Source organism: Planctomyces sp. SH-PL62 (genome assembly GCF_001610895.1).
Taxonomy (GTDB): domain Bacteria; phylum Planctomycetota; class Planctomycetia; order Isosphaerales; family Isosphaeraceae; genus Paludisphaera.
This window is the reverse complement of the sequence record NZ_CP011273.1, coordinates 5,356,313-5,585,248: the sequence shown is the minus strand read 5'-3', so window position 1 is coordinate 5,585,248 and position 228,936 is coordinate 5,356,313. Positions and strand designations below refer to the sequence as shown.

Below are 228,936 nucleotides of genomic sequence, written 5' to 3'. Positions count from 1 at the left end.
CCGGGGCCGCCGCCCCCCTGCCTCGTCGGTCGATGATCACGCGCCTGCCGACTTCGCCTCCACCTTGCCCTTGGCGTCCATGACCTTGGCGATCATCCGCCTCGCGATGGCGGAGACGTCCGGCCAGGCGGCTCGCGAGAAAGGCGGCGCCGAACCGGGGCTCGGATTGAGATGAAGGCCCGTCACGAAGCCGAGTTGACGATAAGCCTCGGCCTGGCGCTGGGTGAAGAACTGGTCGATGTTCGACTCGTGGGGGAACGACTCGTTGGCCTCGAAGTACTTCCTGACCTCGATCGGCCAGCTGTCGACTCCCCAGTAATTCGGCTTGATGAGGAACAGCGTCGCGAGTTCCTCGACGTCGGGGTACTTGATATATCCACAGAAGACCGGAAGCACGGGCGTTGTGGGGTCGCTCCTGAAGGAGCGATTCTTCAGGTGGGGGAAAAGCCTTGCAAGCCACCAGGGAGGCCGGTCGGGTTGGGATTGCGCCGTCACCCATCGAGTCAGGCTCTCTTCCAGAGGTTCATCGAGATCCGCCTCGCCGTCGTCGTTGCAGGCGAAGAATCCGATGCCTTCGGTCTCCCGGGCTCTCCTCACGACGCTGAGGAGGTCCGACATTTCGAACCGCGCATCGTTGGAGACGTCGGAGACGATGATCATCCGGCAGCGGCGTTCGAGGAGCAGTTCGAGGCCGAGATTGTCGTAATGGGCCCCGTCCGAGAGGAAGAGGAGCGGGCGACTCTTCCAGAATTCGACGGCTCGAAGCCGTCGCCTACCGCCCTCATTCGCGCCGCCGTCGACCTTCGCCTTCTGGTTGTGGAGGCGGAACCACTGGTCTCGGAACCACCAGATCGCGGAAGTCGCGAGGAGTACCAGGGCCATAGGCCGCCAGAAGAAGTACGCCCGTCTTTGAGGATTGAGCGCCCACTGGCCCAGCCGCCAGTTGAATAGACTCAGCATGAAGCTCGAGATCAGGGTCTGCGACTGCGCCGGCGAGATCGCGGCCCCCGAGATGGCCATGGCGTCCGCGAGCTTGATCTTGCCGAGATCGGACCACGAGTAGGCGTCGGTCCTCCGGTAGCCGGTGACCTCGGAGCCGCAATACAGGTTGCCGAACGTGAAGTTGCGGCTCTCGTCGCCCCGATCCGCCCAGTGGCGAGGCATGTTCACCGTCGCGGACACCAGATGGTAGGGGTAGCCATGCGCCGTCGTTTTCAGCTCCTCCATCGTCAGGTCCCTTCGATCGACGTGCTCGTCCGCCAGGAACGCTTCCCCGAGCCGGCCACGGTAGAAGTCGTGCATCGACGTCCGGTTCAGATTGATGAGACATCCGGAGATCAGGAAAACGACGAGAGTCCCCAGGAGGAACCGGCCGCGAGCCGCCTGATCGAAGTCGATCAGCCGCCACCAGGTGGCGCCGGGGCTGTCGTAATAGGAGAGCACGCTCCGCACGTAGTTGAGCTCCGCGGTCGGCTCCGCCGACTTCTCCAGGCTGTGGTTCCGATGCTCGGCCTCGTAGCTCGTGCCGGGCTTCGCGTCTCGGATGTGGTAGCGGTAGTCGGCCCCGATCAGCGATTCGACGGCGGTCCTGACGTCCTCGTAGCGTAGCTGACCCCGCCCGCCCAGGGAGGTCAGGCCGGCATCGTACCGGCGCGCATTCGCGTCCACCGGAAGGACCGTGTAGAAATCGCGATAGGATTGCGCGGTGTCCTGGATGATCTCCGAGATGGGGGTCGTCCGGCCCAGCGGTCGGCTGCGGATGCGTCGTTCGACCTCTTCCAGGATCGATTTGCCGCCGGTCACCTGGTCTAGCCGTACCAGGTCCTCGGCCGTGGCCCGTCCTTCTTTCGCCAGTCCCGGTCCGTCCCCGAACATGATCTGCTGCCGTGCCAGAAGGACCCTCGCGTTGACGGCGGACTTGGCCACCCCGGAGAAGTCCTCCCGGGCCACCCAGTACACCACCATGAGGGGGACCAGGGACATGGCCGACGTGAACAGGAGCCGGAGGATCTTCTCGATCGAGTTGCCGCCCAGGGTCCCTCCGACCTTGATGAACCGCTGCGAGACGAGAAACGTGGCTATCGCCACGAGCGCCTGCAGCAGGGCCGCGATCCGAACATATTCTTCGTACTGCCCCCCCGGAGCCTCGCGCACCTGGAGGACCCATCCCCCCGTCACGACGGTGTCGAAGTTGGAGATCATCACGGCGACCGAGCAGAGGACGAGGATCAACCAGGAGATGAGCAGACGCCGCCACAACCCTCGCAACACGAAGGGGCGCGAGGATTCGTCGCAGAGCCACGCGAATAGACGGAAGGCGATGCCGACCACCACCCCGACGACCACCAAGATCCCGCCGAAGTAGGGCCGTACCGAGGACGCCATCGCGCCCGAGACGATCAAGGCCAGGCAGGTGACGGTCGCCGCGCCCAGGAACCAAATCTGCAGAATCGCGACATAGAAGGCGGCCGTCAAGGCTGCCAAGGGGATGATCATCGCCCGAGCCAGGTCGCTGCTCTTGATGAATTGAAGCATCGTCGCCAGCCATGGCGATCCGGAGTCCTTCGCCCAGTAGCTCCAGTCCTGCCAGTAGGTCCCATCCAGGGCTCGGAATGCATATGCGACGGCCCCGCAGAGCAGGACCACGAACGAGCCCAGGCACAGCAGGTTGAGCAACAGGCCGAAGAGCCATCTCGCGTACATTTCGGACAGGCGGGAGAGGAAGTTGAACTTGGTGATGATGTTGGAATATTTAGGGTCGTGGAGATATTGATGCTCGTTGGGTACGGAAGTCTGGTCCCTGGAGCCGGCGTTCGCCCCCTCGTAATTGAGGTTGCGGACCAGGGGGGATTTGGCTTCATGCTCGTCGCGGTCGGTCGAGTCGGTCTTCGAAGGATCGCCCCCCGGGCGGACCACCTTGGCCGAAACATAGGCTCCGATATAGCCGCCGCCCGACACGGTGGCGAGGTAGTCCACCAGAGGCAGCAGCTTGCTCGCATGGAAGGCCTGGAGGACTCCCAGGTTGAACATGGCCGACCGGATCCCTCCGCCCGACAGGGCAAGACCCACGGCGTCCTCGACGAACTCGGGGCCGCTCCGGGGATTCCGCCTCCCGAGGCCTTCGTAACCTTCCGGCATTCTCTCCGACGAGCCCATGAATGCGTGGTCGCGTCGTTTCCGGATGGCCTCGGCCTCTGCCTTTCTCAGCTTTTTCAATCCCTCTGCGCCGCCTTCGATGTACGTGCCGGGATCATAAGGGGGATTGGGATTGTTCATTGGGGGGGCTCGAAAAGTGTTGGTGATCGATCGCAGCGACGAGTGATGATCCCTCGATGGTTCGCGGGCGGTTAAGGACTCGATGTAAGGCTTCGCCAAAATGAACACGACGCACGGACAAGCGATGTCTTACGCAGCATGAACAATTTTTAGCGAATCCCGGCGTGTACAGCGTTCCGACTAAGGGCCGCCCCGGAGACGCGATCGAGGACTGCCCAGGGTCTTCCGATGGACCTTGTCGGGCGCGGCGGCCTCGCGCTTGCGTCGCGCCCGCCGCGATGCCACGATGGGCTCGGCCGGCCCGGGGACGCGCGGGACGCCGATTCACTCCATATCGGGAAGGACGGGACTCATGAAGCGCCGGGCGGCCGTCACACTCCTCGTCGGGGCCATGCTGGGGACGACCCTCGCGAGCCTTTCCCGGGCCGGCGACCTGCGCATCGAGCGGATCTTCGGGCCCGAGGTGAAGACCGGGCCGTACAAGCACCCGGCCGCTCTGACCGAGCTGGCGAACGGCGACCTCTACCTCGTCTATTACGGCGGCGAGGGGGAGTACGCGACCGACACCGGCGTCTTCGGCTCGCGGCTCAAGAAGGGGACGGACGCCTGGACCGCCCCGAAGCGGATCGCGCACGACCCGTTCCACTCGGTCGGCAACGCCGTGGTCTGGGAGGCCCCCGACGGCCTGGTCTGGCTCTTCTACGTCGTCCGCTACGGCGACACCTGGTCGACCTCGCGGGTCGCGGCCAAGCTCTCCTCCGACGGCGCGGAGACCTGGTCCGACGCCTCGCTCCTGGTGATGGAGGAAGGGACGCTGGTCCGCAACCGGCCGATCGTCCTGAGCACCGGCGAGTACCTGCTGCCGCTGTATCACGAGACGGGCGCCGACACCGAGGCCAGCGGGGCGGACACGTACTCGTTCTTCCTCCGCTACGACCCCGGGACGAAAGCCTGGACGTCGACCGGCCGGATCGTCTCGCCGAAGGGGAATCTCCAGCCCGCTCCCGCGGAGGTGTCGCCGGGGAACCTCGTGGCCTATTGCCGACGCGCGGGCGACTACAAGCCGGAGACCATCGGCCACATCGTCCGCTCGGAATCGCGCGACGGCGGCCAGACCTGGTCGGAGGGGCGGGACTCGGCCTTTCCGAACCCCAACGCGGCCGTCGACCTGCTCAAGACCCGCAAGGGGAACCTGCTGCTGATCTTCAACGACAGCATGAGCCGCCGCACCCCCCTGACCGTCGCCCTCTCGCCCGACCTGGACCGCTCCTGGCCCGTGCGCCGGAACATCGCCGAGGGGGACGGCGACTACGGCTATCCGCTCGCCATCCAGGCGCGGGACGGCTCCATCCAGGTCGTCTACACCTCGGAAGGGCGATCGGTCGTCAACCGGGCGGTCTTCGACGAGGAGTGGGTGGGCGAGGGCCGATGACGTGACGGCCGGGCGGGAGGGAAGGCGGGGAGATGCGGTCGCCCCGCCCCCCCGATCGGGAGGCGGGGCCGTCGGCCGGTCAGATGACGCCGAAGGCGACCATCGGCTCGGCCACGCGGGTGAAGCCGACGATGTTGGCGCCGAGGACGTAATTCCCGGGGCTGCCGTACTCCTCGGCCGTCTCGTAGCAAGACCGATGGATTTCCTTCATGATCTCCCGGAGCCGGCGCTCGGTGAAGTCGAAGCTCCAGGCGTCGCGGCTGGCGTTCTGCTGCATCTCCAGCGCGGAGGTGGAGACGCCGCCGGCGTTGGCCGCCTTGCCGGGGCCGTAGGCCACGCCGGCGTCCTGGAAGACCTTGATCCCCTCGGGGTTCGTGGGCATGTTCGCCCCCTCGGCGACGGCCCGGCAGCCGTTGGCCACCAGCCGCTTGGCGGCCTCGCCGTCGAGCTCGTTCTGGGTGGCGCAGGGGACGGCGACGTCGCACGGCACGTGCCAGATGCACGCGCCGGGGTGGTACTCGGCGTCGCGGTGGATGTCGACGTAGTCCTTGATCCGCCGCCGCTCGACCTCCTTGAGCTGCTTGAGGGTGTCGAGGTCGATCCCCGCCTTGTGGTGGATGACGCCGTCGGAGTCGGAGCAGGCGACGACCTTGCCGCCGAGCTCGTGGATCTTCTCGATGGCGTAGACGGCGACGTTGCCGGAGCCGGAGACGACGCAGGTCTTGCCGTCGAGGGACTCGCCGCGGGCCTGGAGCATCTCGTCGAGGAAGAAGGCGACGCCGTAGCCGGTGGCCTCGCGACGGACGAGCGCGCCGCCCCAGGTCGGGCTCTTGCCGGTGAGCGTGGCCGACTCATAGCGGTTGGTCAGCCGCTTGTACTGCCCGAACAGGTAGCCGATCTCCCGCGCCCCGACCCCGATGTCGCCGGCCGGGACGTCGGTGTACTCGCCGATATGCCGGTGCAGCTCGGTCATGAAGCTCTGGCAGAACCGCATCACCTCGCCGTCGGAACGCCCCTTGGGGTCGAAGTCGGAGCCCCCCTTGGCGCCGCCGATCGGCATCCCCGTGACCGCGTTCTTGAAGATCTGCTCGAACCCCAGGAACTTGACGATGCCCAGGTAGACCGAGGGATGGAAGCGGAGTCCCCCCTTGTAAGGCCCGAGCGCCGAGTTGAACTGGACGCGGAAGCCCCGGTTGATCTGGACTTGGCCCGCGTCGTCCTGCCAGGGGACCCGGAAGATGATCTGACGCTCCGGCTCGCAGATCCGCTCGATGATCCGGTGCTCCGCGTAATGGGGATGCTTCCTCAGGACCGGCACCAGGCTTTCGATCACTTCCTTAACGGCCTGGTGGAATTCGAGCTCGCCGGGGTTGCGATGGACCACGTCTCGGTAGATGCGCTCAATCTGAGCGGCGACATTCGGCATGGATGCACCTATTTCAAGGAACGTCCGACCCGACCAGGGAGAGGACGGTGGAGGATTGGTTGGGGACCCCTTCGCGGCGTGCGCCAGCCCGGAACGTCTTCGAGACGCGGGTGTCGGCACGCCTGGGGACCGGCTGCGGCCGTGCGAGGAACCGGCTTCAGCCTGAGTGGCTCCGGCTCCCGCCGTGCGACGTGGGTGAACGCTCATGGGGCGAGGACGCCCCGATTGATCGCGGACGCCTACCCGGCACGACCCAGGGCGAGGTCCTCTTCCCATCCACTGTAAACTCCCAGGCCACTCCGCTGCAACGGGCGGATCGACCCCCCGGAAAGTCGGAGGCCGGATTTGTTGAATGTCGCGGATGGCGGCGGAACTTCCTGGGTGGGAGGAGTGGGATGTCTGGGCGGCCTGCGTTGGGGCTGAGGGGTTGCGGCGAACCAACCATTTTGCGTCCGACCCACGCCGATGGTCGATTTCGACTTGACCGGCCTGCGTATGATTGAAAGCGTCCGATCCTTCTAACAAATGAACTCAACAGGATGCACGTCATGGCTGCCACGCAGCTCAAGCATCTGCGACTTCGCGACGTCGACGGCGTCGCGGTGGTCAGCTTCGTCGGCTCCCAATTGATGTACGCCACGGATCTGGTGCTCGACATCGGCGAGGAGCTGAAATCCGTCGTGAACGACCTGCACCACACCAAGGTGCTGCTCGAATTCGACGCCGTCCAGTACGTCTCCAGCACGATGCTCGGGCAGCTCGCCCACCTCGAGCGCGAGATCCGCGCCGCCAAGGGCCAGCTCAAGATCTGCGGCCTGGGCCCGGTCCTCCGCGACACGTTCCGGATCGGTCGGTTCGACTCCCTTTTCGCGATCTACGACGACGAGGCGTCGGCCCTCAAGAACTTCCACTGACGCGGGACGCCGCCCCTCCCCCTTACGGTCGCCCCCCCTCGATCGTTATGATCCGAGGGAAGGATCCGTGGGTCGACTATCCGAATAGGACGTTCGAAGGCCGACGGCCGCCCCGCCGCGAGTGCGCGAGGACGGCCCGGCAGGGGTGAGACATGCTCTTCGCGATCATCATGGCGGGAGGCAGCGGGACGAGGTTCTGGCCCAAGAGCCGCCGCAATCGGCCGAAACAGCTCCTGAATCTGCACGGCGACTCGACGATGCTCCAGCAGACCGTCGAGCGAATCGCCCCGCTCGTCCCCGCCGAGCGCGTGCTGATCATAACCGGGGCCGACCAGGCCGAGGCCACCCGCGCCCAACTTCCCCAGCTTCCCACCGCCAACGTGATCGCCGAACCCTGCCCGCGCGACACCGCGCCCTGCGTGGGGCTGGCCGCCGAGATCGTCGCCGCCCAGGACCCGGACGGCACGATGATCGTCATGCCCGCCGATCATGTCATCGGGCCGATCGACGTCTTCCTGAAGACCGTCGAGGCGGCCGTCGCGGTCATCGACGCCGACCCCTCCGCCCTGGTCACCTTCGGCATCAAGCCGAACCGCCCCGAGACCGGCTACGGCTACATCGAGCGCGGGGAGCTGATCGAGACCCGCGACGGCGTGGCCGTCAATCGGGTCGTCCAGTTCCGCGAGAAGCCCGACCGCGAGACAGCCGAGAAATTCCTCGCCTCGGGCTCGTTCGCCTGGAACTCCGGCATCTTCCTCTGGCGGGCGCGGACGATCCTCCAGGAGATCCGCCGCCACAAGCCGCTCCTCGGCGTCGCGCTCGACCGCGTCGGCGAGGCCTGGGGGACCGCCGCCGGCCCGGACGTCCTCGCCGCCGAGTTCCCCAAGATGGAACGCACGCCGATCGACAAGGCGGTGATGGAGAAGGCCGCCAACGTCAAGGTGCTGGAAGTCACCTACGACTGGAACGACGTCGGCGACTGGCGGGCCCTCCGCTCGCTCCTCCCGGCCGACGAACACGGCAACGCCGTCCAGGGGGACGTGATCGCGATCGACACCAAGGACTCGATCCTCATCTCCGACGACGGCGGCCTGGTCGCGACCCTGGGGCTCGACGACGTCGTCGTCGTCCAGTCCGGCAAGGCGACCTTCGTGGCCCGTCGCGATCATCTCGACCAGCTCAAGGCCCTGGTCGAGAGCCTGGACGGGCGCGGCTACGGGGCGTATCTCTGATCGTGGGCGCGCGAGGGGGCCGTTTCATGGGGCGGGTGCTGGGGATCGACTTCGGTGTGAAGCGCGTCGGCGCGGCGATCAGCGACCCCGGGGGCTCGATCGCGACGCCGCTGGAAGTCTACGAGCGCCGGGACCCCGCCCAGGACGCGCGGCACTACAAGCAACTGGTGGCCGAGGACGAGATCGAGCGGATCGTCATCGGCCTCCCCATTCATACGAGCGGCCGCGAGAGCGAATCCGCCGTCAAGGCCCGCGCCTGGGGCGCCTGGCTGGCCGAGACCACCGGGCTCCCCGTGTTCTACTACGACGAGCGATATACGACCGTCCTGGCCGAGGACGTCCTCATCGAGGTCGGCTTCTCGCGCCAGAAGCGCAAGGGGATGCGCGACATGCTCGCCGCCCGCATTCTGTTGCAAAATTATCTGGACGCCGGCTGCCCCGAGATCGAAGAGCGTCCCCAGTCCCTCGCCGACGAGGCGGAGCCCGCGTCATGAGCCTCTTGATCGTCGGATGCGGCTACCTGGGCTGTCGGGTCGCGGCCGAATGGACGGGCCGAGGCGAAACGGTCTTCGGCACGACCCGCTCGGCCGAAGGGGCCGCGGGCCTCGCCGCGCTCGGCGTCCGCCCGGTCGTCGCCGACGTGCTCGACGTACCCTCGCTGGCTTCCCTGCCCGCCGTCGACCGCGTCCTCTTCTGCGTCGGCTACGACCGCAACGCCGGCCCGTCCAAGCGTTCGGTGTACGTCGACGGCCTGCGGAACGTCCTCGAACGGCTGCCGGCGAGCGTCGCGCGGCTGGTCTACGTCAGCTCGACGAGCGTCTTCGGCAACGTCGACGGCGGCTGGGTCGACGAGCAGACGCCGGCCGAGCCGATCACCGAGGCCGGCCGCATCTGCCTCGATGCCGAGCGTGCCCTGACGGCCTGGAGCCGCGAGTCGGGCGTCTCGACGGTCATTCTCCGCTGCTCGGGCCTCTACGGACCCGAACGGATCATCCGTCGCACCCTGATCGCACGCGGCGAGCCGATCCCCGGCGACCCCGACCGGACCCTCAGCCTGATCCACGTCGAGGACGCCGCCCGCGCCGCGACCTCCGCCCTCGACGCAGCCTCGCCCGGCCCCCTCTACCTCGTCAGCGACGACCGCCCGGTCCCCCGTCGCGAATATTACCACGCCGTCGCCGCCCACCTGAACGCCCCGGAGCCCACCTTCATCCCCCCCGAACCGGGCTCCCCCGAGGCCGCCCGCGACGTCGTCGACCGCAAGGTCTCGAACCGCCTGATGAGGACCGAACTGAAGGTCTCGCTGAAGTATCCCGACGTCACCACGGGCGTCCCGGCCGCTCTCGACGCCTCGGGATGAACGCCCCGGGCCGATCGTCCCCGATCGCCGATCGTGCCGCATCCTCATCTCAGGGGCCGTTGCGCGCAGGTCGGAGCCGCCCCGAAGGCGCGGAGGCGTGTTCAGTGCCTCGGCGACGTCGCGTAGGTTGTGCGTGCCCTCTCACCTCGGAGAGCGGCCTCGACCAGACGGGCCGCCCTCACGGCACCGAACGCCCTCGTCACGGTTTCTTCGGAACTCCTCATTCAACTCCACCACGTTCTGACGGAATACTATGGGGTGCCACGGGTTCTGCGAACCCGTGGCACCCCGATCGCCGTCTCCCCACCCCTTGAGGCGGTGTCGAGTGAGGAGTCACGGTTTCTTCTCCAGGTCCCGTCGCAGGCCGTTCAGGACGTCGGCGGAGAGTCGCGGGGCGGTCCTCTGGAGCATGCCCATGAGGTGGTCGATTCCGGGCTGCTCGGACGGGAAGCCGATGTTGGTGGAGGCTCCGAGGTCGTCGGAATCCGCTTCGCGGCTCGATGTGGCGAGCGGTGCCCCAGCGGCGTCGAGGATGACGTACCAGGGGACGCCGTTCACGGCGTCTTTGCCCTGGTAGCGATCGCGGAGGGCCGGGATGTGGTCGTCACGGCTCACGTCCAGCTTGACGACGACGTAGTGGGGGGAGAGTTCGTCCTTGTGGGCGTCCAGGAACCGCGCCAGCATTCGACAAGGTCCGCACCACGAGGCCGAGAAGATCAGGAAGACGCGCCGATCTTTGGCCTCGGCCTCCGCCAGCGCCCTGGAAAGCATGGTCTCGGCGTCGCGGGTCGGCGGCCGGTGCTCCTGCAGGAACGCCGTCAGCGGGCCTGGGTCGAGCTTGCCGTCGGCCGTGCGAAGGGGATACGTCGCCGCGAGCTTGCCGTCGACGTCCAGAGCGGCCAGCTGCGGCCCGTCCCCTGCCGCGCCCAGTTCCTTCGCGAACGCTTTCACGTCGTCGCGCGAGTCGTCGAGGGACGTCAGTTCGAATTCCCAGCGCAGGTCGCCGGGCGTCTTCCTCGGATTCTTGCCGTCGTGCCACTCCTCATCCGAAGAGTTCACGTCGAACAGGCGGAAGAGCTCGATGTTCGCTGGGTCCTTCGGCGGACCCACGAGGAGCATCGGGCGGGTGTACTCGCGCCTGGCCTCGGCGATCAGGCCGGTCACGATCTCCTGCGGCGACTTCTCCATCTTGCCGGCGAACGACCGCTCCGCCTTCTCCGCCGGCGTCGGCGGAACATAGGGCCTGGGAGGCGTCATGTCGATGACGACGTCGCCCAGCGCGAGCGACGTCGGCGTAGTCGGCGTCACCTTGGCCTTGGCCGTATAGCTCCTCCCACCTTCCGTGGCGACGTTCAACTCGTATCTCTCGCCGACGACGAGCCCGCGGAGCTCGAAACGGCCTTCCGCATCGGTCGTCCCAGGGCCGCCGAAGTACCATGAGAAGGGGCCGTTGCGGTCGGCGCTGTTGACGACCCGAACGCCGTAGCGGAAAGTTCGCCTCGCAACCGGCGACGCCCCCGGGTCGGTGAGACGGCCGGACGCCGTCGCGGTCGGCTTCAGGACGATCTTCGCCTCCCCCATCTCGGCGTCGAGGCGAACGACCCCGGCCAGGGCCCGGTCGGGCGTCGCGGCGTGGAGGACCAGCGGGTCGAGATAGCGATTGACGCGGACTGCGCCGCCCGCGTCGGTCTTGACCTGGCTGAAATGCCCGGTCATCGCACGGTAAGCCCCGTCGACGACGGCGTCGGCGACCGGCTTCCCGGCCTCGTCCACGACGGTCACCGTGAGCTGAGCCCGTTCTTCGCGCGGCATGTGGAAGTCGCGGACCAGCTCGGCGGGCGGGGCCTGGTCCGGGATCGTCAGCTTCACGGGTTCGACCCGGGCGGGGCCGTCGAGCCGGTACTCCCCCGGCCCGAGCCAGAGCGTGTAGCGGCCCTGGGCGTCGGCCTTCGCGCCGATATTCATGCTCAGGCCGAATCCGGCGCGCAGACGTTCACGCTTCAACTCGTCGGGAATCCCGCCCGCGTCGAAATGGGCCGAGACGTAGGTCCCCGGAGCGGGGGCGGCATCCTCGCCGACCGTCACGCGGCCGGTCACGCGCGTCGCCGGCCCGAGGACGAGGTCGACGCCTTCCACCGGCTCGCCCGCGCGGACGACCACGGGCGACCGGTGGGGCGAGGCCAGGCCGTCGCCGAGCGTCGCCCGGACGACGTAGGCGTGCTCGGCGTGGACCTTCAGGTCGTACCGGCCGTCGGCGTCGGCGAGGGCCCGGCCGTTGAAGCCGTTGAGCCAGACGCCCTGGCCGTCGACCGCGACGATCGCGCCGGCGGCGGGCCGGCCGTCGGCCGTGAGGACCCGGCCGGAGAGCCGTTCCATGGGCAGGAACTCGAGCGTCACCTCTTCGGTCGGCTCGTCGGCGGGGATCTGGACGGAGTGGTTCGGCAGGAAGTGCCCGTCGGCCCTCCCCAGGATCAGGATCGACCCGTCCAGCTTCGCCGGCAGCCAGTCGATCACGGCCACGCCCCCGACGTCGGTCGCGACGAAGACCTCGTCGATCCCGTTCAGTCGGCTCTCGCGGCCGGGCTTGGAGATCAGCCAGGGGCCGGTCCTCACCCCCGGGAGCGGCTTGCCCCGGTGGTCGACGGCCTTGATCCGCAAGGGCGGCCGGACGCCGTCGAGCGTCAGGGTCAGCCGGTCGGGCAGGGGGTGGGGCGGGTCGGCCGAGCCCCGGGCCCGCTCGGCCTGGGCGTAGTCGAAACCGACCTTCGGCTTGAGGGCGTAGACGGCCCACCCCTGGGGATCGGCGGGGACGCGGCCCGTCCATCGGCCGTCGGCGTCCGTACTCCCGGCGGCCAGTCGGTTGAAGCCGACCATGAAATAGACATCGGCGTCCTCCACGGACGCCCCGGCGGAGTCGACGACGCGGACCTCCAGGGGACGGGCGGGCCTCAGCGTGATCGCCAGGGGCGTCGCGTCGCGGGGATCGCTCCGCACGGAGAGCGTCCCCAGGCGGTCGCCCTCGGCCGCCAGCAGGTTCGCGAAGATCCAGCCGCTGGGGGCCAAAAAGACGGGCAGTCGGAAGGCGCCGTCCGCTTCGGTCGTCATCGTCGTCGTTTCGGACGACGATCCCGGACGCATGGCCGACACGACGGCGCCGGCGACAGGCTTGCCGGCCTCGTCGAGGACCGAGCCGGCTACCACGGCCCGGGGGGCCGCCGATTCTTGAGACCGGGCCGACGGCCCGATCGCGAGCGTGGCGAGCAACGCCAGTCTCAGGCCCCAGGCTCCCGCTCGACCCCTCGATCGCAAGTTCATGATTCGCCTCCGACGGGTGTATCGCCCCGCCGAGAGGCCGGCGGAACCAGGCCGGGAGAGGATGTCGATCCACCAGCTTTCGCACCAGTCTATCACCGGCCATCGACCCAAGGATGCTGCAATCACCCCTGGCTCGGCCTCGTCCTGGCCCCCCCCGTCCACCCGGGGCCGCCCGCGACGTCGTCGACCGCAAGGTCTCGAACCGCCTGACGAGGGCGGAGCTGGAAGTCTCGCTGAGGTATCCCGACGTCGCCTCGGGATGATCGCCGCCGGTCGGTCGTCCCCAATCGTCGATCGTGGCGCATCGTCATCTCAGGGGCCGTTGCGCGCGGGCTGAAACCGCCCCGATCGCGCGACCGGAAGCGCGGCGGCGTTGCGAGGTGAAAAGCGCCGAACGAAGCCAATTCCGCGGGCCGGATTTCGATCGTAATTTCAGGGTGATAAGCGAGTTGCGCCGAATGGGTTCGTTGCCTGGACGGCGCGGACGAACCCAATCGGCGGTCGGCTCGCGGGGGAGAGACGGCCTGGAAACGGCAGGGGGTCGTTCAGTCGGCCCCGCCGTAGGTGGAGGCGACCCAGTCGCCGGTTTCGTTGAGGAAGGTCTCGCGGTCCGCGCCGTAGACGTCCTTGATGACGTCGTCGAGCTTGTCGCCCCCCTTGCTCATGCCCGTGAGGAAGTCGCCGAAGAGGGGACGGAAATGGGGGGAGGTCAGGCACTCGACGAGGGCGAAGCTGACGCCTCGGAACTCCTCGGGCGAGACCTGCTCGCCGCCGCCGAGGACGTCGCTGGCGCGGGTCGGCCAGCCCAGCTTGAAGGCGTCGAGCGCGGCGACGCGGAGCTTCCGCTGGTAGGGGCTCCGGCGTTCGACGCTCCCCGCGAGATAGACGCCCAGGCCTTCGGCCAGCCACCGGGGGGACGAGCCGTTCGCCAGCACCGCCCCCCTGCCCAGGTTCTCGATCAGCAGGCCGGCGAGCGTCCGCCCGGAGCCTTCCGGGGCGTCGGCGTCGCGACGCCCGCGCGTCTTCCGCCTCGGCCCGGTCGCCGAAGCGGCCGGGGCGTCGGGCGGGGCCACGACCACGACGTAAGGCTGGGCGGTGCGGAGGTCGGCGTCCCCTTCCTCCTCCTCGTCCACCTCGCGCTGCTTGACCGTGCGGAGGAATTCCACGTAGTCCTTGCGGTCCGAGAAGGCGTAGAAGCTGATCTTCTCCGGCCGGTCGATCACCTCGGGGCCGAGCACCCGACGGATCGCCGGGAGCTGCGTCTCGATGGACTTGAGCGTGCTGGCCGCGCGGTCCTTGGGGAGCGTGGTGAACAGGGCGAAGTGCTCGGTCGTCTCGATCTCGGGCTTGAGTTCCGGGTTGGCCTTCTTCCAGCGTTCGAGGCCGGCCTGCGTGACCTTCGCGTCGCGCGCCTCGGCAGGCATCTCGGCGAGCTTGGATTTGGCGAGGTCCTGGGGGGACGCCGCGTAGCTCTTGATCGGGGCCTTGGGGTCGAGCCCGTCGTCGAGCTTCGCGCCGGCCTGGATCCAGGCGGAGATCGCGGCGACGGCCGGTTCGCCGAGTCGGGCGTCGTCGCCGGGGGGCATCCGAGGTTCCTCGTCGCCCCGCACGCGGAGGATGAGGTGGCTCTCGTCGGGCTTGCCGGCGGCGGCGGCCGGGCCGGAGCCCCCCCCCTTCATGAATTTCTCGAACGAGCCCATGTCGAGCTTGCCGCGGGCGAACCCGGGGCGGCCCGGGCTGTGGCAGTCGATGCAGCCGGCGGCGACGAGGACGGGGGCGACGTCGCGCGCGAACGAGGGGCCGGCGGCCGGGGCTTCGGCCTTGGGCGCCGGGGCGTCCGCCGACTTGGCGGCCTCTTCCGCGGGCTTGGGGGCCGCTTCGGCGCGGGCCCGCGTCGGCGCGCCCTTCCGCGCGGGGCCTCGGGAACGGGCCCGGCCCCTTCGCGGCGCGGCCTCGTCCGGGACCTGGCCGCCAGGCTCCTCCATGATCTCGCCCTCCGGGACGCCCGTCGGCGCCTCGTCGGGGTTCGGCTCTTGCCCCCGGGCGGCGAGGGCGAATCCGGGCAGGGCCGGGAGCGGGTTCGCCGCGACGGCCGTGAAGGCGAAGAGCAAGGGGGCCAAGGCGCGAGGCCGGATCGCGAGCGTCATCGTTTCATCTCCCCTGGAGCGACCGACGGGCGAGGTGAATGCCGGTGCATTGTCGCTCGCCCACGCGGCCTTGGCAAGACGCGCCGAGGCCGGGCGCCCAGGGGAAACGGGATCACTGGGCGATCGTGACGGCGATCTCGGCGGCGGCGGCCTTCCCGGAGGTCGCGTCGGCCTGCGACAGCCGGAGCGTGTACGCGCCCGGGGCCACGGACTCGGGCAGGGTGATGAGCGTGCCGACGTAGGAATCGCGCCGCCGCGCCCGGCAACGGTCCTCGGCCTTTCCGACGACCTCCCAGACCTTGGCGTCGTCCTCGTCTCGGACGAGTTCGACCCGGGTTTCGACCTGGGAGACGAACTCCTCGCCGTCGGGGCGGTATTCCAGACCCCCCAGCTCGCAATAGACCAGGGCCGAGCGTCCCGCCTTCAGCGCGTTCGCGTTCATCGGCTCGAACGAGCCGAAGCCGTGGATCTTGCGACAGAGCCGCACCGCGTTGATGGAAAGCCCCTCGGGCTCGGCCGACTCGGCCGACTCGGCGCTCGTCGTCGCGGGCGAGGTCTCCGGCGGTGCGGGAGCCGGATCGGGCACGGGCAGGGGGGCGGGCTCGGGTTCGGTCGCGGGCTCCGCCGGGGCCGTGGTCGGCTGCGAGGAGTCGGCGGCCGATTCGGCATGGGACGCGTCGAGGACTTTCCCCTCGGCGTTCGCTCCGAGAGTCAAGACGGCGGGCGCGACGGCCGGGTCGCGCTTCGGTTCGTGCTCGAAATCGTCCTTCTCGGGAGCGGGGACCGGCTGGATGGTCGGAGCGGCCGGCTCGGGCTCGGACTCGGGCCTGGGCTCGGGGGCCGTCGGTGCGATGGTCGCCGGTTCGGGCTCGGGCTCGGGCTCGGGGGCCAGGGCGGCCTGGAGTGCCCGGCGCTCGGCCTCCTCGGCGGCGTCGGCCCGGCGCAGGGCGGCGTCGAGGAGGGGGGTGGGGGCCGGCGTGAGGTCGGCCGTCGCCTCGGCCTCGGCTTCGATTTCGGCCTCGTTCTCGATGGGGGTCGAGGTCGTCGAAGGCGTCTCATGGACGACCGCCGTGACGGCCTTCGGACTGGCGGCCGGCGCGGCCGCCGTCGCGACGACGGGGGCCAGTTCCGGGACCGCCGCGCGGTCGAGCGCCGTCACGGACTTCGACGCCCCGGGGGGCGGGGAATCGGCGAGACGATGGAAGGGCGAACGGCGGCAACCGGCGTTTGCGGCCATGACGGCCGTGCAGGCCATCATCACCGCCAGTACGCGCCGGCCTCGGCGATCATGCGACATCGGACGACCTCTGCCTGGGACCCGAAGGGCGACGTGGAGAGGTCGTGGTGTACCCCAATCCGGGTCGTCCGGCAAGCTCAACAACGGCCGTCGCGGGCCGCCGCGATCAGGCGAAGGGATCGGCCGCGAAGCGCCTCGCGGGCCTCGCGATCCAGCCGACGGGCCTCGGCCAGCGAGACCGGCTCGAACGACAGGGGGTCGCCGGGGCGGAGCCTCCCCAGGCGGTCGAGGTCGGCCGACGCGACCTGCGCGACGTGGGGATAGCCCCCCATCGTCCCGCAGGCGACCCCCAGGACGATCGGCCGTCCGCCGGCCATCTGGATCGCTCCCGGAGTCACCGGCGCGGAGAGTCGCTCGGGCGTCGGGGCGATCGTGATCGGCCCTCCGTCCAGCCGCATCCCCATGCGGTCGCTCCGCGAGCCGACCCGGAACCGGGCCGCGATCAGCGCCTCGGGGTCGTCCAGCAGCCCCCAGTCCGGGCCGGGGAGGATGCGGAACGGCGCCGGGAGTTCGATCGAGGCTGGCTTCGCGGGGCGTCGGAATTCCAGGCGGCTCGGCCCGGCGGGGAGGACGTCTCCCCGACGGATGGGACGTTCGCGGGAACGGCTGCCGAGCCAGGGGGCGGTCTGAAAGCCGCCGGGGGTCGCCAGGTAGGTCCGCGCCCCGTCCTGGGCCCGGCCCAACTCGATCCGCTCCCCCTGACGCAGCCGGGCGCTCGACGGGATCGGGATCGACCTTCGCGAGCCGTCCGGGCCGACGATCGCGGCGTCCATCGCCGCGCCGGCGAGGGCGACGCCGAGGTCGTCGAGGGCCTCGAACGCGCCGCCGCGGAGCGTCATCTCGAGCGCGGCCGGGCCCGGCTCGTCGCCCGCCAGGGCGTTCGCGAGCGTCAGCGATTCCCGGTCGAACGCCCCGCCCAGCGGCACGCCGTACGCGCGGGCGCCGGGGCGTCCGAGGTCCTGCACCGTCGTGAAGAAGCCGGGATCGACGACCAGCAGGCTCATGAAGGGAGTCTCCGGGCCGCGATCGCCGGGCTCCGGTTCAGCGGGTTTCCACGAGGACCTTCTCCGCGGCGGCCGCGCCGAGGGCGACGTCGCGCCCGCCGATGCGACAGACGACCGCGCCGGCCTCGGCGCGGTTCTCGCGGAGGACCCCCTCGGCGTTGAGGTCGAGGCCGCATTCGGTCAGGTAGCGGAGGAAGGCCGAATCCTGGTCCATCACCCGGATCACCCGGAAGTTCGCGCCCGGGGCGCACTGGGACAGCGGGACCCCCTGGGGATTGTTCAGCGAGCCGTCGGCGGCCGGGATCGGGTCGCCGTGGGGGTCGACGGCCGGATGGCCGAGGAACTGTTCCATGCGGTCGATCAGCCGCTCGGAGACGGCGTGCTCCATGTGCTCGGCTTCCTCGTGGACCTCGTCCCAGGTCATGTCCAGGGTCTTGGCCAGGAAGAGTTCCAGCAGCCGATGGCGGCGGATGACCATCAGGGCGAGGCGGTTTCCGGACTCGGTGAGCCGGGCTCCTTCGTACGGGGCGTAGGTGGCCAGGGCCGCCTCGGAGAGGGTCTTGAGCATGCCGGTGACGGTCCCCGGCGAGACCCCCATCGCCTGCGCCAGCGCGCCGGTGGAGACGGCGACGCCGGGCGGGTTGCGATCGGCGATCAGGGCGATCGTCTTCACGTAATTTTCGACGGTCAGGCTCGCCACGGCGGTCGTCGCCTCGTTCACGATGTCAGTCGGTCGGGGAGATTGTCGAAAAGTCGGCCGACGGCGGGGAGGAGATCGGCTCGGGGAGCCGCTCGCCCATGCGGAGCCAGGCCGCCTTCAGGTAGGAGCCTTCGGGGGCGTCCAGCGCGACCGGGTGGTCGGCCGAGGCGCCGGTCATCGCCAGAAGCTGGACGCTCCGGTTGGCCTTCCGGGAGGCCGCCTTGAGGAGCCCCTGGAACTCGGCCGCGTCCAGCAGGCCGGAGCACGAGCAGGTGAGCAAAAGCCCGCCGGGCTCGACGAGGCTCATCGCCAGGACGTTGAGGTCGAAGTACTTCCGCTTCCCGGGCGCGACGTCGTCGCGATCCATGATCAGCTTGGGGGGGTCCAGGATGATCGCGCCGTACTCGCGGCCGTTGAGGCCCATCTGCCGCATGTAGCCGAAGGCGTCGGCGTGGACCACGTCGAGCCGGACGCTGTTGGCGTTGCCGTTCTCCTTGGCCAGCGCGACGGCCTTCTCGTCCAGGTCGATGCAGGTGACCTCGCGCGCCTCGCCCCGGATCAGGGCGTTGAGGCCGAAGCCGCCGGTGTAGCAGCAGGCGTCCAGGACGGTGCGGTCCTTGCAGAACTTCGCAAGCTCCCGCCGGTTGTCCCGCTGGTCGCAGAAGAAGCCGGTCTTGTGGCTCTCCGCGAAGTGGATGCGGTAGCGGACGCCGTGCTCCGTCACCGTCACCCGGGGGGGGAGCTGGGGGCTGACCACGGGGCGGCCGGCGAAGTCTTCCTGCAAGGCGACGCGCTCGTCGACGCGGACGCGGAAGTGCTTCGTCCCCAGCCGTTTGGCCAGAAGGTCGAGGATCGGCCCGATCCGCTGGTACATGCCCAGGCTGAAGACCTCGACCGAGAGCACGTCGTCGTAGCGGTCGACGATCAGGCCGGAGAGGCCGTCTCCCTCGGCGTGGATGACGCGGTAGGCGTTGGAATCGGATTCCACGCGGAGCATGTCGAGCCGGAGCTTGACCGCCTCGTCGATCCGCCGCGTCCAGAAGTCCACGCCCGGCGCCTGGGGCTCGCGTGAGAGCATCCGCAGGCTGATCTGCGAGCGGGGGTTCCAGAGCCCGTAGCCGAGCGGGTTGCCGTCTCGGTCGAGCACCTGGACGAGGTCGCCCAGCCGGGCGATGAGCGGTCCTTTCACCCCCTCGATCATCTTCCGGAAGATGAACGGATGATTGCCCGGAGACCGGATCGCGACGGTCGGCAGCGGGATCTCGGGGTCCAGGGACCGGTCCGGGATCGGCATCGGCGGCGGGGGGGGCTCGGGCCCTCGGGGGTTCCTCGGTCGAGGCTGGCTCATTCGTCGTCCCCGTCCAGGTCGTCCAGGTCGTCGGGGCCGACTTCGCCCTTGCGGAGCAGGCGGCGCAGGCGCACCAGGAGCGACGTCGCATACCGCTGCACGGAAAGCTGTTGCGTCAGGACTTCTTCATCCACGGCCGAGCGGGGGATCTCGGCCATCAGGCGGTGCGCCTGCATGAGGGCTTCCCAGCCGGCGTCCATGACGCGGGGGCCGAACGTGGGGTTTTCCCGGGCCGTCCGCATCAACTGACGGGCCTTCTTGAGGGTCGCGTGCGCCTGCTTCAATTGTCGAAGCGCCGTGCCCGGTGTCATCTCCGCCATCCTCGTCTCTCCCGTCCCGTCGAATCGATTCGCTGAGGTAATTCGGTTCCCTATTCTGGTGAGGAAACAGTATAACGAGTTCTGGGATTCGGTGTGCGAAAGCCCGTCAGGAGCCATGCCCGATGTCGGACGAGCAGGGAGCGGCCAACGCCGCCGCGGAGCCGGAAGTCGTCGTCGCCGTCGCCGAGGAGCAGGAGACGCGGACGAAGAAGCTCCCCCCGTTCAACGTGATCATCCTCAACGACGAGGAGCACACGTTCGAGTACGTCATCGAGCTGCTGATCAAGCTCTTCCGCCACCCCCTCCCCACCGCCGAGGCCCTCACCTGGGCCATCCACAACCGGGGCCGCGCCGTCGTCTACACCACCCACAAGGAGAAGGCCGAGCTCAAGCGCGAGCAGGTCGTCTCCTACGGCGCCGACCCGCGCATGAAGGAATCCCGGGGGCCCCTGGGCTGCTACATCGAACCGGCGGAGTGAGCCGAGCCGGATTTCCCTCGGTCCGCCCGTCCCCCGCGAGGGGCTGAGCCGTCCCACCTCCTTCCGCAAGGGGGCGGGGGGCGTTAAGGTCGTGGCGCGGCTGCTCCGGTTCCAGCACGCCCCGCAAATCCCCCCCCGAGGCTCGCGCGAAGATGTCCCGAATCCTCCTCTTCGGCTCGTCCAACACCGACATGACCGTCCGCGTGCCTCGACTCCCCGCGCCGGGGGAGACGGTGCTGGGGGGGGAGTTCGCCACGACGCCCGGCGGCAAGGGGGCGAATCAGGCGGTCGCGGCGCGGCGGGCGGGCGCGGAGGTCGTCTTCGTGACGGCGGTCGGCGACGACGAGCTGGGGCGGGGGGCCCTCGCGCTCTATCGTCGCGAAGGGATCGACGTGGAGCACGTCCGGGTGGTGTCGGGAGTGGCCTCGGGCGTCGCCCTGATTTATGTGGACGACCACGGCGAGAACATGATCGCCGTCGCCTCGGGGGCGAACCTGAGCCTGACGCCCGAAGACGTCGCCGCGCTGCCCGACGATCTTTTCCAGGCCGGCGACATCCTCGTGACCGGACTCGAGATCCCGTATCAGACCGCGCTGGCCGCCATGCGGCGGGGGCGGGCGGCGGGAATGACCGTGCTCCTCAACCCGGCCCCCGCGCCGACGGCCGGCGACCCGGCGATCGCCGAGCTGCTGGCGGCGGCCGACGTGGTCACGCCCAACCGGGGCGAGGCCCGGACCCTGGCCGGCGCCGGGAAGGGGGACGATCCGCTCGCCCTCGCGGAGCGGATCCGGCCCCAGGGCCCGAAGACCGTGATCGTCACGCTGGGTTCCGAGGGCTGCCTGGCGACGACCGGGCCGGAGGTTTACGAGATCCCCTCGCGCAAGGTGACGGCGGTCGACGCCGTGGGCGCGGGGGATGCGTTCAACGGCGCGCTGGCCGCCGTCCTCGCCGAGGGCCGCCCGCTGGGCGAGGCCCTCGCGTGGGCGACGGCCGCCGCCGCCCTGGCCGTCACCCGTCCCGGCGCCCAGTCCGCCCTGCCGACCCGCGAGGCGATCGACCGGTTCGTCCACGTCAAGGACCGGGGCTGAGGCGAGGGGGGCGGCGACGGCCGAGGCGAGGTTAGGTCACTTGCCGGCGAGGGGCCGGATCTCGATCTTGCGGAAGACGATCTCGGCGCCCTCCGACTGGAAGGTCAGCTTCCCCTTGGTCAGGTTCGACTTCACGCCCTTGTTGACGACCTGGCCGTTGAGGATGTTGGTGATGGAGTCGCCGTCGCAGACGACTTCGAGGGTGTTCCACTCGCCCGCCGGCTTCTCGACGTCCTTCGCCCCCCGGAAGTTGATCTCGTCCTTCCAGGCGAGGTCGCGACCCCACCAGTTGATCCGGCCGCCGTCGAACGCGCGGAGGGCGCCGCTGCCGTCCGGCTGGTAGTACCACTGGCCGTCTTCCTTCTTGACGACCTCGCTGCTGAGGCTGAGCGGCTTGATGTCCGGGCGGGCGACGACGATGAAGTCTCCGGTCCCCCCTTCGATGATCTGGCACTCCATCGACTGCATCCAGTGGCCGCCGATCGCGTCGTCGGCGCCGAAGCAGTGGAGCAGGATGCCCGAGTCGCGGGCCTTGTCGGCGCGGGGGGCGTAGGCCTTCTTCCCCCACTTCCACTCGGTGACCAGGTGGTAGTTCTCGTACTCCTCGCGGGTGACGACCCCACCCCACTCCTTGCCGGAGATCCGCAGCTCGCCGTCGACGACCGTGAAGACGCCGTCGGGGTCCTCAAGTTTGTGGTCGTGCAGGTAGGTGTAGAACCCGGTGAGGTCCTTGCCGTTGAACTGGAGCAGCGGCGCGGGATCGGCGGCGGACGCGCCCCTCGGGGCGGTCAGGGCGAACGCGATCGCAAGAGCGGTCAGGACCGGGACGGATCGAATCGCATGCATGTCGGACGACGCCTTTCTCGGGATGGTTCCTCAGCCTCGCCAGCGATGGACCTCTCCGCCGAGCTTCCGGCAAACGTCCTCGGCGCGGGCGCGGGCGGCCTCGTCAGGGCATCCCACCGCGAGGATCATGCCCCGCTTCCGCTCCATCCGCTCGGGATCGACGACCCCGATCCGATCGCCCGGAATGCCGAGCGTCATGAGGGTCTGGGTCGCGAGGTTCCCCTCGGCGGCGTTGAAAAAGTGGACGACGAGCTGGAGCGGCGTCTCCGGGCTCGGGACGTCGCCGGGGCGGATCAGCGGAGTTTCCATGATGAGGGCCGGGTGCGAGGCGTGAGGACGAAGGAGGTGGCGGCCGGGCCGCCGGGATCGCGCCTCGCCCCCAACGGCGGGACGCGCCTCGGATCAGTTTGACGGGCGTCCCCCCCCGCCGCAAGCGGGGGCCGGCCGGGCGTGGCGAAGGGCGGGGGGGGCTGCTACGATGGAACGAGGTTCGTTCCCGGAAAGGTCGCCGCTTCATGAAGGTCTCGCTCCTGGTCTGCCTCGTCCTGCTCGGCTGGGACGAACCCCGAGTCCGCCCCGAGCCGCTCGGGAAGCTCGACGCCCGCCTCATCCCCGAGGCGTCCGGGATCGTCCGAGGCCGTCGCCGCCCTGACGTCTTCTGGATCCACAACGACTCGGGCAATGCGCCGAAGCTGTTCGCGGTGCGGAAGGACGGGAGCCTCCTCCGCACGTTCGACGTCGCCGCCCCCAACCTCGATTGGGAGGACGTGGCCGTCGACGATCGGGGGCGGATCTGCATCGGCGACATCGGCGACAACAAGGGGCTGCTCCGGCTTCGGGCGATCTACATCCTCGACGAGCCCGACCTGGACGGGCCGCCCGGCGGACCCCTCAAGGTGACGGGGGCGTTTTTCGCCCGCCCGGCCGACGATCGCTTCGACTCCGAGGGATTGGTGGTCGACGGCGACCGCGCCGTCCTCGTCACCAAGCGAGTCGACGGCCGCGAGGCCGAGCTGCGCGAGGTCCCGCTCTCGCCCCCCGCGCCGCTGCTTCGTCCGGCCTCGCCCCGGAAGCTCGGCGTCCTCCCCGGCTTCGACGAGCCGGCGACCGGCGCGGACCTTTCGCCGGACGGACGACGGCTGGCGGTCTGCGGCGTAGACGTCGTCCGGGTCTACGATCGGCCCGCCCCCCCCTCGTGGGACGGCCTCCGGCTTGAGGCCGAGGTCCGGCTCAAAGGGGGCGCGCAGGTCGAGGGGATCGCCTGGGACGAGATGGACCTGATCCTCGCCAGCGAGGGGAGGGGCCTGGACCGGCTCCCCGAGAAGGACTGGAAAGCCCGGCGGCCTCGTCCGCGTAGCAAGGGCCGTTGACGAAGGGGATCGGGATGGCCGAGCGGTACGACGTGGTCGTGGCGGGAGGGGGGATCGTCGGGCTCTCGGCCGCGTACGCACTGGCGCGCGAGGGGGTCTCGGTGGCGGTCCTGGACCGCCGCGAGCCCGGTCGCGAAGCGTCGTGGGCCGGGGCGGGCCTGCTCCCGGCCCGGAGCGATCCCGATCGTCGGCCGTCGCACCCCACGCTCCAGCTCCGGGCCTGGAGCGCGTCGCTCTATCCCGAGTGGTCGGAAGCCCTCCGCGAGGAGACCGGGATCGACAACGGCTACCGTCGCACCGGCGGCGTCGACGTCGCGCGGACCGAGGCGGAGGAGCACGCCCTCCGCACGACCGCCGGCCGATGGCGCGTCGAGGGGATCGCCTATGAGCGGCTCGCGCCCGGAGACTATACGCGGGTCGAGCCCGCCCTGGACCCTTCCCTGCGCGCCGTCTACTTCCTCCCCGACCGGGCGCAGGTCCGCAATCCCTGGCACCTCCGGGCGCTGGCGGAGGCGATCGCGAAGCGCGGCGGGGTCGTGCTGCCGCGCCGGGGCGTCGAGGGCTTCACGACTCGGGGCGACCGCGTGACCGGCGTCCGCACCGGCGACGGGCCGATCGAGGCCGACCACGTGATCGTCGCCGCCGGCGCGTGGTCGGGCGGGCTGCTCGCCGACCTGGGCGTGCGCGCCCCGACGCCGCCGGTGAAGGGGCAAATCGTGCTGCTGAACGGCGGCCGTCCGCTCCTCCGGCGGATCGTCGAGCACGGCAGGCACTATCTCGTCCCTCGGGAGGACGGGCGGATCCTGATCGGGGCGACCGAGGAGGACGCCGGCTTCGACGTCCTCCCCACGGCCGACGCCTTCCACGGCCTGCTCGAAGCGGCGTGGTCGCTCTGCCCCGCGCTCCGAGACGCCGAGATCGAGGCCACCTGGGCGGGCCTCCGCCCCGGCAGCCTGGACACCCGCCCCTACATCGGACCCGCCCCCGGCTTCCGCAACCTGATCGTCGCCGCCGGCCACAAACGCGCGGGGCTCCAGCTCTCGCCCGCCACCGCCGAACTGGTGGCCGACGTCGTGCTGGGCCGGATCCCTCGGATCGACCTCTCCTACTTCCGCATCGACCGCGAGCCCGCCCCGGCGGGGGACGACGTGTTCCGGTCCTGAGCGCGAGTCAGGAGGCGGGATCGAGGAACGGCCGGACGGCGATCCCGAGGCCCGCCAGGATCCCCCGGACGCGGTCCGCGTTGGCGACGGCGGCCGGCTCGTCGCCGTGCACGCAGAGCGTCCGCACCACGCCGCCGGCCACCAGCGCCCGGACGTTCGCGGCCAGCTCGGCGGGGTCGTGCAGCACCGCCCCCGGCTCGTCCCGCGGCGCCAGCGAGCCGTCGGGCCGATAGCGACGATCCGGGAAGCCCTCGGCGATGAAGTCCAGCCCCGCGCCCCTCGCGAGCGACTCCAGGGGCGTCGCCGGCCGTCCCAGCAGCGGCAGCCCCAGGCCGACGGCCGCCGCGACGACCCCTCGGGCCGACTCGCCCCCGCGCTGGGCCTGGTTGTAGAGCGCCCCGTGCGGCTTGAGGAATCGGACCGCGACGCCGACCTCGTCCGCGAGCCGTCGCAGGTCGGCGACCTGGCCCCGGATCAGGCGGTCGACCTCGGCGGCATCGAGGTCCCGCTCGCGACGGCCGAAGCCCTCGCGGTCGGGATAGCCGGGGTGGGCGCCCACGACCACGCCCCGCGCGAGGGCCGCGGCCAGGGTGCGGCGGATCGTGTCCGGGTCGCCGGCGTGCGCCCCGCAGCAGACGCTCGCGGATGCCACCCGATCCAGCAGCGACTCGTCGTTCGGCGAGCCTTCGCCGAGATCGGCGTTCACGTCCAGGGATTCAGAGGAGTTCATCGGATCTCGCTTCGAACTCGTCGCGGTCGATGGGACGGAATCGGACGGCGTCGCCGGCCCGGATGGGGAACCGGCCGGCCTCGGCGTCGGCGACCCGCAGGGGCGTCCGGCCCAGCAGATGCCAGCCGCCGGGGGATTTGATCGGGTAGACGCCGGTCTGCCGACCCACGATCGCCACCGTTCCGGCGGCCACTTCCAGCCGGGGATCGTCGCGGCGGGAGAGCCCGCAAAGCTCGTCGGGGAGGTATCCGGCGTAGGGGAATCCGGGCAGGAAGCCGATCGCGAAGACCCGGTAGTCCCGACTCGAATGCCTCGCGACCAGCTCGTCCGGGCCCATGCCGAGCCGCGCCGCCGCCTCGCGCAGATCGGGGCCGTCGTACAGAACCGGGATCACGTGTCGCGTCGGTACGACGTCGGGGCCGTCGCCGGGCTCCTGCCCCCGGAGCGTGGCCTCCAGCGCGTCGAGGTCGCACCGATCCGGGTCGGCGAGGACGGCCGCGGAGCGATAGGCCAGCACGACTTCCACCCCCGGAAGGCTCCGTCCCCGAACGGCGTCCGCCCAGCGACGGGCCTCGTCCTCGGTTTCGAACCGGGCCAGGAAGGCCCGATCGCCCAGCGGTTCCAGGCGGGTCGTCACGATCCGCGTCGCTCCACGGCTCCGAACTTGCAGGTCGACCCTGGTCGGCCCCGATATCTCTCATCATACTGCGAGTAGCCGTCACGTCCCGCGATCGCCCCCGAAATCGGACGAGGTGCCCCATGCTTCGCGCCGTCTTGCTGGTCAGTTGCCTGGTCAACGCCCCGGCGGGGCAGGAGCCCAGGGCGGGGAAAGACTCCACGGGCAACGCCCCCGCGCCGGCCTCGGCTTCGCCGACGATCGGCGACCGAGTGGTCTTGCGCGACGGCCAGGTCGTGCTCGGCCTGGTCACGTCGAGCGCCGCGGGCCCTCGGGTGGGGTTCGACATGCTCGTCCGTCGCGACTGGGCCGAGGCCCACGTCCCCGAGCACGCCGCTCGGTGGGCGCGGAACGCCGCGACGATGAGCAAGCCGGCCCTCGCCGAGCGTCGCCGTCGGCTCGAAGCCTGGCGTGGCGAGCGTTCCAGGGCCGCCGGCGGGGAAGACCGCATCGTCGCCTGGATCGACGCCGAGCTGAAGCGGATGGACGATCCCGAGTCCCGCGACGCCCCCCTGTTCTCGGTGCGCATCCCTCGCGACGGCTGCCGATCGGCGGAAAGGGGCTCCGACTCCGGCCGGCGGATGCTCGCCCTGGGCTGGCTGTGCAGCCTGCCGGACGTCGAGGACAGGCCGATCGCCGAGGTTCGGGATGCGCTCGAAAGCCGGGGATTCGCCGTCGAGGGGGGCGAGATCCCCCCGCTCGACCGCCTGCTGCCGATCGTCGAGGAGCCCGAATCGAAGTGGCTCGCCAGACGCGCCGCGACCGAACTGGCCGTCGAGCCCGGGCGGCGGTTCATCCGCTACAACAACTTGCTCATGCCCGATCAAGGCGACGGTCGGCCCGCCGACGCCGGGATCGACCCGTCGATGCTCCTCGGCGAGATCGGCAAGCTCCTCGACCCGAACGCCGGGGCCGTCGACCCGCTCGCCCCGGCGCTGGAGCGGATCGCCGCCCAGGGCGGTTCGGGCGCGGTCGTCACGCGCCTGGAGCTTGCGCCCGATCTCAGCCGGGTCATGGTCGAGGTCGCCCTGTGGGTCCGCGGCCCCCGCGGGTGGGACAATTACGGCTCGCGCAACGTCATCGTCCGCCCGGAGGACGTCGAGCCCGCCGCCGGGGCGGATCTGGCCCGGGACCCGCAGATCCAGTCGGTCTTCAACATCGCCGAGAGCCTCGGCCTCGGCGCGGTGACCGGCGAGATGAAGGACCGAAGCCTGCGCATCGGCGCCGCCACCTCCCGGGCGCTCGCCCTCGCCCGCTCCTCCTTCACTCAGGAGATGAACTCGCTGGCGTTCCCGGTCCTGGAGACGGTCCCGAAGCCTTGACCTCGGGTTGCGAGGACTCGGGCCGCGCGAATTCGGCCGACTCCGCGTCGTCGCGACCGCGCGCGCCGGGGAAGGGCGGCGGATTCTTGAGCTTGCGTCGCTGGTCCAGGTCGTCCAGAAGGTCGTTCTTGAGGTCGCCGTGCGTGTCGAACGGCCGCCAGCGCGACTTGGGCATGACCACCTGATTCCAGACGATGTCCCCCGCCTGCCCCCCCAGGAAGACGGCCGCGAGGAGGAGCGTCGTCCACCACCGCGACGACGCCCGGCCGACGGCCGCCATCCCCTCGGCCAGCAGCAGGTGGTACGTCGGGACCAGCGAGAGGATCAGCCGGCCGTGGAAGGGATACTGGTGGATCGCCGAGGCCGCCAGGTGGAGGAGCAGGGGGGAAAGCAGCACGAACAACCCCCCGCGCCAGCGTCTCCCCAGCGAGAACGCACCGACGACCGCCAGGAGCGTCGCCAGGACGGCCGTCGCCACCATGCCGAACGGCGTCAGGACGCTCCCCGGGTTGATGAAGACGTTCGCCAGGGTTTCCAGCGTGAACCGGGCGTCGAGCCAGCTTCGAGGGGGGATCGGCAGGAAGGCGAAGTCCCACCAGGTCCAGAGGAAGTCCCCCTTGCTCACGATCGACTTCGAGACGGCGAAGCAGCCGAGGAAGCTGGCGAACCACCCCGCGCAGATCGCGACCGCCACGACCGCCCCTCTTCGCCCCCTCGTCGCATGCATCCGGGCGATCAGGTGGAATCCCACGCCCGCCAGGACGAACACCACCGGGAACGAGAACCAGGGGGCGACGACCCCCCAGGCCGCCAGCGCCGCGAGCCGCCGCCGCGACGGTCCGGTCGGGCCGGGCGGGACGGCCAGCAAGAGCGTCGCCATCGCTCCCACAAGGTCGCACGAGTACTGCTTGATCTCGGCCGAGTAGTAGATCAGGTGATCGGCCAGAGCCAGCATCCAGACCGCGATCGGCACCCCGAGCCGATCCAGGTAGCGACGCGCCAGCGGGACGGCCAGGATCACGCTCGCCAGCCCGCAGAGGAGCGGGAACAACCGCCCCGAGGCCTGGACCGGGATCGGCAGCCGCACCAACGCCCGCTCCACCGCCAGGAACCCCGGCGGCGCGAGCTGGTCCTGCTTAAGGATGTGCTGGAAGTCGAGGATCGGCACGCCGACCAGATTCTTCAGCAGCGCGTCCTCATCCATGTAGAGTTCGCGGAGGTCGGAATACTCCCAGATCCGCAGCGCCAGGCCGACGATCACGCCCAGCCGGAGGATCTTCTCCAGTCGGCCCGGGGCCCGTCGGGACGCCGGGGGGGCGCCGGCGGGGCTCGTCGGCACAACGCACTCGGACGGTTCCGTTTCCAACTCGCCCCTCGTCTCGTCGCGGCGTCGCGCGGGTAAACTGGACGTTGAAGCGTCCATCGTCGACCGGGTATTGTACTGGACTGCGCCCCGGTCGACGAATCGGGACCGCTTCGAAACTTTGGAAACGTCGAAACGCCACCGATCCGAAAGGGTTCTCCGATGGGATTGTTCTCCGGGAAGAAGGGCATGGTGCTGGGAGTCGCCAATGATTTCAGCATCGCCTGGGCCGTCACGCGCAAGCTCCTCGACGAGGGCGCGGAGGTCGGCTTCACCCACCTCCCCGGCGACAAGATGGAACGTCGCGTGCGGAAGCTCGCCGAGCCGATCGGCGCCAAGCTGATCACCCCCTGCGACGTCCAGAAGGACGAGGACATCGCCCGCGTCTTCGAGCAGGCCGGGGAGACCTACGGCTCGCTCGACTTCGTCCTGCACTCGATCGCCTTCGCCCCGCTCAACGACCTCAAGTGCTCGTTCGTCGACTCCAGCCGCGAGGGCTTCAAGACGGCCATGGAGATCAGCGCCTACAGCCTGGCCGCCGTCTCCCGTTACGCCTCCAAGGTCATGCCGAACGGCGGGTCGATCCTCACCCTGACCTACTACGGCGGCGAGAAGGTCGTCCCCGGCTACAACATGATGGGCGTCTGCAAGGCCGCGCTCGACGCCTCGGTGAAGTACCTGGCCTATGACCTGGGCCCCAAGAACATCCGGGTCAACGCCGTCTCCGCCGGCCCGGTCAAGACCCTCGCCGCCTCGGCCGTCGGCGATTTCGACGACCTCTCCGGCCTGTACGACGCCGTCTCGCCGATGCAGCGCAACATCACCCGCGACGAGGTGGGCTCCTCCGGGATGTTCCTCCTCTCCGACCTGGCCAGCGGCATCACCGGCGAGATCCTCCACGTCGACTGCGGCTACAACGTCATGGGCTCCCCCGGTCGCGCCTTCGAAAAGAGCAAAGCCTGACGTGACCGACCCGATCGCGACCCGAACGGGAACCGACGCCGACGACGGGGGGAAGCTCACCCTCGTCGGCATCGGGATCGTCCGCGGGGGAGGGCGGTTCCTGATCCGGGAACGCCCCCCCGGCACGGTCTACGCCGGATACTGGGAGTTCCCCGGCGGCAAGGTCGAGCCCGGCGAGACCCCGGAGCAGACCACCGTCCGCGAATGCCTCGAAGAGACCGGCCTGGTCGTCGTCGCGACGAGCCTTCGGGCCGTGATCGAGCACGTCTATCCCCACGGCCGCGTCCGACTCCACTTCTTCGACTGCGCCCCCGCCGACCCTTCCGCTCAGCCCGACCCCGAACACGGCTGCCGCTGGGTCCCCGCCGACGAGCTGTCCCGCTATCGCTTCCCCGAGGCGAACGAGCCCATCCTCGCGCAACTGGTCGTCGAGTTCGGCGGATGAGCCGCGCCGTCAGGCCCGATCGCGATCCTCGGCCGCGATCGGTCGGCTGGGGTCGATGAGGAGCCAGCAGACGGCGGCGATGAGGAAGGCGGCGACGTAGGTGCCGAACGCGGACTCATAGCCGGCGATCGCGGCGAGCCGCCGGTCGGCCTCGGCCAGACCGGACGGGGCGACGTGGAGCGCGGCGGCCCGTGCGGCGAGCGAACCCTCCACCAGCGTGCCCGTGAGCCAGCCGGCCAGCGCGTTGCCGAGCGTGCCGACCGTGTTCATGCAGGCGGCGGTCGTCGCCGCGTGACTCCGCCCGAGATCCTGGCAAGACGCCCAGCACGCCCCCAGGGTCAGGTCGATCGTGAAGGCGGCCAGCGAGACCAGCGTGCAGTAGACGTGGACGTTCTCGGCTCGCATGGCTCCCCACCAGCAGGCCGCGCCCACGGAGAGCGCCGAGACCCCCAGGGCCCGCCGCGCGCGGCGGCGGTCGCCCAGGAGCCGGGCCAGGCCGTTGACCGCGGGGCCTCCCAGCAGGCAGCCGGCGGCCCCCACCCAGAGCGGCGCCCCCTTGTAGATCGCGCCGATCCGGTCGTCGGCGCCGAGCCCGAACCGCTGCTCCACGTACGTGGGCAGGTAGCTGAGGTTGAACGCCCAGGCGAAGTTGACGGACAGGTACATGATGCAGAGCGCCCAGAGGGTCCGGCTCGTAACCAGGGCCTTCCAGGGGACGCCCGCGTGGGGGGCCGGGCGGGCCTCGGGCCCGGCGGCGACCGCGGCGGGTCGGTCGGGGAAGCCCAGCCGGAACGCGACGGCCCAGGCGACGCCGATGGCCCCGAAGAGCAGGAAGGCGCCGCGCCAGGTGATCCACGGGGCGGACGTCTCGCTCCCGCCGACGAGGACCGCCCAGAGCAGGGGGGTGAGACCCCCCGCAAGCCTCCCGGACATGAAGACCAGGCCCTGCGCGGTCTCCCAGCTCCGGGCCGGGAGCCGGTCGTGCAGCGCCCGGGTGATGTTCGGGTACGCGCCGGCCTCGCCGGCGCCGAACAGGAAGCGGAGGAGGATCAGCGAGCCGACCCCCCCCATCACCACGCCGCCGACCCGCAGTCCGACCAGCCCGGTCAGGGCCGTGCAGGCCGACCACCAGATGACGATCCGCGTCAGCATGACCTTCGCCCCCAGCCGGTCGCCCATGGCGCCGGCGGGGATCTCGAAGGCCGCGTAGGCGATCGCGAAGGCGGTGATGGCCCACTTGAGCTGCGAGGCGTCGGACAGCCCCAACTCGCCGGCGATCGGCCGCAGCGCCATGCTGAAGCACGCCCGGTCGAGATAGGTGATCATCGAAAGGGTGCAGACGAAAGCCAGCACCCCGTACCGCCCCCGGAGGCCGCCGGGCTCGGCCGCCGCCGCCGTCACTTCGACTCGCTGACGAGGGTGGAACGGACGAAGTCCTCGTCGATCGTCACACCCAGGCCCGGCCGGTCGGGGACCGTGATCCAGCCGTCGACCGCCTGGATCTTCTCGTGGGTGAGTTCATGCCGGAGGGGCGAATCCTCGACGCAGTCCTCGAACAGGAAGGCGTCGCGGCAGGTGGAGAGCCAGTGCAGGCTGGCGGCCACGGTCACCGGGCTGGTGTAGCAGTGGTTGCAGAGCCTCGCCCCGATCTCCTCGACCCGCTGGCGGATGTAGGCCGAGTCGGTGAACCCGTTGCGCGAGAGGTCGACCTGATAGACGTCCAGGCAGCGGCCGTCGATGTAGGGCCGGAACGACTGCCGGCCGCACTCCTCCTCGCCCGAGGCGATGGGGACCGGGGAGCGGTCGCGGAGCCAGCGGTAGCCCTCGTAGTCGTCGGGGTGGAGCGGCTCCTCCAGCCAGCCGATGCGCTGCTGCTCGAAGGCCTTGGCGCGGTCGAGGGCCGTGCGGGCGTCCCACACGCAGCCGGCGTCGACCAGCAGTTCGGCGTCGTCGCCCAGTCCCTTGCGGGCGCCGACGACGAGGTCGCGGTCGACGGCCTCGCTCTGGCCCATCGGCTCCCAGCCGAACTTCACGGCCGTGTAGCCCGCGTCGATCCAGCGCTTGCCGATGTCGGCGGTCTGCGCGCCGTCCTTGCCGAAGAGGATCGAGGCGTAGGCGCGGAACTTGTCGTGCCGCTTGCCGCCGAGCAGCCGGTGGATCGGCTCGCCGAACTTCTTCCCCTTGATGTCCCACAGGGCCATGTCGATCGCCGCCATCGCCGTGATGGTCGTGGAGCGTCGGCCGCAATACATCGTCCGGCGGTACATCGTCTGCCAGAGCCGGTCGATCTCCAGCGGGTTCTCGCCCACCAGCAGGCCGCGGAGTCCGCACGCCACGTTGTGGCTGAACGGGGCGTCGATGACGGCCTTGACCATCTCCGGGGAGGAGTCGGCCTCGCCGATCCCCTCGATCCCCTCGTCGGTCCGCACCCGCACGAGCACGGAGTCCTGGCTGCTGGCCGTCTTGGCCTCCACGTTCTTGATGCGGAGGATCTGGCAGACGATCTCGGTGATCTTCATGAATGGTTCCGTTTGGACCTTCGGGTCGGGATCGGGATCAGGGGAGAGGAGGCGTCGGGTTCAGGAGACGAGGCGGGCGACCACCACGATGTGCTGGCCCCGGGGGATCGGCGCGGCCCAGGCCTGGGCGAGCACCACCCCGTCCACGCCGGCGACCGCCGGCCAGGGCTCCATGTCGATGTGGTCGAAGTCGTGGAGCAGGCCCACCGTCTGGCCCCGTTTCACGGCGGTCCCGCATTCGACCACGGGCTCGTAGTGGCCGTCGAACGGGGCGACGGTGAAGCATTCGCGGTCCACCATCTCCAGCACGCGCTGGGTGCCGTCGCGGTGGTGGTCGATCGGCTCGATCTCGCCCCGGAGCTGGCCTTGCAGGATCGCCGCGGCCAGGACCCCCTGCTTGCCGTAGCGGACCCCGTCGACGTTCACGGCGCGGCCCCAGCCCAGCTCTGTGCCGACGGTGATCTTGCCGAGCCGCTCGGCCTCGCTCGGCAGCAGCCCCGGCGTCTGGTTCTGGTACACCATCAGGCAGGGCGTCCCGAACCAGCGGGCGGTCTGTTCGATCTCGTGGGCGAGCTTCGGGTCGTCGACCCGGTGGTAGTTGGCGCAGAGGGCGAAGCGGGCGACGTCGCCGCCGGCGTGGAGGTCGATCACGGTATGCACGCGGGGCCAGATCCAGGCGCGGACGAAGGCGGCGATCCGGTGCGTGATCCCCGCCAGGGCCGGGGTCGTCCCGGCCCCCTCGACGAACGCCCGGTTCAGGTTCACGCCGTCGTCGGGCCGGCTCTCGCGCGTCCCCGACCGGAAGGCCGAGGGGTTGAGGACCGGGATGAAGATGATCCGCCCCCGCACGTCCTCCGTGCGGATGGTCCGCATCAGGTGCTTGAGGGCGACCGGCCCCTCGTACTCGTTGCCGTGGTTCGACCCGAACGCGACCAGCCCGCGGCCCTCGGCCGCCTCCGGGCCGACCCAGACGGTCAGGGGGATGAGGTGGTCCCCCCAGATGCTGTCATGCTCCAGCGCGACCCAGTAGTCGCGGCGGCCGGGGGAGTCCAGGTCCAGCTTGTCGGGTCGGGCGACGACGCGCGTCATGGTCGGGGGGTCTTCCTTTCGAGTCGAGAGGGTCGGGCCGGGTCGGTTCAGGCGAGGATCGGACGGACGACCTTGCCGTGCACGTCGGTGAGGCGGAAGTCGCGGCCGGCGTAGCGGTAGGTCAGGCGCTCGTGGTCGAAGCCGAGGAGGTGGAGGATCGTGGCGTGGAGATCGTGGACGCTCACCGGGTCCTCGACCGCCTTGAAGCCGAACTCGTCGGTCGCGCCGTGGACCGTCCCCCCCTTGACGCCGCCGCCGGCCATCCAGACGGTGAAGCCGTAGTGGTTGTGGTCGCGGCCGAGCGAGGACTTGCCGCTGCCGTCTAACTCCACGGTCGGCGTGCGGCCGAACTCGCCCCCCCAGATCACCAGGGTGTCGTCGAGCATCCCCAGCCGCTTCAAATCGGTCAAGAGGGCGGCGATCGGACCGTCGACTTCGCCGGCCAGCTTGCGATGATTGACCGCCAGGTTGGAGTGGTCGTCCCAGGACTGGCCCGCGCCGTGCCAGAGCTGCACGTAGCGGACGCCCCGCTCCAGCAGGCGGCGGGCGATGAGGGTCTGGCGGCCGTGGACCGAGTCGCCGTACATCTCGCGGACGGGCTGCGGCTCGCGGTTCACGTCGAAGGCGTCGGCCGCCTCCATCTGCATTCGGAAGGCGGTCTCGAACGACTGGATGCGGGCGTCGAGCCGGGCGTCCGGCCGTTCGCGGCGGTGGTCCGAGGCCAGCCGTCGCAGCAGGTCGAGCTGCCGGCGCTGGGCCTCGCGCGAGGCGTGCGGGCTGCGGATGTTCTCGATCAGCTTGTCCACGTCGGCGAACTGGGGATCGACGAACGTCCCCTGGTAGGCACCTGGCAGGAATGCCGAGGCCCAGTTCTCGGCGTCCTTCACCGGATAGCCGCTCGGGCACATGGCGACGAAGCCGGGGAGGTTCTGGTTCTCCGTCCCCAGGCCGTAGAGCACCCACGCGCCGACGCTCGGCCGGGGGAGGACCGAGTCCCCGCAGTTCATGAGCATCAGCGACGGCTCATGATTCGGCACCTGCGCGACCATCGAGCGGATCACGGCGATGTCGTCGACGTGCTCGGCCGTGCGGGCGAACAGCTCGGAGACCTCCAGGCCGCTCTCGCCGTACCGGCGGAACTTGAACGGCGAGGCGAACGCCGCGCCGGTCTTGCGCTCGGTGGTCAGGTCGAGCGGGATCGGCTTGCCGTCGTAACGGTCCAGGGCCGGCTTGGGGTCGAACGTGTCGACGTGGCTGGGGCCGCCGTTGAGGAAGAAGTGGACGACGCGCTTCGCCTTGCCGGGGAAGTGCGGCGCCCTCGGGGCCAGGTCCCCCGCGTCGGCCCCGGCGGCCGACGGGCCGGCCAGGACGTCGCGGGCGCCCAGCAGGTCGACGAGGCCCAGCGCGCCGAGGCCCAGCGCCGAGGTCCGGAGCATTTCGCGGCGGCCGATCGACGGTCGGAACAGGGCGTCGTCTCGCATGTCGGGGCTCCTGTCATCGGGTCGCGATCAGTCGACGAACATGAATTCATTGGACATCAGGAGGACCTGGGCGAACTGCTCCCACGGCCCCAGCACCTCCGCCGACGGGCCCTGGAAGTCGCGCGAAGCGTCCCAGAGGCCCCCGTTCGGCGCGGGGCCGGAGTCGATCCGGGTCGCGCGGATCTTCGGCGCCCAGAGGTGCTGGTCGCTGTTGAGGGCGTCGCGCACGTCGACCACGAAGTCGATCGCGTCGCCGGGCTCGACCTCGATCGCGTCGGCGTGGAAGTCGACCTTGGCGGCGTGGACGACGGCCGACTTGAGGACCCCGAGCCGGCTTGAGGCCAGCCAGCCCCGCACCCCGTCGCCGACCGCCGGGACGTGCTCCAGCGTCGATTCCACGGCGACTACGCCGCGGATCGGCGAGACCCAGCGCCGGACGATCGAGCGGGCCGGATCGTCCCCGGGGTGGCCCCCCCGGCCGTGATCCGCGCCCAGCCGAGGACCGGGTCGGGCCATTGCGGGCCGCCCCCCCATCCCTGGCCGTCGAAGTGGGGCATCGGGCGGAAGTCCTTCGACGGTCCCGACGCCGGATCGACCGTGACGCAGCCGTAGGACCAGGCCAGGCTCTCGGCGGGGGGCGCGGGAGGGGGCGCCGCCGCCGCGTCGGCCAGGAACTCTCGCGCGGCCGACGCCTCGTCCGCCGTCGGATCGCGCTGGAGGACGGCCTGGAAGACGGCGCGGGTGGAGGCGTCGTCGTCCCCCGGGGAAAGCCGGGCGGCCAGGGCGCGCGCCCTCGCGGCCGGGAACGGGTGGTTCATGGCGAAGAGCGCCTGCTGCGGGACCGTCGTCTCGCTCCGCGACGGGATGTGCAGGTCCGGGTTGGCGAAATCGAAGACCCGGAACACGCCCGGGAGGAACTGGCGATCGACCACCCCGTAGAGCGTGCGCCGGCGGTTCTCGGCGCCGCCGAAGAGGGGCGTCCCCCGGCCGCCGATCCGGGCGTCCAGCTCCCCGGTCGCGGCCAGGGCCGAGTCGCGGGCCTCCTCGAAGGTCAGGCGGTGGGGGTTGGTCCTCCAGAGGAGGCGGTTCTCCGGGTCCGCGAGCTTCGCCTTCTCGTCGTCCGGTCCGCCGCCGTTCGACCTTTGACGGTAGGTCGAGGACAGGAGGATCAGGCGGTGGATCGTCTTGGTGCTCCAGCCTCCGTCGACCAGCCGACGCGCCAGCCAGTCGAGCAGCTCGGGGTGGCTAGGCGGCTCCGATCGAATCCCGAAGTCGCTGGGCGTGCGGACCAGGCCCGCGCCGAAGTGCTGGGCCCAGATCCGATTCACCCAGACGCGGGCCGTCAACGGGTTCTCGGGGTCGATGATGGCGCGGGCCAGTTCCAGACGGCCGCTCCCGTTCGCGAACGCCGGGGCGTCCGGCCCGGCGACCACCTGGAGGAACCGGCGGGGGGCGAGATCGCCGGGGTTGGCCGCGTTCCCTCGCCGGAAGACGCGGGGTTCGCGGATCTCGGCCCGGTCGGTGAGGGCCGAAGCGTAGGGGGGCGCGACGGGCGACTGCATCAGCCAGCGGTCCACCTCGCCCTGGAGCTGCCACAGCTTGACATCCTGATTGTTGTCCAGGAACGCCTCGATGGTCACGATCGGCTCGTCGGGGATCCAGCACGGAGACCGGTCGGGCTCGTAAAGGACCTTCCTCAGGGCCTCGGCGTCGGGATCGGCGAGGGCGGTCGCGGCGGGGTCGGCCTTGCGGAGTTCGGCCCACTCGCGCTCGACCTCGGCGAAGAGCCGTCCGTAGCGTTCCACGGCCTCGGCCATCGCGGCCGGCGGCGAGGCGAACGCGGACGCGACGCGGGCGTTGACGGGCGCCGCGCCCGACCCGTCCGGCTCGGCGAGCACGCCCGCGGCCCTGGCCGCGAACTCGGCCTCGGGGATGGCGGCCAGCCGGCGCCAGGGGCGGAAGATCGGGTCGTCGGCCTCGGCCGCCGCCGCCAGATAAGCCTGCCAGCGGCGGGCCGAAGCGGGGACGAGGTCGTCGGCGTAGAGGATGACGTCGAAGCCGTCGGCGGGGACTTTCGACAGGTCGAGCTGGGCCGTCAGGTAGTCGGCGACCCGCGAGCGGATCCGCCGCGAGGCCTCCTCCCGCGCCGACGCCACGCCCGATTCCAGCGCGTCCCGGCGCTTCTTCAACTCGGCTTCGAAGGCCGCGCGCTCGGCCTCGCTCCCCGAGGGCTCGGCCAGCGGGACGAGGCGCTCGGTGCAGTTCATGAAGACGCCGTAGAGCGCGTAGTAGTCGGCCGTGGGGATCGGGTCGAACTTGTGGTCGTGGCACCGCGAGCAGGCGACGGTCAGGCCCATCGTGCCTCGGGTGACCACGTCGATCCGGTCGTCGATGATGTCGTGCGTCACGCCCAGGAATCGCCGGCCGAGCGTCACGAACCCCAGCGCCGCCAGCGCGGAGGGGTCGTCGGGCTCGGCCTGGTCGGCCGCGATCTGGTCGAGCAGGAAGCGGTCGTACGGCAGGTCGTCGTTGAACGCCTTCACGACCCAGTCTCGGTAGGCCGGGGCGTGGACGAAAAACCGCTCCTCGCGACCGTAGACGTAGCCCTTGGTGTCGGCGTAGCGGGCGACGTCGAGCCAGTGGCGGGCCCACTGCTCGCCGTACCGCTTCGAGGCCAGGAGGCGGTCGACGAGCTTCTCATAGGCCGTCGGGTCGGGGTCGGCGACGAACGCGGCGACCTCCTCGGGCGACGGCGGCAGGCCGGTCAGGTCGTACGAGAGGCGGCGGATCAAGGTGCGGCGGTCGGCCTCGGGCGAAGGCGACAGCCCCGCCTCCGCGTGCTTTTCCGCCACGAACGCGTCGACCGGGGTGCGGACCCACGAGGCGTCGCCGGCGTCGGGCGGCTCGGGCCGAGCCATCGGGCGGAACGCCCAGTGCCGCGCCCACGCCTCCTTGCGGGTCTCGACGGCCGGCGCGCCGTCGGCGGGCCAGGCGGCCCCCGAGGCGACCCAGCGCTCCAGCGCGGCCGCCTGTTTGGGCGAGAGCGGGGCGTCCGGGGGCATTTCCAGGCCGTCCTCCCGCTTCACCGCCTGGACCAGCAGGCTCTCCTCGGGCTTGCCCGGGACGACGGCCGGGCCGGAATCGCCCCCTTCCAAAAGCGGCGCCCGCGCGTCCACCCGCAGGCCCCCCTTCTGCTTCTCAGGCCCGTGGCAGGACAGGCACTTCTCCACGAGCAGCGGGCGGATCTCCCTCTCGAAGGCCTCGACGTCGGCGGCCGACTGGGCCCGCGCCGGCGCGCAAGCCAGGCAGATGGCCAGGGCGAAAGCCGTCCCGATCGGTTGGACGAGGCGAAGATGGGACATGGGGTCCTCCCGTGGTTGAAGCCTCCGGAGGCCGGCGTCGGCCCGACACGTCGCCGGATTGTAGACAATCTTAGAAATCCTGTCTACAAAATCCGGGAACGGTCGATGATTACATTGTAGACAATGTCACGGTGATGGTCTACATTCCAGGAATCGCGGCCGGCGGCGGCCCGCGGCCGGTCGATTCGTCGCCGGGCCTCTTGCACGACCGGCGCACCCCATCGCGAGCCCCGAACCATGACGGCCGAAGCCGAGGACCATCCGGAATCCATGGTCAGTCGGACGCTGCGGGAAGAGATCCTGACCGGCCGGCTCGAGGCGGGGTCGCGGCTCACCGAAGCCGGGCTCTCCAGCCGGTTCGGCGTCGGCCGCGGGCTGGTGCGCGAGGCCGTCCAGAAGCTCTCCTCGCAGGGGCTGGTCATCAGCCGACCCAACCGCGGCGCGGTAGTCGCCCCCGAGGCCCCGCGCGAGATCCGCAACCTGATCATCCCCATCCGCCGCACGGTCGAGGTCTACGCGCTCCGCCTCGTCTTCGACGAGCTGACCGAAGCCGATTTCGCCGCCTGGAACGTGATCCTCGCCCGCATGCTCGACGCCTGCGCCCGGCGCGACTACCACGCCATCGCCGAGGCCGACCTCGCGTTCCACCGCCGCCTCCTGGAGCGGGCCGGCCAGCCCGATCTGATCGTGATCTGGGAGACCCTCGTCGGTCGCATCCGCTCCCACTTCCGCAAGACCCAGAAGCTCAGCGCCGACGCGATGGAGATCTACGAGGAGCACCGGGCCCTCGCCGAATCGTTCCGGGGCCGGGACCTGGCCGCGGCCGTCCGCCTGCTCAAGGAGAAGATCACCTGACGCGGGGGCGCCGCCTCGCCTCGTCCGTCCCGCGACCATGATCCTGCCCCGCCGGCGCGTCGGGCCCCTCACCGCCAACCGATCAGCCCCGCGCGGCCCTCCGCGCGGGGACGGTCGCCGTACGGCCTTCGCGCCGACGGCGGCCGGGACCTCGACCCTTCGTCGCCTCGCTTCCCCCGTCATCCCTCCCTCCTCAAGGAGTCCGTCATGCCCGGAAGAGAGACCGAACCGCGCCGCGGCTTCACGCTGATCGAACTGCTGGTGGTCATCGCGATCATCGCCGTCCTCATCGCCCTCTTGCTGCCGGCCGTGCAGTCGGCCCGCGAGGCCGCCCGCCGCGCCCAGTGCGTCAACAACATGAAGCAGATCGGCCTGGCGATGCACAACTACCACGACACCGTCGGCAGCTTTCCGCCGGGCTCGCTGGTGAACGCCGTCACCTGGACCGGCTCGTGGTGGGCCTGGTCGGCGCTGATCCTCCCCCAGCTTGAGCAGGGGAACCTGCACAACGCCATCAATTTCTCGCTCGGCAGCGGCGCGAACGCCAGCCTGGAGCACACGACCGTCTACCGGACGATCATCGCGGCGTACCTCTGCCCGTCCGACGACTCGAACCGGCTGTTCGACGACCGCAAGTGGACGAACATCAACGATCTGGGCACGTCGTACCTCGCCGCGCCCTTGAACTACATCGTCAGCTGGGGCGATCAGAAGACGGGCAACCCCCTCTTCGACATCTATTCGACGCAGGCCGACGGCACCTACTGGGGGTGCAACAACACCTTCTCCGGCATGTTCGGCGACTGCAGCTCGGGGGCCGTCACCACCCTGGCCGGATGCACCGACGGCAGCAGCAACACCCTGCTCGCCGGCGAGAACTCGCCGAACTACAACGGCCAGCTCATGTGGACCAACGGCCACGGGGCCTACGGCGGGACCATCATCCCCCTGAACTGGAAGACCAACCTGAAGGACGGCCAGGTCGACCCGACCGACGGCACGGTCTGCAGCACGGCCTACATCACGTCGGTCGTCGCGACCCACTGCTTCCGCAACCAGGTCTACAACTTCGCCTTCAAGAGCAAGCACCCCGGCGGCGCCAACTTCACCTTCGCCGACGGCTCCGTCCGCTTCCTCAAGCAGTCGATCAACCCGAGGACATACGCGGCCGCCAGCACCCGGAACCGCGGCGAGATCATCTCGGCCGACGCCTTCTGACCATCGATCGGACTGCTCGGCCCGCCCCGCCGACCCCCGGCGGGCGGGCCGCCGGACTCGACCCCACCCACGAAAACGAACGGAGCCCGACATCATGCGCATCCAGAGCCTCGCGGCCGTCGCGATCCTGCTGGCGACGACCGGCTGCGGCCCCGGCAACGGCCTGAGCCTGGCCCGGGTCAGCGGCAAGGTCACCTATAAGGGCGAGCCGGTGACGTTCGGCACGATCCTCTTCGAGCCCGAGAAGTCGGACGCGCCGCCGGCCGCCGGGTCGATCGGCAAGGACGGGAGCTTCGTCCTCTCCACCGAGGACCCGGGCGACGGGGCCGTCGTCGGGACGCACCGGGTCGCGATCATCGGCCTGGAGGAGCTCGCCGAGGCCGACCAAGCGGCGATGCCCGACCCGGAGAAGTCGCCCCAGGAGTACATGATGGCCAAAACCAAGGCCGGGACCACACCCGTCCGCTCCAAAAAGGCGGACGACTCGACCTACACCGACAAGTCCGGCAAGGTCTTCCGGATCACGGTCCCCACCAGGCTGAACCAGACCTCCACCTCGGACCTCAAGGTCGACGTCTCCTCGGGGTCCAACCGCGTCGAGATCGCCATCGACGAGGACGGCAAGGTTCAGGTCAAGTCCTGATCGTCCCCGCGCCGACCCGGCCCGCCCCTTCGCGCCGCCTCACGGATCAGGCGCGATCGGGGCGGCCGTCGCCCCGTCGGCACCTCGGAGTAGGCCCTCGTCGGCCGCATCCGCCCCCACTTCCGCAAGACCCAGAAGCTTAGCGCCGGCGCGACGAAAATCGATGAGGAGCATCGCGCCCTCGTCGAAGCGTTCCGGGGCCGGGACCTAGTGGAGAGTCACGACTGATCCCGTGCGAGACGGCCGTCGTAGAAGGGGTATGAAACCACCCCTCTTCGTCCGCCCGCTCTCCCCCGAGGAGTCCCGGACCCTTCGGGCCGGCCTCCGCTCGCCCTCGGCCTTCACCCTGCGGCGCTGCCAGATCCTCCTGGCCGGCGCCGAGGGCCTCAAGCCCTCCGCGATCCGCGCCCGGCTCGGCTGCGCCACCCAGACCGTCCGCGACGCCATCCGCGCCTTCGCCGCCGAGGGGCTCGCCTGCCTCCGCGAGAAGTCCCACCGCCCCCGATCGGCCCGGCCCGCCCTCGACGCCGCGGCCGGCGAGCGGCTCCGCGCCCTGCTGCACCGCAGCCCCCGCGAGTTCGACAAGCCGACCTCGCTCTGGACGCTCCACCTGGCCGCCGAGGCGGCGTTCGCCGAGGGCCTCACCCCGCGCGTGATGAGCGGCGAGTCGATCCGCCGGGCGCTGAAGCGGCTGGGGGTGGGCTGGAAGCGGGCCAAGACCTGGATCACCAGCCCCGACCCGGCGTACCTGAGAAAAAAGGGGCGCGCGACCGGCTGATCCGCCTGGCCGAGGCCCATCCGGGCTGGACCCTCGGCTTCCAGGACGAGGTCTGGTGGAGCCGGCTGGCCCGGCCCGGCCTGCACGCCTGGGCCGGCGGCGAGCCGCTGCGGCTGCACGAGCCGGCCGCCGACGCCGCCGACGGCGACCCCAAGGCGTTGGCCTGCTACGGGCTGCTGCGCGGCGACTCCGGCGGGATGCTGCTGCGGTTCGTGCAGGGGCGCCCGGTCAGCCAGGTGACCGAGGACTTCCTCGCCTGGGCGTGCGACCGGCTGGCCGCCGAGGGCAAGCGGGCGTTGCTGCTGGTCTGGGACAACGCCGCCTGGCACGTCAGCCGCCGGGTGCGGGCCTGGATCAAGGCCCACAACCGGCTGGCGAAGGCCCGAGGCGGAGTGCGGATCGTGGCGTGCCACCTGCCGGTGAAGGCGCCGTGGCTCAACGCGATCGAACCGAAGTGGGTCCACGGCAAGAGAGCCGTCGTCGAGCCGGGGAGGAGACTGACGGCGGCCGAGGTCGAGGAGCGGGTCTGCGGCTACTACGGCTGCGAACACATCGGTCGCCTCACACAGCAACTCCAGTGATCCTGCACTAGGTTCTGTCTGACGGCTCGATGAGCCGAAAGCAACGGCGGATCATGGCCAGCTTGACCATGGCCAGGAAGTTGACCGCCAGCTTCTCGAACCGCGTCGCCAGCCGCCGGTTCTCCTTCATCCAGAGGATGCACCTCTCGACGATGTTGCGGCGGCGGTAGGCCTCGGCGTCGAACGTCGGGCTTCGCCGCTGGTCCTTGCGGGTCGGGATCACCGCCTTGATCCCTCGCCGTCGCAGGTAGCGGCGGATGCGTCTGTAGCTATACCCCTTGTCGCCGGCCAGGCGGCGGGGCCGGCGTCGCGGCCGGCCCCGGCCGGGCCGCTTGATCCGCACCGCCTCGAGCGCCGGCTCCAGGGACCTCGACTCGTGGGCCTGGCCCGCGGTGACGACGGCCGACAGCGGGACGCCGCCGGAGTCGACGACCAGGTGCAGCTTCGTCCCGAAGCCGCCGCGCGAGCGGCCGAGGGCGTGGTCGGCCGGCTCGGCCGTCCCCCTTTTCCCCCCGGCCCCGGCGGCCGCGCGGCCGGCCCGGATGGACGTCCCGTCGATGCACCAGAGGTCGAAGTCGATCCGCCCCGAGGCGTCCAGCTCGAGATGCAGCCGCTCCAGGATGCGGTCGATCGTGCCGTCGCGGGCCCAGCGGTTGAATCGGTCGTAGACGCTCTTCCACTTTCCGTATCGCTCCGGCAGCTCCCGCCACTGGGCGCCCGTATGGAGGATCCAGAGGACGCCGTCGAGCGTCGTGCGGTGGTCGTTCCACCGCCCGCCCGGCCTCCCGACCGGAGGGAGCAGGTCGGCGATCAGGGCGAACTCCTCGTCCTTCAGCTCGTAGCGTCGCGTCATCGCGGCCTCCTCGGGGAAGCCGCTATCGTAACGCCTTGCGAGCCGTCAGACAGAACCTAGGCTCGGCCGTCCGGCCCCTCAAGGCAGAGATCACCCGACGCGGCGTCGCCGTCGGGCTGCATCTCGACGCGGAACGCGCCAGCCTGAACCGATGTGATCGCCTGGGCTTAGCTCCCGTCGCGCCGCCGATTTGGTCGGCGCCGTAGGATTAGCCAGGGCGATCGCCCTGCGCCGTCGTGCCGCGCCGGCGTCCGTTGCAGGATTCGAGAGCATCGTTGGAGGAGCAGGATGGTCGGTCAACATGAGTCGGTCGCCGATGCGGACGCGGTCGGATGGCGGTTCGACAACACCTATACGCGGCTGCCGTCCCCCCTTTTCGTCCCGTCCACGCCGGCTCGGGTGCGGGAGCCGAGGGCGGCGATCCTCAATCACCGGCTTGCAAACGAGCTTGGCCTCGACCTCGGCGCGAGGTCCCCGGAGGCTGTCGCGGCCCTGTTCGCCGGCCAGGTGTTCCCGGTCGGCTCGCAGCCGATCGCCCAGGCGTACGCTGGGCATCAGTTCGGCCACTTCACCATGCTCGGGGACGGTCGCGCCATCCTGCTGGGCGAGCATCGTACGCCTTCCGGGCGGCTCGTCGACGTCCAGTTCAAGGGGTCGGGGCGGACCCGGTTCTCGCGCGGCGGGGACGGGCTGGCCGCCCTCGGCCCGATGCTCCGCGAATACATCATTAGCGAGGCCCTGGCTGGCCTCGGCATCCCCACCACGCGAAGTCTCGCCGTCGTCGCCACCGGCGATCCCGTCTACCGGGAATCGATGCGGCGGGGCGCGATCCTGACCCGCGTGGCCGCCAGCCACCTCCGCGTCGGGACCTTCCAGTACGCGGCGGCTCTCGGGGATGAATCCACCTTGCGCGCCCTCGCCGACTACGCGATCGATCGCCACGACCCGGAACTGGCCACTGATCCCCGGAACTACCTGGAATTCCTCCGCGCCGTCGCCGACCGCCAGGCCGCGCTGATCGCCCGATGGCAGCACGTCGGGTTCATTCATGGAGTGATGAATACCGACAACATGGCAATCGCCGGCGAGACGATCGACTACGGGCCCTGTGCGTTCATGAACGCCTACGATCCAGGCACCGTCTTCAGCTCGATCGACCGTGGCGGCCGGTACGCCTACGCCAACCAGCCCGGCATCGCGCAATGGAACCTGGCCCGGCTCGCCGAGACTCTTCTGCCGCTCCTGAGCCACGACCCCGACGAGGCCGTCTCGCTCGCCACCGAGGTGCTTGACGAGTTTCCGGCGCGGTTCGAGGAATACTGGCTCGCCGGCATGCGGCTCAAGCTGGGCCTCCAGTCGGCGGAGGCCGGTGACATCGAGTTGGTCCAGCTGCTTCTCGACTGGATGCAGAAATCCCAGGCCGATTTCACGAACACGTTCCGGGACCTATCCGCTGAAGGGCGAGCGCTCGGCGATCCGTACCGAGATCCGGATTTCCTGGCCTGGCAAACTCAGTGGCACGAGCGGCTCGCCCGCGAAGGACGCTCCCCCGCCGAGGCTGCGGCCTTGATGCGGACCGTCAACCCGGCCGTCATCCCGCGCAATCACCGCGTCGAGGAGGCCCTATCCGCCGCCGAGGACCGAGACGATCTGTCGGTGCTCCACAACCTCCTTGCGGCCCTGGCCTCGCCCTATGACTATGAGGCCCGGCCCGACCTGGCGCGATACCAAGAACCACCGACCGACGAACGCGGCTACCGCACCTTTTGCGGAACCTGACCAATCCCGGCCCGCCCCGGTCGTCCTCAGGGCTTTCGGAAGGCGGGATCGCGAGATCCCGCCCCGACCGCTCGCCCTGGGAGCGAAGAGTTTGGAGCCAAACTCGACCCGCTCGTGATCCTTGCCTGGATCAGAACGGGGCCAGGTCGATAGGAATGCAGCAGGGATGCTGCAAAGGAGATGGAGCCCGAGGGATTGTGGAAATCCGGCGCTTCATCTCGGAAGTCGTTAGGAGGGCATTCCCCAATCAGACTTCCAGGCCGAATCGCCCAACCCGGCGGGAAACCAGGGTTCAGGACTCGGCGAACCTGCGAAAAATCGGGGCGAGAGGATTTGAACCTCCGGCCTCACGGACCCGAACCGTGCGCTCTAGCCAAGCTGAGCTACGCCCCGTAACTTCGTGTTGCGTGAAGGACATAATAGCGTACGGCGTCAGTCTGTCAACATCCTCATTCCCGAGACCTCATTTCTTCGGCCGTCGTTGGGTGCGGGGCTCGTCGTTCGAGGGGGGTTCGCGCTTCGTTCAGGAAGGCGTGCCAGTCCATTTCGAGGCCGCCAAGGTCGTCGCCGAAGGCCCGGGAGAAAAGTTCGGCGTGGGACGCGGCGGGCTCGGAGTGGTCCCTGGGGCTGCGCAGGAGGTCCAGGAACTTGACGAACTGATCGCCCCGCCGAGCCCGGAGGAAGTAGACCAGGGCCCAGGCCTGGACGTACGGATCGCGTCGGTAGCCCTGGCCGAAGCCTCTGTCGCGGATCAAGGGGTCCATTGGGGGAGGGGGCTGGATCCTCCGCCAGTCGTTGAGCCGGATGTCGTGGGGACGGCCGATCCCGGCCCATCGGCCGCCGCGAACGACCTCGAACTGCATCGCCAGCCCCTCCTGAAGCCAGATGGGGAACGCATCGTGGCGCGGCAGCAGCCCGCTGTCGGCGGCGAGGAGGTGGACCATCTCGTGCGCGGCCATGCCGTCGTCGTAGGCCCGACGCTCGGCTTCCAGGAGCAGCTCGGATCGCCGGACGTCGCGGTCGAGCCGGTCGATCAGCGCCCCACCCTCGGCTCGTCCGACCATCCGGGGACGCTCGCCCGCCAGGGCCACGCGGAGACGCCCTCGGGCGGGGAGTCGTTCCAGAGTCCGTCGGAACGCCTGTAGCTCGTCGCGACGGCCCGCCAGGCCCGCCCGATCCTGGCGCTGCAACTCACTGCTGCGGGCGTCATAGGCCAGGACGGCATTCCAGGTGGGGTGATAATAACCCCGCGTGGAGGCGAAAGGGGCGGCCTCCTGGTTCTTCAGGAAGGCCTGGTAGTCCAGGCGATCCGCGAACCAGGCGAACATCAGCCGACGGCTGGGCGTTCGGAGGGGAACGCCGGAGCCGGCGAACATGAGGTGATAGGCGGTCGTCACCCGCTCCAGCAAAGCGACCCGCTCGGCGGCCTCGGCCTCGGGGTGCTGGTGCAGGAGCAGGACGTGGGGCCCACGCTCGATCCTCGACGCGACGCCCAGGGACGTCTGGAACGCCTCGAAGTCAGGGTCGTCGCAGGGGGCCTTCAGCTTGTCCACGGCCTGGATCATGCGCCGGGTCGGCTCATGCTCGGGGGCGAGTCGATGGATGCGCTCCAGCTCCTCGACGGCCTCGTCGACCAGCCCGTTCTCCAGCGCCCACCAGGCCTCGACGAACCGCTCGGCGGCGGGCTTCCCTTCCAGGAGCTTTCGCCGGGCGGCCCATTCCTGGGCGGGCGAGGGATCAGGAATGCGGCTCTCAATGTCTTCAGCCTGAAAGGTGAAGGTCTCGCCGACGAGGTCGATCGTGACGGTGGAGCCTTCCGCGACGGCTGGGGCCTGGATCCGTCCGCCGTTGCGAAAGTAGATCAGATCGGCGCGAAGGGCGACGGACGTCGCCAGCATGGCCGAGACTCCCAGAAGGGTCATGACCAGGCGGGGAGCACCTCTCGACGTCTGGAACTTCCAACCAGGTCGGGCTTTCCGATGGATCATCGCGCTCCCCGTAACGCTGCGGTGGACGAACTCGACCTTCCTCGTCCCTCGATTAGAACCGATCCCGCCGGCGGGGTCATCGCGAACCATCGGCATCAGACCTGCGTAACGATCGGCAGGACCGGAACGAAAGCCGGTCGGTTTGAAAAAATGATGTCGTCCCAGGAGCATTAACTTCGTCGTATCAGGTGACGGAGTGAGGAAAACGGAAGCAAGCGAAGCTCGACTCCCGGGCGATAGGTGAAAGACAAGGAGGTCAAGATGCTGGTGCTCAGCCGCAAAGCGTTGCAGTCGGTGATGATCGGTTCGGACATCCGGATCACCGTGATTCGCGTCGAGGGGAATCAGGTTCGTATCGGCATCGAGGCCCCGAAGGACGTGCGGATCCTCCGCGGCGAGTTGATCGACGACGCCCGGGACGAATTTGGTGAGCCCGCTCGGCCCCAGGAATTCGTCATCTCGGCATCCTGAATCTCGCTCCCTCTCGGGGGATGGAGTCGCGGCGAAGGGATTGAGCCCGCTCCACGCCCCCCGGCCGTCGCGATTGCCGCGATCGGGCTACGACCGGTCTCGGAGAAGCCGAAGACCCAGCCAGCACACCCACGATCGAATGGAGAGTGAGGCCCTCTCCCGCTCCTCCATGAGTCGGAAAGATCAGACTACGCCTGGGAAGGTCGAGCACGATCGACTCTCGGGAATGGCCGGGCGCGACTCGATGCCCCGGCCCTGGGCCGGCTCGCCCACGCTCCTGGGCGGACCGATCGTCGCAGCCACGCGCCGAGGCTTTCTGCAACCGCTTCCGGCGAGAGGCTCGCGATCGCGCGACCGAGGGAGGGAGGAGCATGTCGCCCCCCTCCCGCCCTGACCGTGTAACGAGCAGGGTCGATCCATCGTCTCGACGAAGTCGACCGCGACCAACCCGCGAGCGGGGAACGACTCCTTCGCTCCCGGGGGATGGACCGCACACCGACTGCCAACTCGCGAGGCGTCCTAAAAACATCGGTTTCGTTCGAGCTTCTGCCCGACGAAATCGCATTCTGGCTAAACATGCGACGCCGGCCGCGTCCCGTTGGACGAGGACGATGGCGACCGGCGTTCGCGAAGGAGCGGCAGGCGAATGGGCGGTGTCTGGTCAGATCGGCGGGCCGGGCTCGCCGGTCCCCTCGGCTCCGCCGTCGATCATCTCATCTTCCTGGCCGCCGCTGAACGCCTGGCGGGCGAGATCGCCGACGGCGAAGGTTTCCAGGCAGAGGCCGATCTTGGGGGCTACGGCGTTCTTCTCCGCCATGGGATACTCGAAGATCAGGGCGACCTTGTACGGCGAGGCCTTCGAGCCGTACAGGTAAATCTGGAGCTCCTTGGCTTCCAGGGAGATCGTCTTCGCCAGGAACGAGTTGTCCTGACGCGTCCCCTTGACCTGCTTGGACTCCTGCTTGAACTGGCTGAGGTCGACTTCGGCCCCGGTGGCGTTCCGGACCAGTTCGACGACCTCCTGATTGAACTGATCGGGAAGGATCCGGGGGGAGGATTCGGGCTGCGCCGGGGCCCCCTTTTTGGCTGCGGGCTTGGGCCGATCGACGAGGGCCAGGACGTGGAGACTCTGCCGCTCGGGCTCCAGGAACGTGTTCTCGACGTCGAACCGCCCGGGCTCGAGCGCGGCGAACTGGAAGGTCTGGGTCGGCCCGGCCAGATTCTTCGGCGGCCGGATGTAGATCCCCAACTCCTCCAGCTTCCCCTTGGCCACCGGCTCGCCGAGATTCTCGTCGAGCCGCTTCTCATACTTCATCCGGTCGATGGTCTGCTCGATCCGGTAGTCGTAGTTCTTCATCCCGCAACCGACCGCCATGAGCAGCCCGAAGCCGGCCAGCATCGCCCCTGCGCGTTTCATCAAAGGAATGACCCTCTCGCCAGACCTGCCGACGTCCCCGACGCGTCCCGAAGCCCAATCCCTACCGTGCGGGGTGGCCGGCGCGTTCCCGGGCGAACTCGTTCATGGTAGCCTCGATCATAGTCCCTCGACAGGGCCGACGCCAGCGGTCGGCCGGGTTTGACGACGAGGCCGACAGATGACTCAGATCGACGAACCGATCCCCGAGACTCCGGACCCCGACGATCCCGTCAGGCGGGGCCGGCCGGTCCAGATCATCGCCCTGGTGAAACCCTTTCGCGCGCAGGCGGTGCTCGCCGCGCTCGAGTCGGTCGAGATCCTCGGCGGGGTCGTGCGGGAGGCGATGGGCTACGGCCGACAGAAGAATCGCCTGAACCAATATCTGGGGAGCGAGTACAACGCCTCGTTCCTCCCCAAGGTGGAGCTCACCGTTTTCGTCGAGGAACCGCACGTCGGGGCGGCGGTCCGGGCGATCGTCGGCGAGGCGCGCACCGGGAGGATCGGGGACGGCAAGATCCTGATCCTGCCCTGTTTCCACGATTACCTGAGCTGGTGAGCCGCCGGCCGACGCCGGCCGCTCAGCGGGACGCCTCGATCCAGAGCACCCGGCGGACCTTCGCCGCCTCGGCCTTGCCGTCGAGCTTCAGGGGGATCCGCACGGCGCGCTTCTTGACGTCCTCGGCCCGGAGCAGGCCGTGATCGCCACGGTCCTGGAACCAGCGGACCATGGGGACGCCGTCCACCCAGGCGACGACCATCCGGCCGTCGAGGGCCGTCGAGGATTCGTCGCTGTCCGCGTAGGCCACCGAGGATCCCGCGACCAGGACCGGCGCCATGGCGTCGTCCGCCACGGGAAGGCAGCGACCTTCGCGACGGGCCGCCAGCCACTCGCGCTCGCCCCGACTCCGATCGACCTGGAGCGTGTCGCGGTCGCCCCACACCGCCGGCGGCCCGGCGTCCGCCGGCTCGGCGTCCTTGTCGACCGGCAGGGATCGCTCCGAATCCAGGAACTTCGCCGTCGCCGAGCCCAACTCCGGCGACGCCTCCCCCTCCAGGAGTTGCAAGGCCGTGCGGAGCAACGCGCCGACCATCATCGTAGGCTGGCTTGAGCCGTCGCCGCGTTCCAGCTTGGGGCTAGGGCGGAACTTGGGCCCCTTGCCGTGCAGCAGCCAGGTCGGCTCGACCGAGGTCAGCTCGATGATCTTGAGCACGACCTCCGCCGGGACCGTCACCCCGCCCTCATAGTTGTACCAGGTCCGTACGGGAATACCGAGGCGCCGCGCCATTTCTGGCCCGCCTCGCTCACCGAACAACTCCAAGCGAAGCGATGCGAGGCGATCGGCCAGTTCCATCTTGGCGCGTATCGACTCCGGAAGGGTTTTTCGCCGAGCCATGGAAGTCCCATCCTGAATAAAAGCGACGATACGTTACCGAAATCATCTTATCACGAATCTCCGAGCCGGGAAGAGTCCCGTCCTAGGGCTTTTTATAGCATGCACGCTCGAAAATCAATCGGTGCAAGCCAACGATGCCAAAGATCAACATGCGACGAGGCGGCGGCCCAACCGGCGATGATCTGGACCGCCGCCGCGGCGCTGCCCGATTCAATCGTCGTCGTCGAGCTTCAGGTCCATGAGGAACTGCGCGACGGCGTCGTCGTCCTGCTCGGACGGCTTGGCCGTTTCGCTCGCCTCAGCCTTGGCCTCGGCCTTCTTGGCATCCTTTTTCGGGGGCTTGGCGGGTTCCGGGGTGGGCTCGTCGGCGTCCTCGAGGGGGATGGCGTCCGGGAATTCGTTCAGGTCGAAGCCGTCCTCTTCCTCGGCCTCCTCGACGTCGATGCTCACCTCGAAGTCGTCGGCCTCGTCCACTTCCACCGCGTCGGCGACCGCTTCCAACTCGGCAGTGTCGCCGCCGGGCGAAACCGGAGCCGAGCCCGTGTGGGCGCCGAGCGGGTCGACCCGGAGCGAAACGCCGCCGATGCCGATCACGTCGCCGACGTTCAGGGGCTGCTGCCCCAGCACCCGCTGGCCGTTGACGTAGGTTCCGTTGGAACTCCCCAGGTCGCGGACCATCAATCGGTCGTCGGCCTCGAAGATCTCGCAATGTCGGCGGCTGACCTGCGAAGAACGGATCCGGATCACGCAGTCGTCGTGGCGACCTACGCTGTTGACCCCGTCGATCAGCCTGAGCGCTCCGACGTCGCTCCGCCCCTTGACGACTTGAAGTGTGTAATTCATCGCGATATCGATCTCGGCTGCTGGCGGAATCGCTGGTTTGGGGGGTCGCGAATGCGACCTGATGAGCACGGCCGGGGGCTCCCGAGTCCATTTCAAAAGTACAATCTCGTGAGCCGTCACGCAAATAGAAAGCCTCGCTCCTCGCCACGTCGCCGGATCCAGGAGGCCGACCCGGGGAGCCGCGGCCGGATCGCCCCCCTCGAGACCCCGACCCGCGTCTGGGCGTCCTGACGACAAGGCCCCCGAGCCTCGGCCCCGACGTCCCGGGAGCGGGCCCCCGATCGACGAATCTCGAACGCCGTCTCGGCCCGGCGGGGCACGCTCCACCGTCCAGGCCGCGCGTTTTTCAGGACCCAGGGTCGCGCCTGTGCACGGTTCGCTCTATAAGGAAGGCAGGAAGCTCCAAAGCCTTCGCCAAAGGCTCCGGAGGGGGCGTATTTTCAGGATTCGGGAGAGACCGCTTGCAATCCCCGCGGGTGCCTCTATACTAGGTCTACCGCTCGACGACAAGGGCTGACGACAGCCCACCCCATCGTCGACGGACGCGGCCCAACGGCCTCGATTCGCGGGAGTAGCTCAGGGGTAGAGCACCACGTTGCCAACGTGGTTGTCGTGGGTTCAAATCCCATCTCCCGCTTTCTTGAATAGCCATCTGGGTTGGCCGTTTCGCTCGAGCGCGTCGGGTGCGTTGGCGAGTTAAGCCGCCCAGCCCGACGTGACCCGAGGAAACGCCTCTCATGACACCTGGCGAAGAGAACGATCTGAATACGTCGGCCACCGTCGAGGCGTCCGGAGACGAGGCGACCCAAGCCGAGCCGGAAAAGCGGAAGCTCGACCTCGACGTCCAGATCAAAGACGCCGGCGCCTGCAAGAAGCACATCGCGGTCACGATCCCTCGGGCGGAAATCGATCGCCAGTTCGAGGAATCGCTCGGTGTGATGCAGAAGGAGGCCCAGGTTCCTGGCTTCCGCCCGGGTCGAGCCCCGAAGACGCTGGTCGTCAAGCGGTTCAAGAAGCAGGTCTCCGATCAGGTCAAGTCGTCCCTCCTCATGGAGACGCTTGAGCAGATCGACCGCGATTATCAGCTCAATCCGATCACCCAGCCCAAGCTGGACATCGCCGCCATCGAGCTTCCCGAAGAAGGCCCTATGGCCTTCGACATGGAAGTCGAAGTGCGGCCCGATTTCGCCGTCCCGGCCTATCAGGGCCTGAAGGTCAAGCGCCCCGTGCGGGAAGTGACCGACAAGGACGTCGACGGCCAGTACGATCGCTTCCTCGAGCGGTACGCCCAGATCGTGCCCAAGCTCGAAGGCGGGGCCGAGATCGGCGACTACCTCACGGCCGACCTCACCTTCCTCCGCGACGACGACACGGTCATCAACGAGGTCAAGGAAGTCCAGTTCCGGCTCCAGCCCGAGCTGCGGTTTCAGGACGGTCGCGTCCCCGAAATCGGCAAGGCCCTGGCCGGCGTCAAGCCGGAAGAGACCCGCGAGGCTCAGGCCGAGCTGGGCTCCTCCGTCGCCGACCCCTCGCTGCGGGGCAAGGCGGTCAAGGTCAAGGCGACCGTCCACGACCTGAAGCAGATCCGCCTGCCCGAAGTCGACGGGGCGTTCCTCCAGTCGATCGGCTTCGACAGCGTCGAAGAGCTGCGTGAAGCCGTCCGCGACGCACTCGCCCGGCGCATCGAGGCCCAGCAGCGTCAGGCGGTCCGTCGCCAGGTGCTCGACGCGCTCATCGACGCCACCCCGTTCGAGCTCCCGGCCGACCTCGTCTCCCGCCAGGAGAAGAGCACGATCTCCCGCCTGGTCATGGAGTTGCGGCAGGAAGGCTTCTCGCCCGAGGACATCCGGGCTCGCCAGGCCGAGATCCGGGCCAACGCCCACGAGATGACCCTCCGCTCGCTCAAGGAGTTCTTCATCCTCGCGAAGATCGCCGAGGCCGAGGACATCAAGGTCGAGGAAGAAGACCTGGAGCTGGAAGTCGAGGCCATGGCCGAACGGACCGGCGAGAGCATCCGCCGCGTCCGCGCCCGGGTCGAGAAGGAAGGCCTCGCCGACGCGATGGCCACCCAGATCCTGGAGCGACGTGCGCTCGACCACATTCTCAAGTCGGTCGAGTACGAAGACGTCGCGGTCGACGAGCCCGAAGTCGCCGTCGAGACCCTGGACGAGGCCGCCAGCCCCGAGGGCGAGCCCACCTCCGGGGAAGGTGAAGAGGCCGCCGCCGAATAAGCGTCGACCCCCCCTTGAAATCCGGTCGTCGCCGTCTCCACAATCTCCGGGGACGGCGCGGCCGATTCCGTTCGACCCGCCCACGACCTCGTACGAAGCCGACAGCGAAAGGGATCGTCTCATGCCCTTCGACCACCCGCTCGCGGAGCCGAAGCTTCAGCGCTACCGCGATTACGCGCGCCAGAGGCAGATGACCCTCGGCGACCTCCTGCTGGAAAACCGGATCGTCTTCCTGGAAGGCGTCATCGACGACGGCGTGGCCAACAACGCCGTGATGAAGTTCCTGTACCTCCAGTACGAGAACCGGACCCAGGGCATCAGCTTCTACATCAACAGCCCCGGCGGCAGCGTCAGCAGCACGCTGGCGATCTACGACACGATGCAGTTCATCGAGTGCCAGATCGCCACCTATTGCATCGGCCTGGCCGCCTCCGGCGCCGCGGTCCTCCTGGCCGGCGGCAGCAAGGGGAGGCGGTTCTCGCTCCCCCACTCGAAGATCATGATCCACCAGCCTTACGGGCAGGTAGGGGGCCAGATTTCGGACATCGAGATCCAGGCCGAGGAGATCATCAAGAGCCGCCAGGTCATCAACGAGATCCTCGCCCGCCACACCGGCCAGCCGATCGAACGGATCGCCAAGGACACGGAACGCGACCGCTATCTGTCGGCTCCCCAGGCCAAGGAATACGGCCTCGTCGACGAGGTGGTGGGCCGCATCGCCGGCCTCAAGGGGATCGGCGAAGGTTCCGGCGGCGGCCTCGGTTCGGTCCCGGGCCCGGGACCCGATACCAGCCCGCCCCCCTCGGCGGCCCCCGGCTCCTATTGATCCGATCTCGATCGCCCCGTCGATCTCCGATCCCGACACCGCTGCGGAACGCAAGGCCGGCTCGCATCCCGACTGATAGAGAGGCTCATCACCGATGCCACTGGTTCCCATCGTCATCGAACGTAGCGGTCGCGAAGAGCGAGCGATGGATATCTATTCCCGCCTGCTCCAGGATCGCATCATCATCCTGGGCACCGCCATCGACGACAACGTCGCCAACCTGGCGGTCGCCCAGATGCTCGTCCTCGCCCATCAGGACGCCAAGGCCGACATCCACCTGTACATCAACAGCCCCGGCGGCAGCGTGACCGCCGGCATGGCGATCTACGACACGATGCAGTGGGTCCCCTGCGACGTCGCCACCTACTGCATGGGCCAGTGCGCCAGCATGGGCTCGCTCCTCATGACCGCCGGCGCCAAGGGGAAGCGGTACGCCCTCCCCAACAGCCGGATCATGATCCATCAGCCGCTCGCCGGCATGGAAGGGACCGCGTCCGACATCCTGATCCATGCGGAGGAATTCATCCGCATGAAAAAGGCCCTCAACGACATCTACCGCAAGCATACCGGCCAGACCCTGGAGCGCCTCCAGGAAGACACCGACCGCGACCGCTTCATGTCGCCCGAGGAAGCCCGGGATTACGGCCTGATCGACCACGTCGTCGACCGCTCCCCGGTGGCCTTCCCCGCCCCGGCCGACAATCCGGACAAGATCTGAGCCCAGGCGACGGCCGCCGGCCGTCCTGATCGCGATCAACCGAAACGCCGCGCCTTCCAGGGCGCGGCGTTTTTTCATGCGCCCGCTCTCCAGGGACGACGAGAGCCGAGGAGTCCCCATCCGGGACGCCGGCGGATCGGTCACGGCGGTCGTCCTGATCGCGATGGTCTCCGGGCGGTCGGCGTGGCATGGCAACGACCCGATCGGAGAGCCTCGCCTTGAAGTCCGCGCCTGACGCCACGCTCTCCTGGAACGTGGGGTAGGGGGGCTGAACACGGTTCGTCCGACCCGCGTCTGCCGTCGACGTGGGAGGGCCTGGAATTTGCACGCTTGATTTTCGAGGGCCGAGGCCGACTCACGCCGAGCCTCGACGGCGGAGGAACGAATCCGAACGTCGGCGATCATGCCGGCGAGGGCTCGTTCGTCATCGCCGTCCCGACCGTCGGCGTCCCGGGGACGACTCTCGACGAGAAGGAGGCGAGCCATGATGCGCGAGCCGTATCGAGATCGGAGGGAGGCGGGTCGTATCCTGGCCTCCTCGCTTTCGGCGTACGCGGGACGCCCGGACTTGCTGATCCTGGGCCTGCCTCGCGGCGGCGTTCCGGTGGCTTACGAGGTCGCCGTCGCGCTGAACGCTCCGCTCGACGTTTTCCTGGTGCGTAAGCTCGGAGTTCCGGGGCATCAGGAATTGGCCTTCGGCGCGATTGCGACTGGAGGCGTCCGTCTGCTCAATCAAGACGTGGTGTGCGGCCTCGGGATCTCGGAGGAGATCGTCGACGAGGTGGCCGCCGAGGAATCGGCCGAGTTGGAACGTCGCGAGCGGGAATATCGGGGCGACCGCCCGGCGCCGGAGGTTCGCGGCAAGACGGTGATCCTGGTCGATGACGGCCTGGCGACCGGCGCGAGCATGCGGGCGGCCGTCGCGGCCGTGCGGAAGGGGGGCCCGCCCGGATCGTCGCGGCCGTTCCGGTGGGAGCCCAGGCGACCTGCCGCACGCTCCGCGACGAGGTGGACGATCTCGCCTGCCCCCAGTGTCCGGAGCGTTTCCAGGCGGTGGGCCTCTGGTATCTGGACTTCTCCCAGACGACCGATGAGGAGGTCCGCGACCTGCTGGCGCGGGCGGCGGAGGATCGCGAGGCGGCCGGCCCGACCGGCGGGATCCGGCTCTCTTCCCTATAGGGTAGGGGACGATCACCATGAACGAGACATCGACCCACGACCCGATCCCGGTCCAGATCAGCGTCGGCCGCACGATGCTCGAAGGGGACCTCGCGACCCCCGAGGGGGCGCGGGGCGTCGTGCTGTTCGCCCACGGCAGCGGGAGCAGCCGACACAGCTCGCGGAACCGCTTCGTGGCCGAATCGTTGCAGGCCGGCGGTTTCGCGACACTGCTGTTCGACCTGCTCACGGAGGTCGAGGAATACGAGGAGCGGTTCACCCGCCACCTGCGGTTCGACATCGAGCTGCTGACCGGGCGGCTGATCGCCGCGACCGATTGGATCGAGCATCGGCCCGAGACGCGGGGCCTGAAGGTCGGCTACTTCGGGGCCAGCACAGGCGCCGCGGCGGCGCTGGGGGCGGCGGCCGAACGGCTGGAGGTCGCCGCCGTCGTCTCCCGAGGAGGGCGGCCCGACCTCACGCCCGAGCCTGCCCTCGTCGCCGTCCGCGCCCCCACGCTGCTGATCGTCGGCGGCGACGACGACACCGTGATCCCCCTGAATCGCCGGGCCATGGCGAAGCTGACCGCCCCCACTTCGCTGGAGATCGTCCCTGGCGCGACCCATCTGTTCGAGGAACCCGGGACGCTGGAGCAGGTCGCGAAGCTGGCTCGGGAGTGGTTCGAACGCTATCTCTGACGCGTCCCTTCCCGGATCGGGGGCGATGGAGGAAGTGATGGCCCGGATCGATCGGCTCACCCGTCGAGAAGCTCGAAGCACCCCGGCCCTGATCGCCCAGGTGCGGGATCTCGCCCTTACCCTGAGCGGCCCCAAGGCCCTGGATCCGCTCCTGGATCTCATCGACGACGCCCGATACGTCCTGCTGGGGGAAGCCTCCCACGGGACCGCCGAATATTACGCGTGGCGAGCCGCGATCACTCGACGACTGATCGTGGAGAAGGGCTTCTCGTTCATCGCCGTCGAGGGGGACTGGCCCGACTGCTATCGGGTCGACCGCTATATCAAGGGGCGTGGCGAGGTCGGCTCGACCGCCCGCAGCACGCTCCACGCCTTCGAACGCTGGCCGACCTGGATGTGGGCCAACGAGGAGGTCGCCGACCTGGCCGAATGGCTCCGAACGCACAACGCGGGCCTGCCCGACGACCGGAAGGTCGGCTTCTATGGGCTCGACGTCTACAGCCTGTGGGAGTCTCTCTACGCGATCCTGGAGTATCTCCACAGCCACGACCCGGCCGCGCTGCCGGCGGCCTGGGGGGCCTTCCGCTGCTTCGAGCCCTACGGCGAGGACGTGCGGGACTACGCCCGCGCGGCGCGGTTCGTCCCGAACTCGTGCGAGGACGAGGTCGTGGCGCTGCTCCGGGAGCTCCGGCGACGGGCTCCCGAGGGAGGCGACGCCGGGGACGACCCCGAGGCTCGCTTCGTCGCCGAGCAGAACGGCCTGGTCCTCCAGAACGCCGAGGCGTACTACCGGGCGATGGTCCGGGGAGGCTCGGAGACCTGGAACCTCCGCGACGGCCACATGGTCGAGACGCTGGAGCGGCTGATGAACCACCACGGCCCGCAGGCGCGGGCGATCGTCTGGGAGCACAACACGCACGTCGGCGACGCGCGCTACACGGACATGGCGGAGCAGGGGGAGGTGAACGTCGGCCAGCTCGTCCGCGAACGCCACGGCGACGAGGGGGTCGTGCTCGTCGGCTTCGGCTCGCACCGGGGGAGCGTGATCGCCGGCCGGGAGTGGGAGGCGGCCATGGAACGCATGCCCGTCCCCCCCGCCCGCGAGGACTCGTGGGAGGACGTCCTGCATCAGGCCGTCGGCCGCGACGCCCTGCTGCCGCTGGCGACCGCCGACCCCACGCCCGAGATGCTCGAGCCCCGGGGCCATCGGGCCATCGGCGTGGTGTATCGCCCGGAGCGGGAGCGGTTCGGCAACTACGTCCCGACCGTGCTCCCTCGGCGCTACGACGCATTCCTCTATCTGGAGACGACCCGGGCGCTCCACCCGCTCCACGAGATCCCGGTCCATGAACGCGGCGAGGCCCCGGACACCTACCCGTGGGGCGAGTAGGGGACCGGGGCCTCCGGCGTCGTTCGTCGTCGGGGCGGGCCCGGTCAGAAGAACATGGCGAACCGCATCCAGAAGGTGTTGTACTGGTCGATCGGGCCGGGGCCGACCATCTGGATCGGGTTGTTGAACCAGGTCCAGACGTAGTCGAAGCTGATGCGGGTGTACTTGTTGGGCCACCAGTTCACGCCTGCCATGAAGTTGTCCATGCGTTCGGTCGAGCGGGCCGGGTCGACGAAGCCGCGATCGATGTCGCCCCGGCCGGCGTTGAACTCGGACCACTGGGTCGCGAGCTGCCAGGCGCCCGGGCCGTACTCGCCCCGGCTGGGGATGAAGGGCCGCAGCGGCTCGGCCGTCGAATAGCCCTGGAAGCCGTTGCCCATGTTGTCGCGCTCGCCGGTCAGCCAGTACGAGGCGTTGACGTAGTAGGCCCACTGGGTGGACCGGGCCGTCGTCCGACCGTCGGTCAGGACGCGGCTGTGGTTCATCATCTCGGCCAGCACGCTGAATCGGCCGTACCAGTAGATGTGCGGCGCGACCCGAGACCGCATGCCGTTGGCCGCGATGTCCGTATTGTATACGTAGAACGGCAGCCCCACGACCGTATTGAAGGTGGGGTTGGTGGTGGCCTCGCCGTTGTTCAGGAAGCCGATGCTGCTCTGGTACAGCTTGTAGCGCTGCTCGCCCGCCGAGAAGCCCACGCCGCCGCCCAGGCCCTCCAGCAGCGAGCCCTTCCAGGCGTCACCCCGGAACGGCGTGAAGTCGACGGCGCCGTTGTAGTCGACGTTGCGATTGAGGTCGCCGTACAGGGCGATCCCGGCGTTGGTCACGCCCGACCACCACTGCATCCGGTTGTTGAACAGGGTCCCGTTGAACATCATCCCGATGGGACGCTTGGCGGCGAGTTGATACAGGGGCGAGTTGGTGATCACCGGCTCCAACGCCGGATGGAAGGCGTAGTATTCGTACAAGGGGGGCGCCAGGCCCTTGCCGGCGCGGAGATTGACGTACTTGTTGATATGCCACGTCATGAACATGTCGAGCAGGTTGTACGTCCCCAGGAACCCTTGCGTGCCGACCTGATAACTCCAGTCCTTCGTGATGTTCCCGTAGAAGAACATACGAGTGAACGGGCTGTTGAAGCCCTGCTCGCTGGTGGGGAGGTTGGCCCGGTCGAAGAAGGTGCCGTCGATCGTGACCGAGTTGGTGATGTTCAGCGAGAACTCGTCGTCGAGGCTGCTGAAGTTGAAGTAGCCGCCGCCGCCGTTGGGGCCGGTCGCGTCGTGGCTGTATTTGTAGCGGGCCCGGATGGGATAGCGGTCGGCGTCGGGCGGTTCGCCCTCTTCCGGGGCGAAGGCACCGGACGCGAAGCGGTCGGGGACGCCCGTGAAGCCGGAATTCGGCGCGTCCGACACCGTGCCGGACCCCAGCCCGGCGGCTCCCGGCGCGGCCGGACCGGCGAACCCGCCGCCGCCGACGTTCGCGGACTGCAACTGCTGCTGGAGGATCTCCACCTGCTGCTTGAGCTGGCGGGCCTCCGCCACCTCGGCGCGGAGCTGGCGGATCTCCGCGAGCACCTCCGCGTCGGTCGACAGGGCCGGCGCGGCCGGCGGCATGGTCCCCGCGGGGATCGGCGGCGACTCCGGGGTCTGGCCGGCCGCCGCGAGCGACCAGGCCAGCGCGACACACGACGCGAGGGCCCGCTCGGCGATGCACCGGAACGAAGCGGATCGTCCCATTCAGACCTCCTTGACCGGCCCTCGCTCGCACGCGAGGCGGCCCCTCGACGCCCACGGTCCGGCCGACGCACGAGCGGTCCGGACCATGATGAAATCTTTCTGGAAGTGGTATCGATCGTAGTGGATGATTTACTTGAATCGAAAATCTGGCGCGGCAGGTGATTGATTACGGTTCATTAATCTGGAATGATCCAGGAATCGTGCCAAGTCGAAGTCACCGCGTCTTCTTTAACGGTAGGCGCCAAAGCCATGGTCGCAACCTCGTCCCGCCCGCTGGTCGCCGGGCTCGACGTCCAAGAATTGGCCACGATCCTCCTTCGGGGCGTCGGCCAGATCATGTTGCAGCCCCACGCGGGGACGGGCCTGTTCTTCCTGGCGGGCATCGCCCTGATCTCGCCGGCGATGCTCGCCGGGGCGATCGTCGGGGCGATCGTCGGCCCCCTGGTCGCATGGCTGGCGTCGTTCGACCGCGGCGACATCGAGCAGGGGCTCTACGGGTTCAACTCCACGCTCGTCGGCCTGGCCGTGCCCTTCTTCCTGAAGCCGAGCTTCACGGTCTGGGCCCTGATCCTCGTCGGCTGCGCGATCTCCTCCCTGCTGATGCGGCTCCTGGGGCTCTTCAAGATCCCGGCGTACACGGCCCCGTTCGTGCTGACGACGTGGCTGGCCCTGATCCTGGCCCACGCCGCGGCCGGGAAGTCGATCGACGAGCCCCCGCCGCCGCCGGCCGTCGCGCCGGGCGGGTTCGCGGCGGCGGTCCTCCGGGGCGAGGCCGAGGTCATGCTCGGCGCGAACGTCGTGACCGGGATCCTGTTCCTGGCCGGCATCTGGCTGAGCAACCCCTGGCATGCGATCATGGCCTTCGTGGGCTCGACGATCGGGACCACGCTGGCCGAGTACCACGGCGACGCCTACGAGGCGGTCTCGATCGGCCTCTACGGCTACAACGGCGCCCTGGCCGCCATCGCGCTGTTCATCGTCCGACCCTCTCTGACCACGCCGTGCCTGGCCGCGCTGGTGGCGACGCCCTTGACGGAGTATTTCCCGAAGTCGGCGGGCGTCCCCGCGCTGACCGCGCCGTTCGTCGTGGCGACCTGGCTGGTGCTTGCCGTCGTCTGGGTGGAGGGCCGGCTGTTCCCGGCGACCGCGCCGACGACGAGGATCCCTCTAACCCCGGAGGAAACCCATGCATCTGACGCCCCGCGAGATTGAGAAGCTGATGATCCATCAGCTCTCCGACGTGGCCCTGAGGCGGAAAGCCAAGGGACTCAAGCTGAACCATCCCGAGACCATGGCCGTGATCTGCGCGGCGGCTTTGGAAGGGGCCCGCGAGGGCAAGACGGTCGAGGAGGTGATGAAGGACGCCGCCGCCGTCCTGACCCGCGACGACGTGATGGAAGGGGTCCCGGAGATGATCCCCTTCGTCCAGCTCGAAGCGATCTTCACCGACGGCAGCCGTCTCGTCACCGTCCACGAACCGGTCAAGTGAGTCGATGCACTCTCCACCCCAGATCGGAGGCGATCCATGGCCGATCCTGAGAAGAAACCCGACGAACCCGGCGTGGGCGAGTGGACACGGCCGTTCGAGGCCGCGCCCCATGCCGAAAAAGGCGCGAAAGTCCCGGTCGGCGGCCTGATCCTGGCGGAGGGCGACATCGAGATCAATGCGGGCCGCCCCACGTTGACGCTCAAGGTCCGCAACACCGGCGACCGGCCGATCCAGGTGGGCTCCCATTTCCACTTCTTCGAGGTCAACCGCTACCTCGACTTCGATCGGCCCAAGACCTTCGGCATGCGGCTGGACGTCCCGGCGACCACCGCCATCCGGTTCGAGCCCGGCGACGAGAAGGAAGTGACGCTGGTCCCCATGGGGGGCAAGCAGTTCTGCTTCGGCTTCAACAACCTGGTCGACGGTTGGACGGGGATCGGGCCGAACCCGGACTACATGCCCAACTATGAGGCGGCGGTCCGGCGGGCGGGCGAACGGGGCTTCAAGTCGACCGAATCCTGACCGGGGGGGACCGAGCGTCATGTCCAAGATCACGCGCAAGCAATACGCGGACCTGTTCGGGCCGACCGTCGGCGACAAGCTCCGCCTGGGGAACACGGATCTCTACGTGGAGATCGAGAAGGACCTCCGGGTCTACGGGGACGAGCTGGTCTGCGGCGGCGGCAAGACGCTCCGCGACGGCATGGGGTCGGACAACATCTCCACCCAGGAGGGGGGCTGCCTCGACCTGGTGATCACCAACGTCACCATCCTGGACCCGATCCTGGGGGTGATCAAGGCCGACGTCGGGATCCGCAACGGCCGGATCGTCGGGGTCGGCAAGGCGGGCAACCCGATGACCATGGACGGGGTCACGCCCGGCCTGACCACCGGGACCTCGACCGACGCCATCACCGGCGAGCACCTGATCCTGACCGCCGCCGGGATGGACACGCACGTCCATTACATCTGCCCGCAGCAGGTCTGGCACGCGCTCTCCAACGGCGTCACGACCCTCTGGGGGGGCGGCATCGGGCCGACCGACGGTACCAACGGCGTGACCTCGACCAACGGCCCCTGGAACCTGGAGATGATGCTCCGGGCCGCCGAGGCCTTCCCGATCAACTGGGGCTTCCAGGGCAAGGGGAACGCCAGCTCCGCGGCGCCCCTGATCGAACAGCTCCGCGCCGGGGCCGCCGGGTTCAAGATCCACGAGGACTACGGCACCACCCCCGCCGCGATCCGGAGCTGCCTCTCGGTCGCCGACGACTACGACGTGAGCGTCGCCGTGCACACCGACACGCTCAACGAGTCGGGCTACGTGGAGGACTCGATCGCGGCCTTCGACGGCCGGACGATCCACACGTACCACTCCGAAGGGGCCGGCGGCGGCCACGCGCCCGACCTGCTGAAGGTCGTCGGCCAACCCAACGTCCTGCCCAGCTCGACCAACCCGACGCTCCCCTGCGGCGTCAACTCGGTGGCCGAGCTGTTCGACATGATCATGGTCTGCCACAACCTCAACCCGAGGATCCCCTCCGACGTGGCCTTCGCCGAGAGCCGCGTCCGGGCCGAGACGATCGTCGCCGAGAGCGTCCTGCACGACATGGGCGCGATCTCGATGATCGGCAGCGACTCGCAGGCTATGGGCCGCATCGGCGAGAACTTCCTGCGGGCGTTCCAGACGGCCGACATGATGAAGAAGGCCCGCGGTCCGCTCCCCGAGGACGCCCCCGGCAACGACAACTTCCGCGTCCTCCGCTACCTGGCCAAGATCACGATCAATCCCTGCATCACCGCCGGGATCGAGCAGCACCTGGGCTCGATCGCGCCCGGCAAGATGGCCGACCTCGTCCTCTGGGAGCCGGCGTTCTTCGGGGCGAAGCCGAAGATGGTCCTCAAGGGGGGGCTGATCGCCTGGGCCAACATGGGCGACCCCAACGCCTCTTTGCCGACCCCCCAGCCGATGATCTACCGGCCGATGTTCGCCGCCTTCGGCTCGGCGATGGCGAAGACCTGCGTCTCCTTCGTCTCCCGCGCCGCGTACGATCTGAACGTGAAGGCGAAGTACGGCCTGGAGCGGGCCGTCGAGCCGGTCTCGCGGACCCGCGTGCTGACCAAGCACCACATGGTCCGCAACGACTATCTCCCCAAGATCGAGGTCGACCCCCAGACCTTCGCGGTCAAGGTCGACGGCGTCCACGCGACCGTCGAGCCGCCGAAGTCGATCGCGCTCAACCAGCTCTACTTCTTCTGCTGACGCCGACCCGGCGGAAAGGCGATTCATGCTCCTGGTCGAAAAACCGCTCGGCAACGCCGACGACCCGGCCTGGGCCCAGCTCCTGGAGGGGGCCGTCATCGACCCCCTCCACCTGGACCAGTGGCAGGCCCAGAAGAACCGTTTCCGGCTCAAGACCGCGTCGGGCGCCGAGATCGCCGTGTCGCTGGAGCGCAACACGCACCTGCGCGACGGCGACGTGCTCGCCTGGGACGAGCCCAACCTGACCGCGATCGTCGCCCGGATCAGCCTCAAGGACGTGATGGTCGTCCGCCTCGACGGCGTGCTCGGCCAGCCGGCCGAGATCCTGGCGCGCACCTGCGTCGAGCTGGGCCATGCGCTGGGGAACCAGCACTGGCCGGCCGTCGTCAAGGGGACCTCGGTCTACGTCCCCCTCACGGTCGACCGCAAGGTCATGGCCTCGGTCATGAAGACTCACGCGTTCGAGGGGATCGCCTACGACTTCGTCCCCGGGGCCGAGGTCATCCCGTTCCTCGCCCCGCACGAGTCCCGCCGCCTCTTCGGCGGCGCCAACGCCACGCCGCATTCCCACGTCCACGACCACGAACACGATCATGACCACGGCCACGATCATGGCCACGGCCATCATCATCACTGAGGTGGGAGGAGCAGGCGCGTGTCGACGATCGCGGAGCTGATGCGGGTCTTGCAATTCGGCGATTCGCTGCTGCCGGTCGGGGCCTTCTCATTTTCGAACGGGCTGGAGTCGGCCGTGCAGCTCGGCGTCGTTCGCGACCTGGACTCGCTGCGCGAGTTCGTGAAGGCGGCCGTCGAGCAGGCGGCGACGTCCGACGGGGTCGCGGTCCTCTCGGCGTTCCGCGCCGCGGCGGCCGGCGACGTGGAAGGGATCGATCGGGCCGACCACGCCGTCTTCGACCGCAAGCTGAACGAGGAGATGCGGACGATGACGGTGCGGATGGGCCGCAAGCTGGCCGAGATGGCCGACCGCGTGCTCGGCCCGTCGGTCGCCGGGGAATGGCTCGCCCGGATCCGCGCGGGGGAGACTCCCGGCTGCCTGCCGGTCGGCCAGGCCCTGGTCTTCGCCGCGCTGGGGCTCTCGGAGCGAGACGCCTTCGCCGTCCACCAGTACGGCGTGGCCGGCATGATGACCAACGCCTCGCTCCGGATGATGAAGCTCCATTACCTGGACGTCCAGGCGCTCCTGTTCGAAGTCAACGCCGACGCCGAGGCGGCCTACGCCCGCGTCGTCGACCACTCGCTCGAGGACATGGCGGCCTTCGCCCCGGTCTTCGACGTCCTGGCGTCGCTCCACGTCGGCGCCCACGTCCGTATGTTCATGAATTGAGGGATTCCGCGCATGGCGAAGAATATCACGAGGATCGGCGTGGGGGGCCCCGTCGGGTCCGGCAAGACGGCGATCATCGAGGCGATCACGCCCAAGCTCCTGAGCATGGGCTCGCGCATCCTCATCATCACCAACGACGTCGTGACCACCGAGGACGCCAAGCACGTCCAGCGCACGCTCAAGGGGGTCCTGATCGAGGAGCGGATCCTCGGCGTGGAGACCGGCGCCTGCCCCCACACGGCCGTCCGCGAGGACCCCAGCATGAACCTCGCCGCCGTCGAGGACATGGAGGCCCGCTTCCCGGACACCGACCTCGTCCTGATCGAGAGCGGCGGGGACAACCTCACGCTCACCTTCAGCCCGGCCCTGGTGGACTTCTTCATCTATGTCATCGACGTCGCCGCCGGCGACAAGATCCCCCGCAAGAACGGGCCCGGCATCACCCAGTCCGACATCCTCGTGATCAACAAGACCGACCTGGCCCCCCACGTCGGCGCCAGCCTGGAGGTCATGGAGAAGGACTCCCGGCTGATGCGCGGCGATAAGCCGTTCGTCTTCACCAACTGCAAGACGGGCGAGGGGATCGACGACCTGATCGAGCTGATCCGCGAGAACATCCTCTTCGACCTCGAACTGAAGGCCCCGGCGTGAACGTCACCCCCACGCCCCCCGAACTCGCCCCATACCTGGACGAGCCCGCGCAGCTCCGCAGCGGCGGGTTCGGCAAGAACGCCCTGCTGCGGCTCCGGTTCGAACGTCGCGGCGGGCGCTCGATCCTGGCGTTCATGGAGCGTCGCGCCCCGCTCCTGGTGCAGAAGGCCCTCTACTGCGACGAGGGGATGCCCGACCTCCCGGTCGTGTTCATCATCTCGAACGCCGGGGGGATCCTCCAGGGCGACCGCTACACGATGGACTTCGCCGTCGGCCCCGGGGCGTGCGGCCACGTCACGACCCAGGCCGCGACCAAGATCCACGAGATGGACGCGAACCACGCCCTCCAGACCCAGGAGCTGACGCTCGACGAGGGGTCGTACCTGGAATACATCCCCGAAGCGGCCATCCCGTTCGCCCACTCGCGATTCCTGACCCGGACGAAGGTGCGGATCGCCCCGTCGGCGACGCTCCTCTACGCCGAGACCCTCATGGGCGGGCGCAAGTACTATCGCGACGGCGAGCGGTATCGGTTCGACCTCTTCTCCTCGACCGTCGCCGCCGAGCGGCCGACCGGGGAGAGCCTGTTCGTCGAGAAGTTCCGCGTCGAACCCGCCCGTTCGCCCGTGTTCCGGCCGGGCGTGATGGACGACTTCGACGTCTTCGGGAACGTCCTGCTGCTGACCCCCCCCGCGATCGCCGACGCCGTCGCGGCCCGGGCGGTCTCGGCCTGGAACAAGGCCGAAGGCTGGGCCGCCGGCGTCGGTCGGCTGCCGAACGGGGCGGGGCTGGTCTACAAGGTCGTCGGCAAGGAGACGAGCCTGGTCCGCGCCCGAATCCGCGAGTTCTGGTCCATCGTCCGTCCCGAGGTCGCCGGCCGCCCCGTCCCCCCGGAATTCGCCTGGCGCTAGGCCCGACGGCCCGCGCCCGCCCCGCGAAGCGCCGACCCTCGACGCGGGCTCAGCCCTCCGGCCCGTCCACGCGGATCAACGAGTCGGCCTGGATCTCGTGCTCCAGCTCGCCGTCGTCGACGGCCTCGTAGTCGAAGCCGACCGACCAGGGGGGGAGGCCCAGGATCTCGGCGAGACGTTCGTGCCGATCCGTCGCGAACAGGAAACTCCCACGCAGGGCCGCCTCGACGGCCGCCGCGTCCGCCCCCGGCCTCAGCAGGCCGCAGAGCCTCGCCGGGTCGCCGGGGCCCAGAGGGGGCGCGCCTTCCTCCTCCTCCAAGGCTTCGGGGTCCGAGCTGTAGGAGTCCGCCAACTCGCCCTCCGCGAACAGCCAGTAGTCGAGCACGTCGTCGTCGTGGTTGACCACGGCCAGGACCGGCTGGTCCAGGTCCCGGGAGAGGAGCGCCCCCACCGTCAGGATGGGCCGCGTCGCCTGGCTGTCCGCCTCCGCGTCGTAGACGACCGCGAAGCCCCCGCGCGAGGGGGTGACGGCGGCCCGCCGCCCCGCGCGACCGAGGGCCTCGGCGATCTTGCCAGGTGCGGCGGCCTTGACCGAGAAGTTCACGTAGAAAGCGCCCAAGCGGGAATCCTCCGTCATACGGTCGTCGGGGGGGATCGTCGATCTTGCGTCGCGGGCTCCTCGGTCCGCCACCAGTCGGCGGCCCGCGCCGCGTCCCACTCGCCGACGCAGGAGCAGGCGGCCAGGGCCCGTTCGAGCGTCAGGACGTCGGGGAAGCGGTCGTCGGGCCGTTTCTCCAGGCACTTCAGGACGAGGCGGTCGAGATCCTCGGGGACCTCGGGGCGGCGTCGCGATGGGGACTGAGCGGGGTCGCGGACGACGGCGAGCAGGATGCCGATCGTCCCGCCGCCCGTGAACGGGGCCTCGCCGGTGAGCAGGTGATACGCGACCGCGCCGAGCGAGTAGACGTCGCTGCGGGCGTCGATCTCCGGGTCGCCCCTCGCCTGCTCGGGCGACATGAACAGGGGGGTGCCGAGGATCTGGCCCTCTTCGCTCGGATCCGGCGAACGGTCCGCGGAGAGGGGCCGGACCAGGCCGAAGTCGAGCAGCTTGGCCACGTCGTCCGCGCCCCCCCGGCGCGATGCGAAGATGTTCGAGGGCTTGATGTCGCGATGCACCAGCCCGGCCGCGTGCGCCTCGGCCAGCGCGAGGCAGACCTGCCGGAGCAGGTAGACGACCCGTCCCGGGGGGAGCGGCCCGTGCCGCTGCACGAGGCGGTCCAGGCTCAGGCCCGGCAGGTACTCCATGACGTAGAAGTACTCGCCCTCCTCGGTCCGGCCGTAGTCGTAGATCTCCACCGTGTTGGGGTGGGAGAGCTCGGCGGTGATCCGGACCTCGCGTTCGAAGCGCTCCAGGATCTTGCCGTCCGGATCGAAGCCGGGACGGATCAGCTTGAGGGCGCAGGGCCGCTTGAGGAACCGGTGCTCGGCCAGGTAGACCTCCCCCATCCCCCCCGCGCCGAGCCGCTCGCCCAGCCGGTACTGGCCGAGCCGACGCGCCTCGCGGGCCTGCCGACGCAGCCGGGTGATCGTGTAGGCTCCGTGGGTGGACCAGGCGGCGAGGATCAGCAGCAGCATCGCGTCGAAGCCGAAGTGGGCCAGCGCCGTGCTGCCGCGTTCTAGGCCCAGGCGGGCCATCGACCGCATCAGGTCGGGGTGGCGGACGAGTAGCAGCGCGAGCGTGGCGAACGGGAGGAGGGCGATCGAGCCGACGACCACGACGGCCCGCCGCCAGCTCGCCGGGGCGTAGATCCCGTACGAGAGGATCAGTATCGTCGAGACGAGCACCCGGTGGCTGAACACGAGCTGCACGCGGATGGGGTCGTTCCGGAGCGAGAAGTCGAGCATCGTCCGGTACTGGGCGAACGAATAGACGGCGGCGACCGACCCGATCATCCCCAGCTCGATCGCCTCGAACGCCGACGGCGAGAAGCGGCGAGGGCCCTGCAAGAGCGCGACCAGGACGCCCAGGCCGGCGGTGAGCAAAACGTAAGGGACGGCCTGGGTGGGATCGGGGTCCCCCAGCACCATGTATTTCCAGCCGAGGATCAGGAGCGTGATGAGGAGGCAGGTGGTCGTCAGCCCTTGCAGCCGTCGACGCGCCAGGTCTCGGCCGCCGAGCGAGGGGGGCGATCCGGTCGCGGCCTGGATGGCCGAATACGGCGTGAACCCCCGGCCGGGAGCGACGTCGGCCGGCTCGGGCCCCGGGTCGGGCGGCCAGGTGGCCGTCTCTTCCGGGGAGGGGGGGGCCAGGAAGCCGTCGCGCTCGGCCTGTACGTCGCGGGCGAGGAGGCGGGCGGTCGCGTCGAGCAGCTCGGCGTCGTCGCCGCAGGCGGCGCGGAGCCAGGCCGTTCGGTCGTCGGGGGCGAGGCGCAGGGCCTCGTCGAAGAGATCGCCGACGCGGCGCCAGCGCTCGGGGGTCATCCGTCCCCCCTACCGAGCTGGTCCCCGAGCCAGGCCCGCGCCAGCCTCCAGTCGCGCTCGACCGTCACCACGGCGACGTCGAGCGCGGCGGCGACCTCGGGGACGGTCATCCCCGCGAAGTAGCGAAGGGTCATCACCTGGGCCTGGCGCTCGCTCATCGCGGCCAGGCGGTCGAGCGACTCGTGGACGGCGACCACGTCCAGCCCTTGCTCCTCGAAGTAGTCGACCACGCCGTCGAGCGGCACCCGACGCCAGGCGCCTCCCCGACGACCGGCCTTCCGTCGTCGGGCGTGGTCGATGAGGACCTCGCGCATCGCCCTCGCGGCCGAGGCCAGGACGAAGCCCCGGTCGTCGGCCTTCTCGAAGACCTCCTCGCCCAGCAGGCGGATCACGGCCTCATGGACGACCGCGGTCGGCGAGAGGGTGTGGTCCGAACGCTCGCGGCTCATCATCCGCCCGGCGACGCGCCTCAGCTCGTCGTACATCCGCGCCAGCAGCTCGTCGCGAGCCTGCTCGTCGCCGACGCGCGCCCGATCCAGGATGTGGGTCAACTCGCCGCGAGATTCCATCTTTCGCGCTCGCCGGAGTCCGCCAGCCGATGATGCCCGTCCGCACCGGTATTGTGCGGCAAGACTCCGGCGGAGGGCAAGACGCCGTCGGCGGCCGGGCCGCGAAGCTGACCCGGGGGGCCGGCGCGGCCTGATGAAGCAAGAGGGAAGCGTCGCGGATCCCCGCGTCGTACAGTGGTGTCGGCGGCCCGGCACGCAGCGGCGGGATCGAAGCGGTTCGATCGTCGCGCCTTCTCCGACTCCCCAGATCAAAGGACCAGGGCATGTCGAACGTACCGAGGCGGGATTTCCTGGCGGGCGTGGGGCTCGCCGCGGCGGTCGCGGCGGCGGCGAAGACGGCCGAGGCCGGCGATCCCAGCTTCATGAACAACGCCCCCGACGACGTCCTCTCCGGCAAGGAGCTGCCGACTTTCAAATTCGAGCTGGAGAAGTCCCAGGGCAAGGTGATCGGCGGCAGCTCCGGAAAGGAGGCGACCGTCGAGCAGCTCCCCATCTCGAAGGGGATCGCCGGCGTCTCGATGCGCCTGGAGCCCGGCGCGATGCGCGAGCTGCACTGGCACGCCACCGCCGCCGAGTGGGCCTTCGTCGTCGAAGGCCGCGTCCGAACCACCGTGATCGACCCGGACGGCGGGGCCGAGACGAACGACTTCGAGCCGGGTGACGTCTGGTACTTCCCCCGCGGGCACGGTCACGTCCTCGAATGCCTGGGCGACGCCCCCTGCCACTTCGTCCTGATCTTCGACAACGGCTACTTCTCGGAGTTCGGCACCTTCAGCATCACCGACTGGATCGGCCACGCCCCCAAGGCGCTCCTCGCCAAGAACTTCGGCCTGCCGGAGTCGGCCTTCGAGGGCTTCCCCACGGAGGAGGTCTATTTCGCCCGCGGCGCGAGGCCTCCGGAGACGCCCGCGGAGCCGCTCCAGGGCTGGAAGCCGCCGGCCCTCACGCACAAGTACGAGTTGCTCAAGCGGCCCCCGCACCGCGTCTTCCCGGGCGGCCGGGAGTGGCGGGTGGATTCGACGTCGTTCCCGATCTCGAAGACCGTCGCGGCCGTCGTGCTGGACCTCGAGCCGGGGGGCCTGCGCGAGCTGCACTGGCACCCCACGGCCGACGAGTGGCAGTACGTCGTCGACGGCGACGTGAGCGTGACGATGTTCGGCTCCCACGGCCGGTTCCGGACCGAGCGGCTGGCGCAGGGGGACGTCGGCTACATCCCCCAGGGGTACGGCCACTCGATCGAGAACGTCGGCGACGGGCCGAGCCGGGTCCTGATCGGGTTCAACACGGGCGTCTACGCGACGATCGACCTCTCGCAGTGGATCGCCGGAAACCCGACCGACGTGCTGGCGACGAACTTCGGCAAGCCGGCCTCTCTGTTCGAGAAGTTCCCGCGCAAGGACGTCTTCATCGCTCCCCCGGGCGCGGTCGAGGAGTGAGCCCGACGCCCGGCCGGGATCGGCCGCCGGGCGGCCCTGGACGTTACAGGGTCGCGAGGTAGCCGCCGTCGACCGGGAGGGCGACGCCGGTGATGTAGTCGCTCGCCCGGCTGGCGAGGAAGACCGCCGCGCCGGCCATGTCGTCGGGCTTGGCCCAGCGGCCGACCGCGATCCGCGACAGGACGCGCTCGTGGAGGCCGGGGATCTGCTCGCGGGCGGCGAAGGTCATCTCGGTGTCGAACCAGCCGGGGAGGATGGCGTTGACCTGGATCTGATCGGCCGCCCAGGCCAGCGCCAGGCTCTTGGTGAGCTGGACGATCGCCCCCTTCGAGGTGGCGTAGGCCGCGGCGAACGAGGAGCCGAAGACCGACGTCATGCTGCCGGTGTTGACGATCTTGCCCCCCCCTTGCCGCTTCATCCAGGGGTAGACCGCCTTCGAGGCCAGGAACGCGGAGGTGACGTTGGCGTTCATCACCTGATTCCATTCGTCGAGCGTGAAGTCCTGGGGGGCCTTGCGGATGTTGATCCCGGCGTTGTTGAACAGGGCGTCGATGCGGCCGAAGTGGTCGCCGGCCTCGGCGACGGCCCGCTCGACCTCCTCGGGCTTGCTGAGATCGGCGACGATCGCAAGCGCCTTCGCCCCGGTCTTCTGTTCGATGGTCTCGGCTGCGGCCCGGGTCTTCTCGGGGTTCCGTCCCACCACGGCGACCGAGGCGCCGGCCTCGGCCAGGCCCAGGGCCATGCCCAGGCCGATGCCGCCGTTGCCGCCGGTCACGATCGCCGTGTTCCCCGTCAGATCGAAGAGATTCAAGGAGCCGCTCCCCTTTCGGCCTCGGCGTCGAGGCGCGTCGGCCGCCGCGCGTCTTGCCGTCGCGGTGCGAAGGTTGGATCATGGAGGCGAATCATCGGAGCCGAGGCGCGTCCGCGCCTCGCTCCCTCGACCGTAAAGGCTAATCGACGACCCCGCCGCTGACAAGCGGACCGAAGCCCGCCGCGGGGGCGTCGCGAGATCCGGGACGCCCCCGGGAGGTCCGATCCGATGCCCGACCCGCGATGGGAAACCCTGGCCGACATCCTCATCGACCACTCCGTCCGCCTGAAGGCCGGCGAGACCCTCCTGATCGAATGCTTCGACCTTGAGGACTCCACGCTCCCCCGCCTTCTGATCCGAAAAGCCGCCGAGCGCGGCGGAATCGCCCTGGTCGAGACTCGCGACGCGCGGCTCGTCCGGGAGATGGTCCTGCGTGGCTCGGCCGAGGCGATCGAGACCTGGGGGCGGATCGACCGCGCGCGGATGGACAAGGTCCAGGCGTACCTGGGCCTCCGGGGCGCCCGCAACATCAGCGAGATGAGTGACGTCCCCCCGGAGCGGCTTGACGCCTACAACGCCCTCTACCAGAAGCCCGTCCATTTCGAGCGCCGGGTGACTCATACCAGGTGGTGCGTCCTCCGTCTCCCCAACGCCGGCATGGCCCAGCAGGCCGGGATGAGCACCGAAGCGTTCGAGGACTTCTACTTCAACGTCTGCACGCTCGACTACGCGAAGATGGCCAAGGGCCTGCAACCGCTGGTCGACCGCATGGACAGGGCCCGCGAGGTCCGCATCACCGGCCCGGAGACCGACCTGCGGTTCTCGATCGCCGGCGTCCCGGTGGTCCCTTGCTCGGGAAACATGAACATCCCCGACGGCGAGGTCTTCACCGCCCCGGTCCGCGACTCGATCGAGGGCCACATCCGGTTCAACACGCCGACGATCTATCAGGGCGCCTCGTTCGACGGCGTCCGGCTGGAGTTCCACAAGGGGAAGATCGTCAAGGCCGAATGCGCCGGGGGGGACGACGAGAAGCTCCAGCGGATTCTCGACGCCGACGACGGGGCCCGCTACACGGGCGAATGGTCGATCGGCTGCAACCCCCGCATCCTCACCCCGATGCGCGACATCCTCTTCGATGAGAAAATCGCCGGCAGCTTCCACCTCACGCCCGGCAACGCCTACGACGAGGCCGACAACGGCAACCGCTCCAAGATCCACTGGGACCTCGTCCAGATCCAGCGCCCCGAATACGGCGGCGGCGTCATCGCCTTCGACGGCGTCCCCATCCGCGTCGACGGCAAGTTCGTCGTCGACGACCTGATGCCGCTGGACGCCCCCTGACCGGAGTCCGCCGTCCGCTCGGCCCGGTTCTGATCCAGGGCCGTCGTCCCTCTCCAGCCGACCCGACAAAAGACCTGAGGACGCCCATGTCACGAACTCTCCGATCGATCCGGGCGACCGCAATTGGGATCCTCCTGGGTCTGGGCTTCGCGACGACGGGGTTCGCCGACTCCGGCGTCCAGGTCGACGAGGCCGAGGGCCTGGTTCGGGTGACCTGGACGATCTCTCCCGACGAGAGCGGGTCGGCGGTCTTCAGTTTGGACCCGGAAAAACCCCTCATCGAATCCCTCGGGGTGGCGACCGATGGCGAGGCCGCGAAGCCAGTCGCGACGGGCTTGAATCCGGTGACGTTCCTGACCGTGGGGAGCCGCGACCTGAAGAATCCGGCGGGCTGGGTGGCGTTCTTCGACAACCCGCCCAAGCGTCCCCATCAGACCTTCCCCATCGTGCTCGGCAAGCGACGGGCGATCGTGAGCCGCGACGGCGCGCGGACCACCGTGAGCGTGGCCGAGGCCGCCGCCGGGTCGTTTCGCGGGGACGTCCGGTTCACGTTCCACCGGAACAGCCCGCTGATCCAGGCCGAGACGGTGGTCGCCACGGAGGAGGACGGTCGGGCGATCGTTTATGACACCGGCTTCGCCGGCGCAAACTCGGGCTGGGACGCGATCGCCTGGAACGAGGCCGCGGGGCCCTTCAAGAAGGTCGCGTTCGATCCGGACTCCCCGGCGACCCCCCTCGCGGTCTCGGGCCGGGCCGTCGCGGCCGAGTCGGGCGGTGGGTCGCTCGCCGTGTTCCCGGAGCCGCATCGGTACTTCTACCCGCTGGACGAGGCGTTCAACCTGAAGTTCGTCTGGCACGGCCGGGATTACGGCGGGGCGGCCCAGGGTTACGGGATCGGCGTCCGCCAGGAACTCACCGGCGACCGGCGGTTCGTCCCCTGGTTCAACGCGCCCGCGGGCACGGAACAGCACCTCGGCGTCTTCCTCCTGCTGACGCGGGGCGACGGCCGCCGGGCGCTCGACGCGGTCGCGAAATACACCCGCGGCGACCGCTACAAGGCCCTGGCGGGCCACAAGACGTTCACCAGCCATTATCACGTCGAGCACACCCTCGAATACTTGCGACGCCAGAAGGAGCAGGGGATTTCGGGCCAACCGCGCGAGCTGGAAACCCCCGGCATGGTCGAGACGTTCAAGGCCAGGGGGGTCGACATCGTCCACCTCGCCGAGTTCCACGTCGGCGAGACGCCCCGGCTTGGGGACGCCGAGCGGCTCCCGCAGTTGAAGCTCCTCCACGAGGAATGCGCCCGCCTCTCCGAGAAGGGGGTGCTCATCCTGCCGGGCGAGGAGCCGAACGTCCACCTGGGCGGGCACTGGATCAGCTTCTTCCCGAATCCGGTCTACTGGGTCCTGAACCGTCGGGAAGGCCAGCCGTTCGTCGAGGACGTCGAGGGCTATGGCACGGTCTACCGCGTCGGCAGCGCGGAGGACGTGCTCCGGCTGATGGAGCGGGAAGACGGCCTGATGTGGACGGCCCACCCCCGGATCAAGTCGTCGATCGGTTTCCCAGACGGCTACAAGGACCGTGACTTCTTCCGCTCCGAGCACTTCCTCGGCGCCGCCTGGAAGGCGATGCCGGCGGACCTGTCGCGGCCCACGCTCGGCTGGCGCGTGCTCGACCTGCTCGACGACATGGAGAACTGGCGCGCGCGGAAGCAGATCGTCGGCGAGGCGGACCTGTTCCGCATGGAGCCCGACTTCGAGACCTACGCGCATATGAACATCAACTATCTCAAGCTCGACGCGACGCCCCGCTTCGCCGACGGCTGGAAGCCGGTGCTCGACGCCCTGCGCGGCGGGCGGTACTTCACCACCACGGGCGAGGTCCTGATCCCGGACTTCACCGTCGGCGGCAAGCCGTCGGGCCAGGACCTTGGCCCGATCGGCGAGGGGGAGACGGTGGTGGAAGCGAGCCTGGAATGGACCTTCCCGATGGCGTTCGCCGAGGTCGTCTCCGGCGACGGCCGCAACGTCTTCCGCCACCGGATCGACCTCGCCGACGCCGGGGAGTTCGGGAGCCGCAAGCTCCGCATCCCGCTCGACCTCAAGGGCCGGACCTGGGTGCGGTTCGAGGCCTGGGACGTCGCCGGCGACGGGGCCTTCACCCAGACCGTCCGGCTCACGGCCGGCGAGGCCCGGCCGGACGGCCCCGCTCGGTAAGGCCGAATCGGAGGCTCGCCCGCATCGGTGACCCAAGACGACGCGAAATCGGGTCGGGAGGAGCGGGCTTCGCCCCTCGATCAAGGCGTCTCGGGGGCTCAGCCGGGATCCCCGGGCTGTGCCTCATCGCGCTGGCGGAGGAGGGCGTCCAGCCGCTCCTCCAACGCTTCGACGCGCCGGCGCAGCACCTCGACCTCGCCGGCGTCGGGTCGACTGCGGACATCCTTGAGCCATAGGCTCGCGAGTCGACGGGCTAAGCGGGCTTTGGTGAGGTCGCCCATGGCGCTCCGTCCCAGCTTATCTTCCGACTCCACGAATTCTTCGAGTTCCCCCATGCGGGCGGCATGCGCCTCGACCGACGCCAGGCGCTTGTCCGGACTCGCCGTCGACTCCGCCTCCATCATGAGGCCCGAGGCGTCGATGAGGCGGTCGATCGTGATGCGGCCCTCCTTATAGTAGGCGAGCTGCGCCTCCAACCGCTCCCTCGCGGCGTCGACCATCCGCTCGCGTGCGGTTCGATCCCGGGGTTTCTCCGGCGGGGCCGGGTCGCCATGTTGATGCGCCGCCGGCGGCTTGCCAACCTCGCCCGACGGGGGCCGGGAGACGGGGGCCTCCTGTCCGCCTCGGCCGTTGGCCGAGAAGCCGACCGCCCCCGCCGTCGTCATCATCGCGGCGGCGAGGATCCAACCCGCCGTTTTGCAGCCGTCGAATACCATGGCGCGCACCATCCCTTCGTAGCTGGAAACGACCGAACTCGGGACCACTTCGAGCATCGCGGGCCGGCCCCGTCGCAGGGCGTCGACCGCCTTGATCGTCGCTGCGGACCAGCCGACTCTTGCGAGGGGCGGGGCTTCGGCCGAAGCAAGCCGACCGATCAACGCCGCCTGGGCCGGTCCGAACCCGCGGCGGGCCAGGCGGGCTCGGAGGCGTTCGCGGGCCCGGGAGAGGCGCACGCGCACCGTGCCGATCGGGCAGCCGATTCGCCGGGCCGCCTCCTCATAGGTCAGCCCCTGGAGATAGCAGTGGACGACCGGGGCCCGATACTTCTCGGGCAGCCGGGCCACCTCTTCGTGGACGGCCTCCCAGTCGTCGGCCGGCGGCCGATCCTCCCGGGCGACGATTCGGCCCTCGGCGGCGGCCGCCGCACGCTCCTCGATCCGTCGCCGGGAGACGGCCCGGCCTCTTGACTTCGAGGCAATGCGGCGGGCCGCGCCGTGCAGCCACGGCGCGAGCGACCCCCCCACGCGGATCGAGGACGCCTTGCGGGCGAGCACGAGGAAGACGACCTGCGCCGCGTCTTCGGCGTCCTGGCGATCGTCCAGGATCTGCCGACAGACCCGGAGGACCATCGGGCCGTGCCGTTCGACGAGGATGCGGAAGGCCTCCTCCGCCGGCTCATCCCGATCGAGGGCGAATCGGGAGAGCAAGGCGCGGTCGTCGGCCCCTCCGAGCGTCCCGAACGCCCAGAGCTTGCGGATCTCTCCTTCAATCGTTGGACGACCCCCGCCGGCCATGGCACACCTCCTCGCGATTCGTCAGCGGCCCTTTTCCTCCCTATTATGCCCGCCACGGCCTCGCCCGGTTCCACTTTCTCCGGTTAATCGCGAGGGATCGCCGATGCATCGCCGGCCATCGTCGCCCGGCGGTGCGTCGCTCTACGGATCCCAGGCCCGTACGCCGTGACCGGGGCCCACACGGTGCGTACGGGCCGGCGGACAATCCGCATCGCGGCCCAACCGAGCATCAGGGCGAGGAGGAGGACGACGACGGCGATCGAGCCGTTGACGCCGGGGCCACTGAGACCCGGATTCCTGGCCTCCGTTCGCAATCCCCGATCCTGGACCAAGATTCAGGTAAGGGATGCCGCGCGGGACGACCCGCCGCGAGCCCTGTGGACTGGGACCCACCGCGTATTTTGGTGTAAGGCGCGCCGAACGAACCCAATTTCCGGAGACTCCTCACTAAACTCCACCGAGTTCCGGCGGAAGACCTTCGGGTGCCACGGGTTCGCAGAACCCGTGGACCGGCCGCGGATTCGGACGACGGCTCGGGGCCGGCCCGACGCCGATCCACGGGTTCAGAGAACCCGTGGCACCCCGATCGCCGTCTCCCGCCCCCCCGAGATGGTGGTGTTAAGTGAGGAGTGTCAATTTCCGGGGCCGAAGTTGAGCCTTATCTTATTGTTGAGTAAGGAATTATGGCCGATGGGTTCGTTCTCGGCGCGCGCGAACGAACCCAATCCTCCCGGCGGAGGTGGTTCGTGTGTCGCGGATCATCCCGGCCTCTCGTCGTTCCCGCGACGGCGGTTCCGCGCGAACGAGCCCGAAGAGCGCGCCCGACATCGCCCTATGGCGCGGGACAATCCCGGGGGCCACGGGGTGGAAGTCCCCGCGGCTCCCGGCCCCGCGCGAACGACAGGGGAAAGCGCGCCGAACGAACCCAATTTTCAAGGGCCCAAAACGGGGCTTATGTTGTTGCGGTGTATCGACTTGCGGCTGATGGGTTCGTTCGCGGCACGCGCGAACGAACCCAATAACGAACCCGATCTGGGGCCCCGTCGGTGCGGGTCAGTCGCACTTGAGGATCGCACCGGTGTCGGCGCTGGTGGCGAGCTTCTGGTAGCGGGCGAGCCAGCCGGTCCGGAACTTGGAGGGGCGGGGCTGCCAGGCTTCGCGGCGGGCGGCGAGTTCGTCGTCGGAGAGGCGGACGGCGAGCTTGCCGTTGGGGATGTCGATCTCGACGACGTCGCCGTCCTGGATCAGGCCGATGGGGCCGCCGACGGCGGCCTCGGGGCTGACGTGGCCGATCGACGCGCCGGCGGTGCCGCCGGAGAAGCGGCCGTCGGTGATGAGGGCGCAGCAGTCGTCGAGGCCGGAGCCCTTGACGGCCGTGGTGGGGGCGAGCATCTCCTGCATGCCGGGGCCGCCGCGCGGGCCTTCATAACGGATGACGATGACGTCGCCGGGCTTGACCTTGCCGAAGACGATGCCGTTGTAGGCGTCTTCCTCGCTCTCGAAGATGACGGCCGGGCCGGTGTGCTTGAGCATCTTGGGGTCGACGCCCGCCGTCTTGACCACCGCGCCGTCGGGGGCGAGGTTCCCCTTGAGCATCGTCAGGCCGCCGGTCTGGGAGTAGGCCTTGTCGACCGGCCGGATCACGTCGAACGGGTCGAAGCCGTCGTTCGTCGAGCCGTCGCCGTTGCCGCCGTCTTGCGGGGCCGCGGATTCACCCTCGGAGTCGAGCAGGGCCAGGCCGGCGACCTGCGACCCGGCGTCGGCGACGGCCGGGACCGACCACGCCTGGGAGGACCGCTCGCCGCCGGGTCGGACCCTGGCCATCCTCAGGGCCGCCGGGACGGCCGCGGCGCTGCGGACGTCGTAGGCCTCGATGTTCTCGCCGAGGGTCTTGCCGGTGACGGTGCTGGCGGTCAGGTCCAGCAGGCCGGGGCAGCCGCGGGCGACTTCGCCGAGGATGGTGTGGATGCCGCCGGCGCGGGCGACGTCCTCGACGTGATAGCTGCTCGACGGGCTGACCTTGCAGATGTTGGGGGTCTTCTTGCTGAGCTCGTCGATCCGGTCGAGGGTGAACGGGACGCCCGCCTCGTGGGCGATGGCGAGGATGTGGAGGACGGTGTTGGTGCTCCCCCCCATCGCCATGTCGAGGATCATGGAGTTGTCGAACGCGGCGGCCGTGGCGATCTCGCGCGGGAGCAGGCCGTGGCCCTCGCCGACGCGGTTGAACTCCATGGCCATCTCGACGATCCGGCGGGACGCGTCCTGGAACAGGACCCTGCGGTCGGCGGAGGTGGCCAGCAGGGTGCCGTTGCCGGGGAGGGCCAGGCCCAGGGCTTCGGCCAGGCAGTTCATGCTGTTGGCGGTGAACATGCCGGAGCAGCTGCCGCAGGTGGGGCAGGCGGCCTTCTCGATGGCGTCCAGCTCCTCGGCCGACATCTCGCCGCGGGCCTTCTGCACGCCGCCGATGAAGGCGTCGATCAGGTCGACCGTCTTGCCGTCGGCCGTCTTGCCGGCCTCCATCGGCCCCCCCGAGACGAAGACGGTGGGGACGTTCACCCGCATGGCGCCCATGAACATCCCCGGCACGATCTTGTCGCAGTTGGGGATGCAGATCATGCCGTCGAACATGTGGGCGTTGATCATCGTCTCGACGGAGTCGGCGATCAGCTCGCGGGAGGGGAGCGAGTACTTCATCCCGCCGTGGCCCATCGCGATGCCGTCGTCGACGCCGATCGTGTTGAAGAGGAACGGCACCCCCCCCGCGGCCCGCACGCACTCCTTGACGTAGTTGCCGACCTCCTGGAGGTGGACGTGGCCCGGGATGATGTCGACGTGGCTGTTGCAGATGGCGATGAAGGGCTTCTTCCAGTCGTCCTCGCGGACGCCGGTGGCGCGCAACAGGCTGCGATGCGCGGCGCGGGCGTCGCCTTGCTTGATCGTATCGGAACGCATGTCATCGTCCTCGGTCGGGCCGACCGTCTGGGGGCAGGGGGGACCGTCTCTGCGACCCTCGATCGTAGCAAAACGGCCCCTCGCCCTCCAAGCCGGCTAGGGGCGGGGAGTGCGGCCCTCGAATGCGAAGTTCCCGCGGAGCCCGCCCGGGAGGACCTCCAGGCTCTGGAGCGACGCCCGAGGCGCGGGGCTAGCGGCCGCCGGTCCGTCGCTTCCGGGCGGGGGGGGCGAGGGTCTGGTCGGTGACGGCGGCGAGGAGTGCGGCGAGGCGGCGACCGGCCTCGCCGTCGCAACGGGCGAGTTCGGCCATCTCGGCGAAGCTGAGCTGGGGGTCTGGGAAGGGGAGGCGGCCCTCGGCCTGGTCGGCCGTGGAGGCGAGGGTGTAGAGCTTGTCCTTGTGCTGGACCTTGAGGCCCCGACGCTTGAGCAGGTCGAGCTCGCGATAGAACGTGCGCAGGCCGATCGCCAGGCTCTTGAGGACCTCCTCGCGGGTCCGGGGCCGCTCGGCCAGCAGGCGAACCAGCCGGTAGAGCCGCGAGGCCCGCTGCCGCGTGATATGGACCGAGCCACGCCGTCGCCCGCCCGGAGAGTCGCTCATCGCAAGACAATCCTTCCCATCAACTTCGGGCTCCTCCTTGAGCCCCGCCGCCCTCCCGGCCCGTCCTGGGCCTGTCGTTTCGGGCGCGATCCCGGATGGGTGGGCGACCCGCCCCCCCGACGTCCCCGAAGGGTTCCCTCCCCCAACACTCACGAAAACTTGAGGTGCAGGCCGATAGAAGGGGTGGCCCTGTTCGTCCTGCGCCGGATGCGCCGAATTTGACGAATTTCTCAAGGGCTCCCGTCGGCGAACCGATTATCGAACAAGGCGTGCCGAATCTCCAGGGTCATCTCCCCGCGAGGGGTGGCCGCCTACGTCTCGTCGCCCGCTTCCTGGATGCACGTCTGATCCGACCGGGGCCGGGACGAATGCTGGATGGAGTCGACGCCTCGGGCGGCCGTTCCGGGGGCACCCGCGAATCCGAGCCCGGACGAGCCTCGTGGCTAAGGGGAATTGATCCATGTGGACGCGTAAGCCAAAGCCTTCGAGACGATCTCTTCGGCCCATGGCCGAGGGCCTGGAAACCCGACGAGTGCTGTCGTCGCTCTCGACGATCCCGTCGGCCTCGGTCTCCGGCACGGACGCGGACGGCGACCGCTGGACGCTGACCCTCTACGGGCCGGGCACGATCAACGTCGTGGACCCGACCGGCCAGGCCTTCACCAAGGCGAACTCGGCCACGCCCGACCTGATCCACACGATCACGGTCGCCGGGACGGTCTCGCATTCCAGCCGGCTGGTGGGCCGGGTGGAAGCGGCGGGGGGGGGAGACGGCAAGGTCTTCTTCCAGAACCTGAACATCCAGAACAACGGGGCGTTCGGCCAGATCGACGCCAACAACGTCCAGCGCCGGGGGACGACGGCCCAGAACGGCATCGCCCTGGTGGACATGCCCGACTTCTGGCTGGGCCGGACCAGTTCCACGGCGTCGACGGTCTCGTCCGACATCCACTCGGGCTTCTTCCTCGCCGGCGGCATCACCGCGCCCGAGGGGGTGAACGTCCTCCGCTTCGGCGGCGTCGACGTCAACTACACCCCCGCCGGCGCCACGCCCCTGGTCGCCTCGGCGCAGAAGAACGAGTTCGTGGTCAACCTGGGCCTGCCGGTCACCACCGGCACGAGCATCATCGTCGACCGCGTGACCACCAACGCGGGCACGTCGACCTCGACCAACCAGGGCAACACCACGACGACCGTCAACCAGCAGAGCGTGACGTTCCTGGTGACCGGCCGGATCAACCTGTTCCAGGCCAACCAGATCGACGGCAACACGGCGAACGGCCTGGCGCCGACGCAGTTCGACGCGACGGCCGACACGCCCACGGCCGGCGGCACCTACCTGGTGTCGCAGGCGGGCGAGGTGACCGGCCAGATCGGCTACGTCCGGGTCGGCGGCCCCGCCACCAACTTCACCACCTTCGCCATCGCGACCAGCATCTTCAGCGGCAGCCCGGGGGATACGCTGGACCCCAAGGTGACCAACTTCCTGATCGGCGGCGAGACGGACAACGTCATGCTGATCGCCCCCGGCGGCTCGCGCGACGTGTCGTTCGGCCGGGGCATGGACAACGTGGTCATCAACTCGCAGTGGATCCAGCACCTGCACGCCAACCGGGGCGCGGTGAACTCGAAGGTGACGGTCTCGCGGACGCTCGACAACCTCAAGCTCGGCGCCGACCTGGTCAACTCGCTGATCCAGTCGGGCTACACGCAGACCCTGACGGCCGAGGCGGTCTCGCCCGGCTCGGTCTTCTCGGCGGGCGGCGGCGCCTTCAACGGCGTGGCCCCCAAGGCGATCGACAACCGGACGTTCAGCAACATCGCGGGGGCGTCGCTCCCCTCGGCCCACGGCGGCGGCGGGATCAACGCCCAGATCGCCGGCAGCGTGGTCAGCTCGGTGGTCTCGGTGTCGGTCGACCCCGACCCGTCCGGCCTGAACGACCCGGGCGAGTTCCAGCAGGTGACCACGAAGCGGTTCCCCTTCGGGGCCCCGGAGAACGTAGTCCTGCCGCGCGGGTACATCAACGTCAAGCTCGAGGGCGAGGTCGACAACTCGGCCATCCAGGGGACGCTGGTCTCGCCCGACGTCCCCTCGGACACCGCGTTCTTCGCCAAGCACGTCGACGTCGTCAAGGGCGCGGCCTTCCCGCCCAAGGTCGACACCGCGCCGTTCAACCGCAAGCTCAACTACGGCAAGGCTCAGAAGGCCTTGAAGGGCCTCTGGAAGGTCTGACGGCGGCTCGGCGGACGGCGACCGGGCGGGATTCGATTCGGCGCGGTCAGGCGCCGGGGGCCTTGTCGGGGTCCTCGGCGATGTCGCGGCGGTAGACGCCCCCCGGGAACCGGATGGTTTTCACGGCCTGGTAGGCCCGCTCGCGGGCCTTGGCCAGGTCGTCGCCCAGGGCGGTGACGTTGAGGACCCGGCCGCCGTCGGAGACGATCCGGGGTTCGCGGCCGGCCTCGGGGTCGGGCCGGATCTTGGTGCCGGCGTGGAAGACCTTGACGTCGGGGAGCTGGTCGGCGGCGGCAACGTTCTGGATCCACTTGCTCCGCTCGTAGGGGCCGGGATAGCCCTCGGCGGCCATCACGACCGTCACGGCGGGGCGGGGGTCCCACCGCAGCTCGACCTGGTCCAACCGCTCGTCGACGACCGCCTCCAGGGCGTCGAGCAGGTCGGACTGGAGCCGCATGAGGATCACCTGGGTCTCGGGGTCGCCGAACCGGACGTTGAATTCCAGGACCTTGGGCCCCTGGTTGGTGAGCATCAACCCGGCGTAGAGGACCCCCCGGAACGGCTTCCTGGCCCGCTTCAGGGCGTGGACGATGGGGACGAGGATCTCGCGCTCGACCTCCAGCATCAACTCCGAGGTGACCATCGGGGTGGGGGAGAAGGCGCCCATGCCGCCGGTGTTCGGCCCTTCGTCGCCGTCGAGGGCGCGCTTGTAGTCCTGGCTGGAGACCAGGGGGACGATGGTGCGTCCGTCGGTCAGGGCCAGGACGCTGGTCTCGCGGCCGTCGAGCCGCTCCTCGATGAGCACGCGGTCGCCGGCCTGGCCGTAGAGCCGGCGGACCATGATCTGGTCGATGGCCTCCAGGGCCTGGCGGAGCGTCCCGCAGACGTAGACCCCCTTGCCGGCCGCCAGGCCGTCGGCCTTGACGACCAGGCCCAGGGGGCAGTTGAGGACGTACTCGCGGGCCTCGGCGTAGGTGCTGTAGGACTTGCGGACGCCCCGGTCCTCGATCTCGACCTGGACGCCGGGGCCGAGCATCTCGCGGGGGTCGAGGATGCGCTCGACGGCCTCCAGCGTCTCGGCCGCGGTGCGGCAGTGGATCGTGTTGCGGATCATCGACCGGCCGCGCGAGCGGACGATCAGGGCGACCTCGCGCGAGAGGATGTAGTGCTCGGCGTCGGGCGCGCCCCGGAAGATCCGGTAGTCGGCCGTCGGGATGCCGGCCTGGCGCATCAGCTCCTTGGCGAAGACCTTGCTCCCCTCCAGCTCGGCCGCGTCGCGACGGGGGCCGAAGATCCGCAGCCCCTCGCGCTGGAAGAAGTCGACCAGGCCCTTCGCCAGCGGCTCCTCCGGGCCGACGACCGTCAGGCCGATCCCCTCGCGGCGGACGAACTGCGCCAGTCCGCGCTGGTCGCCGGGCTCGATGGCGACGTTCTGGACGTCGATCGCCGTGCCCGCGTTCCCCGGGGCGCAGTAGACCGCGGTGACCCGCGGCGACTGCTTGAGCTTCCAGCACAAGGCGTGCTCGCGTCCCCCCTTGCCGATGACCAAGACTTTCACGACGTCGACTCCCCGGAGAATAGCCCGAACCTCGCGGGCGACGCTCGCGTCCAAGCGACTTGAGATCGTCGCTCGGCGCGGGACGGCGAGGACGCCTCGGGGGCGGCCGACCCGTCCTCGTCCTGGCCGAAGGCACGCTGTCTGAACCTCGACTCCCATTCTAATAATCCCCCCCCCGCCGCGCACAGGACCGTTTCCCGGAGACGACCCGGCCGACCGCTTCGCGTGGCGTCGCGGCCCGCGGGATCGTAAGATGGAGAAGAATCGGCCCGCACCGCCGCCGCCGCGAGAACCGGGGCGCGACCCGCCCCCCAACATCCGGAGAACTCGACCGTGAAGAACGTAGCCGTCGTCGGCGCCAGCGGCGCCGTGGGCGAGCGGATGATCCGCCTGCTCGAGGAGCGGAACTTCCCCGTCTCCGCCATCCAGTTCCTGGCCTCCGAGCGCAGCGCGGGCAAGACGGTGACGTTCCGCGGCGAGTCGCACCCGGTCCGACCGATCTCCAGGGAGGCCTTCCGGGGGGTCGACGTCGTCCTCTCCAGCGTCCCCGCCGGCGTCTCCCGCGAGTGGAGCCCGATCGCCGCCGCCGCCGGCGCGGTCGTCGTCGACAACTCCAGCGCCTTCCGCATGGACCCCGACGTCCCGCTCGTCGTCCCCGAGGTCAACCCCCAGGACATCGCCCGCAACAAGGGGATCATCGCCAACCCCAACTGCTCGACGATCCAGATGGTCGTCGCGCTGAAGCCCCTGCACGACGCCTTCAAGGTCCTCCGCGTGGTCGTCAGCACCTACCAGTCGGCCTCGGGCGCCGGCCAGAAGGGGGTCGACGAGTTCGAGAGCCAGACCCGCGCCTGGGGCCGGGGCGAGGCCATCCCCGCCCCCGCCAAGTTCGCCCACCCGATCTTCAACAACTGCCTCCCCCAGATCGACGACTTCCTCCCGAACGGGTTCACCAAGGAAGAAATGAAGATGGTGAACGAGACCCGGAAGATCCTGGGCGACGACGCCATCGACGTCTGCCCGACGTGCGTCCGGGTCCCGGTCTCCTACTCCCACAGCGAATCCATCCTGATCGAGACCGAACGCCCGATCACCGCCGAGGCCGCCCTGGCCCTCTGGCGCGCGTTCCCCGGCCTCACCGTCGTCGACGACCCCGCCGCCCTGCAATACCCGCTCGCCGCCGCCGCCGAGGGCCGCGACGACGTCTTCGTCGGCCGCGCCCGCAACGACCTCAAGAACCCCAACGCCCTCCTGTTCTGGTGCGTCAGCGACAACCTCCGCAAGGGCGCCGCCACCAACGCCGTCCAGATCGCCGAGGCCCTCCTGAAGCTCGAACCGGCCCGCGCGTGATCCGGTCCCTGAAGCCCTTCCCCCCTCGCGGGGGAAGGGGTGACCAGCACCAGAGCCGTCAGCGACGTCCGCTTTGATGGTCCCCCTCATCCGGCCTGCGGCCACCTTACCCGACCAGGGGGGAAGGGATGACCAGCACGATAGCCGTCGCCGACGACGGCCGCATGCGGCGTCGGTCGAGAAAAGAAGGTCTCCACCCCACGTCCCGATGCGCAACATCAAGCTCACGATTTCCTACGACGGCACGGACTTCCACGGATGGCAGCGCCAGCCCGAGCTGCGGACCGTGCAGTCGGTTCTGGACGAGGCGATCGAGCGGCTCAACGGCGGGAAGCGGCCGAACACCAACGCCAGCGGTCGCACCGACGCCGGGGTCCACGCGCTGGGCCAGGTCGTCCACTTCCTGACCGCGGCGCGGCACAGGCCGGACGTCTTCCTGAAGGCACTCAACGCGATCCTGCCGCCGGACGTCCGGGTGCTGGCGGCGGCCGAGGTCCCGCAGGCCTTCCACGCGACGCTCGACGCCCGTTCCAAGCGCTACCGCTATCGGATCGACAACGGCCAGTACGCCAGCCCGTTCGAGCTGCGGTACGCCTGGCACATCTTCCACCGGCTCGACGTCGACGCCATGAACCGGGCCGCCTCGGCGCTGCTGGGCCGGCACGACTTCCGCAGCTTCGAGACCGACTGGCCCAACCGCCTCAGCTCGGTGCGGACGATCTACGACGTGGTCGCGAGCCGGCACGGCGACCTCGTCCACATCGAGGTCGAGGCCGACGGCTTCCTCTACAACATGGTCCGCTCCATCGCCGGGACCCTGTCGCTGGTCGGGACGGGGAAACGGCCCGAGGGCTGGGTCGGAGAGGTCCTGCGGGCCGAGAACCGCGTCGAGGCCGGGCCCACGGCCCCCGCGCGCGGGCTGTTTCTGCACCACGTCAATTACGACCGCCCGCCGGAGAAGGCCTCGCGCCCATGAAGATCGTCCACGTCATCACCCGGCTGATCCTCGGCGGCGCCCAGGAGAACACGCTGCTCACCGTCGAGGGGCTCCACCATCGATACGGCGACGACGTGACGCTCATCACCGGCCCGGCGGAAGGCCCGGAGGGCGACCTCTTTCGGCGTGCGGAGGAGCGGGGGCTTAAGGTCGAGCTGACGCCCAACCTGATCCGCGCCGTGAACCCCGCGACCGACTGGAAGGCGTATCGCGAGCTGCGGCGGTCGTTCCGTCGGCTCAGGCCGGACGTCGTCCACACCCACAGCTCGAAGGCGGGGATCGTCGGCCGGGCGGCGGCCTGGAAGGAGGGGGTTCCGGCGGTCGTCCACACGATCCACGGGCTGCCGTTCGGGCCGTTCGAGTCGGCGGCGCGGAACCGGCTCTACATCGCGCTGGAGCGGTGGGCGGCGCGGCGGTGCCACGCGATCGTCAGCGTGTGCGACTCCATGACCCGGCAGGCGCTGGCGGCGGGCGTGGGCCGTCCCGAACAGTTCTCGACCGTCTACAGCGGCATGGACGCCGACGCCTTCCTGAACCCGCCGCGCCCCCGCGACGAGGTCCGGCGCGAGCTTGGGCTGGCCCCGGAGCACGTCGCCTTCGCGACCGTCGCCCGGCTGTTCGAGCTGAAGGGGCACGACGACCTGATCGCCGTCGCCCCGGCGATCCTCCGCGCGAACCCGAACGTCCGCTTCGTCTGGATCGGCGACGGCATCCTCCGCGACCGCCTCATCGCCGACCTGGAGTCGAGAGGGATCCGCGACGCCTTCCTCCTCACCGGCCTGGTCCCCCCCGACCGGATCCCGGAGCTGCTCTCGGCCTCGGACGCGGTCATCCACCCGAGCCTCCGCGAAGGGCTGGCGCGGGTGCTGCCGCAGTCGCTCCTGGTCGGTCGGCCCGCGATCAGCTACGACGTCGACGGGGCCCGCGAGGTCGTCACGCCCGAGACCGGCGTCCTGCTGCCGCCTCGCGACCTGGAGGGCCTGGCCGCCGCCGTGATCCGGCTCGCCGCCGACCCGGCGCTCCGCGAGGCCCTCGGCCGGGAAGGCCGACGGCGGTTCGCCGACCAGTTCCGGCACGAGACGATGACGACGCAGCTCCGCTCACTTTACGAGCGGCTGCTCGCCGACCGCCCCCGTGGCCGTTGACTCCGGGGCCTTCGCCTTGCGGACGACGGCCAGATGGAGCCGGTACGCCTTCCCCTTGGCCGCGTTGAAGCCGGCCACGTCCTCGATTCTCGTGAACTCGACGCCGAACTTCTTCTCGAACTCGACGACCTCCTCGGGCGTGACGGCCGTGATCATGGCCTCCTGGCGATCCAGCCGCTCCCGCAACGTGGACGCCTCGCGAGTCAGGGCGATCGGCCGGCCGTACGCGTAGACGACGCCCGGTTCCTGATACTGCATGAGCAACGGGTCGAGCCCGGTCTCCGCCTTGAGCGCCGCCAGCCGCTCGCCGACGATCCGCGAGACCCGCAGCGGCTCGGCGCGGGGGATCAGCCAGCCGGAGACCAGGAGCATCATCAGGCCCACGGTCGCGGCCAGCCCGTAGGCCCCCCGCCAGGTCTCCCCGCGGTGGAGTTGCAGCAGGCTCGCGGCCGTCCCCAGGCCGACGACCAGGCCGCAGGCGACCAGCGGCAGGCCGAGCCCCGCCGGGGCGATTGCGGAGGCCGCCGCCATCCCCACCCCGGCCGTCACGCCGATCCCCGCGATCATCCCCTGCGCCAGCCTTCCCAGGGGCCATCGCCGCAGCGTCACCGCCTGGCGGTCCACCCCCTTGACCACCCACGCGGCCAGCAGCGCGCAGGCGGGATAGGCCGGGAGATAGTAATGGATCAGCTTCGTCTGGACGCACTCCAGGAGGATCATCGGCCCGACGATCCAGGCCACGAGGTAGGCCAGGTTGGGATCGACCTTCCGCCGCCGCCAGGCCGCGAGCAGCCCCATCGGCACCAGGCACGACCAGGGGAAGAACAGGGCCGTCGACATCAGGCCGTAATAGCCGGGGATCGCCCCGTGCTCCTCCATCCCGGTCGCGAGCCGCTGGAGGAACTGCTGCTTGACGGCCACCTCGACGAAATCGCCGCGGGTGGCGACCAGCATCAGGACGTACCACGGGCCGCTCAGGAGGGCGAAGGCGAGCAGCCCGCGCCGCCACTCCAACCGCCTCCAGACCTCGACGACCGGGCAGCCCCACCACCAGGCGAACGCGGCCGTGACCGCGAGCAGGGCCGGGCCGACCGGCCCCTTCGTGAGCATCGCCAGCGCGAGCAAGACCCAGAACGTCAGCGCGATCCGCCGCGAGCCGCGACGGGCCAGCTCCCAGAGGCAGAGCTGGCAGGCCGTCAGCCAGAAGGTCAGCAGGGCGTCGGTCGTCGCCAGCTTCGATTCGGCGACCATGATCGGCGAGACGGCCAGCATCAGCGCCGCCAGGAACCCGGCGCGGGCGCCCAGGATGCGACGGCCGAGCATCCAGACGAGCAGACACGTCCCCGTCCCCGCCAGCGCCGAGTGCAGCCGCATGCCGGCCGGGCCTTCGCCCAGGATCGCCGTGGCGGCCCCCATGAACCAGTAGGCGAGGATCGGCTTGTGATGGCGGGGCTCGCCGTTGAAGGTCGGGAAGAGCCAGTCGCCGCTTCCTCGCATCTCGTGCACGGCGACCGCGTTGCGGGGCTCGTCGCGGTCCCACAGGCCCGTCCGGGCGTTGCCCGCCAGGAAGAGGGCGAGGCAGACGGCGACGAGCGCGAGCGGCTCGATCCAGGCGGGACGGCGGCCGTCCTTCGGGGGGGGCGACGCCGTCGTCGCGTCGCGTTCGGGAGCGTCCTGCCCCATCGTCGAGATCCTCCTTGGCGGCGGGGATCGGGGGGAGACGCGGGCGAACTTCCTCGCGAGAGCCGTTCGGCGTCCCCAATCCTCGCCGGATCGTAGTATAATCGCCGCGAGATTTCCGGCGAGAGCGCTTCCGCGAACGGAACCGCGGCCGAGCCTCGACGTCCCTCGTCCCGGCGCGGGCGTCCGCGGCCGGTGGGCTCAGGGGACGAAGCATGATGATTCCGCAGCAGAACGAAGCGGCCTGCCTCCTGGAGACGGGGGCCCTCTACACCAGGCGCGAGGGTCTCCAGTGGGAAGGCCGGGCGCTGGTCTTCGCGGGCTTCAAACAAGGGGCGTTCTCCCTCTATTTCGGCGACGCGCCGATCTACCACTTCGACCTCGAAGGTCGATGGCAGCGGGCCTACGCCCGCGACCGCCACTACGTCAAGAGGCTCGACGGCGCCATTCACGAGATCGAGCGCGTCCGCGAGCCCGACGGGCTGGTCATGCGGCGGCGGTCCCTCGACGAGGCCGACGCCCGCCGCCTCGACGCGGAGGTGCGGGCCGTCGCCGACACCCTGCTCGCCGACCTGGCCCGCGGCGGCTGCCGTCGCCTCGACCCCCCGGACGGCAAGGCGAGGCCGATCGACGACGCCGAACTTCGCGAGTTCCTGGGCCGGATCGCCGCCTGGGACGCCCCCGCCTGGGCGGCCCACGAGGCTCGCGTCCGCGAGGTCTACGGCCCGCTCCCGCTGCTGCCCCCCGATTGCCCCAACGCCGTGGTCGTCCAGGCGACGGTGGGCGACCGCGACGGCCGCCGCTTCGCCGCCGGCCCGGTCCACGCCCACTCCGTCCGCCCCCCCGAGGCGTTCGAGGCCCACGTCCGCGACGTGGCCGGGCTGCTCGGCCGTCGCCTGCTCCAGACCCGGACGGCGTTCCTCGCCGGCCCGGACGTCCTCCGCCTCCCCGGCCCGGACGTGCTGGCCTACCTCGACGTCATCGGCCGCGAGCTCGCGCCCGAGGGCGGCGCAGCCTCGGCCGACGACGATCCGGCCGAGCCCCGGATCGACCAGATCCACGCCTTCCTCGACGACTTCGAACGCCCGATCGCCGACGCCGCGACCCTTCGCGGGGCCTACGCCCGCCGCCTCACCCGCATCGCCCTGGGGGTGGAATCGGGCGCGCCCGAGCTGCGCCGGCTCTACGGCAAGGGCTGGGCCGACGAGGACCTGAAGGCGTTCGCGGCCCATGCCAAGGCCGCCGGCGTGGAGCTGAGCGTCCTGACCCTGGTCGGCGCCGGCGGCAAGGCCCGTCGCGCCGAGCACGTCGAGCGGACCCGGGGGCTGATCGAGTCGCTCCTGCTGACCCGCGGCGACCTCGTCTTCCTCCTCGACGAGCGCGAGATCGCCGCGCCCTCCGACCTCCCCTCTCGCATCGAGCCCCTCGACGACGCCGAATGGCGGGAGCAGCTCGCCTTGCTCCGCCAGGGGCTCTCCAGCCTCCGCGAGCGTGGGGTGAAGGTCGTGCCTTACAGCCTGGTCAAACAGTTCGCCTAAAAGAAAGTCTTCCTCCCCCGTCGCGGCGAGCCGGCCGACGGATCTCGACGCCGCCGCGGCCGTGCTCGGACGAGCCGACTGCGACGGCTCGCCGTTGACGTTCCGGGCGGCGGGCTCTATATTCGCCTGGACGAATGAAGAACGCACGAGTCAGCACTCCCGGCCTCGACGATTCCGCCCGGACCTTGTCGGCGTTCGCGGACCCCGTGCGCCTGCGGCTGCTGAATCTGCTGGCCGGGGACCTCGAGGAGATCTGCGTCTGCCACCTGCACGGGGCGCTGGAGCTGCCGCAGCCGACCGTCTCCCGGCACCTGGCCTATCTCCGCAAGCACGGCCTCGTCGTCGGTCGCAAGGAAGGGCTCTGGGTCCATTACCGGCTGGCTCGCGCCGGTTCCGGGCTGCATCGCATCCTCCTGGGTTGTCTCGGCTCCTGCCTGGGCGATCCCGAGATTTTCGACGAGGATCGAAGGCGGCTCGAAGGGCTCCTGGGCTGCTGCGGCCGCTCCTAGCCGAATCTTTTTTTGCCCCTATATATTCGCCGAAGCGAATTCAATGGGCGTGGTCCCGAGGTCATTCGCCGACGCAGGCCGAGGAGCGAAACCATGAACGATCCAGCCGCCCCGATTCCAACGACTTCGTTCCGTCGTCCCCTGCCGCCGGCCCTCGCCGAGCACATCGGCGACCTGACGCGAGATCCCGAGCGGATCGCCGAGGCCCACCGCACGGCGGGGCGTGCACTGGCCGGATGGATCATCGAGAACTTCGAGGAAGGACGACCGCTCGGCGTCGTCGTGGTCTGCACGGGGAACAGTCGGCGGAGCATGCTCGGCTCGATCCTCGGCAACTGCGCCGCCGCCTACTTCGGCCTGCCCGAGGTCCGCTTCCACAGCGGGGGGACCGGCCCCACAGCCTTCAACCCCCGCACGATCGCCGCCCTGCGGCGGATCGGCGTCGAGGTCGAGACGACCGGCGAGGAGGCCGCGAGGGGCGAGCCGGGGGTCGCCAACCCCGTCTATCGCGTCCGATGGGGCTCGGCCGGAGGGCCGCCGATGGAGGTCGTCGAGTTCTCCAAGCGGTACGACGACCCGAGCAATCCCCGATCCGGCTTCGCCGCCCTGATGGTCTGCGACGAGGCCGACGCCGGCTGTCCGACGGTCCCCGGCGCGACCCTGCGGCTCTCCCTGCCGTTCGCCGACCCGAAGCGATACGACGACACGCCCGAGGAGGCCGCCCGCTACGACGAGAGCCGGGACGAGATCGGGAGGCTCATGGCGTGGGTGCTGGGCGAGGTCCGGCGGCGGCTGGACGGACGTCCGATGTCCGCATGAACGATTCTAGGGAGGATGATCCGATGTCCGAGACGATCACGAATGCGGTGAAGGGCAAGTACGGCTCCGTCGCGGCGAGCGGCCTTTCGAGCGACCACGCCGGGGTTCGGGCGGTGGCCGAGGCGTTCGGGTACAGCCCCGAGGAGTTGGCTTCGATCCCCGCCGAGGCCAACATGGGGCTCTCCTGCGGCAACCCCACCGCCACCGCCAAGCTCAGGGAAGGGGAGACGGTCGTGGACCTGGGGAGCGGCGGCGGGCTGGACGTCCTCCTGGCCGCCCGCAAGGTCGGGCCTTCGGGCCGGGCGATCGGCGTGGACATGACGCCCGAGATGATCGACCTGTCCCGTCGCAACGCCGAGAAGTCCGGCCTGGCGAACGTCGAGTTCCACCTGGCCCCCATCGATCGGCTCCCGCTGCCGGACGCCTCGGCGGACTGCGTGATCTCCAACTGCGTGATCAACCTCGCACCCGACAAGGCCGCCGTCTTCCGCGAGATCGCCAGGGTCCTCAAGCCGGGGGGCCGTCTCGCGGTCAGCGACATCGCCCTGAAGTGCGAATTGCCCCCGGAACTGGGGAACGACCTGATGGCCTACGTCGGCTGCATCGCCGGGGCGATCCCGATCGAGGAGTACGGCAAGGGGCTGGTCGAGGCGGGGTTCGCCCACGTCGAGGTGATCGACGGCGGGGCCGACCTGAACGCCTACGCCAAGGTCGAGAACCAGGCCGGCTGCTGCCCGCTCCCGGGCGAGCCGTCGGGCCTGCCCATCGCCGATTCGGGATGCTGCGCCGTGGGGCCTGCGGCCGTCGTGGACGAGGCGCTCCACGCCCGGCTCGCCGACCTCCTCCGCCGCTACGACGTGAACGACTACGCCGCCGGCGTGAAGGTCTTCGCCGTCAAGCCCGGGGCGATCCCGAACCGCCCGCCGGCGAAGGAGCCCGTCCCCGTTGCGGATGCGGCCGAGCCGGTGAAACTGCTGTCGGGCGGCAACCCGCAGATTGCGAAGGCGGACGGCGACGCCCCGGTGCAGGCCTACATCGCCGCGATGCCGGGCTGGAAGAGCGACCTCGGGAGGCGCCTCGACGAGATCATCGTGCGGATCGTGCCCGACGTGCGCAAGGCCGTGAGGTGGAACTCGCCGTTCTACGGCGTCGAAGGCCAGGGCTGGTTCCTGTCGTTCCACGTCTTGACCCGCTACGTCAAGGTGACCTTCTTCCAGGGCCTGTCGCTGCATCCGGTTCCCCCCGGCGGCACGCCGAAGAGCAAGGACGCACGCTGGATCGACATTTACGAAGGCGACCAGCTCGACGAGGCGCGAATGGCGTCGTGGGTGAAGCAGGCCGCCGCGTTGCCCGGCTGGATTCCTTGACGCGGCCTGCGCCAGGTTGAGACGAACCGCACAGGTCGAGCGGCGTTCAGGCGTGATAGCGCCGGGTGTGACGGCCGCCGACGAAGCTTTCGAAGACGAACTTGCCGAGGTCCTCGGCCGAGCAGTAGGCGGCGACGCCGTTGGAGACGCGGGCCATCTCCTGCACGAAGTTGACCAGGCCGAGGTAGAAGTAGTCCTCGATCAGGGCGTAGCTGGAGATCCGGATGCCCGCCGCGGCGCAGCGGCGGGCTTCGGCCAGGGTGTGGGCCGCGGTCTTCTCGGCCGGCGGATAGATCAGGACGACCTCCCGGCCCTCGATGTGCGCCGTGGGCTCGCCGTCGGTGATGACGATGATCTGCTTGTTCCCCGCCGGCTGGCGGATCAGGTGGTTGCGGGCCAGCCGCAGGCCGGCGTGGATGTTGGTGAAGTGCTGGGGGACGCGCCCCTTGGGCTGGTCCATGTCGAACCGCAGATGGATGCGGCTGTCGAACATGCTGACCGGCTTGGGGGCCGAGTTCAGCAGCTCGCGTTCGTTCATCTTGTTGGCGAACGTGTAGAACCCGATCATCTGGATCGAGTCTTGCGGGTACTGGGAGCGCACCATCGCCTGGAGCGCCAGGGCGACCTTCTTGGTCGTGTAGTACTTGCCGTAGCGTCCCATCGAGCCGCTCATGTCGATCAGGACGGCGGTGGCGCAGCGGGTCTGGTACTCGGTCTCGTGCACGACGTAATCGTCGGGCGTGAGGTGGATCGGCACACCGCCCCCCTGGCGGGTGTAGGCGTTCTTGAGCGTCTGGTGCATGTCGATGTTGGCGAGGGGGTCGCCGAAGACGTAGGGCCGGGTGTCTTCCAGCGAGACCGTCCCTTCGCCCTTCTGCTGGGTCTCGTGGCGGCCGAGCGCGTCGCGGTTGAAGGTCAGGAACAGCTCGTGGAGCGACTTGTCCTGGATCTTCCGCAGGCCCCTGGGCGTGACGCTCCAGCGGCCTTCCTCGTCGCGCTCGATGAGCCCTTCCTTCTGGATCATCTCGACGACTTCGGGCAGGTCGTCGTCGTCCACGTCGTCGAGGTTGCGCAGGACGTCCTCGCCGTACTGGAGCAGGTACTCGGAGATCTGCTCGAACAGCTTGTCCGCCGACTGGGGAAGGAACTCCTGCGAGCCGTCCCACTTCGAGTATTCGTAGTTCGACATGGGAGAACGAGCCTCGGGGAAGGGGGGCGTCGCCTGGGAGAGTGGAGCCGCGATCCGACCGGGCGTCGCGGCGATGGTTTTCGTGCTCGTCTTCCCCACTGGCGGGGGTAGACAGACCGCGCAGCGGTCAGATGAGGAGGGAGGACCAGTACGGAAGCTGCAGTCCTACCGCTCGAGACGCCGACGGCGTTTGCGCTCGTCTTCCCCCTCATCCGGCCCTTCGGGCCACCTTCCCCGCGAGGGGGGAAGGACTTTATGGTCGGTGTTCGTCGTCACCAGATTCCCCTAAGGGGGGCAAGGCTTTCGTCAGCGCTGGTACGACGTCCCGCCTCCCTTGGCGGATTTGTTGAGCTTGTTGTGGACGTGGAGGCCCTCGAGGATGAACTCGGCCGCGCTGGCGGCGGCGGCGAGCTTGGCCTCGGGGGTCTTGGCCTGGGGGACCAGCTCCGCGGCGGCCTCCTCGGCCCGCTTGCGGAGGCCGGGGACCTTGGCGATGCGGTCCAGGACGGCCTGGGAGCCGAGCATGTCGCCGGTCTCGAGCGTCTGGCCGGACTCGAAGTGCTGGACGATCGGCCGGAACTCGCGGACGTCGAAGTGGAGCAGGAAGACGTTCTTGACCGCCTCGTCGAGGATCCGCTGGATCAGCTTGTCCTCGTGGCCGTCCTCCTCGCTCATCGTCAGCTCCAGCTTCCCTCGCGAGCTGGAGAGCGCCGCGGCGAGGTCTCCCACGCGGGGGACGATCGCCGACTCCCGGTTCGCCAGCGCCCGGCGCTCGGCGTTCGAGACGACGTTCTCCAGGTTCGCGATCGACATCCGCACCGAGACGCCCGACTGCTGGTTGACGTGCGGCGAGGTCCTCGCCAGCCGCGACGCCTCCTCGACGACCTCCTTGATGTAGCCGGGGACGCTGGTCCCGCCCTCGGCCTCGCCGTCGCCGATGGAGCGGTCGAGCCAGGCGTTCTGGTCGTTGACGGCCATGCCGATCTCGCGAGTCAGCGGGTAGTGCGTCCGCACCACCGAGCCGATCCGGTCCTTCAGGGGCGTGACGATCCGGCCCCGGTTCGTATAGTCCTCCGGGTTCGCCGAGAAGACCAGGCAGAGGTCCAGCTCCAGTCGGATCGGGTAGCCCCGGATCTGGACGTCGCGCTCTTCCAGCACGTTGAACAGGCCGACCTGGATCTTGGGGGCGAGGTCGGGGAGCTCGTTGATGCAGAAGATCCCCCGGTTGGTGCGCGGGATCAGGCCGTAGTGCATCGTCGCCTCGCTCGAGAGGTAGCGGCCCTCGGCGTGCTTGATCATGTCGATCTCGCCGATCAGGTCGGCGATGGTGACGTCGGGCGTGGCGAGCTTCTCGTTGTACCGCTCCTCGCGGCCGATCCAGGCGACCGGCGCGTCGTCCCCCTTCTCGGCGATCAGGTCCCGCGCGTAGCGGGAGACCGGGTGGAACGGGTGGTCGTGGATCTCGGAGCCCTCGACGATCGGGGCCGCGTCGTCGAGGAGGTGGACGAGCTGGCGGAGCATCCGGGTCTTGGCCTGGCCGCGAAGGCCCAGGAAGAGCATGTCGTGGCGCGAGAGGATCGCGTTCTGGATCTGGGGGACGACCGTCTCTTCATATCCCAGGATGTTCGGGAACAGCGGCTCCCCGGATTGCAGCTTGCGGACGAGGTTGCGCCTCATCTCGTCCTTGACCGATTCCAGCCGATGCCCGCTCCGTCGCAGCTCGCCGAGCGTCCGGGGCCGATCCGTCGCCATCAATCGCCTGCCTCTCGAGATTCAACGTCGGGATGTCGATACGCGCGGGACCGAGGGGCTCCCGAGTCATGCTAGGGAGGGGGGCGGATCAAGTCAACGAATGCACGGGTGTGCGCAGGCGTGGCCGGGGTGGGCTCGCGTTGATTCGGCCGGCCGGGTTGCCGTAAGATGACGAAGGCGTGGGGGGGTGTGAGACGTCGGCGCGAAAGGCGGCCCATGGCGACGGAAGCGAACGCGAACGCGAATTCGAACGGGAAGCTCCGGGACTCGCTCCCCGACCTGACGAGCCGGATCGTCTCCACCTACAAGGGCTGCGAGTCGGTCAACCACCTGGGGCACTCGTCGCTGCCGAGCTACCGCGAGGTGGTCGAGATCCTCGGCGACCTCCGCGAAGTCCTCTTCCCGGGCTACGGCCGACGCCAGAACCTGCACATGGGGAACGTCGCCTACCACGTCGGCGACCTGATCGACGGCCTGTACGACCGCCTCTGCCAGCAGCTCACCCGCGCCTTCCAGCACGATTGCCAGGCCCGCGAGCCCCAGACCGCCTCCGAGGCCAAGGCCGAGGCCTACACGATCCAGTTCCTGGAGCGCATCCCCGAACTCCGCGAGACGGCCGGCGGGGACGTGAAGGCGGCCTTCGAGGGGGACCCGGCGGCCTCCAGCCTGGACGAGATCGTCTTCTGCTACCCCGGCGTCTCGGCCATCACCGTCTACCGCCTGGCGCACGAGCTGTACAACCTGGGCGTGCCCCTGATCCCCCGCATGATGACCGAGTACGCCCACGGCAAGACCGGGATCGACATCCACCCCGGCGCGCGGATCGGCCGCGAGTTCTTCATCGACCACGGCACCGGCGTCGTCGTCGGCCAGACGACGGAGATCGGCGACCGGGTGAAGATCTACCAGGGCGTCACCCTCGGCGCGCTCAGCTTCCCCCGCGACGAGGCCACCGGCGAGGTCGTCCGGGGCCGCAAGCGGCACCCGACCATCGAGCACGACGTGGTCATCTACGCCAACGCCACGATCCTCGGCGGTGAGACGACCATCGGCCACCACGCCGTCGTCGGCTCCTCCGCCTGGATCACCCGCAGCGTCGCCCCGTACACGACCGTCACCATCGAGAACCCCAAGCTCCGCTACCGCGAGAGCCCCGACGTCCGCCCCGACGACGCCTACCCCCAACGCCTCAACTACCAGATCTGACCCCGCCCCGCCCCGGACCGATCCGAAGCTCGAAAACCAGGGCGGGCCGGGCGAGCCCGCGCGGAAGTCAGGGGGCGACCGGGTAGTAGAAGTACGTGCCGGTCGCCGGATTGTAGTACAGCGGGTAACGGTAGCCGTCGCCCGGCTCATAGGTCTGGTCCGTCAGGTACGGGGCCGCGGCCGGCTGGCTCGCCGACGACGACACGTCACCCGCGTTGCTGTACGGGTCGAGGCCGTAGCCGTAGCCGCCGCCGTAAAGCCCGTTGCCGTAGCCGTAGCCGCCGCCGTAAAGCCCGTTGCCGTAGCCGTAGCCGCCGCCGTAAAGCCCATACCCGAGGAAGCCCAGGCCGCCGAAGCCGCCATATCCGCGGTAGCCGGACGCGCGGTAGCCGCCATACCCTCGGGTGCCGCCGTAGCCGCCGTAGCCGCCGCGGAATCCTCCTCCGTGGTAGCCGCCGCCCATGTGGCCGCCGCCCATGTGGCCGCCGCCCATGTGGCCCCCGCCGCCGTGGCCGCCGCCTCCTCCTCCATGCCCGGCCGAGACCGGCGTCATCGAGCACGCCATCATCATGAGCGCCACGGCCGCCGCTCTGGGGATGCTTCGAATCAAGTGGTTCATCGATGTCCTCCCAAGTTCTTGCAGACCTATGGAGGCGTTCCGGATCGAGATCCGGCACTCGTCCCACAGGTTCCGATACGGTGAGGGGACCGCGACTGGGCGAAGGTTTATGAAAAGATATTTAGAATGCTTGCGGGGCGATTCCATCGCCGCACACGGCCGGGCGTGGTGGCGACCGACCGCCTGAGCCTGGGGGCGACGGGTCAGGAGGTGCTCCCGAGGCGGGTCGCGAAGACGAGCCAGCCGCCGGCGCGGAGGCTGGGGAAGCGGCCGGGGGAGGGGATGGGCGCGGCGGTGACCTCGTCGAGCGGGATGGCCTCGTCGACCTGGAACCCGGCGCGTCGCAGCTCGCGTTTCAGCTCGCCCCAGCGATAGAGGTGGACTTCCATGCCGGGGATGCCGCGATAAGTCATCCGCCGGTCGCCGAAGTCGTCGCGGTTTCGGAGCAGCCCGAGCGCCTGGCGGACGAGCCATCTCCGGCCCTGGGCGTCGCGGAGGTTGAGCCAGAGGTTGTGCGCGTGCAGCGCCAGCCGTCCGCCGGGCTTGAGGACGCGGGCCGCCTCGCCGAGAGCCCGACGGCGGGCGTCCCGGCCCCGGATCATGCCGAGCGTGCTGAACATGGAGGTGGCGTAGTCGAAGCTCGCGGAGGGGAGGCAGCCCAGGTCGCAGAGGTTGGCCTGCACGGTCAGGAGCCGCGTCCCGGCCTCCTCCGCCTTGCGGCCGACGACTTCGAGCATCGGCCGGGCCAGGTCGATCGCGACGACCTCGAAGCCCCGGCCCGCGAACCGGATCGCGTGTCGACCCGCCCCGCAGCCCAGGTCGACGAGCCGGCCGGGGGGTCGGAACCGCCGGTCGAGCGCCTCGGCGTCGGCCTCGAACAGCGGGTGCCCGGCGAAGTAGGCGTCCTCCTCGGCGGCTAGCCGGGGCGTGTTCAGGTACTCCCATAAAGGCGCATTCACGCCCTGGGGGAGCCGCCAGGCGGGGGGCGGGCGTCGCATGCTCATCTGGTCCGTCCTCAAGAGCCGAGGGGCGTCGCCAGCACCTTGCCCGAGCGGGGGGGGAGTTCCAGGCCCCGGACGAGGCCGGACTCGACGACGGCGGCCTGGTGCGACCAGGGATCGGCCAGTTCGACGCCGTCGGCGACCTGATCGTGCACGGGGAGGTCGAGCCGCCGGGGCGTCGTCCCGGCGTTGAACGCGACGAGGACCGTCTCCTCGCCCAGCTTCCGGGCGTGGGCGAAGACGTCGCCGTCGGCGTGGAGGACCCGGAACGATCCCCGACGGAGCGACGGGCGGGAACGCCGCAGGGCGGTCAGGCGCTGGAACTCGTGGAGCAGGTCCCGGTTCCAGGCTGCGGGCTGGTCCCAGGGGAAGGCCCCGCGGTTGGCCGGGTCGTGGCCGCCGCTCAGGCCGATCTCGTCGCCGTAGTAGATCGAGGGGGCGCCGAGGTACGTCATCTGGAACAGGGTCGCCAGCCGCAGCGCGGAGACGTCCCCGCGCGCCAGGGTGACGAACCGGGCCATGTCGTGGCTCCCCAGCAGGTTGAGCATGGCGGCGGTGGTCTCGGGGGCGTAGATCCCGTGCAGCCGCTCGATCGAGCGGGCGAACGACTCGGCGCCGGGCTCGGGGATCGGGTGCAGGCTCGTCCGCTGCAACTCCGGCAGGTCGACCTCGCCGCGTGTGAAGAAGGCGAGGCAGGCGCGGGTGAAGTGGTAGTTCATCACCGCGTCCCACATGTCGCCGTGGAGCCAGCGCTGGGCGTCGGTCCAGACCTCGCCGACGATGTAGGCCTCGGGGTTGGCCCGGCGCACCCGGCGTCGGAACTCGCGCCAGAACTCGTCGTCCTCGATCTCGTTGGCGACGTCCAGCCGCCAGCCGTCGATGCCGAATTCGATCCACTTGACGGCGACGTTGAAGAGGTATTCCCGGACCTCCGGGTTCTGGATGTTGAATTTGGGCAGGGCGGGGAGGTTCCACCAGGCCTCGTAGTTCGGGGAGACTTCCAGGTGATAGGCGTTGACGGGGAACCCGCTGACCTTGAACCAATCGACGTAGGCGGAGTCCGGCCCGTTCTCCAGGATGTCGTGGAACGGGAAGAACCCCCGGCTGGCGTGGTTGAACACGCCGTCGAGCACCACCTTCATCCCCCGCTCGTGGGCGGCGTCGAGGAGCCTGCGGAGCGCGGCGTCCCCCCCCAGCATGGGGTCGACCTTCTCATAGTCGTGGGTGTGGTAGCGATGGTTCGACGCCGACTGGAAGACCGGCGTGAAGTAGATGGCGTTGACGCCCAGCTCCTGGAGGTAGTCCAGGCGCTCGGCGACGCCGACCAGGTCGCCCCCCTGGTAGCCGTTGTAGGTCGGCGGCGATCCCCACGCTTCCAGGTTCGGAGACTTCGGCACGCTCAGGCTGCGCGCGAAGCGATCGGGGAAGATCTGGTAGAAGACGGCGTCGCGGACCCAATCCGGCGTATCTGGTCGTTCCATCGTGGCGAGGCGCTCCGGAGCTTCGGCGGGTTTCGATTCGTTTCCAGATTCAGCGATCGGTCTTATTCTAACAAATCATCCGACTTCGATCTTCACCCAGTACATCTGGCCTCGGTCCCCACGGATCCGCAGGTCTTCCAGCAGGGGTTTCAGCTCCAGCCGGGGCTGGTCCTTGTACAGGGGCTTTCGGTTGACCCGGACTTCCAGCTTGCGCTTGAAGTCGACGAGTTCGGGGCTGAGCCAGACGTCCAGCCTGCCGACGCCGCTGACGGTCAGGTCGACGAGGTTGCTGAGGGTGCTGGTCCGCATCTTGAGGGTGGCGGGGTTGAGGTTGCGGCCCAGCGGCTCGACCGCCTCGGCGGCGGTGGTCCGGCCCTCGGCGAAGCTCTCGACGACGATCCCGTGGCGGCGGTCGTCGCAGATCCGGGCCGTCGAGACCTCGAATTCGCGGGGGTAGGGGTCGCGGCGGCGAGGCTCCATCCAGTCGAAGAAGGTGGGGATCTCCTCGGGGAACTCCTCCAGGCCGCGACGGTTCAATTCCATGTAGGTGACGTCCCAGACCTTGAGGATCATGGGCTTGGCGTAGTTGCCGTAGACGACCTCGTTGGCGGCCGGGGCCAGGTCGCCCATCATGCAGAGCAGGGGGAGCCGCTCGTGCTGGGAAAGGCTGCGCGGGACGTACTTGGCCGGGAAGCCCGAGACCACGACCGCGCCGGCGAACAGGTCGGGGTGGCCCAGGCCCAGGTCCCACGCCATGTTGCCGCCGGCGAGCTGGCCCGCCACGAAGACGCGATCGGGGTCGATGGCGTAGCGCTTCCGGGCGTCGCGCAGGGCCAGCTCCGCGGCGGCGTGCTCGCCGGGGGTGTACTGGTATTCGGTCGCCCCTTCGGTCGTCCCGTATTCGGGCGCGATCAGGATGTAGCCGCGACGCGCCGCCTCGGCCTCCCACTGGTCGACGGCCGCTTGCGGACCCGTCCCCGAGTGCAGGAGCAGGACCGCCGGGTACGACCGCAGGGGGTGATACTCCGGGGGGAGCTTGGCGAGGTAGTGGGTGGGGATCGAGTCCTCGGCGTCGACCACGTTGGCCACGGCCCCTCCCGCCTTCTCGTCGGCCGGGCGTCGCAGCGGCGGGGGCATGAGTCGGCAGAGCCGCTCGGCCAGCTCCAGGCGCGCGTAGCCCGGCGTCTCGGGGGAGGCGTCGGGCCAGGCCAGGTCGTCGAGCCGGGCGAGCGTCTCCTCGCGGGAGACCTCGTCGCCGGGGTCGCTGGTCAGGTAGGCGGAGATCTGGTCGCGGGCCTGCCAGAGGACGTCCGCCGCGTCCAGGTCGGCGACGGCCGCGTCCTGGCCGACGACGTATCCCGACATCGCCAGCGCGAGCTGGGCCGCCTCCGTCGGGCTCGATTCGGCCCGGGTCTTGCGCCAGGCGGCCAGGCGGTCGCGGACGGCGTCGGGGGCCTCGGCCATCGCTCTCTGGACCTCGGCAAGCCGGGTTTTCCAGACGGCGTGGACCGTGGGCGCCAGCTTCAGCTCGATCCGCCGCAGGTCGTTGCGCACCGTCTGGTCGGCCTGGGCCTGGTCCTCGTCGCGGCGGACGATCTCGCGGACTTCCACCTGGAGTTCGGTGGGGACCTCCGGGCCGTCGAACGTCTTCAGGAGCCTCGCGGCCTCGCGGGGCCTCCGGGCGCGTCGAAGCGCGTCCACGTCCGACCGCCGCTGGGTGGCCTCGGCCTGGACGATGAACTGGCGGGCGCTCCCGGCCCGCTCGCTCAGGTCGCTGCCGGGGAAATCCTTGATGAGACGGTCGAGCTCGGCCTTGGCCTCGGGGTACCAGCCGGCGCCCAGGAGGAACCGGACCACCCGCTCGCGCTCCCCCTGGTTCTCTTCCTCGACCCGATGCAGCAGGCTCATGAGGACCGGCCGAGGGACCGATTCCGTGGCGGCCTGGCCCTGCCAGAAGCCGTCGACCCCCCGGTATCGGACGACGTGGGGGGTGATCTCATTGATCGCCTGCTCCATCGTCACGGGCTTCCCGGACCGCCCGACGTACCGGAACCGCCGCCGTCCCTTCTCGTCCCAGGGCTCGGCGGACACGCTCAGCACGTCCTTCGGCATGATCCCGGCGTGGACCGTCATCGGCTGCACGAGCGAGAACTTCTCACCCGTGCGGAGGACGCTGTCCGGGACCACCCGCTCGACCTTCGAATCGCGGACGACGATCTTCTTGACGCCGTCCCAGAGGTACAGCAGCGTGTTGTCGCGATCCGGGGCCGCGAGCGTCCGGTAGCTCACGCCGTTCTTCATCACCACGGTGTCGGCGCGGGCGGCGAGGCCCGCCCCGACCGCGACGGCGACCGCGACCGCGATGGCGATCGGCCGCCTCGCGCCGCCGCCCGCCTGGACTCCCGTCGAGGATTCGTGCATCAATGGCCGCCTCCCTGAGCTCGTCCCGATCCCCGCCGAAGCCCTTCGGCACCCCCGCAATCCTCTAGCATAGCCGACGCCGCCGCCCGGCGTCCCCTCAGGATGCGGCGGGTTCCTCCGGTCTTGAGAGACGTCGCGGTTGTCGGTGATAGACGGACGCTCCGCGGGGCTCCGATATTCGACCTTGCGCCCCGACGGCCCGTGCGTTCGGTCGAAACGCGGGCTGGCGGCGCGAGCCGCTCGGGCGTACCCTCGAAGCTTGGACCCCACCGGCGAGGCCCCGACGCGACGAGGCGTACGATGTCCGACCAGCCCATCAAGTTTCGATGCTATCGCTGCGGCAAGCTGCTCGGCGCCTCGGCCCGACGCGCGGGAGCCGTCGCCACCTGCCCCCAGTGCCGCGCCGAGATTCAGGTCCCCGAGCCCGGGGCCGGGTCCGAAGCCGAGCCGGTCGACCCGGCGCCCCTCCCCGAAATCGACCTCCTCAGCCCCGAGGAAATCCGCGTCGAGCCCGAATTCGCCGCGATCGTCTCCCCGAGCCCCGCCCCCGGCGATCCGGTCATCCCCGCGATTCGTTACGATCCCTCCCCCATCCGCCCGGCCGCCCCCTCCGTCCCACGACCGGCCGACGTCGTCCTGGCCCCGGCCGTCGTCCTGGCGTGGTCGCTCCTCGTCCTGGCGGCCGTCCCGCTGGCCTTCCTCGCCGGCCTGCTCCTGGGCCATTTCGTCTGGAAGTGACGGCCGCCGGCCTCGAAGGCCGTCGGGGTTTTCAGCCGGCCTCGTTCGCGCGGGGAGGCCGGCCCCGCGAGGCGCCGAGGGAGCGGAGGGCCGCCTCGTAGGCGTTGTTCAACGCGGCCATCGCCTCGTGGCTGCCGCCCCGGTCGGGGTGGATCTCGACGGCCTTGCGACGATAGGCGGCCTTGACCTGGGCGACCGTGGCCCCGGCGCCCAGGCCGAGCACGGCCAGGCCGTCGGCCGCCGCGCGAGGCGTCGCGCGGGGGCGTCGGGGACGTCCGCCGGCGACGGCTTCCGCGACCCTCGCCCTGAGCCATTCCTCGTCGATCGCCGCGCCGCCGCCGGAGGCCCGCCGCAACGCCCTGGCGACCTTCCGGGACAGTTCCTCGCGGGCCGCCGCGCCCCCGCGCCCGATCTTCGATTCGGCCAGGATCTCGTCCAGCTTGACCAGCGCTTCCCACATCGCCTGGGCGGCCTCGCGCGTCGCGTGCGTCCCCAGCTTGTAGATCGTCCGGTGCTTGGCCCATCGCCCTTCGCGATAGCTCTCCACGACCGTCCAGGAGGTCCGACCGCCGGAGTTGCTGGAACGCAGGAACATCAACCGCCCTCATCGACGATGCGAGACCCACCGGGCCGGATTCCCATGAACCCGGAGCTTCCGATTAAGCCAGAAGCCCGGCGGGAGTTCCAGGCTTCCTCCCGCCCGGTTCGGCCCGGACGGCGTCGTCGGAGAGAGACGCCCGGGTTTTTTCGCTTTACCTGGGCGAGATCCTGGACGATGATCGATCATGGACGCGTGCGGCTTCTCCTCCCCGCCGTCTCGTCCCGATCCTCACCGGACAGCGACCCGCCCCATCCCGCCAAGTGATGAGATCGCCATGATTATCACGCCCAACGGTCCTTGGAACGATCCCGGCGCGCCCGCCGCGAGGGGACTTCGAACGAAGGGGCTCCCCGCGTGTCTGGTCGTCGCGGCCCTGGCGATGATCGCAGGTGCGGCCGAGGCCGCCCAGCCGGACCCGGAAGGGGTCGCGTTCTTCGAGAAGAACGTCCGGCCGCTGCTCGTCGAGCATTGTTATTCCTGCCACTCGGCGGAAGGCAAGCGGATCAAGGGGAACCTCCGGCTCGACGATTCGGCGGCCTGGCTGGTCGGCGGCGACCTCGGCCCGGCGGTCGTGCCCGGAGACCCGGCCGAAAGCCTGCTGATCACGGCGGTCGGCTACAAGGACGAATCGCTCCTGATGCCCCCGAAGGGGAAGCTCGACGATCGCCAGATCGACGTGCTGACCCGTTGGGTCGAGATGGGCGCGCCCGCCCCCGAATCGATCGCGGCGACCGCCTCGAAGCCCGAGGCCGCGACCGATCCGGGGCAGGGGGCCTGGGCCTTCCGTCCTCCCGCCGACCCGACGCCCCCCGCGGTCTCGGCGTCGGACCCGGCGTCGACCCCGCCCGGCGACGACCTCGATCGGTTCATCCTGGCCCAACTGGAGGCCCAGGGCCTCAAGCCGGCGCCGCCGGCCGACAAGCCCACCCTGATCCGACGCGCGACCTTCGACCTGACGGGGCTGCCGCCGACCCCCGAGGAGATCGACGCCTTCCTGGCCGACGACGCCCCGGACGCGTTCGAACGGGTCGTGGAACGCCTGCTCGCCTCCCCCCACTACGGCGAGCGCTGGGGACGGCACTGGCTCGACGTCGCCCGCTACGCCGACTCGAACGGCCTGGACGAGAACGTGGCCCACGGCAACGCCTGGCGGTATCGCGACTACGTCGTCGCCGCGTTCAACCGCGACAAGCCTTACGACCAGTTCATCGTCGAGCAACTGGCCGGCGACCTGCTCCCGAAGACCGACCCCGTCGAGGTCCAGCATGAGCGGCTGATCGCCACCGGCTTCCTCACCCTCGGGCCGAAGGTGCTGGCCGAGGTCGACAAGACGAAGATGGAGATGGACATCATCGATGAGCAGATCGACACCCTGGGCCGCGCCGTCCTCGGCCTGACCCTGGGCTGCGCACGCTGCCACGATCACAAGTTCGACCCGATCACCGCGGCCGATTATTACGCCCTCGCCGGGGTCTTCAAGAGCACGAAGACGATGGAGAGCTTCGCGACCGTCGCCCGTTGGCACGAGAACACCATCGCCACCGAGCCCGACCTGGCCCGCAAGGCCGCCCACGACGCCGAGGTCGCCGCCGCCAGGGCCGAGATCGACCGCCTGGTCGCCGCCGCCGACGAGCAGGTCCGCGCCGGGAAGGCGGAAGGCGCGACCCTCCCGGAGAAGCTCGAGCCCCTCTACCCCGAGGAGACCCGCGCCCGGATCGTCAAGCTGCGGGCCGACCTGGCCGCGCTGGAGAAGGCCGCGCCCGTGATGCCGTCGGCGATGGGGGTCGCCGAAGGAACCCCCACCGACGTGGCCGTCCACATCCGGGGAAGCCACCTGGCGCTGGGAGCGGTCGTCCCTCGTCGCGCGCCCCAGGTCTTCAACGAGGCCTCTCCGACGAGCTTCGGCGGCACCCAGAGCGGACGTCTGGAACTGGCCCGATGGCTCGTCGAGCCGGATCATCCCCTGACCGCCCGGGTCATGGTCAACCGCATCTGGCGCTGGCATTTCGGCCGCGGCCTGGTGAGCACCACCGACAACTTCGGCGTCAACGGCGCCCTGCCGACCCACCCCGAACTGCTGGACTGGCTGGCTCGCCGCTTCGTCGATGGGCGCTGGTCGATCAAGGCGATGCACCGGCTCATCATGCTCTCGGCGACCTATCAGATGAGCAGCGACGCCGACCCGCAGGCGCTCCAGAAAGACCCGGAAGACCGCCTCTACTGGCGATGGGACGTCCGCCGCCTGGAGGCCGAGGAGATCCGCGACGCCCTGCTGGCCGTCAGCGGCGCCCTCGACGAGACGATGGGCGGCTCGCTGCTCCAGGTAGAGAATCGCGCCTACTTCTTCGACCACACGTCGCGCGACAAGACCGGCTACGACACCCGGCGCCGCTCGCTCTACCTGCCGATCGTCCGCAACCACCTGTACGACATGTTCCAGCTCTTCGACTCCACCGACGCCAACGTCATGAACGGCGACCGGGCCACCACCACCGTGGCGCCCCAGGCCCTCTTCATGATGAACAGCGACCTGGTCATCCAGTCGGCCCGCGAGCTGGCCGCCGACCTCCTCGCCCGCCCCGAGTCGGACGACGCCGACCGGCTCCGCCGGCTCTACCAGCGGACTTACGGCCGGACCCCGACGACCGACGAGTCGCGGCGGGACCTCGCGTTCCTCGACAGGTTCGAACGCCTCCCGCACGACGGGCCCGGCGGATCGGGCGGATCGAAGGGCGAGCCGAGCCGACCCGAAGCCTGGCAGGCGCTCTGCCAGGTGATCCTGGCCTCGAATGAGTTCGTGTACATCCGATAATCCCGGACGAAAGGTCGTGACATGGACCAACACTCGCGACGGTTCGTCTCCCGCCGTCGGATGCTCCAGACGTGCGCCACGGGGTTCGGCTCCCTGGCGATGGCGGCGATGTTCGCCGACGAGAAGGCCCGGGCGGACTCGGCCGGCCCGCTGGCGCCGCGAGCCCCCCACTTCCCGGCCCGCGCCAAGCGGGTCATCTTCCTGTTCATGAAGGGGGGCCCCTCGCACGTCGACACCTTCGACTACAAGCCGAACCTCCAGCGCGACGACGGCAAGCCGCTCCCCTTCGACAAGCCCCGGGTCCAGTTCGCCCCCACCGGAATGCTGCTGGGCTCCCCCTGGAAGTTCCGGCCTTACGGCGAGAGCGGGATCCTGGTCAGCGACCTCTTCCCGAACGTCGCCCAGTGCGTGGACGACCTCTGCATCATCAACTCCCTGCACGGCACCAACGCGGCCCACGGCGGCGCCCTGCTCAAGCTCCACACCGGCAGCGACAACTTCGTCCGGCCGAGCATGGGCTCCTGGATCACCTACGGCCTGGGGACCGAGAACCAGAACCTGCCGGGCTTCCTCACCATCTGCCCGACCCTGGCCCACGGCGGCGTCTCCAACTGGAGTTCCGCCTTCCTGCCCGCCCCCTACCAGGGCACGCCCCTGGGCAACGCCGGAGTCCCCGCGAAGGAGGCCCGGGTCAAGTTCATCCAGAGCCCCCGGTTCTCCGCCGCCGAGCAGCGGGCCCAGCTCGACCTGCTCGCGGAGATCAACCGCGAGCAACTGGAGCAGACCGGCCCCGACCCCAAGCTGGAAGGCCGCCTGGAGTCGTTCGAGCTGGCCTTCCGGATGCAGACCGAGATGCCGGAGATCCAGGACATCTCCGACGAGTCGCCCGCCACCCTCAAGGCGTACGGCCTCGACGACCCCGTCACCGAGAACTTCGGCCGCCAGTGCCTCCTCGCCCGCCGCTTCGCCGAGCGCGGAGTCCGGTTCGTACAGGCCACCCACAGCAACGCCGCCGTCCAGTGGGACCAGCACGGCGACCTCAAGAACGGCCACGAGCAGAACGCCCGCGAGGTCGACCGGCCGATCGCGGCCCTGCTCCGCGACCTCAAGGCCCGGGGGCTACTCCAGGATACGCTGGTACTCTGGGGGGGCGAATTCGGAAGGACCCCGACCGCCCAGGGGAAGGACGGCCGCGACCACAACCCCGAAGGCTTCACCATGTGGATGGCCGGCGGCGGCGTGAAGGGGGGCGTCCAGTACGGCGCCACCGACGACTACGGCTACTACGCCGTCCAGAACAAGGTCCACATCCACGACCTGCACGCCACGATCCTCCACCTGATCGGGCTCGACCACGAGAAGCTGACCTACCGCTACGCCGGCCGCGACTTCCGCCTCACCGACGTCGCCGGCCATGTCGTCGACGACATCCTCGCCTGAACTCCCCCAGGGCCCCTTCCGGCGCGAAGCCCGGCGCGCGACGCGCCGGGCTCGTCCGCCCAGATGGCCGACAAGCGAGAAACGTCGCTGAGATCCGATATGACGACACGTTCCCATGCTCAACCGAGCATGAAGCATCCACCCCGGCCGGGCCCGGGGGGGGAAACGCGAAGAGCCGCCTTGCGGCGGCTCCTGTCGCGAGTGACCGGGGTGGGGCTCGAACCCACGACCAACGGATTAACCTACCTCATCGGCTTTCACCGACCACCGGCCCCGGGGGGTCGGCTTGATGGTCTGGACTATCTCTTCGCCATCGCAGGCGTGCCGCGTCTAGTCTCTGAGGCTGGGGCCGAGGATCCCTCGGCGCCTTGCCTGCTGATGGCCCAATCCCCTCGCTTTTCGAACCGTCACGATCGCCGTCGCCGGCCGCGTTGTGGTGCGAGGGGCTCTGAGGGCGTTCCAGCAAATAGCGGCATTCACTCGTCGCGGTTGTGCGTCTTCCCGCGCGAGGCTCCTATTTCGCGGCCGAGGCCGCGCTTGAAGTCCGTTGCTCTACCGACTGAGCTACCCGGTCGCGAGTTGTCAAAGACCTCATCAGAGTACGATCTCCGGGCCGGTTCGTCCAGCCCGAGAGGTCACGAAGGGGGCTGGTTCTTCCCGGTCGTCCTGGTCGGCGGGGTGGCGGACGGCTTGGCGGTGCGGACCAATCGGGCGATGAAGCGGGCCTCGCAGTCGTGGGTCTGGGGCCAGAGCTGGAGCATGCCGGTGGTCTCGCCGTCTTCCAGCGGGTGCGGGAACGGGTCGAGTCGGAAGTCGGGCGATTCTTCGAGGAACTCGTTGATGAGGCCCTGGGTCTCGCGGAGGGTCACGGTGCCGACGGTGTAGACCAGGGTCCCGCCGGGGCGGACGGCCGTCGCGGCGAGGGCCAGGAGCTTCTTCTGGCGGGCGACGAGTTCGGGGAGCTGGTCGGCCTTGATGATCCAGCGGACCTCGGGGTGGCGGCGCCACGAGCCGACCCCGGAGCTGGGGGGGGCGACGAGGACGCCGTCGAAGCTCTCGGGCTTGCCGGGGGGGCGTCGGCCGTCCCAGGTCTTGGCGGCCACGTTGGTGTAGGGGCTGGAGCGGAGCCGCTTGACGGCGGAGAGGCGGGACGGCTCGTGCTCGAAGGTCGAGATGATGGTCCCCTTGCCGGCCATCTCGTCGGCCAGGCCCAGGGCGAAGAGCCCCGCGCCGTCGCCCACGTCCCACCAGCGTTCGCCGGGGTCGGGGTCGCAGACCTTGGCCACGGCTTGCGAGCCCAGGTCCTCGACGAGCAGGGAGCCGGTCTGGAACGACTCCAGGCGGCGGAGGTCGGCGTCGCGCTCGAGCCGGGCGGCCGACTCGATCTTGCGCTGGACCCAGGGCTTGAGGCCGTCCTCGTGGAGTTCGTTCCAGACGTCCTTGGGGGGCCTGCCGCGGACGGCGACCCACAGCGAGGGGGGGGCCTGGACGGCGTGGAGGAAGTGGAGCTTGCGGATCTTGGCCGACTCCTCTCCCGGGGGGAGCGGCAGTTCGTCGCGGAGCCAGTTCGGGAAGGGCATCCAGGGGTCGGCGGCGACGGTGCGGCCGGCGACGAACCGCTTCAGGGTCTCGGCGCGGGCCGTCCAGTTGGGGGCGTCGCCGCCGGAGAAGAGGCGGCTGGGGTCGCGGCCGGAGCGGCTGGCCCAGAGCCGGGGGACGGCCGGCAGGTCGGGGGCGTCGAGCAGCCAGGCCAGCAGGAGCTGCTCCTCGACGTGCACGAGCTTGAGGGGCTCGATCCAGCCCCACCAGCGCACCAGCGAGGCGAGGGATCGGTTGATCATCATGCGGTCGGACCGAGTGGACTTCTTCTTGGCCTCGTCGCCCTGGGCGTCGACGATCGCCGATTCGAGCCGCTTGCCGCGGTCCAGGACGTCGCGGAGGACCTTGGGGGCGATGGTGGCGATCAGGCCGGCGAGGACCGGCATGGTCTTACCGCGCGGGGCGGTCTTGAAGGTCGGCCGTCCGCCCGGGGGCTTCGGGCGGTCGCCGGAGGCCGTCTTGGGGCGGGGCCGCCCTCCCGGCGGCTTCGAGCCGGGCGACGAGGAGCGGTGGCGAGGGGGACGCGAGTCTCTGCGGGGCATGGTCGGGACGACCTCGGGAGGGAAGGGCCGGTCGGGCGGTCGGGCTCGATGCGGCGAGTGTCAAATCAGGCTTTGTGAATGTCATCCAGTGGCGTCGGCCGTCGTTCGGCCGAGGGTCGGCGGGCGATCTCGACCCGTTCGGCGCGTCGTCCGCCGTCGAATCGGCAACGTCTCGTCCTTACCGTTTCTCCCCTCGCCGCTTCGCCGGCTCGGGCCTTGGTTCGGTCGACTTCTCCGCCTTCGCGGGATTCAGGACGGCGTGGTCGTGGTAGTGGTCGTGTGGTCGTCGTGTCAGGTGCCTCAGACCGCGTGGTTGGCTTGTCTGGGGGTTGCAGGGCGCCGCCGCCGATCAGGTCTTCGCGGCCGACGGCGGGCAGGGCCTTCCGGCCCTCGAAGTCGTCCTCGGGGCGGAAGCACTGGAGCGACGCCCGCTGGAGCTTGCGGTCGCGGAGGTGCTGGGCGGCGTAGGCCTCTCGGCCGGCGAACGGGTCCTTGCCGGTGCAGGACATGCACGCGGCGATGTCGAACAATTTGCCAATTTGCGTTAAGACGATCGTCATCCCACAATATCCGGTAACTCGATGGGCTGCCATGCGTGCTCGACGGATCGCGGCGGCAAGCATCGAGGTTCCGCCCACGCCCCCTGCGTTGGTGCACCATGAGGCTCGGAGGAGGCGAGGAATCCTGGACGTGGGGTCGCTGGGAAGATCCCTCTCGAATTTGGCCGGACGACCCTTGTTAAGGCTCGATCCTCAAGCTGGCCGTCGGGACGAGGACCGGCAGGTCAGGTGGACCGTCTTCGACGTGGGCCGTCACCTGCCAGATCGTCACCAGCCCCTGAGTGTCGCGGTGAGCCCCGTCGACGTAATCGACCAGAAGCGGGAACGATTTGATTTCGCGGAACATTTCGGGGCGTGCGCGGACCGTCTGTTCCGTCAGCTTGTAGTCGACTGGGCGGACGTCTCGCCGCCCAGGATACGGCTGGCACGTCACCACATAGCCGATCCGGCCGCGTCGGAAGACGTCGAGCACGTCGTCTTGCGTCGTCGCGCGGACATCGTCGGTTTGGTGGGCGTATTCCGATACCCGCACGACGAGGCTGCGGTCGCTCCGCACGCAGTCTCGGTCTCGTGCGGGGTGGGCGACGCGGTAGCGGAACATCAGCTCCTGGTCTTCCGGGCAGGCCATGAAGATATGCCCGGGGCCGTCGGCCTTCGCCAGGGCTTCGGCGACCGGTGCGTAGCCGACCAGGCCTCGAGGAGTCGTTCTCGCGAGGACGAAGAGATTGAAGGCCACGGCTAGCGTCGACAAGGCTGCGGCGAGGGCCAGTCGCCTCTGATAGCGGGATGAGTCGCGGTCCGGGAACCACGCCACGGCCAGGCCGGCGAGCGCCGGCATCGCCAGAACCAAGTGCCGGACCTCGGTGGTCGTGGGGACGGCGATCTTGAAAGCGACGCAACTGGCCAACCACGCCGCCCACAACAGGACCGGCCGGTGGACGGACCGTCCGATCAGGGCCGCGAGCAACCCGCCGAACCCGACGGCGGCCGTCCCACCCGCCACCAGACCCGGCGAACAGACGCGGAAGTACTGGATAGCTTGCGCGAAGCCGAGTCCCTGGTCTTTACCGTCGGCGGACACCTCGTGCCGGCTGTACTGGGCCGCGAATGTGATATAACCCGCGTTCACCGAAAGGTAGACGACCCCGAAGAGCGCCACGCAGAGGAGTTTCCGCCGAGTCAGCCCACGCGTCAGCATGCCGTAAAGGACCAATCCCGGGACGACCGCGGAGGTGGTCACGCGGAAGAAGAACGCGGTCTCAAGCAGCAACCCCGCCAGGGCGGCGTTCCATGCTCGTCCCCCGTCCAACCACCTGACATAGAACAGGGTGGCGGCCAGCAGTGGCACGAGGCTTGGGACCTCTGACATGGTGTCCCGCGCCCAAATCGCTAGCGGAGGGGTGGTCAGGAGGAGCAAGGCCACAGCCGCGCTAGAGGTCCGCCCCGCTCCGAAGTGGCGGTGGATCAGATAAAACAGCCCGCCGGTCGCGGCCCAGCACACGGCGATGAACAGCCGAGCCGACGCATACGACGGCCCGGTGACGCCGAACCAGATGGCCAGCACCAGCGGATAACCCGGCGGGTGGTACGGAATGCTGAAGGATGGGTACTGGGCGTAGTTCCGTAGGGCGAAAGCCTTGGGGGAATGGTAGTCCCCCGACCTCAGCCAGTCGAGGATCATCGCCGCGCCGTTCGCGTATCGAGGCGAGTCCGGCCAGAGCGGGCCTGTCTCCCCCATTGCGAAGCATCCGATCGCGAGCCCGACTGCGAGGATGACCAGGGCGATCACCGTCCCCCGCCACCACGAGGAGTCCGTCGGGCGCGAGGAGGGAGACGCGGAGGTTTCCATGAGGTGGCTCTTCAAGGAGTCGCTCGGCATGGCGATCGTTCTAGCGGGTAGAATGATGCGGCATGGCTACTGCTGAAGCAGGGTAAACAGCCAGGCGACCAACCAGGCGGCCGAGGCTGGCCTCACGCGGGCGATCGCAAGGGCTGGACTGCACGTGGGCATGCCGGCGTCTCAGGCTTTGGATCTGAACGGATCGTCGTATTTCCAACCCTCGCCTGAGCGGGGGCTTCCCCGGATTGCAACCTCGGCGTCCCCCGACTCTCGGCAGACGCTTCTTTCGCGCCTGGACCGGGCGACGGGCCGAGGATTGCACGGTGATTGTATGAATGGGATTGTCTGGGAATCAAGCAAATCGTGTTTTTTGCGATGATCGCATCTCGCGATCGTCACGAACCCTGCTTTTTCCCCTGACGTCGCTGAGCCGAGGTCCGTCCCGGCCGATAGCCCTTCGATCCCTGGGGCGGGATCTGGTGGACGTACTTACCCTCGCCCAGCGACTCGTTCGCCTTCTCCCTGCGCGCCTGCAGGGCGGCCTGCGGGGGATTCGCCGGGATCAGGCAATCGCACCCGCTTCCGATAAGGTCCTGTCGCGCCGCCTTGAGCAGCGCCTCGCGGACCATGAAATAGTTCTCCGGCTTGAAGAATTGCATCAGCGCCCGCTGGAGCTTGCGGTCGCGGAGGTGCTGCGCGACGTAGACCTCCGCGCCGGTGAACGGGTCCATGCCGGTGTAGTACATGCAGGTGGCGATGTCGAACGGCGCGGGGATGAAGTCCTGGACCTGGTCGGGGCGGTAGCCGTTGCGCTTGAGGAAGACGGCCAGGTCGATCATGGCGTTCAGGTCGCTCCCCGGGTGGGAGGCGATGTAGTACGGCACCAGGAACTGCTTCTTGCCAGCCTTGCGGCTGGCCTTCTGGAAGGCCTCGGCGAAGCCCGCGTAGTCCTCGGAGTCGGGCTTCTTCATCAGCTTGAGGACGGCCGGGTCGGTGTGCTCCGGGGCGACCTTGAGGTGGCCGCCGACGTGGTGGGTCGCCAGCTCCTCCAGGTATTCGGGGGACTTCTGGGCGAGGTCCATGCGGATGCCCGAGGCGACGTGGACCTTGGAGATCCCCGGCGTCTCGCGACTCTGCTTCATCAGCTCGATCAGGGGTCCGTGGTCGGTCCCCAGCAGCTTGCAGACCGTGGGATGCACGCACGAGAGCCGCTTGCACTTGGCCTCCACCTCGGGGCGGGTGCAGCGCATCTGGTACATGTTGGCGGTCGGGCCGCCGATGTCGGAGACGACGCCCGAGAACTTCGGGTCCTGGCCCATCTGCTTCAGCTCGGTCAGGATCGACTCCTGCGAGCGGGACTGGATGATCCGGCCCTGGTGGGCGGTGATCGAGCAGAAGGTGCAGCCGCCGAAGCAGCCCCGCATGATCGTCACCGAATCCTTGACGACCTCGTACGCCGGGATCCGCTCCGCCTTGTACATGGGGTGGGGGCGGCGGGTGAACGGCAGGCCGTAGGTGCGGTCCATGTCGTCCTGGCTGATCGGCAGGCCGGGAGGGTTGCAGACGACGGCCTGGCGGTCGTGATACTGGACGAGCCGCCTGGCGTTGAGCGGGTTCGTCTCCAGGTGGATCCGCTTGGTGGCCTCGGCGAACCGATGCTTGTCGGCCTTGACCTCCTCGAAGGTCGGCAGGACGAACGCGTCGGCCGGCGGGGTCTCGCTGGCACCCATCGCGTAGGCGACGGCCCGCATGTCGCGCAGGTTGCGGGTGGACTCGCCGGCCTGGAGCCGCCGGGCGATCTCGACGATCGGCTGCTCGCCCATGCCGAAGACGACGAGGTCGGCCTTCGAGTCCAGCAGGATCGACCGCTTGACGGTGTCGCTCCAGTAGTCGTAGTGCGCCAGCCTGCGAAGCGAGGCCTCGACCCCTCCGGCGATGATCGGGACGCCGGGGAAGGCCTCGCGAGAGCGGTGGCAGTAGGGGATCGTGGCGCGGTCGGGGCGCAGGCCGATCCGGCCGCCGGGGCTGTAGGCGTCGTCGTTACGGACCTTCTTGTTGGCCGTATAGTGGTTGATCATGCTGTCCATGTTCCCGGCGCTGACGCCGAAGAACAGCCGGGGGCGGCCGAACTGCCGCCAGGGCTCGGCGCTCCGCCAGTCGGGCTGGCTCAGGATCGCAACCCGGAATCCGGCCGCTTCCAGCACCCGGCCGAGGATCCCCATCGCGAAGGCGGGGTGGTCGACGTAGGCGTCGCCGGTGACGAGGACCACGTCGACTGCGTCCCATCCCCGCGCGTCCATCTCGGCGCGGGAGGCCGGGAGGTGCGGACGCGAGATCGGAACGAGCGGCAGCACCGGCAGTTGCGTCGGGGCTTCGTTCCGCGAGGAACACGGGAGTGGGGCGATCGCCTCAAGCGTCATGGTCGTCGATCTATGCCTCGCGAAGAAATGGGGGTCCCGGTCGCCGTCGCCGTTGGAGGGAATCCTCCCATTATGCCCCGGACGTCAATTCCCCGACAAGCCACCCCGCGCGGTGGCCTTCGGCCGCGTCCCTCGCGCATTGGGTTCGATTGGCTTCGTATTTACGCCGTGAAATCGAATTAAGTTGCTTTCGGTTAGGCGTTTATGGTTTTCCGATTGGCTTCGATCGTGCCGTTTTCCCTATCTGGCGAGGGCGTCCTCGCGACGCTCGGAAATCGGGTTCGTTCGCCAGCCGAGGGGAACAAAGCCATCGAGCGGAATCTCCATCAGGCAAAGCATTTGGGTTTCGGGTTCGGCCCTGGAAAATTGGCTTCGTTTGGCGCTTTTGATGTTCCTCTCGGGTCCAGGCTCGCCGATCGTCCGGTGTCGCCTGGTGAGGGCCTCGGGCCGATCGGGTCGGGGCGCGAAATCGCCTCGCGGGCGGATTCGTCCATCCTGACACTACCCCAGGAACCGCGAATGGAGACGCTCAACGCCGACGGGGACGTGGGGGGATGCGCATCTTCTTGAAGCGGGCGAGCGACTCGAATCGGTTCGGAGAAGGGCGGAGCTCGTTGGCGAGGAGGATCGCGCCCAGGATCGCGAACCCCAGGGCGGCCTTGCGGAACATCGGCCGGTCGCCGAGGTCCGAGATCATCCAGAGCGCGTTCATCCACATCCAGGCGTTGAGCGTCAGGTCGTCGCGCAGCCGAGCCCAGCGCCGCCAGTTGAGGAAGAGGAGGGTCGCGCCGGTCGAGAGGGTCGCGGCGGACGCGAGGTAGGCCGGGCCGGCCAGTTGCGCGAGCCAGAGCGCGTCCATGGCGAACCAGGCGACCGAGTTGACCGGGTCGACGACCCTCCGGGAGAACATCGCGGCCCGCTTCATTTTCCCACCGCCTCGCGAACCGATCCGGCGGGCGAACGAGGCAAGCCGACCTTGCGCGCGAACCCCTCCCGGCGTCACGCGCCGATCATAGCCCGAACGGCGGGACGGGGGAGGGTCGGATTCCGGGAGGGAGGTGGCGAATCGGGGTGGGGCGGCCGGTCGACCGCCCCACTGCGGGGGAGGGTCAGGCCGTCGCGGCGACGGGGGCGGCGGTGATCTCCTGGCGGGGCCCGAAGAACTCGAAGCGGATGCGGTCGTCGTCGACGTTCAGGTTCTTGAGGGTGGAGTAGACCGACTGCATGAACGGCTTGGGGCCGCAGAAGAAGAACGAGGCCTCGTCGCAGGGGGCCCAGTCGCGGATCATGTTCGAGTCGATGAAGCCGACGCGGTCGCAACGTCCCCTGGCGAGGTCGTCGGCGAGCGGGGCGTCGTAGACGATGTGGAGGTCCACGTTGTCCGACGCCGCCTTGAGGGCGCGAAGTTCGTCGGCGAAGGGCTGGATCTGGCTGTTGCGGGCGGCGTGGAGGAAGTGGATCGGGGTGTTGGGCCTGCGGTAGACCAGGTCCTTGGCCATGGCCAGCAGGGGGGTGACGCCGATGCCGCCGGCGAGCAGGACGATGGGACGGTCGGCGGCCTGGTCCGGGATCGTGAACTCGCCGCAGGGGGGGCCGAGTTCCAGCTCGTCCCCGGCGAGGATTTCGTCGTGCAGGTAGTTGGAGATCAGGCCGTCGGGGGCCTCGGCGGCGAGGGCCGGCTCGCGCTTGACGCTGATCCGGTAGTGGTCCTGGCCGGGCCGGTCGGAGAGGCTGTAGTTGCGCGGCGAGGTCGGGGTCCTGGGATGGTCGATCCGCACGGTGACGTACTGGCCGGGCTCGTACGTCGGCAGGGGGCCGCCGTCGGCGGGTCGGAGGTAGAAGGAGGTGACGATGTCGCTCTCGGGGACCTTGCGATCGACCACGAACGTGCGATAGCCGTTCCAGCCGCCGACGGCCTCGCGCTGCTGTCGGTAGATCTCGGCCTCGCGCTGGATGCAGACGTCGGCCAGGAAGCCGTAGGCCTCGGCGACCGCCGCCACGATCGGCTCGGTGACGGCGTCGCCCATGACGTCGCCGATGGCCGCCAGCAGGTGCTTGCCGACGATCGGATAATGCTCCGGCTTGATCCCCAGCGAGCAGTGCTTCTGGGCGATCAACTCAATCGCCGGCCCCAGCACGGCCGGGTTGTCGATATGGGCGAAATACGCGCAGATGGCCCCCGCGAGCGCCTGCTGCTGGCCCCCCGAATGCTGGTGGGCCTGGTTGAAATACGCCTGGACCTGCGGGTCGCCGGCGAACATCAACTGGTAGAATCGCCGCGTGATCGTCTCGGCGTTCGCGGCCACCGCGGGCGTGATCTGCTTGATGATGGCGATCGTCTCGGGGCGGAGCATGCGGGTTCTCCTGGCGGGCCGGGGGACGGATCCGCCCCCACTCGGCGGGCGACGGCTTGAAATCTACATCCGAATATACAGAATAGGATCTGGACGTCAAGGTGCAGGATATTTCGGGCCGGATCCGCGGATCGCGTGTATGATGGTTTCGGGCCTCCGAGGTCGCGGACCGGGCGAGGGCCTTGGAACGAGAATCAGCGGGGAATTCATGCTGCCGAAGACGGCGGAATACGCATTGAGGGCCGCGGTGTGCCTGGCGGGCCAGCCCGGCCGGCTGGCGTCGGCGGACGTGCTGGCGCTGAAGACGAAGACGCCCCGGTCGTATCTGAACCGGGTCTTGCAGGACCTGGCGGCGGTGGGCCTGGTGCGCTCGCGGCCGGGGCCCGGCGGGGGCTATGAGCTGGTCAAACCGCCGCGGGAGGTCACGATCCTGGACGTGGTGGAAGCGGTCGCGCCGATCGAGCGCATCCGTCACTGTCCGCTGGGCCTGCCCTCTCACACCACGCTCTGTCCGCTCCATCGCGAGCTGGACCAGGCGTACGCGACGATGGAAGCGGCCTTCCGGAGCGTGAGCTTGCAGGACCTCCTGGAATCGACCAGCCCGATCATCCCGCTCTGCGACGTCGGGCCCTTGAAGTGAAGTCGTCGATCGTCAGCGGGCGAACCAGCGTCGGGCGAGCCTCGGGGCGAGCCGGAGCGTCGCCATCTGCGCGGCGAGCCGGGGGTCGGCGAGGATCGAGGTCAGCACGGCGGGGCTGATCGCGACGGCGCGGTCGAGCGCGGTGCGGGCCAGGTCGACGCGCCCGGCGCGGAGGGCGTCGTGGGCGCGGTTGAGGTAGGCGCGGGCCAGGCGACGGCCGGGGCGCACGGAGCGCCTCGTCAGCAGCCGTTCGGTCTCTTCCAGGTCGTCGAGGCCGACCTTGAAGCGGTGGGTCTCGCTGGCGGCGTGCCAGCGGACGGAGACCTTCGGCTCCTGGGCGATCCAGGTGACGGCGAATCGGTCGGCCACGCGGAGCCAGAAGTCCCAGTCGACGACGTAGCGATAGCTCGGGTCGAAGCCGCCGACGGCCTCGTGCGCGAGCTTGCTCGTGGTCACGGCCGAGCAGCGGAGGAGGTTCGAAGCCTCCAGCCGGGACGCGAACGCGCCGGGGGGGAAGTCGACGAACCGGCCGGTGGGGGGCTCGGCCAGCCCGCCGTATTCGACGATCTCGGGGGGGACGGGGCGGCCGGACTGGTCGATCACGTCGGCCGGGCCGGCGATCAGCCCAAGGCTCTCGGCGCCCGGCCTCTCGATCGCCCCGAGCCGGGACGCGAGGTCGCCGGGGCGCATGACGTCGTCCTGGTGGAAGACGGCGACCCAGGGGGTGCGGCTCAGGGTGACCGCGCGGTTCCAGTTGCCGGCCAGGCCCAGGCGCTCCGGGTTGATCTCGATCCGGGCGCGATCGCCGGCCAGCTCGCGAACCCGATCGACGGTCCGGTCGTCCGATCGGTCGTCGCAGACGAGCAGGTCGAACATCGCGCCCTGCTGGGCGAGCACGCCCGCGAGGGCCTCGGCCAGGTGGGGCTCGCCGTTGCAGGTGGGGACGGCGACCGTGAGCCGGGGCGCCGGGTCGGCCGGAAGGGCGGTCATCCGGGTTTGGGGATGGATCGGGCGGCTTCCTTGAGCGTATCCCAGGTGAAGATGCCGGTGGAGTGGCCGTCGCTCCAGGAGGGCTTGATCGCGTAGTTGCCGACCGGCTCGATCGCTTCGAGCTTGACGTCCTCGCGGACGTGCTCGATCTGGATGATCCGCTCGCCGCTCCACTCGTCCCGGCAACTGGCGCAGGGGCACTCGGCGCGGAGGAAGCGGTAGGGGAATCGGTCGACCGATCCGTCGGGCCAGGCGACCTCCAGGATCTGTTCCGCTTGATGGGCTCGGATGTTGCTGGGAGGATCGATCATGGGACGGTCGTCTCGAAGAAGCGGGGACGGGCGCGAACCGGTCGCCGGGGGGGCGGTCATGGAGATCCAGGATAACATCGGACGGGCCGGGGACGAAGGGGTCGCGGCGTCGGCGATCGCCGATGAGGCGGCGGCGGCCCTGCGATTCTACGTCGCCGCGCCCAGCGTCGGCGCGGTGCGCCGGGCGCTCTTCCGGGCGCCCGGCGGGGCGAGGGTGCTGGGGCGGCACGACCGCGAAACCATCGCCTGCACGCACACGATGGCCGCCCACAGCTTCGCCCGCCACTGGCCGATCCTGCTCAGCCGCCTCGACAAGGCCGGCCTCCGCGTGGTCCCCCGACCGCCGTCGAGCTGAACTCGACCTGTGCGGATCGGGAAGAGCGCCGACCAGCGCCGGGCGACCTCGTCGTCGGACCCCTCCGCAATCGCGGCGAGCCGAGCCTCGGCGAGAGATCCGGCGGGATCGCGCAGGCTCAAGTCCACGGACCGTGCTTGACGATCAATAGCCCGGCGGTTATGGTTTCGCCATGCTTGCCGCCCCCAACGAGCTTTTCAGGGCGCTGGGCGACCCGACCCGCCGCGCGATCTTCGAACGCCTCGTCAGCGAGGGTGAGCAGACCGTGCGCGCGCTGACCGATCACGCGGGGATCTCGCAACCGGCGGTCTCCAAGCACCTGGGCGTCCTGAAGACCGCGGGCCTTGTGCGAGACCGCCCGGAGGGACGCCAGACCCACTACAGCGCCGAGCCGAAAGGCCTGGAACCGCTGGTCGAATGGATGAAACACTACGGCGCGTTCTGGCCGGAGCGCATCGACCGCCTCGAACGGCTGCTGGAGAAAATGGACGAATGAACCCCGTCGACAAGACCGACTCGTCGCAGACCGATTCTTTGACTTTCGAGTTCGATCTCCATCATTCGCCGGAGAAGGTGTGGCGGGCGCTCACCGATCCCGAGCTGCTCGCGGAATGGCTCCTGCCCGCCGTCAGGCTCAAGCTCGAGCCGGGGGCGGCGTTCACGATGAAGACGCAGCCGTACCCCGGTTGGGACGGCACCGTGAACTGCCGATTCCTCGAGATCGAAGCCGGGCGGAAGCTCAGCTACGCGTGGGTCGTCGGCGACATGGCCCTGGACACCGTCGTGACCTTCACGCTCGCGCCCACCGCGACCGGCACGCGCCTGTCGCTCGTGCAGTCCGGCTTCAAGCCGGAACAGAAGCAGAACTTCGGCGGCGCCCGCTACGGCTGGAAGCTGATGGGCGGGAAGCTCGTCGATCTGCTCGAAAAGACCCCGTGAGCCGGTGGAGGCTCGTGGCCGAGGGCGGTCGACCTGCGCCCGATCCGCATCGGGCGCGTCTTCAAGGAGGTTTCGATGAACTGGAACGAATGGATTCGGCAGATTCACCGCTGGACGTCGATCGCCTTCACGGCGGCCGTCCTGATCAACATCGTGGCGATGAGCCGGAAGGAGCCCGCCGTCTGGGTCGGCTTCCTGGCACTGTTCCCGCTCGTCCTGCTCCTGCTCACCGGCCTGTACCTGTTCCTCCTGCCGTATGCCGCGAGGCGGCGTGCCGGGCGACGGGCCGGATCCTCCACCTCCTGAGCGCGGCGCTCAATCCCCGCAGGCGATCGAAGCATGTCGACCGCGGTTTGCCCAATCGCTCTCTGCGTGGGCGAATTTGGCTCCCGGTCAATTCCGGGCCCCTGCGCGAGGGCTGCACTTTCCGCGACTTGATGAATACGGCCTTGCAGTAGCAAACGGACAAAAAACAACTTAAGGCCCACCGGAACGACCGTCGACCAGCCCATTTGGTCAAGGACTGTCGAACCGAAGCCCGGCAAGACTCATCGAGACACCAGACCGTTGGAGAGTCCCGATTTAATCGCCACACCACCGGGCCCCGAGGCGGGCAGCCACCCATGCAAAGGCCATGGCGACAAGCCCCGTGCTCACCATGATGGTGACGATGACGAAGAGACTGCTCCAGGGCTTGAACGGGCCCTCGACCACCGTGACCTTTGCGAACCAGTCGCTCTGCTCCACATGAGTCGGGAACACGAGCGGGATGGCCCAGACGCCCAGGAAGAGCCCGAGGCAGGCACCCACGACCCCACCGATGGCTCCGAACAGCAGCCCGGCGACCGGCCTCCTCGTGACCCCCCATCCCGAAAGGGCACCGACCATCGCGACGGCCGAGAGGATGGCCCACCCGATGAGGTTTACCATGATTACTCCTGCGTCGGCCCAGAACCTGAGGGATTGAACAGCATCGTATGAAGGTAGTCTGTTGTCTCGAAACTCACGACCACCGGCAGGATTCAGGACCTCGATTTCGAGACGGCTACAGGGATGGTTTTGACGGTCTTTCGAAGGGATTCAGGCCATCCTTGAGGGGAGTCCTGAATGCGAACCTTTTCGGGATGGTAGGCCTTAGAGTTGTTTTTTGTCCGTTTGCTACGGGATGGCCGACACCGTCCAGCAGCTTCGGAGCCTCCTTCCCTGATCGAGGCGAGAACCGCCGTCGGCGATGCCCACGCCAGGTCCGAATACGTCGGCCCCCGGGCCGACGCATCGCAAGCGGACGGGCCTTCGAATCAGGGCCTTGCGGGCGGCCTGGGCCGTGGGCCAGACTCGTGGAGTTGGGTCACGCGGATCAGGATCGGGCCAGACTCTCCGGCGGCGACGATCGGCGGCTGGGGCGACTCCCAGGTCAGCAGGTGGGCGTTGGTGAGTCGGATCTCCCCCTGCGGGAGGGTGCTGAAATGATAGCGGCCGTCGTCGTCGGTGGGCGCGTCGGCCTGGACGATCAGGCCGTCGGGCCCCTGGGCGTAGAGCTGGACGCCGGGGACCGGCCAGCCGGTGACGGCCTCGACGACCCGGATTTCGAGCGACCGCCCGCGCTCGGCGCGGACCTCCAGCGGGGGGGCGCCGGGCTTGATCGGGACGGTCAACGGGCGGAAGTCCCTCGGGAACGACACGGTGAGAACGTAATGGTCCTCGCCCTCGGCGAGGTCGTCGAACCGGATCAGGCCGTCGGCGTCGGTCCGGCCGTCGGGCCACCGGCGGGCGTCCGCCGCGGACGGATTCAGGGTGAGCGCGACGGCGGCGTCCGGGATGGGGCGGCCGTCGGGGTCGAGGATCCGGGCCTGGGCGCTCGCCAGCCTTGGAACTCGGATCTCGACCTCGGGCCGGGGGACCCCCGCGTCGGGGCGGACGGGATCGGCGAGGACCACGAACTTTCCTCGTTCCACGGAGAGGCGGCAGGTCACGTTCAGGGGCCAGGCCGGGATCGTGAATCGACCCTGGGCGTCGGTCGTCAGGCCGGGGGTCGGCTGATTGGCCCAGTCCGAAGGAGGGTTCGAGGCGAGCCAGGACGGATCGAACTCGGGACGGACCGTGGTCCCCTCGCCCACGGGGCGGCCGTCGGCGTCGACGACCCGACCCGAGATCGACCCGGAGGGGAAGATGCGGACGTTGGTCATGCGGTCGCCGCCGATCGGACTCATGCCGGGAATCGTCCCCGGCGCGGTCCACCAGCCGGGCATCGCCGAGGAATCGTACCGGAACGCGTCGGACGCCAGGGCGGAGAAGCTCCCCCGGCCTTCCTGGATCTCGACCAGGCGCGGGACCGCCTGGAGCGCCCGTTCCGGGCGGCCGTTGGTGAGGTAGAGCGTCATCGACCCGCTAGCCTTCCGGGCCGTCTCGTCCCCGGTCAGGCGGATCGTGACGTTCTGCTCGTCCCACTCGGCCGCCGAGGCCGGGCCGATGGGGATCGGCTCGGTCGGGGGGGGCCAGGGGATGGGGACGAGACGCCCCCCGACTTCAAGTCGGGCCTCCTCCGGGTCCCAAACCGGGTATTCGAAGCGGCCGTCGGCGTCGAGGTGCAGGCCGGTCAACCGCTCCCGGGCGACGAGGGCCTCGGCTCGGCTTCCATGACCCTCGAACCCCGTCGGGATCGAGGTGAGTACGGAGACGAGCGGCATCGGGGCGCCCGGGTTCCGTCGGACGATCCCTCGGACCAGGCGGCGGGGGTGGAGCGTCACCCGGACCTTGGGCCCTTTCAGGCGGACCCCCGGGGCGTGGCCGGCGGAACCGTCGGGTCCTTCCACGCGGATCAGGTAGACGGAATCCTTGTGGAGATGGGGGATGGGGAACCGGCCCTCGGCGTCGGACGTCGCCACGATGAGCCGCTGAAACGGGTGCATGTGGTGCATCTGGCTGGCCGTGTCGAACTCGGCCGAGATCAGCACGAGCGCGTCGGCGACCGGCCGGCCGTCCTCGTCCACCGCCACGCCCGAGGTCGAGCCCCGGTCGAGGGTGATCGTGGTGTCGACGCCGGGCTGAGGCCTCGCGAAGATCGTGTCGTCGGAGATCTTGAACTGGTGGACCTTGACGTCGAATTCGTAGTCGGCCTGCTTGACGTTGGGGATCACGGCCCAGCCGTCCGGGTCGGTGAGGTAGGTCGACGCCAGCCGGGCGGGCTGGTCCTCGATCGTCAGCCCGGCGTGGACCTCGGCCCGGGGGATCGGCGAGCCCTCGGCGTCGACGACGCGAATCCGATGCGGGTAGCCCGCCTCCAGCGTGATGGAGAGCTCCTCCCCCTCGGTCCCCGCGGGCCTGGGGGCGATCGGCCCGACGACCTTCGGCGCATAGCCTTCGGCCTCGACCACGATCCAGTTCCGCTCGCCCTGGAGCGGCGCGGAGAACCGGGGGGGACGATCCGGAGTCCAGCTTTGGCTGTGCGAGCCGCCCGTCGAGACCTGGATCGCCAGGAGCTTGAAATCGCGGTCGAGGGGCGAGCCGTCGGGCTTGCGGATCGTTCCGGTGATCGGCGGCGGGGGGGCCGGCATGGGGGTCCGGATCATCGGCGGGGGGCGGTGGTTCACCAACGCGGATTCCGAGGGGGGCGTCCACGGCCCGACGACGCGATCCATCACCCCCACGACCGCCTGCGGCCAGACGATCGTCGCCGCGGCGCCCGCCAGCACGAGGATCGGCGGCGTCAGCAGTCCCATCCACAAGAGTCGAGAGCCCGTCGTCCCGCCCATCGCCGCACCCCCCTCGGCCCGCGATCCCGGCCCGACCTCCACCCTTTCAGAATCACGTCCGTGGCCTCGGATCGCAAGCCCTCGGTTCGATTGTTGCAACGCCTTCCCGAGGGTCGCGGGCGGGCCGGCGATCCGTTACGATGCCAGCGGGCCGACGGCCGCTTCGTCGGCCGGGACCGGGAGGAACGCGCCGGACATGAACCAGCTCTCCTTGTTCGATTCCCAGGAGGATCTCCCTCCCCAGGCCGCCGCCCTGGCCCCCAAGCTCCGCGCCCTGGCGGAGAAGGGCCTGTTCTTCGGCACCTCGTCGTGGAAGTACGAGGGCTGGCTGGGCTCGATCTACAGCCCCGAGCTTTACCAGACGCGCGGGAAGCTCTCGATCAAGAAGTTCGAGGCCGAGTGCCTGCGCGAGTACGCGCGGGTCTTCCCCGTGGTCGGCGGCGACTTCAGCTTCTACCAGTTCCCCTCGGCCGGCTACTGGAAGGCGCTGTTCGAAGGGACGCCCGAGAGCCTCCGGTTCGGCCTGAAGGTCCCGGAGGAGGTGACGGTCCCCCGCTGGCCGCGACACGCCCGTTATGGCACCAGGGCCGGGAACGTCAACGACGGGTTCCTGGACCCGAAGCTCTTCAAGGAGCTGTTCGCCCGGCCGCTCTGGAAGTATCGCGACCGCGTGGCCGTCCTGATGTTCGAGTTCGGGACGATGGCGAAATCGAGCATGTCGGGCGTGGACGAGTTCCGCGAGCGCCTGGGGGCGTTCCTGGACGAGATGCCGCCGGGCTTCCGCTACGGCGTCGAGATCCGCAACCCGGAATACCTGGGCGAGCCCTACTTCGACGCGCTCCGCGCCCGCAACGTGGCGCACGTCTTCAGCTCCTGGACCCGGATGCCCGAGCTGATCGAGCAGGCGGAGACGCCCGCCGCGTTCACGGCCGATTTCACCGTCGTCCGGGCCTTGCTCCGGCGCGGCCAGCCCTACGAGGATGCGGTCAAGGCGTACAGCCCGTACCGGTGCGTCCAGCAGCCGAACCCGGCCGTCCGCGAGGCTCTCCGCGCGCTCGCCGAGCGGGCCTGGGAGGCGGCCCAGCCGGCGTTCGTGTTCGTGAACAACCGCCTGGAAGGTAACGCGCCGGGGACCATCGAGGCGGTCGCCGACGCGCTGATCGAGTGAAGGGCGAGTGGAGGGGGGCGGAGCCGGGCTCGGAACCCGGCCTCGCCTTGCGTCACTTGGTCTCGTCGGCCGAGATGGTCTCGCCGCCGTTGCGGGTCATGAGCTTGTTCAGGACCGGCTTGGCGATGGTCGCGGTGACGGTGCGGATGCTGCCGTCGCAGTTCACGAAGTTGACCAGGCCGGGGTGCTTGCTGGACCAGTAGGTGTAGTAGTTCACGCCGCCGGAGACGATCGGCCGGTTGATCGTGCGGTCGGTGTTGGTGCGGACGCAGCAGCTCGTGGCGGGGGCCCAGACGCCGTTGGGGGCGATGGTCTCGCCGATCAGGCAGGTGTTGGTCGTGCCGTCGGTGATGTCGGCGATCCCCACGTTGGAGTTCTGGTAGGTGACGCCGTTGTCGTAGTTCAGGCAGTAGATGTTGGTCGGGTCCTGGGTCGGGCAGTTGCCGGCGGGGTCGGGCAGGATCATGCCGGCGGCCATGTTGCCGCGATAGTCGGACGGGCCCATCTTCTGGGTCGAGCCGGTCTGGGTGGTCGTCTCGGGGCGGCGGTTCGACGGGCAGACGAAGCCGGTCAGGGTGCGGCGGACGGCCGTGGTGTTGATGACGTGGTTGGGGCCGTAGTCGAAGTTGATCTCGTTGAACAGGTTCCCCTGCTCCAGCTTGTTGAACAGGCCGACCATGCCGTTCCACTGGTAGGGCTGATAGGGGGTGTAATTGTTGGCGCAGCCGGTCACGTCGCCGCCGATCACCGTGTTGGGATTGACGGGGTCGTAGATCGGCGGCGTGCAGTACCAGCCGGCCGGGAAGGCGTTGAACGAGTCGTGATACTCCTGCGCCGCGAGACCCAACTGCTTCAGGTTGTTCTGGCATTGCGCGCGGTTGGCCGCCTCGCGCGCCGACTGGACGGCCGGCAGCAGCAGGGCGACCAGCACGCCGATGATGGCGATGACGACCAGAAGCTCGATCAGGGTGAAGCCCGATCTCCGGTGCCGACTGTCGGGAATGCGGCGCATCGAGAATTCCTCGGAGAAGGGAAGGTCGGCCGTCGTCCGGGCCGTCCGTTCAGCCGGACAATAGTCGTATCTCTCAAGCTACAACATTCGTCGACTCCCCGCCACGCGACGTGGTTGCGAAATGCGGGAATCGCGGCGAGATTGCATGCAGTATTGCATTATGAGGGGCGAAGGGCGGCGAGTCAAGGGTGGGCCCCCGGTCCCGCCGCCCTCGCGGTCTCATTCCCGATCGAGCGCGTCCCGGACGGCGTCGCCGACCTCGACGGTGGAGTTCTTGCCGCCCAGGTCGGGGGTCTTGGGGGCGCCGGCGGCCAGCACGGCGGCGACGGCGCGGCGGATCCGGTCGGCCGAGGCCCCGGCGCCGACGTGGTCGAGCATCATGGCGGTCGAGAGGATCGCCGCCAGCGGGTTGGCGACCCCCTTGCCGGCGATGTCCGGCGCCGAGCCGTGCACCGGCTCGAACATGCTGGGGGCGGTCTTGTCCGGGTTGAGGTTGCCGGAGGCGGCCAGGCCCATGCCCCCCTGGAGCACGGCGCCCAGGTCGGTGATGATGTCGCCGAACATGTTGGTGGTCACGACCACGTCGAACCATTCGGGGTTGGTGACCATCCGCATGCAGCAGGCGTCGACGTGCATGTAGGAGGGCTTGACGTCCGGGTAGTCGCGGGCGACCTCGTTGAACGCGCGCATCCAGAGGTCGTGGGCGAAGGTCAGGACGTTGGTCTTGGCAACCAGCGTGACCTGGCGGACGTACCCCTTCTTCTTGTCGTCCTCGGAGAGGGACCGGGAGGCCCCCCGCGTCGCGCGGCCGCGAGCCGCTTCGAAGGCGTATCGGATGCAGCGTTCGACGCCGGCGCGGGTGTTGATGGAGGTCTGGATGGCGACTTCCTCGGGCGTCCCCTTGTAGGTGAACCCGCCGGCGCCGACGTAGAGGTCCTCGTTGTTCTCGCGGACGACCACCATGTCGATGTCGTCCGGCCCCTTGTCCTTGAGCGGGGTGGGGGCGCCGGGGAAGAGGCGGACGGGGCGGAGGTTGATGTACTGGTGGAAGTCGAACCGGAGCTTGAGGAGGATCCCCTTCTCCAGCACGCCCGGCGGCACGCCGGGATGGCCGACGGCCCCCAGAAGGATGACGTCGCAGGCCCGGAGGCGGTCCTGGTCGGCCTGGGGCAAGACCTCGCCGGTCCTGAGGAAGCGCTCGCCTCCCAGGTCGAAATCATGCAACTCGTAGGCGAGGCCGTCGCGTTTGGCGACTTTTTCGAGGATTCCCAGGCTGACCGCGATCACTTCCGGCCCGACGCCGTCGCCGGGGATCACGCCAATCTTCAACAACGACATCGCCACTCCATCCGCTCAGAAAGACTCGCTCGGGACGCGCTTCCAGGCCGTCGGCGACCTCGACGCCGGCCCGGCCTCCGGTCGCCGGCCGTTCGCTATTCGGGCTCGCGACGGCCTCGGGCTTACAAGGCCCCATCATAACGCACGTGCAAAAGCCCCCGCAAGAATTCGGGATGCGCGCCGGGAACGGCGGCGGGGCGACACAAACCGCCCCGGCGCTGGTATCCTTGACGAGAGCGGCGTCGAGCGGACGTCGGGTCGGGTCGCCGAGGCGCCCGTCCCGGTCCGCCCCATCTCGGCCTCGCCGCAACGTCCTCGATGATCCCTGGATTCCAGACAAAGCTCCCGCCCGGTCGCGACGGGCGGAGGGCGCGGAGACGTCCGCATGGCCGCCCCAGCCGACGCCGATAATCGCAGCACCCCATCCTCGTCCCCCTCCTCGTCGCCGTCCTCGGCCTCGACGCCCAAGGACGCCCGGGGGCTCTCGTCGCTCGACGAATCGAACCTCGAGCGCTCGATCATCCGTCGGGGGCTCGCCACGCCCGGCGAGGTGGAGGCGTGCAAGTCGCATCGCGCCAAGCTCGCCGCGCAGGCGGACGGGACGCCGGGCCCGAGCCTGCTCGACGTCATGGTCGGTGCCAAGGTCCTGACCAAGGGGCAGATGGCCCGGCTGCTCCAGGAACGCGGCGAGGCGGCGAGGAAGCTGGAAATCCCCGGCTATACGATCATCGAGAAGCTGGGCAAGGGCTCCATGGGGGTCGTCTTCAAGGCCCGCCAGAACAGCGTCAATCGGACCGTGGCGGTCAAGATCCTGCTCGACAGCCTGGCGCAGAACAAGGAGTTCATCCGCCGCTTCGAGCGCGAGGCCCAGATCGCGGCCAAGCTCTCGCACAACAACATCGTCAACGCCATCGACGCGGGCGAGGCCGGCGGGCGGTTCTTCTTCGTCATGGAGTACGTCGAGGGGCCGACGATCAAGGACTTCCTCGACAAGAACAAGATCTTCGAGGAGAAGGACGCCGTCCGCATCGCCATGGCCGTCGCCGAGGCCCTCAAGCACGCCAACCAGCGCGGGCTGATCCATCGCGACGTCAAGCCGGAGAACGTGATCCTCACCAAGGACGGCGGCGTGAAGCTCGCCGACCTCGGCCTGGCGCGGCTGACCGGCGACGAGACGTGGGGGCTCTCCGAGGCCGGGATGGCGATCGGCACCCCCTACTACATCAGCCCGGAACAGGTCCGGGGCCAGACCGACGTCGACATCCGGGCCGACATCTACAGCCTCGGCGCCACCCTTTATCACATGGTGACCGGCAAGGTCCCCTACGGCGGCGACACCCCGTCCGAGGTCATGCGCAAGCACGTCGACCCCCGCGTGGAGCTGGTCCCGCCTGACCACCTCAACACCAAGATCTCCAGCGGCCTGGGCATGGTCATCGAGACCATGCTCGCCAAGAACCGCGAGAACCGCTACACCACGCCCGACGACCTCATCCTGGACTTCAAGTGCCTGCTCCAGGGGGACAGCCCCATGATCGCCGGCCAGAAGCCCGACAGCCTGGAAGCCCTCGCCGAAGGCGAGGCCGACGACTACGCCCCCACCACCGTCGACGAAGCCCAGATGATCGAGATGGCCGGCTACGTCAACGCCCGCAACCAGATCATCGCCGCCCTCGCCGTCGTCCTGGCCCTCTCCATGGTCACCAACGTCCTGATGCTCGTGGCGCGCTGATTCCCGATGCCGTCGCCGCCGGGGGGCGGCGGGCCCGGTTCGATCCGCTCGCCGCGACCACGTCCGCCTACCGAGTCGCGCCGGCCCGTTCCAGGATCGTCGCGACGTCCCGGAAGCCGGCGGCGCGGGCCGCGGAGAGGGCCGAGGTCCCGTCTTCCCACCGCGCGTCGGGGTCGGCCCCCGCGCGGAGCAGGGCCTCGACGCGGGCCCGGTCGCCCGAGGCCGCCGCGATGAGCAGCGGCTCGTCCAGCCAAAAAGCCTGGCGAAGGTGCTTCCCCAAGGCCGCGAGCAGGATCGCTCCGCACAGCCAGATGCAGAGCCATTTCCTGCGCCGGGGCGAACGGTCCACGAAGGCGACGATTAGGCCGAGGCCGCCGCCGATCACCGCCGCCGCGAGGGCCCCCAGGAGAATAAAGCCTCCGAACTCCATCTCGCGGGGCCTTTCGATGCGGGACGCCTTCGCGATGGGTTTGGAGGTCTTTCGGCCGAACGCCTCGGCCGGATCAGTTCTTGCTGAAGTCGAGCACGCTGGCGTTCGACTTGCCGAGGGGGTTGCGCAAGAACTTGCGGTGGCAGGAGGGGCAGAGGTCGAACCGGAAGCTGTGGCGCCGGCCGGCGTCCTCGGCGTCGTTGCGGGACGCGAATTCCTCGTCGCGCCGGAGCAGTTCGGAGACGGCTTCCATCGGGTCGTCGTCGAGGTCTTCTTCCTTGATCTCGTTGGGGTCGAAGCCGGGGAAGGCCTCCATCTTGACCACGAATCGGTCTTCCCCGGAGGAGGTGATGTCCCTGCCGCAGAGATCGCACGTGAAGTGGACCATCAGCGTTTCATCCTCAATAGCGACGTGCCGGTCGTCCGCCCCGGCCGAGATCGTTCAGCCCGATCTTAACCGGCGGGCTCGGGTCCGTCCAAGCCCTCGTTCGGCCATTCCATGAATCCGCGCGGCCGCCCCTCCTGTCAAGGCGAGTCCCGCCGCCGCCGCGGACGCCGCCGCCGCGATCGCGGCGAAACGCAGCGAATTCGGCTGATATGCAAGCTCGACGACGCGATCATGCGAGTCGACGGACATGCTCATAAATATATCATGATGTTTGTCGATGGTGACGTGTCGGCCGTCGACGCGGGCCGCCCAGCCGCCGTCCCAGGTCTCGCGGACGACCACGCGGCCCGGCCCCTCGGCGTCGACCTCGACGCGGATCGCGGCGGGCGTCGAGCGGGGCGAAAGCGTCGCGCGGCCGGGGCCTTCGAGGGTGACGCGGCCGGGCCCGTCGAGCCAGGCGATCCAGGCGTCGCCGGCCCGTTCGATCCGCGAAAACAGGCCCGGAGCGGGCGGGGGCGTCGCGGCGACGACGGCCCCGACGGCCGCCTCGCGGAGCCTCGGCAGGGCCACGCCGACGGTCGGCCACGACACCGTGCGGCGGCTGCTGCGGGCCTCGTCGGTCGGCTCGTAGAGCGGCTCGAACCAGTCGAGGCTCCGCGCCAGCTCCACCGAATCGTAGTTCCGCGCGTCGGCCAGGCCGAACCGCATCAGGACGTTCGGCGGCAGCTCCCCGCCGACGCCGATCGCCCGCCGACCGGGCTCCAGCCCCTCGCGAAGCCTGGCGATCGCGGGGGGCTCGAACTCCTGGACGGCGCGGTCGATCGCCGGGTTGAGGCCGATCCCGAAGGCGAAAAGGTCGGCGAGCGTCGCGGCCAGCAGCAGGCCGGGGAGCGCGCGTCGGACCTGGGGACGGCGTCGCGCGGCCTCGGCCGTCGCGGCGAGCGCGAGGAAGGCGGTCGCGCCGAGCGCGAGATACGGAGGCGTGAAGTCTCGCACCGCTCCGACCTGAAGCTCGACGCGACGCGCGATCTCGGCCGGTTCGAGGGGTTCGGCCGCGTCGGCGACGCGATAGTGGCTCGCGGCCCGCTGCCGCATCAGGGGCTCGGCGAAGGGGACGGCCGCCGCCGTCGCACCCAGCGTAAGCCCCGCCGCGATCCAGGCCCACGTCCAGCGCCGCGAGACGAGCACGCCCCGCGCCGCCTGGTCGATGCCCAGGCCCCCCAGGAACGTCAGGGCGAAGGCGACCCACAACGTGAGCCGGCGGTTGTCCATCACGCCCACGACCGGCAGCGCGCGCAGGAAGTTGTCGACGGGGGGGATGCGGAACGCCCCCATCGCGCCGATGGCGAGCACGGCGAGGAGGAACGCCGTTTCGGGACGGCGGCGGGCCCCGACGGCCGCCAGGGGGGCGAGCCAGATGAGCGTGGCGAGCCCGGCGAAGCCGCCGGCGGATTCGTTCAAGTTGTTCAGCCCGAGCCCCCGCGCCAGGTTCGGATGGCCGCGCCGCTGACTGCCGTACACATAGGGAAGCGCGGTGCAGGCGGCCTCCAAAACCCTCGGCCGGGTCGGCTTCCACCAGGGGGGATGCTCGCGGCGCCGTTCGACCCACACCGGGCTCTTCGTCAGGTACTCCCCCAGTGGGACGACCTGGACGGCCGCGATCCCGACCCCCAGCGCGATCCCCGCGCCCCACGCGACGGCCGGACGTCGGCGATCGGAGGCCCTCGCCAGTCGCCAGGCCGCGAGCAGCCCTCCGGCCAGCAGGACGTGCGCGCTCGTCTGGACGTGGCCGGCGACGAGCACCCCGGCCACGGCGAACGCCAGCAGCCCCGCCGCGCGAGGGCCGGGCTCCCGGATGGCCCGGTCGGTCGCCAGCAACAGCCAGGGGAGCCAGACCGCGGCGGGAGTCACCGGGTAGAGGAGCCAGACGACGAGAAAGCCGCAGAAGGGGAAGCAGAGGCCCGCGAACCAGCGTCCCCAAGGGCCGAACGCCCACGACCTCGCCAGCAGGAACGCCCCCAGCCCGGCGAACCAGAGCCTCGCTGCGGCCGTCCAGGCGAGGGCGTCGGGCCAGGCGCCCAGGACGATGATCAGGTTGAACGGGTCGAACACCGCGCTCTGGCCGTTGGCCACGTGCGGCGCGCCGCAGCCTGCGTAGGGGTTCCAGAGCGGGAGCCGCCCGGCGCGGAGCTCGGCCCGATTGAAGGCCAGCCAGGGCTGGAACTGGAGGACCGGGTCCATCAGGAGCCGGTTCTCAGGCTCGTACGCCGACGCGCCGGGCTCGCGGAAGCTGGATTGGACGAACAGGACGTCGGCCGGGCTGAGGACCCGGCCGGGCCGGAGGGCGTCGTGGAAGAAGATCCCGACGCATCCCGCCAGGACGACGCCGAAAACGACCAGTTCCGCGCGTCGCAACAGCATGGGGGGCTCCCGTTCCCTGGGCTGCATCCTGGTTGATCGAGCGGCAGGATACGCCCGTTCGGCGGTCCCGAGCAAGCCGAAGCGAAGGTCGGGCTTGAAAGTTGCGCGAGCAACGCGATAATGGGACTCTTTCCCGCGGAGGTTCCGTGCGCATATTGCGCCGATTACGGAAGACCGTGGGCCTCGCGGCCACGGCGCGTCCTATCGGCCGACCCCGCGACGGATGCGTCCACGCTACGGAATCGCAATCAAACGGCGTCCGCCCGATTCGGGACGGCCGTCGCAGGGCAGGCAGGAGTCAGGAACGATGGGCCGCGTTTGCGAAGTCAGCGGGAAGAAGACCACGTTCGGCAATCGTAAGACCGAACGCGGCAAGGCGAAGTACCTCGGCGGCGTCGGCAAGAAGACGACCGGCATCAGCCGCCGGACCTTCAAGCCGAATTTGCAGTTGATCCACGTCTGGCTCCCCAACGGCCAGACGACGCGCGTCCGTGTCGCCACCTCGGTCATCCGCAGCGGCCAGTTGACCCTCGAAGTCGACGGCAAGATGCAGACCTTCCCCCTCATCAAGGCCTCGAAGGGGAGCGCCGCCGCCCGCGAGAACCTCAAGAACCTCTACCCGATCTGATCGATCGGGGCGGATCAGGGCGGTCTCGACCGACCCGAATCTCACAAAGCGGAGTCTTGCGTCCCTGTCGCAAGGCTCCGCTTTCGCGCGCGCCGAGGAATCATCAGGAAGCGACATCGGGGCAAGGGCGACGAGCGAGGACTCGCCTCGGTTTGGCTCGGCGCAAAAAAAACGCCGAACCATTCGGGGGTGGCTCGGCGGGAGACGCTGGGGCGTATGGTTCGAATTTGGCCGAAGTCAGAAGGGCATGCGGCCCGGGGCACCATTCTTGAAGTGCTCGGTGAGGCATTCCTCGTGGACTCGGTGGGTGGGGACCGACTGCTTGCACATGGGGCAAATGGTCAGGTTGACCGGCGTCAGGGCGTCGTGACTACGGCGCATCCCCTTGGCGGACTTGGATTTACGTCTCTTCGGTACGGCCACGTCAGCATCTCCCGACTTTCTTACCGCTCGGCGCAGACTGGGACGAAAGGGATATTATCCGGAATTCTCCGGGAATTGCAACTCGGTCTGTCCGTTCAGGGATTGGCCGGGGGCTTCGCGGGGAGTTTGACGCGGGCGAGATAGATCGACGTCTTCCCCTCGTGCGAGGCGTAATAGCTGACCCAGAGCAGGCCGTCGTGCCAGACGAGGCCCGGATAGCTCGTGTCGCCGCCGGAGGGGAGCGAGAGGAACTCGGTGAGCGTCCCGGAATCCGGGTCGAGCCAGCAGAGGGCGGTGTGGACCTTCGGGGCGTGAAGCCGGCCGCCGGCGACGAGCCGATCGTCCGGGAGGCGGAGCAGGGCGGGGCCCCCCAGGTGGACGCCCAGGTCCTTCCAGGTCCATTCGGTGTAGGGCGGCTTCGATCGCCCGAGCTGGCTGGTGCCAGGCTTGCCGTCCCGTCGCAGCAGGCAGAGTCCGGTCTCGTCGGGGAGCCAGGCCAGGGCGGCCTCGTTGGGAAAGTCCTTGTCGAACAGGTTGGGGACGATCGCGGAGAAGTCGCGGCCGTCTCGACTGGAGTAGAGCCGCGTGGAACTGCCGTTGGCGGTCGCGTAGCCCACGACGTAGGCCGTCCCCTCGTGCCAGGCGGGTCGCCAGAGCCACATATCGGGGTCGCCGATCGGCTCCGGCTCCGACCATTCGCGGCCGTCGCGAGAGAACCAGGCCAGGGATTGGTGGCCGGCCTTGGCCGGTTGGTGGAGCGCCGAGGCTCCCGCGAGCATCAGCCGACCGTCGGGGGTGATCGAAAGTTTCGGGTCGCGCAGGTCGCCGGTCTCCGACGTGAGCCGCGCCGCCGAGGCCCACTCGTCGCCGTCCGTCGAGGTCAGGACCCGGATCGCCCCGTCCGGCGAGACGTGGCCCTTCCCCTCGCGAAAGGTCAGGAACCAGCGGTCCTGGAACCGGATCAGGTCGGTGAACGCGTTATGATTGGCGTCATCCCAGACCTTCTTCACGTCGACGATCTCGGCTTGCGGCGGCTCCGCCTGGAAGCTCGCCAGGCTTAACGACAGGAGGACGATCGACGTCATGAGCAGGGCTCCGGGCAGGGGAGGGAGGGGAACAACCGAACCGCCATCATCGAGGATCGACGAGGCCGTCGCCAGCAGGCGCCGCCGTTCCCTCGCAGGAGGGGTCTCCGAGGACCTCTTGGTTCGTCGGCCCTCGCTCCGAAGCGAGCTGCCGAAGGGAACGAAGACTCGCATAGGGCGGGTCGGCGCGATTGAGCGGATCGTCCGGGCGAGGGCTCGAGGGCGAGTGGTTTGCTCGTTCAGGATCGGGGAGTTTCCGGCGGTGACGGGGTGGCGCTGGATGACATGATCATGCGATTTGGAAGAATGGGAAGGGCGATCCGATTAATGGAAATGCGAGTTTTAACGGGTATGACGGGGGATTGCTGGACTTTTCCAAGAAACTCGACCTGGGGGGTTGGCATCTCGAGGTTCATCATATACCCTACGTGTCAGACACCCCTGCGATTCACCGAAGTCCTTCCTGGTGGGTCGAACAACGGTTCAGAGATTCCCCTACTCGATTGATCCTTTGGGAGAGATATGATGAAGCGTCACCTGTTGGGCCTGGCTCTCGGCGCTCTGGTTGGTTCTTTCGTCCTGGTCGGCGACGCCCAGGCCTGTCACAAGAAGAAGACCGCCTGCGCCCCGACCGTCGCCTGCGCCCCGGCCCCGGTGGTCTGCGAGCCGGCCCCCGTCTGCGCCCCGGCCCCGGTGGTCGTCGAGACCTGCGCCCCGGCCCCCAAGAAGCATTGCTTCAAGATGCCGAAGATGCCGAAGTTCCACGGCCTGAAGGGCCTGGGCTGCAAGAAGGCCGCCCCGGTCGCCACCTGCAACGAGGTCGTCTACGGCGCCCCGGAGACGGTCTACGCCGCTCCCCAGGCCTACGCGACCCCGCAGGTCCTCGCCGCTCCCCAGGCTTCGGCCCAGAACTGAGCGGACGACCGCGATCCTTGATCGCTGATCCGAAATGCGGCCGGATGGAAGCCCTCGGCTTTCCATCCGGCCGCGTTCGCTTCGAAGCCGGGAAAGTCGGCAGGCGCGCCCGGGTCGGCCGTGGCGGCTCAGAATTCCCAGACGCGGCGGCCCTTGAGGAACATGGTGACGTAGCCGTCCTCGCTGACCTTGAGGACGGGGCCGAACTGCGAGGCGGCCAGGGCGGCGAGGGTGCGGGCGCCCTGCACGGAGCGCCCCAGGTCGAGGACCTCGGGATTGATGCGGAGGATGGCGCCGAAGGTCAGCAGGGCGCCGTCGGGGTCGGTGACCACGGCGCCGTCGAGGCTGGCGATGGCCTCCAGGACGGAGGGTTCGAGCTGGCTGATGGTCATGCCCCGGACCGCGTGGTGGAGCGCCCGCTTGGCCAGGCGGGGCGAGAGGTTCTCGGGGTCCTGAGGGTCGTCGACGGCGATTTCGTCCTTCATGCGGTCGACCGGCGCGATGAGCTGGGGGACCGAGGTCTCGGGATCGCGGGCGACCACGAGCAAGGCTCCGACGCGGGCCTCGCTGAGGTTGATCGCGGCCTGAAAGAGTCGGCGGGCGAGGTCGTCGTCGCTGGACCTGCGCACGGCCTCGCTCCAGACGGCGAACTTGCTGGGGATGTCCAGCAGACGCCAGCGGCCGTCGCTGAGGCTGAAGGCCATCTCCCCCTGCGCGAAGACCTTGATCTCCTGGGAGGGGGTCAGGATGAGGCAGACGTGGCCGCCGGAGATCGTGGCCCGGGCGTGGCTCTGATAGGGGCGGGGGCAGAGGTGCGCCTCGGTCCGCTCGGACTGGGTCTCCTCGGCCCATTGCGCGACGTCGGCGATCCGGACGAGTTCCCCCTGGGGGTCGACCACGAAGACGGTGCGGACGCCGTCGCAGAGGCGGTGGAAGCCCTTGATGGCGGTGAGCCGGGCGTTGAACTGGGGGGCGCCCTTGAGGTTCTCGCGGCCTGGGGTGGTGGGGTCGTCGGGGGTCCCCAGGAGGATGGCGCCGGAGGTGACCCGACGGTTCTCATAGGTGGAGAACGCGGCGACGCGAAGGGCCTCGAGCGCCGCGGGGATCCGGAACGGACCCTCGGACGCCAGATAGTCGGCGATGATCAGGTCTTCGGTGAGGTAGTTGAACCGCTCCACCCGGTCGTGGACGTCCTGGTCGAAGAGGGAGCGGAAGCGGTAGTCGAGGGCGTGGACGATGACGTCGATCATCCGCCGCTCGGAGGGGAAGAGCGGGACCGGGCTCCCCGGCTGGAAGGTGAGCCGCGTCCCCCGCCATTCGATGTCGATCGCCAATCGGTCGAGGTCGTCGACGAGGTTGTAGGGGGTCTCCTGCATCACGACGTCCCAGTCGATGATGCTGCGGTCGCCCTGGATTTCCAGGACGGAGTCCGGGAAGAAGTGCTCGAGCGTGCGCCTCATCACCGACTGGTACAGGCCGACGATCTTCGAGACCTGGCCGTATTGTCGCTCGGATCGGGCCAGCAAGGTTTGCTCCGTGAGGGTCGGCGCGTCGAACCGAACCGCCTTTCGCATCGTCTGATCCACCATGAGCGAATGGTCCCGAGGCCTTGCCGACGGCACGCCCAATCGTAGGGCGAGGCCCCGAGAATACCAAGGACCTTGGATTTGACGAACCGGAAAACGTCCCGGCGGACGCCCGACGGGGGTTTTCCTCAACTCGCGATCGGCGGGGACCGATGCAGAACGGAGGCTGGCGTCCGGCTTGTGGCATCCGGCGGCTCTTGCTAGGATCCGCCGCCCTCGTCCGACCAACGTGTGCGAGGGGCCCGCTCCAGGATGGCGATGTTCGACAGGGCGGACCATCGGTTCGTCGGCCGGATGACAGGGAGGATTTGCCCGATGTCTAAACGTCGTATGTGGCTGCGTTCCGTTTTGGCGGTCGGATTGGCCGTGCTGGCGGTGCATCAGATCTGGCGGCACGGCTCGGACTATGTGTTCGCGCAGCAGTTCGCGGAGGTGGTGCCGGGCAAGGTCTATCGCGGCGCCTGGCAGAAGGAATGGCCGATGCGGCGGATCGCCCGCGATCGCGGGATCAAGACGATCCTCGCCCTGGCCCACCCCCATGACAGCGCCATCGCCGTCAAGGAGCGGACGCTGGCGGAGGAACTGGGCATCAAGTGGGTGCACGTGCCGATCGTCGACCAGCGTGGGATGGAGAACCCCAAGACGGTCTTCCAGCTCCTGGACGAGGCGGCCGCGGTGGTCAACGACTCCAAGAACCACCCGATCTACTTCCACTGCCACCACGGCCTGAACCGGGTCTCGATGGTCCAGATCGCCTACCGCACCAAGTACTGCGGCTGGACCCTGGAGCAGGCGACCGAGGAGGTCGCGGCGGGCTTCGGCCTCGTCGAGGCCAATCACGGCCCCGACTACCGCACGATGGTCAAGTATTACGCCGAGAACGTCCTCCCCTTCCGCGAGGAGCAGAAGGCCCTCGCCGCCAGGGCCGACGCTCCCACCGCCGCCGAGACCCCCTCGGCCGAGGCCGCCCCGGCCGTGCGCCGCTGACCCAGAAAGACCCCCCCCGGGATCTCGTCGAAAAGCGGCTTGATTCTGGGGGCCTTAGGTCTAATAATCGAGATCCGGGCCAATACGATCTCGCAAGCCCGGCCCGTCCCCATCTTCCGCGACTTCGTCTCGTTTCCGCCTCGATCCCACCAAACGGCTTTTGAACGCCGATAAGGGAGGTCCCTCGATTGAACATACGCCCTGCGCGCGTCGGTGATGTCCCCGCCATCTACGAGTTGATTCGCAAGTTCGCCGACCGGAAGGTCATGATCCGAAGGTCCCTGGGCGAGCTGTACGAGTCCATCCGAGAATTCCTGGTCGCGATCGACGAGGAAGGCAGGGTTGTGGGCTGCGTGGCGCTGCATGTGTTCTGGGAGGACCTGGCCGAGTTGAAGTGCCTCGCCGTGGCCGAGGAGGCGCAGCGATCCGGCGTCGGCCGCAAGCTGGTCGACGCCTGCTGGGATCAGGCCCGCGAGCTGGAGATCAACTCCGTCTTCGCGCTGACCTACGCCGTCGGCTTCTTCGAGCGTTGCGGATACGCGCAGATGGACAAGGCGGACCTGCCGCACAAGATCTGGAACGAGTGCGTGCGCTGCCCGCTCTTCCCGAACTGCACGGAAGTCGCCCTGATCCGCTCTCACGCGCCGGTGTCGGGGAGTCTGGAAGCCGTCGACCTCCTGGCGCTGGCGCCCGTCTGATCCCGGAGGGGAGCGGCGAGCCTTGAGCGACCCCGAATCGCCGAAAAGCAGCCCGGGCGCCCCGACGACCCACGTCGAGGCGCGCGGGCCTTCGCATTCCCCGCCCCGTCCCGCCGACGAATCCGCCTCGCGCGTGCGTCGACTCGTCGCGTCGGCGGCGGTCGGTTTGGCGACCCTGGCGGTCATGCTGGCGACCGAGCCCAGCCTGGCGATCGTCTGGGACGAGGGCTACACCCTCGGCCGCGAGGCCCGGCTTCGGACGTGGTTCCGGGCCCTTGGCGACCCCGCCGCATTCGCGGCGACCTGGACGCCCCCCGTCCAGGAACTGGTCCAGCAGGTCGGCGCCCAGCCGCCGAGGCCCGACCAGGTCGACGCTCGCGGCAAGCTCCTGTTCGACTCCCGCGTCCTGGCCTATTTCTGGCCCTTCGCCCGCGAGGAGCCCCACGGGCATCCGCCGTTTTACGCCTTGCTCGGCCTGAAGGGGGACGTGCTCGCGCCGGGGCTGCCGGACCTCTCGCGCGCCCGCCTCGGGCCGATCATGCTGTTCAGCCTGGCCGCGGCGGGCCTGTTCCACTTTGTCGCCCGGCGCTGGGGTTGGTGGGCCGCCGCCGTCGCGGCCGGCGCCTGGGTCTTCCAGCCGAATCTGTTCGGGCACGGCCACTACGCCGCGTACGACGGCCCCCTGAGCTCGCTCTGGCTGCTGGCGATCTTCTGCTTCGTCGCGGCCGTCGAGCGCGACGACGATCCCGCTCCCCGGCGCCTCGCCTGGCTCCCGGCGCTGGCGTTCGGCGTCTTCCTCGGCTGCGCGATGGCCGACAAGCTGACGGGGTGGTTCCTGCCGCTCCCGTTCCTGGCCTGGGCGATCCTGTACCGTCGGCGGCGGGCGTTCGAGGTCCTCGCGATGGGGATCGGGGTGGGGGTGGTCGTCGTCTTCCTGCTCAATCCGTCGTGGTGGACCGAGCCGATCGCGGGTCCCCTGCGGTTCTTCCGCTCGAACCTGACGCGAGGGAAGACGATCCCGATCCCCGTGATGTTCCTGGGGCGGATCTACCAGACGCCGGTCGAGTCGCTCCCCTGGTACAACACGATCGTCTGGACCGTCCTCGTCACGCCCGTCGGCTTCCTGCTGCTGGCGCTCGCCGGGGCGTATCGAGCGGTCGCGAGGTGGAAGGCGGAGCCGGTCGTCCTGCTGATCCTGGGGCACTGGCTGTTCCTGCTGGCCCTCCGGGCGATGCCGAACACGCCGGGACACGACGGCGTGCGGCTGTTCCTGCCGGCCTTCGGCGTGCTTGCGCTGCTGACGGGGCCGGGCGTCGAGCAGATGCGGACGTGGCTGGGGAAAGGCTCGCGCTGGATCGCCTCGGCGAGCCTGATCGAAGGGGTGGCGAGCGTGCTGCTGATGCTCCCGGCGCCGCTGGCGTACTACAGTCCGCTGGTCGGCGGGCCGGCGGGCGCGGCGAGGCTGGGCATGGAGCCGACGTATTACTGGGACGGCCTCGACGCCGACGCGCTGGCCTGGCTCCGCTCGGAGACCGCGCCGGGGCGGACGATCCAGTTCTCTACGTTCCCGACCTCGTGGCTCTACCTGCGCGAGACCGGCGCGCTGCCGAGGCGGCTCGTCCCGCTCGACCGGGGGACGCCGCAATGGTACGTCCTTCAGAACCGTCCCGGCGCCTGGAACGCCCGCGACCGCATCCTGGCGACCCGCGCGAAGCCCGCGTACACCGTCTCCAAACTGGGCGTGCCGCTCGTCTGGATCTTCCCGTACGAGGCGCTCCAGGAAGCCGCGCGGGACGCCCTCCCCGAGACCGGGCGATGAGCGAGCCGGCCGCGCCGGAGCATCGCGCGATCTATCTGACCGGGCCGACGGCCTCGGGCAAGTCGGCGGTCGGGGTCGAACTGGCCCGGTTGCTCGACGCGGAGATCCTCGCGCTGGATTCGATGACGCTCTACCGGGGCATGGACGTCGGCACGGCCAAGGCGACGACGTCGGAGCGGGGGGGCGTGCCGCATCACCTGATCGACGTCCTCGACCCGTGGGAGTCGGCCAGCGTGGCGCAGTATCGCGGCTGGGCGATCGAGGCGATCCGGGACGTCGAGTCGCGCGGCCGTCGAGCCCTGTTCGTGGGGGGGACGGCGCTCTACCTGAAGGCCATGCTGCGTGGGCTGTTCGAGGGGCCGGGGGCCGACCCGGTCGTCCGCGAGCGGCTGGAGGCGGAGGCCGAAGCTCAGGGCGACGCCGCGCTCCACGCGCGGCTGGCGATGCTCGACCCGGCGACCGCCGCGCGGCTCCACCCCAACGACCGGCGGCGGATCGTCCGCGCGCTGGAGGTCATCGAACTGACCGGGACCGCCTTCAGCGCCCTCCAGCGCCAGCACGAGCGCCCGGCGTCGGGCGTCCGGGTGTTCGCCCTGGAACTCCCCCGGCCCGTGCTCTACGACCGCATCAACCGCCGCGTCTCGGCGATGTTCGACGCCGGCCTGGTGGACGAGGTCCGCCGCCTCCAGTCGGCCCCGAGGCCCCTGAGCGGCGTGGCGGCGCAAGGGGTCGGCTACAGCGAGGTCATCGCCCACCTGGAAGGGGGGCCGGGTTTGGATCGGACGATCGACCTGATCCAGATCCGAACCCGCCAGTTCGCCAAGCGGCAAGGGACGTGGTTCCGGGGGCTCGCGGAAGTCGCCCCCCTGGCGATGGAGCCCGGCGAGCCCGCCGAGGCCGTCGCGAAGCGGATCGCCGCGCGGATCGAGGGGGGCGGGGAAGGTTGAATCGCCCGGATTGACCTTCCGGGTGGGGCGGGCTTCTGCTATCAAACCGACGGCGGATCGGCCGAGGTCCCGAACGCGCGGCGACGCGCGCACGCCACGGCGGCCGTTCCGAATCGCTCTCGTACCCGTCGCGACGCGCGCGGCGTCGACGATCGGGCCTCCCAAGGAGGGGATGGATACCTATGGGCCGGCGACTCGTATTTCTGCTCGGCATCGTGCTGTTGATCGTCTGCGGTCCCGCGCGCGCCCTCGGCTTCCAGGAAAGCTTCCCGGCGCCCGTGGAGGGGCCCGGCGGGTTCAGCCCCGTGGACGCGCTCCCCGCGCCGGTCGACCCGGCCGATCCGGTGGCCCTCCCCGACGATCCGGCCGACCTCCCCGCCCCCGCCCCCGCTTCCGCGGCGGCGGAGCCCAAGCCGGCCCTCGGTTTGGGCGCGCTGCGAGGCTTCCTGCCCTCGAAGCCGAAGGCGGACGCGCCGCAGGACGACGCGGTGGAGCGCGTGCAGGCTGCGCCCGCTCCCGCCCCTGCCGCCGCCCCGGTCGCTCCCGCCCCGGCGGGCTCGCCGGCCCCGACGGGCGACGTCGGGTTCCTCCTGCCGCTGGATCGGCTGCCGATGGGCAAGCACGAGGTGCTCGTCAGCGTGGAGGTGCAGGCCCCGGCCGAGATGAACGTGAACAAGGAGGCGACGGTCAAGCTCGTGGTCGCGAACACCGGATCGTCCGACGCCTACAGCGTGGTCGTGCGCGACGAGTTGCCGGCGGGCCTGAAGTTCGGCTCCAGCACTCCCGAACCCAAAACGAATGAGCAGGGGTTGCTCACATGGGGGCTCGATACCGTGGCGGCCGGCACCAGCCGGGTGATCCTGATGAAGGTCACGCCCACGCAGGTCGCGCCCATGGACCACGCCGCGACGGTCACGTTCCGCGCCGGGAGCAAGGCGCGGACCCGCGTCCTCCAGCCCAAGCTCAAGGTCGAGGTCGTCCAGACCCCCAGCGTCGCCAAAATTTTGAAAGGCCAGCAGGCCGAGTTCCGGATCTCGATCACCAACACCGGCGACGGCCCGGCGCGGAACGTCGTCGTCCTGGCGAAGCTCAGCCCCGGCCTCGCCCACGAGAGCGGCGAGCGGAACGAGCAGAACAGCTTCGACATCCCCATCGACACCCTCGGGCCGTTCGAACGACGGGACTTGCCCCCCTTCATCGTCGACGCCAAGCAGGGGGGGAGCCAGTCCTGCACCGTGAAGGCTACCAGCCCCGACGTCATCTTCGACCCGGCCGACGGTGAGGTCACGCGGCCCGTCGACGTCGTCGAACCCGAACTCAAGATCCAGCTCGCCGCGCCCGAGAAGCGCTACACCGACACGATCGGTTCTTATGAGCTGACGGTCGAGAACCCCGGCTCGGCGCCGGCTCGACGAGTCCAGGTGGTCGTCTCGCTCGGCATCGGCGGCCGGCTCGTGAAGACGCCCCCCGACGCGACCTGGGACATCAACACCCATCGACTAAGCTGGTCGCTGCCGGAGATGCCGCCGAAGGGGGAGCCCCGCAAGCTCGCGTTCGAGGTCCGCATGGGAGACGTCGGATTCTATGAAGTCACCGCCGAGGCGCGGGCGGAGAACGTGGCGGTCGTCCGCGACAAACGCTCCACCGACGTCCAGGGCATGGCCGACCTGGACTTGATCGTCCGCGAGATCAAGCGGGTGGTCGACGTCGGGAATGAGACGATGTTCCTCATCAAGCTCCAGAACTACGGAACCAAGGACGCGACCAACGTCGAGGTCCGGGCCGAGGTCTCCCCCAACCTCCAGATCTTCGAGACCTCCGGCGGGCCCGAGGGGGAGAGCCAGGGGACCAAGGACGGCACCGGCGTCAAGTTCCCCAAGATCGAGCGCATCGGCGCGAACAAGACGGTCACGCTGGGCATCAAGGTGAAGGCCGTCCCCGGAGAGGACGAGATCGGCATCTGCAAGGTCTTCGCCAAGCACGACGACCTCCCGAAGGAACTCCAGGGGATGGCCAACGTGAAGGTCACCGAAGGGCGCCGCACGGCCGGCGTCGGCGACCCGGCGGCGAAGTGACGATCGGCCCGGCGCGAGGCGGTCCCGCCCGTGCGGGTTGGATCGCCGGCCGGTTCCGCGTACAATCGGGGCGGCTCGTCCGCCCGTCGCGCCGCGACTCGTCGCGAGGGCGCGGCCGCCTGGGCTGAGGTTCCGTGATGCCACGATCGACGTCCGCTCGCACGCTCGCCGCGCGACTCCTGGTCGTCCTGGCCGCCGGCCTCGCCTCGCCGCCGGCGAGCGCCCAGGAGGCCCCCGCCCGAGGCGCGGGGAACCTGCTCGGCCGCGAGACGAGCCCCTACCTGCTGCTCCACGCCGACGACCCCGTCGACTGGCGGCCCTGGGGGCCGGAGGCGTTCGCCGACGCCAGGGCCCAGGACAAGCCGATCTTCCTGTCGATCGGCTATCGCGCCTGCTACTGGTGCCACGTCATGCAGCGCGAGTGCTTCCGCGACGCCGAGATCGCGCGGATGCTCAACGCCGGATTCATCTGCATCAAGGTCGACCGCGAGGAACGCCCGGACGTCGACGAGGTCTACATGGCGGCCCTCCAGGCGTTCAGCACCGGCGGCTGGCCGATGTCCATGTTCCTCCTCCCCGACGGCCGCCCCTTCTACGGCGGGACCTACTTCCCCGCGCGCCAGAAGGAAGGCTTCACCGGGTTCGACACCGTGCTGACGGGCATCCTCAAGTCGTGGCGGGAGGAGCGGCCCGAGATGGAGCGCGCCGCCGCCGGCCTCACCGAGATCGTCCGCCGCAAGCTGGGCGACGGCCGACCTCGGCGCAAGGCGCCCCTGCCGGCGACGCTCCCCGCCGAGGGCCTGGCCGGGCTCGCCGAGCAGTTCGACCCCGAGTACGGCGGCTTCGGCTATAACCGCGAGAACCCCCGGCGACCCAAGTTCCCCGAGCCTGCCAACCTGGCCTTCCTCCTGGACCAGCACAGCCGCGGGCCGGCCCGACCCCCCGGCCGCGGCGACCCGCTGACCATGACCCTGACGACCCTGGACCAGATGGCCCGCGGCGGCATCCGGGACCAGCTCGGCGGCGGCTACCACCGCTACGCCACCGACCGATTCTGGGGCTCGCCCCACTTCGAGAAGATGCTCTACGACAACGCGCAGCTCGCCTCCGTCCAGGTCCGAGCCTTCGAACTCACCGGCGACCCGCGCTGGAAGGACGAGGCCGAGGCGACCTTCGGCTTCGTGGCCCGCTCGCTCACCACCCCCGAGGGGGGCTTCGCCTCCTCCATCGACGCCGAGACCGAGGCCGGCGAGGGAGCCTACTACCTCTGGTCGCGCCCCGAGGTCCGCAAGGTCCTCGCGAACGACCCCGACGCCGACGTCTTCCTCCAGGTCTACGGCCTCAAGCGCGAGCCGAACGAGAAGAACGGCCGCTACGTCCTGACCGAGCCCCGCACCCGGGCCGAGCAGGCCGAGGCGATGGGGATGACCGTCGAGGAGCTGGCGAGGCGGTTGGAAGGCCCCCGCGCCCGGCTCCTGGCCGCTCGCGAGCTTCGCCCCGCGCCCCCCTGCGACGACAAGGTCCTCACGGCCTGGAACGGCCTCATGATCGCCGCCTACGCCGACGGCTGGCGGGTGCTCAAGGATGAGGCCCACCTCCGCGCCGCCGACAGGGCGGCTGACTTTGTGCTCGCCAAGCTCCGCGACCCCTCGGGGAGGCTCCTGCGGTCCTATCGCGCCGGCGCCGCCAGGCTCCCCGCTTACCTGGAAGATTACGCCTTCCTCGTCCACGGCCTCTTGCGGCTCCACGAGGCCGGCGGCGATCCGCGACGGCTTGAGCAGGCCCGCACGCTGGCCGACCGGATGATCGCCGACTTCGCCGACGTGGGTGAAGGAGGGTTTTTCTTCACCGCCGACGATCACGAGACGCTCCTCGCCCGCTCCAAGGACCCGCTCGACGACGCCCTGCCGTCCGCCAACGCCGTCGCCGCGAGGGCCTTGCTGGCCCTCCACCGCGCCACCGGCGAGGCCCGCTATCGAGAGCTGGCGGGGAAGACCCTTGAGGCGTTCAGCGGCTTTCTCGCCCAGGACCCGGCATCGATGCCCACCATGCTGACCGCCCTGCGCGAATATCAGGACGCGCAGCCTCCCACACCACCGCCCGGCGTCCAACCTTGAACCTCCAGCAGTCGGGCCGAACATCACGCGAGGATCGTCCCCCGGGCCGCCGCGAGGCCGTCCGGCGGTGGCTGGGGCGTTTCGCGCTCGCGGCGCCGGCGGCGGTCGCCGCCACGGTCCTGATCGCGCTGCCGGGCTGGCTGCCGATCCTCCCCCGATCCGTCCGGCGGGGCCTGACCGACGGCCTCCTCGAAACGGCCGTCCTGCTCCACGCCTCGCTGATCCTCGTGGGACTTCTCGGGACCCCGTTCTTCGCCTGGCGGGCGTTGCGGGCGCGTCGGCTGCGTCGGCCCGTCGCTGTTTACGGCCGGCTGTTCCTGCTCGGCGTCTCATGTCTCGCGGCGCTGGCCTCGCTGGAACTCGGGGCGGCGGCGATCCGATCGCGGCTGCACCGATTCCCGGCCCTGCCGACGAGCTTCCCGGCCGAGGACCCGGCCGTGTATCGCATCCTCGTTCTGGGCGGTTCGAGCGCGCTGGGGGAGCCGTATCGGCCGTGGGTCTCGGTGGGCGCCATCGTCGCCGCGAAGCTGGGGGAGGCGGTCCCGGGGCGTCGGTTCGAGGTCGAGACGCTGGCCTGGCTCGGCGATTCGCTGGAGAAGCAGCACCAGAAGCTCGCCCGAATCACCCGTCGGCCGGACGCCGTGGTCGTCTATTCCGGGCACAACGAATTCGCCTCGCGGTACGAGGAGGACCGGGTCTATGAACTGGGCCTGGACGCCGCCTCGTCGGTCGTCCGCGCCGTGCACGGGATGGGCGCCGCCTCGCCGTTCGTCCGGCTGGCGCGGGAGCTGATCAGCAAGAACCGGCTCGACGCGCCGCCGTCGCTCAAGGGGAGGCATCAGGTCGTCGACCCGCCGCTTTGCAGCCCGGCCGAGGCCCGCGAGGTGCTCGACGACTTCTCGGCGCGGCTGGAGGCGATCGTCGCCTATTGCGAGCGGATCGGCGCCCTGCCGATCCTGGTGATCCCCCCCGCCAACGAGGCCGACTACGAGCCCGGCCGCTCCACCGTCGAGCCCGAGGTCGACGAGGCCGAGCGATCGCGAATCGCCGAGGAGTTCCTGTCGGCCCGCGCGGCCGAGGCCGCCGATCCCGACCGCGCCGAGGCCGCCTACCGGGCGATCCTCTCGCGCCACCCCGGATTCGCCGAGGCCCATCACCGGATCGGCAAGCGGCTCCTGGCCGAGGGCCGGAACGCCGAGGCCCGCGAGGCGTTCCTGCGGGCGCTCGACCTGGACGGCCTGCCGATCCGCTGCCAGGCCCCGTTCCGCGAGGCGTACCGTCGCGCGGCCGAGGGCCGCGAGGGCTGCATCCTGATCGACGGCCGCCGCGAGCTTGAGGGCGCGAGCCCGACGGGGATGCTCGACGACCACGTCGTCGAGGATACGCATCATCCCAACTTGAAAGGTTACGTGGCCCTGGCCGCCGCCGTGCTCCGCGAGCTGAAAGCCCGAGGGGTTTTCGGCGAGGCGTCGGCCGCGATCGTCGCGCCCGGCGTGGCCGATTGCGTCGTCCGCTTCGGGCTCGACGCCCGCAAGCTGGCCGAGGCCTGCGACCGAACGAGCCTGCACTATCAGCGAGTGGCGGGCTACCGTCACGACCCGACCGAGCGTCTGGCCAGGTCCCGGCGATTCGCCGAGGCCGCCCGGCGCCTCCGCGCGAGAGAGCCGATCGACGAGGTCGGCCTCCCCGCATTCGATCTCGAAGGAAGCCGCAAGTGAGCGTCGAAATCGTGAGCGTGAAGCCGGAATGGGAAGGGATCTTGAACGTCGACAAGCCGCCGGGGCTGACCTCGCGCGACGTGGTCAACCGCGTCGGGCGGCTGCTGCCGAAGCGGGTCAAGGCGGGCCACGCCGGGACGCTCGACCCGCTGGCGACAGGCGTCCTCGTGGTCTGCATCGGCCCGGCGACCCGCCTGATCGAGTACGTCCAGCGCATGGGGAAGACCTACCGCTCGACGTTCCGCCTGGGCGCGCGGAGCGATACCCACGACGTCGACGGCACCGTCGTGGCGACGGTCGACCCCCAGGTCCCCACCCTCGCCGAGATCGAGGAGGCGCTGGCCTCGCAGATCGGCGAGATCCTCCAGCAGCCCCCCGAATATTCGGCCCTGAAGGTCGCCGGCCGCCGCGCCTACGACCTCGCCCGCGCCGGCGAGGTCGTGGAGCTGGCGCCCCGGCCGGTCCACGTCGGCCGCATCCAGATCCTGGGGTACGACTGGCCCCGGCTGGAGGTCGAGATCGACTGCGGGAGCGGGACCTACATCCGCTCGATCGCGCGCGACGTCGGCGAGGCGCTGGGCTGCGGGGCCCTGATGGAGACCCTGGTGCGCACCCGGATCGGCGTCTTCGCCCAGGAGGAGGCCGTCGCCCCGGACGACCTGGATCGCGACAGCTTCGCCGACGCGCTGCGGCCCGCGCTCGACGCCGTCCCCGACCTGCCGAGGATCGCGCTGGACGAGGGGCAGACGGCCGACGTGCTCCTGGGCCGTCGCGTCGTCGCCGAGGCCCCGGCCGGGTCCCAGGTCGCCCTCGTCGCGCCCGACGGCCGCCTCCTCGCGCTCGGCGAGGCCGGCCCGGAGGGCCTCTGGATCCAGCCCCGGAAGGTGCTGGGATGAGCCGCCGGACGGCCCTCGCGGAGCTTCGGGATTCGATTCGAACCTGAACGCCGCGGCGTTCGTCTAGAAGGACGTGGCGACGCGATCGGAGCCCTCGCCGGGGGCCGTCGACGGGCGATCCTCGTTGACGGGACCCGGCGGCCGGCTTAGAATTCGTCCGCACGCGTCGGATCCACGTCCCTCCACCGACCACTCCTCATTTGACGAGGTTTCAGCCTATTTTGATCGATACCAGCCGCAACGAGCGTTCGGGGAATCGTGAGCGCGCCGTCCTCGTCGGGGTCATCCTGCCGGGGGGGGAGTACAACACCGACGACCCGTTGGATGAGATCCGAGGCCTGGCCAAGACGGCGGGCCTGGACGTGGTCGGGACCATGCTGCAGAAGCGCCAGCAGGTCGACGTCGCGACGTACATCGGCTCGGGCAAGGTCGACGAGCTGAAGGAGCAGGTCCGGGCGTTCGAGGCCGACGTGGTGATCTTCGACTCGGACCTCGGGCCGGGTCAGACGCGCAACCTCGAGAAGGCCCTGGAGTGCAAGGTCGTCGACCGCACCGAGGTCATCCTCGACATCTTCGCGATCCACGCGCAGACCCACGAGGCCCACCTCCAGGTGGAGCTGGCTCAGCTCGAATACGCGATGCCGCGGCTCAAGCGGATGTGGACCCACCTGTCGCGCTACAAGGGGGGCATCGGCGTCCGCGGTCCCGGCGAAAAGCAGCTTGAGGAAGACAAGCGGCTGGTCGTCCACCGGATCCAGGAGCTGAAGGCGAAGCTGGGCAAGATCCAGGCGCGGAAGGAGCGCGAGGTCGCCGGCCGCGGGGATTTCCCCACGGTCTCGCTCGTCGGCTACACCAACGCCGGCAAGAGCACCCTCATGAACGCCCTGACCGACGCCGGCGTCCTGGTGGAGAACAAGCTGTTCGCCACCCTGGACACCCGCACCCGAAAGTGGCGGTTCCGGGGGGGCGGGGCCGCCTTGCTCTCGGACACGGTCGGCTTCATCCGCGACCTGCCGCACGCCCTGGTGGCGTCGTTCAAGGCCACGCTGGAGGAGGCCCGCCAGGCCGACCTCCTGCTCCACGTCGTCGACGCGTCGAGCCCCGACGCCGAGATGCAGGTGCGGGCCGTCGTCGAGGTCCTGGAGGAGCTGGGGCTCAAGGACCACCCGACCTTGCTCGTCCTCAACAAGGCGGACAGGGTCCCCGACCGTTCGTTCCTCGACGTCCTTCGCGCCCAGCATCGCGACTCGATCGCGATCAGCGCGGCCAAGGGGGAGGGGCTCGAGGCCCTGGAGCACGCCGTCCGCCAGGCGCTCCTCGAATCGGCGCTCGACGCCGAGGTCGAGATCAGCGTGGCCGACGGCCGGGTCCTCTCGTACCTGGCCCAGCACGCCCAGATCCACGGCCGCACGTATGACGAGGCCAACGACCGGGTCGTCGTGGACTGCCGCCTCCCGCGCCGCTGCCTCGACTTCCTGTACGAGCACGGCGCCGAGGTCCGGGAGAAGGAGATCCGCATCTACGCCTGAACGGGCGTGGACGCGGTCGAAATCTGAGATGCCGACGAGGCGGGAGGGGCCGAAGCTCCTCCCGCCTCGTCGCGCGCAGGCCTCAAACCGTCAGGGTCGGCTCGTCGCCGAGGCCAGGGCCGGCACGTCGTCGAACGGCTTCGCGACCGGGTCGACGAAGCTGTTGTCGTGGGCGATCAGGCCCAGCTCGCCGACGCAGTAGCTGTCGCCGCCGGCGATCAGCAGGTTGAACACGGGCTGGGCCGACTCCTTCTCGATTGCGGACACCTCGACGAGCCCGCCGACGGTCCGCAGGCGATCGCCGGGCTGGACCTCGCGCGCCATGATCCAGCCCCGCCCCGCCTTCCAGAGCCGGTGGATGCCCGTGGGGTGGACCGTCTCCCGGCCGACGTCGATCTTGAACGTCTCGTTCGGCGGGTTGTGGTAGACCGTGACGACGGGCCGATAGTCGAGCTTGCCGGTCGTCGTGTCCTGCGAGAGCACCTGGTCGCCGGGGCGGATCGACTCGATCGCCCGAAGCCCCTGCAAGGTGCGGACCATGGTCCCGCCGGCGAAGCAGGAATGCCGGAGCTCGTATCCCAGCAGCGAGCCGGTGCGCGTGAAGGTCGCCTGCGGCTGGAAGGCGATCGGCACGTCCTCGACGTAGGTCGGCGGCGGCTCCGAGGCGGACTTCTGCGGGAGGACGTAACCCTCCAGGTCCACGGCCCAGGCCATCCACTTCTCACGGTCGTCGCCCAGGTCGGCGCCGCTGACGCGCTTGAGGACGGCGGAAGCCCGCTCGTTGACCTCGCGCCGGGGGGCGTTCTGGGCCTCGATCTGCGCGACGTCGCTTTCCAACTGCCGCCTGGCCATCAGGGCGGAGGCGCGGGCCTCGGCCATCATCTGCTCGACCGGAATCTGGATCCTTTCCTCATAGACGGGTTCGACGCGGCTTCCGCTCGTCCAGCTGCCGCCGACCGGAAAGGCCACCGACTGCGGGAGCCGGCCCAGAATCGTCTGGGTTTGCGAGGCGGACAGGCCCGCCCCCTGGAGCGCCGACGTCAAGCCTGCGTTCTGGCCGACGCCGGTCGGCACGTGCATGAGCCCACCCGAGACGGTGACGCCATCGAACGGCGACGAGGCGCCGTTGGTGGTGATACGTGCCGCGCCGTTGGCGCTGATGTCGAGCGTGCCGACGCTGGGGCCGGTGTAGGTGTAGCCCGTGGGCCGAAGCGCGATGAGCCTGCCGTTCTCATCCCGATCCAGCTGGTCCGTCGGCGCGAGGACGGGCCCTTGCAGCGGCGTATACCGCCGGCGGACGTTCTCGTCCCTGCCCTGGACGAACAGCTCGCCCTGGGAGCCGGGGCCTTCGACGGGCTTGATCTTGTACTTGATCTCGTCCTGGATGAGCCCGGCGAGGAGGCCGGCGTACTCGCGGGGGTCCCGGCGGAGGAGCAGGGTGGCGGCGTCGGATCGGATGCCGGCGTGGGGGCTGAAGACGGCGATCAGGGCCAGCGCGGTGGAGGCGGCGGGGGCGTCCATCCGGCTGTAGACGTCGACCGCGATTCGCTGGCGGCGCTCATCGCCTCCTCGGGCGAAGACCTGCCAGACCATCGCCGCGGCGCGGGGGTCGTCGATCGCCGCAAGCTCGGCCTGGGCCTCGGCCCGGCGAGTCTTCTCCTTGCTCCCCAGGGCGTTCCGGAGCTTTTCGAGACGGGGCTTCCAGGCCTTGTCGGCCTGCTCCTGGGCCACGCGCGCGGCCTTGATCTCGGCCTCCGCCTCGGGGTCGATCCAGCGTCCGGAGACCTTCTTGAAGCCGAGACGGCGCCAGGCTCCCTCGCGGCCGGGATCGAGCTGCACGACCCGGCGCAGGTGCGCGACCATCGGCTGGGACAGGCCCTTCTCCTCGCACCAGAGGGCCAGTTTGTAGAGGTCGTCGGCGTCGTCGCTGGTCCTGGTGCGCCGGTCCAGGTACTCGCGGAGGAGGGCCTGGCTCTCGGGCGACTCCTCGACGGCCCGGCTGACGCCGTCGGGTCGCATCCAGCGGCCTTCATGCCGGACGTAGCCCAGCAGCCCTCGCGCCCTGGCGTGGTCGGGGTCGATCAAAACGGCCCGGGTCAGGTGCGTCGTCTTCTCGGCGGCCAGGCCGCGAGCCTCGCACCAGAGAGCCAGGTCGACCTGGGCGTCGGCGTCGCGGCCGGCGCGGGTGCGGGCTTCTTCATAGGCTGCGCGATCGGCCGCTGGAGCCCGAGGAGCCTCCTGATCGCTCCCTCCGACGACTCCGACCGCGAGACCCAGGAACCATGCGGAGATCATGCCGCCCTCCCACGATTTGGGGATCGACCATTCATGGATCAGATGATGTGTCGTTCATTTATAAGTCCCGCCGGTCCGAACCTCAAGTGAATCCGCCAAACAATTCGGACATGGCAGCCGACGCGGCCCCGCCGACGAAATCGAAAGGGGTTGGCACGGGCCGGTATGGGTTTCGCCATCGTATTAGGAGGAGCAAGGAGGTTTTCCGACACGATCGCCCGGACGGCATAGAATACATCGACGTTTGACGCACCTCGCGCTGCTGGAAGGGGGCGGTTCTGATGGGACGGCGATTTAGAGGTCTGGTGATCGCGACCGGCCTGGCCACGGTCCTTGCCTTCTGGCCTGGCGCGGAAGTGCTCGCCCAACGCGGCGGCGGTGGCATGCGCGGCGGAGGCGGCGGCATGCGCGGCGGCGGCATGGGAGGCATGCGCGGCGGCGGCGGCATGGGAGGTGGCATGCGCGGCGGGATGCCCGGCGGTATGGGAGGCATGCGCGGCGGGATGCCCGGCGGTATGGGAGGCATGCGCGGCGGGATGCCCGGCGGTATGGGAGGCATGCGCGGCGGGATGCCCGGCGGTATGGGAGGCATGCGCGGCGGGATGCCCGGCGGTATGGGAGGCATGCGCGCTCCGGGGGGCTCGATGGGCGGCATCCGCGCTCCGGGGGGCTCGATGGGCGGCATGCGCGCTCCGGGGGGCTCGATGGGCGGCATCCGCGCTCCGGGGGGCTCGATGGGTGGCATGCGAGGCGGGATGCCCGGGGGTATGCCGAATCGCGGCGGTCCCGCGATGGGCGGTATGTCGCGGCCGGGCATGAGCAACTCCGGCTCGCTCAACTTCGGAAATCGCGGGGGAATGCCGGGCGGAATGCGATCGGGGCCGGGTTCCGTCGCGGGGATGCGGCCCGGCGCGTCCGGATTCGGCGGGGCTCGCCCGGGTGTGGGCGGCCCCGGCCTCGGCGGCTCTCGGCCCGGCGGCGGCCCCGGCTCGATCAACTGGGGGAACCGCGGCCCCGGCGCGGGCTCGATGGCCGGCATGCGACCTGGCGGCGGTCCCGGCCTCGGTTCGCGACCCGGCGGTCCCAGTCTCGGTTCGCAGCCCGGCCTCGGTTCGCGCCCAGGTGGATCGGGCTCGATGGCTGGGATGCGGCCCGGCGGCGGTCCGGGCTCGATCAACTGGGGGAACCGCGGCCCCGGCGCGGGCTCGATGGCCGGCATGCGACCCGGCGGCGGTCCGGGTCTTGGCTCGCGGCCTGGTGGTCCGGGCTCGATCAATCGGGGGGATCGTGGGCCTGGCGGCGGTCAGGGCTTCGGCGGGCGCCCCGGCGCGGGCGGGGGGAGCAACCTGAATGGTCGGCCTTCGTTCGCCAACATGCGAGGGCCCGGTGGTCGATATACGCCGACGAACTTCAATCGGAGTATCAACAACGTCAACAACCTGGGCTCGCGCGGCCTTGGCTGGCGAGACAATTACGCCGGCATTCACCGCAACTGGGGCGGTCACGGCGGCGGCGGCGGCAACTGGGGCGGTCGCGGCGGCTGGAACAACGGCTGGGGCGGTCGCGGCGGCTGGAACAACGGTTGGGGCGGTCACGGCGGAGGCTGGAACAACGGTTGGGGAGGCGGCTGGAACAACGGTTGGGGAGGCGGCGGCTTCGGCAACGGTTTCGGCTGGGGTCTGGGGCTCGGCCTCGGGAGCAGTCTGGGCTGGGGCCTTGGCGGCTGGGGCCTGGGTGGACTGGGCGGCGGCCTGGGCGGTTGGGGTCTGGGCTGGGGCAACGGCCTGGGCTGGGGCCTCGGCGGGCTTGGCTGGGGCGGCGGTTGGGGCCTCGGCGGGCTTGGCTGGGGCGGCGGTTGGGGCCTCGGCGGGCTTGGCTGGGGAGGCGGCTGGGGACTGTCGTCCTGGGCGTACGGTCCGATGCTCTATGACTGGGGATACACGAGTTATTACAACCCGTACTACGTCGTCCCCCAGACGGTCGTCGTCCAGGAGCAGCCTCTCGTCTACGACTACTCGCAGCCCATCAACCCCACGGCCGCGCCGCCCGAGGCGTCTGTCGTCGATGACGCGGACGGACTGTTCGACAAGGGCCGCGAGGCGTTCAAGATGGGCCTTTACACGGCGGCCCTGGACTTCGCCGACCAGGCGCTCCGGCAGATGCCCAACGACCCGACGCTCCACGAATTCCGCGCCCTGTCGCTGTTCGCCATGAAGCGGTACGACGACGCGGCGGCGGCCCTCTATCCGGTCCTCTCGATCGGTCCCGGCTGGGACTGGCCGACCCTGATCGGGCTCTACGGTGACGACGCGGGGACCTACACCAACCAACTCCGCGCGCTGGAGACGCGGGTGAAGGCCGATCCGAACGACGCTCCGGCCCATTTCCTCCTGGGGTATCACTATCTCTGCCAGGGGCACGGCGAGGAGGCCCTCGGTCAGCTTCGGGCCGCGGCCGAGATCCAGCCCCGCGACCAGCTCTCGTCGGGTCTCGTGAAGCAACTGGAGAAGGCCCGGCGCGAGGCCCTGGGGCCCGACGCCGACGCGAAGCCGGCCGCTGCGCCCGCCCGGCGCTCGCGCCGCCGGCGGCCGAGCCGCTGCCGGCCGTCGCCGTCCGCGACAACGCGCTGGAAGGGACATGGACCGCGGCACCCGACGATCGCTCCAAGATCACCCTCGACCTCAGCCAGGCCGGCAAGTTCGCCTGGAGCGTCGAACAGGACGGATCGACGAAACGGTTCGAGGGCGTGCGAACCAGCGGCAACGGCCTGCTGACGCTCGTCCAGAATGCCGACGAGACGCAACCCCCCATGGTCGGTCGGATCGCCTGGAAGGACGAGGACCACTTCGTCTTCCACCTGATGGGCACCGGCCCCGACGACCCCGGCCTTTCGTTCAGCCGCTCCCGCTGAATCTGGATCGAAGTCGACCGGATCGTCAAATCTGATGTCCGACCGGGGCGAGGAGGACCTTGGGAGGGCGCCCCCCTCTCAGGATGCTCCTCGCCCGCTTTCGCATCCGGGGTGCCCGGCCCGCCCGCGGGCGAGTGGGCCAGCCTTGCCGAACCTCGGGGCCACGACCGGATGGCGCACCCGTTCGGCTCGGTCGAGAACACTTCGGAACGGCCTCCGCAAGCCCGCTTCACGGAGTGAGTCGGTCTTCTCGTGATCCGACGGACCGGCGGGAAGGCGAGCGGAGCGACGGCGGGCGTTCCCGACGGATCAGGAACGAGGCCGGGGTTTTCCTGGTCGCCGGGGCGGACGCGAATCCCGGCGCGGCGGGCGGAAGCTTGTGGTCTACAAAGGCGGCTGGAAATGGCCGTGCGACGTCGTCGCGACAGCCTGCGAGTCGGCGAACAGGCTTCGGGCCGAATCCGGCGGCCTCGCGGCGACCGAAGAGGTCGTCGAAGCGGGGCGATCGGAGCCGTCCCCGGATCCCGCCCGGTCCGAGCCTCGCGGCCGGTCTGTCTCCGATATTCTTGGTACTTATCAAATCGTAAGCGATCGTTCTTGATTCGTTCGACGGGACGGCTTAGAATCCCGGCGCAATCCGTCCCGGCCTTGGTGCGTCTCGCACGTCGACGGCCCGCTCCCGCCTCGGGAGCACCCCCGCCCGCTCGCGACGACGCGCGCCGGGCGCGTTCGGTAGATCCCGCAGTAGAAGGGACTTCATGATGTTGAGCTTCACGACCAGCGATTCCGCCGGAGTCCTGATCGTCGCTTTCGAGTCCGGGGAGGAGGAGCATCAGGACTGGCAGTTCTCCCGGCGCGACTGGCTGTACAAGCAGATCGAATCCCGAGAGGACTGCCGTTTCGCACTCGACCTGACCGACGTCGACTATCTGGCCAGCTCGGAGATCGGCTTCCTCGTCACGCTCAAGCGGCGCATCGACCGCCGCCAGGGAAAGTTGGTCCTCTTCGGCGTCGCCCCCTACGTCTTCGACATCTTCCGCACGATGAACCTCCAGAGAATCCTCGACGTGACCGACACCCGCAACGCGGCCCTCGCCCGCCTCAAGCCCTGACCGCGCTTTTCCTGGACGATCGACCTTGACAGGCTCGATAAAGAGCCCGTATCGGCGCGTCCCGGCGGTCGGACCGCCCCCGCCGCGCGCCTGGCCTCCCGGTCGTCGTTGCAGGATGGAATCATGCTTGAGGTGTACGGGGCCGAGGGCTCGGCCGACGATCCGTCACGGGTCGCCTTCCGCCGCCGCTTCGGCGCGCTGCTGGCCGCGCTGGTGATCGCCCGAGGCGTGGTCTTCATGGCCGCGCTCCCCCCCTTCGAGGGCTGGGACGAGTATCAGCACGTCGCGTACGTCGAGCACCTGCGCGACGGCGGGCGGACGCCGGTCGTCGGCGAGACTCGAGTGCCGTCGGCCGTGATGGCCGAGGCCGTCAAGTTTCCCCAGCCGGGCTCGGCGGTCCGCGACGGCCTGAGCGGGGCCGGCGGCGTCGGCTATCAGCAATTCTGGGCCGACCGACGATCCGGGGCGGTCCGGCCGTTCCGCGACGAGTCGGTGTTCATGTACCAGTCGCAGCACGGGCCGTTGAGCTACCGCCTGCTCCAGCCGGTGTACGCGGCCTTCGGCGGCCTGGAGGCGGTGCGGTCGTCGATCGCGGGGATGCGGCTGCTGAACCTGCTGCTGACGGCGGGGGCGGTTGCGGCGGCGTTCTTCTGCCTGGCACCCCGACTCGCGGAGCGCCGCGCCGCGGCCTGGGTCGGGCTCGTCCTGGCGACGTATCCACTATTCCTCATCAACGGCGTGCGGGTGGCGAACGACGCCCTGGCGGTCTTCCTGGCGACCCTCACCATCTGGCTCGGCCTGTCGCTCTCGTCGAGGCCCTGGGCGAGCCCGCGAAGGCTGGGGGCGGCGTGCCTGGCGACCGGAGCCCTCGCCGGGTTCGCCGTGCTGGCGAAGGCCACCAACTACGCGCTCGCGCCGTTCCTGGGTTTCTGCATGCTCGCCCTGGCGGCGCGGCCCGAGATTTCCTGGCGCCGGGCGGCCGGTTTCGGGATGGCGCTGGGGGTCGGATTCCTGGCTGTCACGCAGGCCGAGATGCGGTTCAACCTGGCGCATTACGGCTCGATCAGCTCGATGCAGGAGGCGGCCGTCAACCACGCTCGGGGACTCGGCCGGGCGGACCTCCTGAGGACGGCGATGGAGATTCCCTGGGCCGCCTGGGTCGTGGAACTCTGGACGATCCTGGTCTTCTTCGCCGGCGGCTGGAGCTTCCAGGGGACGCACCCGAAGGCCATTTTCGCCCATCGCGACCTGGTGGTCCTCGGCCTCCTGGGATGGGCCTGGGCGGGACTGACCTGGGCGTTCCTGCGACGTCGCGGCTTGCGGCCGGAACGGGTCTTCGCGGAGGCTCGGCTGCCGCTGGCCTGCGCGGTGATCGTCGCCGGCTACACGGCGGCGCTGGGCTATCACATGGTCCAGTCGAAGCTGGCCTGGGGCCAGTGGTCGACGGGCGCCTGGTACGCGAGCGCCGCGATGCCGTGGTTCCTGACGCTCGTGGTGGTCGGCCTGATGCGCTGGCCGCTTTCGGGTAGCCTCCGGGGCGTCGCGCCGCTGGCCCTCGTCGGGGCGTCGGTCGCGGCCGAGGTCGTGGGCCTGTTCGGGAGGATGGTCCCGTTCTACACGGGATTCGCCCCCTGGCCGGACGACGCCGCACGGCTGGCCTCGCTCCAGCCCGCCTGGCTGGGCCTGCCCACGCTGCTCGCCGCGGCGGCCGTCGAGGTCGTGGTGCTTGCGGCCCTGATCCTGATCCTTCGCGACGACGCGCGGGCCGAACGGGCGACGGTCGCCGAACCGACCCCCATCGGCATCCGGACCAGTCGGGCCGACGGTCAGCGACTCGACGATCGCGACGACTCCCGCGCGGCGGCCTGAACGGGGCTCGGTCGGCGGGCCGCCTCGATCGAGGAACGGACCGCCGACCGCGCGTCGGGCTGACGTAGATCGTAGACGAAGATGGAGTTCCCGGCCCGGAAACTCGGCGGGACCCGGCGAAGCTCGCGGTACACGTCGGCGACTTCGCGTCGGCTCTCCCCTTCGCGGGGATAGACCGAATGCAGCCTGGTGACGGAGACGGCCAGGGCGTCGTACTCGTCGAGGGATCGGCCCAGGACGTCGACCGACTCCCCCCGGACGCCGTATTCGGAAGGCGAGGCGGTGCCGAAGTAGTCGAGGGCGACTCGATGCAGGCCTTCGCGGTCGATCACGGCCCGGAGCGCCGGGAGGTCTTGCCCCCAGTCGATGTTCGAATCCGCCAGGAGCCGCCACGCCCGGTCGGGGCCGCCGGCGAGCGCGTTGAAGTAGGAGAGGTAGTCGGGCGCCGCGACGAAGCTCGTCGCCACCTGCCCGCCGATCAACGCCGCGCCCCAGAGGCGTCGGGAAGGTCGTCCGGCGGTCGCCTTCGCCATCGCGTCGACCGCCATGAGGACGATCGGCGGATACAGGGCCAGCGTGTAGCGGTGGCCGATGTTGATGGGCGAGCGGATCAGCGCGGCCCCAAGGATCAGGACGAAGAGGATCAACATCGCGCGTTCGCGATCGGCCCGAGCGTCGAGACGAAACCGCGACCGGAACGCCAGCCAGACCCCGGCCGCCGCCAGGGCCAGCTCCGGGAAGCTGCTCTTCACCAGCATCGTGAACGGGTGGTAGGTCCGCCAGCCTCGCAATGATCGCTCCCCCAGGAAGAACGCCGGGTGGCCGATCTCGTCATGCAGGAGCTGGATCTCGAAGGCCCTCGCGAACTGCGGCGAGGGGAGGCCCAGCCAGGTCCGCGTCGGATCAACCTGGAAGCCGTGGCAGGCCCACGCCGTTACGAAGGCGAGCATTAGGAACGCGGCGACCTCCGCGCCGGCGCAGGCGGTGCGTCGGAGCCGGCTCCGGACGTCGCCCCCGTCCCGACACGCGCGAACGAGGTCCATCAGCCGCCCCATCGCGAAACAGGGGATCAGCAAGGCCCCGGTGTACTTGGCCGAGAACGCCAGCCCCGTCGCGACGGCCGCCAGTGCCGACCGCGAGGGCGTCGGCGAGCCCAGATGACGCCCGATCGCCAGCACGGCCAGCGTGGCGAGGAAGGCGAACGCGGCGTCGCTCGTCGCCAGCGAGGCGTGCGCGAGCAGGGCCGGCGAGAAGGCCAGCATCCCCGCCCCAACGGTCGCCGCGAGCAGCCCCCGACGCCGGTGCAGCCAGGCGAACCCCATGACGACGAGCGGGACCAGCGTCGTCATCGTGGTCAGCAGACGAGGCCCGGCGATCAACGCGCGATCCCCCGAACCTTCCCAGGCGTTGGTCCGCGCCCGCGCCGCGCCGCCGCTCGACCAGAGGGACGGTATGACGTTGACCAGCATCGGCAGCGGGGCGGTGCCGTGCGTCGCCAGATCCGGGTCGAGTCGACCCTCGTGCAGCGACTTGACCCCCGCGCCGAGGAAGAACGTCTCGTCGTAGGTGATGCTGCTGGACGCTCGGAAACGGCCCGTCTGCGCGACGACCGCGAGCGCGAGCAGAATCGGGATCGCGACGGCCAGCGTTCTTGAGCGTGCGGGAGCCTGGAACATGATCGCGGCGTCCTCGATCAGCGACGGTCGGACTTCGCCGGGTCGTCGGCGGGGCTCGCGACGGCCAGGGGGGCGGGGGCGATCTCGCGGTCGAAGATGCGCACCTGGACCTGGCCGGGACGCGGCCGGCCGGGAAGCGCCGCGACCGGCTCTCGGTCGCCGATCAGCGACCGGAGCGCGTCGGAATAAGTCGAGTCTCCGTCGACCTGCGAGCCGAGGGCGACGACCCAGCGGACGTTCGAACTCGCGGCGGCCTCGCGGACATGCGCGAACGAGGAACCGGGGAGCCGACTGAAGTAGAGCGACCAGTCGGTCAGGTCGAGGACCTCCCCTTCGGCCGCCGACTCCGCGAGCCATCGGCCGGCGTCCCAGTAGACGTTGAACGGGCCGGGCGTCTCGACGACCGGCTGCCGGAACCGGGGCAGGACCACCACGAACGCCAGGGCCGCCGCCCAGACCATCGGCCCCGGCTTGAGCCGCTCGCGAGGGAGCCCGACGAGTCGGCCGGGGATCGCCAGGCGGGACATCAGCCAGTCGATCCCGCTCGCCGCGATCAGGGTCAGCACCATGCCCGGCACCACGGCGTTGCGGGCCGCGCAGTAGCCGGCCGTCGCGTGCAGCCGGATCAGCGCCAGGGCCGACGCGGCGAGCAAGATCCCCAGGAACAGCCAGGTCCGCGAGGGGACGCCCCCGCCTCGGGCCGTCCAGAGCCCCACGAGGGCCGTCGCCAGCAGAACGAGCGGGACGTTGTCGAGGAGGACCTCGACCATCCGGAGCGCGGCGAGGCGGTAGGTCTCGGCGGTCGTCTGGCCCACGGCCATCGGGGCCTCGCGCTCCAGCGCCAGGGCGGGCGATCGCGGCTCCAGGCCAAGGACGCGGGCCGGGCCGGGCCGGGGCGTGAGCGTCCCCCTGGCGGCGATGTAGGGGCTCGCCAGGGCGAGCGCGCCGAGCACCAGGAGGGCCGTCGCGCGCCGCCATCGCGGCCAGTTGATCCGGGTCGCGCGGTGGAGCGGGATGAGGAGCAGCGTCGCCAGGAGGCTCGCCGGCAGGAGCAGCCCCTCGGGACGCGCCAGATAGGCCAGCACGCCGAAAGCCACGGCCCCAAGTAGCCACCCGAACGACCCGTCGCGGAGGAACCGCGCCGAGGCCCACAGGCCCCACGTCCAGGCCAGCAGGAACGTCGACTCGCTGAGGACGTTGACGACCACCGAGCCCATCAGCGGGTTCGCCAGGAAGAGGATGCAGCCCAGCCACGCCGCGCGGTCGCCGAACAGGTCGCGGCCGGTGAGGTAGAGCGGGACCACCAGGAGGACGACCGCCGCGAAGCTCGCCGCGACCGCCGCGCGCTGCCACCATTCGGGACCGTCGCCGCCGAGCAGCCGGTGGGCCGCGACGATCGCCAGGGGGTGCAGCGGGTGCTCGATCCCCCGGACGCCGTCGCGCCAGGCGCCGGCGTCGATCTGGCGGGCGGCCTGGATCGACCGCAGGCCGTCGCGGAGGCTGGCCTCGGAGTGCCGGAGCGTCCAGCCCAGGAAGACGGCCGTCGCGGCCATGAGCAGGACGACCCGGATCAGGTGCGGGAACGGGCCGGCCGTCTCGGGATCGAGCGCGGCGTCGGGCGTGACGGCGGGGTCGAAAGCTGCGGTGTTCACGTCGACACTCCTTCGTCTCAGCGGTGCGTCAGTGCGTCGCGGCCGATCCGGGGGCCGGTCCCGAGCGGGCCAGGCCCGGCGCCAGCTCGAAGACGTGCACCCGCGCGACGCCCTTGCGCCGGACCGCCGGGAACGACGCGATCGGGGAACGTCCGTCGACGAGGGCCCGGACGGTGTCGCAGTACGGCCATTCGCCGATCAGGAAGGCCTCGTGGGCGACCAGATATCCGAGCTTGGGGTCGTCGGCGGCCTCGCCGTAATCGGCGAACGAGTAGCCGGGGCGACGGCCGTAGTAGAGCGCCCAACCCTTGAGGTCGAAGACCTTCGCGTCGGGCGGGGCGTGGGCCGCGAGCCAATCGCCGGCCGCGCGGTAGCCGTTGTAATCGGCGTTGATCGGGGCCAACGTCTGGGACCCCCAGCCGGCGACGACGATCGCCAGCCCGGCGGCGCAGGTCAGCCCCCGCGCGAGCCGGCGGGTCTCGGGCGGGCGTGCCGTCAGGCGGTCGCCGAGCCCTTCGGCCAGTCGGGCCAACCCGTGCGCGGCGGCGGCCAGGAGCGGCAGGGCCAGGATGAGCGCGTGGCGGGGCGTGCAGTAGCCCCCCGTCGCGTACAGCCGGACGAGGGCCAGCATCCAGGCGACGCCGACGATCGCGACGAACAGCCGCCCGCGCGTCTGGCCGTCGTCCCGAGCGGCCCCCCGGCGGTACAGCCCGAAGGCCGCCAGCGCCAGCAGGAACGGGGTGACGGCGGTCTGCACCGCCCGGTACATCCCTCGCCAGGCCATGGCGAACGCCTTCATCGCGGTCTGGTCGGCGTCGAGGGGGCGTTCCCGTTCGATGGCCGTCGCCGCCGATTTCGGGGCCGTTCCCAGCAGCCGGGCCACGGCCGGCTTGGTGCCGATCCCCCCCTTCATCGCGACGTAAGGCCCGACGACCAGCAACGGACCGACGACCACCAGGGCCGTCGCCCGGAACCACGCGCCGCGAGGCAGCCGGAGCGAGGCCGCCAGCGGGGTCAAGAGGAGCGTCGCCGCGAGCGCCGCGGGGAGCAAAAGGCCCTCGGGGCGGGTCAGGTAGGCCAGCCCGGCGAAGGCGATCGTGGGGACCAGCCAGCGCGCGGCGCCTTCGCGGAAGAAGCGCAGGGCCGACCAGCAGCCCCAGGTCCAGAAGAGGAGGAAGACCCCCTCCGAGAGCACATCGGCCAGGACGTGACCGGTGGTCGGGACCAGGAACGTGAGCAAGCAGGCGAGCCAGGCGGCGGTCGGGCCGAACAACTCGAGCGCGACGAGGTAGAGGGGTGGGACGAGCATCGCCCCGGCGATCACCGAGACGACCTGCGCCGCGGTCTGCCAGCCCTGGGGGCCGTCTTCCAGGCCCAGCACGCCGTGCGCGGCGGCGATCGCGACGGGATACGCCGGATGGTCGACGGCCCGGACGACGGAGGTCTTCCAGTCGCCTCGGGCCACGGCCTGCGCGCCGGCGACGTACCGCAGGCCGTCGGCGTACATGACCTCGGTGGTCGCGGCCAGCCGGCCGAGCAGGGCGGCGGCGAAGGCCGTCAGGAGGAGGATCCGCAAGGCGTGTCGCGCGGGGGGCAAGTCGGTTCCATCCTTTCGCCGTGCGGGCCTCGGCGGGCGAATCCGTCGCCCGTCCGCGTCAGTCGTCCGGGGCCCGCGACGCTCGGGACGGCCGTCGCGGCCTGGGGCGGCTGGGGCCCTCGCCGAGACGTCGGCCGCCGTCGTCGGCCTGGATCGGGCCGCGCTCGGCGCTTTCCGCCAGCTCGACGACCCGACGCCCGAGGGGGCCTCCCCCCCGGCGGAGCTGTCGTGCGATCGCGCCGATCGTCTTCCAGGCGCGTCGCTCCGCGTGGGCCTTCCGCAGGGCCGCCCAGGCGCCCCGGGCCGCCGCCTCCAGCTCGACGATCCCCGCCAGGGCGAGGAACTGCGGCCGGGGCGTGTGCTTGCGGAAGTACAGGAGCTTGCTGTGCCGGATGACGACCCGCATCTTGGGCGAAATCGGCCGATCCTGCAAGGGCGCTCGGTGGACCACCGTCACGGTGGGGTCGTACTCGATCCGCCAGCCTCGATTTCGCGCCTCGCGGCAGAAGGCGACCTCCTCGTGGTAGAGGAAGAAGTCCTCGTCCAGGCCGCCGATCTCGGCCATCATCCGCCCGTTGACGAGCATGCAGGCCCCGGTCACCCAGTCGACCTCGCCGGCGCGGAGGCGGTCCTCGGGGAGGTACTTCCGGCTTCGGCGCGGGGCGAACTGTTCGCGAAACGACCGGGCGAGGCTGGGGAAGACCCCGACCGAGCCCTGGGGGGAGCCGTCGGCGTTGCGGAGGCCGAAGCCGACGACGCCGGGGGGGCCTTCCGGGCGGGCCTCCAGGGCGTCGATCCGATCGAGGATGCGGCCGATCGCGCCGGGCTCGACGGCGACGTCGGGATTGAGCAGGAGGAGCCAGGGGGCGGGACTTGCGCGCCAACCCGCGTTGACACCGACGGCGAATCCGCCATTATCGGGCCTCAGCACGAGCCGAAGGCCCGGGCGGCGGAAACTCTCCACGTCCGGCATCGGCGAAGGCGAGGCGTTGTCGACGACGGCCGCCCGACACGCGCCCGAACGGAATTCGGGCTCGCGGACGAGCCGATCGAGCAGGCCCTCGACGTCCGGCCAGCCGTCGTAATTGACGACGACGACCGTCAGCCGGCACGGCTCGGGACGGTTTCGCGGCTCGGGGGGGGAAGGGTCCACTCGGTCGACCTCGCCAGGTTTGCCGGTCTTGCTTCGGATCCGGGGTTTTCCGGATTCACTGGATGATTCCGTCGGATGAGCCGATGGAAAAGCTTGAACAAATAGCCGCGCGGGGCGGTGTTCGCCAAGGATGGTACGGGGAACGGCGGGGGTCCGCAAAGGCCAATCGGGAGACCGAGGCCGGCGCGATCGCCCCGAGTCCGACCGAGGGATCGGTGGCGCCTCATGAATGATTCCCTGGAAATCGCGGGACGGAAGCGGGTCGGCGAACTGGCCGGGCGGTCGCGCAAGCGAATCCTGGTCGTCGGGGCCCCGCGCGACGCCCGGAGGCTGCTGCGCGACCTCGAGGGCGGGCCGGTCCCGATCGTCGGGTTCATCGACGCGGGCCACCACCGCAAATCGGGTCCGAGATTCCGGGGTCGCCACCTGGCGGTCAACCCCCGCACCTGCCCGCTGCCGGTCCTGGGCGACATCGACCGCCTCGACGAGATCGTCGACGAGGCCGGCGCCACCCACGTCCTGGTCGCGCATTCGAAGCCGAGGAAGCACCTGCGTCCCCGGCTGGCCCGGCTGGCGAATTCCCGGGTGAGCGTCCACTGGGTCGCGGTCGGCGGCGTCGGCGTCCCGGACCTCGCCGCGCTGGAACTCGACGCCGACGGGCCTGCGGCCCGCGCCGAGTTCGACTGGCGGACGGCCTCGTCCCGGTTCCGCAAGTGGACCCGCTCCGAAGGCGCCCGGCTCGCCAAGCGCGCCGCCGACGTCCTCGTCTCGGGGATGCTCCTGGCCCTCTTCGGCCCGCTCTTCCTGGTGGTGTCGCTGGCGATCCTGCTCTCCTCGGGCCGACCCATCTTCTACACCCAGGAGCGGATCGGGCAGGGGGGACGGCGGTTCCGGATCATCAAGTTCCGGAGCATGAGGAGCGACGCCGAGAGCGAGACCGGTCCAATCTGGGCGTCGAACCACGACGCCCGCTGCACCCGCATCGGCGACTGGCTCCGGAACACGAACGTCGACGAGCTGCCCCAGCTCTTCAACGTCTTCAAGGGGGACATGAGCCTCGTCGGCCCCCGCCCCGAGCGCCCGATCTTCGTCGAGCAGTTCTCCGCCGGCATGCCCGACTACAACCTGCGGCACGCCGTCCCCTGCGGGATGACCGGCTGGGCCCAGGTCCACGGCTGGCGCGGGCGGACCTCGCTCCGCAAGCGGATCCAGTACGACCTGGACTATATCAACCGCTGGTCGTTCTGGATCGATTTCCGCATCCTCCTCATGACCATCCAGCACGTCGCCTGGGGAAAGATCTCGTGGAACCACTCGCGCCCGACGAAGCCTCCGGAGGCCTGAGCCGGCCCGTCTGCTCGATCGTGATCCCCACCTACCACGGCCGGCGGCTGCTGGAACCCTGCCTGGAAAGCCTTTTCCGCCATCTCCCCCGCGACCCCGCGCTCGCCTGCGAGGTCGTCGTCTCGGACAACGGGCCGGGCGAGGAGACGCGGCAGTGGCTGGCGCAGGCGCACCCCCGGGTGCGGGTCGTCCGCCTCGCTCCCGGACAGGGGTTTTGCCGCGCCGCCAACGCCGGCATCGAGGCCGCGCGCGGGCGCTTCATCCAGGTCCTCAACGACGACACCGAGCTGACGCCCGGCTGGATCGAGGCGGGGCTCGAACCGTTCCGCGACCCGACGGTCGGCGCGGTGACGCCCCTGGTCCTCGTCCGCGCGACGCCCGAACGCGTCGACTCGGCCGGCGACTCGTACAGCCTGGCCGGCTGGCCCTCCAAGCGGGGCCACGGCCAGTCTGTCGCGCGGTGGGCGTCGCGGCCCGTCGAGGACGTCATGAGCGCCAGCGGCTCGGCCTCGTTCTATCGGGCCGAGGCCCTTCAGGCGACGGGCGGCGGCTTCGACGCCTCGCTGGTCTCGTATTACGAGGACGTGGACCTGGGCTTCCGGCTGCGCTGGGCGGGCTACCGCGTGGTCTTCACGCCCCACTGCCGCGTCCTGCACGACATCTCAGCCACCGCCGACCATCGCAGCCCGAGGCTCCAGCGGCTCATGGCCCGCAACGCGGAGCTGGTCTTCTGGTCGAACCTCCCGGCGCGGAAGCTGGCGCTGGCCTTCCTGCCGCACGTCGGCCTGGTGCTGGCCCAGGCCGCCTGGCGGATGGCGAGACTCCGCTTCATCCCCTTCTACCTCGGCAAGATCGACGCCGCCCGCGAGTTGGGACGACTCTCCGCCCGTCGGAAACTGCGAGCAGGGCTGGGGCGAAACGCCGTCCGTCCGCCCCACTTCCCCATGGGCCTCGGCTCGATCGAGGACGTCGTCAACCACCTGCGACGCCCCCGCGAAACCTCGGCGCTCCGGGACGAGTCCCGAGCCTGATCCGGGGTCGAGGCCGAGTCCGACCGCAGCCTACATCCCCGCGGCGAGCGGCGGGCGGGGCCTGGTCATCTCGTCGAGGATCGTCGGGTGGTCGTGGTCGCCGACGAACGTGCCGTGGCATTCGACGACGTGGTTCCCGTAGGCGTCGTGCTGGGTCTTCAGCAGTTCGTGCAGCTCCGCCAGGCGGTAATGGGGGACGGTCGGGAACAGGTGGTGGGGGATGTGCATGTCCTGCCCGTAGATGAACACCGCCCAGCGGGTGAACGGGTCGACGAAGAAGACCCGCGAGTTGGTCAGCCGCCCCGCGTCGGCGTTCGAGTGCTGGTAGACGTCCCGCAGCAGCATGAAGAACGGGAAGGTCGTGAGGAGCGGGACCAGCCAGAGCAAGACCACGTAGGCCGGCGATCGGCCGTCGCTGCCCCACCGCGCCAGCGCGAGCGTCGCCAGCACGACCGTGAAGAACCAGAGCCGCGCCGAGCCCGCGAACCGCGTCGAGTAGGCCTGGCGGAAGGGGGACCGGAACACCATCCGATCGGGTAGCGCGTAGGCGACGATCGTCCCCAGCACGCCCGACAGCAGGGCCGCCGGCGCGATCCATCCCGGTCGGCCGGTCGAGGTCAGGTACAGGAACAGGGCGTTGATCCCCAGGACGTACGCCACGCCGAGGGCCGTCGAGAGCCGGGGCAGATAGAGGTCGATCCCGCGACCCTTCGCCGTCCCGTTGTAGATGCTCCGCCCCTTCCCCATCGTGTTCACCGTCATGTAGGCGAACTGGTATTCCGCGAACCGGATCGGCGCGACGATCATGCAGAAGTAGACCAGGGCGATGAACCGCTCCCGCGTCATCGGGAACTCGAAGGCCCGCTTGCCCCGCCCCAGGTTCAGCAGGTCGGGGTCCTTCTCCGGGTCGTTCGTGTGCTGGTGGTGCGCCATGTGGAAGACGCGGTAGAAGTGCACTGAGGTCAGGATCGGGAACATGCAGAAGAGGTCGGGGATGAGGTCGTTGAGGAAGCGGTTCTTCACGAACGTGTAGTGCGACGATTCATGCCCCAGGCCCGCCAGCCGGTGCTGCAAGGCCCCCACCAGAATGATCGCCAGGGCGAACGTCGGGACGTTCCACGACCAGGAGAGCCCCCACCCGGCTCGCGACTCCGCGAAGACGACCGCCCCGCCGATGATCAGGACCAGGCAAGCGTACTCACGCGCCAGGTAGAGCAGGTTCGTGACGTTGTCCGGCCGCCGCAGCTGCATGATCCGCCGCTGCAAGGCCACGTCGTCGAACGACGTACGGGCAACCTCTGAGACACTCATTCTCGCTCCCTTACAGACCGCTGGGCCAAGCCCCGGCGCTCATCGTCGCCCAGCCACTGGGATACTACGTCTCATTATCGGGATGTCGCTTGATCTATTCTACGTACTTTGCCTGGATTCACAAAACTCCGTAAAGGAGATTTCCCGGCGGCATTCGATTTAGGCTTGGAGTCGACATCCAAAGGTGGGATGGATGTAGCCGTGAGCGAATTGCGAGCCAGGTCGGACGCGGCCCGGGATGGATCCTTTCACACACGCGACGCCGGGGCCGGTTCGAGAAACATAAGTGGTTGACTCGAAATTGGTTGCGTTGTCCGATTCGGCTTCCTTTCGGGACCCTCCTCACCTGACGCCGCAACTTCAAGGGGGTGGGGAGACGGCGATCGGGGTGCCACGGGTTCCGCGAACCCGGGGATCGGCGTCGGGCCGGTCCCGAGCCGTCGTCCCGATCCCCGGCCGGTCCACGGGTTCGCGGAACCCCTGGCAGCCGAAGGGGTTCCGCTGGCACTTGGTGGGGTCGATTGAGAAATCTCAATTTCGGCCGATCGAGTCATGACGCGTCGGGCCGTCGCGCGTCGGCGTTTTGAAGTCGAATGAAAGATCCGACGCGCTCTCAATTTCCTTTCGAAAAAGCCGACCGCTCCGAGACGCCGTCGATCGCGGGAGGTGTCGGGCGGGTCGCCTGCCCTGTTGCGAGGCCCTCGGGCGAGGCGCACGATAGGGCGAGCGATCGAACGAACCTCCCAGGAGCCAACCCGTGTCACGTCGCAACCGGCCCGCCCGCCGACTGGAATCCCTTGTCGCCTTCTCCATGCTGGCCCTCGCGGCGCTCGGCAACGGGCGTGCGCGCGGCGAGGGGCCGCCCGACGGCGGCGTGGCGAAGGCCGTCGTCCGTTCACAGGACGGCGGCTCGAACCGGCTCGACCCGGCGAAATGGACCCCCTGGGACGCGGGCTTCGTCCGGGAGGGGGACGCCTTCGTCTGCGACAACGGCGGCTCGTCGACCGATCGCCGCGGGGCGTCGCAGCGAGTGGTGCTCGATCAGCGGCAGCCCGCGCCGATCGTCGTCAGCGCGTCGAGCAAGGCGGAAGGGGTCTCGGGCGGCGCCGACCCCGATTACTCGCTGTATCTCGATCTGGTCTACGACGACGGTTCGACCGTCTGGGGCCAGTCCTCCCCGTTCAAGACCGGCACCCACGACTGGCAGGAGGCGCGGGTGGTGTTCATCCCCGCCCGGCCGATCAAGGAGCTGACCGTCAACCTGCTCATGCGGAACCACGCCGGCAAGGCGTCGTTCCGGAACCCCAGGCTGGCCGTCGTCTCGGCCGACTCGGGCGGGGCGGTGTTCGACGGGACGCCGGTCGTGCCGAAAGGCCCGGCGCGGGAGGGCTTCCAGGTCCGCGACGTGGCGGTCGACGGCGATTACCTCCACATCGCGAAGCGGGCGATCGGGCTGGAACTCGACGCCCGCCGGAGCGACGAGGGGGGGGCCGCGTTCCTGGACGTGGCCCTGCGTGAGACCACGGGACGCGACCGGGCCGTGACGCTCGTCTACACGGTCCCCGTCCCTGCCGAGGGGGCCCGCTGGCTCGAAGACCCGAGGCGGTCGTCGGCCGTGGAGCCGGGGCGGGAATACGTGAAGTCTTCTCCCTGGCCGTACCGGGCCGGGTCGAACGGTCGGCTGTCGTCGTATCCCTTCGGAGCGGTCGCGCACGAAGGTCGTGGGACGGCGATGGGGATCGACATGGCCCGCCCGGCCTTCTTCCGGGTCGGCTGCAATGCGGCGACCGGCGAGTTGTTCCTGGCCTACGACGTGGCGCTCACCCCGGAGAAGCCCGAGGCGAACCTCCGGTTCTGCCGATTCGACTTCGACCCGACCTGGGAGTTCCGCGCGGCGCTCGACGCCTACTACCGGCTGTTCCCCGCCGCCTTCGAGCGGCGGGTGGCCGAGCAGGGGCTCTGGATGCCCTTCAGCCCGATCAGCAAGGTCAAGGGGTGGGAGGATTTCGGCTTCCGGTTCAAGGAGGGGGACGGCGAGACGGCCTGGGACGACGCCCACGGCATCCTGACGTTTCGCTACACCGAGCCGATGACCTGGTGGATGGCGATGCCCGACGGCATGCCCCGCACCCTCGAGGCGGCCGTCGCCGAGGCGAAGCGGCTTGCCGCCGACGGCAAGCGCGAGGCCAAGGCCTGGCTCTCCAGCGCCTATCACGATCGCGACGGTGACCCGGTCGCCCTCTTCCGCGACGAGCCCTGGAACAAGGGGGCCGTCTGGAGCATGAACTCGACGCCGGGGCTCGCGGCCGACGACGACTTCTCGGTGAAATGGAACCCGGGCCTCCGCGACCGCCTTTACGGCCCGGACCGCAAGCGGGGGGAGCTGGACGGCGAGTACATCGATTCCAGCGAGGGTTACGTCACCAACGAGCTGGACTTCCGCCGCGAGCACTTCGCGAAATCGGAGGCTCCGCTGGTCTTCGCGCTCGACGACCATCGTCCTGCCGTCTTCCGGGGGACGATCGCCTTCGAGTACGCCCGGGGCATCGAGCGCGACGTCCACGCGCGGGGCAAGCTGATGATGGCCAACGCCACGCCCGACCGGCTCTGCTGGCTCGCCCCGTTGCTCGACGTGATGGGGACCGAATCCGACTGGAACCCCGGCGGTCGCTGGCGGCCCATGTCCGACGCCGACCTGCTCCTCCGTCGCGCCCTCTGCAAGGGGAAGCCGTTCTGCTTCCTGATGAATTCCGACTTCGACCGCCTGGGCCCGGACAAGGTCGAGAAGTACATGAAACGGGCCGTCGCCTACGGCATGTTCCCCGGCTTCTTCAGCCACAACGCGGCGGACGGGGCCTACTTCACGCGGCCGGAACTCTACGAGCGCGACCGGCCGCTGTTCCGCAAGTACGTGCCGATCGCCCGGCTCGTCGCCGAGGCCGGCTGGGAGCCGGTCACTCAGGCGCGGTCGAGCGATGAGAAGGTGTACGTCGAGCGTTTCGGCGACCGTCACCTGACCGTCTTCAACGACTCCAACGAGCGCCGGACGGTCACGATCCGGCTCGACGCGCCGAAGTCGGGCGAGGGCCGCGACCTGGCCCGCGGCGGCGCCGTCTCGTGGCGGGAAGGCGTCGCCGAGCTGAGCCTGGAGCCCGAGGACCTGGCCGTCCTCGAGACTCCTTGAACCGCCGAGGGAGCGGTGAGACGGCCCGGCGGCCTACCGATCCTGGACGGCGTGCTCGCCGATCTCGCGGCCCACGCTCCGGGCGTCGGCGGCCCGCCGGGCCATGGGGGCGAGGAACGCGGCGATTTCGGGACGGGTGGAGCCGAAGAGCCCCTGTTCGAGCCGCCGGATCTGCTTCTCCATCCAGGCCCAGTGGGCCGGCGTGACGCCGTCTATGCACAGGGTTTTGCCGCCGAGGTCCACCGAACGGGCGTTCGGGTCCTGAAGCTCCGCAGTCATCTTGCGCAAGGGCTCCGGCTCGTTCCCGAGGTAGAAGTAATACGGAACGACCACGAGGAAGTGCGTGCGGCCCTGGAAGTCCGTCCGCCCCGCCACCAGCTCGGAGTGCTGGCAGATCACCTGCGACGGATGCATGAGATCGATCTCGTTGATCGGCCGGAGCGCACGCTCGGGCGTCTGATACTGGACGTAAAGCAGGGTGTCGAAGTCCACGATCCGTCCGTCGATCATCCGAAGCTTGTTGAAGGCGTCGAAGGGCTTGAAGCGGGAACGCAGGTGGACGGCGTCCAGGATGAGCTCGAACGTCGTGTGCAACTCCATCTCCCGCGTGACGCCGTTGCCCTTGTAGTGGCGGCCGCTGCAGAAGTAGGAGCCGGTATCCAGCCAGGTGAGGTAGAGGTGCTCGAAGAAGTCGCGCCGGACCGGCAGGGCGTCGAGGTCGTGGATGATCACGGCGCGGGTCCGGGCCTGCGCGATCGCGAGGCTCCAGGAGAGCCAGGAGTAGACCCAGCCCCAGTTGATCCGCTTCGCCACGCGGGCCTGCTTCGCATCATACCCGAGGATGCGGATCCGATCCCGGTCGGGATGCGCCGCCACGGCGTCCCGGACGATCTGGGGGACCTGGTCGACCGGGCCGTCGAAGACGAGGATCAATTCGTGGAGGTGCTCCCGGTCCTGGCGGGACAGAATCTGGAGGTTGGCGACCGCCATCGGGGCCAGCCGGTTCATGCAGGCGATGACGATCGTATAGCCGTCCGCGGGGTCGTCGAGCGGCTCCCATCGGGCAAGGCCGCGGATCGCCAGCTCCATGGGGAGGCGTCGCAGCTGCTTGGCCTTCAGCCTCGTCCAGGTCTTGACGTTCATGCTCTCTCTCAAAGGTCGAGGGATTCCGCCGGTCCATCTTCGAGGAAATTAGATCATAGGGACGGCGGCGGAGGGAACCACGTTGCGAATAAACATTAATCCATGCGTGAGGAAGGATCGGTGTGCGCCGGCGAGACTTCCGACCGGAGACGGCCGCCGACCGAGGGGGGGCGGCGGCCGCGGTGAGCGACGGCCTCGGCGGTCCTGTCGGCGCGACTACTGCGTCGGCCTCTCAAGGCCCGCGTCGTCGCCGCTCGCCGGCTCGCCGGAAGGGGCGGGCACGTCGAGGTCGGTCGAGAGCGGCTTGCCGAAGTTCGGCGTCCCGTCCGCGTTCCAGGTGAACTTCTGGGCGCGGGTGGAACGGTCGGCGTAGCTCACGGCCGTGCCCGACTTGGCGTGGTAGGCGATCCAGTCCTCAAGCCCGTCGGGAGACTTGAAGAACGAGTTGTGGCCCGGCCCGTAGACCCCGGCGGCGTCGTCGCGCTGGAAGACCGGACGCAGGGTCTGCTCCCACGACTTGCTCTTCATCGGGTCGGCGTCGGGGGCCATCGAGACCATCCCGAGCTTGTAGTCGGGGGTGTCGGCCGGGCAGGTGGAGTAGATCAGGAAGATCCGGCCCTGGTCGCCGCGACGGAGCGCGACGGGGCCTTCGCGGACGACGTCGCAGTCCAGGCCGTCGACGTCCAGGTAGACGCGGGGGCCGGTCAGCGTCCAGGGGTTGGTCATCCGGCTGATGTAAAGCCCCTGGCCGGTCGGGCTGGGACGGCCGCACCAGATGAAGTAGCTCGACCCGTCCGGCTTTTGCAGGACGGTGCCGTCGATGGCGTAGTGGGCGTCCCTGGGGTCGGTCTGGAGCTTGGCCTTGAACGTGTACGGCCCCATCGGGTCGTCGCCCGACGACTCGGCCACGTACATGCGATGGCTCGGCTCGCGGCCGTCGCCGGCGGTGAAGTAGAGATACCAGCGCGGGCCGGCGCCGGATTCCAGGCGGTGGAATTCCGGGGCCCAGAGGTCGCGGTTGCGGCTTGCGTCGTCCTCTTTCCAGACGACCTGATCGGGGGCCGTCTTGAGGTCCCCGAGCCGTCGCGCCCTGCGGAGCCGCACGTCGCGGCCGGTGGTCGTCGCCAGGTGGTACCAGCCGTCGTAGAACATCAGCCAGGGGTCGGCCCCCTGGAGCTTGAGGGGGTTGCGGAACGTACCGGCGGGCTCGGCGGCTCCTCGGTCTTGCGCCAGGGCGTCCGGGGCCGCGAGCCATCCCCCGAGGGCGAGGGTCAAAACGAGGGCCGTCGCCTGCAGGGGCCTTCGCGGGGTGGGCGTCATGGCGTTCCTCCGTCGGTGTGAAAGGGGAGCCGTCCGGCGGTCGGCCCGCGATCCGGCCTGTGGGCGGCCGTCAGGAATAGCGGGGGATCTCGGGGGCGACGTCGATCGACCAGGCGTCGATGCCCCCTCGCAAGTTGACGACGCCGTTCAGGCCGCGTTCGGCGAGCCATTCGGCGACCCGCATCGAGCGGACGCCGTGATGGCAGTAGACGACGACCGGGCCCCGATCGAGCGCCTCGCGGATCGCGTCGAGGCTGGCGGGGACCTTTCTCATGGGGATGAACAGGTCGCCGGTCGGGGCCTGGACGGGGATGGCGGCGAAGGCGCGCTCGTGCGGCTCGCGGACGTCCAGCAGCGTGATCGGGCCGGCGCCGGCGAGCCGATCGCGGAGCGCCGTGGCGGTCACCTCCGCGATCGGCCCGGGGGTCTCGGTGGACATTGGGCGAGATTCTCTCTGGTCTCGGCTCAGCTCGGTTCGGCTCGGCGTCGGGATCGACTCAGCCGGCGTCGAACTGGGCCTGGAGGAAGCGGAGGTCCAGCTCGGGGTAGACCGGGAACGAGCCGAGGAGCCTGGCGACGCGGTCGCTCGCCTGCTTCTCGACGGCCGCGTCGAGGGTGTACTTCGCCTTGTCCTTGCCGCCGGTCTTGTTCTGGCCGGGGACGATGTTGGTCAGCACCAGGCGGACGACCTCGGCGATCTCGCGCATCTCGGGGGCACCCATGCCCAGGGTGGTGACGGCGGGGGTGCCGAACCGGAGGCCGCTGGTGTACCAGGGGCCGTTGGGGTCGAACGGGATCGGGTTGCGATTGAGCGTGATCCCGCAGCGCCGAACGGCGTCCTCGGCCTGGCGGCCGGTGACCCCCAGGGCGGAGGCGACGTCGACCACGACGAGGTGGTTGTCGGTACCGCCGGAGATGACGTTGAGGCCGACGCTCACGAAGGCCTCGGCCAGCGCCCGGGAGTTCTCGACGATCTTCGCGGCGTAGGCGCGGAACTCGGGGCGGAGGGCCTCGGTGAACGCGACCGCCTTGGCCGCCATGACGTGGGGCAGGGGGCCCCCCAGCACGAGCGGGCAGCCCCGGTCGACGTGCTCGGCGAACTCCTTCTTGCACAGGACCAGGCCGCCCCGGGGGCCGCGGAGGGTCTTGTGCGTGGTCGTCGTCACCACGTCGGCGAAGGCCAGCGGGTCCTCGTCGCCGGTCAGCACCTTGCCCGCCACCAGGCCCGAGAAGTGGGCCATGTCGACCATCAGGACCGCGCCCACCTTGTCGGCGATCTCGCGCATCCGACGGTAGTTGATGTTGCGGGGATAGGCGCTGAAGCCCGCCAGCAGGATCAGCGGCTTGACCTCGAGGGCCTGGGCCTCGATGGCGTCGTAGTCGAGCAGGAAGGTCTCGCGGTCGACGGTGTAGCCGTGGGACTCGAACATCTTGCCCGAGACGTTCAGGCGGTAGCCGTGGGAGAGGTGCCCGCCCGAGGCCAGGTCCATGCCCAGGAGGCGCTGATTGCCCAGGGCGTGGCGGACCTGATTCCACTGCTCGATCGGCATCTTGGTCCAGTCGGCCGGGGTCAGCGCCTCGGCGTTCTCCAGGCCCAGGACCTCGGCCATCTTGGGGAGTTCGACCCGGGCCCGGAGGATGGCCCAGAAGGCGACCAGGTTGGCGTCGGCGCCGCTGTGGGCCTGGGCGTAGGCGTGCTCGGCGCCGAACAGCTCGCGGGCGCGGACGTTGGCCAGGTCCTCCACCGTGTCGACGTTGTCGCAACCGGCGTAGAAGCGGCGATGCGGGATCCCCTCGGCGTACTTGTCGGTCAGCAGGTTGCCCATCGCCAGCTGGGTGGCGAGCGACGAGTAGTTCTCGCTGGCGATCAGCTTGATGTTGCTCCGCTGGTCGGCCAGCTCCCGGACGATCGCGCGGGCGATCTCCGGGGAGACGCTCGCGACGGTCTCCAGGCTGGCCAGATAGGCGAGGAACGCGGGAGAAACGTCGCCGGTCGACTTGCCGGCGAGATAGTTCGAGATCAGGGAAGGTCGCATATCATGCCTTGGGTTCGCGCCGAGGGGAGGGGGCGGGACGGGCCGCCACGGGCTGTCGCGAGGGCCCGGCCCGGCTATAATCGCCCCGTGGCAAAGCCCGATTGTATCGCCGGGCTCTCCGAAGGCTCAAGACCATGCGTGTCGGCCGGGGCGCCCCGAGCCGCCGAGGACCGCGATCATGGACCTGCGAATCGAACCCGGGAAGACCCGGATCGGCTGGATCGGCACCGGCGTGATGGGGGCCTCGATGTGCGGCCGGCTGATCGACGCCGGCTACTCGGCGACCGTCTTCAACCGCACCCGGTCCAAGGCCGAGCCGCTGGTCGCGCGGGGGGCGAAGGCGGTCGGCTCGCCGGCCGAGGTCGCCGCGGCGTCGGACGTGGTCTTCTCGATCGTGGGCCACCCGAAAGACGTCCGCGAGGTGATCCTGGGAGTCGACGGGGCGCTGACGACCGCGAGGCCCGCGACGGTCCTGGTGGATATGACGACGAGCGAGCCCGCCCTGGCCGCGGCGATCGCCGAGCAGGCGGGGGCGAAGGCCGTTCATGCGCTCGACGCGCCGGTCTCCGGCGGCGACGTCGGCGCCCGCGAAGGCCGGTTGTCGATCATGATCGGCGGCGACGAGGAGGTCGCCGAGGCCGTCCGGCCGCTGTTCGAGGTCCTGGGGAAGACCATCGTCTTTCATGGGGGCCCCGGCTCCGGCCAGCACGCGAAGATGACCAACCAGGTCCTGATCGCCGGCAACATGGTCGGCGTCTGCGAAGCCCTGCTCTACGCGTGCAAGGCGGGCCTGGACCCCGAGACGGTCCTCCGCAGCGTCTCGAACGGGGCGGCCGGCTCCTGGAGCCTGAGCAACCTCGCCCCCCGGATGCTCGCCGGCGACTTCGAGCCCGGGTTCTTCGTCGAGCACTTCCTGAAGGACATGGGGATCGCGCTGGCCGAGTCACGCCGGATGGGCCTCGCCCTCCCCGGCCTGGCGCTCGTCGAGCAACTCTACCGGGCCGTCGCCGCCCGGGGGCTGGGCCGCAAGGGGACCCAGGCGCTCGTGCTCGCGCTGGCCGACCTCTCGTGCGTCGATTGGAACAACCGCTTGAGCGCCGGGGCGTCCTGCGGTATAAAATAGGATTATGGACTTGAGGGCGAGTCTCTTCCGCCCTCGTCCCCGTACCCGCCGCTTCAGGAACCCAAGGAGAACGCATGGCCAGTCGTCGTCGAGGCAAAGGTCGTCGGAAGGTCGGTCGCAAGAAGCGCCGGATGCGCAGCAAGATCCGTCACCGCAAGAAATAAGCCGTAGCCGGATCCCGGCCCGCCGCGCCCACGACCGGAAGTCGACGCGCTTCCACGGTCCGCCGCGCGACCGATCCCCGCTCTCCCTCCGGGAGCCCACATACGACAGCCTCGCCCCGAGGGCCCCTCGGCGTCGAGGCTGCTCGTCTTTCGAAGCCCTTCGTCCTCGGGCCGGGCGGGGCGAAAATCGCCCCGGCGGGTTCCCCGGACCGCGATTCGATCGTATGATGCCTTGGCGGCCGTGAAGCCGACCCGACCCGTTTCCCACTGTTCCTGGAGCCGACCCCATGGACAGTCGCCCGGATCATCGTCCCTCGGTGGACCTCCTGGAATCGACTCACCTGTTCCCCGGCAACTACACGATCAAGGCGATCGGCCTGGCTGAGGATGATTTCGAGAAGCGGGTGGCCGAGGCCGTGACCAAACACCTGGCCGCGTCTTCGGACCTGGAATACTCGGTCCGCGCCACCCGAGGCGGGCGTCACATCGCCATGACGCTCGAACTTACGGTCCAGAACGCCGAGCAAGTTCGCTCGATCTACGCCGAGATCCAGGATATCAGCGGCCTGACGCTGCTGCTCTGATCGGGACCCGCCCCCGGCCGTAGGTTTCACCCTTCTTTCGCCTCCTCGTCCTCGCCAGGGACGCCCCCGGAACTTCATGACGGACAGCCCTTCTCCTTCCCAGTGGATCGACCTGTCGCAGTGCGACGACGCCCGTGACGTGGTGCATCAGGCCGTCGCCTGTCTGGCCCAGGGGGGAGTCGTCGGGCTCGCGTCCGAGACGGTCTATTGCCTCGCCGCCAGCGCCTTGAACCCCCCCGGCGTGGCCCGGCTCCGGGCGCTTCGGGGTGATGCGGAGCCCCGGCCTCTGACCCTGTTGCTCAAGGGGGCGTCCGAGGCGGGAGACTGGGTCCCGGACCTTCCCGCGATCGGCGCCCGGCTCGCACGCCGATGCTGGCCCGGCCCGGTCTCGCTGGTCTTCCCGCGGTCCGGCCGCGAAGGCCTGTTCGAACGCCTCCCCGAGGCGGTCAAGCCGATGATCTCCCCAGAGGGCGAGGTGGCGCTCCGCTGTCCGGAGAACCTCCTGATGCGGCAGATCCTCCAGTTCTGCCCGGCGCCCCTGGTCCTGAGTCTCGTCCGCAACCCCGACGGTTCCCCCGCCACCACCGCCGAACCCCTGCGGGCGATGGCCGACGTCGACATGGCGATCGACTCCGGGCCGAGCCGCCTGGGCCGCGTCGCCACCGTGGTGCGCATCGACGGGGATCGCTGGTCGATCGCCCGGGAAGGGGTCGTCGACGAGGGGACCCTGACCCGACGTTCGGGGATCGTCCTCGGCTTCATCTGCACCGGCAACACCTGCCGCAGCCCGATGGCCGAGGCGATCTGCAAGGTGCTCCTGGCCCGCCGCCTGGGGTGCGCCATCGGCGATCTGGAATCGCGAGGCTTCCTGGTCGTCTCGGCGGGCGTCGCGGCGTCCCACGGCGCCCCCGCAGCCCCCCACGCGGTGGAGATCCTCCGCGCGATGGGGGGGACGCTCGACCAGCACCGCAGCCGCCCCGTCAGCCTCGACCTCCTCCAGCAGGCCGACCGCCTCTTCGCCATGACCTCCGACCATCTGGAGGCCCTCCTCGCCGCCGCGCCCGACGCCGCGGCTCATTCCTCCCTCCTCGATTCCGAAGGGGGCGACGTCCCCGACCCCATCGGCGCCGACCAGTTGACCTACCGACGCACCGCCGAGACCATCGAACGCCTCCTCGCCCGCCGCCTGGACGAACTCGGCGTGCCGCCCCGCCCCCCCCAAACCGCCTGACGCGGTCCCCGCCCCTCGTCCAGTTCTCCGCTCCAATCCCCGGTTCGCCGTCCTATTCTCCAACACCGGAACCGGTTAAGGGCGTCAGCGACTTAATCCTCCTGACAGAAAAGGAATTTAGGCTTCCTTAGTTGCAGGCATGCGTTATATTAGGGGTTGACAGTCAAGCGGGTTCGCATGCATGATGTTTTGTGTCAATGAATGCGTTGCCTGGGCTCGATTGAAATCGTTTTCGAGGTTCTCCGCCTGAAGTCCTCTTTTTGCTTGCTTCTCGCTGAATCGTCGTTCGTGGATTTGCGGTGGATCGGGATCATGGCCTTCGGGCTCGCTTCGCGGCCCGAATCGACCCCGAAGGCGTGCGGAACAAGACGTGAGGTTGCCTTGACGAGTTGATGTTCGATCGCATGTCGATCGGGTCGGGCGTTGGTCCGCCTCCCCGCGTCGGCGTCGCGTCCCATGACCTGGGGCGTTCAGAGATAAGGATTTTCGCCATGTCCGACACGGCTTGCAGCATCTCCCTGCCCCTGGTCCGGCCGACCCTTCACGAGGCCGAGTCGAGGCGTTCGCTGCCCGAACTGATCGGCGACCTCTTGGGATGTTTCGCCCAGCTTAAGGCCCCGAGGCGTTCGGCTAAGCTTCAACAGTCGGTGAATCGGTATCGGGACGCGGATTTCAACTATCTCGAAGTCGTCCTCCCCGGACTGGATGGGGTCGAGGCCGACATCTGCATCCACGACGGATGCGTCTACGTCCGCGTCATGCGCTGAGGTTCCCTCGTCGCCGCAGCCGAGGGTGAGAGACTGTACTAAGGACGAATCCGCCGCCGTCCGCGCGGCCCCGAGTCCCTGCGCGCCCGCGCCGTTCCCAGGGCGGGGCCGTGTGGCCGTGCGCGCCAGGCTGGGGAGGGGCGGAGGGCCTGGGAGTCGGCCTTGCCAACCGATCGAAGAATGTCGAGAATGGCCGGTCGACGCCGGTCCTCTCGCGATCGACGCGCCGGCACCGACCGCGATTTCGGGAGGGGATGCGGGAATGGCCGTGGCGGCGCTCAATCCGGAAGTGGACGAGGAGGAAGGCCCGGAGACCGCGGTCCATCGCATCGGGCAGCACGTCTTCGACCGGGTCGCCGAGATCGGCGACGTCGGCCTGTTCTCGCTCAAGACGCTCGGCTGGATCTTCCGCCGCCGGCCTCGCTGGTCGGTCCTGGTGCCGATCTTCTACGCCATCGGGGTCCAGAGCGTGTCGGTGGTGGCGATCACCGGGACGTTCATCGGCATGGTGCTCGCGGTCCAGGCGTTCCACGAGTTCCAGATGATGGGGCTGGCGACGCGGCTGGGCTCGGTCATCAACATCTCCCTGGTGAAGGAACTCGGCCCGGTTCTGGCCGCGACGATGCTCGCCGGTCGGGTGGGCTCGTCGATGGCGGCCGAACTGGGGACCATGCGGGTCACCGAGCAGATCGACGCGCTCTCGGCGCTGGGGACCGACCCGATCTATTACCTGGCGGTCCCCCGGTTCCTGGCCTGCCTGCTTCTGATCCCCCTGCTGACCCTGATGGCCGACTTCATGGGGGTGATCGGCGGGGCGGCGGTCTGCACACAGGTGATGGGGGTGGACTCGTTCGCCTACTGGAAGCACTCGCGGGACTACGTGGAGGGGCTCGACATCCTCGCCGGCGTCCTCAAGAGCCTGTTCTTCGGGTCGGCGATCGCGCTGATCAGCTGCCACCGGGGGTTCAACTCGACGGCCGGGGCCGAGGGGGTCGGCAAGGCCGCGACCGAGGCGTTCGTCTTCTCATTCATGGCGATCCTGTTCCTGGACTTCGTCCTGGGGCTGGCCTGGAACACGACCTATCGCGCGATCTGGCCTCAGGCCTCGGGGCTGCTATGAGCGAGGAGACGCCCCCGCCGTCCGAGGCCGGGCCGGCGGGCGGGGAGTTGATCGAGTTCCAGGACGTTTCGATCCAGTTCCGCCGCCAGAAAGTCCTGCGGGGCCTCAACCTGACGATCCGTCGGGGCGAGACCGTCTGCGTCATCGGCGAGAGCGGCTGCGGCAAGACGGTACTCCTGAAGCTCATCATCGGGCTGCTCCACCCCACCAGCGGACGGATCCTGTTCGACGGCCAGGACGTCACCCGGCTGGCCGGGCGCGACCTCGTCAAGCTCCGGCTCCGGTTCGGCTTCCTGTTCCAGATGGCCGCCCTGTTCGACAGCCTGAGCGTCTACGACAACGTGGCCTTCGGGCTCCGCGAGCACAACGTCTGCGACGAGGAGAAGGCCGCGGCCATCGTCGCCGAGCGGCTCCAGGACGTCGGGCTCCCCCAGGGGTTGGAGCAGAAGAAACCGGCCGAGCTCTCCGGCGGCCAGCGCAAGCGCGTGGGCCTGGCCCGCGCGCTGGCGCTCGACCCCGAGGTCATGCTCTACGACGAGCCGACGACCGGCCTGGATCCGATCATGACCGACGTCATCAACGAGCTGATCCTCCAGACCCAGCGGGGGGGGGACAAGACGGGGGTCGTCGTCACGCACGAGATGCGGACCGTCTCCAAGGTCGCCGACCGGGTCGTCATGTTCTACCCGCTGGCCCGGATCGGCCGCGGCGAATCCCAGGTGATCTACGACGGCCCCCCCGACGGCCTGGAGGACGCCGCCGACCCCCGCGTCCGACAGTTCGTCCGGGGCGAGGCCGGCGAACGGCTCCGCGAACTGGCGGCCCAGAATCGCGCGACGGAATCCTGACGCGGCCGGGACCCCGTGAAGAAGTAGAGGGTGCTCATGAATGAACGCGTCATGCAGTTTCGGCTCGGCATGTTCGTCATCGTCGCCGGACTGGTGCTGACGATGCTGGTGGTCTGGTTCGGCGAGTCCCCCCAGATCCTCCGCGAGCGCGGGTTCATCCGGGTCCACTACGCCGAGGCCCCCGGCGTCCTCCAGGGGGTCTCCGTCCGCAAGAGCGGCATCCGCGTGGGAGAGGTCGTCGGCATCGAGTTCGACGACCGGGCCGACCAGCCCGACGGCGTGATCGTGACGATCGCCCTGGAGAGCCAGTTCAAGATCCGCAAGGGGTCGGTCCCCCGGCTCACCCGTTCCCTGATCGGCGACGTCACCATCGACCTCCTCCCCGGCTCGGGGGAAGGCCTGCTGGAGACCGCCGCCACCCCGGCCGAGGCCGCGATCATCGAGGGAGAAGTCGCCGCCGATCCTTCCAAGGCCCTCGCCGCCGCCACGATCGCCTTCGAACGCGCCGGCGACACCCTGAACACCATCCAGGAAGCCGCCGCGGGCCTGGCCAAGCTCTCCCAGAGCGCCGGCAAGCTCGACGAGTTCCTCGCCACCTGGGACGCGACCGGCAAGGACCTCTCGTCCGCCTCCACGGGCATCCGAGGCTTCGTCGACGAGAACCAGGCGGGCGTCAAGGCGGCCCTGGCGAACATCCAGCAGGCGTCCGAACGGCTCAACAGCACCCTCGACCCCGCCACCCAGGACGCGCTGAAGACGGGCGTCGCCAAGTTCTCCGCCGCCTCCGCCCGGCTCGATACCGCCCTTGCGGACGCCGCGCCCCTGATGAAGGACCTGGGAGCCCCGGTCGACCGGACGCCGGCCACCGATTTCGGCCAGACCGTGCGGCGGGTCAACCGCATCGCCTCGGACGTCGAGCTGCTCTCCAACACGCTCCGGAACAGCCGAGGCGGCCTCAACACCGGCGGCTCCCTCCAGCGCCTGCTGACCCAGACCGAGCTGTACGACAACTTCAACACGATGGCCATGTCCGCCAACCAGGCGCTCCTGCAGCTCAAGGTCGCCCTGGCCTCGTTCCGCGAGTTCGCCGAGAAGGTCTCGCGCGACCCCGGCGCGATCTCGCGGGGGGCGCTCAGCCGCTGAGGCGGCCGTCGCCCCGGGGGGGCTCCCGTCAGGTCGTCGCCGAGCCGGCCGCGGCCGATTCGCCGGCGAGCCAGCCGGTGCTCCAGGCCCCCTGGAAGTTGTACCCGCCGATCAGGCCGTCCAGGTCCAGGACCTCTCCCGCCAGGAAGAGGCCCGGCGCCAGGCGGCTCTCCAGCGTCTTCGGATCCACCTCGTCCAGCGCGACGCCGCCGCTGCAAACCTCGGCCTTCTCGAATCCGAGGGTCCCCGCGATCGGCAGCGCCAGGCCTTTCAGCGCCGAGACGAGCTTGATCCGCTCCGGGCGCGAGAGGTCCGGGCCGATCCGCGACCGGGGGATGCCGCAGTGGTCGAGTACGCACTCGGCCAGGCGGTGGGGGAGATCGGCCGACAGGATCGAGGCGACCGAGGCCCGGCCCTTCCTCGTCGCGGCCTGGAGCCGACGGTCGACGTCCTCCCGCGACTCGTCGGGCCGGAAGTCGATCCTCAACTCCAGCCGTCCCTCGCCTTCCCGACGAGCCTCGGCCCGGCTGACGTCCATGATCGCCGGCCCGCTCAGTCCGGTGTGCGTGAACAGGATGGCCTCGCGACGCTCGGCCAGGGCCGGGCCGGACGGCCCATGGACCGACGCGACCACGTCTTGCAGGCTCAGGCCTCGGAGCGTCGGCACCCAGTCGGGCTCGACCTTCAGGGGGACCAGGGCGGGGCGGACTTCGATGATCGTATGCCCAAGCCCTTGCGCGAGGGCGTAGCCGTCCCCCGTGGTGCCGCAGCCCGGAAACGATCGGCCCCCCACGGCCAGGATCAGACGCCGAGCCCGGACCTCCCCTTGCGGCAGGGCGACCCGCCAGAGGTCCCCCAGGCGCTCGATCGAGCGGGCCGGGCTGAGAAAACGGATCTCGGCCCCGGAGCGTTCGAGCCGCCGCAGGAGCGCGTCGAGCACATCGACCGATCGGTCGGAGACGGGGAAGACCTTGCCGTTGGCCTCGACCTTCACGGCCACCCCTTCGGACTCGAAGAGGCGGACCGTCTGGTCCACGTCGAACTTCCGAAGCGACGGGCCCAGGAACGGCCCGTTCGCCCCGAAAGCGTCCTGGATCGCCCGCGCGCCCCGGAGCAGTTTGGGGTCGAACGCCGGGTCGATCGGCCCCGAGACCGAGTCCAGCCGCCGCAATCCCCTCGCGTTGGTGATGTTGCAGCGGGTCCCCCCGGACATCAGAATCTTGACCCCGGCCTTGCGGTTCTTCTCCAGCAGGACCACCCGCGCCGCACATTCGGCCGCCCTGGTCGCGGCCACCAGACCGGCCGCGCCGGCGCCGAGGACGGCCACGTCATACACGTCGGATTCCGGAAAAGTCGTCACGATCGAGGGCCGCCGAGGGTTGAGGGATTCTGGACCTCAACCACGATACCCGGAGGACCATCCTCCCTCCAACTCGGGGCGGCCGAGCGACCCCGGCGAGTTGGCTTCGATCGCGCCGGCCCGGAACGAAGCCGATCGGCGCAACAGGCTGCGGCATAGTGATTTATCAGTGGTTTTGCGGCGATGGAATTGGCTTCGTTCGGCGCTTTTCATCATCCCACGCCCCGCTTCATCGGCCTCGCCGGCCCGGCATCGGATCGTCCTTCGCGCACCGTCCCCTGAAATAACGATGCGCCCGAATCGGCGATTGCGAACGGGGCCGTCTTCTCCTCGATTTCCGCTATGCAGGAAGGGATGCTGGCGCGATCACGCCTTCTCCCGTGGCGGTGCTCCGTCGGAAACATCCGGCGTCGCGAAGCGAATCCGACCCGTGGCCCGGCCGGGCGTCGACGGTTTGCGAACGACCGCGGCGGAACGCCGACGACCCTCACGCTCGTCGCCCCCTCATCCGGCCCTGCGGTCACCTCCCCCCCGAGGGGGAAGACCGACCCCCGAGGGGTCAGATGAGGGGGGACGAGCCGGGAAGCCGTCGGGATTCGCGGACCGGCCGACCGAGACGCGGACGGTCTTCCTGCACGTGTTCCCCCTCATTCGGCCCTGCGGGTCACCGCCCCCCGCGAGGGGGGGAGGGCGTTCGGGTCTGGAGCCGGATCGCGGACGGTCGATGTGTTCGTCGTCCCTTCGTCCGCGGCGGCGGCGGTCACCAGCTGCGGGCGGAGCTGGCGGCCAGGCAGTGGGCGTCTTCCTCGTCGGGGTCTTCCTGGAAATCGAGGCGCTCGGCCCATTCCTCGTCGGGCGAGCTGGATTCGAGTTCGACCCGGAGCCGCTTGCGGGCGGTGTGGAGCCGACGCTTGATGGTGCCCAGGGGGACGTCGAGTTCCTCGGCCATCTCGATCAGCGACAGGTCGCGGATGTAGAAGGCGACGAGGGTGTCGCGGTCGAGGGTCTTGAGGCGACCGAGCGCCTCCCACAACCGCTCGGCGCGTTCGCGGGTGATGAGGGCGTCGATCGGCTCGTCGGCCTGCTCGAAGGCGCCTTCCAGGACGGCCGTTTCGACCGTGAACGGGGAAGGCCTCCGCGTGACGTGGTTGATCGCCATCCGCACGGCGACCTGCCGCAGCCAGCCGGCGAACCGCTCGGGCTCGCGGAGCTGTCCCAGCCGCCGCATGACGTGCAGGAAGACCTCCTGCGTCAGTTCCAGGGCCTCGCCCACGTTTCCCAGCCGGCGGAGGGCGATGGCCCGGACCGTGGGCTCGAACTGTTCGACCAGTCGGCCGAAGGCGTCGCGGTCCCCGTCCTGGGCGCTGCGGACCAGGGCCGCGACCTCGAACCAGCTCGGGGTTTCTTCCTCTCGCGTTTCCAGCGTGGCGATCAAAGGACCCACCTTCCCCGCTCTCGGGGTTGCCGGCGACTCGCGCGATCGGCCCCTAGTTCCCTGGGCCGATGCGGTGCGACGAGTTCCGGCGACGTCACGAACGAACCTGAAACACTCGCGAGGGCTGCGGAACGGCCGTCGCGGCGGCCTCCCGACGAAGGCGGAAGGCGACCGGGGGCGTTCGCGCGGCTCGACGCGGCGACGCGTGCATGTGCGGTGCGCGACGCGATCGGTTCGAGTTCGAGAAACCCGATTCCGAGGGCGACGACGCGGAGTCGTGATTCGCTGGACTGGTCGGCGGACCTTCAGGAGAGCGGACGGGCAGGGGGAGGCTGGGCGGGGATCGTTCCCCCCCGGCTTTTCTCCCCGGCACGGCTCACCGGCGGCCTACCGCGACTTTCCAGGACGTTCGACTCTTCAAGACCCGGCTATCGCGGCTTGCGCCCCGATGTTCGCCGTCCGACGGCTTGCGGCCCCAGCCGCGCCGGCCTTCTCGACCGTACCGGAACCCCGGCCGAGCCGGGGACTGGTAGCGACGGCCTTCGCTGCGGCGGCTGCCGCGGCGGGAGATCGTCGCGATCGGGAGGACGGGGCCTGGCACGCTTCGAGGCTCGCGGAAGGCCGGCATCGCCAGCCTCGCCAGCTCGGAGTCGCACCCTGGGACGCGTCGGCGACGGTCGGCGGCGTGGAATCGGCCCATGCCCGGAGACATGGGGAATCCGTCGTCGCCGTGCCGGTAATCGGCGGCGTGATATAGGCGGGTACGCAAGGTACGCCTACAAAAGCAAGCGCCGCCATGGGCTCGCGCATGACGTCATGATGTGCGTGACGGATGTGCAGGGCCTTGCCGTTGTCGACGCTCGCCTTAAGGACGAGCGACCGCGTCCCGAGATTCAGCCGGTTGGAAAGGGCCGACAGCGTCAGGTTGTTGCGGTTCAACATGGCAATACCCTCGCATCCGCCTTCAGGTGGGGCGGGATCACGTGGTGGGGAATCGTCCGCCTCGTTTTCGTCCCGGGGGCGCGGCCGATGAAGCCGGCGCCGGGAGGCGAAGGCGGTGAATCCCCACGAGGAAAGGGACGGTCCTTAGCCGTCCTGCTGCGTCTACCGAGCCGGGACCGTTCGTCCTCCCGGATCTCGATGGGAATCGGGCACGCGCCCGAGTCCTTGCGGCTTTCGCATTCGGTCGTCTCGTTCAGGTCTGCCGAGCGCGGAACGCCCGGCCGCCCCATCGGGGCTGATCCGTTCGAGATATCGCCCTAGACATCTTAACTCGGAGTCAAGTTCGCGCGAAATCGGAAAAAACCATCGGATGTTCTCGCTTTGCGACATGGGGCGTCGCAAACCCCGGCGATAGCGGGGTTTCGGAGATTCCCGCGGGTCCGTCGATTCGCCCGTCGGTGGGTCGAGGAGACGCCCGTCGCCGGGCGCTTTCCTCGCGATCAGACGCGAGCGCCAGGGGCCGGAACCGAACATGCGTGGCCGTGCGATAGCGAAGAAGCATCGAAACATGATGCAAATCTCCCACGTGTGTTGCAGGGTTGGGAACGCTCTATTACGTTACGCCGTTCTTTGAACCGTTTTAACGACATCCGAAGGAGCAGCCATGTATCGAACAGCTGTATGTTGCGTTGTTTGCGTCGGATTGTGGACGAGCGCCGCATCGTCGGCGACGATCACGACCTACAACCGAGCCGCTTTCCAGACCGCTTTGTCTGGCGGGACGCTCTCGGGCCAGGACTTCGATTCGCTCGCCGCCGGGACGGTTCTCGGCACGCTGGACGGGGTCACCTACGGGGCCTCCGGGGGAAATCCCATCGTCACCGACAGCTATCTCACGTCCACCACGCCCAACGGGTTGGGATCGACCTCAGTCGGGTATTTCCTCAGCTCCGAATCGGCGACCTTCACCTTCGCCACGGCGATCACCGCGTTCGCGATCGACATCAACACCTTCGCCGCGTTCGAAGGGGCCTACACGGCGACCCTCAACCTGGGCGACGTCGTGAGCAGCCGGTTCGACGTGTTCCCCAACACCTCGACCGGCCAGTTCCTGGGCTTCACCTCGGACGTCGCCTTCACCTCGGTGACCATCAGCGCGGTCGCCGATCCCGGCTCGGGTGCGACTTATGCGTACACGCTCGATTCGCTGGTGTACGGCGAGGCCGCGGCCGTCGCGGTCCCCGAGCCGTCGTCGCTCGTGCTGTGCGGGCTGGCCTCGTTCGTCGGTTGCGGGGTCTGGGCGCGGCGTCGCCGCGTCGCCTGACCGTCCTGGCGGTCTCGAACCCGGCCGCCCCGGCCGCTCCTCCCGCGAGGGACCGCCGGGGCGATTCGCATCGCGGGCGGCCGGTCCTGTAAGATGGCGTCGCTCGAAGTGGGGACGACCGTGGTTCGCGAATCGCGGTTGCGTCCGGTGACAGGCGGAATCCCGCGTCGGCGCGGGTGGCTCGGAATTCCCGGAAGACCACGGCATGACGGCGATCGCCTGGCGACGGACCGCGTTCATCCTCCTCCTCTACGGCGCGGCCCTGACGGCCTGGGCCTGGTTCGCGACGGCGATCGCGCCGGGGCTGATCGCGAGTTCGTACCCCGGGGTGGGCGCGTCGACGCTCGATCGCGCGTTGAAATGGTTCGCGCGGGGGCGAGCGCCCGAAGACGTGCTTCAGGCATGGCGAGACGCCGCGTCGGCCGTCGCGGCGGCGGGGATCGTGCATGCGGCGCTGGTGCTGGCGATCGGCGTCTGGGGCCGTCGCGCGTGGGATGGGGCGACCCGTCGCGACGCCTGGCTGGGTCGAGCGACGGCCGGTTTCCTGATCGTCGCCAGCCTGGCTTTCTTCTTGTTCACGATCTTCCAGGGGGCGATCCAGGACTACTACCTCTACGTGCAGATCTGGCGGGAGATCCTGGCCGGCCGCGATCCCTGGTTCCTGGTCATCGGGGGGCAGGGGTCGTTCTCGCTCAACGCCTACGGACCGCTATATAACGTCCTGGCGTTGCCGGTCTTGTGGAACCCGCTGGGGCCGAAGCTGATCTTCGCGGCGGCCTACTGGTTCTTCGTGTCCTGGCTGATCCTGGGCCTGGGGGGGCGTCGGGCCTGCCGGCGTGGGGGGGCTGGCGCTGGCGGTCTGGTTCGCGAACCCGTTCGCCTGGGTCGAGATCGCGCTCTTCGGCCATTTCGACGTTCTGGTCGCGCTTTCGTGTATCGCGGCGGCCGAGGCCCGGCTGGGGGGACGCCGGTGGGCGAGCGTCGGCTGGCTGACTTCGGGCGTGCTGCTGAAATTCTTCCCGGGGGTGCTCGCGCCGTTCCTGGCCCTGGATCGGGGGCGGATTCGCTGGCGGTATCTGGCCGCGACCGCCGGGCTGGCGCTGGGCGGGATGGCGTTCGCCTGCGGCGTCTGGGGGACCTCGGCGCTGCGGCCGATCGGCCTGGCGGTGAGGCGCGAGTCCGCGTATCTGTCGATCTTCAGCTTCTTGCGCGGCCCGCATTCGCCGATCGGCCGCGACACCCTGTTCTTCTCGCCGGACGAGTACGCGGGGCCGGTCCTGCTGTTCGCACTTTATCAGGCCTGGTCGTGGACGCGGCGGACGGGGTTCGATCCGCTGGCCTCGTGCGTGCTGGCGGTGACGACGACGCTGGCGCTCTACAAGGTCGGGTTCCCGCAGTATTACATGGTCCTGTTCCTGCTCGGCCCCTACTGGTTCGTCCGGGATCGGGCGAAGCTGGTGCGTCGAGGACCGCTGGCGGCGGCGTACCTGGCCTGTTTCGGGTGGATCGCCTGGTTCGACGTGAGGATCGCGCGCGAGACGCTTTCCGGGCTGACCAACTGGGTCGGCCTGCCGACGTTCGCGTTGATGCTGGCGTTGCTGGCGAGCGTCGCGCTCGCCGGCCCTCGGGAGGGGCCGGCGACGGATCCGGGGGGGCCGAAGGTCAGCCGTAAGGCGGACCTCGGCGCTCGCTGAGTTCGGAATCGGGCATGACGACGGGGGTCATGTTGATGCTGGAGGCGTGCTCGATGGCCAGCTTCTGGAACTCGACCTGAGAGCGGACGATCGCCGCGCCGGGCTCGGGCTGGATGAGCCGGTAGGTGCCGTCGGCCAGGAGTTCGCGGGCCTTGACGTCGTCGGCGAGTGAGATGGCGAGGATCTCGTCGATGACCCTGGAGCGCAGGGCGGGGGCCTCGATGGGGAACATCAACTCGACGCGGCGGCGGAAGTTGCGGGGCATCCAGTCGGCCGAGGAGAGGAAGACCTCGGGGTCGTCGCCGTTGGCGAAGTAGGCGATCCGCGAGTGCTCCAGGAACTTGTCGACGATGCTGCGGACCCGGATGTTCTCGGAGACGCCGGGGACGCCGGGGCGGAGGCAGCAGATGCCCCGGATGATGAGGTCGATCTGGACGCCGGCCTGGGAGGCCTCGTACAGGCAGGTGATGATCCGGGGATCGACCAGCGAGTTCATCTTGGCGATGATCCGCGCCGGGAGCCCGGCCTGGGCGTGCTCGGCCTCGCGGCGGATCAGGGCCGTGAGACGGTCCGCCAGGTTCATCGGCGCGACGACGAGGCGTTTCCAGGTGTTGCCCTGGGAGTAGCCGGTCAGCAGGTTGAACAGGGCGCTGGCGTCCTCGCCGATCTCGGAGCGACAGGTGAAGTAGCTGAGGTCGGTGTAGAGCCTCGCCGTGGTGTGGTTGTAGTTGCCGGTCCCCAGATGGACGTAGCGTCGGATGCCGTCGTGCTCGCGGCGGACGACCAGGGCGGCCTTGCAGTGGGTCTTCAGGCCGACGATCCCGTAGACGACGTGGACGCCGGCCTTCTGGAGCATCCGGGCCTTGTCGATGTTGTTCTCCTCGTCGAGCCGGGCCTGGAGTTCGACGAGGGCGGTGACCTGCTTGCCGTTCTCGGCGGCGCGGGCGAGGGCGGTGATGATCGGGTTGGAGTCGGCCGTGCGGTAGAGGGTCATCTTGATGGCGAGGACGCTGGGGTCTTCGCTCGCCTGCTCGATGAGCTGGACGACGGCGCCGAACGACTCGTAGGGGTGATGGACCAGGAAGTCCTGGTCGCGGATCGCCCGGAAGACGCTCTTGCGGCCGGTGAAGGCCGGGGGCATCTTGGGCTCGTAGGCGGGCTCGCGGAGGTCGCGGAAGCCCTCGAGCTTGTAGAGCCCTCCCAGGACCGTCAGGTCGACCGGGCCGGGGACCTTGTAGACGTCGCGCTCCTCCAACTCCAGGGCCGAGGCGGCCAGGAGCTGGGCGAGGAAGTCGGAATCGGCGCGCTCCGAGATTTCCAGCCGGACCGGGGCGCCCCACTTGCGCTGGCGGAGGGTCTCCTCGATCGTCGAGAGCAGGCTGCTCTTGACCTCGTTCTCCTGGATCGAGAGGTCGCTGTTCCGGGTGGCGCGGAAGGCCACCCGCTCGACCGTCCGGTAGCCGCCGAAGAGGGCGTCGAGCCGGGGGCCGATCACGTCTTCGAGCAGGACGAACCGCTTGCCCCCCTCGGGCTCGTCGGGAAGCGGCACCAGCCGGCTGATGACCGAGGGGACCTGGAGGACCGCGTAGAGGAGCCGGCCGTGCTGGTTGAGCGACTCCACCCGCAAGAGCAGGTTCAGGCTCTTGTTGTGGACGTGCGGGAACGGGTGCGCCGGGTCGATCGCCAGGGGGGTGAGGACCGGGTAGACCTGATGGGTGAAGTAGTCGTCCAGGAACGCATTCTGGGCCTCGGTCAGCTCCGCGGGGGTGCAGATGCGGATCCCGTGCCCCTCCAGCTCGGGGCGGACCTCGTTGAGCCAGACGTCGTAGAGCCGGGCGACGAAGTCGTGGGCTCGTTTGGAGATTTCCAGGAGCTGGGCGAGCGGCCCCATGCCGTCCGGGGGCGGGTCCTGGGGCTCCAGGCTCTCATAGAGCTGGGCCTGAAGGCCGGCGACGCGGACCTCGAAGAACTCGTCCAGGTTCGAAGAGCAGATCGCCAGGAACTTGAGCCGGTCGAGCAGCGGATTGGAACGGTCGCGGGCCTCTTCGAGAACCCGATCGTTGAACTGGAGCCAGCTCAACTCGCGATTGATGAACAAGCTGGAGTCGACGACGACCGGCGGCGCCGGGCTCTTCGGGGCGCCGTTGCCATTGCCGGTGAGGGGGTTCTTCGGTTTGCCCACGCGATGACCACCGTCCAGGGGTTCCATGACCGATTCAAAAGAGGGAGCGGCCCCGCGCCTCCGTCCGCCTCGCCTCGACTTACCTCACGGCGCGAGGAGGCCGTGCAGGAGCCTTCGGTTGCGAGCGTCGAGTTCCTCGCCGTCCTCGACCCCCTTGGGAGTTTCGAGGATCATCGGCAGGCCCCGGAATCGCGGGTCGTTGAGCAGGAACCGGAACGGCTCCAGGCCGAGCAGGCCGGCGCCGATCCCGGCGTGGCGATCGACCCGACTGGCCAGCTCGCGGCGGCTGTCGTTGACGTGCCAGACCCGGATCCGGCCCAGCCCGACCGTCCGATCCAGCTGGTCCAACGTCTCATCGTACAGTTCCTTGAGGTGCAAGGAATAGCCCGCCGCGAAAATGTGGCAGGTGTCCACGCAGACCCCCAGCCTCGCCCCGTCGGCCGCAAGTTCCAGGATCGCCTGGAGATGCTCGAAGCGGTGGCCCAGGCAGGTCCCCTGGCCGGCGGTCGTTTCCAGGTCGATGGTCACGGCCAGGTCGGCGGTCCGCTCCAGCACCCGGTCGATCCCCAGGGCGACCCGCCTGAGCCCGTCCGCCTCACCGGTCCCGACGTGCGCGCCGGGGTGGACCACCAGGTCGGCGATCCCCAGCCGGGCGCAGCGCTCGATCTCGACGACCATCGCGTCGATCGACTTGTTCCAGAGGACGTCGTCGGGGCTCGCCAGGTTGATGAGGTAGGAGGCGTGCGAGACCGGATCGACGACCCCCGTCTCGTCGATCGCCGCGCGAAACGCCCCGGCCTGGGCGTCGGTGATCGGCGGGGCGTTCCACTGGTTGTTGTTCTTGGTGAAAAGCTGGACCGTCTCGAAGCCGAACGCGTGCGCGGCGCGGACGGCCCGGTCGTAGCCGCCGGCGATCGACATGTGCGCCCCCAATTTCAACGGAGGCACGGCTTTCCGGCGGGTCGTCGAGCTTGTTCGAGGCATCTGAGAGATCCGGTTCGGGAGAAAAATGGACGAAACCGAGACGTTCCGCGCGGGCCGTCACTTGCGGTCCGGGCCGGGGCGCTCCTACAATGCGCTATCCAGCCGACCTGTCCAGAGGCGAGGGGCGAGGGTTCTACCAATGGGATGGCTGATCGGGGCCGGCGTCCTTCCCGTCTGCGTCTTCGCCGGATGGTGCATCCTGCACCGCCCGCTGCGCCTCTTCTTCGAGGACCTCCACGTCGATCGGGCGCGCGAGACGTTCCGACGCCGTCGCGAGCATCTGGAGGCGGATTTCGTCGCCAGCCTGGGACGGCTCGACCGCGAGGAAGGCGTCCGCTGGGAAGACGCCCAGTGGCACGACGAGATCGTCTGGGCCCGAGACCGCCAGACTCGGCGGTTCCTCGCCCTGGTCTGCGTGCATTTCGAACCCGAGCCGTATGAGCCCCCCCAGGCGCGTCGCCACGCGACGGCGGTCTTCGAGTTCCACAAGGGCGGGTGGGGGGCCGAAGGGAAGCGGCTGGATCAGGTCCGGCCCGACGAGGCGGTGGGGCGGAACCGTCGCTATGAGCCCGTCGCCGCCGCCCATCCCGAGCCTCGCCACTACGACTGAGGCCCTCCCACGCCCCCCCGTCACGGCCGCGCCGCCGGTCGCCCCGAGGGGGGACGCCTTGGCTCGATCCGCCGTAACGGATAGTCTGGATCCGGGCGAGCCCGCGAGGACGCGCGGATTCCGCCGCGACCGGCCTCGATCCCTGTCATGAACCAGTCTGGAAGACGGACCTGATCCCATGCCCGACGAACCGAACGCCCCCAACGCCCCCGGAACGCCCTCCCAGCCCGCCCCCCCTCCCTCCGGACCGCGGCGCTCCTCGGCATCGGCCCCGGCCTCGTCGCCCGGTGCGGCTTCCGCCTCGGCCTCGTCGCCCGACGCGGCCATCGACCGGGCGATGGACGCCGCCCTGGGCGGCGCGTCGTCCCAGGCGGCCGCCGAGCTGCCGCTCAAGAAGCAGTGGGATGACGAGCTGGAGGCCGAGCTCGAAGCGGCTCTCAGCGGCTTCGACCCCCACGCGTTCGACGTCGCCCCGGCCCGTCGCACCCGCGAGCAACGGCTCCCGGCCGACAGCAAGGGCCGCGGCCAGGAGTCCCAGCAGGGCTTGCGCAAGGGGCGGGTGATCGGCGTCCGGGGCCGGAGCCTGTTCATCGACCTCGGCGGCAAGAGCGAGGGAGTCGTCCCGCTCGACCAGTTCGAGGGAGAGTTCCCCGCCGCCGGCTCCGAGATCGAGGTCCAGTTCGACCACTTCGACCGCTCCGAGGGGATCGTCCACCTCCGTCTCAAGGGGGCGGCCATCGAGGCCGACTGGAGCAACCTCCGCGAAGGGGTCATCGTCGAGGCCAAGATCACCAAGGCCGTCAAGGGGGGCGTCGAGGTCGACGTCGACGGCATCCGGGGCTTCATGCCCATCAGCCAGATCGACCTCAACCGCGTCGAGGACGCCTCCGACTACATCAACCAGAAGGTCAAGGCGGTCGTCACCGAGGCCGACCAGCGCGAGAAGAACCTGGTCGTCTCCCGCCGCGACCTGCTGGAGCGGGAACGCGCCGAGCTGCGCGAGAAGACCTGGGAGACCCTCGAAGAGGGCCAGATCCGCGACGGCGTCGTCCGATCGGTCAAGCCTTTCGGCGCCTTCGTCGACGTGGGCGGAGTCGACGGCCTGCTGCCGATCGGCGAGATGAGCTGGATCCGCGTCGAGAAGGTCGACGACCTGATCCGCCCCGGCGACAAGGTGCAGGTCCAGATCCTTCGGATCGACCGCGAGACTCGCAAGCTCACCTTCGGCCTCAAGCAGCTCCAGAAGAACCCCTGGGACGACGCCGACGACAACTACGCGCGGGGCGCGACGATCCGCGGCAAGGTCACCAAGATCATGGAGTTCGGCGCCTTCGTCGAGCTGGAGCCGGGCGTCGAGGGCCTGATCCACGTTTCCGAACTTTCTCCCACCCGGGTTCGTAGAATAGCCGACGTGGTGCAGCCGGGGCAGGAAGTCGAAGTCCGAATCCTGAAGGTCGAATCCGACGCCCGGCGCATCAGCCTGTCGCTCCTCCCCCTGGCCGCCAAGGATCAGGCGGAGGAAGAAGACGTCGAGGACGACGACGCGCCGCCCGTTCCCAAGCCCGAGCGGAAGATCCCCCTCAAGGGTGGCCTCGGCGACGGCGACCCGTTGTTCCCGAAGCTCGGCTCGTGACTTGCATAAGAGAAAGCCGGGCGCCGACGGGGGCGTCTCTTGCAAAAGGCCCCCCATGACGTACCATTCTCAGCGGCGGGGCCGCGCGAGGCCCTTCGCTTCGAACGCAGTGCCAGCGAGGTGAACGATGCAGATTCATGTCCTCACCGACAATCACATTCAGGGCAGCGAGCGTCTCGTCGAGGAGATCTCCCAGGGTCTCGTAAGTACCCTGCAACGGTACGGCGAGCAGATCACCCGCGTCGACGTCCACCTGGCCGACGTCAACGGCCCCAAGGGCGCCGACAACGATAAGCGCTGTTTGATCGAAGCCCGCCTCGCCGGCCATCAGCCGCTCGTCGCCAGCCACCAGGCCGCCACGATCGACGAATCGGTCGACGGCGCGTCGGAGAAGATCTTCCGGATCATCGAATCCACCATCGGCCGCCTCCACATGCAGAAGGGACCGCAGACGTCCGCCGGCGGCGACCAGGTGATCTGATCCGACTCCGATTCGACCGACGGTCCACTCGGATTCCACCAACGGCCGGGACGCCGGGCTCCACAGCCTGAAGCGTCCCGGCCGTTTCGCTTTCCCCGTCGACGTGGGAGCCTGTCATGGAATCGAACTTCGACGACCCGGACGAACGGCTCCTCACCGAATACTACGGCCCCCCGCAGGAGCGCGAACGGAAGCTCCTAGCCTACCTCGCCGACCTCGTGGAACGGCTCACCGAGCCGGGCCTCCGCGCGATGCTCACCACGCTGTCGGGCCAGAAGGACAGACTCCTATGCATGAAGTTCCTCGCCGAGAAGGACATCGCCGGGGCACCGCTCGATCAGTTGCTCGATCCCTTCGTCCCCTGCGGGCTTGAACTGAACATCGTGTCCCAGGATGGCTCGGACTACATCGTGGACGTTGGCGCGGGCTGGCAGACGGTGGGCGACGGCGGGCGATTCGTCCTGCGGAAGGACGTCGAGGAATTCATCGTCGTCGAAGGTCCGGAGACGTGGATCGCTTGAGCGACGCAGCGTCCAGGCCGATCAACCAGGCCCTCTGGTATCGACGCTTCGGCCCACCCCGCGACGTGCTCGCCCTGGAGGCTGCCGAACTCGCCCCGCTCACGCCTTGCCGCGTCCGGGTCCGAATGCTCGCCGCGCCGATCAACCCGTCCGACCTGATCCCGATCACCGGGGCGTACCGGCATCGCGTCGTCCCGCCTCGGGTCGCCGGCTACGAGGGCTGCGGGATCGTCGTCGAGGCGGGCGACCGCGCCCTCCTCAACCGTCGCGTCCTGCCGTTGCGAGGCGAGGGAACCTGGCAGCAGTTCGTCCAGGCCGATCGCGAATCGATCATCCCCGTCCCGGACGACGTCCCCGACTCGCTCGCGGCGCGGGCCTACATCAACCCGCTCGCCGCGCTGCTGATGCTGGAGGGCTGGCCCGTCACCGGCCGCCGCGTACTGCTGACGGCCGCCGGCTCGACCTGCGGGCGACTGCTCGGCGCCTGGGCCGTCGCCGCGGGGGCCGCGGAGGTGTTCGCCGTTCATCGCTCGCCGGTGCATGCCGAGGCCCTGGCCGCCCTCGGCCTGTCGCCGGTCCGCCAGGACGACCGGACGCTCGCCGCCGTCGCCGCGAAGGCCGACGTCTCCTTCGACGCCGTGGGGGGGCGGCTTGCCGAGACCCTCCTCGCCGCGATGCCTCGCGACGCCGCGCTGGTCTCCTACGGCCTGCTGTCCGGCGAGCCCTTCCTGCCGATCGCGACCGGCCCGACCGTGCACCGGTTTCACCTTCGCGACCGATTGGAAGCCGTGCCCTCCGGGACCTGGCGGGGTTGGTTCCAACGCCTCTGGCCGCTCCTCCGCCTCGCCCCGATCCCCGACGTCCGTCCCTTCCCCCTCGCCGACTGGCGCGCGGCGTTGGCGGCCTTCGAGGAGCCCGGCCGATCGTCCAAACCGATGTTCACGTTCCCCGACCCGGCCCTCGGCGACGAATCCCAAATGGACCGGCTCATCAGTCCGTAGTCCTCCAGGCGACTCCTCATCTATCCTATACTGCGGTGTCCGCGCAGCGTCTCTCAGGTCTGCGGCGGAAGCGGCGGCACGTCCGCGAGGCCCCGAGAACGGTTACGCAAAATTGCCTTCGACGAACATGAGCAATCCCAATAATTCAGAATGCGATGATCTTGAAGAAGTCGTTCGAGCGTTCGTAGGCGAACAGATGCCGTGGATAAATTCTGCCGTAAAAATCAACTGCGATCTTATTAGCGAAAGCAAGATCTATGGTGATGACGTGTGCGAGTTCATCGTCGACTTCAGCCGACGGTTTAATGTTGACATCTCAGAGTTTCGATGGGAACGACACACAAGCCCCGAGGGATGCACCCTTCTGTGGATGATCTTCACGTCGTGGCGACCTCAAAAGCACGTGCCCATTCGGCTGCTGGATCTGATCGACTCCGCCCGCGCTGGGAAATGGCGCGTCGGCGAGACCGAGAGTCTCTGAGGGGGGAGGCGAGCAAGAGGAAAAGGTGCTCTGCTGAGAACCGGCGAACCTCTGTCGGCTTGTTGCCGCGTCCTGGCACAACACGACCACCGATCCGACGGAGGCCGTCCCCATGGGAATCAGTAGCACGGCTTTGACGTTTCTCCTGGCCGTCGGCTTCACGATCACGAGTCTTCTCGCCGCCGCCTATTTCTTCCGATCCTCGATCCGACGCTGGATCGTGCCCGCGTCCTGCCTGGCTTTTTTGGGGTTGTCGGCGCTCTTCGTTCGTCATCTCTATCAGGCCTTCTGGCTTGACGAACGGCTGTTCATCGCTGCGGTCGAGGGGGACGTGGGACGGATCAAATCCTTGTTAGCCGCCGGAGCCGATCCGAACGCGACCTGGGAGGATGGGACCTCCGCCCTGGAAGCCGCCCGGCACACGGGCAGCAAGGAGGTCGTGGAAATCCTGAGGCGAGCAGGCGCGATCGAGCAACCAGGAAATCGCGCCGGGCAAGCGATCGGTCTCTCTGTGTTCGACGCACCCTCGCCTCGGGCGGCCGACGCCGAGCCCGCTTCTGGACGCCTGCGGCGCAGCGGGACCGTTCCTTTACTCGTTGAGCCGGCGCCGACGGCCCGTTAGATTCTCACGTAATCCTTCGACGGGCTTTCGAACCAGGCCACGGAGTCAATCATGAAGATACGCCCTCGAATCTCGCTGGGAACCCTCTGGCTCGGGATGGGCCTGGCCGCGACGGCCGTGCTCGCGGACGACCTCCGGCCGATCCCCCTGACCGCCCGGATCCAGGACGTCCAGCCGATGACCGGGATCGTCCTGTGGTCGACCAACGCGGCGGTCGAGACCGCGCCGATCCAGCTGGAATTCCGCTACGTCACCTATCGTGAGGTGGTGAACGCGAAGGGGGAGTACGACTGGTCCCCGATCGAGAAGCTGCTGGACGAGGTCGCCGGTCGCAAGCATCAGGCGATCCTCCGCTGGCATGACACCTACGTCGGCAAACCCTCGGGCGTCCCGGACTCCGTCCGGCTGCTCCCGGACTACCGCGAGACCGTGGCCCTCAGCGAGCAGAAGCGCACCGCGTTCCCCGACTGGTCGCACCCGGAACTTCGGCGGTTCCTGCTGGAATTCCTGGATCGGTTCGCCGAGAAGTACGACCGCGACCCCCGCCTGGCCTTCCTGGAGGTGGGCTTCGGCCTCTGGGCCGAGTACCACATCTACGACGGCCCGATGGAGATGGGCAAGACGTTCCCCTCGCTCGCCTTCCAGCGCGAGTTCGCCGAGCGGATGGCCGCGAGGTTCCATCGGACGCCCTGGATGATCTCGGTGGACGCGGCCGCCGATCGCGCCCCGTTCGCCTCCGACCCGAAGCTCCTCGCCTTGCCGTTCGGGCTGTTCGACGACTCCTTCAACCACGCCCGCCACGCCGAGGTGAACGAGCCGAACTGGGATCGGCTGGGGCGGGACCGCTGGAAGATCGCGCCGATGGGCGGGGAGTTCAGCTTCTACGAGCCGAAGGACCAGCGCGAGGCGCTCTCGCCCACGGGGCCGCACGGCGTGGAGTTCTCCCGGCACGCCGCGAAGTTCCACATCTCGTTCATGATCGGCGACGCCCAGCCGCGCCATCAGAAGCCGGAACGTATCCGAGAGGCGGGGATGGCCTGCGGCTACCGATTCCGGGTCTCCCGATTCGCGGCCTCGGCGAGCCGGGCCGAGGTGACGATCGAGAATACGGGGATCGCGCCGATCTATCACGACGCGTTCCCCGCCGTGAACGGGGTCCGGGCGAAGGACTCGCTCCGGGGCCTGCCGCCGAAGGAATCGCGGACGTTCGCGATCGACGCCGGGGGCGAGACCCCCAAGCTGACCATCGAGTCCGACCGCCTCGTGCCGGGGCAGCGGATCGAGTTCGACGCCGACCTTCCCTGACCGGAATCGCCTTCGCGCCGACGGCCCTCCGTCAGAAGAGGGCCGTCGTCTCGGGCGCGCCGAGCATCAGGTTGAGGTTCTGGACGGCGACTCCGGACGCGCCCTTGATGAGGTTGTCGAGGCAGGCGAGGACGACGATCCGGCCCCGAACCACGCGGACGGTGATGTCGCAGAAGTTGGTGAAGGCGGAATCCTTCGTCGCCGGCAGGTGGTTGATGACGCGGACGAACGGGCTGTCGGCGTAGAACGAGCGGTAGAGTTCCAGCAGGTCGTGCTCGACGGCCGGCTTGATCGGCCTGGCGTAGATGGTGGCGAAGATGCCCCGGTCCATCGGCACCAGGTGGGGCGTGAAGATGACCTCGACGGCCTCGCCCTCGCCGCCGGCCGTGGTGAGGATCTGGTCGATCTCCGGCGTGTGGCGGTGCCGGCCGACGTTGTACGCGGAGAAGCTCTCGTTGCACTCCGGGAAGTGCGTCCCCAGCTTGGGCGACCGCCCCGCGCCTGAGACGCCGCTCTTGGCGTCGATGATCACGCCCGTCCGCTCGATCAGCCCCTCTGCCACCAGCGGCGCCAGCGCGAGGATGCTCGTCGAGGTGTAGCAGCCGGGGTTGGCGATCAGGTCCGCCGCCGGGATCTGGCTGCGGAACAACTCCGGCAGGCCGTAGACGGCCGACTTCAGGCCATCGGCGTCCGTGTGGGCGTGGCCGTACCAATCCTCGTAAACTTGCGCGTCGGTCAGCCGGTAGTCGGCGCTGAGGTCGATCACCTTCACCCCGCGCTCGCGGAGCGACGGGACGACCGCCATGCTCGCGGTGTGGGGCAGGGCGAGGAAGGCGAACTGCGCGCGCTCGGCCACGCGGTCGGCGTCGAAGGGCTCGCAGGCCAGGTCGATGCGCTTCGCCAGGCTGGGGTGGATCGCGTCGAGCCTCGGGGACTCGTCCTGTCGCGAGGTCGCCACGGTCACCCGGACGCCCGGATGCTTCAGGAGGATCTGGATCAACTCGCGGGCCGCGTACCCCGAGGCCCCCACCACCGCCACGCCGACTGGTTCCGCCACGACTCGATCCCCTTCCCGTCCCGGCTTCGTCTCGCCCCGCCTCAACCCGTCGCGAGCGAGGCGCCGCGACGCTCCCGCCGCATGGCGTAGATTATCGCCGAGCACCACGCCGCCCAGCAAGCTCCCGACGCCCCGAGCCCCCGGCGGACGTCGGCCGCGTCGTACGTCAGACGCAGGACGGCCCCCGGCGCCGACGGCCCATCGACCGCCACCCGCATCCAGCCGCCCCCCGCCTTACCGACCCGGAACGCCGGTCGGATGTTCGCGGGCGCCCCCGGGCGGCCCTCCTCGACGACGACCGCCCGCCACTGCGGGTCGTACAACACCGAGACGAGCACCGCGCCGGGACGCTCGACCCCTTCCAGCGAAATCTCCCACTCGATCGGCGCCCGCGCGACGGCCTTCAACGGCCGCGCCGCGTCGATCGCGTCGAGGACCGGCCTGGGGTCGCCATTCGACTCCTCCGGGACGTCCGAGCCCGTCGACCAGGCTCGGGGGGCGTCGGCCCTGGTCCGCACGATCCGAAAGGCGTCGGCCGAAGGACGACGCTCCGGGTTCCAGTCCCGTCCGAACAGCCACCGCGCCAGGTTCGGGTCGGCGATCGTCTCGACCGACTCGTCCGGGCTCCGAACGACGGGCTCGGTCGGGTCGAGCACCCGCAGCCCCGCGCCGGTCGCGCGCATCGCGCGAAGGGCCTGGGCGCCTCCGGGCCCGCCGTCGAGCGGGCCTCGCGCCAGGGCGGCGAGCGGCGTGAGCGCCGGGAGGTCGAGCGTCCGATACGCCTGCACCGGCGCCAGTCCGGCGGCCATCGGCAGGTTCCGCAAGGGGTCGATCGTCCGCGTCCCGCTCGGCTCCTCGGCCAGCCTCGCCAGGACCGGGCTCTGCTCGGCCAGCGGCCGGAGCGGCCCGACGTCGACCAGTCGATGACGGCCCAGCAGCATCAGGTCGGCCCCCGTCAGAACGACGAGCGCCGCGGGCGCGAGACCTCGCAGGCGGGGGACGGCCGAGAGCCCCGCCACCGCCGCGACCGCCGCCAGCAGCCCCAGCGTCTCGACAAGCTCGGTTTGATAGATCGAGTACCGCCGCTCCTCGAACGAGCCGAGGTTCGCCGTCGGCCGTCGCGCCAGGCTCGCCACGCTGCGGAAGTCCGGGTCGCCCTCCCAGGGCCTCGCCCGGAACGCTCGCTCGAACAGGTCGGCCGCGCCCCGACCTCCCGAGGGGGACGTCGACCATAGCGCCAGCTCGATCATTCCCAGGGTCGTCGTGATCCCGAGCAGGGCGACCGCCGTCAGGACCAGGAGCCCTTGCGAAGGACGCTCCCACGATCGCCACCGATCCAGCCCCACGCCCGCCAGGACCGCCAGGGCCAGCGTCATCGGCAGCCCCCAACGCGCGGGCGCCCGGAAGAACGAGAAGCCGGGAAGCTCGATCAACGTCCGGAAGCCGGGGACGTACGGCCCCAGGCTGAGGAACAGTGAGACGGCCGCCAGAACCGCCAGCCCCCGCACCGCCGCGTCGCGACGGCCTTCACGGACGATCGCCAGCGCCGCCAGGAACAGCGGGACGATCCCGACGTACGCCAGGTATTCCTCCGGCGACGTGTGGAACGGGTCCCAGACCAGCGGACGCCAGAGCGGCGAGCGGTGGAAGAGGTTGGGGGCGACCAGGCTGACCAGATGGAACGGGGTCGCGGCGAACCCGGAGAGATACTCGAAGTCGCGACGATCGGCGGCCATCCCCGCCAGCCTCGCCGTCGGCCAGACCTGCATTGCGCCCAGGGGCAGGACGACCGCCAGCCCCAGCACCACCACCCCCGAGCGCCGAAAGGCACCAGGGCCCTCTCGCCGAACGACCCCCTCCGCAATCGCCCAGACGGCCAGGATCGCGATCGTCGCCTGCGTCATGAAGGCGATCTGGAAGTGGCCGGGCAAGACTTGCATCGCCAGCACGACGCTCAAAAAGAACAGTCGCCTGGCCGAACCGGGACCGGCATGGCTCAACAACGACCACGCCAGGCCCCACGCCCAGGGGAGCCACGACCCCGTCGTGTAGCCCCATGGGTGCGGCATGTGGATCACGAAGAAGCCCGACGCCGCGAACGCGAAGCCCGAAACCGCCGATCCCGGTCGCCCGACGCCGAACGTCCGCGCGCACCAGAACGCCCCCAGTCCCCCCCATATGGTGTGCAGCACCAGGCTCGCGACGTACGCACGCTCCACGGCCAGCAGCCCATAAAGGAGGAGGTGCGGCGGATAGAAGACGCCCATCTGGCTCTCGCCGACGCCCGGGAAGCCATATCCCCACAGGTCGTTCCAGACGGGAAGGCGGCGATCGGCCAGCGAATCGGCCAGGACGCTCATCAAACCCAGGAAAAACTGGGTGACGTCGCCGCCGATGGGCATTGCGGTTCCCAAACTGAACGGCAGGAGCCAGACGAGAAGCGCCAGGACCAGCGCCAGGCTCGCCACGATCGCACCTCGGGGGGTATGGACCCGCGCGGGCGCACTCGACTTCCCCGATGACACGGCCTCGTCCACTCCGTCGGCCTTTCGCTGCAGGTAACTTTTGCAAATTCTCGGGCGATCTTACAGGAATCCGGCTTGACCGTCACCGCCCGCGCGGCCTCCGACGGCGGCTCGCGGCCTTTTCTCGGCCGATATCGGTTCCTGGAGCGAACCTCGCCGGTCTTCGCATCGTCTTGGCATGGGAGCTGCTCTCTATAACCGGCAATCGAAGGCCAAACCGTCCAGGAGTGACGCTCGGCCCACCGCCGAGATGACCGATAATCGACTCGATCGAACAAGGAGGAAGAATCATGCTGGTCCTGAGCAGGAAGTTGGGCGAGGCGATCCACATCGGTTCGGACATCCGCATCGTCGTCGCGAAGATCGACGGCCACCAGGTCCGCATCGGCATCGAGGCCCCCATGAGCGTCTCGATCAAGCGCCAGGAAATCTGCTTCGAGCTCGCCTCCGCCGAGGAGGCCGATCGGCTTCTGGAGGCGGTGAGCGCTTGACGACCCCATCCCCGGCGCGCCCACACTGGACGACCTGACGAGGGCCGGAGGTCCGGCCCTCGTTCCAGGTCCAGGTGGAAACCGATGCGGATCGTAATCGCCCCCGACAAGTTCAAGGGGAGCCTGACGGCTCCCGAAGCGGCCAAGGCCCTCGCGCGGGGAGTTCGTGCGGCGGAGCCGACGGCCGAGATCCTCGCCGTCCCCATGGCCGACGGCGGCGAAGGGGTCGTGGAGGCGCTGGTCGCGGCCACCGGCGGTTCCTACCACGAAGCTCGCGTCACGGGCCCCCTCGGGTCGCCCGTCCCCGCGCGATTCGGCCTGCTCGGCGACGGTCGCACGGCCGTCGTGGAGATGGCCGCCGCAGCCGGCCTGGCGCTGGTCCCCAGGGATCGCCGCGACCCTCGACGAACCACCACGCGGGGCGTCGGCGAGCTGATGCTGGCCGCCGCGGATCTGGGCGTCGGACGCCTGATCGTCGGCATCGGCGGCAGCGCGACCAACGACGGCGGCGCGGGGATGGCGCAGGCGCTCGGGTTCCGATTGCTCGACGCCCAGGGCCGCGACCTCGCGCCCGGCGGCGGCGCGCTCAGGGCCCTCGATCGCATCACGCCTCCCGACGCGGGGACCGCCCTGAAGGGGGTCGAGGTGTCCGTGGCCTGCGACGTCACCAATCCGCTCTGCGGCCCCACTGGCGCCTCGGCCGTCTACGGCCCGCAGAAGGGGGCGACGCCCGACATGGTCGAGGAGCTCGACCGCAACCTGGACCGACTGGCCCGGATCATCGAGCGCGACCTTGGCGCGGCCGTCGCCGAGATTCCCGGCGCGGGGCCGCGGGGGGCCTCGGCGGCGGTCTCGTCGCGTTCGCGGGGGGCCGCCTGGAGCGTGGGATCGACCTCGTGACAGCGGCCGTCGGCCTGGCCGACAAGCTCCAGGGCGCCGACCTCTGCCTGACGGGCGAGGGTTCGCTCGACGCCCAGAGCGCCTTCGGCAAGACCGCCGTGGGCGTCGCCCGGCTCGCCCGCTCGCTCGGAGTCCCGACCTTCGCCCTGGTGGGCTCGATCGGCGAGGGGGCCGAAGCCTGCCTGGGTCGCGGGATCGACGCCTACTTCCCGATCACTCGGGGCCCGATGTCGCTCGAAGACGCCCTGGCCCGGGCCCCGGAACTGCTCGCCCAGGCCGCCGAACAGGCGGTGCGCGGCTTCCTCGCCGGGGTCCGCAACGGGTCGCAAGGGGGTGTCCCCCATGAATGAAGAAAGCGGCATGGGCGAATTCGGCCTCATTGAATGGATCCGACGTCGGGCGGCGGGCGGGGTCGACGGCCTCGCGCTCGGCATCGGCGACGACTGCGCGGTGGTCGACTTCCAGGGCGCGCAGGTCCTGGTCACGGCGGACATGCTCATGGACGGCCGCCACTTCCGGCTGGCGGAAGACGGCCCCGAGGCCGTGGGTCGCAAGGCGATGGGCGTGAACCTGTCGGACGTCGCCGCGATGGCGGGCGTCCCCCGGTTCGCGGTCGTCGCGGTCGCCCTTCCCCGAGGCGCGGCGGTCGAGGTGGCGAAGGGCCTGCACGAAGGGATGCGACGCATGGCCGACCGCTTCGGCGTCTCGCTGATCGGCGGCGACACCAACGCCTGGGACGGCCCGCTCGTCATCTCGGTGACGCTCATGGGGACCGCGACCGAACATGGCGTGCGGAAACGCTCCGACGCGAAGGTCGGCGACGCGATCTTCGTCACCGGCCCGCTCGGCGGCAGCTTTTTCCGGGGCCGCCACCTCCGTCCCGAGCCCCGGGTGGTCGAGGCCCTCGCGCTGGCGGACGCCGTCCCCTTGCACGCGATGATCGACCTCTCCGACGGCCTGTCGTCCGACCTCGGCCACATCCTGGAGGAGAGCGGTGGCCTGGGAGCGGTGCTCGACGCCTCGGTCGTGCCGATCCACGCCGACGCCCACGCTCATTCTCTCGCCGACGGCGTCTCGCCGATCGTCCACGCCCTGAACGACGGCGAGGATTTCGAACTCTGCTTCACCGCCCCGCCCGACGCGGCCGACGCGCTCTCCGCGACACCCCCCGACGGGGTCCGGCTCCACCGCATCGGCGTGATCGTCGAGTCGCCCGGCCTGCTCCTCCGAGGAACCGACGGCCGCACGACCCCGATCGAGGCGAGGGGCTTCGACCACATGAAGGGGCCGTCGCCGCGATGAACGTCCAGCGCCTCGAGAACGCCTTGCGGATCGAAGTGGAAGGCGAGTCGGAGACCGTCGCGCTCGGCCGGGCGCTCGCCGAGGTCGTCGCGCCCGACGTCGTCGTCGGCCTGGTCGGCCCGCTCGGCGCGGGGAAGACGCGCCTCAGCCGCGCGATCGCCGAGGCCCTCGACGTCGACCCCGCGGCGATCGCCAGCCCCACGTTCGTGCTCATCCATGAATATGAAGGCGTGATGCCGATCTATCACTTCGACGCCTACCGGCTCCCGTCGCCGGCGGCGTTCGAGGACCTGGGCGCCTCCGACTACTGGACCGCCGGCGGCGTCTGCCTCGTCGAGTGGGCCGACCGCGTCCCCGAATCGCTCCCCCCCGACGCCTGGCGGGTCGCGATCGAGCCCGTCGACGAGACCCGGCGGACGATCCGATTCACCGCCCCCGCCGACGTCCGCGACCGCCTCGCGATGATCCTGGCGCGGGCCTAGGATCTCGAAATCGACCGGCCGTGCTTCGCTTGCGTCATCCGTCGGTCGAGCTTCCCGCACCGTCGGCGAGGTGTTCTTCAAGGGTCCTCGCCTCGCGGGCGAGCCGGGAGAAATCCCACCAGGAGCCTCCCACGATGGGGAGCCAGAGCAGGGCGGCGAGGGCCAGTCCCAGGTCGGGGCGGTCGAAGGCCGCGAAGAGGGCGAGGAACGCGGCGGCGATCGCCGTAGTGACGGCGGTGAGGACCCAGCAGACGGCGCGACGGCGGGCGAGCTGGACATCCAGGGGCTCGGCGTCGAGGCGGAGTCGGCTCGACGTCGGTCGCGGACCGGGCCGGGGGGCGTCGCGACGATCGGTCGGGTCGGGGGGCTCTTGGCTCATGAGGGGTCAGTCCGCCAGTTCGCGGAGCCGCCGGAGCAGCGCGACGGCCTGCTCGGGCGGGACGGCGTCGATGTCCAGGCGTCGAAGTTCGGTCAGGAGGGGGTCGGGGAGCGCGGCGAAGAGGCTCCCCTGGAGGCCCCGGCCGGACTTCACCTTGCGGCGGATCGGGCCTTCGGGCTCCGGCAGCCCCGGGTCGGGCCCGTGCTGCTTCTCCAGGAAGGCGAGGATCTCCCGGGCGCGGTCGAGGACGGGGGAGGGGACCCCCGCCAGCCTCGCGACGTGGATGCCGTAGCTCTGGTCGGCGCCGCCGGGGGCGATCCGGTGGAGGAAGACGATCTCCCCCTGGCTCTCGCCGACCGCCACGTTGGCGTTGCGGAGCCGCGGTTTGGTCTTTTCCAGCTCGACCAGCTCGTGATAGTGGGTGGCGAAGAGCGCCCGGCAGCCGACGGCGTCGTGCAGGTGCTCGGTGATCGCCCAGGCGAGCGAAACGCCGTCGAACGTGCTGGTGCCGCGGCCGATCTCGTCGAGGATGACGAGGCTTTGCTTCGTCGCGTTGTTGAGGATGTTGGCCGTCTCGGTCATCTCGACCATGAACGTGCTCTGTCCGCGCGACAGCTCGTCGGTGGCCCCCACCCGCGCGAACAGCCGGTCGACCACGCCGATCCGAGCCCGGCGCGCCGGCACGAAGCTGCCGATCTGGGCGAGGATCGCCATGAGGGCGACCTGGCGGATGTACGTGCTCTTGCCCGCCATGTTCGGGCCGGTGATGAGGAGCAGGTCGCCCCAATCGGGGCCGAGCTTCGTGTCGTTGGGGACGAACTCGCCGCGCGGGAGGAGGGCGTCCAGCACGGGGTGGCGTCCGGCCTCGACCTCGAAGACGGGCTCGGCGACGACCTCGGGGCGGCAGTAGCCCTGCCGCGCCGCCAGCTCCGCGAGCGACGACAGGACGTCGACCTGCGCCAGCGCCGATCCGGCCTGGATCAGCCTCGGGGCGTCGGCCGAAACCCGATCGCGGAGGCTCGTGAACAGCTCGTATTCGAGGGCGTTGGCGCGTTCGTCGGCGTTGCGGACCTCGTTCTCGAACTCCTTCAGCTCGGGCGTATAGTAGCGCTCGGCGTTCTTGACGGTCTGCTTGCGGATGTAGTCGGCCGGGACCTCCCCGCGCTGGGCCTGGGCGTGGGAGATCTCGATGTAGTAGCCGAAGACGTTGTTGAAGCCGACCTTCAGGCCGCTGATCCCGGTGCGGCGGATCTGCTCGGACTGGTAGCGGGCGATCCACGCCTTGCCGTCCTTCGAGGCCGACCGCAGGCGGTCCAGCTCCTCGTGGTAGCCGGGCCGGATCAGGCCCCCTTCCTTGATCGTGAGCGGGGGCTCGTCGACCAGGGCCGACTCGATGGCCGAGCGGACTTCGGGGCAGAGTTCCAGCGCCTCTTCCAGTTCCGTGAGCCGCTTCGACCGCCGGGCGGCGAGCCGGGCCTTGAGCTTGGGCAGGATCGCCAGGGTGCGCGCCAGGGCGCCGAGATCGCGCGGGGTGGCGCGACCGGTGGCGGATCGGGCTGCGAGCCGCTCCAGGTCGTAGGCCTCGCCGAGGGCGTGGCGGAGGTCGCCGCGGAGCCCCGAATCCTGGAACAGTTCGTCGACGGCCGCCAGCCGCTCCTCGATCAGGGCCGGAGAGGTCAGGGGGGAGGTGACGTACTCCGCGAGCAGCCGTGCGCCCATCGCGGTGGCGGTCTGATCGATCACCTGGAGCAGCGAGCCCTCGCGTTTGCCTTCGCGGAGGGTCCGGGTCAGCTCCAGGCTGCGACGGGTGGTCTCGTCGAGGGCGAGGACGTCGGCCCGGCGATAGGGGGTGAGCCGGGCGATGTGGCCGAGCGAGGACTTCTGGGTCTCGCGAAGATAAGCCACCAGAGCGCCGGCCGCCTGGATCTCCGGGCCGCGATCGTCGACGCCGAAGCCCTCGACGGTCGCCACGCCGAAGTGCTCGTGGAGGGCCTTCCGCGCCTGCTCCGCCTGGAAGTCCCAGGAGGGTCGCGTGGTGACGACGTGCTGCTGCTGGGATCGCAGGGCGCGAAGCCACGGGGCGTCGGTCGCCAGCTCCGAGGCCAGGGTCTCGGCCGGGCTCAGCCGGGCCAGCTCGTCGGCCAGCTCGGTGCGGAGCAGGCTGGTGAGCGAGAAACGGCCGGTGGAGAGCTCGACCCAGGCCAGGCCCATTTTCGAGCCCGACTCGACGACTGCGGCCAGGTAGTTGGCCGATCGCGGGTCGAGCAGGGCCTCGTCGGTGAGCGTCCCCGGCGACACCACGCGGACGATGTCGCGCTTGACCAGCCCCTTCGCCTGTTTGGCGTCCTCGACCTGCTCGCAGACCGCGGCGCGCTGGCCGGCCTGGACGATCTTGGCGAGGTAGGTCTCGAGGGCCTGGTGCGGAAAGCCGGACATCGGGACCGACTGGTCCCCCTTGTCCTTGTCGCGGCTGGTGACCGCGATGCCGAGCAGGGCCGAGGCGCGGACGGCGTCGTCGCCGAACATCTCGTAGAAGTCGCCCATCCGGAACAGGAGCAGGGCGTCGGGGTCGCGAGCCTTCATCTCGCGATATTGCTGCATCATCGGGGTCGGCGTGGGATCGGCCATCTACGCTCCACCAACGAAAAAGCGGCCCGCGTCCCTCGAGGGGGGTGCGAGACCGCCACGCCGAAAAGGCCCGCGATCGGGTGGGCGACCCCCGTCCCAGCGCGGGGGGCGTCGTACGCGAACTCGGGCGGCCCCAGGGGCCGGTTCAGAACTTGTCGAGGGCCGTCTGCTCCTCCGGGAAGATCTCGAAGACCTGATCCAGGCGGGTGATGCGGAAAACCTCGAGGAGGTCGGGGTGGATGCAGCAGAGCTTGAGCTTGCCCTTGACCGCCGAGACCTTCTTCTTGAGGTTGATCAGCTTGCCCAGCGCGGCGCTGGAGAGATACTGGACGTTGCCGAAGTTCAGCAGCAGGCTCTTGTGGCCTTCGTCCTCGACCAGGCTGTAAAGCTGTTCGCCAACTTCCTGAATCTGTTCTTCGGTCACGATCTTGGTGTCGACGAAGCTGACGACGGTCACTCCATCGACGGTTTCGAGGCGGAGGAGACGGCGAGGGCCTTGCGACATCGGGGAACTCCTGTCGGGGACGGGAACCGCACCAAATCATTCGGGTTTACTGGGATGCGATCGGGTCGGTCCCGCACGCGAAGCCGTCCGACGCCGGCGCGAGTCGCGCAGTCGGGTCGGGGAGGCCAGAAACCTGCGTTACCAACACATTTAGCAAAAAACGTCGAGGAATCAAGAGGCCACCAATGAAAAGCCGCGACGTCCGGCGACGCCTCGTCCGAAGGGGCGGAGTTCCGCGACCAAGGCCGATCCAGCCGGCGTGATCATACCATGATCCGCCGTCCGCCCGCCGCGCGAAATTCCTCCCCGACACCCCGGACTCCGACCCGGTGCCGGCTACGAATCGCCGCCGAGGCGGCCTACAATAGAAGGGTGGGCCCGATCGGCGACGATCGTCGCGGCGTACGTCGGCCTGCACGCATCACTCCGAACGATCCCGACGAGAGGGCCCGACCGACATGGCAGGCGCGGTGGAGACGTTCCCCAACCAGTTCCCGGATCGCGAATACGAGATCGAGATCACCTTCCCGGAGTTCACGGCCGTCTGTCCCAAGACCGGCCAGCCCGACTTCGGCACGATCGTCGTCACCTACGTCCCGGCGGAAACCTGCCTGGAACTCAAGAGCTTCAAGCTCTACCTGTTCGACTTCCGCAACCGGGGCATCTTCTACGAGCATTCGATCAACACGATACTCGACGACCTGGTCGCGGCCTGCCGCCCCCGGCGGATGACGGTCGTCGGCCACTTCAACCCGCGAGGGGGTATGACCTCGAAGATCACGGCGACGCACCAGGCCGGTCGCGCTTGACCGGCTCCGGGCCGCCCCCCGATCGCTTCCAGGACGTGGCGGAAGCCAGGGGGACGGGTCGATCAGGGGAGGCCCCATGAAACCGGGAATCGTCACCCTCACGACCGACTTCGGGCCGGAAGGGCCGTACGTCGCGGCGATGAAAGGGATCATGCTCGGGCTGGCGCCGGGCGTGACGCTGGTCGACGTCTGCCATGCGATCGCCCCCCAGAACGTGCTCGAAGGGGCGTTCGTCCTCTCGGCGATCGTCGACGCCTTCCCGCCCGACACGGTCCACCTCGCCGTCGTCGACCCCGGGGTGGGGACCGCGCGGAGGCTGCTGGCGATCAAGGCCGCGGGCCAGTGGTTCACCCTCCCGGACAACGGCCTGATCACGGGGGTCGCCCGCACGCACGAGATCGAGGGGGCCTGGGAGATCAGCAATCCGGGACTCGCCCGCCGCCAGGTCTCGCCGACCTTCCACGGCCGGGACGTCCTGGCCCCGGCCGCCGCGCATCTGATGAAGGGGGGCGATCCGGGCGAGCTGGGGGCGGCCACGTCCCGTTTCATCACGATTCGCAACTTCGAGGCGTCGGCCGACGGTCAGGTCTGCATCGGCGAGGTGATCTTCAAGGACGCGTTCGGCAACCTGATCACGAATATCAAGGAGGACCAGATGGCGGCCCGACCGGCGGGCTCCTGGACCGTCGAGGTCGGCGGCCGCCGGATCGACGGGGTGGGGAGGACCTACGCCGAGAGCGCCTCCGGCTCGCTGATCGCGCTGATCGGCAGCGGCGGCTGGCTGGAAGTGGCCGTCGTGAACGGCGATGCGGGCCGGCTCCTGTCGGCGGGCCCGGGCACGACCGTCTGGCTGCGGCCGAAGACCTGACGTCCGTCGCGACCGTTTCGTCCCCCGGAATCTCCACCATGAGCCCTCGCCATTCCTCCTCGTCACCCGACGAACCCCGCTCGCGGTCGGACGATCCCGACGTCCCGCCGGCCCCGAAGAAGAAGCCGCGCGCCGGCCGTCCGTCGACCGGCCCGCCGCCGACGCCCACCAGCGACGAGATCAGCGTGATGCTGTCGTCGGCGATGACCGAGCCGGAGCCCGACCCGATGCTGGGAGGGGCGAGTTCCTGGGACCTGGCGCGGATCGCACGCGAGCAAGCGGCCGAGGGGACGTCGCGGGGCCGCTCGTCCGACCGCGTGGACATCGGCGTCGAGACCGCCGCGCCGGTCGTTCGCTTTGCGACCGCCGGCGGGTCGACGGACGGCGCGGACGCCGCCGCCTACTCGTGGTCGGGCGTGCTCCTCCGAAGCTACGCCAGCGCGGTCACGCTGGCCCTGATCTGGGTCCTGTGGACCGGGAAGACGATCCCCAGGGGCCCCGCCCCCGCCGCGACGAGCCGGGAGGCCCCGGCGTCTCGGAGGAGGGCCGTCGAACCGCCGCCCCCCGTCTCGGACTTGCCGGGCGTCCCCGCCGCCCGGACGACCGCGCTGGGAGAGGCGATCGTGGTCGACGACCTGGAGATCCTCCCGCTGGTGGTCCTGCACAGAAGCGTGCGGATCTCGCGGGACCTGGGCGAGGAGCGGCTGGTCCGGGACCACGACGACTGCCTGGTCCTGACGCTCCGCCTGAAGAACCTATCGTCCGGCGAGTCGCTCCAGCCGCTCGACGTCGCGGATCTCCTCGACGGCGAGGCGTTCGCGATCGAGTCCCCTCCGGGCGCGCGCCTCGGCCTGTTCACCCTCGGGCCGCGGACCGAGTGGACGATGGACGAGCAGACGTTCCCGGCCATCGCGCCGGGGGAGTCGGAGGACGTGGTCCTGGTCAGCGAGCCGGTCCCCTCGTCGCGCCTGGGGCCGACCCTGACCTGGCGATTCCGCGTGCGGACCGCCGCGGATCGGCCCGAGCGGGCGGACGTCGCCGTGCGGTTCGGCCGGGGCGAGATTCACGGCGACGGCGGCTGACGCTTTCCTCCCGATCCCGGCGTCGAGGCGAGGCGGCCGTCGAGCGAGCCCGCCCACGCGGTCCATTCGGGGAGGCGTTCGAGGAGGCCCTCGGCGACGCCCCGCCGCGCGAACTTCACGCGGTCGCCCGCGCCCAGGATCGCGACCAGTCGGTCCAGATCCTCGCCGTCGAGTCGTTCCGCCAACCGGGGATCGCCCGCGATCTCCTCCGTGGTCCTCGCTCGGAGCGAGGGGCCGAGCCGCGAGGCTAGCACGGCGCGGAGACGATCGCCGAGCGCGACGAGTCGGCCCTCCGGCGAGTCGTCGACCTCGGCGGACGAGGCCGTCGCGATGGAACCGGCCCCGCGCCTTCGCCGCCGCATGATCCACGCGACGAGCAGGGCCGCGACCGTCGCCGTCGCGATCCAGGCCAGCGGGGAGGTCGGAGCGTTCTCGTCGCGCCAGGGCTCGGGGCCGAGGTTCGGGCGGGGGGGGACGAGTCCCGTCGCACCGGTCGTCGGGTCGGGGGGGGCGCCCGCCTGGAGGCTCATGAACGGCCTCGGCGCGAGGCGCGGCGTTCGAAGACCTGCATCAGGGTCTGGAGGGGATCGGTCTCGGTCGACAGGTCGTGGCCTTCGACGGCCGCGGCCCCGCACCATCGCACGAATTCTCGCCGGCGATCCTCGGCGCGTCGAGCGTAGGCGGCGCGTCGGCGTTTGCGGTGCGAGTCGAGGAGGAAGCGTCCGTCCCCCTCGGCGTCGCGCACGGCGAGGAGGCCGACGTCGGGGAGCCGCTCCTCCAGGGGGTCGACGAGCCGCAGGGCCACCACGTCGTGCCGTCGTCCGGCTTCTCGCCAGGCGCCGACCGGCTCATCGGGCTGGAAATCGCCGAGGACCACGAGCATGGCCCGCCGCGAGGCCCGGCGAAGGCGCGGCAGGCCGGCCTGGAGCCGGGTCGCGCGCGAGGTGGTCGGCGTCGCCACCAGCGCGCGGACGACCCGCGAGAGATGGCAGACGCCGCCCCCGGCCGGGATTTCCAGCTCGACGCGGTCGCTGACGATCAGGAGGCCGACGCGGTCGCCGTTGTGGACGGCGGCCGTCGCCAGCAGCGCCGCGGCCTGGGCGGCGCGGTCGGCCTTGGTGCAACCCTCGCGGCCGAACCGCATGCTGGCCGAGGCGTCGACCACGATCCAGAGGACGAACGAACGCTCCTCGACGTAGCGGCGGACGAACGGTCGGCCCTGGCGGGCGGTGACGTTCCAGTCCAGGTGCCGCACGTCGTCGCCCGGCTCATAAGCGTGAAGCTCGGCGAAGGTCAGGCCCTCGCCGGGCCTCGCGCCGTGGTAGGCCCCGGCGAGCTGGAGCAGGGCCTGGGGGCGGACGCGGAATCGGAGTCGACGCGCGCGGCGGACGACGGCCGCGGCGTCGATCGTCGGGCGGGCGGGGGCTCGGGGGTCGGTCGTCGGCGGAACGGCCAGAACATGCCACGCTCCTCGTCCCGCTGCCGATTCGTGTCAGACCTCGGCCAGGCTCGCCCGATGTCGGGGGGAGGGATCGGCCGCCGGCTTCCGCGAGTCGAACGACATGCGGATCGCGACCTCCCAGCGGCCCGCCTCGTCGCCGACGACGTGCCAGTGGGGGATCACGGCCGACGACTGGTAGACCCCCTCGAAGCCGCCCTCGCTCTGGCTGACCGTCTCGATCGGGAAGCACCAGAGGCCGCAGGGCTTCGTCCAGGTCAGGTCGGCGACCAGGTCGAGCCACTCATCGGTGAGGCTCAGCCCCTCCATGTGGGGCCGGTCGATGCGGGAATCGAGGGTCCCCAGGCGTTCGCCGGAGAGGCCCGAGTAGTAGCGGTCGTCGGCCCGTCCGGCCATGCCCGCGAGGTTGATCTCCACGGCGAAGTGGAGGCAGGCGTCGGGGGGAAGGTCCTCGATCTCGTAGCGGATCACGAGCGCCGGCGAGCCGGCCGCGGCCTCGATGGACTTGCGGATCCGCACCGGATGGCCGTCGGCGAGCCCGGGGCGTTCCATCACCACGGCCGCTCGGGCGTCGTCGCCGCGGACCCGGGTGAGGTAGGCGCCCGTGACGAAGTCCCCGCGCTCGACGTTTCGGCAGGCGATCAGGTCGTCGAGGGAGACGTCGAGCGGGTAGAAGTGGTCGACGAGGGCCTTGCGGGGGTGGTCGTCGTAAACGATCAGGTCGTCGAGGTTGTCTTGCTTCAGGACGACGCGATCCTCGCCGCCGAAGGACGTCGCGCCCTGCTCGGCGGAGCCTCGGGCGCGGATGACGTCGAGGATCGTCTGGTGATAGGCCTCGGGACGGCGGTCGAGGGTGGCCAGGACGTTGACGCCGGCCTTGCGGACGTCCAGCTCGTAGAGATGCCCTCCTTGCGCCGGGCGGACGAAGGCGATCAGGCGGTCGTTCTCGATGCGGACCTCCTGGCGGGCGTCGAGGTTGAAGTCGCCGACCTCCAGCGAGACTCGGGGCCCGTCCCGGCCCTCGGCCTCGTCGAGCGCGTCGTGGCAGGCGATGAGGGCCTGGTAGATCGCGCCCCGCAGGTGGGGCAGGTAGAGCCCGCCGAACGCGCCGTGCCAGTAGGGGCAGTTGCACTGGCCTCGGTGCAGCTCGCGGCGGGCGGCCTCCAGGTAGTCGGGGTCGACGTCGGGACGGGCGGCGAGCGCGGCGAGCCGTTTCGACAGGCCGAGCATCCGGGCGTACATCTCGTCGCTCTCGGGGTAGCGGGCCTTGAAGTTCCGCCAGAAGCCGCCGGCGCGGAAGAAGGGCTTGATCTCGGCCGAGCGGTCGTGCTGGCGGACCGACCGGGCCGCCTGTTCGTAGGCCCGATGGCCGGCCGGCGGGAGGGCCCACTCGGTCATCTCGCGATAGGAGCCGTCGGCGATGTAGAGCTTGCCCAGGGGGAGCGTGGCGTCGACCGTGCGGCCGAAGGTCGTGGAGCCCAGCCAGTCGCGGTTGCCGACGATCATGTCGCAGAACCGATTCAGCCAGCCTCGCTTGTAGACGTGTTCGTGCGTCTCGGGCCAGGAGCCGAACTTCTCGCCGTCGTCGGCGAAGACGACCGTCGCGCCGGGGCGCCGCGCGGCCAGGCCTCGGAGGAACTCGTAGGTCGCGTGGGGTTCCTGGAACGGGATCGTGTAGCGGAGCGTCTCGGAGCCGGGGAAGACCTTCAGGAGCCTCCCCTCGTCCTCGGTGAGGTAGTAGCCGAACAGGTCGTCGCCGGAGACCCCGGCGCGTTCGAAATGGAAGTCGTCGAGGATGGTGTACTCGACGCCGGCCTCGGCGAAGGCCGAGACCAGGTGCTGCTCCCAGACCCGCTCCGGCGTCCACATCCCCCGGACCCTGGCGCCGAAGACCTCTTCGAGATACTCCGTGAACGCGCGGATCTGGCCCACCCGGTCGACGTGGGGGATCATCGTCATGATCGGTTCGAAGTAGCCGCCGCCGAGGATCTCGACGCGGCCGGCCTCCACCAGCCCCCGCACCCGCGCCACGTAGTCGGGCTTCTGGTCGACCAGCCACTCCAGCAGCGGCCCGGAGGTGTGCAGCGCGAAGGCGATCTCGGGATGCCGCTCCAGCACCTCCAGGAACGGCAGATAGCTGTCGCGGTAGGCGGTCTCGAAGACGGCTTCGAAGTTCCCCACGGGCTGATGGTTGTGCAGCGCGAGGATCAGGCGCAGGTTCGACATGGAACGGCCTCGTGGAAGACGGAGCCCCCCGACGCCGCCGGCGTCCGCCGGGTCGTCGAGGGGCGTGAAGCTGGGGCGGTCGCGGGGGATGCGACGCGCGTCGCGTCGGGGGTGGAGGATGGCCTGGGGGCGCGCCGGGGGGCAGGGCGAAACGGCCGGCCGAGGGGTCCATCGCGCGTCCCAAAGAGGCCACGGATCGACGTCGATCCCTGTCGGTCAGGGGACCTTCGACGCGAGCGGTTGAGGCCGACCCCCCGTGACCCATTCCCGCGCCGCGGCGCCCGTGCGGGGCGTCGCGACTTCCACCTCGCGCAGGAAGGCGGCCGCGTGCTCGGGGGGGACCGGATTGATGTAGAATCCGGAGCCCCACTCGAAGCCGGCGACCCGGGTCAGTCGGGGGATCACTTCGATATGCCAATGATAGTGCGGCAACTCGGAATGGTCAAAGGGGGCCGTGTGCACGATGTAGTTGTACGACGGCGAATCGAGGGCCGTCTCCAGCTTGCCGAGGACCTGATGGAGCACGTGCCCCAGGTCGTCGACGGCCGGCTTGGGGATGTTCTCGAAGTGGCTCTCGTGGGTCTTGGGGACGATCCAGGTCTCGAACGGGAAGCGGCTGGCGTAGGGGCAGAAGGCGGTGAAGTGGGGGGTGTCGAGGACCACGCGCTTCTCGGCGGCCGTCTCCTGCTGGACGATGTCGCAGTAGATGCAGCGGCCCCGGTAGTTGAAGAACTCCAGCGCCCCGGTCATCTCCTCCCAGACCGAGATCGGCACGATGGGGGTGACGATGAGCTGGCTGTGGGTGTGCTCCAGGCTCGCGCCGCCCCCCTCGCCGACGTTCTTGAAGAGCATGCCGTGGACCAGCCGGCGATCGCGCTTCAGGTCGACCAGGCGGTCGCGGTAGACCCAGAGGACCTCGCGGATGTTCTCGACGGGGAGCGAGGCGGTGGAGACGTGGTGGTGCGGGCTCTCGATGATGACCTCGTGCGCGCCGACGCCGGCCATCCGGTCGTAGATGCCGTCGCCCCGCTTGTCCAGCTCGCCCTCGATCTTGAGTGCGGGGAAGCGGTTGGGGACGACCCGGACCCGCCAACCGGGGCCGTTCGGCCGGCTGCCGAAGTCCCGATAGGCGAGGATCTCGGGCGGGGTCATCTCCTCGTGACCCTCGCAGAACGGGCAGGTCTGCGCGCCGACCAGCGGGGCCTGGGCCGCCTTGAAGTCGTGCGGGCGGCGGGCCCGCTCGTCCGCGATGATCACCCAGCGGCCGACGATCGGGTCCTTCCGAAGCTCGGGCATCCGTCTCCCCCTTCCTTGATGGGATGGGCGGGCCGCTCGCGCGGCCCACGCCCGGTCAGACCTGCCACAGGACCCGCTCGAAGTCCGGGGAGGGCGTGGTCAACTCGAAGACCCCTTCGCGGGGCGCGCGGTCGAGGCTGGATTCCCCCTCCAGCAGCTCGACGTAGAAGCGGATCGGGTCGCCCGGCTTGAGCCCCAGGCGGTCGAACGCGACGGCCGTCTCGAAGATGGCCCCGGTCGCCGAGGAGACGGTGTCGCCGTTGGCCGAGGCGTGTCCCGCGTGGTTCAGGTAGCCGAGGGGCCGGTCCCGGCTGGGCTGGACGACCACGATCTCGCGCTCGGCCGGGTCGACGAAGCCGATGCGGAGGCGGTCGACCTCGGCCAGCCGCTCGGCGGCCGGACCCCCTTCGGTGTCGATCCGGACCAGGAACCGCTCGGCGTCGAAGCCGAACCAGACGACGTGCATCAGGCCTCGGGTGACCAGCGTCATCGTCCCCCGGTCGTTGCCGCAGACGTAGCGGGCGCCGTCGATCCACTCGAAGTAGCTCGCGCGGCCGTCGATCTTGACGTTGAGGAAGCTCCGGGGCTGCTCGTTGGCCGCCCTCGGGCTCGCGGCCTTCGAGATCGGCGTGAAGAGCGAGCCGGGGGGGTCGCAGCCGAGGAAGGCGTAGACGTTGCGGAGATGCTTGCGGAAGAGGTGGTCGAACAGTGCGTCCTGGGCGCAGGAGTGGTCGTCGCCGTACCACCAGAACCAGTCGGAGCCTTCCGCGATGTAGATCTCCTCCCAGGCCCTGGCCAGGGCCGCCGCGTCGTGCCGCCCGGTCTGCTGCTCGCGGACGAGGAACTCGCGGGTCTCGTGGAGGGCGTCCCAGCCGCTGTTGTCCTCGGGATGGCCGATCCAGATGGCGAAGTTGTGGCTGATCCAGCTCCCGGCGAAGAGCCTCTGGAGGGTGTCGCCGGGCGGGTTCTCGCGCAGGTGTTCGCCGATCTTGACGGGCTGGACGCGGGGGTCGCGGACGGCCTCCTGGTAGAGCGAGCGGAGGAACGAGACGCCGCCGTCCGGGTAGTACTCCCAGCAGTTCTCGCCGTCGAGGACGACGGGGACGAGGGTCGCCGGGTTGTGTCGGCAGGCGTCGCCGATGGCGTGCAGCTTGCCGAGGAAGTCGGCGGCGGCGATCGGCCCGGGGCTCCGCTGGTAGTGGAAGCCGACCTGGTCCGACATCGAGTGGTCGCGGAAGACGATCCCGAGCTGCGAGTCCCCCTCGCGGACGTTCCAGCCCCGGTAGAGCAGGTCGGGCCGGCGGACGTGGCCCCGGCCGTCGCGGCCGACGACCCCGCCGGTGGAACAGCCGAGGATCTCCTCGTCGGTCGCGATCCACTCGATCCCGTGGCGACGCAGGAGCGGGACGAGGGCCTGGCAGACGGAGCCTTCGCTCGGCCACATCCCCCTGGGAGGCGTCCCGAACCGTCGCGTGTGGCTCTCGACGGCGCGACGGACGTGGACCTCGGCGTCCTCGGGGTAACCCTCGCGGTAGGCCGGTAGCGCGACTTCCGGCATGGCCTCGCGCGCCAGCTTCTTGTCCAGGAGCAGCGGCAGGATCGGGTGGTAGTGGGGCGTCGTCGTCAGCTCGACTTGCCCACGCTCGGCGAGCTTGCGATGCAGCGGGACGACCTGGCCCAGCAGGTCGCGCTGCTTATCCAGGAGCCACTGCTTGTCTTCTTCGGTGTAGTTGCGGTCCTTCGCCTTGAACTCGGCGAGTTCACGGTCCTTCTCGAACAGGATCGGGTGGAACCAGGCCAGGTTCGACCAGACCTGGAGGTCGCGCAGGTCCTTGGGGCGGAACCGCGTCCGCGCCTGCTCGGCGTTGCTGCTCCAGGAGGAGCGCAGCATGAACAGTTCGTGGTAGCGAGGGTGGGGGCGGATCATGGCGTCTGGGAACGCCATGAAGAAGTTGTCGAGGATATAGAACAGGTCGTCGCGCGAGAGCCCGTCGACCGGCTTGCGGGATGCGGTCAGGTGCGTGTCGGTGGCCCCGTCGACATACGCTTCGAGCTGATCGAGCAGGCTGGGGACGAGGTTGATCGTGCAGTGGAACTCGGGCACTTCCTCCAGGTGGAGGGCCATCCCCAGGTAATCCTTGACGGCGTGGAGGCGGACCCAGGGCATCGGGTTCTCGCCGGTCGCGTCGTCCGGGTAGTAGGGCTGATGCTGGTGCCACATCAAGGCCAGCGAGACTCGCGACATTCCTTCGTCCCTCGACAGAATTCACCTCGGCCCGTCCCTGGCCTGCGCCGAGTGGTACGGTACTATGGCTCGGAATGTCGTCGGGAGGACTTGAAGGGAATCGTCGGAGTCAAGCCGGAACCGGCTTTTCCCTGGTGGGCTGGGCAAGCTGAGGCCGACGCCTCCGCTGGATCTCGTGATAGAGCTCGACGTAACGTCCCGCGCTTTGCTTCCAGGACCAGTCGTCGGACATGCCCGCCTTGACGAGCTTTTCCCAGGTGGGGCGGTCGCTCCAGGTCTGGAGGACCCGTTCCAGCGCCCGCCACACGGAGGCCGCGGTGGGCTCGTGGAAGACGAAGCCGGTGGCCCGGCCCTCGGCCAGCGTCTGGGGGGTGAGGTCGACGACGGTGTCGACCAGACCGCCGGTGGCGTGGACCACGGGGACCGTGCCGTGCGCCAGGCTGTAAAGCTGGTTCAGGCCGCACGGTTCGAAGAGGCTGGGCATCAGGAAGACGTCTGCGCCGGCCTCAATCTGGTGCGCCAGGTCGTCGGAGAACCCCAGGTAGGCCCAGACCTTGCCGGGGTGGCGGTGGACCAGCGCTTCCAGAAGGTTGTGGTACTTGGGGTGGCCGGTCCCCAGGACGATCAACTGGACGTCGTGCTCCAGGAGGCGGTCGGCCACCTCGGCGAGCAGGTCCCAGCCCTTCTGGGGGTCGAGCCGGCCGATCTGAGCGAACAGGGGGGCGTCCGGCCGGACCGGGAGCCCGGCGCGTCGTTGAAGCCAGGCCTTGCAGGCCGCCTTGCCGGTCGCGACCGTGTCGACGTCGTAGTTCGCGGCCAGCATCGTCTCGTGCCGGGGCGTCCAGGATCTCTCGTCGATGCCGTTGACGATGCCGCGGAGATCGGCCTGGCGATCTCGAAGCAGGCCGTCGAGCCCGGCGCCGTGCCTCTGGGCCTGGATCTCCGACGCGTAGGTCGGGCTCACGGTCGTCAGCATGTCGGAGAAGACGAGCCCGGCCTTCATGAAGCTGAGCTTGCCGTGGAACTCCAACGCCCGGTAGTTGAAATAGCTCCAGTCCAGCCCGGTGAGCGGGAGGTCCCAGTGCCAGAACAGGCCTTGATAGGCCAGGTTGTGGATCGTGAACAGGCAGCCGGCGGAGGCCAACTCGGGGATGTTGTGATACAGCGACTTCAGATAGACGGGGAGTAGGCCGGTCTGCCAGTCATTGCAATGGAAGACGTCGGGCTTGATCCCCAGCGCGACGACCGCCTCCAGCACGGCGCGCTGGAAGAAGACGAAACGCTCGCAGTTGTCCTCGAAGTCGTGGCCGAGGTGCCCGTAGAATCCGTCGCGATCGAAATAGTCGGGCTGGTCGATGAGATAGACGGGGACGTCGGAATCCGGCAGGCGACCCTCGAAGACGTGGCCGAGGACGGTCGAGGTCCCGATCGGAATGCGGAGGGTGATGCCGGTGGCGGCGAGATCGCGGTTCGCCTCCCAGACCTTGCGGTAGCAGGGGATGAACAGCGACGTGGAGTGGCCGAGGTCCGCCACGGCCCTGGGGAGGGCGCCGGCGACGTCGGCCAGGCCCCCCGTCTTGGCGAACGGGACGCCTTCGGAAGCGACGAACACGATGTTCACGGAACGCCGTCCCTCGACAAGGCCCGGACGCCGGCCTCGCAATCGTCCGCACGACGACGAAGGGGCGGCGATCCGAGGCCGGGGCTGCTCGACCGCGGGGGGGAGGTCGCCGATGGGGCGACCCCCTTACTTTAGAGCAGCCTTTGCGGCCTCACAAGGCGTCATCGGTCGGAGGCCGACGTCGACTGGAGCTTTGGCGTCCGCGATCGTTTCAACGGCGGGGCCCGGCGGAGGCCAGTGCGGGGCCGTCGGCCATCATTCCCGAGAGCAGGCGGACGGCCTCGGAGTGGCCCTGGTCGACCTGCTCGCCGCTCCACTGGACCATCCGGGCGGGGAAGTGGTTGTTCTTGCCCCAATCGCTGAGGGTCCTCAGGAGGTCGACGCCGAGCTTCTCGTCGCGTTCCTTGACCCAGGCGAAGAGGGCCTTGCCCGACTTCGGGGCGACCCCCGCGGAGACTTCCGGGGCGGACCGCGGGGCCGGCTGGAGCGGTTCCGCGGCGATCCGCTCGGCCTCGACGGCCGGGGCCGGGGCCGGCGCCGGGGCGGGGGCCTGCGGCGCGGCCGCGGCGGCCTGCTCGCGGCGGACGCGGACGAGGGTCTCGCGGATCGACTGCGGGACGCCGTCGCCGTAGAGATAACGGCCCACGCCGAACTTGACCGCGGCCCGCTTGAAGGCGTCGGAGAAGCCGCTCTTTTCGTAGTCGCTGGTGTCGGCCGTGGTCGTGAACCCGCCGGCGTCGCTCTTGGTCAGCGTCGTCCCGTCCGGCAGGCGGACCGTCAGCCGGCAGATGATCGCGTTGTCCATCGGCGTGTACTCGTCCCACCAGTTCGCGGGGCCGAGGACCTCGTCCAGGCGATTCATGACCGTCCGGGCCGTCACATACTGGAACTCACGGCCCCCCTGGCTCCGGGACCGCACTTCGTCGTTCGCGAACGGAGCGGCGAGCGCCGCGAAAATCTCGATGTGCTGGGACATGAGTGGTCGTTCTTTCCTGATAGAGGAGGGGAAGCCGACGACTCCTGAGCGCCCTGTTCCTGATCTCGGGCGAGTCGAGCGACGATCCATCTCGGCTCAATCGTCATTTCCCTCACGACCCGATTATATACGTGTCATCTGTACAGTAAACGGAAAAACCAAAAAAAATCGCCCGCCTTCGCCGGTCGTCGGTGACGCGGCGGAGGCGGGCGAGAAAGATCGGTGCTCGGGCCTGGGTCAGCCGCAGTCGGTGAGGGCCGTCGGGGTGATCGCGGCGAGCTGGATGGGGCTCGACGCGAGGGCCGACGGGACCGGCGCGGCGGAGGAGACGGAGATCTTCCACTCGTACTTCATCAGGAGGAGCGTCATCAGGATGCAGCCGATGATGACGGCGGCCAGGGAGATGCCCAGGAGGGCGACGTAGATGTCGCTCTTGGGCGCCTGGACGAGGACGCCGCGCTGCCGAGGCGCGGCGGCCGTGCGGGAGGCCCCGGTATTAGAGGCGCGGCTTGATCGTAGACGAGACAATGTCGCCCTCCTGTATCTTCTTGCCTTGGTATGTGTTTCCGATGACCTGGAGAACCGACTGGTTCGGGTCGACGGAGAGGACCTTCACCCTGCCGAGGTATTCCGGACGAGGCGACGTCCGGAGGAGATTGAGTTCGTGGCCCGCGACCAGGCCGTCGTTCGAGCCGATGGAGGCCTCGAGCTTGCGATTGGTCGCGTCGACCCGAGTGACCTCGCCCACGACCGGCGGGGGGCTCTCAAGTCCCTTCACCTGCGTGATGTCGTCGGGGAGGCCCGAGGACCGTAGGAGGGTGGAGTATTTGGCGACCCGCTCGCGGAGGTCGGTGTTGTTCTTGGTGGCCGCTTCGAGGGCCCGCTCCATCTCGCGGATCTTGTCGTTCTGCTCCGCGTTGTGCAGCTTGAATTCGGCGGCCTGGGCCTCGACGGCCGACTTCAGCTCGCGGAGCTGGAGCGTCTCCTTGCGATTGGCCTCGGCCTCCTCGAGCGCGGTCTTGGCGTTCTGCTGGGCCGTGGCGACCTGGCCGTTGGCGGTGGTGATCTGCTGCTGGGCCAGCTGGTTCTGCTGCTCGACGGCCGCGATCCGGTCGTTCAGCTGCTTGGCCTGGGCGTCGTAGTTGATCTTCTCGGTGTCCAGGTCCTTCTGGGCTGCGGCCGTCTTGGCTTCCGCGTCGCGCAGCTTCGTCGTCAGGTCGTTGACTTTCTTCTTCTCGGCTTCCGTCGCGACCTTCCAGTTCTTCGAGGTCGTGAAGACCACCGAAGAGACCGCGCTCAAAATGAGCGAGAAGGCCATGATGAACAGAACAAGTATCTTTCCGACGGTAGTCATGGTCCCATCCTACCATTCAAAGTAAGACGGCCGGCCAACCACCCGCGCGACGTATCCGCCGTGCGTCAAGGACGGGATTGGGCTGGACCGTGGTAATCCCTGGAGATATGGCGGGACCCCCCGACGACGCCAGGCCGTGGGGGCGGTTTCGCTCATTCGAATGTAACGCCGCGTCGCCCGGAACGACAAGCCCCACTCATGTCGCAACATGAGAAAGCCACACGAGAAACCATGCTCCTCGCTCGCCGGCGCAACTTGCCCAAAATCTACCCCACGACTTGGGAGAAGGCAAGCGGCGTAAGCTAGAGAGACGGGCGAGGCGACGGAAGATCAGGAACCGGTCCGGTTCCTCGACCGGATCCGGCGCGAGGCCGCCCCGGCGGGGACCAGTCCGATGCAGACGGCCAGGCAGGTGATCCCCAGCCAGTCTCCCCAGGCGATGTAGAGGCTGGAGCGGTCGTCCAGCGGGACGCCGGCCTGGAGCACCCCCTCGGTGAGCCGGGGGAGGGTTTGGAGGATCCGGCCGTCGCCGTCGATCAGGGCGGAGATCCCGGTGTTGACCGCCCGCGCCAGGGGGACGCGGTTCTCGACGCTGCGGAAGACGCTGACGGCCAGGTGCATGTCCAGCTCCTCGGAGCCGTGGAACCAGCCGTCGTTGGAGATGTCGAGGAGGACGTCGGGCTGGCGGCCGTCGGGGGCCTCGGCGAAGAACCGCCGGATCAGGTGGGGGACCGTGTCCTCGAAGCAGATGCCCACGGCGATCCGGTGGCCGCCGACGTCGAGCGCCTTGGTTTCGCGGCCGAACGTCAGGCTCGGGACGTAGCCGTCGTGGTAGGGGGTGAAGACGGTCAGCCAGGGGAGGGCCTCGAGCAGGGGGATGTACTCGCCGAACGGCACGAGCTGGATCTTGTCGTAGGACTGGACCGCCGCCGAGCCGGGCTGGTAGAGGAGCGCCCCGTTGAACTTGTGGAGGCCGCCGAGGCCGTGGTCGTAGCGGAGGCTCCCCACGATCATCGGCACGCCCAAGGCGTCGGTCGTCGCGTGCAGGTACTCGTCGATCTTCTGCTTCTTGTCCCGCCAGGCGGCCACGGTCAGCTCGTCGGAGACCTGCCGCACTTGGCGTTCGAAGGCGTCGGCCGGCAGTTCGGGGGCGATCGCGATCGTGCCGTAAGGGTATGACGTCTCGGGCCAGGCGATGAGGTCGGGCTTGGGATCGCGCGAGGTCGCCTTGAGGGCCAGGGCCTCGATCCGGGTCAGGATGGCGACCGGATCGGCGTTGGACTTGTACCGCTGCTCGAAGTTGGTCTGGAGCAGGGCGATGCGGGGCCCCTCGGTGAATCGGGAGTTGGCGAGCCGATGCCCCCCGTAGGCGAGCGTCCCGACCAGCGCCAGGCCGACGATCCAGAGCCTCGCCGCCTGCCTGGGCCGGATTCGGGCGCCCTTCTCCGAGCGGGAGAGCAGGGGGAGCGTCAGGAGGTCGACCACCAGGGCGTTGACCATCACGATCAGGAAACTGATCCCGAGCGCCCCCGTCACGTCGGCGATCTGGATCAGCGGCAGCGCCCGATACTGCGAGTGGCCGAGGTAATACCAGGGGAAGCCGGAAAGGAGGAACGCCCGCACGTGTTCCAGGCCCACCCACAGGATCGGCGCGGCCAGGAGCAGCGGGATCTCCAGCTTGAAGACGGCGTGTCGCGTCAGCGCCAGGAAGCCCGGCCACCAGGCCGAGAAGATCAGCGCCATCGTCAGCCAGGCGGACCAGGCGGTGGCGTCGGTGAGCCGGACCCATTGCAGGCTGAGCAGCCAGAAGACCAGCCCGCCGGCCCAGGCGCCCAGGTAGACCCGCCAGCGCGCGGTCGGTTCGACGACGAGCCGGAACAGGGGCGTGAGAGCCAGCCAGGCCGCCCAGCTCCACTCCAGGGGGGGGAACGAGGACCAGAGCAGGAAGCCCGACAGCATCCCCGCGGCGATCGGGTGGCGCGACGCGCGTTCGCTGAGGGTGAGCCGTCGCTCTTCCTCCATGGCCTGCGTGACGGCGGTTCCAGCGTTCATGTCGGCGTCGTTCCTGGCGGTTCGGCGGCGTCGAGGCGGTCGGCCTCGGGCCTTTAATGCAGGGGGAGGAAACCGACGACGTCACCGGGCTCGACGGTCGTCTCGTGGTCGGGGAGGACCAGGAAGCCGTCGGCCCGGACCACGGAGACCAGGTCGGCCGAGCCGCTCCAGTCGATCGGCTCGACGGCGGCCATGCCGGAAGGCCCGTGGGGCTCGCCCACGATCCGGGCCGGCAGGTAGGTGGCTCGGTCGCCCCCGTGCTCCAGCCGTTTCGCGGCGAGGGCCGGGACGACGCCCGCGCCGCGAGGGGGGCGGCCTTCGAGGACGTCGAGCGCCGGGGCGACGAAGAGCAGGAAGTTCACCAGCCCGCTCAGCGGGTTGCCGGGGAGCCCGAAGACCAGCGTCGGCGGCCGACCGTCGCGAGCGGGGCCGACGCCGAACCAGAGAGGCTTGCCCGGCTTGAGCCGGACCTTGTGGAAGACCTCGCGCACGCCGAGCGCCCGGAGCGTCCCCGGCACGAGATCCTTCTGTCCGGCCGAAACCCCGCCGATCACCAGCGCCACGTCGGCCTCGAGCGCCCGCCGCAGGCCTTCGTGGAGGGCTTCCGGCTCGTCGGGGAGGATCGGCGAGGTCCAGGGCTCCGCGCCCCGGCGGGCCGCCAGGGCTTCGAGCATGACCGCGTTCGAGTTTCGGATGCGTCCCGGTCCGGGCGTCTCCCGGAAGTCGACCAGCTCGTCCCCGGTCGGGACGATCGCGACCCGGGGGGGAGGGACGACGCGGACCACGCTCGCCCCGACCGCCGCCAGCAGGCCCATCCGCGCGGGGGTGAGCACGACGCCGCCGGCCAGCAGGCGGTCTCCCGAGCGGTAGACGCGGCCCCTCGCCAGCCGGTTCATGTCGGGCTTGATCGCCTGGGGGCGGATCGCGACGAACTCGCCGTCCCGATCCGTCCGCTCGTGCATGATCACGGCGTCGGCGTTCGGCGGCAGGGGGGCCCCGGTCGTGATCTCGGCGGCCTCGCCCGACGCCAGGGGGCGGGTCGGAACCTGGCCGGCGAGGATCGTCTCGACCACGCGGAGGCGGCGGGGGAGTTCGGCCAGGTCCTCGAAACGGACCGCGAAGCCGTCGACCACGGCCTTGTCGAACGTCGGCTGGTCGGCGTCGGCCCAGACGTCGTCGGCGAGCCAGCGGTCGAGAGACGCCTCCAACGGGCGGTCGACGGCCGGCAAGGGGGCCGCGAGTTCAAGGACCCGCGCCAGCGCTTCGGGGACCCTCAGCATGACGTCGCCTCGCCGAGCCCGGCGCGGGGTCGGCTCATGCCCGCTGCTCCAGGAAGTTCCGCAGGAGCTTGATCCCTTCGAGGGTGAGGAAGCTCTCGGGGTGGTACTGCACCCCTTCCATCGGATACGTCCTGTGACGCACGCCCATGATCTCCCCCTCCTCGGTCCGGGCGACGACTTCCAGTTCGTCGGGGAGGGTGTCCGGCTGGATGATCAGGCTGTGGTAGCGAGTGGCCTGGAACGGGTTCGAGACCCCTTTGTAGAGGCCCTTCCCGTCGTGATGGATCATCGAGGTCTTGCCGTGCATGATCCGCTCCGCCCGGACGACCTTCGCGCCGAAGGTGTGGCCCATGCACTGATGTCCGAGGCAGACGCCCAGCAGCGGGATCCGAGGGCCGAAGGTACGGATGACCTCGTTGGAGATCCCCGCCTCCAGGGGGGTGCAGGGGCCCGGCGAGATGATCAGGTGGGACGGATTCCTGAACGCCACGTCCTCGATCGTGATCTGATCGTTGCGGACGACCTCCAGTTCGACGCCGGGGTCGATCTCGCCCAGGCGCTGGACGAGGTTGTAGGTGAAGGAGTCGTAGTTATCGATCAGCAGGATCATGACGGAACCTTCCGCGGCGCGTTCTGTTTCGGTCGCGAACGACGAGACGATCGTATCGTCCAGGGCGGGCGCCGGGAAGAGAAGCCGACCGGGATTCGCCGCTCGC

Annotated in this window: 188 protein-coding genes, 2 tRNA genes and 3 pseudogenes; 100 read left to right on the top strand and 93 right to left on the bottom strand. The window is 69.7% G+C overall.

Annotated elements, in window-relative coordinates:
- Positions 1-36: 36 nt before the first annotated feature.
- Positions 37-3,069 (bottom strand): annotated as a pseudogene (locus tag VT85_RS28715) (patatin-like phospholipase family protein); the annotation flags it as partial.
- A gap of 559 nt (positions 3,070-3,628) precedes the next feature.
- On the opposite strand from VT85_RS28715, the gene VT85_RS21720 reads away from it, so the two are divergent.
- Positions 3,629-4,708: a sialidase family protein gene (locus tag VT85_RS21720; RefSeq protein ID WP_068419970.1), complete on the top strand. Its 1,080-nt coding sequence runs from the start codon at positions 3,629-3,631 to the stop codon at positions 4,706-4,708.
- Positions 4,709-4,787: 79 nt separating this feature from the next.
- Here VT85_RS21720 and gdhA read toward each other — a convergent pair whose 3' ends face one another.
- The gene (gene gdhA, locus VT85_RS21715; RefSeq protein WP_068419968.1) at positions 4,788-6,134 is read right to left on the bottom strand and encodes an NADP-specific glutamate dehydrogenase; all 1,347 of its coding nucleotides are present in this window, start codon (positions 6,132-6,134) and stop codon (positions 4,788-4,790) included.
- A gap of 548 nt (positions 6,135-6,682) precedes the next feature.
- On the opposite strand from gdhA, the gene VT85_RS21710 reads away from it, so the two are divergent.
- From VT85_RS21710 to VT85_RS21695, 4 genes are all read left to right on the top strand, one after another.
- Positions 6,683-7,048 carry an STAS domain-containing protein gene (locus tag VT85_RS21710; protein WP_197490922.1) on the top strand — a complete coding sequence of 122 codons (366 nt, stop codon included), beginning with the start codon at positions 6,683-6,685 and terminating at the stop codon, positions 7,046-7,048.
- A 152-nt stretch (positions 7,049-7,200) separates the two neighbouring features.
- Positions 7,201-8,280: a mannose-1-phosphate guanylyltransferase gene (locus VT85_RS21705; RefSeq protein ID WP_068419964.1), complete on the top strand. Its 1,080-nt coding sequence runs from the start codon at positions 7,201-7,203 to the stop codon at positions 8,278-8,280.
- 26 nt (positions 8,281-8,306) lie between these two features.
- Positions 8,307-8,774 carry a Holliday junction resolvase RuvX gene (ruvX, locus tag VT85_RS21700; RefSeq protein WP_068419962.1) on the top strand — a complete coding sequence of 156 codons (468 nt, stop codon included), beginning with the start codon at positions 8,307-8,309 and terminating at the stop codon, positions 8,772-8,774.
- Positions 8,771-9,640 carry an SDR family oxidoreductase gene (locus VT85_RS21695; protein WP_068419960.1) on the top strand — a complete coding sequence of 290 codons (870 nt, stop codon included), beginning with the start codon at positions 8,771-8,773 and terminating at the stop codon, positions 9,638-9,640. Before ruvX ends, VT85_RS21695 begins: the two co-directional genes overlap by 4 nt.
- A 333-nt stretch (positions 9,641-9,973) precedes the next feature.
- Here the strand turns inward: VT85_RS21695 and VT85_RS21690 are convergent, their stop codons facing one another.
- Positions 9,974-12,955 (bottom strand): thioredoxin family protein, encoded by a 2,982-nt coding sequence (locus VT85_RS21690; protein ID WP_082858789.1) that lies wholly within the window; start codon positions 12,953-12,955, stop codon positions 9,974-9,976.
- Between the two features lie 113 nt (positions 12,956-13,068).
- Here VT85_RS21690 and VT85_RS27890 point away from each other — a divergent pair, with 113 nt between their 5' ends.
- Positions 13,069-13,218, top strand: coding sequence for a hypothetical protein (locus VT85_RS27890; RefSeq protein WP_156513008.1), 150 nt, complete (start codon positions 13,069-13,071; stop codon positions 13,216-13,218).
- 282 nt (positions 13,219-13,500) lie between these two features.
- Here VT85_RS27890 and VT85_RS21685 read toward each other — a convergent pair whose 3' ends face one another.
- The 6 genes from VT85_RS21685 to VT85_RS21660 all read right to left on the bottom strand — a co-directional run bounded on the left by VT85_RS21685 (position 13,501) and on the right by VT85_RS21660 (position 19,762).
- Positions 13,501-15,102 (bottom strand): c-type cytochrome domain-containing protein, encoded by a 1,602-nt coding sequence (locus VT85_RS21685; RefSeq protein WP_068419956.1) that lies wholly within the window; start codon positions 15,100-15,102, stop codon positions 13,501-13,503.
- A 112-nt stretch (positions 15,103-15,214) separates the two neighbouring features.
- The gene (locus VT85_RS21680) at positions 15,215-16,399 is read right to left on the bottom strand and encodes a hypothetical protein (protein WP_156513007.1); all 1,185 of its coding nucleotides are present in this window, start codon (positions 16,397-16,399) and stop codon (positions 15,215-15,217) included.
- 77 nt (positions 16,400-16,476) lie between these two features.
- Positions 16,477-17,403 (bottom strand): biotin-dependent carboxyltransferase family protein, encoded by a 927-nt coding sequence (locus VT85_RS21675; RefSeq protein WP_068419953.1) that lies wholly within the window; start codon positions 17,401-17,403, stop codon positions 16,477-16,479.
- Positions 17,404-17,440: 37 nt separating this feature from the next.
- Positions 17,441-18,124: a metal-dependent transcriptional regulator gene (locus VT85_RS21670; protein WP_231871423.1), complete on the bottom strand. Its 684-nt coding sequence runs from the start codon at positions 18,122-18,124 to the stop codon at positions 17,441-17,443.
- 4 nt (positions 18,125-18,128) lie between these two features.
- A complete protein-coding gene (locus tag VT85_RS21665; protein ID WP_082858788.1) occupies positions 18,129-19,451 on the bottom strand; it encodes a class I SAM-dependent rRNA methyltransferase in 1,323 nt (440 codons plus the stop codon).
- A complete protein-coding gene (locus VT85_RS21660) occupies positions 19,448-19,762 on the bottom strand; it encodes a hypothetical protein (protein WP_197490921.1) in 315 nt (104 codons plus the stop codon). The genes VT85_RS21665 and VT85_RS21660 overlap by 4 nt, the downstream gene beginning before the upstream one ends.
- A 131-nt stretch (positions 19,763-19,893) precedes the next feature.
- Between VT85_RS21660 and VT85_RS21655 the strand changes: the two genes are divergently transcribed.
- Entirely contained in the window at positions 19,894-20,250 is a 357-nt protein-coding gene (locus VT85_RS21655) for an ATP-dependent Clp protease adaptor ClpS (protein WP_082858787.1), read from the top strand.
- Between the two features lie 152 nt (positions 20,251-20,402).
- The gene (rbsK, locus tag VT85_RS21650) at positions 20,403-21,338 is read left to right on the top strand and encodes a ribokinase (protein ID WP_068419948.1); all 936 of its coding nucleotides are present in this window, start codon (positions 20,403-20,405) and stop codon (positions 21,336-21,338) included.
- Positions 21,339-21,374: 36 nt separating this feature from the next.
- On the opposite strand, the gene VT85_RS21645 is transcribed toward rbsK, so the two are convergent.
- Together VT85_RS21645 and VT85_RS21640 are read right to left on the bottom strand one after the other, a co-directional pair.
- Positions 21,375-22,184 (bottom strand): DUF1080 domain-containing protein, encoded by an 810-nt coding sequence (locus tag VT85_RS21645; RefSeq protein ID WP_068419946.1) that lies wholly within the window; start codon positions 22,182-22,184, stop codon positions 21,375-21,377.
- Between the two features lie 30 nt (positions 22,185-22,214).
- On the bottom strand, positions 22,215-22,493 hold the full coding sequence (locus tag VT85_RS21640) for a hypothetical protein (RefSeq protein WP_068419944.1): 279 nt from the start codon (positions 22,491-22,493) through the stop codon (positions 22,215-22,217).
- A gap of 206 nt (positions 22,494-22,699) precedes the next feature.
- On the opposite strand from VT85_RS21640, the gene VT85_RS21635 reads away from it, so the two are divergent.
- Both VT85_RS21635 and thiO read left to right on the top strand, forming a co-directional pair.
- Positions 22,700-23,554, top strand: a complete 855-nt coding sequence (locus VT85_RS21635) for a hypothetical protein (protein ID WP_068419942.1) — start codon at positions 22,700-22,702, stop codon at positions 23,552-23,554.
- A gap of 14 nt (positions 23,555-23,568) precedes the next feature.
- Positions 23,569-24,717 (top strand): glycine oxidase ThiO, encoded by a 1,149-nt coding sequence (thiO, locus tag VT85_RS21630; RefSeq protein ID WP_068422464.1) that lies wholly within the window; start codon positions 23,569-23,571, stop codon positions 24,715-24,717.
- A gap of 7 nt (positions 24,718-24,724) precedes the next feature.
- Here thiO and VT85_RS21625 read toward each other — a convergent pair whose 3' ends face one another.
- Together VT85_RS21625 and VT85_RS21620 are read right to left on the bottom strand one after the other, a co-directional pair.
- Positions 24,725-25,447: a 5-oxoprolinase subunit PxpA gene (locus tag VT85_RS21625; protein ID WP_068419939.1), complete on the bottom strand. Its 723-nt coding sequence runs from the start codon at positions 25,445-25,447 to the stop codon at positions 24,725-24,727.
- Positions 25,434-26,084: a 5-oxoprolinase subunit B family protein gene (locus VT85_RS21620; RefSeq protein ID WP_197490920.1), complete on the bottom strand. Its 651-nt coding sequence runs from the start codon at positions 26,082-26,084 to the stop codon at positions 25,434-25,436. The genes VT85_RS21625 and VT85_RS21620 overlap by 14 nt, the downstream gene beginning before the upstream one ends.
- 122 nt (positions 26,085-26,206) lie before the next feature.
- On the opposite strand from VT85_RS21620, the gene VT85_RS21615 reads away from it, so the two are divergent.
- On the top strand, positions 26,207-27,445 hold the full coding sequence (locus VT85_RS21615) for a hypothetical protein (protein ID WP_068419937.1): 1,239 nt from the start codon (positions 26,207-26,209) through the stop codon (positions 27,443-27,445).
- Here the strand turns inward: VT85_RS21615 and VT85_RS21610 are convergent.
- Positions 27,387-28,784 carry a hypothetical protein gene (locus tag VT85_RS21610; protein WP_068419935.1) on the bottom strand — a complete coding sequence of 466 codons (1,398 nt, stop codon included), beginning with the start codon at positions 28,782-28,784 and terminating at the stop codon, positions 27,387-27,389. The genes VT85_RS21615 and VT85_RS21610 overlap by 59 nt on opposite strands.
- A 186-nt stretch (positions 28,785-28,970) precedes the next feature.
- On the opposite strand from VT85_RS21610, the gene VT85_RS21605 reads away from it, so the two are divergent.
- The gene (locus VT85_RS21605; RefSeq protein ID WP_068419933.1) at positions 28,971-29,771 is read left to right on the top strand and encodes an enoyl-ACP reductase; all 801 of its coding nucleotides are present in this window, start codon (positions 28,971-28,973) and stop codon (positions 29,769-29,771) included.
- Position 29,772: 1 nt separating this feature from the next.
- Positions 29,773-30,216, top strand: coding sequence for a (deoxy)nucleoside triphosphate pyrophosphohydrolase (locus VT85_RS21600; protein WP_156513006.1), 444 nt, complete (start codon positions 29,773-29,775; stop codon positions 30,214-30,216).
- Between the two features lie 9 nt (positions 30,217-30,225).
- On the opposite strand, the gene VT85_RS21595 is transcribed toward VT85_RS21600, so the two are convergent.
- The 6 genes from VT85_RS21595 to VT85_RS21570 are packed head-to-tail and all read right to left on the bottom strand — an operon-like array spanning position 30,226 to position 38,667.
- Positions 30,226-31,617 (bottom strand): MFS transporter, encoded by a 1,392-nt coding sequence (locus tag VT85_RS21595; protein ID WP_068419931.1) that lies wholly within the window; start codon positions 31,615-31,617, stop codon positions 30,226-30,228.
- Positions 31,614-32,735, bottom strand: coding sequence for a mandelate racemase/muconate lactonizing enzyme family protein (locus tag VT85_RS21590; protein WP_068419929.1), 1,122 nt, complete (start codon positions 32,733-32,735; stop codon positions 31,614-31,616). The genes VT85_RS21595 and VT85_RS21590 overlap by 4 nt, the downstream gene beginning before the upstream one ends.
- A 60-nt stretch (positions 32,736-32,795) precedes the next feature.
- Complete coding sequence (locus tag VT85_RS21585; protein ID WP_068419927.1) at positions 32,796-33,824, bottom strand: succinylglutamate desuccinylase/aspartoacylase family protein; 1,029 nt, start codon at positions 33,822-33,824, stop codon at positions 32,796-32,798.
- 47 nt (positions 33,825-33,871) lie between these two features.
- Positions 33,872-35,305: a DUF1501 domain-containing protein gene (locus VT85_RS21580; protein ID WP_068419925.1), complete on the bottom strand. Its 1,434-nt coding sequence runs from the start codon at positions 35,303-35,305 to the stop codon at positions 33,872-33,874.
- A 27-nt stretch (positions 35,306-35,332) separates the two neighbouring features.
- Positions 35,333-35,704, bottom strand: coding sequence for a hypothetical protein (locus VT85_RS28710; protein ID WP_197490919.1), 372 nt, complete (start codon positions 35,702-35,704; stop codon positions 35,333-35,335).
- Between the two features lie 5 nt (positions 35,705-35,709).
- Positions 35,710-38,667 (bottom strand): PSD1 and planctomycete cytochrome C domain-containing protein, encoded by a 2,958-nt coding sequence (locus VT85_RS21570; RefSeq protein ID WP_068419922.1) that lies wholly within the window; start codon positions 38,665-38,667, stop codon positions 35,710-35,712.
- A gap of 237 nt (positions 38,668-38,904) precedes the next feature.
- Here VT85_RS21570 and VT85_RS21565 point away from each other — a divergent pair, with 237 nt between their 5' ends.
- The 5 genes from VT85_RS21565 to VT85_RS21545 all read left to right on the top strand — a co-directional run bounded on the left by VT85_RS21565 (position 38,905) and on the right by VT85_RS21545 (position 42,742).
- Complete coding sequence (locus tag VT85_RS21565; RefSeq protein WP_068419919.1) at positions 38,905-39,522, top strand: GntR family transcriptional regulator; 618 nt, start codon at positions 38,905-38,907, stop codon at positions 39,520-39,522.
- Positions 39,523-39,729: 207 nt separating this feature from the next.
- Complete coding sequence (locus VT85_RS21560) at positions 39,730-40,740, top strand: DUF1559 domain-containing protein (RefSeq protein WP_068419917.1); 1,011 nt, start codon at positions 39,730-39,732, stop codon at positions 40,738-40,740.
- A gap of 94 nt (positions 40,741-40,834) precedes the next feature.
- Complete coding sequence (locus tag VT85_RS21555; RefSeq protein WP_068419916.1) at positions 40,835-41,383, top strand: hypothetical protein; 549 nt, start codon at positions 40,835-40,837, stop codon at positions 41,381-41,383.
- Between the two features lie 259 nt (positions 41,384-41,642).
- On the top strand, positions 41,643-42,161 hold the full coding sequence (locus VT85_RS21550) for a helix-turn-helix domain-containing protein (RefSeq protein ID WP_068415941.1): 519 nt from the start codon (positions 41,643-41,645) through the stop codon (positions 42,159-42,161).
- Positions 42,162-42,319: 158 nt separating this feature from the next.
- Entirely contained in the window at positions 42,320-42,742 is a 423-nt protein-coding gene (locus tag VT85_RS21545; RefSeq protein ID WP_197490672.1) for a transposase, read from the top strand.
- A gap of 7 nt (positions 42,743-42,749) precedes the next feature.
- Here the strand turns inward: VT85_RS21545 and VT85_RS21540 are convergent, their stop codons facing one another.
- Positions 42,750-43,595, bottom strand: a complete 846-nt coding sequence (locus tag VT85_RS21540) for an IS5 family transposase (protein ID WP_068419915.1) — start codon at positions 43,593-43,595, stop codon at positions 42,750-42,752.
- Positions 43,596-43,883: 288 nt separating this feature from the next.
- On the opposite strand from VT85_RS21540, the gene VT85_RS21535 reads away from it, so the two are divergent.
- On the top strand, positions 43,884-45,374 hold the full coding sequence (locus VT85_RS21535; protein ID WP_068419914.1) for a protein adenylyltransferase SelO: 1,491 nt from the start codon (positions 43,884-43,886) through the stop codon (positions 45,372-45,374).
- Between the two features lie 318 nt (positions 45,375-45,692).
- Here the strand turns inward: VT85_RS21535 and VT85_RS21530 are convergent.
- A tRNA-Pro gene (locus VT85_RS21530) sits at positions 45,693-45,767 on the bottom strand.
- Between the two features lie 56 nt (positions 45,768-45,823).
- The gene (locus VT85_RS21525; protein WP_197490918.1) at positions 45,824-47,362 is read right to left on the bottom strand and encodes a DUF1570 domain-containing protein; all 1,539 of its coding nucleotides are present in this window, start codon (positions 47,360-47,362) and stop codon (positions 45,824-45,826) included.
- 261 nt (positions 47,363-47,623) lie between these two features.
- Between VT85_RS21525 and csrA (VT85_RS21520) the strand changes: the two genes are divergently transcribed.
- On the top strand, positions 47,624-47,833 hold the full coding sequence (gene csrA, locus VT85_RS21520; RefSeq protein WP_068422455.1) for a carbon storage regulator CsrA: 210 nt from the start codon (positions 47,624-47,626) through the stop codon (positions 47,831-47,833).
- Between the two features lie 661 nt (positions 47,834-48,494).
- Here csrA (VT85_RS21520) and VT85_RS21515 read toward each other — a convergent pair.
- Positions 48,495-49,250: a hypothetical protein gene (locus tag VT85_RS21515; RefSeq protein ID WP_156513005.1), complete on the bottom strand. Its 756-nt coding sequence runs from the start codon at positions 49,248-49,250 to the stop codon at positions 48,495-48,497.
- A gap of 178 nt (positions 49,251-49,428) precedes the next feature.
- Here VT85_RS21515 and VT85_RS21510 point away from each other — a divergent pair, with 178 nt between their 5' ends.
- Positions 49,429-49,806, top strand: a complete 378-nt coding sequence (locus VT85_RS21510) for a P-II family nitrogen regulator (protein WP_082858786.1) — start codon at positions 49,429-49,431, stop codon at positions 49,804-49,806.
- A 22-nt stretch (positions 49,807-49,828) separates the two neighbouring features.
- On the opposite strand, the gene VT85_RS21505 is transcribed toward VT85_RS21510, so the two are convergent.
- Both VT85_RS21505 and VT85_RS21500 read right to left on the bottom strand, forming a co-directional pair.
- Complete coding sequence (locus VT85_RS21505; protein WP_068419908.1) at positions 49,829-50,536, bottom strand: hypothetical protein; 708 nt, start codon at positions 50,534-50,536, stop codon at positions 49,829-49,831.
- A gap of 318 nt (positions 50,537-50,854) precedes the next feature.
- Entirely contained in the window at positions 50,855-51,607 is a 753-nt protein-coding gene (locus VT85_RS21500) for an FHA domain-containing protein (protein ID WP_156513004.1), read from the bottom strand.
- 445 nt (positions 51,608-52,052) lie between these two features.
- Between VT85_RS21500 and VT85_RS21495 the strand changes: the two genes are divergently transcribed.
- The 7 genes and pseudogenes from VT85_RS21495 (at position 52,053) to VT85_RS21465 (ending at position 58,508) form a co-directional block, all read left to right on the top strand.
- Positions 52,053-52,124, top strand: a tRNA-Gly gene (locus tag VT85_RS21495).
- A gap of 100 nt (positions 52,125-52,224) precedes the next feature.
- A complete protein-coding gene (tig, locus tag VT85_RS21490) occupies positions 52,225-53,718 on the top strand; it encodes a trigger factor (protein ID WP_068419904.1) in 1,494 nt (497 codons plus the stop codon).
- Positions 53,719-53,839: 121 nt separating this feature from the next.
- The gene (locus tag VT85_RS21485; protein ID WP_156513003.1) at positions 53,840-54,544 is read left to right on the top strand and encodes a ClpP family protease; all 705 of its coding nucleotides are present in this window, start codon (positions 53,840-53,842) and stop codon (positions 54,542-54,544) included.
- A 94-nt stretch (positions 54,545-54,638) separates the two neighbouring features.
- Positions 54,639-55,262 (top strand): ATP-dependent Clp protease proteolytic subunit, encoded by a 624-nt coding sequence (locus VT85_RS21480; RefSeq protein WP_068419902.1) that lies wholly within the window; start codon positions 54,639-54,641, stop codon positions 55,260-55,262.
- A 487-nt stretch (positions 55,263-55,749) separates the two neighbouring features.
- Positions 55,750-56,441, top strand: a pseudogene (locus VT85_RS30090) (phosphoribosyltransferase).
- 17 nt (positions 56,442-56,458) lie between these two features.
- On the top strand, positions 56,459-57,118 hold the full coding sequence (locus VT85_RS29365) for a dienelactone hydrolase family protein (RefSeq protein ID WP_068419900.1): 660 nt from the start codon (positions 56,459-56,461) through the stop codon (positions 57,116-57,118).
- Positions 57,119-57,155: 37 nt separating this feature from the next.
- Positions 57,156-58,508 carry an erythromycin esterase family protein gene (locus VT85_RS21465; protein ID WP_082859033.1) on the top strand — a complete coding sequence of 451 codons (1,353 nt, stop codon included), beginning with the start codon at positions 57,156-57,158 and terminating at the stop codon, positions 58,506-58,508.
- A 44-nt stretch (positions 58,509-58,552) separates the two neighbouring features.
- Here the strand turns inward: VT85_RS21465 and VT85_RS21460 are convergent, their stop codons facing one another.
- The gene (locus VT85_RS21460; protein ID WP_156513002.1) at positions 58,553-60,244 is read right to left on the bottom strand and encodes a porin; all 1,692 of its coding nucleotides are present in this window, start codon (positions 60,242-60,244) and stop codon (positions 58,553-58,555) included.
- Between the two features lie 249 nt (positions 60,245-60,493).
- On the opposite strand from VT85_RS21460, the gene VT85_RS21450 reads away from it, so the two are divergent.
- Genes VT85_RS21450 through VT85_RS21415 form a run of 8 tightly spaced genes read left to right on the top strand, consistent with a single transcriptional unit; the run spans position 60,494 to position 66,900 of the window.
- Positions 60,494-61,456: an urea transporter gene (locus tag VT85_RS21450; protein ID WP_068419894.1), complete on the top strand. Its 963-nt coding sequence runs from the start codon at positions 60,494-60,496 to the stop codon at positions 61,454-61,456.
- On the top strand, positions 61,431-61,733 hold the full coding sequence (locus tag VT85_RS21445; protein ID WP_068419892.1) for an urease subunit gamma: 303 nt from the start codon (positions 61,431-61,433) through the stop codon (positions 61,731-61,733). The genes VT85_RS21450 and VT85_RS21445 overlap by 26 nt, the downstream gene beginning before the upstream one ends.
- Before the next feature lie 36 nt (positions 61,734-61,769).
- Positions 61,770-62,255, top strand: a complete 486-nt coding sequence (gene ureB / locus VT85_RS21440) for an urease subunit beta (protein ID WP_068419890.1) — start codon at positions 61,770-61,772, stop codon at positions 62,253-62,255.
- 19 nt (positions 62,256-62,274) lie between these two features.
- Positions 62,275-63,993, top strand: a complete 1,719-nt coding sequence (locus VT85_RS21435; protein WP_068419886.1) for an urease subunit alpha — start codon at positions 62,275-62,277, stop codon at positions 63,991-63,993.
- A gap of 25 nt (positions 63,994-64,018) precedes the next feature.
- Positions 64,019-64,630: an urease accessory protein UreE gene (gene ureE, locus VT85_RS21430; RefSeq protein ID WP_068419884.1), complete on the top strand. Its 612-nt coding sequence runs from the start codon at positions 64,019-64,021 to the stop codon at positions 64,628-64,630.
- Between the two features lie 39 nt (positions 64,631-64,669).
- Positions 64,670-65,338 carry an urease accessory protein UreF gene (locus tag VT85_RS21425; protein ID WP_197491309.1) on the top strand — a complete coding sequence of 223 codons (669 nt, stop codon included), beginning with the start codon at positions 64,670-64,672 and terminating at the stop codon, positions 65,336-65,338.
- Positions 65,339-65,350: 12 nt separating this feature from the next.
- Positions 65,351-65,989, top strand: coding sequence for an urease accessory protein UreG (gene ureG, locus VT85_RS21420; protein ID WP_068419878.1), 639 nt, complete (start codon positions 65,351-65,353; stop codon positions 65,987-65,989).
- Positions 65,986-66,900, top strand: a complete 915-nt coding sequence (locus tag VT85_RS21415) for an urease accessory protein UreD (protein WP_068419876.1) — start codon at positions 65,986-65,988, stop codon at positions 66,898-66,900. Before ureG ends, VT85_RS21415 begins: the two co-directional genes overlap by 4 nt.
- 49 nt (positions 66,901-66,949) lie before the next feature.
- Here VT85_RS21415 and VT85_RS21410 read toward each other — a convergent pair whose 3' ends face one another.
- Genes VT85_RS21410 through VT85_RS21400 form a run of 3 tightly spaced genes read right to left on the bottom strand, consistent with a single transcriptional unit; the run spans position 66,950 to position 69,950 of the window.
- On the bottom strand, positions 66,950-67,519 hold the full coding sequence (locus VT85_RS21410; RefSeq protein WP_156513001.1) for a hypothetical protein: 570 nt from the start codon (positions 67,517-67,519) through the stop codon (positions 66,950-66,952).
- Positions 67,520-67,533: 14 nt separating this feature from the next.
- The gene (locus VT85_RS21405; RefSeq protein ID WP_068419871.1) at positions 67,534-69,381 is read right to left on the bottom strand and encodes a serine/threonine-protein kinase; all 1,848 of its coding nucleotides are present in this window, start codon (positions 69,379-69,381) and stop codon (positions 67,534-67,536) included.
- On the bottom strand, positions 69,378-69,950 hold the full coding sequence (locus tag VT85_RS21400; RefSeq protein WP_068419869.1) for an ECF-type sigma factor: 573 nt from the start codon (positions 69,948-69,950) through the stop codon (positions 69,378-69,380). The genes VT85_RS21405 and VT85_RS21400 overlap by 4 nt, the downstream gene beginning before the upstream one ends.
- Positions 69,951-70,213: 263 nt before the next feature.
- Here VT85_RS21400 and VT85_RS21395 point away from each other — a divergent pair, with 263 nt between their 5' ends.
- Positions 70,214-71,386, top strand: coding sequence for a cupin domain-containing protein (locus tag VT85_RS21395; RefSeq protein ID WP_068419868.1), 1,173 nt, complete (start codon positions 70,214-70,216; stop codon positions 71,384-71,386).
- A 43-nt stretch (positions 71,387-71,429) separates the two neighbouring features.
- Here the strand turns inward: VT85_RS21395 and VT85_RS21390 are convergent, their stop codons facing one another.
- Positions 71,430-72,197 (bottom strand): SDR family NAD(P)-dependent oxidoreductase, encoded by a 768-nt coding sequence (locus VT85_RS21390; protein WP_068419866.1) that lies wholly within the window; start codon positions 72,195-72,197, stop codon positions 71,430-71,432.
- A 228-nt stretch (positions 72,198-72,425) separates the two neighbouring features.
- Between VT85_RS21390 and VT85_RS21385 the strand changes: the two genes are divergently transcribed.
- Both VT85_RS21385 and VT85_RS21380 read left to right on the top strand, forming a co-directional pair.
- Positions 72,426-73,541, top strand: a complete 1,116-nt coding sequence (locus tag VT85_RS21385) for an aminopeptidase (RefSeq protein WP_068419863.1) — start codon at positions 72,426-72,428, stop codon at positions 73,539-73,541.
- Positions 73,542-73,627: 86 nt separating this feature from the next.
- Entirely contained in the window at positions 73,628-75,760 is a 2,133-nt protein-coding gene (locus VT85_RS21380; RefSeq protein WP_068419861.1) for a hypothetical protein, read from the top strand.
- 98 nt (positions 75,761-75,858) lie between these two features.
- On the opposite strand, the gene VT85_RS21375 is transcribed toward VT85_RS21380, so the two are convergent.
- From VT85_RS21375 to VT85_RS21360, 3 genes are all read right to left on the bottom strand, one after another.
- On the bottom strand, positions 75,859-77,274 hold the full coding sequence (locus VT85_RS21375) for an RNA polymerase sigma factor (protein ID WP_068419860.1): 1,416 nt from the start codon (positions 77,272-77,274) through the stop codon (positions 75,859-75,861).
- 1,053 nt (positions 77,275-78,327) lie between these two features.
- Entirely contained in the window at positions 78,328-80,226 is a 1,899-nt protein-coding gene (ilvD, locus tag VT85_RS21365) for a dihydroxy-acid dehydratase (protein ID WP_068419858.1), read from the bottom strand.
- 190 nt (positions 80,227-80,416) lie between these two features.
- Positions 80,417-80,824, bottom strand: a complete 408-nt coding sequence (locus VT85_RS21360) for a hypothetical protein (RefSeq protein WP_068419857.1) — start codon at positions 80,822-80,824, stop codon at positions 80,417-80,419.
- Positions 80,825-81,329: 505 nt separating this feature from the next.
- On the opposite strand from VT85_RS21360, the gene VT85_RS21355 reads away from it, so the two are divergent.
- A complete protein-coding gene (locus VT85_RS21355; RefSeq protein ID WP_068419855.1) occupies positions 81,330-83,057 on the top strand; it encodes a hypothetical protein in 1,728 nt (575 codons plus the stop codon).
- Between the two features lie 46 nt (positions 83,058-83,103).
- Here the strand turns inward: VT85_RS21355 and purD are convergent, their stop codons facing one another.
- Complete coding sequence (purD, locus tag VT85_RS21350; protein ID WP_068422446.1) at positions 83,104-84,615, bottom strand: phosphoribosylamine--glycine ligase; 1,512 nt, start codon at positions 84,613-84,615, stop codon at positions 83,104-83,106.
- A 333-nt stretch (positions 84,616-84,948) separates the two neighbouring features.
- On the opposite strand from purD, the gene VT85_RS21345 reads away from it, so the two are divergent.
- The 3 genes from VT85_RS21345 (at position 84,949) to VT85_RS21335 (ending at position 88,107) form a co-directional block, all read left to right on the top strand.
- A complete protein-coding gene (locus VT85_RS21345) occupies positions 84,949-85,965 on the top strand; it encodes an aspartate-semialdehyde dehydrogenase (RefSeq protein WP_068419853.1) in 1,017 nt (338 codons plus the stop codon).
- A gap of 208 nt (positions 85,966-86,173) precedes the next feature.
- A complete protein-coding gene (gene truA / locus VT85_RS21340; protein ID WP_068419852.1) occupies positions 86,174-86,941 on the top strand; it encodes a tRNA pseudouridine(38-40) synthase TruA in 768 nt (255 codons plus the stop codon).
- Positions 86,938-88,107, top strand: coding sequence for a glycosyltransferase family 4 protein (locus tag VT85_RS21335; protein ID WP_068419851.1), 1,170 nt, complete (start codon positions 86,938-86,940; stop codon positions 88,105-88,107). Before truA ends, VT85_RS21335 begins: the two co-directional genes overlap by 4 nt.
- Here VT85_RS21335 and VT85_RS21330 read toward each other — a convergent pair.
- The gene (locus tag VT85_RS21330; RefSeq protein ID WP_068419849.1) at positions 88,063-89,790 is read right to left on the bottom strand and encodes an ArnT family glycosyltransferase; all 1,728 of its coding nucleotides are present in this window, start codon (positions 89,788-89,790) and stop codon (positions 88,063-88,065) included. The two genes, VT85_RS21335 and VT85_RS21330, sit on opposite strands and share 45 nt — an antisense overlap.
- A 212-nt stretch (positions 89,791-90,002) precedes the next feature.
- Between VT85_RS21330 and VT85_RS21325 the strand changes: the two genes are divergently transcribed.
- The 4 genes from VT85_RS21325 to arsM all read left to right on the top strand — a co-directional run bounded on the left by VT85_RS21325 (position 90,003) and on the right by arsM (position 94,020).
- Positions 90,003-91,325, top strand: a complete 1,323-nt coding sequence (locus VT85_RS21325) for a hypothetical protein (RefSeq protein WP_068419847.1) — start codon at positions 90,003-90,005, stop codon at positions 91,323-91,325.
- A 134-nt stretch (positions 91,326-91,459) separates the two neighbouring features.
- Positions 91,460-91,834 carry an ArsR/SmtB family transcription factor gene (locus VT85_RS21320; RefSeq protein ID WP_068419845.1) on the top strand — a complete coding sequence of 125 codons (375 nt, stop codon included), beginning with the start codon at positions 91,460-91,462 and terminating at the stop codon, positions 91,832-91,834.
- A gap of 93 nt (positions 91,835-91,927) precedes the next feature.
- The gene (locus VT85_RS21315; RefSeq protein ID WP_068419843.1) at positions 91,928-92,653 is read left to right on the top strand and encodes a hypothetical protein; all 726 of its coding nucleotides are present in this window, start codon (positions 91,928-91,930) and stop codon (positions 92,651-92,653) included.
- A 23-nt stretch (positions 92,654-92,676) separates the two neighbouring features.
- Positions 92,677-94,020: an arsenite methyltransferase gene (arsM, locus tag VT85_RS21310; protein ID WP_068419841.1), complete on the top strand. Its 1,344-nt coding sequence runs from the start codon at positions 92,677-92,679 to the stop codon at positions 94,018-94,020.
- A 46-nt stretch (positions 94,021-94,066) separates the two neighbouring features.
- Here arsM and VT85_RS21305 read toward each other — a convergent pair whose 3' ends face one another.
- Both VT85_RS21305 and VT85_RS21300 read right to left on the bottom strand, forming a co-directional pair.
- Positions 94,067-95,209, bottom strand: coding sequence for a VWA domain-containing protein (locus tag VT85_RS21305; RefSeq protein ID WP_068419839.1), 1,143 nt, complete (start codon positions 95,207-95,209; stop codon positions 94,067-94,069).
- A 306-nt stretch (positions 95,210-95,515) separates the two neighbouring features.
- The gene (locus tag VT85_RS21300) at positions 95,516-96,961 is read right to left on the bottom strand and encodes a sigma 54-interacting transcriptional regulator (RefSeq protein WP_068419837.1); all 1,446 of its coding nucleotides are present in this window, start codon (positions 96,959-96,961) and stop codon (positions 95,516-95,518) included.
- A gap of 216 nt (positions 96,962-97,177) precedes the next feature.
- On the opposite strand from VT85_RS21300, the gene VT85_RS21295 reads away from it, so the two are divergent.
- Entirely contained in the window at positions 97,178-98,167 is a 990-nt protein-coding gene (locus tag VT85_RS21295) for a serine O-acetyltransferase (protein ID WP_068419835.1), read from the top strand.
- Between the two features lie 67 nt (positions 98,168-98,234).
- Here VT85_RS21295 and VT85_RS21290 read toward each other — a convergent pair whose 3' ends face one another.
- The 4 genes from VT85_RS21290 to VT85_RS21275 all read right to left on the bottom strand — a co-directional run bounded on the left by VT85_RS21290 (position 98,235) and on the right by VT85_RS21275 (position 103,689).
- Entirely contained in the window at positions 98,235-98,786 is a 552-nt protein-coding gene (locus VT85_RS21290; protein WP_068419833.1) for a hypothetical protein, read from the bottom strand.
- A 203-nt stretch (positions 98,787-98,989) separates the two neighbouring features.
- A complete protein-coding gene (locus VT85_RS21285; protein ID WP_068419831.1) occupies positions 98,990-99,790 on the bottom strand; it encodes a class I SAM-dependent methyltransferase in 801 nt (266 codons plus the stop codon).
- A gap of 11 nt (positions 99,791-99,801) precedes the next feature.
- Positions 99,802-101,268, bottom strand: coding sequence for a glycoside hydrolase family 13 protein (locus tag VT85_RS21280; protein ID WP_068419829.1), 1,467 nt, complete (start codon positions 101,266-101,268; stop codon positions 99,802-99,804).
- A 75-nt stretch (positions 101,269-101,343) separates the two neighbouring features.
- Positions 101,344-103,689, bottom strand: coding sequence for a PHB depolymerase family esterase (locus VT85_RS21275; RefSeq protein WP_068419827.1), 2,346 nt, complete (start codon positions 103,687-103,689; stop codon positions 101,344-101,346).
- 300 nt (positions 103,690-103,989) lie between these two features.
- Here VT85_RS21275 and VT85_RS21270 point away from each other — a divergent pair, with 300 nt between their 5' ends.
- Positions 103,990-104,427, top strand: coding sequence for a hypothetical protein (locus VT85_RS21270; RefSeq protein ID WP_068419825.1), 438 nt, complete (start codon positions 103,990-103,992; stop codon positions 104,425-104,427).
- 31 nt (positions 104,428-104,458) lie between these two features.
- On the opposite strand, the gene VT85_RS21265 is transcribed toward VT85_RS21270, so the two are convergent.
- The gene (locus VT85_RS21265; RefSeq protein WP_068419823.1) at positions 104,459-105,022 is read right to left on the bottom strand and encodes a J domain-containing protein; all 564 of its coding nucleotides are present in this window, start codon (positions 105,020-105,022) and stop codon (positions 104,459-104,461) included.
- Between the two features lie 280 nt (positions 105,023-105,302).
- Here VT85_RS21265 and VT85_RS21260 point away from each other — a divergent pair, with 280 nt between their 5' ends.
- Positions 105,303-107,840, top strand: a complete 2,538-nt coding sequence (locus tag VT85_RS21260) for a PSD1 and planctomycete cytochrome C domain-containing protein (RefSeq protein ID WP_068419817.1) — start codon at positions 105,303-105,305, stop codon at positions 107,838-107,840.
- A 21-nt stretch (positions 107,841-107,861) separates the two neighbouring features.
- Positions 107,862-109,280, top strand: coding sequence for a DUF1501 domain-containing protein (locus VT85_RS21255; protein WP_068419815.1), 1,419 nt, complete (start codon positions 107,862-107,864; stop codon positions 109,278-109,280).
- A 635-nt stretch (positions 109,281-109,915) separates the two neighbouring features.
- Here the strand turns inward: VT85_RS21255 and VT85_RS21250 are convergent.
- The 6 genes from VT85_RS21250 to hmpA form a co-directional block, all read right to left on the bottom strand.
- Positions 109,916-111,421, bottom strand: a complete 1,506-nt coding sequence (locus VT85_RS21250) for an RsmB/NOP family class I SAM-dependent RNA methyltransferase (protein WP_068419813.1) — start codon at positions 111,419-111,421, stop codon at positions 109,916-109,918.
- Positions 111,422-111,486: 65 nt separating this feature from the next.
- Positions 111,487-112,044 (bottom strand): DUF3362 domain-containing protein, encoded by a 558-nt coding sequence (locus VT85_RS27885; protein WP_156513000.1) that lies wholly within the window; start codon positions 112,042-112,044, stop codon positions 111,487-111,489.
- Positions 112,045-112,159: 115 nt separating this feature from the next.
- Positions 112,160-113,830, bottom strand: coding sequence for an ArnT family glycosyltransferase (locus tag VT85_RS21240; protein ID WP_197490917.1), 1,671 nt, complete (start codon positions 113,828-113,830; stop codon positions 112,160-112,162).
- 386 nt (positions 113,831-114,216) lie between these two features.
- A complete protein-coding gene (locus VT85_RS21235; protein ID WP_082858782.1) occupies positions 114,217-116,241 on the bottom strand; it encodes a YgiQ family radical SAM protein in 2,025 nt (674 codons plus the stop codon).
- 529 nt (positions 116,242-116,770) lie between these two features.
- The gene (locus VT85_RS21230; protein WP_068419807.1) at positions 116,771-117,166 is read right to left on the bottom strand and encodes a hypothetical protein; all 396 of its coding nucleotides are present in this window, start codon (positions 117,164-117,166) and stop codon (positions 116,771-116,773) included.
- A gap of 184 nt (positions 117,167-117,350) precedes the next feature.
- On the bottom strand, positions 117,351-118,595 hold the full coding sequence (gene hmpA / locus VT85_RS21225) for an NO-inducible flavohemoprotein (protein ID WP_068419805.1): 1,245 nt from the start codon (positions 118,593-118,595) through the stop codon (positions 117,351-117,353).
- Positions 118,596-118,803: 208 nt separating this feature from the next.
- Between hmpA and VT85_RS21220 the strand changes: the two genes are divergently transcribed.
- A complete protein-coding gene (locus VT85_RS21220) occupies positions 118,804-119,235 on the top strand; it encodes an RrF2 family transcriptional regulator (RefSeq protein ID WP_068419803.1) in 432 nt (143 codons plus the stop codon).
- Positions 119,236-119,247: 12 nt separating this feature from the next.
- On the opposite strand, the gene VT85_RS21215 is transcribed toward VT85_RS21220, so the two are convergent.
- Positions 119,248-120,225: a glycosyltransferase gene (locus VT85_RS21215; protein ID WP_068419802.1), complete on the bottom strand. Its 978-nt coding sequence runs from the start codon at positions 120,223-120,225 to the stop codon at positions 119,248-119,250.
- Positions 120,222-120,536: a DUF971 domain-containing protein gene (locus tag VT85_RS21210; protein ID WP_068419801.1), complete on the bottom strand. Its 315-nt coding sequence runs from the start codon at positions 120,534-120,536 to the stop codon at positions 120,222-120,224. Before VT85_RS21210 ends, VT85_RS21215 begins: the two co-directional genes overlap by 4 nt.
- 58 nt (positions 120,537-120,594) lie before the next feature.
- Here VT85_RS21210 and VT85_RS21205 point away from each other — a divergent pair, with 58 nt between their 5' ends.
- From VT85_RS21205 to VT85_RS21190, 4 genes are all read left to right on the top strand, one after another.
- A complete protein-coding gene (locus VT85_RS21205; protein WP_197490916.1) occupies positions 120,595-120,891 on the top strand; it encodes a hypothetical protein in 297 nt (98 codons plus the stop codon).
- Between the two features lie 172 nt (positions 120,892-121,063).
- On the top strand, positions 121,064-121,387 hold the full coding sequence (locus VT85_RS21200) for an ArsR/SmtB family transcription factor (protein WP_068419800.1): 324 nt from the start codon (positions 121,064-121,066) through the stop codon (positions 121,385-121,387).
- Complete coding sequence (locus VT85_RS21195) at positions 121,384-121,830, top strand: SRPBCC family protein (RefSeq protein ID WP_068419798.1); 447 nt, start codon at positions 121,384-121,386, stop codon at positions 121,828-121,830. Before VT85_RS21200 ends, VT85_RS21195 begins: the two co-directional genes overlap by 4 nt.
- Before the next feature lie 75 nt (positions 121,831-121,905).
- A complete protein-coding gene (locus VT85_RS21190; RefSeq protein WP_068419795.1) occupies positions 121,906-122,136 on the top strand; it encodes a hypothetical protein in 231 nt (76 codons plus the stop codon).
- A gap of 276 nt (positions 122,137-122,412) precedes the next feature.
- Here the strand turns inward: VT85_RS21190 and VT85_RS21185 are convergent, their stop codons facing one another.
- Together VT85_RS21185 and VT85_RS21180 are read right to left on the bottom strand one after the other, a co-directional pair.
- On the bottom strand, positions 122,413-122,760 hold the full coding sequence (locus VT85_RS21185; RefSeq protein ID WP_068419793.1) for a hypothetical protein: 348 nt from the start codon (positions 122,758-122,760) through the stop codon (positions 122,413-122,415).
- 368 nt (positions 122,761-123,128) lie between these two features.
- Positions 123,129-125,549 (bottom strand): carboxypeptidase regulatory-like domain-containing protein, encoded by a 2,421-nt coding sequence (locus tag VT85_RS21180; protein ID WP_156512999.1) that lies wholly within the window; start codon positions 125,547-125,549, stop codon positions 123,129-123,131.
- Positions 125,550-125,778: 229 nt separating this feature from the next.
- On the opposite strand from VT85_RS21180, the gene VT85_RS21175 reads away from it, so the two are divergent.
- A complete protein-coding gene (locus tag VT85_RS21175; RefSeq protein ID WP_068419788.1) occupies positions 125,779-126,750 on the top strand; it encodes a DUF72 domain-containing protein in 972 nt (323 codons plus the stop codon).
- Between the two features lie 52 nt (positions 126,751-126,802).
- Here the strand turns inward: VT85_RS21175 and VT85_RS21170 are convergent, their stop codons facing one another.
- Together VT85_RS21170 and VT85_RS21165 are read right to left on the bottom strand one after the other, a co-directional pair.
- Complete coding sequence (locus tag VT85_RS21170; RefSeq protein ID WP_068419786.1) at positions 126,803-127,762, bottom strand: DUF1559 domain-containing protein; 960 nt, start codon at positions 127,760-127,762, stop codon at positions 126,803-126,805.
- Between the two features lie 219 nt (positions 127,763-127,981).
- Complete coding sequence (locus tag VT85_RS21165) at positions 127,982-129,100, bottom strand: 3-isopropylmalate dehydrogenase (RefSeq protein ID WP_068419784.1); 1,119 nt, start codon at positions 129,098-129,100, stop codon at positions 127,982-127,984.
- Between the two features lie 385 nt (positions 129,101-129,485).
- On the opposite strand from VT85_RS21165, the gene VT85_RS21160 reads away from it, so the two are divergent.
- Positions 129,486-130,832 carry a serine/threonine-protein kinase gene (locus VT85_RS21160; RefSeq protein WP_082858781.1) on the top strand — a complete coding sequence of 449 codons (1,347 nt, stop codon included), beginning with the start codon at positions 129,486-129,488 and terminating at the stop codon, positions 130,830-130,832.
- Between the two features lie 67 nt (positions 130,833-130,899).
- Here VT85_RS21160 and VT85_RS21155 read toward each other — a convergent pair whose 3' ends face one another.
- The 3 genes from VT85_RS21155 to VT85_RS21145 form a co-directional block, all read right to left on the bottom strand.
- On the bottom strand, positions 130,900-131,262 hold the full coding sequence (locus VT85_RS21155) for an ankyrin repeat domain-containing protein (protein WP_068419782.1): 363 nt from the start codon (positions 131,260-131,262) through the stop codon (positions 130,900-130,902).
- A 73-nt stretch (positions 131,263-131,335) separates the two neighbouring features.
- Positions 131,336-131,650 (bottom strand): hypothetical protein, encoded by a 315-nt coding sequence (locus VT85_RS21150; RefSeq protein ID WP_068419780.1) that lies wholly within the window; start codon positions 131,648-131,650, stop codon positions 131,336-131,338.
- A 54-nt stretch (positions 131,651-131,704) separates the two neighbouring features.
- Complete coding sequence (locus tag VT85_RS21145) at positions 131,705-134,071, bottom strand: hypothetical protein (protein WP_068419779.1); 2,367 nt, start codon at positions 134,069-134,071, stop codon at positions 131,705-131,707.
- A gap of 307 nt (positions 134,072-134,378) precedes the next feature.
- Between VT85_RS21145 and rpmB the strand changes: the two genes are divergently transcribed.
- Positions 134,379-134,699 (top strand): 50S ribosomal protein L28, encoded by a 321-nt coding sequence (rpmB, locus tag VT85_RS21140; protein ID WP_068419778.1) that lies wholly within the window; start codon positions 134,379-134,381, stop codon positions 134,697-134,699.
- Between the two features lie 237 nt (positions 134,700-134,936).
- On the opposite strand, the gene rpmF is transcribed toward rpmB, so the two are convergent.
- Positions 134,937-135,122, bottom strand: a complete 186-nt coding sequence (rpmF, locus tag VT85_RS21135; protein WP_068419776.1) for a 50S ribosomal protein L32 — start codon at positions 135,120-135,122, stop codon at positions 134,937-134,939.
- A gap of 95 nt (positions 135,123-135,217) precedes the next feature.
- On the bottom strand, positions 135,218-136,207 hold the full coding sequence (locus VT85_RS21130) for a sialidase family protein (RefSeq protein ID WP_068422437.1): 990 nt from the start codon (positions 136,205-136,207) through the stop codon (positions 135,218-135,220).
- Between the two features lie 525 nt (positions 136,208-136,732).
- Here VT85_RS21130 and VT85_RS21125 point away from each other — a divergent pair.
- Positions 136,733-137,122 carry a hypothetical protein gene (locus tag VT85_RS21125; RefSeq protein ID WP_156512998.1) on the top strand — a complete coding sequence of 130 codons (390 nt, stop codon included), beginning with the start codon at positions 136,733-136,735 and terminating at the stop codon, positions 137,120-137,122.
- 128 nt (positions 137,123-137,250) lie between these two features.
- On the opposite strand, the gene VT85_RS21120 is transcribed toward VT85_RS21125, so the two are convergent.
- Complete coding sequence (locus tag VT85_RS21120; protein WP_068419772.1) at positions 137,251-138,696, bottom strand: diadenylate cyclase; 1,446 nt, start codon at positions 138,694-138,696, stop codon at positions 137,251-137,253.
- Between the two features lie 327 nt (positions 138,697-139,023).
- Between VT85_RS21120 and VT85_RS21115 the strand changes: the two genes are divergently transcribed.
- The 9 genes from VT85_RS21115 to hflX all read left to right on the top strand — a co-directional run bounded on the left by VT85_RS21115 (position 139,024) and on the right by hflX (position 151,494).
- Positions 139,024-139,695: a fused DSP-PTPase phosphatase/NAD kinase-like protein gene (locus VT85_RS21115; RefSeq protein ID WP_082859032.1), complete on the top strand. Its 672-nt coding sequence runs from the start codon at positions 139,024-139,026 to the stop codon at positions 139,693-139,695.
- Between the two features lie 188 nt (positions 139,696-139,883).
- Complete coding sequence (locus tag VT85_RS21110; RefSeq protein ID WP_068419770.1) at positions 139,884-140,393, top strand: N-acetyltransferase; 510 nt, start codon at positions 139,884-139,886, stop codon at positions 140,391-140,393.
- 133 nt (positions 140,394-140,526) lie between these two features.
- Positions 140,527-142,212, top strand: a complete 1,686-nt coding sequence (locus tag VT85_RS21105) for a glycosyltransferase family 39 protein (RefSeq protein ID WP_068422434.1) — start codon at positions 140,527-140,529, stop codon at positions 142,210-142,212.
- Entirely contained in the window at positions 142,209-143,159 is a 951-nt protein-coding gene (miaA, locus tag VT85_RS21100) for a tRNA (adenosine(37)-N6)-dimethylallyltransferase MiaA (protein ID WP_068419768.1), read from the top strand. Before VT85_RS21105 ends, miaA begins: the two co-directional genes overlap by 4 nt.
- Positions 143,160-143,341: 182 nt before the next feature.
- A complete protein-coding gene (locus VT85_RS29760; RefSeq protein WP_068419766.1) occupies positions 143,342-145,234 on the top strand; it encodes a DUF11 domain-containing protein in 1,893 nt (630 codons plus the stop codon).
- A gap of 137 nt (positions 145,235-145,371) precedes the next feature.
- Entirely contained in the window at positions 145,372-147,351 is a 1,980-nt protein-coding gene (locus tag VT85_RS21090) for a thioredoxin domain-containing protein (protein ID WP_068419764.1), read from the top strand.
- Entirely contained in the window at positions 147,348-149,069 is a 1,722-nt protein-coding gene (locus VT85_RS21085; RefSeq protein WP_068419762.1) for a tetratricopeptide repeat protein, read from the top strand. The genes VT85_RS21090 and VT85_RS21085 overlap by 4 nt, the downstream gene beginning before the upstream one ends.
- Positions 149,066-149,965, top strand: a complete 900-nt coding sequence (truB, locus tag VT85_RS21080) for a tRNA pseudouridine(55) synthase TruB (RefSeq protein WP_197490915.1) — start codon at positions 149,066-149,068, stop codon at positions 149,963-149,965. The genes VT85_RS21085 and truB overlap by 4 nt, the downstream gene beginning before the upstream one ends.
- Positions 149,966-150,186: 221 nt before the next feature.
- Positions 150,187-151,494, top strand: coding sequence for a GTPase HflX (hflX, locus tag VT85_RS21075; protein WP_068419760.1), 1,308 nt, complete (start codon positions 150,187-150,189; stop codon positions 151,492-151,494).
- A 90-nt stretch (positions 151,495-151,584) separates the two neighbouring features.
- Here the strand turns inward: hflX and VT85_RS21070 are convergent, their stop codons facing one another.
- Positions 151,585-153,789: a polymorphic toxin-type HINT domain-containing protein gene (locus VT85_RS21070; RefSeq protein ID WP_068419759.1), complete on the bottom strand. Its 2,205-nt coding sequence runs from the start codon at positions 153,787-153,789 to the stop codon at positions 151,585-151,587.
- A 1,136-nt stretch (positions 153,790-154,925) separates the two neighbouring features.
- Between VT85_RS21070 and VT85_RS29710 the strand changes: the two genes are divergently transcribed.
- The 4 genes from VT85_RS29710 (at position 154,926) to VT85_RS21055 (ending at position 159,681) form a co-directional block, all read left to right on the top strand.
- Positions 154,926-156,563, top strand: a complete 1,638-nt coding sequence (locus VT85_RS29710) for a tetratricopeptide repeat protein (protein ID WP_156512997.1) — start codon at positions 154,926-154,928, stop codon at positions 156,561-156,563.
- On the top strand, positions 156,536-156,700 hold the full coding sequence (locus VT85_RS27880) for a hypothetical protein (RefSeq protein WP_156512996.1): 165 nt from the start codon (positions 156,536-156,538) through the stop codon (positions 156,698-156,700). Before VT85_RS29710 ends, VT85_RS27880 begins: the two co-directional genes overlap by 28 nt.
- Before the next feature lie 758 nt (positions 156,701-157,458).
- Positions 157,459-157,812 carry an STAS domain-containing protein gene (locus tag VT85_RS21060; protein WP_082858780.1) on the top strand — a complete coding sequence of 118 codons (354 nt, stop codon included), beginning with the start codon at positions 157,459-157,461 and terminating at the stop codon, positions 157,810-157,812.
- Positions 157,813-157,935: 123 nt separating this feature from the next.
- Positions 157,936-159,681, top strand: a complete 1,746-nt coding sequence (locus VT85_RS21055; RefSeq protein WP_068419752.1) for a DUF2142 domain-containing protein — start codon at positions 157,936-157,938, stop codon at positions 159,679-159,681.
- On the opposite strand, the gene VT85_RS21050 is transcribed toward VT85_RS21055, so the two are convergent.
- Genes VT85_RS21050 through VT85_RS21035 form a run of 4 tightly spaced genes read right to left on the bottom strand, consistent with a single transcriptional unit; the run spans position 159,639 to position 165,759 of the window.
- A complete protein-coding gene (locus VT85_RS21050; protein WP_068419750.1) occupies positions 159,639-161,357 on the bottom strand; it encodes a phospholipid carrier-dependent glycosyltransferase in 1,719 nt (572 codons plus the stop codon). The genes VT85_RS21055 and VT85_RS21050 overlap by 43 nt on opposite strands.
- Positions 161,358-161,374: 17 nt before the next feature.
- Positions 161,375-163,009 (bottom strand): glycosyltransferase family 39 protein, encoded by a 1,635-nt coding sequence (locus VT85_RS21045; protein WP_068419748.1) that lies wholly within the window; start codon positions 163,007-163,009, stop codon positions 161,375-161,377.
- 28 nt (positions 163,010-163,037) lie between these two features.
- Complete coding sequence (locus VT85_RS21040) at positions 163,038-164,606, bottom strand: glycosyltransferase family 39 protein (protein WP_156512994.1); 1,569 nt, start codon at positions 164,604-164,606, stop codon at positions 163,038-163,040.
- Positions 164,607-164,664: 58 nt separating this feature from the next.
- A complete protein-coding gene (locus tag VT85_RS21035) occupies positions 164,665-165,759 on the bottom strand; it encodes a glycosyltransferase family 2 protein (RefSeq protein WP_068419741.1) in 1,095 nt (364 codons plus the stop codon).
- A 225-nt stretch (positions 165,760-165,984) separates the two neighbouring features.
- Here VT85_RS21035 and VT85_RS21030 point away from each other — a divergent pair, with 225 nt between their 5' ends.
- Positions 165,985-167,103 carry an exopolysaccharide biosynthesis polyprenyl glycosylphosphotransferase gene (locus tag VT85_RS21030; RefSeq protein WP_068419739.1) on the top strand — a complete coding sequence of 373 codons (1,119 nt, stop codon included), beginning with the start codon at positions 165,985-165,987 and terminating at the stop codon, positions 167,101-167,103.
- Positions 167,064-168,134, top strand: a complete 1,071-nt coding sequence (locus VT85_RS21025; RefSeq protein ID WP_068419738.1) for a glycosyltransferase family 2 protein — start codon at positions 167,064-167,066, stop codon at positions 168,132-168,134. Before VT85_RS21030 ends, VT85_RS21025 begins: the two co-directional genes overlap by 40 nt.
- A 30-nt stretch (positions 168,135-168,164) precedes the next feature.
- On the opposite strand, the gene VT85_RS21020 is transcribed toward VT85_RS21025, so the two are convergent.
- Positions 168,165-169,445: a fatty acid desaturase family protein gene (locus tag VT85_RS21020; protein ID WP_082858779.1), complete on the bottom strand. Its 1,281-nt coding sequence runs from the start codon at positions 169,443-169,445 to the stop codon at positions 168,165-168,167.
- Positions 169,446-170,202: 757 nt separating this feature from the next.
- Between VT85_RS21020 and VT85_RS21015 the strand changes: the two genes are divergently transcribed.
- A complete protein-coding gene (locus tag VT85_RS21015) occupies positions 170,203-172,629 on the top strand; it encodes a hypothetical protein (protein ID WP_156512992.1) in 2,427 nt (808 codons plus the stop codon).
- Positions 172,630-172,662: 33 nt separating this feature from the next.
- Here the strand turns inward: VT85_RS21015 and VT85_RS21010 are convergent, their stop codons facing one another.
- From VT85_RS21010 to VT85_RS20995, 4 genes are all read right to left on the bottom strand, one after another.
- Entirely contained in the window at positions 172,663-173,772 is a 1,110-nt protein-coding gene (locus VT85_RS21010; RefSeq protein ID WP_068419734.1) for a hypothetical protein, read from the bottom strand.
- A 216-nt stretch (positions 173,773-173,988) separates the two neighbouring features.
- Complete coding sequence (locus VT85_RS21005; protein ID WP_068419732.1) at positions 173,989-175,092, bottom strand: family 43 glycosylhydrolase; 1,104 nt, start codon at positions 175,090-175,092, stop codon at positions 173,989-173,991.
- A 70-nt stretch (positions 175,093-175,162) separates the two neighbouring features.
- Complete coding sequence (locus tag VT85_RS21000; protein ID WP_068419731.1) at positions 175,163-175,531, bottom strand: rhodanese-like domain-containing protein; 369 nt, start codon at positions 175,529-175,531, stop codon at positions 175,163-175,165.
- Positions 175,532-175,589: 58 nt separating this feature from the next.
- A complete protein-coding gene (locus VT85_RS20995; RefSeq protein ID WP_068419729.1) occupies positions 175,590-177,128 on the bottom strand; it encodes a glycine hydroxymethyltransferase in 1,539 nt (512 codons plus the stop codon).
- Positions 177,129-177,306: 178 nt separating this feature from the next.
- On the opposite strand from VT85_RS20995, the gene VT85_RS20990 reads away from it, so the two are divergent.
- From VT85_RS20990 to VT85_RS20960, 7 genes are all read left to right on the top strand, one after another.
- On the top strand, positions 177,307-178,251 hold the full coding sequence (locus tag VT85_RS20990) for an NAD(P)-dependent oxidoreductase (protein ID WP_068419728.1): 945 nt from the start codon (positions 177,307-177,309) through the stop codon (positions 178,249-178,251).
- A gap of 451 nt (positions 178,252-178,702) precedes the next feature.
- Positions 178,703-178,999, top strand: coding sequence for a YbeD family protein (locus tag VT85_RS20985; RefSeq protein WP_068419726.1), 297 nt, complete (start codon positions 178,703-178,705; stop codon positions 178,997-178,999).
- A gap of 76 nt (positions 179,000-179,075) precedes the next feature.
- The gene (locus VT85_RS20980; RefSeq protein ID WP_068419724.1) at positions 179,076-180,230 is read left to right on the top strand and encodes a Sua5/YciO/YrdC/YwlC family protein; all 1,155 of its coding nucleotides are present in this window, start codon (positions 179,076-179,078) and stop codon (positions 180,228-180,230) included.
- Between the two features lie 491 nt (positions 180,231-180,721).
- A complete protein-coding gene (locus tag VT85_RS20975) occupies positions 180,722-180,997 on the top strand; it encodes a hypothetical protein (protein ID WP_068419722.1) in 276 nt (91 codons plus the stop codon).
- A 262-nt stretch (positions 180,998-181,259) separates the two neighbouring features.
- Entirely contained in the window at positions 181,260-182,117 is an 858-nt protein-coding gene (locus tag VT85_RS20970; RefSeq protein WP_068419721.1) for an MlaE family ABC transporter permease, read from the top strand.
- On the top strand, positions 182,114-182,965 hold the full coding sequence (locus tag VT85_RS20965; protein WP_068419719.1) for an ABC transporter ATP-binding protein: 852 nt from the start codon (positions 182,114-182,116) through the stop codon (positions 182,963-182,965). The genes VT85_RS20970 and VT85_RS20965 overlap by 4 nt, the downstream gene beginning before the upstream one ends.
- A gap of 36 nt (positions 182,966-183,001) precedes the next feature.
- Positions 183,002-184,108, top strand: coding sequence for an MlaD family protein (locus tag VT85_RS20960; RefSeq protein WP_068419718.1), 1,107 nt, complete (start codon positions 183,002-183,004; stop codon positions 184,106-184,108).
- Between the two features lie 28 nt (positions 184,109-184,136).
- On the opposite strand, the gene VT85_RS20955 is transcribed toward VT85_RS20960, so the two are convergent.
- Positions 184,137-185,444 (bottom strand): NAD(P)/FAD-dependent oxidoreductase, encoded by a 1,308-nt coding sequence (locus tag VT85_RS20955; protein ID WP_197490914.1) that lies wholly within the window; start codon positions 185,442-185,444, stop codon positions 184,137-184,139.
- A 784-nt stretch (positions 185,445-186,228) separates the two neighbouring features.
- Positions 186,229-186,912, bottom strand: coding sequence for an RNA polymerase sigma factor (locus VT85_RS20950; RefSeq protein WP_231871421.1), 684 nt, complete (start codon positions 186,910-186,912; stop codon positions 186,229-186,231).
- A 1,597-nt stretch (positions 186,913-188,509) separates the two neighbouring features.
- On the opposite strand from VT85_RS20950, the gene VT85_RS20940 reads away from it, so the two are divergent.
- Positions 188,510-189,169, top strand: a complete 660-nt coding sequence (locus tag VT85_RS20940; RefSeq protein ID WP_156512991.1) for a PEP-CTERM sorting domain-containing protein — start codon at positions 188,510-188,512, stop codon at positions 189,167-189,169.
- 396 nt (positions 189,170-189,565) lie between these two features.
- Here VT85_RS20940 and VT85_RS27875 read toward each other — a convergent pair whose 3' ends face one another.
- Positions 189,566-189,748, bottom strand: a complete 183-nt coding sequence (locus VT85_RS27875) for a hypothetical protein (RefSeq protein ID WP_156512990.1) — start codon at positions 189,746-189,748, stop codon at positions 189,566-189,568.
- A gap of 257 nt (positions 189,749-190,005) precedes the next feature.
- Between VT85_RS27875 and VT85_RS20935 the strand changes: the two genes are divergently transcribed.
- Complete coding sequence (locus VT85_RS20935; RefSeq protein WP_068419709.1) at positions 190,006-190,863, top strand: hypothetical protein; 858 nt, start codon at positions 190,006-190,008, stop codon at positions 190,861-190,863.
- On the opposite strand, the gene ppk1 is transcribed toward VT85_RS20935, so the two are convergent.
- Positions 190,832-193,045 (bottom strand): polyphosphate kinase 1, encoded by a 2,214-nt coding sequence (ppk1, locus tag VT85_RS20930; RefSeq protein WP_197490913.1) that lies wholly within the window; start codon positions 193,043-193,045, stop codon positions 190,832-190,834. The two genes, VT85_RS20935 and ppk1, sit on opposite strands and share 32 nt — an antisense overlap.
- Before the next feature lie 84 nt (positions 193,046-193,129).
- Positions 193,130-193,993, bottom strand: coding sequence for a deoxyribonuclease IV (locus VT85_RS20925; protein WP_231871420.1), 864 nt, complete (start codon positions 193,991-193,993; stop codon positions 193,130-193,132).
- A gap of 175 nt (positions 193,994-194,168) precedes the next feature.
- Here VT85_RS20925 and VT85_RS20920 point away from each other — a divergent pair, with 175 nt between their 5' ends.
- The 8 genes from VT85_RS20920 to VT85_RS20890 all read left to right on the top strand — a co-directional run bounded on the left by VT85_RS20920 (position 194,169) and on the right by VT85_RS20890 (position 200,683).
- Complete coding sequence (locus VT85_RS20920; protein ID WP_068419702.1) at positions 194,169-194,639, top strand: hypothetical protein; 471 nt, start codon at positions 194,169-194,171, stop codon at positions 194,637-194,639.
- Positions 194,640-194,817: 178 nt separating this feature from the next.
- Complete coding sequence (locus VT85_RS20915; RefSeq protein WP_082858778.1) at positions 194,818-196,272, top strand: 30S ribosomal protein S1; 1,455 nt, start codon at positions 194,818-194,820, stop codon at positions 196,270-196,272.
- Positions 196,273-196,399: 127 nt separating this feature from the next.
- Positions 196,400-196,753 carry an HPF/RaiA family ribosome-associated protein gene (locus VT85_RS20910; protein ID WP_068419700.1) on the top strand — a complete coding sequence of 118 codons (354 nt, stop codon included), beginning with the start codon at positions 196,400-196,402 and terminating at the stop codon, positions 196,751-196,753.
- A gap of 116 nt (positions 196,754-196,869) precedes the next feature.
- A complete protein-coding gene (locus tag VT85_RS20905) occupies positions 196,870-197,274 on the top strand; it encodes a hypothetical protein (protein WP_068419698.1) in 405 nt (134 codons plus the stop codon).
- On the top strand, positions 197,271-198,275 hold the full coding sequence (locus tag VT85_RS20900; RefSeq protein ID WP_197490911.1) for a zinc-dependent alcohol dehydrogenase family protein: 1,005 nt from the start codon (positions 197,271-197,273) through the stop codon (positions 198,273-198,275). The genes VT85_RS20905 and VT85_RS20900 overlap by 4 nt, the downstream gene beginning before the upstream one ends.
- 127 nt (positions 198,276-198,402) lie before the next feature.
- On the top strand, positions 198,403-198,756 hold the full coding sequence (locus VT85_RS26985; RefSeq protein WP_082858777.1) for a DUF1493 family protein: 354 nt from the start codon (positions 198,403-198,405) through the stop codon (positions 198,754-198,756).
- 112 nt (positions 198,757-198,868) lie between these two features.
- On the top strand, positions 198,869-199,378 hold the full coding sequence (locus VT85_RS20895) for an ankyrin repeat domain-containing protein (protein ID WP_068419696.1): 510 nt from the start codon (positions 198,869-198,871) through the stop codon (positions 199,376-199,378).
- A 51-nt stretch (positions 199,379-199,429) separates the two neighbouring features.
- On the top strand, positions 199,430-200,683 hold the full coding sequence (locus VT85_RS20890) for a hypothetical protein (RefSeq protein WP_068419694.1): 1,254 nt from the start codon (positions 199,430-199,432) through the stop codon (positions 200,681-200,683).
- Between the two features lie 31 nt (positions 200,684-200,714).
- Here the strand turns inward: VT85_RS20890 and argC are convergent, their stop codons facing one another.
- Both argC and VT85_RS20880 read right to left on the bottom strand, forming a co-directional pair.
- Positions 200,715-201,740 carry an N-acetyl-gamma-glutamyl-phosphate reductase gene (gene argC, locus VT85_RS20885; protein ID WP_068419692.1) on the bottom strand — a complete coding sequence of 342 codons (1,026 nt, stop codon included), beginning with the start codon at positions 201,738-201,740 and terminating at the stop codon, positions 200,715-200,717.
- A gap of 41 nt (positions 201,741-201,781) precedes the next feature.
- Entirely contained in the window at positions 201,782-204,208 is a 2,427-nt protein-coding gene (locus tag VT85_RS20880; protein ID WP_068419690.1) for a hypothetical protein, read from the bottom strand.
- A 347-nt stretch (positions 204,209-204,555) separates the two neighbouring features.
- Between VT85_RS20880 and csrA (VT85_RS20875) the strand changes: the two genes are divergently transcribed.
- The 4 genes and pseudogenes from csrA (VT85_RS20875) (at position 204,556) to tsaE (ending at position 207,440) form a co-directional block, all read left to right on the top strand.
- A complete protein-coding gene (csrA, locus tag VT85_RS20875; protein ID WP_068419688.1) occupies positions 204,556-204,756 on the top strand; it encodes a carbon storage regulator CsrA in 201 nt (66 codons plus the stop codon).
- An 84-nt stretch (positions 204,757-204,840) separates the two neighbouring features.
- Positions 204,841-206,006 (top strand): annotated as a pseudogene (locus VT85_RS20870) (glycerate kinase).
- Positions 205,999-206,958 carry a thiamine-phosphate kinase gene (locus VT85_RS20865; RefSeq protein ID WP_068419686.1) on the top strand — a complete coding sequence of 320 codons (960 nt, stop codon included), beginning with the start codon at positions 205,999-206,001 and terminating at the stop codon, positions 206,956-206,958. Before VT85_RS20870 ends, VT85_RS20865 begins: the two are co-directional and overlap by 8 nt.
- On the top strand, positions 206,955-207,440 hold the full coding sequence (tsaE, locus tag VT85_RS20860) for a tRNA (adenosine(37)-N6)-threonylcarbamoyltransferase complex ATPase subunit type 1 TsaE (RefSeq protein WP_068419684.1): 486 nt from the start codon (positions 206,955-206,957) through the stop codon (positions 207,438-207,440). The genes VT85_RS20865 and tsaE overlap by 4 nt, the downstream gene beginning before the upstream one ends.
- Before the next feature lie 34 nt (positions 207,441-207,474).
- Here the strand turns inward: tsaE and VT85_RS20855 are convergent, their stop codons facing one another.
- The 3 genes from VT85_RS20855 to VT85_RS20845 all read right to left on the bottom strand — a co-directional run bounded on the left by VT85_RS20855 (position 207,475) and on the right by VT85_RS20845 (position 210,952).
- The gene (locus VT85_RS20855; RefSeq protein ID WP_068419682.1) at positions 207,475-207,819 is read right to left on the bottom strand and encodes a hypothetical protein; all 345 of its coding nucleotides are present in this window, start codon (positions 207,817-207,819) and stop codon (positions 207,475-207,477) included.
- 6 nt (positions 207,820-207,825) lie between these two features.
- Complete coding sequence (gene mutS, locus VT85_RS20850) at positions 207,826-210,447, bottom strand: DNA mismatch repair protein MutS (RefSeq protein WP_068419680.1); 2,622 nt, start codon at positions 210,445-210,447, stop codon at positions 207,826-207,828.
- 145 nt (positions 210,448-210,592) lie between these two features.
- Positions 210,593-210,952 carry an STAS domain-containing protein gene (locus tag VT85_RS20845; protein ID WP_068419678.1) on the bottom strand — a complete coding sequence of 120 codons (360 nt, stop codon included), beginning with the start codon at positions 210,950-210,952 and terminating at the stop codon, positions 210,593-210,595.
- 458 nt (positions 210,953-211,410) lie between these two features.
- Between VT85_RS20845 and queF the strand changes: the two genes are divergently transcribed.
- From queF to VT85_RS20830, 3 genes are all read left to right on the top strand, one after another.
- The gene (gene queF / locus VT85_RS20840) at positions 211,411-211,761 is read left to right on the top strand and encodes a preQ(1) synthase (RefSeq protein WP_068419675.1); all 351 of its coding nucleotides are present in this window, start codon (positions 211,411-211,413) and stop codon (positions 211,759-211,761) included.
- Between the two features lie 76 nt (positions 211,762-211,837).
- Positions 211,838-212,629, top strand: a complete 792-nt coding sequence (locus VT85_RS20835) for an S-adenosyl-l-methionine hydroxide adenosyltransferase family protein (RefSeq protein ID WP_068419673.1) — start codon at positions 211,838-211,840, stop codon at positions 212,627-212,629.
- Positions 212,630-212,667: 38 nt separating this feature from the next.
- On the top strand, positions 212,668-213,711 hold the full coding sequence (locus VT85_RS20830; RefSeq protein ID WP_068419672.1) for a hypothetical protein: 1,044 nt from the start codon (positions 212,668-212,670) through the stop codon (positions 213,709-213,711).
- Here the strand turns inward: VT85_RS20830 and VT85_RS20825 are convergent.
- From VT85_RS20825 to VT85_RS20770, 12 genes are all read right to left on the bottom strand, one after another.
- A complete protein-coding gene (locus tag VT85_RS20825; protein ID WP_068419670.1) occupies positions 213,693-214,241 on the bottom strand; it encodes a hypothetical protein in 549 nt (182 codons plus the stop codon). The genes VT85_RS20830 and VT85_RS20825 overlap by 19 nt on opposite strands.
- The gene (locus VT85_RS20820; RefSeq protein WP_197490909.1) at positions 214,238-214,966 is read right to left on the bottom strand and encodes a DUF58 domain-containing protein; all 729 of its coding nucleotides are present in this window, start codon (positions 214,964-214,966) and stop codon (positions 214,238-214,240) included. Before VT85_RS20820 ends, VT85_RS20825 begins: the two co-directional genes overlap by 4 nt.
- Before the next feature lie 237 nt (positions 214,967-215,203).
- Positions 215,204-217,396 (bottom strand): alpha-amylase/4-alpha-glucanotransferase domain-containing protein, encoded by a 2,193-nt coding sequence (locus VT85_RS20815; RefSeq protein ID WP_068419661.1) that lies wholly within the window; start codon positions 217,394-217,396, stop codon positions 215,204-215,206.
- A gap of 216 nt (positions 217,397-217,612) precedes the next feature.
- Positions 217,613-218,692 carry a galactose-1-phosphate uridylyltransferase gene (galT, locus tag VT85_RS20810; protein WP_082858776.1) on the bottom strand — a complete coding sequence of 360 codons (1,080 nt, stop codon included), beginning with the start codon at positions 218,690-218,692 and terminating at the stop codon, positions 217,613-217,615.
- Between the two features lie 55 nt (positions 218,693-218,747).
- Positions 218,748-220,937, bottom strand: a complete 2,190-nt coding sequence (locus VT85_RS20805) for a glycoside hydrolase family 57 protein (RefSeq protein WP_068419659.1) — start codon at positions 220,935-220,937, stop codon at positions 218,748-218,750.
- Between the two features lie 109 nt (positions 220,938-221,046).
- Positions 221,047-222,558, bottom strand: coding sequence for a glycogen synthase GlgA (glgA, locus tag VT85_RS20800; protein ID WP_068419657.1), 1,512 nt, complete (start codon positions 222,556-222,558; stop codon positions 221,047-221,049).
- Positions 222,559-222,769: 211 nt separating this feature from the next.
- Positions 222,770-223,534, bottom strand: a complete 765-nt coding sequence (locus tag VT85_RS20795) for a Rad52/Rad22 family DNA repair protein (RefSeq protein ID WP_068419655.1) — start codon at positions 223,532-223,534, stop codon at positions 222,770-222,772.
- Between the two features lie 237 nt (positions 223,535-223,771).
- On the bottom strand, positions 223,772-224,062 hold the full coding sequence (locus VT85_RS20790) for a hypothetical protein (RefSeq protein WP_068419653.1): 291 nt from the start codon (positions 224,060-224,062) through the stop codon (positions 223,772-223,774).
- Complete coding sequence (locus VT85_RS20785; RefSeq protein ID WP_068419651.1) at positions 224,031-224,888, bottom strand: hypothetical protein; 858 nt, start codon at positions 224,886-224,888, stop codon at positions 224,031-224,033. Before VT85_RS20785 ends, VT85_RS20790 begins: the two co-directional genes overlap by 32 nt.
- Positions 224,889-225,218: 330 nt before the next feature.
- Positions 225,219-226,940 (bottom strand): apolipoprotein N-acyltransferase, encoded by a 1,722-nt coding sequence (gene lnt / locus VT85_RS20780; RefSeq protein WP_156512989.1) that lies wholly within the window; start codon positions 226,938-226,940, stop codon positions 225,219-225,221.
- Positions 226,941-226,993: 53 nt separating this feature from the next.
- On the bottom strand, positions 226,994-228,220 hold the full coding sequence (gene glp / locus VT85_RS20775) for a gephyrin-like molybdotransferase Glp (protein ID WP_068419649.1): 1,227 nt from the start codon (positions 228,218-228,220) through the stop codon (positions 226,994-226,996).
- A gap of 34 nt (positions 228,221-228,254) precedes the next feature.
- Complete coding sequence (locus tag VT85_RS20770) at positions 228,255-228,830, bottom strand: anthranilate synthase component II (protein ID WP_068419647.1); 576 nt, start codon at positions 228,828-228,830, stop codon at positions 228,255-228,257.
- Between the last annotated feature and the right edge of the window lie 106 nt (positions 228,831-228,936).

What these genes read in the sequence shown, in the direction of transcription:
- VT85_RS21720 (WP_068419970.1), top strand. Translation starts at nt 3,629, where the DNA reads ATGAAGCGCCGGGCGGCCGTCACACTCCTCGTCGGGGCCATGCTGGGG.
- gdhA (WP_068419968.1), bottom strand. Translation starts at nt 6,134, where the DNA reads ATGCCGAATGTCGCCGCTCAGATTGAGCGCATCTACCGAGACGTGGTC.
- VT85_RS21710 (WP_197490922.1), top strand. Translation starts at nt 6,683, where the DNA reads ATGGCTGCCACGCAGCTCAAGCATCTGCGACTTCGCGACGTCGACGGC.
- VT85_RS21705 (WP_068419964.1), top strand. Translation starts at nt 7,201, where the DNA reads ATGCTCTTCGCGATCATCATGGCGGGAGGCAGCGGGACGAGGTTCTGG.
- ruvX (WP_068419962.1), top strand. Translation starts at nt 8,307, where the DNA reads ATGGGGCGGGTGCTGGGGATCGACTTCGGTGTGAAGCGCGTCGGCGCG.
- VT85_RS21695 (WP_068419960.1), top strand. Translation starts at nt 8,771, where the DNA reads ATGAGCCTCTTGATCGTCGGATGCGGCTACCTGGGCTGTCGGGTCGCG.
- VT85_RS21690 (WP_082858789.1), bottom strand. Translation starts at nt 12,955, where the DNA reads ATGAACTTGCGATCGAGGGGTCGAGCGGGAGCCTGGGGCCTGAGACTG.
- VT85_RS27890 (WP_156513008.1), top strand. Translation starts at nt 13,069, where the DNA reads ATGCTGCAATCACCCCTGGCTCGGCCTCGTCCTGGCCCCCCCCGTCCA.
- VT85_RS21685 (WP_068419956.1), bottom strand. Translation starts at nt 15,102, where the DNA reads ATGACGCTCGCGATCCGGCCTCGCGCCTTGGCCCCCTTGCTCTTCGCC.
- VT85_RS21680 (WP_156513007.1), bottom strand. Translation starts at nt 16,399, where the DNA reads ATGTCGCATGATCGCCGAGGCCGGCGCGTACTGGCGGTGATGATGGCC.
- VT85_RS21675 (WP_068419953.1), bottom strand. Translation starts at nt 17,403, where the DNA reads ATGAGCCTGCTGGTCGTCGATCCCGGCTTCTTCACGACGGTGCAGGAC.
- VT85_RS21665 (WP_082858788.1), bottom strand. Translation starts at nt 19,451, where the DNA reads ATGAGCCAGCCTCGACCGAGGAACCCCCGAGGGCCCGAGCCCCCCCCG.
- VT85_RS21660 (WP_197490921.1), bottom strand. Translation starts at nt 19,762, where the DNA reads ATGACACCGGGCACGGCGCTTCGACAATTGAAGCAGGCGCACGCGACC.
- VT85_RS21655 (WP_082858787.1), top strand. Translation starts at nt 19,894, where the DNA reads ATGTCGGACGAGCAGGGAGCGGCCAACGCCGCCGCGGAGCCGGAAGTC.
- rbsK (WP_068419948.1), top strand. Translation starts at nt 20,403, where the DNA reads ATGTCCCGAATCCTCCTCTTCGGCTCGTCCAACACCGACATGACCGTC.
- VT85_RS21645 (WP_068419946.1), bottom strand. Translation starts at nt 22,184, where the DNA reads ATGCATGCGATTCGATCCGTCCCGGTCCTGACCGCTCTTGCGATCGCG.
- VT85_RS21640 (WP_068419944.1), bottom strand. Translation starts at nt 22,493, where the DNA reads ATGGAAACTCCGCTGATCCGCCCCGGCGACGTCCCGAGCCCGGAGACG.
- VT85_RS21635 (WP_068419942.1), top strand. Translation starts at nt 22,700, where the DNA reads ATGAAGGTCTCGCTCCTGGTCTGCCTCGTCCTGCTCGGCTGGGACGAA.
- thiO (WP_068422464.1), top strand. Translation starts at nt 23,569, where the DNA reads ATGGCCGAGCGGTACGACGTGGTCGTGGCGGGAGGGGGGATCGTCGGG.
- VT85_RS21625 (WP_068419939.1), bottom strand. Translation starts at nt 25,447, where the DNA reads ATGAACTCCTCTGAATCCCTGGACGTGAACGCCGATCTCGGCGAAGGC.
- VT85_RS21615 (WP_068419937.1), top strand. Translation starts at nt 26,207, where the DNA reads ATGCTTCGCGCCGTCTTGCTGGTCAGTTGCCTGGTCAACGCCCCGGCG.
- VT85_RS21605 (WP_068419933.1), top strand. Translation starts at nt 28,971, where the DNA reads ATGGGATTGTTCTCCGGGAAGAAGGGCATGGTGCTGGGAGTCGCCAAT.
- VT85_RS21590 (WP_068419929.1), bottom strand. Translation starts at nt 32,735, where the DNA reads ATGAAGATCACCGAGATCGTCTGCCAGATCCTCCGCATCAAGAACGTG.
- VT85_RS21585 (WP_068419927.1), bottom strand. Translation starts at nt 33,824, where the DNA reads ATGACGCGCGTCGTCGCCCGACCCGACAAGCTGGACCTGGACTCCCCC.
- VT85_RS21580 (WP_068419925.1), bottom strand. Translation starts at nt 35,305, where the DNA reads ATGCGAGACGACGCCCTGTTCCGACCGTCGATCGGCCGCCGCGAAATG.
- VT85_RS21570 (WP_068419922.1), bottom strand. Translation starts at nt 38,667, where the DNA reads ATGTCCCATCTTCGCCTCGTCCAACCGATCGGGACGGCTTTCGCCCTG.
- VT85_RS21565 (WP_068419919.1), top strand. Translation starts at nt 38,905, where the DNA reads ATGACGGCCGAAGCCGAGGACCATCCGGAATCCATGGTCAGTCGGACG.
- VT85_RS21560 (WP_068419917.1), top strand. Translation starts at nt 39,730, where the DNA reads ATGCCCGGAAGAGAGACCGAACCGCGCCGCGGCTTCACGCTGATCGAA.
- VT85_RS21555 (WP_068419916.1), top strand. Translation starts at nt 40,835, where the DNA reads ATGCGCATCCAGAGCCTCGCGGCCGTCGCGATCCTGCTGGCGACGACC.
- VT85_RS21550 (WP_068415941.1), top strand. Translation starts at nt 41,643, where the DNA reads ATGAAACCACCCCTCTTCGTCCGCCCGCTCTCCCCCGAGGAGTCCCGG.
- VT85_RS21540 (WP_068419915.1), bottom strand. Translation starts at nt 43,595, where the DNA reads ATGACGCGACGCTACGAGCTGAAGGACGAGGAGTTCGCCCTGATCGCC.
- VT85_RS21535 (WP_068419914.1), top strand. Translation starts at nt 43,884, where the DNA reads ATGGTCGGTCAACATGAGTCGGTCGCCGATGCGGACGCGGTCGGATGG.
- VT85_RS21525 (WP_197490918.1), bottom strand. Translation starts at nt 47,362, where the DNA reads ATGATCCATCGGAAAGCCCGACCTGGTTGGAAGTTCCAGACGTCGAGA.
- csrA (WP_068422455.1), top strand. Translation starts at nt 47,624, where the DNA reads ATGCTGGTGCTCAGCCGCAAAGCGTTGCAGTCGGTGATGATCGGTTCG.
- VT85_RS21515 (WP_156513005.1), bottom strand. Translation starts at nt 49,250, where the DNA reads ATGAAACGCGCAGGGGCGATGCTGGCCGGCTTCGGGCTGCTCATGGCG.
- VT85_RS21510 (WP_082858786.1), top strand. Translation starts at nt 49,429, where the DNA reads ATGACTCAGATCGACGAACCGATCCCCGAGACTCCGGACCCCGACGAT.
- VT85_RS21505 (WP_068419908.1), bottom strand. Translation starts at nt 50,536, where the DNA reads ATGGCGCGGCGCCTCGGTATTCCCGTACGGACCTGGTACAACTATGAG.
- tig (WP_068419904.1), top strand. Translation starts at nt 52,225, where the DNA reads ATGACACCTGGCGAAGAGAACGATCTGAATACGTCGGCCACCGTCGAG.
- VT85_RS21485 (WP_156513003.1), top strand. Translation starts at nt 53,840, where the DNA reads ATGCCCTTCGACCACCCGCTCGCGGAGCCGAAGCTTCAGCGCTACCGC.
- VT85_RS21480 (WP_068419902.1), top strand. Translation starts at nt 54,639, where the DNA reads ATGCCACTGGTTCCCATCGTCATCGAACGTAGCGGTCGCGAAGAGCGA.
- VT85_RS29365 (WP_068419900.1), top strand. Translation starts at nt 56,459, where the DNA reads ATGAACGAGACATCGACCCACGACCCGATCCCGGTCCAGATCAGCGTC.
- VT85_RS21465 (WP_082859033.1), top strand. Translation starts at nt 57,156, where the DNA reads ATGGCCCGGATCGATCGGCTCACCCGTCGAGAAGCTCGAAGCACCCCG.
- VT85_RS21460 (WP_156513002.1), bottom strand. Translation starts at nt 60,244, where the DNA reads ATGGGACGATCCGCTTCGTTCCGGTGCATCGCCGAGCGGGCCCTCGCG.
- VT85_RS21450 (WP_068419894.1), top strand. Translation starts at nt 60,494, where the DNA reads ATGGTCGCAACCTCGTCCCGCCCGCTGGTCGCCGGGCTCGACGTCCAA.
- VT85_RS21445 (WP_068419892.1), top strand. Translation starts at nt 61,431, where the DNA reads ATGCATCTGACGCCCCGCGAGATTGAGAAGCTGATGATCCATCAGCTC.
- ureB (WP_068419890.1), top strand. Translation starts at nt 61,770, where the DNA reads ATGGCCGATCCTGAGAAGAAACCCGACGAACCCGGCGTGGGCGAGTGG.
- VT85_RS21435 (WP_068419886.1), top strand. Translation starts at nt 62,275, where the DNA reads ATGTCCAAGATCACGCGCAAGCAATACGCGGACCTGTTCGGGCCGACC.
- ureE (WP_068419884.1), top strand. Translation starts at nt 64,019, where the DNA reads ATGCTCCTGGTCGAAAAACCGCTCGGCAACGCCGACGACCCGGCCTGG.
- VT85_RS21425 (WP_197491309.1), top strand. Translation starts at nt 64,670, where the DNA reads ATGCGGGTCTTGCAATTCGGCGATTCGCTGCTGCCGGTCGGGGCCTTC.
- ureG (WP_068419878.1), top strand. Translation starts at nt 65,351, where the DNA reads ATGGCGAAGAATATCACGAGGATCGGCGTGGGGGGCCCCGTCGGGTCC.
- VT85_RS21405 (WP_068419871.1), bottom strand. Translation starts at nt 69,381, where the DNA reads ATGACCCCCGAGCGCTGGCGCCGCGTCGGCGATCTCTTCGACGAGGCC.
- VT85_RS21400 (WP_068419869.1), bottom strand. Translation starts at nt 69,950, where the DNA reads ATGGAATCTCGCGGCGAGTTGACCCACATCCTGGATCGGGCGCGCGTC.
- VT85_RS21395 (WP_068419868.1), top strand. Translation starts at nt 70,214, where the DNA reads ATGTCGAACGTACCGAGGCGGGATTTCCTGGCGGGCGTGGGGCTCGCC.
- VT85_RS21385 (WP_068419863.1), top strand. Translation starts at nt 72,426, where the DNA reads ATGCCCGACCCGCGATGGGAAACCCTGGCCGACATCCTCATCGACCAC.
- VT85_RS21380 (WP_068419861.1), top strand. Translation starts at nt 73,628, where the DNA reads ATGTCACGAACTCTCCGATCGATCCGGGCGACCGCAATTGGGATCCTC.
- VT85_RS21375 (WP_068419860.1), bottom strand. Translation starts at nt 77,274, where the DNA reads ATGGCCGGCGGGGGTCGTCCAACGATTGAAGGAGAGATCCGCAAGCTC.
- ilvD (WP_068419858.1), bottom strand. Translation starts at nt 80,226, where the DNA reads ATGCGTTCCGATACGATCAAGCAAGGCGACGCCCGCGCCGCGCATCGC.
- VT85_RS21360 (WP_068419857.1), bottom strand. Translation starts at nt 80,824, where the DNA reads ATGAGCGACTCTCCGGGCGGGCGACGGCGTGGCTCGGTCCATATCACG.
- VT85_RS21355 (WP_068419855.1), top strand. Translation starts at nt 81,330, where the DNA reads ATGGCCGAGGGCCTGGAAACCCGACGAGTGCTGTCGTCGCTCTCGACG.
- truA (WP_068419852.1), top strand. Translation starts at nt 86,174, where the DNA reads ATGCGCAACATCAAGCTCACGATTTCCTACGACGGCACGGACTTCCAC.
- VT85_RS21335 (WP_068419851.1), top strand. Translation starts at nt 86,938, where the DNA reads ATGAAGATCGTCCACGTCATCACCCGGCTGATCCTCGGCGGCGCCCAG.
- VT85_RS21330 (WP_068419849.1), bottom strand. Translation starts at nt 89,790, where the DNA reads ATGGGGCAGGACGCTCCCGAACGCGACGCGACGACGGCGTCGCCCCCC.
- VT85_RS21325 (WP_068419847.1), top strand. Translation starts at nt 90,003, where the DNA reads ATGATGATTCCGCAGCAGAACGAAGCGGCCTGCCTCCTGGAGACGGGG.
- VT85_RS21320 (WP_068419845.1), top strand. Translation starts at nt 91,460, where the DNA reads ATGAAGAACGCACGAGTCAGCACTCCCGGCCTCGACGATTCCGCCCGG.
- VT85_RS21315 (WP_068419843.1), top strand. Translation starts at nt 91,928, where the DNA reads ATGAACGATCCAGCCGCCCCGATTCCAACGACTTCGTTCCGTCGTCCC.
- arsM (WP_068419841.1), top strand. Translation starts at nt 92,677, where the DNA reads ATGTCCGAGACGATCACGAATGCGGTGAAGGGCAAGTACGGCTCCGTC.
- VT85_RS21305 (WP_068419839.1), bottom strand. Translation starts at nt 95,209, where the DNA reads ATGTCGAACTACGAATACTCGAAGTGGGACGGCTCGCAGGAGTTCCTT.
- VT85_RS21300 (WP_068419837.1), bottom strand. Translation starts at nt 96,961, where the DNA reads ATGGCGACGGATCGGCCCCGGACGCTCGGCGAGCTGCGACGGAGCGGG.
- VT85_RS21295 (WP_068419835.1), top strand. Translation starts at nt 97,178, where the DNA reads ATGGCGACGGAAGCGAACGCGAACGCGAATTCGAACGGGAAGCTCCGG.
- VT85_RS21290 (WP_068419833.1), bottom strand. Translation starts at nt 98,786, where the DNA reads ATGAACCACTTGATTCGAAGCATCCCCAGAGCGGCGGCCGTGGCGCTC.
- VT85_RS21285 (WP_068419831.1), bottom strand. Translation starts at nt 99,790, where the DNA reads ATGAGCATGCGACGCCCGCCCCCCGCCTGGCGGCTCCCCCAGGGCGTG.
- VT85_RS21280 (WP_068419829.1), bottom strand. Translation starts at nt 101,268, where the DNA reads ATGGAACGACCAGATACGCCGGATTGGGTCCGCGACGCCGTCTTCTAC.
- VT85_RS21275 (WP_068419827.1), bottom strand. Translation starts at nt 103,689, where the DNA reads ATGCACGAATCCTCGACGGGAGTCCAGGCGGGCGGCGGCGCGAGGCGG.
- VT85_RS21270 (WP_068419825.1), top strand. Translation starts at nt 103,990, where the DNA reads ATGTCCGACCAGCCCATCAAGTTTCGATGCTATCGCTGCGGCAAGCTG.
- VT85_RS21265 (WP_068419823.1), bottom strand. Translation starts at nt 105,022, where the DNA reads ATGTTCCTGCGTTCCAGCAACTCCGGCGGTCGGACCTCCTGGACGGTC.
- VT85_RS21260 (WP_068419817.1), top strand. Translation starts at nt 105,303, where the DNA reads ATGATTATCACGCCCAACGGTCCTTGGAACGATCCCGGCGCGCCCGCC.
- VT85_RS21255 (WP_068419815.1), top strand. Translation starts at nt 107,862, where the DNA reads ATGGACCAACACTCGCGACGGTTCGTCTCCCGCCGTCGGATGCTCCAG.
- VT85_RS21250 (WP_068419813.1), bottom strand. Translation starts at nt 111,421, where the DNA reads ATGCCCCGCAGAGACTCGCGTCCCCCTCGCCACCGCTCCTCGTCGCCC.
- VT85_RS27885 (WP_156513000.1), bottom strand. Translation starts at nt 112,044, where the DNA reads ATGCTTGCCGCCGCGATCCGTCGAGCACGCATGGCAGCCCATCGAGTT.
- VT85_RS21240 (WP_197490917.1), bottom strand. Translation starts at nt 113,830, where the DNA reads ATGGAAACCTCCGCGTCTCCCTCCTCGCGCCCGACGGACTCCTCGTGG.
- VT85_RS21235 (WP_082858782.1), bottom strand. Translation starts at nt 116,241, where the DNA reads ATGACGCTTGAGGCGATCGCCCCACTCCCGTGTTCCTCGCGGAACGAA.
- VT85_RS21230 (WP_068419807.1), bottom strand. Translation starts at nt 117,166, where the DNA reads ATGAAGCGGGCCGCGATGTTCTCCCGGAGGGTCGTCGACCCGGTCAAC.
- hmpA (WP_068419805.1), bottom strand. Translation starts at nt 118,595, where the DNA reads ATGCTCCGCCCCGAGACGATCGCCATCATCAAGCAGATCACGCCCGCG.
- VT85_RS21220 (WP_068419803.1), top strand. Translation starts at nt 118,804, where the DNA reads ATGCTGCCGAAGACGGCGGAATACGCATTGAGGGCCGCGGTGTGCCTG.
- VT85_RS21215 (WP_068419802.1), bottom strand. Translation starts at nt 120,225, where the DNA reads ATGACCGCCCTTCCGGCCGACCCGGCGCCCCGGCTCACGGTCGCCGTC.
- VT85_RS21210 (WP_068419801.1), bottom strand. Translation starts at nt 120,536, where the DNA reads ATGATCGATCCTCCCAGCAACATCCGAGCCCATCAAGCGGAACAGATC.
- VT85_RS21205 (WP_197490916.1), top strand. Translation starts at nt 120,595, where the DNA reads ATGGAGATCCAGGATAACATCGGACGGGCCGGGGACGAAGGGGTCGCG.
- VT85_RS21200 (WP_068419800.1), top strand. Translation starts at nt 121,064, where the DNA reads ATGCTTGCCGCCCCCAACGAGCTTTTCAGGGCGCTGGGCGACCCGACC.
- VT85_RS21195 (WP_068419798.1), top strand. Translation starts at nt 121,384, where the DNA reads ATGAACCCCGTCGACAAGACCGACTCGTCGCAGACCGATTCTTTGACT.
- VT85_RS21190 (WP_068419795.1), top strand. Translation starts at nt 121,906, where the DNA reads ATGAACTGGAACGAATGGATTCGGCAGATTCACCGCTGGACGTCGATC.
- VT85_RS21185 (WP_068419793.1), bottom strand. Translation starts at nt 122,760, where the DNA reads ATGGTAAACCTCATCGGGTGGGCCATCCTCTCGGCCGTCGCGATGGTC.
- VT85_RS21180 (WP_156512999.1), bottom strand. Translation starts at nt 125,549, where the DNA reads ATGGGACTGCTGACGCCGCCGATCCTCGTGCTGGCGGGCGCCGCGGCG.
- VT85_RS21175 (WP_068419788.1), top strand. Translation starts at nt 125,779, where the DNA reads ATGAACCAGCTCTCCTTGTTCGATTCCCAGGAGGATCTCCCTCCCCAG.
- VT85_RS21170 (WP_068419786.1), bottom strand. Translation starts at nt 127,762, where the DNA reads ATGCGCCGCATTCCCGACAGTCGGCACCGGAGATCGGGCTTCACCCTG.
- VT85_RS21165 (WP_068419784.1), bottom strand. Translation starts at nt 129,100, where the DNA reads ATGTCGTTGTTGAAGATTGGCGTGATCCCCGGCGACGGCGTCGGGCCG.
- VT85_RS21160 (WP_082858781.1), top strand. Translation starts at nt 129,486, where the DNA reads ATGGCCGCCCCAGCCGACGCCGATAATCGCAGCACCCCATCCTCGTCC.
- VT85_RS21155 (WP_068419782.1), bottom strand. Translation starts at nt 131,262, where the DNA reads ATGGAGTTCGGAGGCTTTATTCTCCTGGGGGCCCTCGCGGCGGCGGTG.
- VT85_RS21150 (WP_068419780.1), bottom strand. Translation starts at nt 131,650, where the DNA reads ATGGTCCACTTCACGTGCGATCTCTGCGGCAGGGACATCACCTCCTCC.
- VT85_RS21145 (WP_068419779.1), bottom strand. Translation starts at nt 134,071, where the DNA reads ATGCTGTTGCGACGCGCGGAACTGGTCGTTTTCGGCGTCGTCCTGGCG.
- rpmB (WP_068419778.1), top strand. Translation starts at nt 134,379, where the DNA reads ATGGGCCGCGTTTGCGAAGTCAGCGGGAAGAAGACCACGTTCGGCAAT.
- VT85_RS21130 (WP_068422437.1), bottom strand. Translation starts at nt 136,207, where the DNA reads ATGACGTCGATCGTCCTCCTGTCGTTAAGCCTGGCGAGCTTCCAGGCG.
- VT85_RS21125 (WP_156512998.1), top strand. Translation starts at nt 136,733, where the DNA reads ATGAAGCGTCACCTGTTGGGCCTGGCTCTCGGCGCTCTGGTTGGTTCT.
- VT85_RS21120 (WP_068419772.1), bottom strand. Translation starts at nt 138,696, where the DNA reads ATGCGAAAGGCGGTTCGGTTCGACGCGCCGACCCTCACGGAGCAAACC.
- VT85_RS21115 (WP_082859032.1), top strand. Translation starts at nt 139,024, where the DNA reads ATGTCTAAACGTCGTATGTGGCTGCGTTCCGTTTTGGCGGTCGGATTG.
- miaA (WP_068419768.1), top strand. Translation starts at nt 142,209, where the DNA reads ATGAGCGAGCCGGCCGCGCCGGAGCATCGCGCGATCTATCTGACCGGG.
- VT85_RS29760 (WP_068419766.1), top strand. Translation starts at nt 143,342, where the DNA reads ATGGGCCGGCGACTCGTATTTCTGCTCGGCATCGTGCTGTTGATCGTC.
- VT85_RS21090 (WP_068419764.1), top strand. Translation starts at nt 145,372, where the DNA reads ATGCCACGATCGACGTCCGCTCGCACGCTCGCCGCGCGACTCCTGGTC.
- VT85_RS21070 (WP_068419759.1), bottom strand. Translation starts at nt 153,789, where the DNA reads ATGATCTCCGCATGGTTCCTGGGTCTCGCGGTCGGAGTCGTCGGAGGG.
- VT85_RS29710 (WP_156512997.1), top strand. Translation starts at nt 154,926, where the DNA reads ATGGCTGGGATGCGGCCCGGCGGCGGTCCGGGCTCGATCAACTGGGGG.
- VT85_RS21060 (WP_082858780.1), top strand. Translation starts at nt 157,459, where the DNA reads ATGATGTTGAGCTTCACGACCAGCGATTCCGCCGGAGTCCTGATCGTC.
- VT85_RS21055 (WP_068419752.1), top strand. Translation starts at nt 157,936, where the DNA reads ATGCTTGAGGTGTACGGGGCCGAGGGCTCGGCCGACGATCCGTCACGG.
- VT85_RS21050 (WP_068419750.1), bottom strand. Translation starts at nt 161,357, where the DNA reads ATGTTCCAGGCTCCCGCACGCTCAAGAACGCTGGCCGTCGCGATCCCG.
- VT85_RS21030 (WP_068419739.1), top strand. Translation starts at nt 165,985, where the DNA reads ATGAATGATTCCCTGGAAATCGCGGGACGGAAGCGGGTCGGCGAACTG.
- VT85_RS21020 (WP_082858779.1), bottom strand. Translation starts at nt 169,445, where the DNA reads ATGAGTGTCTCAGAGGTTGCCCGTACGTCGTTCGACGACGTGGCCTTG.
- VT85_RS21010 (WP_068419734.1), bottom strand. Translation starts at nt 173,772, where the DNA reads ATGAACGTCAAGACCTGGACGAGGCTGAAGGCCAAGCAGCTGCGACGC.
- VT85_RS21005 (WP_068419732.1), bottom strand. Translation starts at nt 175,092, where the DNA reads ATGACGCCCACCCCGCGAAGGCCCCTGCAGGCGACGGCCCTCGTTTTG.
- VT85_RS21000 (WP_068419731.1), bottom strand. Translation starts at nt 175,531, where the DNA reads ATGTCCACCGAGACCCCCGGGCCGATCGCGGAGGTGACCGCCACGGCG.
- VT85_RS20995 (WP_068419729.1), bottom strand. Translation starts at nt 177,128, where the DNA reads ATGCGACCTTCCCTGATCTCGAACTATCTCGCCGGCAAGTCGACCGGC.
- VT85_RS20990 (WP_068419728.1), top strand. Translation starts at nt 177,307, where the DNA reads ATGGACCTGCGAATCGAACCCGGGAAGACCCGGATCGGCTGGATCGGC.
- VT85_RS20985 (WP_068419726.1), top strand. Translation starts at nt 178,703, where the DNA reads ATGGACAGTCGCCCGGATCATCGTCCCTCGGTGGACCTCCTGGAATCG.
- VT85_RS20980 (WP_068419724.1), top strand. Translation starts at nt 179,076, where the DNA reads ATGACGGACAGCCCTTCTCCTTCCCAGTGGATCGACCTGTCGCAGTGC.
- VT85_RS20975 (WP_068419722.1), top strand. Translation starts at nt 180,722, where the DNA reads ATGTCCGACACGGCTTGCAGCATCTCCCTGCCCCTGGTCCGGCCGACC.
- VT85_RS20970 (WP_068419721.1), top strand. Translation starts at nt 181,260, where the DNA reads ATGGCCGTGGCGGCGCTCAATCCGGAAGTGGACGAGGAGGAAGGCCCG.
- VT85_RS20965 (WP_068419719.1), top strand. Translation starts at nt 182,114, where the DNA reads ATGAGCGAGGAGACGCCCCCGCCGTCCGAGGCCGGGCCGGCGGGCGGG.
- VT85_RS20960 (WP_068419718.1), top strand. Translation starts at nt 183,002, where the DNA reads ATGAATGAACGCGTCATGCAGTTTCGGCTCGGCATGTTCGTCATCGTC.
- VT85_RS20940 (WP_156512991.1), top strand. Translation starts at nt 188,510, where the DNA reads ATGTATCGAACAGCTGTATGTTGCGTTGTTTGCGTCGGATTGTGGACG.
- VT85_RS20920 (WP_068419702.1), top strand. Translation starts at nt 194,169, where the DNA reads ATGGGATGGCTGATCGGGGCCGGCGTCCTTCCCGTCTGCGTCTTCGCC.
- VT85_RS20915 (WP_082858778.1), top strand. Translation starts at nt 194,818, where the DNA reads ATGCCCGACGAACCGAACGCCCCCAACGCCCCCGGAACGCCCTCCCAG.
- VT85_RS20910 (WP_068419700.1), top strand. Translation starts at nt 196,400, where the DNA reads ATGCAGATTCATGTCCTCACCGACAATCACATTCAGGGCAGCGAGCGT.
- VT85_RS20905 (WP_068419698.1), top strand. Translation starts at nt 196,870, where the DNA reads ATGGAATCGAACTTCGACGACCCGGACGAACGGCTCCTCACCGAATAC.
- VT85_RS26985 (WP_082858777.1), top strand. Translation starts at nt 198,403, where the DNA reads ATGAGCAATCCCAATAATTCAGAATGCGATGATCTTGAAGAAGTCGTT.
- VT85_RS20895 (WP_068419696.1), top strand. Translation starts at nt 198,869, where the DNA reads ATGGGAATCAGTAGCACGGCTTTGACGTTTCTCCTGGCCGTCGGCTTC.
- VT85_RS20890 (WP_068419694.1), top strand. Translation starts at nt 199,430, where the DNA reads ATGAAGATACGCCCTCGAATCTCGCTGGGAACCCTCTGGCTCGGGATG.
- csrA (WP_068419688.1), top strand. Translation starts at nt 204,556, where the DNA reads ATGCTGGTCCTGAGCAGGAAGTTGGGCGAGGCGATCCACATCGGTTCG.
- VT85_RS20865 (WP_068419686.1), top strand. Translation starts at nt 205,999, where the DNA reads ATGAATGAAGAAAGCGGCATGGGCGAATTCGGCCTCATTGAATGGATC.
- tsaE (WP_068419684.1), top strand. Translation starts at nt 206,955, where the DNA reads ATGAACGTCCAGCGCCTCGAGAACGCCTTGCGGATCGAAGTGGAAGGC.
- VT85_RS20855 (WP_068419682.1), bottom strand. Translation starts at nt 207,819, where the DNA reads ATGAGCCAAGAGCCCCCCGACCCGACCGATCGTCGCGACGCCCCCCGG.
- mutS (WP_068419680.1), bottom strand. Translation starts at nt 210,447, where the DNA reads ATGGCCGATCCCACGCCGACCCCGATGATGCAGCAATATCGCGAGATG.
- VT85_RS20845 (WP_068419678.1), bottom strand. Translation starts at nt 210,952, where the DNA reads ATGTCGCAAGGCCCTCGCCGTCTCCTCCGCCTCGAAACCGTCGATGGA.
- queF (WP_068419675.1), top strand. Translation starts at nt 211,411, where the DNA reads ATGGCAGGCGCGGTGGAGACGTTCCCCAACCAGTTCCCGGATCGCGAA.
- VT85_RS20835 (WP_068419673.1), top strand. Translation starts at nt 211,838, where the DNA reads ATGAAACCGGGAATCGTCACCCTCACGACCGACTTCGGGCCGGAAGGG.
- VT85_RS20830 (WP_068419672.1), top strand. Translation starts at nt 212,668, where the DNA reads ATGAGCCCTCGCCATTCCTCCTCGTCACCCGACGAACCCCGCTCGCGG.
- VT85_RS20825 (WP_068419670.1), bottom strand. Translation starts at nt 214,241, where the DNA reads ATGAGCCTCCAGGCGGGCGCCCCCCCCGACCCGACGACCGGTGCGACG.
- VT85_RS20815 (WP_068419661.1), bottom strand. Translation starts at nt 217,396, where the DNA reads ATGTCGAACCTGCGCCTGATCCTCGCGCTGCACAACCATCAGCCCGTG.
- galT (WP_082858776.1), bottom strand. Translation starts at nt 218,692, where the DNA reads ATGCCCGAGCTTCGGAAGGACCCGATCGTCGGCCGCTGGGTGATCATC.
- VT85_RS20805 (WP_068419659.1), bottom strand. Translation starts at nt 220,937, where the DNA reads ATGTCGCGAGTCTCGCTGGCCTTGATGTGGCACCAGCATCAGCCCTAC.
- VT85_RS20795 (WP_068419655.1), bottom strand. Translation starts at nt 223,534, where the DNA reads ATGTCCCAGCACATCGAGATTTTCGCGGCGCTCGCCGCTCCGTTCGCG.
- VT85_RS20785 (WP_068419651.1), bottom strand. Translation starts at nt 224,888, where the DNA reads ATGACTACCGTCGGAAAGATACTTGTTCTGTTCATCATGGCCTTCTCG.
- lnt (WP_156512989.1), bottom strand. Translation starts at nt 226,940, where the DNA reads ATGAACGCTGGAACCGCCGTCACGCAGGCCATGGAGGAAGAGCGACGG.
- glp (WP_068419649.1), bottom strand. Translation starts at nt 228,220, where the DNA reads ATGCTGAGGGTCCCCGAAGCGCTGGCGCGGGTCCTTGAACTCGCGGCC.
- VT85_RS20770 (WP_068419647.1), bottom strand. Translation starts at nt 228,830, where the DNA reads ATGATCCTGCTGATCGATAACTACGACTCCTTCACCTACAACCTCGTC.